Origin of the sequence: Paenibacillus sp. FSL M8-0212 (assembly GCF_038004645.1) — a bacterium.
Classification (GTDB): domain Bacteria; phylum Bacillota; class Bacilli; order Paenibacillales; family Paenibacillaceae; genus Paenibacillus.
This window is the reverse complement of record NZ_JBBORP010000001.1, coordinates 1,614,419-1,845,104: the sequence shown is the minus strand read 5'-3', so window position 1 is coordinate 1,845,104 and position 230,686 is coordinate 1,614,419. Positions and strand designations below refer to the sequence as shown.

The window sequence follows — 230,686 nt, the reverse complement described above, 5'->3', positions numbered from 1 at the left end:
TGTTATATACCTCGGCGGCAGAGCAATTATTGATGGCACTCGGGCAAGCAGCAGAATTGGCACCTGAATTGGAGACGGCGCTGCTTACCGCTCGCCCAGAGGAAATTAAGCTGGAGCAGCAGGGTTTCTTCGAATTTCTCACGCATGCAGTTCCACGTTTGCAGAAGGCTGGGATAACCGTTCTCATGCCTTCAAGGTGGAGTCGTGCCGGGAAACGTCGTGCGGGACTCCGTCTGCAGATGTTGAATCGGGGAACAGAGCGGTTGCCTGGAGCCACATCGGCACTGGGCATGGAGCAATTGGTTGCTTTCAAAGCGGAGCCTATGCTGGATGGTAAACCGGTCACGGCGGAGGAACTGGCAGCGCTCGCTGAATCCACAGTTCCGTATGTTATGTTCCGCGGTGAATGGATTGAAGTGGATACAAAAGAGATTCGCCAAGTCCTGCGTTATATGAAAAAAGAAGAAGAACAATATATGCCTCTCTCCGAATGGCTGCATCTGGCAGCGGATGAAGGGGAGGATTCCGCATGGAAGGGTCTTTCCGTCTTTGGCGCCGAATCTGATGGGATGCTCGCTTTCCTGCTCGATGGACAGGTGCTTCGCAGCATTGAGCCTCGTCAGGTTCCGGCAGAATTGCATGGTGAACTCAGACCTTATCAGGAACGAGGTTACCAATGGTTATCCGCGATGCGTGAGCTGGGCTTTGGCGTATGTCTTGCGGACGATATGGGACTTGGGAAGACCATTCAGGTAATTACCTGTCTGCTGGACCGCAAACACGAGGAACGCCAGGCGGCTGAAGAGGAAGCACGTGAGAATGAGCTGCTGAATGGATCAGATGATTCTTTCTCGGCGGATCAGCACACGAATGAGCAGCCTGTTCATCTGCCTGCACTTATTGTGTGTCCTACCTCGCTGCTCGGAAACTGGCAGCGTGAGCTGAAGCGATTTGCCCCGGATCTGTCGCTGTACATTCATCATGGCGGACAACGGTTGCACGGGAATGATTTTCAGGCAGAAGCGCAGACACATGACATTGTACTGACGACCTATCATCTGGCAGGCAGAGATGGCCCGGATCTGGCTTCGCTGCACTGGTCCACGATTGTGCTGGATGAGGCTCAATATATTAAGAACTACCGTACCAAACAAGCGCAAAGTGTGATGCGTCTGTCTACACTTCATCGTATTGCGATGACAGGAACACCTGTGGAGAACCGACTGAGCGAACTCTGGTCCATTTTCCAGTTCCTCAATCCGGGATATCTGGGCACAGCTTCATCGTTCCGTCAGCGGTATACGGGACTCGGCCCATCCGAAGAAAATGCAGCATCTTTGCGTGAGCTTCATCGATTGGTATCTCCGTTCATGCTGCGCAGGCTGAAAAGTGATCCGGATATTCGCAAGGATCTGCCAGAGAAGCTTGAACTGAAATCCTATTGTTCCCTGACGCCGGAGCAGACGGTGTTGTACCAACGTGTAGTGGATGATCTGATGGGGGGGCTGGACGGCAGAAATGGCATTGCCCGTAAGGGGATTGTGCTGTCCTCCCTGACCAAGCTCAAGCAGATCTGTGATCATCCGGTGCTGGCGGACAGCAATCGGAAAGACCACGGCAAGGCTGAGGCATCTGGTAAGATGGAACGTTTGCTTGAACTGCTGGACGCCATCCGTGATAACGGGGAATCTGCCTTGATTTTCACGCAGTATGTTGCTATGGGAGATCTGCTGGTATCGAGGTTGAAACAGCGATATGAGGAAGAACCTTATTTCCTGCATGGTGGTGTGTCGAAGGCGCAAAGAGATGATATGGTGGAGACTTTCCAAAAAGGAGAGGGGCCGTCCATGTTTGTTCTATCTCTTCGTGCCGGAGGTGTGGGTCTGAATCTGACACGGGCGAGTCATGTCGTTCACTATGATCGGTGGTGGAATCCCGCGGTTGAGAATCAGGCGACGGACCGTGTATTCCGAATCGGACAGAATCGCAACGTGCAGGTGCATAAGTTGATCTGTCAGGGAACACTGGAAGAACGGATTGATGAGCTGATTGAGAGCAAGAAGGCACTGTCCGAGCAGGTCGTTGGTTCGGGTGAGAATTGGCTGACCGAGATGTCGGATGATGAGCTGCGTGGTCTAATCTCACTTCAGGGTGAGACGTGGCTGTGACCTTGAACTTTCAGAGGAATATAGATGTTGAGAAAGGGGGATTATTGTGAGCGAAAAATGGAAGATCGAGCTGCATATGTCCCCCGGTGGATGGACAGCAGAAGTAAATACAGCAGCGGAAGCGGACCAGGAAGTTTCCGTTTCCGCTTCCGCTGCTGAGGGCAAGACCGGATCAGCCGCAGGCATGTTCACGGTCACGGGAACGCCCGCGCGACTGAGCGAAGCCCAGCGCGAGGCTGTACTGGCTCAGCTGCGCAAGCGCCCGCTGACGCTGTACGCCCTGCTGCGCGGTGGCCCGGCGTCCGAGGAGCTCGCCGGGCTGCTGCCGGCTGCGCAAGCGCCCGATGGCTCGCCAGGCGCAGCAACGGCCAGCGCGGCCGTGGCGTGCACCTGCGGCCGCACTGGCTGCGCGCATGCCGCGGCCGCTGAGCGCGCCGTAGCCGCGCGCCTCGCGGCCGAGCCGCTGCTGCAGCTGGCGCACGCCGGCCTGCCGCGCGAAGCGCTGCTCGCCGGCGTGCTGGGGGCATGGGCGGAGGAACTCGCCCATGATCCCAGCGGCCCCGGCCGCGCAGCGGAAACGGCTGGCCGCCCGCAAGTGCGGGGCGGCGAAGGCGGCGCGGCCGTCGGCGAGTGGATCGCCGAGGCCGCCGCGGACGGCGCCATGCACCAGCCGGGGCCGGGCTTTGGCGCCGTTGAGGTGCGCCTCACGCAGCCGGGCAAGCCGCCGGCCTTGCCGGAGCTGACAGCGCTGCTGCCGGGCGTGCCGGCCACCGCAGGGCTGGATTTGATCCGCGAGCGTGTAGCCGCGCGGATGTGGCAGGCTGTCCAGAAGAAGACGGACAGCCCGGCAACCAAATGATGCACCCATCAGAGCGGGGGAGATCTCAGATCACCCCTGCTTGTTTTTATTGCAGCATGTTGCATTATTCGATTTAATTCATTTCCCGGTACAAGATGAATATTGTCTTTATCTAACAATGCCAATGCTCATTAGTAAGTGCATCTCGGTATAATCACTTTTTTTGCATATTGGATATATGAAGGCATATTCCCATTTCACTTTTATTGTGTACGGCACGGGGATGTTGCTCTAAAAGTCCAAAAAACGATCATACAGGCTGTACAGCCCGTATATGTTCATTCGGATCTCTTCTAAAGGAGGTCTTTACCGGTGGAGCTTCGCTCCCAATTAAGGTATACTGTCGCAGGGAACACTGCACGCAAGAGAACTATATAACATTTATTTTATTGCGATAGGAGTTTTTACATGAAATCAACTACAGGAAGACAGCGCCGTATGGTGGTTATGCTGTCCTCATTGATGATATGCGGTGCATTGCTTGCCGCGTGCCAGAACGGTTCAGGCACAGGGGAGAGCCAGAATCCGAATGGAACGGGTAACACACAACAGGAGACGGACGGCACAACGGTTCATTTTACGGAGGATAAAGGAACGGATGGCGACAATGCTGGCGGAGATGACACATCATCTTCTGGCAACAGTGGTGAAGGCACGGATAGCGAGTCTGGGAATGCTTCAGCGGGCGAAGGGCAGGGCTCTTCGGACAATGGTAACGGGGCGACAACGGAAGATCCATTGCTGGAGAAACGCAGTATCAGCGCACTGCAAACGACAATTGATTCAAAATCCGTGGTGACCAATGCCGAGTCTATGACCGTCATTGTGAACAAGCAACGGAGTCTGCCTGACGGTTACGAGCCGGACGATCTGGTAGAGCCGAATGTACCGTTCTCCTTCGACGAACCACACGAGAAGCGGCATATGCGCAAGGAAGCGGCGGAGGCACTGGAGAAGTTGTTTGCAGGTGCAAAAGCGGATGGCATTGAGCTTCGTGCGGTGTCCGGTTATCGTTCATATCAGCGTCAGGTATCCATCTATAACAATAATGTCAAAACCAAAGGTCAAGAATACACGGATCGTGTGAGCTCTGTGCCAGGCCGAAGCGAACATCAGACGGGTCTTGCCATTGATGTATCCAGCCCGAGTGTGGGCAATGTGCTGGAAGAGGTATTTGGCACATCGAAGGAAGGCCAGTGGTTGGCTGAACATGCTGCAGAATACGGATATGTCATCCGTTATCTGAAAGGTGAAGAAGATACCACAGGTTACGTCTATGAGCCTTGGCATATCCGGTACATCGGTACCGATTTGGCACCGGATGTGGCGAAGAGTGGGTTAACTCTGGAAGAATACTTCGATGAGGCTAATATCAAGTTGTAATTTGGATGTTTCATCCTTAAAGAAAAAGAAAAGATACTAATTTCATAAATCCCCGAATGAGCCGTCCTTGATCTAACCAATGGGCAGTCATTCAGGGGATTTTTTTCTGTGCAAAAATGTTAATGGAGTTAAGATAGAATTAAACTTGATTCCATTGTCCGAGATGATGGGAGACTGATATAATTCATGTTTAATCCGAAGAGACAAATTCAACCAAAGCGAGGGACAAGAGAATGAGCAGACAGCAGGTATTTACCGGCTCCCCATGGGAACCGTTGGTGGGATATTGTCGTGCCATCCGTGTAGGTAACCGAATAGAAGTGGCGGGTACAACCGCGATGCAAGATGGTGTAGTTGTTGGAGCAGGTGATCCGTATGCACAGACAAGGTTCGTTTTGCAGACGATCGAGAATGCACTGAAAGAACTGGGGGCGGACATGTCGCATGTGGTGAGAACCCGGATGTTTGTGACCGATATCTCCAGATGGGAGGAAGTTGGCAAGGCGCACGGTGAATTTTTTGGACAGATCCAGCCTGTAGCCACCATGGTTGAAGTTAGCGCACTCATTGATCCCTTGTTGATGGTTGAGATTGAAGTGGAAGCGATTGTTGAAGATGAAGTCACAGCCGATTGATTCTGACGGTTATCCGGATGATTTCTAAGGAACACGGGACGTCTTATTTGGCGATAAGGTCCTCTTGCTAAAATGTAAGGAACATCAGACACGTTATTTCCCAAATTCCTTTGATAAAAATGATATAAACAGCTATTTATTCAAACATAGCGTGACTGAGATTCCTTAGATTCCTGCGGGTGCTTCAAATCCATGAATAAGATGCCTCAGATTCGTTAGTATTAACACCGCTTGCTCTTACATTCGGTATGTAATGTATTTCGTATGCAGCGCATCGCACGTGTCTGCTCCGGACAAGTTTCAGATATCCTTCGGTTTTAAGCAGTTTGTAGACACACTCTAAAAAAACCAGAACCAGAACCAGAACCAGAACCAGAACCAGAACCAGAACCAGAACCAGAACCAGAACCAGAACCAGAACCAGAACCAGAACCAGAACCAGAACCAGAACCAGAACCAGAACCAGAACCAGAACCAAAACCAAAACCAAAACCAAAACCAAAACCAAAACCAAAAAAAAAACCTTACCCGTGCTTGTCAGAAGACAAGCGGATAAGGTTATTTGAATTGACTTCGCCGCCTGGCCGCACGGCTGAGCTCTTGATGCACCAAACTCATTACACCGCGCGCCAGGAGCTACATGCGGATGGCTGGTCTTATGATGCTCCACACTCATGACCCCGCGTTAAGCGATGCACGCGGTCGTCTGCAACAACATATAACATGTGTTTCAGCCAGACGTTTTTCTAACCGTATTATTTAGCTTCCAGCTCTGCTGCAGGTGTTTCAACAACCACTTTCCAAGCTGTTCCGATTGGAGGCAGGCTGCGTGTCAACACAGGGCTGTAGAATCCAATGACTTTAGTTCCTTTGGTCAGTTCTTCAGCTTTCACTGTTTCACCTTCGTGGTTCACGATCATTGTGTCTTTAGCAATGTTCAGCACGACATGGTCAGGAGCCGTCTCAGTTAATCGTGTACCTGTGATCTCAATTTGTGAGATACTGCCTTCAGCTGTTGTTACATTTTCAATCGTACCAGCCGTCCCCAGAACCTCTTTCAATTGTGATTTCGCACCGTCATCCAGCACAGTGACTGTATAGGTCGGCGTTTGTGGTGGCAGACTGCGGGTGGTGATCAGGGAATGTTCAGCTTCCACGTTCATGCCAATGGCCAGATCAGTCAGTGCAATCTCTTTCCCCTCAACTGAGATGAATTTCGTCTCATCGCTCAGATTGAGCACAATACCATCCGTACCTGCACCGCCAATCTGGATGGACTTATATTTATCTTGGTTCGAGATTCTGGTAATTACACCACGTTCAGTAACCGTCTTCACGTCCTCTTCACTGGAGATAGTCACTTGATTCCCCGTTGTGTTCACTTGTCCATGCAGTACCTTTTCAGCAAAAGAAGCAGGTACATACAAAGTGCCGCCTGTGATTTCAGGCGCTGTGCCCAGCGTGAGCAGCATTTTATTTACGGAATATTGGTCCTTGCCTGTAATTACCTGTGTCCACAGAGCACCCCGAGTCAGCTCTGCAGTTTTAGTTTCTTTATTCCATTTAAGTTCAATACCCAGTGCGTCGGTAAGATCACGCAGCGGGATCATGGCTACTTTACCATCCTTTTTCCAATAACCATCGGAGATGGATGCACCATTCACGGATACGTTTACTACACTCACTGCGTTACTATCTGCTGAAACGGATGTTTGATGGACTGGTTTTGTGTTGTCCAGTGTTGCTGCATAAGCGGCTCCACCACCCAATGCCATGGATAGGGCCATCAGTGCACTTACTTTTTTCATGTTGTTGTTCATCAATATTCATCCCTTCTAATCTGTGTACTGACGCGGTAAAATCTTCCTTAGGGCCGCGCTTCAAGTTAATAGACGGGACAAATCGTCTAAGTGTTGCAGTTGAAATGCAATGAATGTAAGCGGTAGATTAGTTTAAATTAGAAATATCGCTTGTATTGCAGGTTATCCGCAGCAGGATCAGGTTAATTTCAGGTAAGTGGCCAAACCTTTGTCCTATTTCACATTCAAGTACGAGGAGGAACGGATTAGATGAGTGATATGTTGGTAGCGCTCTATCGTTTACCGGAGCAAGAGAGTGGACTGAGAGCGTTGGAGGAATCCTCTATTGTGATTCGAAGAGCCATTGCCCCAGAGAAACAACTTGTACTGGATTGGGTGAGGTCACATTTTAGCCAGGCTTGGGTGGATGAATGTGAAGTCGCTTTTGCACGTCAGCCGGTGTCCTGTTATATTGCGGTTGAACATGGGAAAATGATTGGATTTGCCTGTTACGAAGCGACGTGTCGCAACTTCTTCGGACCGACGGGTGTGAGCCAGGATGCACGGGGCAAAGGTGTAGGCACAGCCCTGTTACTGGCCTGTATGCATGCGATGAAGGCGGACGGTTACGGGTATGCGATTATCGGATCAGCGGGACCTGTGGATTTCTATGCCCGGACGCTGGGTGCCGTGAAGATTGAAAATTCAACGCCGGGTATTTACGAAGGCATGCTGCGGGCAGACTAAGACGATAATGATGTTGTGGAAGCTGTGGAAAAGGAAGGGAGGACGATGATGAGCACGAAACAAATGTTGCACATCGGAATGATCGGTACAGGATCAATCTCGGATCTTCATATGAGGTGTTACGCCAAAAACGAGGATGCCGTCATCTATGCCATTTGCGATCTGAACGAAGAACGGGCTAAGGCTGCGGCACAGAAGTATGATGCTCAATCCGTTTACACCGATTATCGGGAGATGCTGGAGGACCCGCATGTGGATGCTGTCAGTATCTGTACCTGGAACAATACACACGCCGAATTTGCCATTGCTGCACTGGAGGCAGGCAAGCATGTATTGTTGGAGAAACCAGTAGCAACCAATGTGGAAGATGCGCTGCGGATTGAAGAAGCGGTGAAGAAGAGCGGACGTACCTTTATTGTTGGATTTGTGCGTCGGTATGATAACAATATGCAGATGATGCGCAGATTCATTGATGCCGGGGAGTTTGGTGAACTGTATTATGCCAAAGCCTCCATTCTGCGGCGTCACGGCAATCCAGGCGGTTGGTTTGCTGACAAAAGCCGTTCCGGCGGCGGCCCCCTGATTGATCTCGGCGTACATATTATCGACCAATGCTGGTACCTCATGGGCAGGCCGAAACCTGTTTCGGTCAGTGGTAATACGTATCGGAAGTTGGGCAATCGTGCCCATATCGAACATCTTTCTTTTTACAAAGCAGCCGACTACAGCGCAGCTGTGAATGACGTGGAAGATATGGCGAATGCGCTCATTCGGTTTGAAAACGGGGCTTCGCTGGCGGTGGATGTGAGCTTTACCCTGCATGCACGCGGAGATGAATCTTCGGTGAAATTATACGGCGAGCGTGGTGGGTTCGAACTGGAGCCAGAGACACTGATCGTCACGGAGAAAAATAATACCATCCTGAATATTGAACCCCAGACGGACAATACGGGTCTCCATATTCATAGTGCATTCCAGAACCAGATTGACCACTTTGTGGATTGCTGCCTGAACGGTACAGAGCCGATCAGCCCAATTGCGGATGGTGTGGCTTCCACGCGCATGTTGTGCGGAATCTACGAATCCGCTGAGAAAGGGCAGGAAATTCGTCTGGATTGAGTTCATTTTACACATGGCAGTTGTAAAAAGCATGCGTCTTCCGCGTGATCTGCGGTTACGCATGCTTTTTGGCATCAGGTTATTTATTCAGTGGTGAATTCTCGTATCCAGGGTCATCATAATCCGTATCCTGCAGCCTTGGAAGCACGTTCATGCTCTCAATTGCCTGCCGGGTATCCGGCGTGCCATGGTCATACAGAAAGGTATACAGCAAGGTCATGCCATCCGAAAATTGCTCTGTTGCCTCATCGTGGTCTGCCGACTTGTAGGGTACCGGGGCCCGTTGCAAGGTATAGGCATCGTCATCCTCCAGCACCTTCATCAGATCTTTCAATCGGCCCAACTGCCCGTCATCCACCAACACTTCAAAGGGTGTAGATTCGTTCTTTGTTCGTTCAATCAGGTTATGAGTTACCGATACATACAGATGTTGTTTGTCGTCCTGCATAATCCAACCCCCATTCTGAAATGGAAAAAAGACGCTTCTACTGTTAATAAACAGCAAAAAGCGCCCTGAAACGAGCTAGTATGCTCGTATTATTTGAGTTATTTCCCAAATCTCCCCGTTACGGGAACCTGGCGGGTGCTGGCCTCCATTGATCCTGAACACAGGGGACAGGCGGGAGGGCCTGATGATGCCTTCTTGGTTACTTTAGAAGGCACAGCCGGCTTCTGTCTTAGCCACGCTTTACAGGTGGAGGAACTGCACTTCCAGACCGCAACGGTCTCCGTACGCTCAGCATTACCTGAACCTGAAGTGTACGAATGTGAACTAGAGGAACTCGCAGCTGTCGGACTTATGCCTGTGGTGCTGAATGCCTTATGGTTGCGAATTTCACCACTGCCACGCCGTTCACCGAAGCGATCCTCATCACGTTCGTTGTGAACCTCGTAGTCTCGACGGTCACTGTGGCTGATGGCACGACGCTGTGCCACATCCCGACCTTCGGAACGGGCACCTGAGCCCGAGCGGGCATACTGTCCATTACCTTTACCATATGAAGCCTGACTGCTCGTCCGGCTCTCCTCACGAGGTTTACGTTTGTCCGGAACTTCCATGCCGAAGGCTTCAAGCAGGAAGCGGGACACATCCGCTGGCTTTCCGTGATGGCTCGCCGGTGAGGTAACGTACAAGTACTGCTTGGCCCGTGTGATGGCAACGTAAGCGAGCCTGCGTTCTTCCTCCAGTGCCATGTCCAGCTCCGCGTCTGTCTGCTGCGCAGCAAGCGCAGCTTTCTGATCCTCAGGGATATCCTGGCGCAGTGCTGTACTGTGAGGCACAATGCCTTCACTGGCTCCGATCCAGTAGACACAAGGGAACTCCAGTCCTTTGGCCCGATGAATGGTCATCAGCTGCACTGCGTCACTGTCCTGTGCGCGGCGCAGAGATTCCATCTCCCGGTGTCTGCGGGAGAGCTCATCCGCGAATTGGATGAACTCTTCCACGGTTTCGAATTTTTTGACGGCAGCTTCAAATTCATCCAGGGTTTCCAGCATCGTTTCCTTATAATGGGTGAAGATGCTGGGATCACCACTTTCCATATACTTGTCGTAGAACTGCCTGCGCATCTCTTGAATGGCGATGATGGGCTTTAGTTTGTGCAGTGATTTGATCAGCTTGATGCGTTCCTTGACCTGTTCCTGCTGGAACGGTTTCAGCTTGTCCCATTTTACCAAATGAATAAGCGGATATTTCTTCGCCTGTTGTTGTTCACAGCGCTGAATCCACTCCAGACCCGCATCACGTGATACATAGAGCGGTCCCAATGCACTGGGGAGAGCATCCATGGCACGTGGATCAAGGGACAGACGCAGATGATCCATCAGGGGTCTGATGAGAGACTGGTCATAGAACACCGGGGAAGCACCATGCTGTACAAAAGGCACGTCTTTCAACACAAGCTGCTCAAATACAGCCCGGCTGCTGCTTGCTGTCCGGTGAAGAATCGCAATATCACGATAGGTGTGTTGTCCTTCTTCAACCTGCTGGCACAGCTGGTTTACGACCCATGCCGCTTCTTCCTCCGCATTGGAAGGTGTAGCGAAGCGAGGCGCATCGCCGCGGTTTCCGGCGGCACGCAGCCGTTTGTCACGTCTGCGTTTATTGCGGGCGACCAGTTCACTTCCGAGTCCCAGAATGCGTGCATCACTGCGATAATTGATATCCAGCGTCACAATGCGTGCACCGGGGTATACTTTATCGAATTCCAAAATCGATTCCTGGCGTGCGCCATTAAAGGTATAGATCGTCTGGTCATCGTCTCCCACAACCATCAGGTTGCGGTGAGCGGAAGCCAGTTTTTGCACAATTTCATACTGTAGGTGGTTGGTATCCTGGAACTCATCGACCATAATGTACTGAAAACGCTTCTGAAGCGGCCCCAGAACAGCAGGGTCACGTAGCAGGGCGGCTGCCCGCAGTAAAATATCATCAAAGTCCATTTTGCCCCGATCCTGTTTCCAGGCTTCGTAACCAAGCAGAACACGCTTGGCATCGCGTTCTTCCTGCGATTTTTCAGGCAGGTCGGTTGTTTCCGATCCTTGCATCTTCCATGCAGACAGCATGGCCAGCAGACTTTCAGGTTGGAAGGCTTCACTCATGCCATTTTGGCGAAGAAGCATCTTCAGCACCGTGTGCTGAGCCCGCGACTCGCCAAAGATCTCTTCCTGCACACCGTAATGACGCAGCAATGTCAGCGCAAAAGAGTGAAAGGTACGAGCCTGCACGGCTCTCGCGGCTGCCGGGCGTATACCTGGCAAAGCCGCGATCCGGTCTTTCATCTCGGTGGCGGCCTTGTTCGTGAACGTCACCAGCAGGATACTGCCAGCATGTACACCGCTGACCTCTATGAGGTAGCCAGCTCTTGCAGCCAGTACAGTTGTTTTGCCACAACCGGCTCCGGCGAGCGTCAGAATCGGTCCTCTGCCGTGACGGACTGCCGAGATTTGTGGTGCGTTTAACTTGATGCCTGCCTCTTCCAGAGAACGAAAATAAAAGGCATCCTGTTGCTCATTACCCACGAGTTGCCGACTGGTCTCCAGCGGAGCAGACGGGGACTGGGGCAGGGACGCCGCCGGGGTAACCCCGAGCGGACGGGGGTAGAACGTTGAGTTCGGACTTAACATGTTTCATCCACCTCTGTATGCATTCAGGGATAGGACTATCCCGGCTAAAAGTAAACCATTTGCCCTTTTCACAATCACATTGTAAATTGGTATGATAGAGTTAGTCGCCTAATCAGGCGGTTAAGTATGGTCAAAGCTTCATTATACCCGAACATATGGTCTTGACGAAAGCCCCCGATTTCATCCAGTATCGGTATAAAACGGGCACCTGCACGAGATTACGCAACTTTTTGGCATGATATCGTATAAGTTATATGCCTGAGCATTTTGCATGAAGGATGTAATATGCTAATTTACTACTAAATAGAAATGATAATATTGGTTTTGACGGGACAGAGGAGGAATGGTCATGAAACTGCTTCAGCGCATCAAAGACGGAGCGAACAAAGCAACAGAGCGTGCCCAACACGCCGTTGAGATTGGGAAACTGAACAACCAGATTGTGGGCTTGCAACAGGAACAGGAAGTCCATTTTACAGATATGGGTCGCATCTTTTATGAGGGTTATCGGGCACAGGATATGACGCGTGCGGAAAAAGAAATGGTGGATCTGTCGCAGCTCTGCGACGAATTGCAGGACGAGATTGATGGTCTGCGCAACAAGATTGCACAACTCAAGAATGAACGGTTGTGCGAGTGTGGACACGTCGCTTCCCTGGATGCCAACTTCTGCCCTAAATGCGGACGCAAGTTGGGTGAACTCAAGACAGCAGCGCCCAAAGTAGGAGCAGCAGGAGTCGCAGGAGCCACCACAGCCGCAAGACAGGAGGCAGCTGTAGCTCAGACCCCAACTGAAGAGCCGGACTTTTACGATGCGCCACCTGAGTTGGAACTGGAGGAAGACGAGCCGTATCATACGGTCATTCCGTCCATAGCGGATCTGGAAACGGAATCGGAATATAACAGTACGGAATTTACCCAGGAAGAAAAGGAAGCGTTTGATGCGGAGTGGGAACGTCGCAGAGATGAAGAGATGCAACGGGAACGTGAGCGTCAGCAGGAACTGGACGAACGCATCCGCTACTGGAAAGAAAACAACCCGATCGTGAACACGGTGGACGTACAGACCGAAGTATCACGTGAAATGGTGAATTGTCAGATTTGTGCAGCCGAGCTGCCCAAAGGGTCGAAGTGGTGCCCGCGCTGTGGTGCCGAACAGATCTGATCTGATGCAGTAGAAGCACTGCCGCATCAGTGTGAGGCAGTGCGGGTTGCTGACAGCATGGGGGGACGGGAATATGGACCAACTGCTGCATCATTTGCGTCATCTCGGGTTTACCGAGATGGAATCTAAAATTATGGTGGAACTCGCTCGTCAGGGATCAGCCTCAGGATATGAGGTTGCGAAGCGGCTGGGCGTGTCCCGTTCCAATGTATATGCGACCCTGCAACGGCTGGAACAGCGTGGGTTCTTGCGGTGTAGTCCGGGGGAACCGGCGAAGTATAGTGTGCTGAAGCCGGAGGAGATGACACGTATGATCTCCGATCAAATGCGTACCTCTCTGGATTATGTTCAGAGCAGCATGCCCAAGAGTGAACCGGAGAAGCCTGTCTTCTATAACGTCGAAGGGGACAAAAATGTGTTTGAGAATCTGAGCCGTGAATTGGCCGAGGCTCAGCATGAGATTGTTGTGGACGTTTGGCGTGAAGAGGCAGAACTGCTGCGTAATGACTTACAGCAGGCTGAAGCTCGGGGTGTGCGGCTGTTATGGTCGTGTGATGGTGGCGAAGGCATGCTCGATCAGCCTGTCCCTTGGTCGGGTCTGCCTATGTATGGTACAGGTAATGGTCGGAAATTTTCCCTGGTGGTAGATCGCCGCTGGTGCATGCTGGGCATGCGCGGGGAATCATGCGCCACACAGGCAGTGGTGACGGAGCATCCGGTGATGACCGGACTGCTGCTGAATCATTTTGCTCAAGAGCTGGTGTTGTACGAACTGGAACAGGATATGGGGGAGGAACTGGAGTCCCGATATGGGCACCGGTACGAAGAACTCTCTGCGCGTTACTGGTCTTCTCCTTCAGGAGAGGGTGACCAGAGCTAGACAGATCGGCGACTAATTCACTTCTGATGGAGTGAACATGCCAGCACAAAGGTATCTATCTTGATGAAACGAATGCGTGTGTACATAAAGCAGGCGCCGCCCGAAGGCAGACGCCTGTTTGTGCTGGTTTGAGATATGACAGTGATGTTCGTCACAGCATCTGTTTCCAGTCAAGTCGATAGTAAAGGTATGAAGTTATGCTATTTTTGAGAAAATGAAGCTATGAACATTCGAGTGAACTGGATCGGGTTGGACAGGATTGTACACGATCATTCTTTGGGCACGTGATACAGAGCTTCCAGCACGTCCGTATAATAAGCTGTACCATGGGGTACAAATTCCGTTGCCCGAATATCGCGAACGATACGTTCCGGTTCATCAGCTGCATGATCACTGCTTGACGGGTCCTTATGACCGATGGAATGTGGCGGTGATATCAACGGCTGAGTCTGAACTCCGGTAGCTTGAATGACGTCGATCTCATTACGAAATAAAGCGAGTAGATCATCCAGAGGCACTTCATACAGGCTATCCACCTCGCTAGGCTGCAGAACGTAGGCTTCGAGCGGCTGGTTCAGACATAATCCATAGACGGCGCTGAATTCCCGATCTATGAATGGGACACCACGCACCTCTCCTTGGAGCTGTTGTGTAGCCGTGAGTAGATAGGTTAGTGCCTCGAATGGAGTATAAACACCCAGTTCTTCCTCCAGCTCACGACTGGCGTCTTGCAGTTGTTCACCTGCGGTGAGATGACCTGCTGCTGTAATGTCGTAACATCCAGGAAAGGTATCCTTAATATCACGCCGCCGCTGAAAAAGGACCTGTCGCTGCTCGTCTTTGTCACGCACGATCCAGCAGTGGAATGAACGGTGCCAATATCCTTTGGCATGGACCTCGCTGCGTAGTGAAGTGCCGATCCAATTTTGCTGATCGTCATAAATGTCGAAACGTTCTGGGGTCATGAAACGTATCTCCTTATATAGCAGATTTTAAAGTTCAAAATTTCACAAAGTATGTTTTAAACGAAAGGGGAACGATCGTATGGAATGCATTGTACACTTTCAGGTGATTTATCCGCAACCTCAGGAACGTAAAAGTCTTAGAGGACTTATATTTGTAGGGCAAGGTCAGGAACCGGCTAACAGTCAGTTAAGCAGCATGTTTAAGGATATGGGATTTAATGTACGTTTGGAAGATGAGGCCCAATTGTTGTTCAAGCCAGTGGATGCTTCGGCAAACTTTGAATATATTCGTGTGACAGAACTGGATACCGGGGAAGAAGTTTACAAAGAAGATAAGGATCTGAAGTCGATTCTGGAGCATTTGCTGCCACGCCGTTTCTAGTTCATGAGCATGGCTGCAAATGACATTCATGGGGGAGCACGTGTAACACATGTATGTTAGGCACAAAAAAAGGCCCCACCTTTACGGTGGAACCTTCAAACCTTTAAGCTACGCAACCATTTTTAATGAAGCCCATATGGCTAGCTTTTCATACATAAACCCTAGCAAGTAAGAGGTTGTCCCCCGCATCAGGATTTATATCCGTAATTCAACTCGGTGCGTCTTTAAACGTTCATTGTAATTATGCTAGAGCGCCGGTTCCTTCTGCTTCGAGCTCTGAAGTGCAGTGCGAGCAGCGGGTAGCTGCGGCTGGAATTTCCGATAGGCAATACTTGCAAGCCTTGGTCGTTTTTTGCGGCTCGGGCTTTTTGTGTTCTTTGCTTTTCAGATAGTTGATGCCCTTCACAAGCATGAAGATACAGAACGCAACGATAAGAAAATCAATCATGACGTTGATGAACTGACCATAAGCAATCACGGTAGCCCCAGCTTCGTTGGCTTGAGCGAGGGTGGTGATTTCCTGTCCGTTTGCTGTTTTCATGTCTCTATCCAGGTTGATGATTTTCTGACTGAAGTCAATTCCACCCAGCAGTTTTCCAACTGGAGGCATGATGATATCATTCACAAGGGACGTGACGATTTTACCAAAAGCAGCCCCAATAATGACACCGACCGCCAGATCGATGACGTTGCCGCGGACGGCAAATTCCTTGAATTCTTTAAGTACGCCTTTCATGTGTGCATATCTCCTTTGATCATTCGATTCAAAATATAGGTCGCGTTTCCATCCATTCTCCGTTCAGATCCGCGCTTCCGTTCTCATATTGTACATAAAAAACAGATTCCAATCACCCCCTGTTTGCAAATTAAGACAAGTTTCCGCAACTTCCATGAAAATACTTCTTTATTTCACGCCGCCGATTCGGTATACTTCTAACATTGTCAGTTATGTTTAACCATTTACATTCAGGTTCGCGATCATACATTGTAACGAATCATGGAGCCAAAAAATTAAATATGCCGTTACTCGTATATGTGCAGGAATAGGCCTGCATGTCTCTACCCGATCACCGGAATGATCGGACTACGGGAAAGATGTTGCAATGTTTTGTATGGTTGGCATGAGATCATTCTCAGACAGTTTGACTGAAGAGCAGGTTCAAGTGGCTTTTATCTGTTTCTGATTACACTGTTTGAGGTTTCTCACAACAGGATTGAACTTCTGTCATTCTGTCCATCCAGCACACTTGCAGCATCCATACGGCTTGTCCATATACGTACAAGTCCGTCTTTCCCGTCTCCGGTTATTCCGTAGCGTGTGAAAAGGCGGGCTTTTTGCTTTTTTACCATGTGATTGGAAGAGCATGTGGGATTCTGTGCGGAGGGCATTCAGGGGGAAGAATTACAATGCAATTGTTAAAAGACAAGGTAAGACAGGAAGGTATCGTCCTGTCCGAGCAAGTACTCAAAGTGGATTCATTCCTGAACCACCAGATGGACCCGGTTCTGATGAAGGAAGTAGGTAAAGAATTCATTCGCCGCTTTGAAGGTGAGAATATCACACGAGTGCTGACAATTGAGTCGTCAGGGATCGCACCGGGCATCATGACCGCGTTGGAGCTGAACGTGCCGCTGATCTTTGCACGGAAGCAGAAGTCGCTCACACTGACGGAAGACATTCTGGTAGAGAAGGTCTACTCCTTCACGAAGCAGGAGACCAATGAAATTACTGTTGCCAAGAAGTTCATGAAGCCTGGTGATCGCGTGCTGATCATTGATGATTTTCTGGCGAATGGTGAAGCAGCATTTGGTCTGGCTCGCATTGTGGAGCAAGTTGGAGCAGAAGTGGTGGGTATCGGTATTGTTATTGAAAAAGCATTCCAGCCGGGAGGTCGCTTGCTGAAAGAAGCGGGATACCGTGTGGAATCGCTGGTTCGCATCGGGGCACTGTCGGATGGACAGGTTACATTTGCGGACGAGGAGGGCACGAACTAATATGGCACGCGAACGTATTTTTCAACGGCATCGGCATCCAATCAAAACGTTCTCCCTCGGACTACAGCACGTGCTTGCTATGTATGCAGGAGCCGTCGTTGTCCCATTGATCGTTAGTAACGCATTGGGTTTTACACAGGAACAACTAACCTATCTGATTGCCATTGACCTGCTCGCATGTGGTGTGGCTACACTGCTTCAGGTATGGGGAAATAAATATTTCGGCGTAGGGCTGCCTGTCATGCTCGGCTGTGCATTCCAGGCTGTGTCTCCGATGATCCTAATCGGGATGAACAGTGGGGTATCTGCCATTTACGGAGCAATTATTGCTTCAGGGCTTTTCGTATTGATATTCTCCGGAATCTTCGGGAAGCTTATTCGGCTCTTTCCGCCAGTGGTTACGGGTTCGGTGGTTACGATCATCGGTTTAACCTTGATTCCGGTTGCTTTCCACGATCTGGGCGGCGGTCAGGGGTCAGAAGATTTTGGCAGCGGAGTGAACTTGTTACTCGGTTTCGGCGTGCTGCTCTTTATCATTTTAATGACTCGATTCACTACAGGTTTTATCCGTTCCATCTCGGTACTGATTGGTCTGCTGGTAGGTACAGTGGCAGCAGGGTTTATGGGTGAAGTGAACTTTGCCCCTATTCGCGATGCAAGTTGGTTCCACGTTGTTCAGCCGTTTTACTTCGGCAGACCTACGTTTGAGATTGTACCGATCCTGACGATGATCCTGGTGGCGATTGTCAGCGTGGCCGAGTCCACAGGTGTATTTATGGCTCTGGGCAAAATCCTGGACAAGGACCTGTCCTCCAAGGATCTGGCCCGCGGTTATCGCGCAGAGGGTCTGGCCATTGTGTTGGGTGGTATTTTTAACTCGTTCCCGTATACAACGTATTCGCAAAATGTAGGACTGGTACAGATGACACGTGTGAAGACACGTGATGTCATTGTTGTGGCTGGTGGAATCCTGGTGGTCATTGGATTTGTACCAAAAATTGCAGCCCTCGCACAGCTCGTTCCAGGGGCAGTACTTGGCGGCGCCATGGTGGCCTTGTTTGGCATGGTGGTATCATCAGGCATTCGGATTATCGGCAGTCAGGTTGATCTGAACCGACATGAGAATCTGTTTGTCATCGCTTGTTCTGTAGGTATGGGCCTGGGTGTTACCGTTGTGCCTGAGTTGTTCGCAGGTGCACCGGCCTGGGCTCAGATTATGCTCGGTAATGGTATCATTGCAGGCAGTTTCACGGCGATCTTCATGAACCTGCTGTTCAATGGTCTGGGTACCAAGGAAACAGCCGCCAAGATGGCTGAACAACAGGCAGATGCCATCCTTGGAGAGACGGGCAAGTCAGCTTAATTAGCCGAATTAGGCCAGGATTATTATCCAGCAGTATGGTTATGTTAACTGTTATGAATAGACGATTCACAAGATGAATAATGAATCAGGTTAATCATGATGATATACAGCATGAATGGTTTATGACATACATCATTTATGCTGTGAATGTTCAACCACATGAACAAGTCATCTTTACATGTGAAATACCGAAGATCCGTTGAAGTGGGACATATAATCAAAAGACGATCCACCCCCGTTTGAAAGGGGATGGATCGTCTTTTTTTTTTTTTGGATCATGTCTTCCTAAAGTTACAGATGTCGCATCTGTTTCTCCGCAAAATCGCCAACCCACGGCAGTTTTAGCCATTTCCCCTGCAGGCTGGTAACGACCATGATAAGCCAGACCACTACACCAAGCAGGGACAACAGCGATGCCACCAGTGGTCCGAACAACGGAAGGAAAGCCGATAATACATGCCCGACCATAATGATGCCAAAGACCGTTACAGATTGCAGCGCATGAAATAACACGAACCGACTCCGCTTCTCCACAGCGAGAAAGACAATCCCGCCTATAAAGGTAAACAGATAACAAAGCATACCGGTAATATTTTCATCCAGACCGCTAGACGATTTCATGGGGGACATCCGGTCCAGCCTCCTTTGTCCTTTTTAAATAGGTTATGAGAGAGATGGACAGAACTGAACCGATGAATTGATTTGCCTTTGAACGGATGGGGATTCAACACATAGGAAAAAGCAAACAGGGGCAGAGCAAGCCATTGCACAGCCTGCTCTGCCCCTGTTTTCGTTTACGATTAATACGTTGCACGAACGAAATCGTTATCCGCCCTCGATCTGTCTGCGAGGGTTTGTAATCTTGCCCATTTTATCGGTGTCGTTTTCTTTGGGAACCAACCGCTCATCGGTTCGTCCTTCGTGATGATTATCATATGCATATTCGGTCAGTTTCCATTCTGACTTGCCGAGAACGGGATCAGCCGGGAAGTGTTGCCCGCGGTGCAAATGTTCCTCACGTCCGGCTTCGTTGATATATACTCCGTCGACTTCCACCTTTTCATGTGAGAGGGGCAGCATATCCTGTTCTTTGCGTTCCATGAAACGGCGCCTCCTTTGGATACCAGTAATTTAACTGTATGGGTTGTCCGTGATAATATCCCCCGAATAGTTCAGTGTTATGCTGGATATATTAATTCCGTATAGAATGGTGGCAATCTTAACATATGATTCGGAATTAAACTTTTTGGGCATGAAAACCGTTATATTTATTAGAGGAAATCGTCAAGTCGTAAGATACTTCCGAATATGCTACAATAAGATTATGATTCATTCCGAATCATATCGGGTATTTATAGTGTCAGGTACTTGCTTTCTAGCGAGGTTCCCGACCTAAAGCTTGCTTTAAGCCGCGCACACAACTTCATGGATGGCATTTAAGACTTATTCGGCATTCTCTAAACGGAGCATTCACTTTCAACGTTTTGGGAGGGAATTACAATGGCAACGAAAGGTCACAATGAGGTCAAAGAAAGTTTGAGGGAAATGACTCGGATTTTCCGTCCTAAAGATCCAAAAAAATTCGTGAAGGAGTACGTGAGAAAATACCGGATTACGGGTGGATACGAGGAAGAATTGACTTCTGTGGTTGAGCATGAGCTTGTCAAGATGGATTCTTCCGTGTCCTGAAACAACACACAACTCTGATTATACTGTTCCGATAATGAATAGAACCGTCTCCCGGGCGATAAGCTCCGGCAGGCGGTTTTTTTTGCGTTCCTGCTGCATATATATGGGAGTACACCTACAGCGGGAAGGATGAATGCATGTGGACCCTATTTTGAAAACCAAAGAAGAGATTGGCTACATGCGGGAAGCTGGACGAATTTTGCGAAGTTGTCACCAGCATATTGAGCAGTCGATGATCCCCGGTATCACGACAGCAGCGATTAATGAGCGGGTGGAAGAGTTTCTGGCAGCACGAGGAGCCACACCGGAGCAAAAAGGGTATAAAGGATATCCGTACGCGACGTGTGCCTCTGTTAATGAAGTGGTCTGCCACGGATTTCCAGGGGAAGAGGAGCTGGCGAGCGGGGATGTAGTGACCATCGATATGGTGGTGAACAAAGACGGCTGGCTTGCTGACTCGGCCTGGACATATGGAATTGGTGAAACAAGCAGATCCATTCGCAAGCTGATGAGACGCACGGAGAAGGCACTTGAGCGGGCGATTGCCCAGGCAGTCCCAGGGAATACACTCGGAGATATTGGAAGTGCCATTGAACGAACAGCCAGATTGTATCGGTACGGAATTGTGAAGCCTCTCATTGGTCATGGGATTGGTCAATATATTCATGAACCTCCAAATGTTCTGCCTTATGGCAAACGCAGAACGGGCACGATGCTTACCGAGGGTATGGTTATTACGATTGAACCGATTTTTACAAAAGGCAGTTCCGGGGCCGTTGTGTGGGATGAAGATGGATGGACGGTAAGGACCGTAGATGGCAGCTGGGGGGTCCAATATGAGCATACGGTTGCGATTACTGGGAATGGCCCCTTGATTCTGACCGATGGCACGTGAGATGAATTCAGTGAAGAAGAGGACCTGAGTTGAACTTTCTCCGAAATGCTCCATGCTGTTTTGAGCTTGAAAATAGCGGTATGGAGCGATAGGCATGTCTTTGGAATGGATATGGAAGAGGTATTCCATAAATTCTGATCTTTCTTTTGCATAATAGCACATGTTTTCAATGTGAGAAAAATCGCCAATAAATCGAGATTTATCACCGAAATTTGGCAAAAATTTTCAAATGTAGAGTGTAATACTTTTAACTGAAATCGTTTGCAAATCAAGTTGTAGAGCGGTTTTTTACATAAAGTGAACAATTTGTGAACATGTGTCCAAAGATTGACAAAATCATACCCTCAACTTATATTTAATAAGTGATTGAAGCATATAGAATGAATTGGAAGAATGCGCAGACATGCCCTGAGCAGGAAATCACGGGAGTACTGGAAGCGTTATTTTTGTAAGCGTTCTGTATGATGAAGAGGATTATGCGTATCGTGCTGAAACGTACCTTTTGTTGCCTTTCTACCGAACGACAACGGTAATCTACGAAAACGTAAAAAAGTGGGGTAGATCAATGATGAAACAGTGGCAGGTTGCAAAGCGAATTCTCCCCTTGCTGGCGGTGTTCTCTTTGCTGCTATCCGCATGCGGGCGGGAAGACTTGTCGGTAATGAAACCTCAGGGTCCTGTAGCGCAAGGCCAATATGATCTGATGAAGTTATCCATCGCGATTATGATCGTGGTGCTCATCATTGTATTCGCCATAGCGGCCTATGTTCTGATCCGGTTTCGTAGACGAGCCGGGCAGACTGAGATGCCCGAACAGGTTGAAGGTAATTTCAAGCTGGAAGTAATATGGACAGCCATTCCGTTATTGCTGGTTATTGTTCTGGCAGTACCGACGGTCCAAACGATTTTTGCCCAAGGCGAAGATCTGTCCAATGACAAAAACGCACTTAAGGTCCAAGTCACCTCGCATCAGTACTGGTGGGAATTCACTTATCCTCAATATGACGTAACCACCGCTCAAGATCTCATCATCCCGACCGGAACAAAAATCGCATTCGAATTAAAAACCGCTGACGTGCTTCACTCCTTCTGGGTGCCGTCACTTGCGGGCAAAATGGACACAAACCCGGATGGAACACTTAACAAGTTCAGTTTCTCTGCACCGAATGAAGGCGTTTACCGCGGTAAATGTGCCGAATTATGTGGCAGATCGCATGCTTTCATGGAGTTTAAGGTAAAAGCAGTGAGTCAGGAATCCTTTGACAGATGGGTGAACCAGATGAAAGCACCCGCAGTCCTTCCTGAAGACACTCAATTGGCCGAAAAGTTCAAAACAAACTGCCTTTCTTGCCACGCTGTTGGTGATCAAGGTGGACCGGTTGCACCTAACCTGACGGGAATCGGCGGCAAGGAATCTGTCGCAGGCATTTTGCTGAATTCTCGTGAGGGACAGGAAGAAGGTAGCCCGGTACTGGATAACATGAAAGAATGGCTCCATGATCCACAATCCGTGAAGCCGGGCAATACCATGCCGAATCCCAAAGATCTTGGGTTGACGGATGAAGAAATCGACGGAATTGCCGAATATCTGGCCAACTACAAATTGGACTATGAATAGAACAGCAAGGACGAAGAAGGGGGTACACAACCTTGGCTCATGCGCATAGCGTCAAGAGGTACAGGGGCTTGATGGATTGGATCACCACCGTCGATCACAAAAAAATCGCCATTCTCTATTTGGTTGCGGGTGGATTTTTCTTTGGAATCGGCGGCATTGAAGCCATTTTGATTCGGATTCAACTGATGAAGCCTATGAATGATTTTGTATCGGCACAGGTCTTCAACGAATTGATTACAATGCATGGAACAACAATGATTTTCCTTGGTGTCATGCCACTTATTTTTGCCATTATGAATGCTGTCGTGCCTTTGCAGATCGGGGCACGGGACGTTGCTTTCCCGTTTCTTAACGCGCTGGGTTTCTGGACTTTCCTGTTTGGTGGATTGTTGCTTAACCTGAGCTGGGTTATGGGCGGAGCACCGGATGCGGGCTGGACCTCATATACGCCGCTTTCGGGCAGTGAGTACAGTGGAACGCATGGTGTGGATTTCTACACCATCGGCCTTCAGATCGCGGGTCTGGGAACGCTCATCGGGGGCATTAACTTTCTCGCAACGATTATTACAATGCGTGCTCCAGGCATGTCCTACATGCGGATGCCGATGTTTACATGGACGACATTTATTACATCTGCCATTATCCTTTTTGCTTTTCCTGCCATCACGGTAGGGCTTGTACTTTTGACGTTTGACCGTATACTGGGAGCGAATTTCTTCGATGTCGCAGGTGGCGGTAACCCCGTACTCTGGCAGCACATCTTCTGGATCTTCGGGCACCCGGAAGTATACATTCTGATTTTGCCCGCATTTGGGATTATTTCGGAGGTTATTCCGACCTTCTCGCGTAAACGGTTGTTTGGATACAGCTCCATGGTATTTGCCACCATCCTGATTGCCTTCCTGGGCTTCATGGTATGGGCGCATCATATGTTTACAACAGGTCTGGGTAATGTAGCCAACGTGCTTTTCTCCATCTCCACGATGTTGATTGCTGTACCTACCGGGATCAAAATCTTTAACTGGCTCTTTACGATGTGGGGTGGACAGATCCGCTTTACAGCGGCAAACCTGTTTGCTGTTGGATTTGTTCCAACCTTCGTTATGGGTGGTGTTACAGGCGTCATGCTGGCATCTGCTCCGGCAGACTTCCAGTTCCATGATACGTACTTTGTTGTAGCCCACTTCCACTACGTTATTGTAGGGGGACTGGTGCTCGGCTTGTTCTCGGGACTGCATTACTGGTGGCCGAAGATGTTCGGACGTATTCTCAGCGAAACACTGGGCAAATGGACGTTCTGGACATTTATGATCGGTTTCCAATTAACGTTCTTTGTACAGCATTTCCTCGGTCTGATGGGGATGCAGCGCCGGATCGTTACATACCTGCCGAATCAGGACTTTGACCTGCTCAATCTGGTCAGCTCCGTCGGTGCGTTTCTAATGGGTGTTGGGGTTATCATGTTCCTCGTGAATATCGTGATCACAACGAGAAAACCGGCTGGCGCGCCAAACGATCCGTGGGAAGACGGCCGTACACTGGAATGGTCTATTCCATCTCCGCCGCCGGAATATAACTTCAAGCAGACGCCGCTGGTACGCGGAATTGATGCATATTGGAAGGAAAAAATGGCAGGACATACGGAGATGACACCGGCAGAACCTGTAGGTTCGATTCATATGCCTTCAGCAACACCGTTGCCGTTTGTAATGTCAGTAGGTATCTTTATCGCCGGACTTGGCTTGATGTTCAGCAAGGACGAATTTGGTAATGCATTTATGAATGTCATTTTTAACAATTATATTGTAGTTATTATCGGTCTCGTAATCACATTTGGCGCAATGGCACTTCGTTCACTTTATGATGATCATGGCTGGCATATTGAACCGGAGGATCAGGATGAGAAGGGGGCTAGAACATGACAACCTCACATGCCGAACCGGTGAACGACAAATTGCCGCATGAACCGGAGAAAGCAACGCTGGAAGGCCGTAACAAACTTATCGCCTTCTGGTTGTTCCTTGGCGGCGAGACGGTACTGTTCGGTACACTCTTTGCTACCTTCCTGGCTCTTCGTGGCCAAACCAATGATGGACCTACGGCGAATGAACTGTTCCACCTGCCACTTGTGGCCGCTGCAACGTTCATTCTCCTGGTCAGTAGTCTGACGAGTGTATTTGCGATTCAGGCCATGCATAAGGGCAAGCGAGATGCACTGGCGTTGTGGCTTGGCATCACGGTAGTGCTGGGTATGGGATTTCTCGCACTGGAAATTTACGAGTTCTACGAGTATGTGAAACATAAAGAGTTTGGCATGACCACGAGTGCATTCAGTTCAGCATTCTATACACTGGTCGGGTTCCACGGAGCCCACGTTGCTTTTGGTATTGTGTGGATCGGAATCATTATCGGTCAGCTGTTCAAAAAAGGATTGACGGTCGTAACCGCACCTAAAGTATACGTCTCCGCAATGTACTGGCACTTTATTGACGTGGTCTGGGTGTTCATCTTTACGGTCGTGTACCTGCTCGGAAAGGTGGGGTAGCACATGTCGGCACAGGATAAGACAGATCAACAGCCTGTGAAACACCGTCACCGGACGGAAGGGCCACAGAAACACGTCGTGGTGTTTATCTTCTCCATTATTCTCACGCTGATTGCGTTTGCGGCTGCTTCTGCCGGAGGGGTCAACACAACCTTTATCATTATTATTTTGCTCGTCATGGCTATTCTTCAAGTATTCGTTCAATTGGGTTATTGGATGCACTTGAAGGACAAAGGGCACTTGATGCCGATTCTGTTCATGGCCTTTGGCTTTTTCGTAGCCTTTACGTGCATCATTATGGCACTCTATTGGGTCTGGTGGTAAAAGAGATGGCGGCGGCGCATTGCCGCCGTCTTTTCCCCTTTTTGGCGAATGAATCTTCACAAAGTAATGAAGGCAACAACCAAATCAGGTCACGGGGAGGTTTCCCGTATGCTCGGGTTGCAATATTTTAGCTTCAACGACTTATGGAGTCCGCTTATATTGGCTTTATTTCTGATCATTGCTGCGGCTTATCTGGTGCTTGTGGGACCGTTAAGCGAGCAAATAAAGGATGCAGAATCTGCGACTGTTGCACAGAAAATCATGTTTATTACAGGGTTGTTTGTCCTGTATCTGGCTCAAGCTGGCCCATTTAATCTGCTTGGTCATGTAATGTTTAGCTTCCACATGGTGAGCATGGCGTTATCCTATCTGGTAGCGCCGCCGCTTATGATGAAAGGTTTGCCGATCTGGGTATGGCGCAGAATCGTACGCTGGTTGCCAACACGCCAGCTATCGTTCCTGGCTCATCCGATCGTTGCGGCTGTGATCTTTAACGGGCTTTTCTCGCTGTATCACCTACCGATTGTACATGATTATGTCATGCTGAATTTTACCGTTCACCGGTTGTATTATATTGCACTGTTCATCACCTCGATGCTCATGTGGTGGACATTGCTGAATCCGTTGCCAGAGGGTAGACAAGCGTCGGGGTTATCCAAGATTGGTTTTATTTTTCTGAATATGGTATTGCTCACGCCTGCCTGTGGCTTGATTATCTTTGCATCAGAGCCGTTGTATCAGACGTACAGCAACCCGGCAGTATGGGCTGAAGCCATGCGGTATTGTGTGTCTGGAGATTCTACGGCTTTACTTCGCTCCTTCGGTGGGCCAGCCTTCTTCAACTTTCTGTCTTCCGCGAAGGAAGATCAGCAGGTTGGTGGCATTGTAATGAAGTTTATTCAGGAAGGGATCTTCGCCTCCATGCTGGCTTATGTCTTTTTCCAATGGTATCGGAAAGAGAAGCAGGAAGACGACGATGATTCGTATCCTGCAGGGGGCGCAGGGGGGCCGCTCAATCCGGCTGCCAAATAATTAAGTCAATGTTCTGACAAGAGGGGGAACACACGATGGATATGTATTTTTGGCTACCCACGATCAGTACTTCTTTCATTGTGATTAGTGCAGTACTGGTGGGGATTGGATGGGTACTGATTATTCGGGGTAAACGTGAGGCTCATCAGTCCGCCATGGTAGCAGGTGCGATTGCAGCTCTAATCTTCTTTGTGATCTATATGTCGCGAACGGTGTTCGTGGGTAATACGGCTTGGGGCGGGGACCCGGATCTGGAGATCTTTTATCGGATATTTCTGATCTTTCATATTATCCTCGCTACCGTGGCAGCGATATTCGGCATCTCCACACTGGTCCTGGGGTTCAAAAAGAAGTTCGGAACACATCGCCGCTGGGGCAAGTTCACGTCCATGATCTGGTTCGGATCAGCGCTAACAGGTGTTGTTGTGTATGTTCTTCTATATCTCTTATATCCTGGTGGTCATACACGTCCGGTATGGGAAGTTATCCTCGGCGTATAAAAGTATAGGTATAACCTCTGGCTACTTAGGCGTGTGTCACTATGACCTTCTGAAACTATGAAAATAGACGAATCTAGTAGACGATTCGTCCACGCTCCCTTTCTCATTCATTCATAGAATGAGTTTGAGAGGGGGAAAGTAAATGAAAAAAACAGTCAATGTCAGTCAAACGTATCCACGTCTCACGGTGTATTCTGAAGAGAACTACAGAGGGAGAAGCCGCATTTATCGTGGCAATACGGGGCTCCGCAACCTGGACAATATTTTGGATGGGGTGGAGAGCCTACGCTTTTTCTCAACAAGTTCGAATGCAACGCTGGTTGTGTTTACGCGTCCTAACTTTCAAGGTGGATTCCGTGTCTTCCGTGGCAACACCAACTTGAGAGATTTGGATGATCTGATCCGTGGCAATGACGTGGAATCCCTGATCTCTACGAATCAGCGGTTGACTCTGGCCGAGATTCGTGCGATCCGCGCCAACCGCAGTCTGCCTAGTGGCTATAACCTCGTTTAATCGTAAGGCCTCTTCTTCTAACAGGTGCTAGAGAGCGGCAAAGGGCTGTACCCGAATTGTGTTTACACAATAACGGGTACAGCCCTTCTTTTGTGATTGGGAAAAGATGTTTAATCCCCGCCACCCCCAATGTCGCCGCCGCCACTATCCCCACCACTGTCGCTGCTGCTACCACTATCGCTGTTGTGATGAGAATGTGTGTCTGATGAATAATCCGACTCATGATGTTTGTGATCCGGTGTGTGTCTGGAATGTCGATCGTAGGAGTCATCTCCTGTAATGACCGGATATCCCGAAGCAGAGTCGGTATAACCGTTGTTACGACGGATGCGGTGTCTCCCTTTTTTGGCAGAATGACGATGAGGCTCGTCCCGAAGGACCAACCATATTACGACGATAAGGAAAAGTAGGACAAATCCGATCTCTACCAGCCAATCCATAGCTGTAACCTTCCTTTCTTTGATTTGTTACTATAATTTATTTTAACGTAAATTCGTACTGCGTCCCATCCCTTCTTCCTGATTAAGGAAAATTAGGGGTTGACGGGATGAGAAATAGGTCTGTATACTGTGTATATTGATATATACAGTAAACACAGTAAGCAATATGAGTGAATGACAGGTGAAAGGCGGGCAGGCATATGAACGAATGGAAGCAGGCGTGGTGGTTGACCCGCAGCCAGATGAGTAAGGATAAGCTCCAATGGCTATGGTCTGCATTATTCATGATATACACTGGCGGCATGAGCGGTGTGATGTTTTTAGGACAACAACAGACAGATATCATTAATCCAGTGGTGGATGCCTTCTTTTTGATCATGTTGCCATTTCAAGGGTTTATGTTCTGCAGGCGCTCCTTCCGTTACATACAGGAGGATTCTTATACGCAGATGCTGGCCTACTATCGTAGAATTCCCATCCCTGAACAAGTGGTGATGTGGTCCAGGCTACAGCAGTCTCTGATGGCGTTTACGTACAATGGAATCTTTTTCTACGGATCGTTATACGTGGTTAACTTTCATGCCGAAGGATTCCGATGGGATCAGTATCTGGCCTTTAGCCTTACCTGTACAGGTTATGGCCTTTTGGTAACAGGATTGTATATTTACGGAGAGTTTCTGAACAGTGGTAAGAAATACTTGCTTCTCAGTACGCTTTTTATACCCATCGCCATTGGCATATCCATACTGATTCGAATGTCAGGCAGTTACGGATTACGGATTGTAATGGATGGAAGTAAATCATGGGGGCTACTTTCCCCGATCATGTGGATTTCTCTGGTGGCTGGCGTAGCGGGACTGTGGCTGTTTAGTCGCTTGACGCTGAAGAAGCTGGTTCAACGGGATTTGAATTAAAATGAGAATTGAGCTTATGTACGAATACAGGATGAAACCGGCACGGTCAGGTAACAGACTGGAGTGTACCGGAGGGCGAGGTGCAAGATGTGAAAATACCCATTCAAATTAATGAAAATAGCGCTGAACCTTTATACCACCAAATTGAAAATCAGTTAAGATCGTTAATTATTACGGGTCAGTTGGGGGAGGGAACACATTTGCCGTCCATTCGTGAGTTCGCCGGAGCACTGAATTGCAGTGTTATTACGGTTAGACGGGTCTATCAGGATCTGGAGAATGAAGGCTTGCTTCGTACGAAGCAGGGGACAGGTACATTTGTGGCCCAGGTAGAAGCCGGCGACAGAGAAAATTATAGATTAAAGGCCGCACAGGAAGCGATGCAAGCAGCGGTGCAGTCCGGGAAATCGGTAGGCTGTACGGAAGAAGAGATGGAGAGCCTGTTCCGGGAAGTCCTGAAGGCTATTTACGCGAAGTAAGGGAGTGATTCATACGTGGAACCGATAGCAATCCAGTTGAACGGCGTATCCAAAATGCGAAAACGTAGAGTTATTGGCCCAATTGATCTGACCATCCCGGAAGGGTATATAGTGGCTATTCTCGGTCACAACGGTTCAGGCAAAAGCACCCTTCTTAACATGCTGCAGCAAGTGGTGCTGCCAGATGCTGGGCAGATTATATGGTTTGGTCAGGAACATGATGGGCCACTTCCCATTGAACTGAGACAACAGATTGGTTTTGTGGCAGATAACGCTGGTTCAGAAGAGAACCGGATAACAGCACAGGAAGCAGCCCATTTCCGGGCGTACTGGTACCCACGTTGGGATATGAAGTTGTTCGACCAACTGATTCAGGATATGGAAGTACCTGTTGATGTGAAGCTGAACAAGATGTCCAAGGGAGAGCGGCGAAAATTTGAGATTGCAGCTGCAATTGCAGCTCGCCCAAGATTATTGCTTTTGGATGAGCCTTCATCAGGATTGGACCCCTTTGCCTGGAAAGTGATGGTTGAGCAGTTCCGTACCTTCATGGCGGGGGGAGACACCACGATTCTGATTGCAACACATATCGCGGATGAAGTCAAAAGGCTGGCGGATTACATCGTATTGATGCACCGTGGTCAGTCACTGGGGATGGCCGAGAAAGATATGGTGCTCGATCAGTGGAAGGAAGTCTGGTATGAAGGAGACTTAAGGCCAGAGAGTATCCCCGGTGTTGTGGAATCTTCTATAGAAGAGGGAAGTCTGGTTCGCGTAATTACAACCCGGGTCAGCGAAGCGCAGGAAAGGCTGGAACTGTCGAATAACCGGGTATTGAGAATCCGTAACTTGGAATTGGATGAAGTGCTGGCATTCTGGATTGCCGGGTATGCACCCGTACAGTGGAAATAACCGAAGGGAGACGATAAATGATGAACCGATTGGAATTGAAGCAAGTCGTCAAGCAATATGCAGACAAAACAGCCGTTAATGGAGTCACTCTCAATGTAAAAGAGGGGGAGATTTACGGATTGCTCGGAGCCAATGGTGCAGGTAAAACAACAACAATGCGCATGGTGCTCGGACTGATTCACCCTGATGGAGGGAATATCCTGTACAACGGCAAACCCTATAATACGGAGCTGCAACAGATTATGGGTTATCTTCCGGAAGAGCGCGGATTGTACCCCAAGGTGAAAGTCAGCGAACAGATTAATTACCTGGCACGACTTCGTGGCATGAATGGTAAGGACGCAGATCAGAGCCTCAAGTACTGGCTGAATCGGTTTGAGGTACCTGAGTATTACGATAAAAAGATCGAGGAGTTATCCAAAGGTAATCAGCAGAAAATGGGCTTTATCGCGGCTGTAGTGCATAGACCGCAGATTCTTATTCTGGATGAAGCGTTCAGTGGTCTGGATCCTGTGAACGTGGAATTACTCAAGTCCACTGTCAAAGAATTGCGTGACGAAGGCACGGCCATTCTGTTCTCAACACACCGTATGGAGCACGTTGAAGAGTTGTGTCGTCAGATCACCATTCTGCATCGTTCCAACACGGTGGTACAAGGAGAGATCAAGGAGATCAAGAGCCGGTATCCGCGTGAACAGGTATTCCTGGGTACGATTGGTAGTGTGGAAGGACTCGAACAGTTGTCTGGTGTGACGAAAGTCGAGCGGAATGAGCGTGGTTACCTGATACATATTAGTCAGGTGGAAGCGGCTCAAGAGATTCTGAGAACAGCCATGACTCAGACGACAGTGGAACACTTTGAACTGAAGGAACCAACGCTTAACCAAATCTTTATTCGTGAGGTAGGTGAGTCGAATGAATAAAATGGGAACGATTACGGGTTTTACATTTAAAAACAAAGTTAAAACGAAATCATTCATGGTAACGACCATTGTACTTGCACTTTTAATTTCAATCGGACTTAATGTTCCATATTTCATTACCTTATTTAATGGAGGTTCCATTGGTGGAGCTTCAAGCAGTAATCCTGTAAATATTGTTCTTCTGAGTACAGGGCAGCCTGAAGTTTCCGAGAAACTGGAGAGCTTCTCTGCGGCTCAAGGGGATCAGGCCTATCGATTCATTGCCAGTGGTGACAAAGATGAGGCTGCTCTTGCGGCGGATGTGGAAGCAGGGCTTACCGATGGTTATCTGAAGTTTGAGGCTGTTTCCGGGCAAGAGTTCCCGCAGCCCATTCTATATTCAGCAGAAGACGTATCACCTCAGATCATTGCATCCATTGAAGCGGCATTACAGAGTGTGAAGCTGGATGTGGTTGTGAAGGATGTACTCACAGCGGAGCAGAAGGAACTGATTACAACACCTGTGAAGCTCACCGAGCAAAGTTTGAGTACAGATGAGAGCGGAGCAGGTACTGAGTCTGAAGGTGCCATGAGCCCGATTAACTATATTGTGGTGTACTTGCTGATCATCCTGCTGTTTACCTCAACGATGATGACAGGTAACATGATTGCCTCCGAGATTACAGCTGAGAAGAGTTCACGTATTATGGAGATTTTGATTACGAGTGTATCACCGCTCAGTCAGATGTTTGGTAAAATCATCGGTATATTCATGGTGGGGATGCTGCAAATCGGGATCTTCGGAGCGGTGGTTGCCGGAAATATCTTGCTGCCGCATAACCGTGCAGTATTAGGTGACTTCAATATGAGTCTGAGTGATGTGAATAGTGCAGTTATTGTGTACGGACTTATATTCTACATTCTGGGTTACTTCCTGTATGCCGTGTTGTTCGCTGCCATTGGTTCAATGGTAAGCCGTACTGAGGAACTCGGTCAGGCTGTTCTGCCGATCACGATGTTGTCGCTTGTATCCTTCTATATTGCGATCTTCAGTATTTCTACGCCGAACATTCTGTTGTTAAAAATCGCAAGCTTCATTCCATTCACGTCGCCGACCGCGATTCTGGTACGAATTGGCGCAGGAGTTGCGCCAACTTGGGAGATTCTAACGTCCTTAGCAATTCTCATTGTATCCATTATCATCTTCGGATGGCTTGCAGCCAAAATCTATCGCACGGGTGTGCTGATGTACGGTAAACGCCCAACCTTCAAGGAATTGTTTAAAGCGATGAAGGCTTATAAGATCTAGGTTGAGTGTTTGAAGGGAAGGGATTGGATAAGTGCTGCTCCGTTTGTGGAGTGGCACCAATTCCCACTTTTATCCGTAGTATCTAAGTATGTTTATTCTATTAAAAATTGGATTGGCAACTATATTCAATAAAGGAGATTACATAATATGAAAAATTGGAAACGCATGCTCTTATCTCTTACCATCTCGGCAGGTTTGCTCTCATCTGCAGTGCCGGCTATGGCTGCTCCACAAGGAACTTCCGTCAAGGTCAATGACCAGGCTGTGAAATATGCTACAGGAGCACCAATCTTGGATAAAGGTACAACATTGGTTCCACTGCGGACTACGCTGGATGCTATGGATGTGAAGCTAACAACTGCGACAGATAATACGATCACGGCTGTGGTAGATGGCAAAACGATTACACTCAAAAGCAAGCTTACACGTATCAACGGTGTAACGTATGCGCCAATCCGCATCGTCGGTGATGCAGCGGGTTATGAAGTTCGCTGGGATGCTGCAACGCGCACAGTACTGTTGGTATCCAAGGGCGGAGCAACCGAAACTGCTCAAACCGGTGGACGCGGCTTCATGTGGGAAGTTGAAAGCAATGGCAACACGGTCTATCTGGTAGGGTCAATGCATATTGCTGATGAGAGCTTCTATCCATTGCGTCCGGAGTTCGAAGAAGCCTTTGCGGAAGCCGACTATCTCGGGGTAGAGATTGATATTAGCAAAGCCGCTGATGAAGAGCAGCAAAAGCTGGTTCTAAGTCTGGGTTCGTATCAGGATGGCACAACACTGAAAGATCACATTTCCAGTGAAACGTATACTAAGCTGGGCGATGTATTGAAGAAAAATGGTCTAGAGCCTAATGCTTTGGATGCATTTAAGCCTTGGGTAGTGGAGAGCACACTCGCAAGTTTGAAGTCCTCAACGGCTGGATACGAAGCATCTGCAGGAGTGGATCTGTATTTCATCCAGAAAGCGATCGAGCGCAAAGTTCCAGTTATTGAGTTGGAAAGTTATCAATCTCAACTTGGCATGTTTAACGACTTTTCCAAAGAAACACAAGAGGAAACACTGAAAGCGACAATCGAAAACTTCGACGTGTTGGATAACAGTGTAAATGAAATGGCTGAGATGTGGAAAACGGGTAATGACGAGCAACTGCTTGAACTGACAAACAGCTTCTCCACTAACGAGGAATATAACAAAGCAATGTTAGTTGATCGTAACATTGGTATGGCGGACAAAATCGATGGTTACTTGAAAAACGGCAAAGGTGAGGAATATTTCATTGTTGTTGGTGCGGCACACTACTTGGGCGATCACGGCATCGTGAAACTGCTTGAGGATAAAGGATATAAAGTAGAACGTAAATAAATATAGATTACTATAGAAGGTAACCCTTTCGTCTCGAATATAAGAGTTGAGAGGGCTACCTTCTTATATATAGAAGAAAGACAGATTAAATAAAGAAGATCAAGCTGTAGGATAATAGAATTGAACCTAGGAGTTCAATGTAGATTCATGGCCCTTAATATGGTTAGATTGTGGATTTGATATGTTTTGAAATTAACTCTTTACAAGTGTGTGTGTCGCATGGTATATTCTATTTCCGGCCCAAAAAAACACGAGATACACGGTGCGGCAAGCAAATGAATTAAGCTTCGAAAGAAGCTTGAAAAAAAGAAACTTGCAAAGTTGGTTCGGACATGATATTATATAAGAGTTGCTGAAGAGAACGACATTCGGTAACAAAACAAGTTTGATCTTTGAAAACTGAACAACGAGTGAGTAAACATTCTGCTTGCAGAATGAACGCGAAAGTTGAGACAAGCCTTGGCTTGAATCGACTGGAGCACAAATGAGATTTTTAATCTCGTCAGATTCAAAATGAGCTTATCGCTCTTTTCAATACTTTATTGGAGAGTTTGATCCTGGCTCAGGACGAACGCTGGCGGCATGCCTAATACATGCAAGTCGAGCGGACTTGAAGAGAAGCTTGCTTCTCTGATAGTTAGCGGCGGACGGGTGAGTAACACGTAGGCAACCTGCCCTCAAGTTTGGGACAACTACCGGAAACGGTAGCTAATACCGAATAGTTGTTTTCTTCGCCTGAAGAGAACTGGAAAGACGGAGCAATCTGTCACTTGGGGATGGGCCTGCGGCGCATTAGCTAGTTGGTGGGGTAACGGCTCACCAAGGCGACGATGCGTAGCCGACCTGAGAGGGTGATCGGCCACACTGGGACTGAGACACGGCCCAGACTCCTACGGGAGGCAGCAGTAGGGAATCTTCCGCAATGGGCGAAAGCCTGACGGAGCAATGCCGCGTGAGTGATGAAGGTTTTCGGATCGTAAAGCTCTGTTGCCAGGGAAGAACGCTTGGGAGAGTAACTGCTCTCAAGGTGACGGTACCTGAGAAGAAAGCCCCGGCTAACTACGTGCCAGCAGCCGCGGTAATACGTAGGGGGCAAGCGTTGTCCGGAATTATTGGGCGTAAAGCGCGCGCAGGCGGTCATTTAAGTCTGGTGTTTAATCCCGGGGCTCAACCCCGGATCGCACTGGAAACTGGGTGACTTGAGTGCAGAAGAGGAGAGTGGAATTCCACGTGTAGCGGTGAAATGCGTAGATATGTGGAGGAACACCAGTGGCGAAGGCGACTCTCTGGGCTGTAACTGACGCTGAGGCGCGAAAGCGTGGGGAGCAAACAGGATTAGATACCCTGGTAGTCCACGCCGTAAACGATGAGTGCTAGGTGTTAGGGGTTTCGATACCCTTGGTGCCGAAGTTAACACATTAAGCACTCCGCCTGGGGAGTACGGTCGCAAGACTGAAACTCAAAGGAATTGACGGGGACCCGCACAAGCAGTGGAGTATGTGGTTTAATTCGAAGCAACGCGAAGAACCTTACCAGGTCTTGACATCTGAATGACCGGTGCAGAGATGTACCTTTTCTTCGGAACATTCAAGACAGGTGGTGCATGGTTGTCGTCAGCTCGTGTCGTGAGATGTTGGGTTAAGTCCCGCAACGAGCGCAACCCTTATATTTAGTTGCCAGCACTTCGGGTGGGCACTCTAGATAGACTGCCGGTGACAAACCGGAGGAAGGTGGGGATGACGTCAAATCATCATGCCCCTTATGACCTGGGCTACACACGTACTACAATGGCCGGTACAACGGGCTGCGAAATCGCGAGATGGAGCCAATCCCAACAAAGCCGGTCTCAGTTCGGATTGCAGGCTGCAACTCGCCTGCATGAAGTCGGAATTGCTAGTAATCGCGGATCAGCATGCCGCGGTGAATACGTTCCCGGGTCTTGTACACACCGCCCGTCACACCACGAGAGTTTATAACACCCGAAGTCGGTGGGGTAACCGCAAGGAGCCAGCCGCCGAAGGTGGGATAGATGATTGGGGTGAAGTCGTAACAAGGTAGCCGTATCGGAAGGTGCGGCTGGATCACCTCCTTTCTATGGAGAATCGTTTCCCGAGTGGAAACATTCAAATATGTAGCTAAGCTACAAAACACTCACTCGTTGCTCAGTTTTGAGAGCTCAAACTCTCAAACAGCTTGCTTTTGCATGGAGCTTGTTCTTTGAAAACTAGATATCGAAACGAAACAAACGCGAATTAGAACATTCCTTTAAGCTGATCTTGTGTAAACAAGTGAAGTGTTTTTATAAGGTAGATTGCATGAGCGAGTGATCGAAATGGAACGACTTTTGGATTTGCGCAAGCAAACCAAGCGGAGTGACAGCTCGAACACGAGCGATATGGTTAAGCTACTAAGAGCACACGGAGGATGCCTAGGCGCTAGGAGCCGATGAAGGACGTGGCGAACAACGAAACTGCCTCGGGGAGCTGTAAGCAAGCTTTGATCCGGGGGTGTCCGAATGGGGAAACCCAGCTGGGGTAATTTCCAGTTACTCACAACTGAATACATAGGTTGTGTAGAGGCATACCAGGGGAACTGAAACATCTAAGTACCCTGAGGAAGAGAAAACAATAGTGATTCCGTCAGTAGCGGCGAGCGAACGCGGAGAAGCCCAAACCAGAGAGCTTGCTCTTTGGGGTTGTGGGACGTCTCACATGGAGTTACAAAGGAACCGGTTAAGCGAAGAGGTCTGGAAAGGCCCGCCAAAGAAGGTAAAAGCCCTGTAGTTGAAAGTCTGTTCCCTCCGAGACGGATCCCGAGTAGTGCGGGGCACGTGAAACCCCGTATGAATCCGGCAGGACCATCTGCCAAGGCTAAATACTTCCTAGCGACCGATAGTGAAGCAGTACCGTGAGGGAAAGGTGAAAAGCACCCCGGAAGGGGAGTGAAATAGAACCTGAAACCGTGTGCTTACAAAAAGTCAGAGCCCGTTTTAGGGGTGATGGCGTGCCTTTTGTAGAATGAACCGGCGAGTTACGTTCCCGTGCAAGGTTAAGGTGAAGAGCCGGAGCCGCAGCGAAAGCGAGTCTGAATAGGGCGACTTAGTACGTGGACGTAGACCCGAAACCGGGTGATCTACCCCTGTCCAGGGTGAAGGTGCGGTAACACGCACTGGAGGCCCGAACCCACGCATGTTGAAAAATGCGGGGATGAGGTGGGGGTAGCGGAGAAATTCCAATCGAACTCGGAGATAGCTGGTTCTCCCCGAAATAGCTTTAGGGCTAGCCTCGGAAAACAGAGTCGTGGAGGTAGAGCACTGATTGGGTGCGGGGCCCGCAAGGGTTACCAAGCTCAGTCAAACTCCGAATGCCATAGACTTACTTCCGGGAGTCAGACAGTGAGTGCTAAGATCCATTGTCAAAAGGGAAACAGCCCAGACCATCAGCTAAGGTCCCCAAGTGTGTGTTAAGTGGGAAAGGATGTGGAGTTGCACAGACAACCAGGATGTTGGCTTAGAAGCAGCCACCATTGAAAGAGTGCGTAATAGCTCACTGGTCGAGTGACTCTGCGCCGAAAATGTAACGGGGCTAAACACACCACCGAAGCTATGGCTTGATGCTTTGCATCAGGGGTAGGGGAGCGTTGTATAAGGGTTGAAGGTGTACCGTAAGGAGCGCTGGACATTATACAAGTGAGAATGCCGGTATGAGTAACGAAAAGATCAGTGAGAATCTGATCCGCCGAAAGCCTAAGGGTTCCTGAGGAAGGCTCGTCCGCTCAGGGTAAGTCGGGACCTAAGGCGAGGCCGAAAGGCGTAGTCGAAGGACAACAGGTCGAAATTCCTGTACCACCGTAAGCCGTTATGAGCAATGGGGGGACGCAGTAGGGTAGTGACGCGGACTGATGGATGTCCGTCTAAGCAGTAAGGCTGATGTGTAGGCAAATCCGCACATTGTAAGGCTGAGCTGTGATGGGGAGCGAAAATTGTAGTAGCGAAGGTCATGATCTCACACTGCCAAGAAAAGCCTCTAGCCAGGTGAAGGTGCCCGTACCGCAAACCGACACAGGTAGGCGAGAAGAGTATTCTAAGGCGCGCGGAAGAACTCTCGTTAAGGAACTCGGCAAAATGACCCCGTAACTTCGGGAGAAGGGGTGCCCCGGTAGTGTGAATAGCACGAGGGGGCCGCAGTGAAAAGGCCCAAGCGACTGTTTAGCAAAAACACAGGTCTGTGCGAAGCCGTAAGGCGAAGTATACGGGCTGACGCCTGCCCGGTGCTGGAAGGTTAAGGGGAGTGGTTAGGAGCAATCCGAAGCTGTGAACCGAAGCCCCAGTAAACGGCGGCCGTAACTATAACGGTCCTAAGGTAGCGAAATTCCTTGTCAGGTAAATTCTGACCCGCACGAATGGCGTAACGACTTGGGCGCTGTCTCAACGAGAGATCCGGTGAAATTTTAATACCTGTGAAGATGCAGGTTACCCGCGACAAGACGGAAAGACCCCATGGAGCTTTACTGCAGCTTGATATTGAATTTGGGTACGATCTGTACAGGATAGGTGGGAGCCTTTGAAACGTGAGCGCCAGCTTGCGTGGAGGCAACGTTGGGATACCACCCTGATCGTATCTAGGTTCTAACCTGGTACCGTAATCCGGTGCGGGGACAGTGTCAGGTGGGCAGTTTGACTGGGGCGGTCGCCTCCTAAAGAGTAACGGAGGCGCCCAAAGGTTCCCTCAGAATGGTTGGAAATCATTCGAAGAGTGCAAAGGCATAAGGGAGCTTGACTGCGAGACCTACAAGTCGAGCAGGGACGAAAGTCGGGCTTAGTGATCCGGTGGTACCGCATGGAAGGGCCATCGCTCAACGGATAAAAGCTACCCTGGGGATAACAGGCTTATCTCCCCCAAGAGTCCACATCGACGGGGAGGTTTGGCACCTCGATGTCGGCTCATCGCATCCTGGGGCTGAAGTAGGTCCCAAGGGTTGGGCTGTTCGCCCATTAAAGCGGTACGCGAGCTGGGTTCAGAACGTCGTGAGACAGTTCGGTCCCTATCTGTCGTGGGCGTAGGAAATTTGAGAGGAGCTGTCCTTAGTACGAGAGGACCGGGATGGACGTACCGCTGGTGTACCAGTTGTTCCGCCAGGAGCACCGCTGGGTAGCTATGTACGGACGGGATAAACGCTGAAAGCATCTAAGCGTGAAGCCCCCCTCAAGATGAGATTTCCCAGTATGTAAGACCCCTTGAAGACGACGAGGTAGATAGGCTGGGGGTGGAAGTGCAGCAATGCATGGAGCTGACCAGTACTAATCGGTCGAGGGCTTATCCAATAGCAAGTTGTAATTCGCGTGTTTCGTTTCGAATCTAGTTTTCAGAGAACGATCTCTGAAATGTAAGCTACGCGTTTGGTGGCGATGGCGGAGGGGTTCCACACGTACCCATCCCGAACACGACCGTTAAGCCCTCTAGCGCCGATGGTACTTGGACCGCAGGGTCCTGGGAGAGTAGGACGCCGCCAAGCAACAGAAGACACACTTGATGATATCGAGTGTGTCTTTTTGTGTTACTATTTTCTACCGAGAAGCACTAACTATATAGATAAGACAGCATTAATATTTCATTTATATGAAGTCTCTCTGTATTAATAATTGGACTACGGATTAATGCTGATATACATACTTCCATCTGATCAACTTCTGACTCTTAGCTCGTTCAGCAACCTTTCAGTTGAATTTAACGTACGTTTCAGTGGGATAGGGTATAGTGAAGCCAAGTAAAGAGGAGGAGAATCATAATGAATATATCTTCTACAGCCAGCTCCACTACATCTTACATATCGACATCTTCGAGCTCGGACAATTCAAGTAGCTTGGAGAAACAAAAGACGAAGCTCGAAGCACAACTGGAGAAAGTGCAATCCAGCAAGGACGATGAACAGATTAAGGAGACAAAGACCAAACAGCTTGAGCAGCAGATCAAGCAGATTGAGGCACAGATTGCACAGCAAAGCTCTCAAGGAGCCGGTACAACTGGTACGAAGGAGGCACCACCTGCCCAACCTCCATCCAATGGAAAGGGCGTAGCTACCCCTAAGGAGATTGCAAACGCAACAACAGATAGTAATGGCCGATTTGATATACGCATATAATGACATCTAATTTAGGATAAAACCAAGCCCTGACCGATCTATATTGATCGTGCAGGGCTTGGTTAATTTGTTTATTAGATTATTTTATGAGGTCTACCTGCATTTTATCTACGTTCTATTGATCTTCTATCTGTTACTGTTATTATCTGTTAACGTTATTCAGCCTGCAACGCTTTGATTCGATCCGTAAGGGATCGTTTTCTATAGTACAGGGCTATGGTTGCGAGAACCAGCATTTCGGACAACGGTACGGCAAGCCATACACCCGTGACACCAAAGAATGAAGGCAGGATCGCAATCAACGCAATCATGATGATCATTTCACGCGCAGCTGTAATCCAGATGGCCATTTTGGCATTACCTACAGATTGGAAATAAGTGCTCATGACAAAGTTAACACCCATAAAGACATAGGCAAATGTAAATATACGTAATCCGTAAATGGCATTATCCGTTACGCCACTACTGAAGTTTCCAAAGATTTGCACGAAATAAGGTGCACCGATTTGAACAACAATCAGTAATAATAGACCGCATGCCAGAGCTGTTTTAGTCGCTAAACGTATCGTTTGTTGTACCCGTTTAATCTGATTGGCACCGTGATAATAACTTATCAGAGGTTGGGCAGCGGATGCCAGACCCAGGAACGCTAACAGTACCACACCATGAATATAGTTCAACACGGTAAAGGATGCTACGCCATCCGTGCCCGCAATGCGGTCCATGGAGATATTATGGGAGACAGAGAAGACCGACATGCCGAGTTCAGCCAGAAAGCTGGGGAATCCAATGAGCAGCAGAGAGGCCAGCAGTTTGTTATTCCATTTGAACCGGGTGAACGTGAGATTATTTGTTTTTTTGAAAAAGTGAGTGAACAGGACAAGCAGCGCAAGAGACGCCGATACGATTGTACCGATGGCTACACCACGTACACCCCATTCGAGTACATACAATGTTACATAGTTAATAATGATATTGGCCACAGCAAAGGTAATCTGAGCGTACATGGATGTGTTGGGATTCCCATCGTTTCGTACAAAGACAGAGAGTGCATTCTCAATGGTGAAAACAAACCCGAACAGTAACATGATATTCATATAGTCCGAAGCAAACGGGAAGGTCTCGGCGTTAGCACCGAGGGAGTATACCAGCTTGTCTTTGAACGTAAATGCAGTATATCCAATGGCTATCGTAACTAACATAATGAGCATAATAGATTTGGTGAAAATTTGTTTGGCTGATGTGATATCTTTTCTACCCATCGCGTTGGAGTACAAGGTTGCCCCACCCATACCAATCCACAATGACATGGCAACAAAAAGCGTGTAGACAGGAGAGGCAATGCCGATCCCGGCCATCGCGGTAGAGCCCAGTTTGTGTCCAACCATAATGCCGTCGATAATAAAATTAAAAGCAACTACCAGCATCCCCAATACGGAAGGCACAAGGTAACTTATAAAAGCTTTACCTACAGATTGCCCTTCCAGTGGATGCGTCCATTTCGTATTCATAATGACCTCCGTTAGTAAACTGAATGTTCATTCTGTATTAAATAATACTGAACGTTCGTTCTGTATAATAACACGTCATGAATTCGCTTGGCAACTTTTACGTTTCAATATCGTTTATGTGATAGAGTAGGTGGATATTTATAAGGCGGGAGGAATCGCTTAATGAAACAAAATAAATACGATGAAGTTGAGTTTTTTGATAACTACAGTAAGATGGCTCGTTCTGTTCAAGGGCTGGATGCAGCTGGGGAATGGCATGAATTGCAGACCCTTTTGCCTGAGTTGAAAGACAAACGTGTGCTGGATTTGGGATGTGGTTTTGGCTGGCATTGCCGGTATGCGCGTGAACAACAAGCGAGTTCAGTGATCGGTGTAGATTTGTCTGAAAATATGCTTCAGCGTGCTCGTGAAATGACGGACGATCCGCAGATCGAGTACAAGCAGCTGGCGATTGAAGATATTGATTTTGCACCGGGACAATTTGATGTTGTGATCAGTTCACTTGCTTTGCATTATATTGAACGGTTAGACACGGTGTATGCTAAGATCAATGATTGTCTCGTAGAAGGGGGCACATTTGTACTATCTTCCGAACATCCCATCTTCACCGCTCGCGCTGCGCAGGATTGGCATTACGGACCCACAGGTGAGATTCTTCACTGGCCCGTGGATGATTACCATGATGAAGGGAAGCGTGTGGCGAACTTTTTGAATCAGGATGTGGTTAAATATCATCGCACACTGGCAACACATATGAATGAACTCATAAAGGCAGGGTTTGCTATTCAACAGGTAGCTGAATCCAAGCCATCACCAGAGATGATTGAACAGGTCCCAGGCATGAGAGACGAGAATCGGAGACCGATGTTTCTGATGATTGCTGCGGTGAAAGTATAACGATGAAAATGATACGTTAGATCAGAGGGTAGAAAGAAACTGTGGAAGTGGAGCGTTCGCCTAAAAGCTTTCTGATAGAGATTTCTAACTAAGCAAACTTGAAGGAATCAGTGTGTTCAGAGATGTTGAACATGCTGTTTTTTATTTTGCTACAATAATAAGAAATAATGTCCAAAACAGGGAACCAAATCACATTAGATTCAGTCATATTAAGTGAGGTGAACAACAGTTGGATGATCAATTACTGGCACAGGCTCAGACCATAGACAATTACACACTTAGCAGCATAATGGATGACTACGGAAATGACGTGTGGAATTACGCTTATTTTCTGACCAAAAGTGCCGAACAGGCAGATGAATTGTCGCAGGAGGTATTTATTCGAGCGTACTCGGGGATCGCTCATTATCGTGGAGATTGCTCACTGAAAACATGGCTGTTGACGATTACTAGAAACACGACTTTTACATATCGAAAATCCAGATTCTTTCGTAGCAGTCTGTGGGGAGAGACGTTACCCATTGAGACAGAGCGTGGGGGTTCGGGCCAAAGAGTCATGATTGCAGAGCAGCCTGCACATCCTTCGGCCGAGATGGAAGTGATGCGTAAGGAGCATATCCATGAAATCTGGGATATTGTTCTGGCGTTGCCAAAGAAGTTCCGGGAGATTCTTTTACTGAATCTGAAATATGAGCTTACGACGAGTGAGATTGCTGAGATGTTGAAAATCAGCTTAGGCACAGTAAAATCCAGACTTTCCCGAGGTAAGGATAAGGTACGGAAACAATGGGAGGAGCGAAGCGAATGAGACACAAGGATGAGCAATGGGAAAAGGAAATCCGGAAGGGACCGTTTGCGTCGTCTCCTTTTACAGAGGATCACAAGCGGAAGGTGCTTCAACAGGTGGAGTGGATGAAGAAGTCGGAAAAGGGAAGCAAGGGAGATAGGTCAGAGGACAGTTCCAGGTCATCCAGGTCGTTTAGACCGAAAGTAGGCAACGTTTCACACAAACGTCGCACTAGAAGAGGGCCTCTTGTTGCAGGCATGGGTGCGTTGGTTATTGCTGCGGGATTGTTCCTATGGATCTGGGATGATGGACAGCTGGTGAAACCCGTAATCGAGCAGGTCTATCCGACAGCAGCGTTACAGTTATCCGATGGTTTGAACACAAATCTGCTAACCGACAAAATGAAAAGAAATGTTGCGACTACGATGCGAGATGATCTGGGTAAACAGCTGAAGATTACGAAAGTGGAAGACTTGCCTGTGTCCGGCAGAATATATGTAGAGGCTGGTAGCGAAAGCGAGAAGGAGTACGCGCAGATATGGCTCGATGCGACAACAGGAAATCTGCGTGAAATACAGATGAGACGTGAGATGCAGCCAAGCGAACTGGAACACCGTTATTTGCGTCAAGTTCCATCGCTTTTGCAAAGTATAGGCAGCACTCCAACGCTTAAACCTGTATCAGTCCAGCGTTATGTGAGTATGAAGCAAGGGGAGTCGGAGCCAATATCGCATACGACATTAGCGTTAGAGAATGAGACTGGTTATGGGGAGATTGTATGGCAGCAGGACAAGGCTGTTTCGATCACAGGCGACCTTAGTCCTGATCAGGTATCCCAGGTGGCACTGACGGATGCCAGAAAAGCAATTGAGGCACTGTCTGGTAAAGCCAATCTTGATCTGGTAAGAGCAAGTCGAAGCAAAGATAATGAACTCGGCAAGGATACAGTCTTTTTTTCCTTTAAAGATAAGTACTTTGTGCAGATGACCGAAGGAAAAGCGGGCTTGGGTTATACGGTTGGGGATGCTAATCACTATGAGCAAGACTTTGCAGACTGGGAAGAAATAGAGGCTTATTATCAGGAACTATATAACATACAGGAGTCTCTTCTTAGAGGAGAAGTAGAACCTATAATTAAAAAAATATTTAAAATAGATCTTCAAGCGTATAAACTTCACCGTAATCCTGACCATCCAGGCATGGTCACATTTGAACTGGAGTCGAGCAAGGATGTTTTTCAGGTTGAATATAGGGAAGATGGACGGATCAAGATGATCACCAGAGGCGAGTTATAGGGCTGACCTTATATGTTACAATTTACTTCATAGATGGAATGGGTATAAGGAGATAACGATGAAATATTTGGTGAGTTCATGTCTGGCAGGGGTAGCTTGCCGTTACAATGGAACAGCGAGCCTGGATGAGAAGATTCAGGAGCTTGTGGAGCAGGGGCAGGCTAAGATGGTATGTCCGGAGCTGCTTGGCGGATTCTCCACTCCACGGGAACCGGCTGAAATTATTGGTGGCACGGGTAAGGACGTACTGGCAGGCACTGCAAAAGTGATCGAGAAAAGTGGCAAGGACGTCACAGAACTGTATATTAAGGGAGCCTATCAGACGCTCGAATGGGCGCGAGAATTTAATGTATCGTGTGTGGTATTGAAAGAGTTCAGTCCGTCCTGTGGTACACAGATGATCTATGATGGTAATTTTGCCAATCACAAGGTAATTGGAGAAGGTGTCACCTCAGCATTGCTGAGACAAGAAGGATATACCGTCATTTCTGAAAATGAATGGATGGATCATTTATAGGTCGCACAGATATCGTTTCATATTTACAGAAAAGCCGCTGGATTATATCCTGGCGGCTTTTCTGTTGTCTCCCATTACTTTTCTCATTAAAAGAATAAAGTCGATTTTCCTGAAATGCTAACAAACAGTATGTATACATACGATAAATATATAAGATATATATGGATATCAACTACATAAGCGGGGGAATACTCATGTCAATTCAGTCTAAGTCAAAATATAAGAAAGGAAATAAACTCAAAAATATAAAATTAACAACAACGATGATCATCATGACTTTAATTAGTCTAATCGGCTTGTTTACTGTCTTTCTGATTGGGATTTTCGGAATGAACGAAGCAAAAATGGGACAAGGTATCCTCTACAATGACCGCTTTCAGCATCAAACCAATGTTCTTGAATTGAAAAGTAATTTCTATAATATGCGTGCCAATTATACAAAGGTTCTTGATAATGCAGAGTATACCGACAAACAGTACGATCAGGTTCAGAAAGGTAAGAAGAGTATCACGGATGGCTTGAATGAATTTTCAGCAAGAACATTGGATACCAAAGAAAAAGAGATATTTGCAGATTTGGTAGCAAAGATGGATACATATTATCAGGATATTGAGCAAATCATGGATACCAAAAAGATGTCGGGCACCTACGATAGTGAAGAAAGAGGAAGAATTAACAAAAGCAGTACAGCGATTGTGGAGACGATCACCCTTTTGAGTGCGTATAACGAAGAAGAGTCAGCCAAGCTCTATGCGGATACACAGGAAGTGATTCAGCAGCGAGCCTTGGTGCTCGGTTCGGTTCTTTTGCTTTCGCTCGGGGCACTCATTCTTATTTCATTTGTAATGATTCGCAGTATACGTCAACGAATGAAAGCAATCACCCGTTATTGTGAAGAAATAACACAAGGTAACTTAACGGCATCCTTAGACCCGCATCTAACGCAGGGAAATAATGAGATAAGTGTCATAGCACGAGCTATTCGTACAATGACCGATTCCACAACAAACGTCATTCGTGGTGTAATTCAGGAATCTCATCATATCAACCAGGTTAGCGATCATACCAACCAGAACATGGCTGGTCTGAATGAACGGATTCGTGAAGTATCAGCTACAGTTGAAGAACTCTCTGCTGCAATGGAAGAGGCTTCAGCCCATACGGAAAATATGAATCATTCAGCTAATGAGATGCAACAAGGAGCTGAATATATATCGGAACGGACATCTAAACAAGCAGAGTCCGCCTATGTGACCAGCACGAAGGCTGAAAAGTTGAAGCAGGAAGCCCGCGAATCTAGTCGAGCAGCCATAGACATGTATGATCATACGAGTAAGAAGATGTCAGAAGCGCTGGAACGTGCAACAGCTGTAGATCAGATTGGTATATTATCTCAGTCTATTTTGGATGTTACAGCGCAGACTAACCTACTTGCACTCAATGCATCCATTGAAGCTGCAAGGGCTGGAGAAGCAGGCAGAGGTTTTGCGGTTGTAGCAAGCGAGATTCGAAAGTTGGCTGATGATTCCAGACAGGCTGCTGATCAGATTCAGCAGGTCACGGAAGAGGTTATGCAGTCTGTAACCAATCTGTCCTCGAATGCCAAAGAGTTGCTATCCTTTATGTTCAATCAGGTTGGCAAAGACTATAAATTATTGGAGGATACAGCTGAACAGTATTATGTCGATTCTCTTGATCATGCCAATGCAGTTAAAGATCTCAATGCAACCTCACAACAAGTAACTGCGAATATCAAAATACTAGTTGGTTCCATTCACGAGATTGCATCAGCCAGTGAACAATCTGCCGCATCCAGTCAGGAAATCGCAGGACATATGGTCGCATCTGCTGCGCAATCTGTGGAAGTAGTTAAACAATCTGATCAAGTGAAAGATAGTGCATTAAATCTGAATAAGCTGGTTCAAGATTTCAAAATTTAAAAGGAAAAGAGTCGTAGATAATCCACTAGGCCATGTAAGTGCCCAGTGGATTATTGCTGTCTTTCTCCATTACTTACTTTTATAAACCAAGAAACAATAATGTGCGTACTTTTAATTTATATGCATAGGGCCTAAACTAATACTTGAGATGAAACCACTTAAACATTATTGTTCAACATAAAAAAATATTTAAAAAGGACGTGGAGCTACATGGAAGTTACAGCAAAGTCAAAGACAAAGGAAGACATCTTAAAGGCATATCATTTCCGGCATGCAACAAAAATATTTGACGATACCCGCAAAATCTCGGATGAGGATTTCCAATTTATATTGGAAACAGGCAGATTATCTCCAAGTTCCATTGGTCTTGAACCGTGGAAGTTTCTGATTGTACAAAATTCAAACCTGCGTAAGCGTCTGTCCGAAGTCTCTTCCGGCGCTCAAAAGCAATTGGCTACAGCAAGCCATTTTGTTGTTATTTTGGCCCGATCAGATGCCAGTTATAATTCTCCTTATGCGGAGTACATGTTGAAGGAAACAAAGGGAATGCCAAATAACGTATTTGAGCTAACAAGTGAGGCTTATGGAAAGTTCCAAAATAACCAGAAAATTCTGGATAATCCACGATCATTATTCGACTGGGCATCCAAACAGACGTATATTGCACTCGGCAACATGATGACGGCGGCAGCTCAAATCGAGATTGATTCTTGTCCAATCGAAGGTTTCAGCCGTGAGGACGTCCACCGTATTATGGAAGAAGAGGGCTTGCTGGAAAATGGCGCATGGGGCGTCTCTATGATGGCAGCCTTCGGTTATCGGGTAGAGGAGCCCCAGCGTGAGAAGTCCCGACAATCCGTTGAGAAAATCACGCAATGGATCAACTGAATTCAGCATGAATCCAACATGAATTCAAAAACAATTAGCTAAGATCTAACATTATAGATAAGGATTAAGCAGATTCGGAACAGCCCGATATTTTCCACATGCTAGAAGGGTGGAGAGGGCTGTTTTTCTTTTTATAAAAAAGAACTTGAAAATACATAGATGTCTATGTATAATGAGGTCATGCCAAAATACAACGCAATTGCACTGATTGCAAGAATCAGGGACCATGTCAACAAACGGATTGTACACGAATTGGAACAGCATGAGGTAACAGGGATTGTTCCTTCTCATGGGGATGTATTGATGTTCTTGTACCGGGAAGAGACGCTGTCGATCAAGATGTTGGCTGAACGTGTTCAACGCACGCAACCAACGGTAACGGTACTGGTCAACAAGCTGGAGAAGCTTGGCTATGTTGAACGCAGCAAGAGTGCCGAAGATAGCCGAGTGACTATGATTCGCCTAACCGACCAGGGGAAGCGACTCGAACCGATCTTTTATCAGGTATCAGAGCAGATTAATGACATCATCTATAGTGGCTTGTCCGATGAACAGTCAGAGCAATTGGAGAGTTTGCTGTCCATGATTGTCCGAAAGTTATAATGAATGAACTCTTCTGTCTGCAACCCATCCAGATTTGAATGGGTGGAGGCAGAGGAGCCCAAATATTTTTTTAACCACATACATAGATATCTATGTATGTGGAACGTATCAATGTAACCCCATTTTCGCAAGCTAACTCAAACCAAACCTGGAGGGATTCACACTATGAAACATCTTATCGTATATGCTCACCCGCACACAGACAGCCTTAATAACGCAATCCTCAATACTGCTGTAGAAGCTCTCGAAGCTCAAGGCCATGAAGTGGTAGTTCGTGACTTGTATAAGCTTGGATTCCAACCCGTACTGACTGAAGCCGATACAGCTTCCATGCGAGCAGGACAGACACCACAGGATATCGCTACAGAGCAACAGTTTGTTACAGATGCAGAAGCCATTACATTCATCTATCCGATCTGGTGGACAGGTCTTCCTGCCATTATCAAAGGATATGTTGACCGTGTATTCGCCTATGGTTTTGCGTATGCAGCGGGTGAAGCGGGAATCGAGAAATTGCTGACAGGCAAAAAAGGACTCATCATCAACACACATGGTACACCAAGTGAAATTTATGATCAGATTGGCATGACTGCTGGATTGAAAATAACTTCAGACGTAGGTATCTTCGATTTTGTAGGCATTGAAGCCGTAGATCATCTGCTCTTTGGAAGTATTGGATACCTGGATGCACCCGCATATCAAGCCATGTTGGATCAGGTTAAACAAACGGTTACAACCAAATTCTAATGTGGATGTTGATTCCAAATACGGATTCCATATGATACCAGACCGACTCGATCATGAGTCGGTTTGTTTGTTCATGTGTTTGCAAAATGGATGAAAGGGGGTATAATCGTACCCATGGAACCTATACTTATATTTAAAGCATTATCGAACGAGACACGTAGACAAATCCTGTTGTGGCTCAAAAACCCGGAGCAACACTTTCCACCGCTGGAACTATCTCAGCATCCGGATGGTGGCAAGAACGGAATCTGTGTTGGCACGATTCAAGTGAAGGCTGGACTGGCTCAGTCGGTTATCTCCAGTTATCTGCTGACCATGCTCAAGGCAGGGTTGCTGCTCTCCGAGCGAAGAGGACAATGGACGTATTATCGGCGCAACGAGGAGACAATCCGTCAGTTTGCTGAATACGTGCAGAACGAGTTATAAGCCGGATGCCGGAACGGAAGCTAGGATGCACATGCAGGCAGGGATTCCGTCCGGATGTAAACGGCTAGTTTATCATCACATCACCATATCCAGTTGCGATTTAATTAATCTACATATCTGGATATACAAAAATATAATCATCGAGGAGATTAAACGATAATGACTACAGAAAATACAGCTTCATCCCATAAAGAACATATTAATGATGTTAAGCTTTCCATCCTGGATTTGGCTCCCGTCGTTGTGGGTGCAACACCTGCTGATGCTTTGCGCAACAGCCTGGATCTGGCACAGCATGCTGAGCGTTGGGGATATCACCGTTACTGGGTAGCTGAACATCACAACATGCCGGGTATTGCTTCTTCCGCAACTTCGGTCGTTATTGGATATCTGGCTGGTGGAACCAAAACGATTCGTCTTGGTTCAGGAGGCATCATGTTGCCTAACCATGCACCGCTTGTCATCGCTGAGCAGTTCGGCACACTGGAATCCTTGTATCCTGGCAGAATTGACCTGGGACTGGGTCGCGCACCAGGTAGTGACCGCCGTACATCGCTTGCACTACGCAAAGATCTGAACAGTGGGGAAGATTTCCCTGAGCTTTTGGCAGAACTTAGAGCATACTTTGATGCTTCGGCGACATCTTATCATGCGCCTGTTCGCGCAGTTCCTGGAGAAGGATTGAATATTCCAATTTATCTCTTGGGGTCCAGTGATTTCAGTGCACGTCTGGCAGGTCAGCTGGGATTGCCGTTTGCTTTTGCCAGCCACTTCTCGCCCGATTACACCCGGATTGCACTAGAGACGTATCGAAATAATTTCCAACCATCTGATAGCTTGAAGGAGCCACATGTGATTGTTGGTGTTAACGCTGTTGTTGCAGATACAGACGAGGAAGCCGCATGGCTGGGTACAACGATGCAACAGCAGTTCCTAAACATTATTCGCGGCACAACGGGATTGGTACAGCCTCCGGCAGAGATGGAAGGCAAATGGACGGATCGTGAGAAAGCTGGTGTGGAGCAGACGCTGAAGGCAGCTGTTAATGGTTCGCCAGAAACCGTACGTGGACAGCTGGAATCCTTCATTCGGCAGACGCAGGCAGATGAGCTGATTATTACGTCGATGATCTATGATCATAAGGCACGTCTGCATTCCTATGAGTTAATCGCACAATTGGCGGGAAAAGCCTGATCTTAAATTTTTCAGCATAAAAGCTGCTTAAAGGTAAGTTATAGATACAATTTTACGGTTCGTCTCCCAATGAGGCGGGCCGTTTTTGAATAGGGAGAATTTGCAAATGTTTCGTGTGGGGCAGAAGACTCATTTTGGGGTAAAATGACTTTACCGGTTTAATTTGAAACGGTTAATCAGCACCATACGTATAAATCCAGAGTGTTATACATATGTTGGCTTGTACAAGGTACTTTATTTTATTCGTGTGTAAGGGGCGTTTATCTAGATTTACAGTTTGAATTTTTAATTAAGGATACATGAGAGAGGACGACACGCCTATGGAGCAACCTGAGCAACCCCGCGTTTGGCCGGAGCGGTTCAAGCGATTTTTTCTTAACAACAAGTTTGTGCTATTTCTGCTAATTCTGCTGTTGGTGGGACTGAATGTCATGGTTCTGACCAAAGTATCCTTTGTTCTTCATCCGCTCGCAGTACTCATCAAAACCATTGTGTTACCTATTATTCTGTCAGGCATACTCTACTATCTGCTGAATCCGATTGTGGATGTGATGGAGAGGTGGAAAATCAAGCGCGGCTGGTCCATTCTGATCCTGTATCTTGCGATTGGAGGCATTCTGACAGTCGTAGTATTGGCGGTCATTCCGGTTGTGCGTAACCAGATTGTGGGGCTGATTGAAAATTTCCCAACGTATAGTGAGACGGTAAAACAGCAGTTTGAGGAGCTTACGGGCAGTAAATTGTTCGGTCAGTTCCAGGAAACGGTGAATCTGAATTCGCAGGACTGGTGGGGAACAATCTCCCAAAAGGCTACTGAAATTCTGAACTCGACCTGGACCAAATTGGGTGGATTCCTCGGAGCTTTCACGGAGACCGTGCTATCCATCGTAACGGTTCCGTTCATTCTGTTCTATCTGCTAAAAGACGGCAAGAAGCTGCCAGCGAAAATTCTGTCTTTCCTGCCGATCAAGAGCCGTACGGGCGCAATGCATGTGCTGGAAGATATCAATCACCAGATCAGTTCATTCATTCGTGGACAGATTATCGTCAGCTTCTGTATCGGTATTCTGCTGTACATCGGTTATATGGTCATTGGTCTGGATTATGCACTGATTCTTGCAATTATCGCATCGTTCACGAGTGTTGTTCCGTATCTGGGACCTGCAATTGCGATTACACCAGCATTGATCGTGGCACTCGTCACTTCCCCGGTGATGCTGCTGAAAATGGTTGCCGTGTGGACGATCGTACAGTTAATTGAAGGTAAATTCATCTCACCACAGATCATGGGTAAAACGCTGAAAATCCATCCGATCACGATTATCTTTGTCATTCTGACTTCGGGTAATCTGTTTGGAGTCGTGGGCATTCTGCTCGCTGTTCCAGGATACGCGGTGCTGAAAGTATGTGTATCGCATATCTTCAACTGGTTCAAGGACAGATCGGGCCTTTACGATCCAAACAAGAACAATCTTTTATAACCAAAGTGGCAAGTTCCAATGGATAGTTAATCAGAAGATTTAGTCACTTTTTATTTTGTACAAAACGGTACCCTTACCAAGAAGAACCCCCGTCCATCGGCAAATAGCCGAGAGGCGGGGGTTCTTCTTCATGAACAAGCTTGGCTGCTGCCTAGCTGTGTTTAATATGCTGGAGCGTTTGCAGGAAAATCTGCTCAATATGAGTATCATCCAGAGAGTAGTACACCGTCTTGCCTTCCTTGCGGCGCTTGACGATCCGCATGTTGCGGAGAGAACGCAGCTGGTGTGAAATGGCCGATTGTCCCATGTCTAGCAGAACCGTCAGGTCATGAACACATAATTCCTTCTGTAACAGCGCATCAATAATACGTAGACGTGTTGGGTCGCTGAATGCTTTGAACCAATCTGCCATCTCGGAAGAGGTCTCCCGATCTATGAGTGAAGTGCGAATCGTCTGCACATCCGCTTCAGTACCTGAGCAGGCTGCATCACATTCGCTTGGTGCTTTAACCGGTTGTTCCATTTCCTATCACCGCCTATGTTAACTCAACATTTTGCATAATTCGATTTAACCATTTGTAAGTACAACAACTAGACGAATAAAACCATTTCGATCTTGTTGTTGATTGGAATTCTCTGGTTCGGATTTATGCAAAAGTTTAACTATAGCTCTATTATATCCAAAACCCGCCTAAAGCGAAATGATTACTATTAGCATAATCTGTATGAAAAATCAACAACGATTGTTGACACTCATGTTTAGGCGTGCATATAATAGGGGTAACTAAACATATGAATGAGTGCTCATATATTGAAGGCAATTGAAATATAACATCGTTTTTGTACTGCAAAGGGGAGAATTCACATGGGAACCGGACAGGAACAGGTGAAAAGGGAACTGCTGCTTGATGGACTGGATTGTGCGAACTGCGCATTAAAGATCGAGAATGGCGTCAAAAAAATTAAGGGCATTAACGAATGCTCTGTCAATTTTGTGACCAAAACATTATCGCTACACACCACTTCCGACATGGATGAACAGGTAGTGGAAGAAGCAAAACGCAAAGTGCTTCGGCTGGAGCCGCATATTCGCATTTCGGAAAAAGGAAAACACGTGAACGGACATGTGCACACCCATACAGGGAGTGCAGGTAGTGCAAATAACCACAGTCATGACCATACTGGACATGATCATGGACATTCACATTCACATGGCAAACACTCGCATACTCATGATCAACATCAACATGGTCACGCACATGATCATACACATGAGCACGGGAGTCATGCTGGACATGATCACAGCCATACCCATGATGATGCTCATGCAGGCCACTCGCATGAACATGGTGCAGGCCAGACAAAAGTATTGCTTGCTCGTCTTGCTGCCGGTTCTGTATTGCTTGCCGCTGCGATCTGGTCGCCGCTGGAGGGCTGGGCACAGTTTACGCTATATGCGCTCGCTTATCTGATTGCCGGAGGAGATATTGTGCTCCAGGCGTCCAAAAACATCATTCGCGGTCAGGTGTTCGATGAATACTTCCTGATGTCCGTCGCTACCTTGGGTGCCTTTGCCATTGGAGAGTATCCGGAAGGGGTAGCGGTCATGCTCTTCTATCAGCTCGGAGAGCTGTTTCAGGGCATGGCGGTTAATCGGTCACGCAAGTCGATTCAGTCACTGATGGACATTCGCCCGGACTACGCGAATATCCTGACGGGTTCGGGTGACGAGACCCGGCGTGTATCTCCGGACGACGTACGGATCGGTGATCGTATTGTCGTGAAAGCAGGAGAGCGAGTACCGCTGGATGGTATCGTTAGAGCTGGGCGTTCCATGGTGGACACTTCTGCACTGACAGGGGAATCGGTACCTCGTAAGCTGGAGCCCGGAAGTGATGTACTAAGTGGATTTGTTAACAAAAACGGTATGTTAACAATTGAAGTAACCAAAACGTTTGGCGAATCAACGGTATCCAAAATTTTGGATCTGGTGCAGAACGCAAGCAGCCGGAAGGCAAAAACAGAGCATTTTATTAGTAAATTCGCCCGTTATTACACACCGGTTGTTGTTATCCTTGCAGCCCTGATTGCATTTGTTCCGCCGTTGATAGTTAGTGGTGCAACATTTGCTGACTGGATCTATCGTGCATTGGTCTTCCTGGTTATCTCATGCCCCTGTGCGCTGGTGGTCTCTATTCCACTTGGATTCTTTGGTGGTATCGGAGCGGCTTCACGTAACGGGATTCTCGTCAAAGGCAGTAACTACCTTGAAGCGTTGAACGATGTGAAAGTTGTTGTTTTTGATAAAACGGGTACACTAACCAAAGGTGTATTCAAAGTAACAGCCATTCGTCCCGTAGGCGGACGCACGGAAGAGGAATTGATGAAGCTGGCAGCCATTGCCGAAGCGAATTCCAATCATCCGATTGCCGAATCCATTCGCGCAGCTTGGGCCAAAGCGATTCCCACGCAAGGTGTGGAAGGTTATGATGAAGTTGCCGGACACGGGATCAAGGTGAGCGTGGATGGTCGGGAAGTGCTGGCAGGCAACGCCAAATTAATGAAGCAGGCAGGTATATCCTATACCACACCGGAGACGGCCGGAACGATAGTCCACGTGGCTGAAGCTGGCACGTATGTTGGTCATCTGATCATCGCCGATGAAGTGAAGGACGATGCAGCTGCTGCGATTCAGGCGCTGAAGAAACTCGGCATCCGCAAAACGGTCATGCTGACAGGAGATGCCAAAGCCGTAGGTGAAGCGGTAGGACGTGAGCTGGGTGTGGATGAGGTCTATGCTGAATTGCTGCCACAGGACAAAGTCGAACGACTGGAGCAACTGGAAGCTGCCAAATCTCCGAAGGAAAAAATGGTGTTTGTCGGTGACGGTATCAACGATACCCCTGTGTTGGCACGCGCCGATGTGGGCGTGGCGATGGGTGGACTCGGTTCAGATGCCGCGATTGAAGCGGCAGATGTGGTCATCATGACCGATGAACCGTCGAAACTGGCGAGCGCAATCCGCATTGCAAAGCGTACACGAATGATTGTATGGCAAAATATCGCGTTTGCTCTGGGGGTTAAGGCGATTTTCCTGCTACTCGGTGTGTTCGGCATAGCCACCATGTGGGAAGCGGTATTCTCGGATGTTGGTGTCACGGTGCTGGCTGTCCTGAACGCCATGCGTGTACTTCGTGTGAAGAATATCTAAGTTTACGAAACGATCCAGGCGGCTCTTCGTATATACGTAGAGCCGTTTTTATATTTTTTTCAAGGCATTATGTAGATAAGTCTAACTAGACATTTACACGAGAACGGAGAGGACAGAAATAACTTGAAGAAGCGAAGCGTTCACCTTTATCCCCGGATTTTCCCCTTTCAATAGGGAATCAAAAAAATCTGGGGGTAACAGTGATCGGAAGGTTATTCTGTCATCGGAGTGTCAGTGTAAGCAGGTCTATGGAAGACAACAGTGAAGGGGAGAATATTTTGACTGGAGCAGTAGTTGGGATCATCATTGGAGTGTGTTATTTCATTCTGGGGTTAATGGTGTTCAAAAAACCACCGAAAATGATTAACGGAATATATGGTTATCGGACTCCGCGTGCAATGAGTAATCCCGAGTTGTGGGACGAAGCGCAAAGTTATAGCGCCAATCTGATGATGCAATTTGGTGTGATTATTACGGTATTCGGCATTATCGGTTTCTGGCTTACAGATGTACGAGCTTTGGTGCTCAGTCTGGTTGCTACAGGGTTCTATACGATCAGACTATTTACCAGAGTTGAAGGGCGGTTGAAGCAAATGCAGCGTGCTCAACAGCAACAGCAACAGAATGAGCAGAACGTTTAAGGTAAAATGAATGAATAGTGTAGAGAGGAAGACCTGCGTGTGAAGCGGGTCTTTTTTTGTTGAAGTAGAGAAGCGAAGAGGCTGTTAAACTCGCTAAGACTTCATACATAAAATCTAACGTTGACGTTAACGTTAATATTATATATAATTATGTACATAACATTATAGACAAATTGAAGAGGTGAGGGAAATGAGTTTATATAAAATCGACGACGTAGCCAAGGAATGCGGTTTGACCAAGCGAACCATTCGGTATTATGAAGAGATTGGTGTCATGCCTTCACCTCAGCGGACAGATGGCGGGACGCGATTGTACACTCGAGAGGATATCGATTATCTGAAGAAGGTGGTTCGCGCCAAAGAGGTACTTGGATTCTCCCTTCAGGAGTTACATACCTATGTGGCAACGGCAGATGCCTTGAACGAACAACGTTTTGACTACCAGCAGACGACCGAAGTAAGAGAACGGATCGAGAAGCTTGCCACGATGGAAACAACGCTGGATGGTCAGCTGCAACTGATTGAGCAGAAACTTCAGAGCATACATGCCGTACAGACTGAACTGGAAGAGCTGCGTGAACGCGTTCGGAGCGGTATTCAGAAGTTACAGGCACATGATCCGCAGAGTGATGAGGACGGCTAACCGAATTAATCTAATGTTTAATAACAAAACTGTATACACATAATCGCTACATGGAGTGAGCACCATAGTACCTGTGGCGATCCTGTACAAACACCGGATGTTCCGGTGTCATTTGTGCCGTTTTGTTACCTCTATTCATGAAAATGAACGCATTTTTTCATCGTTTTCACGGTCGTTTTCAAATAAAAAGTTTCACCACATAAATTATTCACAGGAGGAATTACGTATGAAAAGAGAGCCATCATTACCGGACGAATTGCCGTCATCACGTGGGGGCCTGTTATCCCAGCCGCGAGCGGTATGGGCGGTTGCCTTTGCATGTATCATATCCTTTATGGGTCTGGGTCTGGTTGACCCGATTCTGCCCGCCATTGCAGATCAGCTGCATGCTTCCAAAAGCCAGGTGTCACTGCTATTTACCAGTTATAACGCTGTAACCGGGGTAGCGATGCTGATTACAGGTGTTGTATCCAGCCGAATTGGTGTGAAGTGGACGCTGCTCAGCGGTATATTGTTGATTATTATCTTCTCGTTCCTCGGCGGTACCTCAGACACGGTAGGTGCACTGGTTGGTTACCGTGGCGGTTGGGGACTGGGGAATGCCTTGTTCATCGCAACGGCGTTATCCGCCATTGTGGGACTGTCCACGTCGGGGACAGCCAAAGCGATTATTTTGTACGAAGCAGCACTTGGTCTCGGGATTGCGGTTGGTCCGCTGCTTGGTGGTGAGCTAGGTTCCATCTCTTGGCGTGGCCCGTTCTATGGGGTGGCTGTTCTGATGGCGATTGCCTTTATAAGCATTACATTTATGCTGCCCAAAATGGCTAAACCGAAAACACGAAGTTCTTTGTCCGATCCGTTCAAAGCATTAAGTTATCCTTCATTGAAAACATTGGCGATTACCGCCTTCCTGTATAACTTTGGTTTCTTTACCTTGATGGCTTATTCACCATATGTTATGAATCTGGATGAGCACGGCCTGGGTTACGTATTCTTTGGCTGGGGACTGATGCTGGCGATTACGTCTGTATTCGTCGCACCAAGATTACAACGCCGATTCGGATCGGTTCCGTCCATGAGTGTCATGCTTACATTGTTCGCGATTGATCTTGTTGTTATGGCTATTGGTACGGTGATGGGTTCACCAACTACCGTTATTGTGGCGGTCATTGTAGCGGGGATTTTCCTTGGGATTAACAACACGTTAATTACAACGGCTGTTATGGAAGCTGCACCTGTGGAGCGTTCTGTTGCTTCTGCTGCATACAGCTTCGTTCGTTTCCTGGGTGGTGCACTTGCTCCATGGCTTGCAGGTAAATTGTCCGAGTGGTTCCTGCCGGAAACACCGTTTTATTTTGGCGCATTAATGGTTCTGATTGGTGTCGTGGTACTGCTGGTACGCCGTCATCATCTGCGGGATATTGATTCCGCCATTACATCTCATTAATTCACTGGAGGAGGAATTGCAATGCTGAAACATATATTGGTTGCTGTTGATGGTTCGGATCATGCGCATAAAGCTTTGGAGCAAGCACTGATTCTGGCTGAGAATATGAAACAACCCGCAAGTCTGTTGATCGTGCATGTTAATTCTGCCATCTCCATTAATGAACCTGCATTGGGTGTTGATCTGGAAGCTCGGATTGCCGAAGAAGGGCAACATATCATAGAACCGGTGACCAGACAGATGTCTGGACGAGACGTTGCATATGAAACACTGCTGATTGCGGGTGATCCCGTTAATGAGATCTGCCGTGTGGCGCGTGAACGAGATTGTGGAATGATCGTGATGGGCACGGGTGGGAAAGGCATGCTCGCAGAGATGATCGAGGGCAGTGTCAGCCATGGCGTGTTAAAACATGCAGAATGCCCCGTCCTGACGGTTAAATAGGTTGTGAAATCCTTTATAATGCAACAGCTCAAGATCGCCACAATGGCTCATCAGGTACGTTACAAGCTATGATTGCCGAACACCGTAGTGGGTTGATGGAACGGAAATAGTGTATAAATAGATAAGGTAATATACCGCCATATTCTTGAAGTAATTATTGGATGGAGGATGCAGCATATGAAAAAACAACATCTGTTTATCGGTGGCAAACCGACCGAATCCGTAGATTATAAAACACTTCAAGCACCATACTCCGGGGAAATGCTGGCAGAAGTCTCTTCGGCTTCAGCCGAGGAAGCGGAGGCTGCTGTTGCAGCTGCGGTTCAAGCTGGGAAGGCAATGCGCCAGATGCCTGCACATCAGCGTGCAGATATTCTGTACAAGTTGTCCTCCATGCTCGAAGAACGCAAGGAAGAAGCAGCGCGAATCATAGCGCTTGAAGCGGCGAAGCCGATTACCGCTGCACTGGCCGAGGTTGACCGGACGGTGGAAACGTATCGTTTTGCCGCTGAAGAAGCCAAGCGACTGACCGGAGAGACGGTTCCGATGGATGCAGCAAAAGGTGGGGAAGGGCGTATCGGTTATACGATGCGGCAACCTCTAGGCGTCATTGGAGCCATAACGCCGTTTAATTTTCCAATGAATCTGGTAGCCCACAAGGTAGGTCCAGCGCTGGCAGCGGGCAATACGATTGTTCTCAAACCTGCGGAGCAGACGCCTCTGTCTTCCTATTACATTGCTAATCTGCTTCAGGAAGCCGGATTGCCGGATGGTGCACTGAACGTGGTTAGCGGTGATGGTCAAACGATTGGTGATGTGCTTGTCGAGCACCCCCATGTTGCTCACATTACGTTTACAGGCAGTCCAGCGGTAGGGACGAGTATTCGTAGCAAAGCAGGGCTGAAACGCGTGACACTGGAGCTTGGGTCGAATGCAGCGGTAATCGTGGATAAGGACGCAGATCTGGACAAAGTGGTTCCTCGATGTGTGACGGGAGCTTTCACGTATCAGGGACAGGTATGTATCTCGCTACAGCGAATCTACGTACATCGTGACATCTCGGAAGAATTCATCCAGCGTTTCGCTGAAGCGGCTAAACAAGTAGTGGTCGGAGACCCGCTGAACCCGGATACGGTGGTCTCTGCGCTAATTACCTCCAAGGATGTACAGCGTACACTCGACTGGATTGAAGAAGCCAAACAGGCCGGGGCTGAAGTAGCAGCAGGTGGTCAAGCTGAAGGAGGCGTTCTGCGTCCAACGGTACTGATTAACGTTCCGCGTGATGCGAAGGTATCTTGTCAGGAAGTGTTTGCTCCCATCGTGGTGATTAATACCGTGGATTCGGTTGAAGAGGGCATTGAACATGTCAACGATTCGATATACGGGCTTCAGGCAGGCGTATTTACAAACGATATCCATACCGCCTTCCATGCTGTCGATCAGATCGAAGCAGGCGGAGTTATGATTAATGATATTCCGACATTCCGAGTGGATCATATGCCCTATGGTGGGGTGAAACAGAGTGGTATCGGACGTGAAGGTGTAAAATATGCTGTAGAGGAAATGACGGAATTGAAGTTTGTCATGTTTAACAAAGGGTGATTCTTTTCGTTTTCCGTGCTCTATATTCTGTATGCCAATGAGAACATAATCATACGATCCTGTGCCACGATAATGGCGCAGGATTTTTTTATAGGAGATCATAGAAATTATATAAGTTCAACAAAATATTTACACTGATAAAGGAGTTAGGACAGAAATAATCTGAAGAAACGAAGTGGTCGCCTTTATCACCGGATTTTTCCCTTTAAAAAGGGAATCAAAAAAATCTGGGGATAACAGTGATCGGAAGGTTATTCTGTCATCGAGTGGCCAGTGTAAATATTATTTGGTTGAACTTATATATCAAAAAAATACATGCGAATTCTTAGCCGACTGCGGGTTCACATCTGATGAGACGGGTATAACATAGTTAACATACCGCAACATAGCTGACCAAACGCCGCTCATATCACCGAAGCATGATGTACCCATCCAGAGCACGAGCGGAATGAAGCGGTACAGCATTGCCGAAAGTCTTATATTCTCTCATTATTCAAATAAAATGCAGTATGAATTAAGCCTGAACTCTGGAGTTGCAGGACAGGCAGGAGGTGTATTCAAATGGCGTATTCCATGGTTGACGTATCGGGAATGTCAGGCGTAAGTTTGAACGAACTGAGTCAGTATGCAGAGACAGGTCTTCTTAATCCGGCTTTTGGGGATGTAGATGAGGACATCTATTATGAAAAGCAAGAATTGTTGAGACTCCAGCAAATCCTTTTCTGTAAGGAAGTAGGTATGAAGGAGAATGAGATTGGACCGATGCTCCGGGATAATCCTCAGGATGTCATACGCATCATGAAGCAGCACCGCATTGATATTCTGGAGAAGGCACTCCGTCTGCATGGATTGATTCAGACACTGGACAAAACGATCTCTCATTTGCAAGGTGAAAAGGAAATTGATGAACATGAGCTTTATTTCGGTTTTGTAAATAAGGGGCGTCACCAGTTGCTGAATGAATCGGGTTCTGACCCTGTAGTCACTAATGATATGAGCCATGTGCAGACAGACGGTGCTCAGAGGTCCGACATCCAATCTTCCAATTCATCCACATTGCCTGAAAAGCAGGAGTTGAAGTCAAAAGAAGATTATCTGGATTCCCAGGCGAAAATTGATCAAGTTCATCTGGACTTGCAACAGGCCATTGAGGATGGCTTGGAACCCGGTAGTGCAAAAGTACAACGGATTATTGGCAGGCATCTTGAATGGATCAAAGGTTATTATACACCCACCGCTGAGATCTATCGGGATTTGGCCAATCTGTATGTAGAGCATAAAAATTTCCGTCAGATGTATGATGGTTACCACCCGAGACTGGCTGAATTCCTGCGGGATGGGATGATGATTAAAGCGGAACATGATTTATCCTAGATGCATAAAGTAACATGGGCGAGCAAGAACATGGGTGTGAATCATAATGGATAACAAAGAGCGCAGACCTCTGAGAGGACTGCGCTCTTTGTTATTACGGGCTCTTCATCATCGTGTGTGATGAGACTCCGATCACCTTGTTCATCATTTCCTAAAGGGGTATGGTTGCCTCCAACTGCTCTGTGAGCAGGCTTACGGCTTTCTCCAGGAAGACGCGGTCTTCGTCGTCAAAACGGTTTTTGATCGGGCTGTCAATATCCAGCACCCCGTACAGTTCGCCGTTTTTGATAATCGGTACGACAATCTCACTGTTCGATGCTGCATCACAGGCAATGTGGCCTGGGAAGGCATGAACATCATCAACGACCAGGGTACGTTTTTCCGCAGCAGAAGTGCCGCATACACCACGTCCCAGTGGAATTCGGATACAGGCAGGAAGTCCTTGGAATGGCCCGAGGACCAGTTCTTTTCCATCATACAGATAGAAGCCGACCCAATTGGTGTCGGTCAGAAATACATTGAGCAGCGCAGCAGCGTTCGCCAGATTGGCAATCGCACTAGGTTCATCGCGGATCAGAGCACTTAACTGTCCCAGGACGGCGGTGTGCTGCTCACTTCGTGTTCCTTCATAGGAAACAGCTTGAAACATGGTAAATCACCCTCCCGAGCAAAATGGTACTTATTTTCAAGATAGTGCAGAGGATGCGGTTAGTCAAGCGGAGGATTTCGGAAAGGGAAGGGAATACCTGAAGAATCCTCCTGTTTCTCAGCTTCTTGCGTGGGGTAATTACTTAGCAACCACGGAGGGCTACAACCCGGGAAGGAGCTTGGCTTATGCATGCAGAGGTACAGAATCTTTTTGTACGGATTCATCTACTATATTTCGCGCAAAATCAGGATTTGAACGTTAGCGAGGCACTGCCCCTATTGGAAGAACGGGGATATCGCGTTGGAGAGCGGGAGATCAAGCAGGAGCTTGAACACCTGACACAGGAGAACTTCCTGACTGCCCACGGGGACCAATGGAGCCTAACCGGGACTGGCATCGAAGAATTCAAGGAAATCACGGCTGTGTTTGGCCGGGTTAGCGATGAATTACTGGGGAAGGGCAAGAAAACGTCCAAAGCTTAAAATTCATTTGGACAAGCCATGATTCCGTAATTCACTCAAACTTGAATGGATCCATACGTACAACAAGACCGGGAGTGAAATTGGCCCGGTTTTTTGACGTGTGTGCATGACTGAATAGTTGCCATTCGGCGCAGGTTATGATTAGATGACTATTGAATATTATGGTCTGCGGAGATAGATCGGATCGGAGTGTCTTTATATGTATAAATGCAAAGGAAGAATTCCCGAAATGGAGACTGCGCGGCTTCGTCTGCGTAAAATGCGTCGCCGGGATGCGGCCCAGATGTTCGCATGCTGGTCAGATCGCGAGGTGACCCGTTACATGAATCTTGCACCCATGATTGGGACAAGCGAAGCGGCGGACATGATCGCACTGCTCAACCAAATGGCAGGGGAAGAGGATGCGATCCGGTGGGGGATTGAACTCAAAGAAACAGGCAAGCTCATCGGAAGCTGTGGATTTAACACATGGCAGCTTGAAGGCGCATTCCGGGGTGAGATTGGTTATGAGCTGGGACGTGATTATTGGCGCCACGGTTATATGACGGAGGCTTTCTCGGCATTGCTGCCCTTTGGGTATGAGACCATGGGTCTTAATCGAATTGAAGCGCTGGTTGACCCACGCAATCTGGCTTCCGGCGAGTTCCTGACAAACCGCGGCTTCACACGAGAAGGGTTGCTGCGACAAGTACAACATACGTCCACCGGATACAAGGATATGGTGATGTATTCGATGCTGTATGATGAGTTTCTTCGTAAGAAAAGTAAATAAAAGAAAAAAATATAATTGTTTTTTAATTTACAGGTAAACGGAGAAACAGAACAAAGCTGGAGAAGCGAAGCGGTCGCCTTTATCACCGGATTTCTCCTTTAGAGAGGAGAAGAAAAAATCTGGGGATAACAGCGATCGGAAGCTTGTTCTGGTTCGTAGTAGATGTGTAATTTAACGTACCAATTATATAGAGAACAAAGAGAGAAGGGTTTGTGTGAATGCAACTGGAGGTTTGAAGCGCAGTTTCATCTTGACGGGGCTGTTGCTCGCGACATTTCTGTCAGCGATTGAAGGTACCGTAATTGGTCCGGCAGGGCCGACCATTGTCAGTGAGCTGGGGAGTGTACAGCTGCTGAGCTGGATTTTCACCGCATACCTGCTGACAATGTCTGTGAGTACGCCCATTTTCGGTAAAATCAGTGACTTGTATGGACGAAAGCCTGTATTTCTGATTGGCTGTGCCTTATTTTTACTGGGTTCACTCTTGTGCTGTCTGTCGCAGAATATGGAGCAGTTGATTATTTTCCGTGCTATTCAGGGGATTGGTGCGGGTGCGGTAGTTCCTGTTACATTTACGATTATCGGGGACATCTACGCCATTGAAGAACGTGGCAAAATCCAGGGCTGGATCAGCTCCGTGTGGGGCATTTCCTCTCTGGCGGGACCGCTGCTTGGCGGTTATTTTGTAGATAATCTGGGCTGGCAGTGGATCTTTGGTTTTAATGTGCCGTTTGGTCTGCTCGCGATGTGGTTTGTATTTCGTTATCTGAAGGAAGATATCTCTCCGCGTACAGCCAAAATTGACTATGTTGGTGCGCTGACCTTCACGGTGGGTATTACCGCATTGTTGTTTGTCCTGTCAGCGGGTGGGCAGTATTATGCCTGGAGTTCTCCGTTGATTGTAGGACTGAGTGTGGTCGCCGCTCTGTTTATTATTTTATTTTTCGTGGTGGAAAAAAGAGCTCAGGCCCCTATGGTTCCACTACATTTGTTCCGAATTCGGGACATCCGTGTGGCGAATATCGCCGGACTGTTGACCAGTACTTTGATGATCGGCCTGACCAGTTATTTGCCGCTCTGGGTGCAGGGGGTTCGGGGAGGTAATGCGACGGAATCCGGGTTGCTGCTCGCGCCGATGTCGGTAGGTTGGCTCATTGGTAGTGTGTTGGCAGGCCGCCTGTTGATGAAAATTGGATCACGATTGACCGCATTGATTGGATTAACCGGAATTGCGATCGGATCGGGTGGACTCTTTCTGGTGGGCGGGACATCCCCGCAGGCTGTGCTATTTATATTGACCTTTATTTATGGTCTCGGCTTCGGGTTTGCATTCACGATCTTCACCATTATTGCGCAGTCCTCCGTAGGGTATAAGGAGCGTGGCTCCTCCACGGCACTGCATACGTTCATGCGTACGTTGGGACAGACGATTGGTGCAGCGGCTTTTGGCACTTGGTTGAACTATCGAATCTCCACGTTATCGAGTGAGCAGAATCTGGCGGAGGCTGGAATTTCGGAGAATGATCTGAATGAACTGCTCGCACCACATACGGATGCAGCACTATCAGATGATAAATGGGCGCTGCTGCGTAACGTGCTGGAAGGAAGCTTGCATTCCCTGTTTGTCATTATGTTTGTCATTGCACTGGTCTCGTGGGTAACGACGCTTGCTCTACGCAAACGTTTAATTGTACCCGAAGATGCAGATGCTCCCCCGCAGCCACAAGGCTCAAAGTAAAAAGAAGATATATACGAAAAACATATGAAAAACCGGATTCGCCAATGTGAGGCAAATCCGGTTATTTTTGTTGGCACATGTGCAGTGGACTAGAGTGTATCTTCAAACTCAGGCAAGTGATACGTTGGGGGATGCCCGGGTCTAAAGCATTTTGAAGTACAGGCTGGCTGATCCTGTTGAATCGTCCAGACGAATTTCTAAGGAACGGAGGACGTCTTATAAGACCTTCTACTCCTCTTTTTAAATTGTAAGGAACATGAGCCACCTTATTTCCCGAAATCACCTGAAAAACACGTTGTAGACGGCTGTGTATTCAAAGATAGCGTGTGTCAGATTCCTTAAAATGCTGCGAGCGCTTCAAACCCCTGAATAAGACGTCACAGGTTCGTTAGCGTTAACGCTAACGCTTTCGGCAGGTTTGAAGATACACTCTAGCTGCTTGCTGATAAACGGTCTGCAGAATGTGCAAGCCTTCCCAAAAGTTCGGACAGCAATTCCTTGTCTTCCTCACTTAGTCCACTTACCGCCCGATCAATCTTCAACGCATAGCCTGGATAGATGTCATCCATGGTACGCTGTCCTTCTTCGGTCAGTTCCACAAAGATGATACGTCTGTCTTGCGGACAATGTTTGCGATGTAACAATCCTTTTTGCTCGAGCTTATCGATCACATAGGTCACATTACCACTTTGCAGCAGAAGTTGTGCGCCAACCTGTTGAATCGGCTGTGCTCCTTTCATATATAACACTTCGAGCACCCCGTATGCGGTGGGGTTGAAGCCATGCACTTTGCTTCCGGATACAGCGTGTTCATTCACGCTCTTGAATGTCTGGGCCAAGGTGCGGTACAGATGAAGTGAACGTTCGGTTCCGATTTCTTGTAATTCCAGCATGCTGATCCCGCCTTTTCAGATTAGTTTTATAAGTTGAAATGAGGAAGAGGGGTCCTCTCCGTTATGCTGTTCATGTAAAAGAGTATTTCAACTTATATGAGTTGGTTAGTTATGTTTGACGATTCAGGTTGTCGCCATGGTTTAATTGTAAACTTCTATTTCTACGAAAAACATGCGATATGTCACAAGATTTGCATTTTTAGCATTTAAAATTTGATCATTCATCATGCTAAAAAAATCATCCTTCAGATGTCGCTTCTTCTCCGCCTCTGGCAGGAGGTTGAGTCAAGCCCTAATCTCTTATAATGAGTTCATATTATGAATTCGGAAGGTAATGGAGGAGAAGAAGGATGACAAGTGATTTAACGTTTGCAGGACAACGACCGCTGAAAAATAACCGATCTTTTGTAACATTGATGGTGGCACAGGCCATTTCCAATCTGGGTGATTGGCTGCATCTGCTCGCAATCCTGACCCTCGTGGGTATCCGCTGGAATGCAACGCCATGGGAGATTACATTTGTCACACTTTCCGCAGCACTGCCCATTCTGTTGACAGGGCCATTCGCAGGCACGCTTGCAGATCGCCTGAACCGAAAATGGCTGATGATTGTAGCTGATGGTGCAAGGATCATCATTGTGGGTGCATTAATTTTTGCTGACCAGATCTGGCACGTTTACATACTGCTTGTCCTCAAATCCCTGTTCGATGTAATCTTCTCTCCGGCCAAAAATGGAAAGCTGAAGGAAATTGTACCTCGGGAACAGCTTGCGCAAGCTGTATCCATCAGCTCGGTGATCGAACAGATGTCCAAAATTATCGGTCCAGCGCTTGGTGGACTGCTGGTAGCCGCTTTTGGCATCACCTGGTGTTTTGTTCTCGATTCAGCCTCTTTTCTGATCTCCGGCATCATTTTATTGTGGATTCCTGGAACTCGGGTGATCCAATCTGCAATTCATAACGTAACAGAAGTAGAGGAAGAGACAGCTGGGGATGTTCGCAACCGCCCAAAAGACTCTTTTTGGAAAGAAACACAGGAGGGCATCCGTATGCTCGCATCTCTCCCTCATGTAGGAACGTCTCTGATTTTGCTTGCTTCAGCCATACTTTTTCTGCAATTTGCCGATTCACAGACTGTGGTGTTATTCAGACAACTTCCCGGAATTTCAAGTGATCTGCTGGGATGGTGCGTGGCAGCCAGTGGCGTAGGCACATTAATAGCGGCGATGAGTGTACGGAAGTGGAGGCATGCAGGGCATGTTTTGAAAATGGGTCTGGGTACCATACTCATGGGTCTGGTTATCGGCGGAGCCGGAGTTATTGTTGGGATTTGGCCGCATGCCGGGCTAGGTGCCAATCTGTTGTTAGTATCCCTTTTTGCCCTGGCAGGTGTCGGAATTGGGTTTGCGATTGTACCCTTTCAGATCCTGTTGCAGGAACAGACACCTGAGGCAATGACAGGCAGGGTATTTGGAACGGTAGGCAGCGTAATGACAGCCAGTAATATTATGGGCCCGGTGGTAGGCGGATTCATGGTCACCTCATTTGGTGTAGTGCCGGCTTTTGTCTGTTCAGGCATTTTGCTCACCCTGCTTGGGTTGATTTATTTGATGAAACGTAGCGGGGAAAAAGCCGATCTGAATGGCTCCATTGCAGCCAAGACCATGGTTGCAGGCGACTGAAAACAGGCCGAATCTGCTCAGGTTAGAACAGTTGAAATGAAGGTTTGAATTTACTTCAAATTTTAAGTTTATGATTAAAAAGCGTTTGAGTAAACGCCTTCACGTTTAATGAGGAACAGGCATAAATCCCTGTATTCAAATTAATCCTAGGGGAAAACTCATATGCCTTGTCCCACCAACGCATTAGCGGAAAGGGGGTGAAGCAACTTGAATGTAAAGTTACCAAAATCGATTGTGCGTCTTGGAAGCATACCACTGGCTATACTTGCCGGGACTTTGCTTCTGGGAGTTGGATCGTCACATGTATACGCCGATGATGCTCAGGCATCTTCTGAAGAACCGTCCAGCGGATTGTCGCTAAATTTGTTTTCACGTGATTCGGATGGCGGGTTGAATCTGACTCCGTCGGTATCGGTATCCACACCACTACTGGATGTTGAAGTTCCGTCGATCAAAGCGAATGAATCGACAGGTAAGCTGAGTGTATCTGAGTTGAAAGTAGATACACCGCTTGGATCGGCCGGAACATCAGAGATTGGGATTGATGCGAAGAAGGGAAACGTCGAACTGCCGTCTGTACAGGCGGATACACCGGTGATCAAAGCCGATGTATCAAGCAGTCAGGTGAACCTCAACGAAGGTACAGCTTCCTTGCCTGGCGTTACCGCAGAGGTACCCAAAGTGATCAAGGCAGAGACGTCTGCTGTGAAAACAGACCTTCGACAGGGTAAGGTTGAATTACCTTCCGTGAAGGTGGATGTACCCGAGGTTACTTCGGTCAATATCTCTTCATCCCGAGTGGATCTGAGTAAGGGAAATGTCCAGCTCCCTTCTGTGAGAGCAGAAGTTCCAGTTGCAGACGTATCCGCTGAACTCAATCCTGATCAGGAAAAGGTGGAGATTCCAAGTGTGAAACCGGAACGGCCTGTAGTCACTCCGGAACAACAGGGGGTCGTCAAAACACCAAATGTTGAAACTTCCAATACGAGTGCACTCGCAGATTCTGTTTCATCACAGAACAACGAGGAAGAACGGGACCCAGTACAGGTTACGGGCAAAGTGATTAAGGTCACCCCGGAACCAGAAGTACGTCCAGAACAACCTGTTGTCACGCAGGCATTGCCTGTGGAAGGGACCGATCTGACGCCGGATTCCGATGTTAATGCAGGTTTGCCCGATAACGAGTTATTCCTCGTAGATCAGTCATCTGCTAAACCAACTGTCACTGAACAAGTGCAGAGTAACCAGGAAGCCAATCTGAAGCAAGATGATGCTGATGCAGCATCTCCATTACAGCCTCGCACAGAACGACCAACAAGTTGGTCTGTTGCGGCAACTTCTCCCGGAGCAGCTAATGCTTCCGCAGGGACAAGCTCCGGTTCGTCGGGTTTAAATGGGGGGGGAGCAACCGCTCCAGCCGCTGCACTTCCGGGAGCAACAACGGGTCTGGTTACGCCAGATTACGATTTTGCTTTCCGAATGGAACGGCTCGATGGATTCAGTCAATGGTCACAGGCACCGCCTGGGCGGCCGCCGCAATATACCTCTTTCTCTCAATAACAATGGCGTTAATTCAACCAAAATTGAGAAGGAGTGTATATAATCATGAAAAAAGTGAATCGTTGGGTAAAATTGTCGGTATTGTCGGGTACGTTGGTGGCTGGATTGCTGGGAACTTCGCAGGCAACTTACGCAGATAGCTATAGCAATAACAGCAGTGGAAATCTGGATCTAAATGCAGGTTTGCGCCTGGAACTGGGATCTCTTCTGTCTGGACACCGTGACACGGGTTACGGAAACCATGGTAGCTATGGAGGTTCATCCAGTGCAAGCGGAGCATTGAATTTGGATCTTGGACTCAATGCCGGCTTATCCTCAGAGAGCACGAACCGATACAATGATCGTTCTTCCGACCACACTGCTGAGCGTAGCAGTGCTGGCAAGCTGGGCCTTGGCCTGAATGCCAAGGTGTCGGGAGAAGGTACAACGATGAGCGACTATTCACGAGGCGGCGATGATCGGAAAGTAAACAGCAGCTATGCGAGTGAAAGTCGTGGAGCGCTGGATCTGGGTCTGAACGCAAAAGCAGAAGGAGAGAGTGCGACATGGACTCAATCCGAACGCAACAATAGCGTGAATGACCGTGAGCGTAACGTAAACAGTAGCACTGCGAGCGAAAGCCGTGGAGCACTGGATCTGGGTCTGAACGCAAAAGCTGAAGGAGAGAGTGCAACGATGGGTCAATCTGAACGCACGAACAGCGTGAAAGATAGCGAGCGTAACGTAAACAGCAGCTATGCGAGCGAAAGCCGTGGCGCCCTGGATCTGGGTCTGAACGCGAAAGCTGAAGGAGAGGGTGCAACGATGGCTCAATCTGAACGCAACAACAACGTGAAAGACAGCGAGCGTAACGTAAACAACAGCTACGCGAGTGAAAGCCGTGGAGCACTGGATCTGGGTCTGAACGCAAAAGTAGAAGGCGAGAGTGCAACGATGGCTCAATCTGAACGCAGCAACAGCGTGAAAGACACCGAGCGTAACGTAAACAGCAACTACGCGAGCGAAAGCCGCGGCGCACTGGATCTGGGTCTGAATGCTAAGGCAGAAGGAGAGAGTGCAACGATGGCTCAATCCGAACTCAACAACAGCGTGAAAGACCGTGAGCGTAACGTGAACAGCAGTTATGCAAGCGAAAGCCGCGGAGCACTGGATCTGGGTCTGAACGTGGATGCGGATGCAGAGAGTGGAACTACATCTGTGGTGGAGACAAATCGGTAATATGAGATTTTCACTGTAATATGAAGAAGCAGGGGATCCGGAACCCCTGCTTCTTTTTTTGCATTGTTACGACATATGAGTTAGCGTTCTTCTGAATGTTCTTCTAATATGCGCACTATCTTTTCAAATGTATACTCGCCTTCGGCAATGTTGACCATAAATTCTACGGCATATTTACGTTCCATCTGCAAATGGTAGCCATTCACTCGCAGAAAGGACTTGGTTACAAGATAAGCTGTACGTTTATTTCCGTTATAGAAACAGTGGTTTTTAACCAATGACTCTAATAAGGCAGTAGCTTTATCAAATATGGAAGGGTAGGCAACCTCTCCAAACAAACTTTGGAGAGGTCTATTTATCGCAGAATCCAACAAAGCAGAATCCTTAACCCCAGCTTGTGCTGTATCATTCATCTTCTTCATCATAAAATGGTGAGCGGCTACTACTTCTTCAATGGAAAGGAATATGGTCATCTTAACGATCCCTTAAATCATTTAGGATATCCTCATCTTCTTCGAAAACGTCGAAGAAAGCTTCCAGTACTTCGGGTCTTACATGTTCGGGTATTTTCATTTGTTTAACCTTTTTTAGTACAATTTCTCCCTGACTATTTTCAATAAATTCAATCTCATCGCCCTGAGAAACATGGAGCTTATCAATCAAAACCTTAGGCAAGCTAATGCCCAAGCTGTTTCCCATCTTGCCTATTTTGCGAGAAAGAATTTTTCTTTTGGAATGCTCCTCTTTCATCTGAGCCCCACCATTCATGATATATTCCTCCTATAGTATGATCTAACTTATGAAAGTAATACATTTGTATGTAATAATGTTAGTATGTAATAACATTATAACATGGTATGTACTTCAAAATGCTCAAAATGATCAAACAAACAGCCCGTAACTCGATTACAATAAAACATAAAGAATGAAATAAACGCCTGATCAGAACAGGGAGTGAATGATATGGGAACGGAATATAAAAGCACGGAAGTACAGGAGTCCATATTGGACGTACATATTACCGAGGCAGGATACGAGCCGGGACAATCGACCATACGCAATATTCGAATGAATGTGGCGCGAGGAGAGCTGGTAGGCATTATCGGACCAAATGGTGCGGGCAAAAGTACCACAATCAAAACGCTGCTTGGTCTGCTGGAACATGCGAACTATGAAGTGACGATTGGAGGAGATGGTCGTTATGCCTATATCCCGGAGCAACCGGTTTTTTATGAATATATGACGCTATGGGAACATCTTGATCTGGCCGCAGCCGCGTATGAAATGGAGGAAGAAGCTTTTGTTGTCAGAGCGGAGGAACTGTTGGTTCGTTTCGGTATGGACCACGTTCGAAATGATCTTCCAGCCAGTTTCTCAAAGGGCATGCGGCAGAAAATGATGCTGATGATTGGATTTCTGTCTTCGCCGGATATCTATATTGTGGACGAGCCGTTCATCGGACTGGACCCTCGTGCAACCAAGGATTTTTTAAAATTACTTGATGATGAACGTCGCCGCGGTGCAGGTGTGCTCATGTCTACACATGTGCTGGATACCGCTGAACGAATCTGCGACCGGTTTATTCTGATTGCTTCGGGCAGGTCTGCTGCCGAGGGAACATTGGATGAGATTCGTGAAGCGGCAGGATTGCCGGAAGCCTCTTTGTTTGACTGTTTTGATATACTGACGTCTTAGATAGAGAGAGGGTGAGAGAGGATGGGAACTTCCCAGCGTTATACCCCACTTCGTTTATACAGACGAAGACGCAAAGAGCATTTCAGGGAACAGATGAAAAATCTCAGACTCGTCGTGGATTGGACGGTGTGGGTATACCTGCTTGTGCCGGGTCTGCTCTATCTGATTGGATGGTACACCAGTCTGTGGACCAAACCTCTGCCTGCATGGGCGACTGGATTACCGCTTCCCGTACTGACTGGGCTGATTGACGTCGTTATGCTTACCGGTGGTGTGTTGATATTTGTGGAGGAAGCGGATGTATTGTTTCTGAAATCAAGGCCGTTGTGGATGCGCACGTTAATGAGGCAAGGGCTCTACCGGTCCTGTCTGCAACATCTGGGCAAAATGATCATGATTACAGCGCTGACTGCTCCGCTATGGTCCCGTGTCTATGAGATGTCGAATCTCCAGATTGCACTTATGGCTGTCTGGTTTGGTGCAGTAGCTTCATTCCAAGCCATAACACTACATATGACAAAGGTTCGACATACAGGATGGCGACGCTGGATTCAGATGATCCCTCTCGTCATAGGCATAGGTTATATGACCATTCATACGACATCATGGATGCATGGACAGACGTGGAAAATCAGTTTTGGAATCGTAATTATCATGCTTCTTCTAATTACAGTTGGACAGATGAGGCTACTGATGAAGGGAACATTTGAAGGGGATGTGCGGGAGGATCTGCGGAGCAGGCTGCAGCTTACAGCTCTAATGTTAAGCCGGGCGGTGAGCAAGCCGAAAGCCCCACGAACACGGTCCATCATCTTCCGCAAACCGCGTAAACTGTTACGCAAGCGTTCCATCGCGAATCGGACAGCGGAGATTGCGTTCAAGGCATTTTTCAGGAACTCGGCCACGATGAAATTATATTTACAGCTTGGCGGACTATCCATCGCAGCGGTGGCATTGCCACCTTTTCCGGTCAATGTCATTGTGTGTGCGTTATTAATCATCATGTTGACGGTGATGTTTTATCGTTCCTGGGATGTTTTTGCCACGTCCGACTATGTTCAGCTTATAACATATGACTCGGAGGCGCTGCATCTTGCAGGTTCAGTGATGGTTCGGATGTTGTTTGTCCCGATTGGTATTCTTATGGGATTCACGCTGGGAGTGGCTTGGCTCGGCTGGATCGTCGGTATTCTGACAGCTGCAGGTGCGGTGGCTTTTGGACTCTGTGTCTTATCTATTGCTGGATGGGTTCGGCTGACCCGGGCCTAAAGGAATTCCTTTCTAATTCGGAGCATATCGTGCGCTATATCTGCCCATGCTATAGAAGAAGAATCTCATCTATGGATGATGAGAGATTAGCTGTAGCAAGGAGGAAGAGACGATGATGGATAATAGCGAACTACAGGTGCACTTTTCAGACGATTCAGCGTTGAATGCCGCTAGAGCAACCTTGGAGGAATTGGGATATAAGCCATATCAGTCCGGCCCGCTGGAATTGTACATCCCCACAGATCGCCAAGATCCTCAGTCTGCCGTAGAGATTGTACAATCTCATGGAGGAAGTGCCGTATTTGCCTCACAAACGGAAGAGCTGGATCAGTTTCAGAATATATCGATTCCGGCTCATCTCGTGAATGAAGACTGGAAAGAGGGTTATGCGAGCGGAAACCAGGGAAGCCAGACGGAGCAAGGCAGACATAACTATAGCGAGGACCCGACATACGATGATTCGGCTGATGGATTCTCAGGCAGTGTCAAAGCATAGAAGGGAAAAGATCACAAGTTAAGAGTGGTTCGTTCCGTCTTTCTAAAATGGCATAATGCCCAAAAACCCCGATCGTCCACAAATAGTGGATATCGGGGTTTTTGGTATTAGAGCTAATTCATAATAGGGTTAGAGTGTGTAATACCTATTATAGTTTAGCGTGTTTATATTCTGCCGCATGCATGCCAGCCGTATATCCGGTGGAGAATGCAGCGGTGATATTATACCCTCCGGTGTAACCGTGAATATCCAAAACTTCACCGCAAAAGAATAGTCCAGGCAGCAGCTTGGATTCCATTGTTTTTGGGTATATCTCCTTTAAGTGGATTCCTCCCCCAGTAACAAAGGCTTCTTTGAGCGATCTCGTTCCGTCTGCACGGAAGGTAAAAGCTTTCATTAGCCCACACAAGTTGCTTAACATACCTTTAGGGAAATGGTGGAACGTGAGGTCATCGCTGATCTCTGCCCGTTTCATCATTAAGGGAATCATACGTTCAGGAACCCATGTTTTTAAGATGTTTTTGACAGCCTTGCGGGATTCTTGTTCCAATACCTGTTGCACCTGAGCTTCCAATGCACCTGGGGACAGCTCCGGGAACAGATCAATACTCATAATGACCTGTGGGTTTCCAGACTTCATCTGAACCTTGCGGATAAATTGGCTGCAACGCAGTGCGACGGGTCCGGACACCCCAAAATGCGTGAAGATCATATCCCCGCGATGGGAGATGACTGTTTTTCCCTTGGCATCCACTACGGATAGAGCGATATCCCTCAAAGACAAACCTTGCAGTTCTTTGGACTGAATCCAACTCTCTCCAGACACAATGGGCACTTCGGTCGGATATAACTCCGTTATCGTGTGGCCCGCAGCCTCAGCCCAAGGATAACCGTCTCCGGTTGATCCGGTTTGGGGTACGGATTTGCCGCCGGTAGCGATGATGACAGATCGCCCAAGAATGGTTTTACCGGATATCAATTTAACACCCTGTACCTGTTGACCGTTCTGAATAATTTCCTTGACCGGTTCTTTGGTGCGAATCTCAACGCCGAGGGAGACAATCTTTCCTACCAGCGCATCCACAACTGTTTTTGCTTTATCGGTTACAGGGAACATTCTGCCGTTGTCTTCTTCTTTCAGGGCAATTCCGAGATTCTCGAAGAAACGCATGATTCCCTGGTTGTCCAGATTTTGAAACGAACTATATAAAAAGCGTCCATTACCCGGAATATGTCGGATGAGTTCATCCGTTTCCTTGGCATTGGTTACATTGCATCGACCTCCGCCAGAGATGCCGAGTTTACGACCCAGTTGATCTCCTTTATCCAGCAGAAGCACGGAGGCTCCATGCTCGGCAGCAGCAACGCAAGCCATCAGGCCCGCAGATCCACCACCAATTACAATGACATCATACATATGTTATTACCCTCTTTTTTCATTGATTTTGTCTGTTTTACGTAAAATGTGTCTACTCCTGGCTTTTTCTGAAATATAATGGAGTTATGAGCAGTTCTATTGTGCAGTCTTAAGGGATATATTGTAATATACTGTCGCCTATGTTTTAATCAGAAATACATGAGGGAATGTGCAGGCAGAGGAGGAGATGGCATTGTGGTTGCGTTAAAGGACATGCTTTTACAAGTACTGCTGGCAGGGTCGGCGGTATTTCTGATTCCCTTATTCCGTCTGGTACTCTCCAAGCGGGCTATTGCCAGAATGGAACATGCCGGAACCGTTGATACCAGTTTTGCTGTTACAAGTGTCGCGAGCATTTTATTGTGTATGGTGTTTGCGCTCGATACAAGCCCTGTGACCGTACCCATATCATTAAGCATCGTACCTGTGATACTTGTTATTTTGTATTGTAAGTCCGTTATAGGCATAACGCTGTCCATTCTACATATTCTCTTCTATTTTCTTTTTGCGCATCCCTATGATCTGTACGGATTTCTCCTTCATACGGGCATTCTACTCTATCCTATTGTATGGTTGTCTGCCAAACGATTCAAGCATAATACACCTTCGCGCAAAATGGCGATCCTCATCATCCTGATTACAATGGAACTGGTTGTAACGAGTCTGTTATGGATCGCATCCCTCCAGAATGAATCCACACACTCTGCGACCTACATGATACTTACAGCACTTGGATATACCGCTGGAGCCATTGTTGCGGGCAGTCTGAGTCTGCTATGGCTGGAACGGATGAAGCACTATCGCGGGCTGGAGCAGCATCTCTCGGAAGTCCACCACCGATACATAGCCGAAACGGAGAAACTTCATCAGATTTTGAACGCAGTGCCTCTCTCCATTGCTACCGTAGATAAACAAGGCACAGTGATGTTTGTCAATGAGATGATGGAGCAAACCGCAAGGGAGCAGCTACCTTGTACCTCCACGCCTGATCTCATTGGACAGCCTGCCAGTCAATTTGTTGAACAAGGTCAGGCGGACAAGATGGATAAAAGCATTCGCAGAGCTATCGTTCATGGTGAGATTAGTGGGTTGACCGTTCGTTACGGTGCGCACGTATTTCAGTCCCGAACTGTACCGATCTACGCCTTTTCAACAGAGCCTGCGAGAGAAGTTACAGGAGCCATGCTGATCATTCAGGATATCACGGAGCTTGAGATGTTGCGAAGTGAACTGGATAATGTGGATCGTCTCAGTCTGGTGGGGCAGATGGCTGCAAGCATTACGCATGAGGTGCGTAATCCAATGGCGGTTGTGCGGGGTTTTCTTCAGCTTATGCAGGAAAAGAGTCCTGACTCCCTCGATCACTATTACCGGATCGTTCTGGAAGAGCTGGACCGGGCCAACAGTATCATTAATGATTTCTTGTCTTTGGCTCAGAATCGTGTTGCCGAGAAAGAAGAATCCCAGTTACACGATATCATACATGAACTCAGTCCATTGTTATGGGCGGATGCGAACCTGCGTGGTCAGAGTATAGAACTCATGTTGGCCCATAATGTGCCGAAGCTGAATCTCAATTCTAAGGAAATCAAACAGGTGGTGTTGAACCTGGCCCGTAACGGGATGGAAGCCATGAATGAGAAGGGTGTGCTTACGCTGGAGACACGGATAGTGGATGATAAGGTGGAACTGTGTGTACGTGACACAGGACCTGGTCTACCCAGAGTGAAGAAGGAAAAGCTGTTTGAACCGTTCTATACGACAAAAGCCAAGGGAACCGGACTTGGATTGTCCATGTGCCTGAGTATTGTGGAACGACATAACGGAACCATTACTGTGGAATCGGAGGAAGGCCAGGGCACGACCTTCAAAGTGGCATTTGAACGTTAGTCATTCAGCATATTTTGCCAGACATTGAGACATAATATTATGGAAGAGGCCTTTCCGCAGGCGGTTTCTGAATCTTGCTTTCATTGCTTATGGATGTATAATAGGAATAGCACATCATTACATCCATAATGTTCGATATGAATGTAACGTTGTTTTGGAGAGTTATTCGCCTTTAATTCTATCGAGATCATAGAACAACCATTTATAAGGAGTGAAACCGAATGTCGATGTCATTTGATCAATACATGAAAGATATGGTTCAACCCATGCGGGATGAGTTAACTCGTCTAGGAATCCAGGAGTTGCGTACTCCTGAAGAAGTGGAAGCAAGTCTTCCGGATGCAAAAGGAACAGCGCTGGTTGTCATTAACTCTGTCTGCGGATGTGCCGCAGGTCAATGTCGCCCAGGTGTGTCCCAAGCACTTCAGCACGATATTACACCGGATCACCTGTACACTGTATTTGCTGGTCAGGACAAAGAAGCAACTGCAAAAGCACGTGAATTCTTTGCACCGTATCCTCCATCTTCACCGTCCATCGCTCTGATGAAAGACGGAGAACTCGTTCACTTTATCGAGCGTCATCAAGTGGAAGACCGTTCTGCAGAGGATATTGCGGCTGATCTCAAAAGTGCATTTGACCGTTACTGCCGTTAATTCGCTCCAATAGAACGCCCCGCCCTTCGGATCACCGATGCCGGGGCGTTTCATTTTGGATAGATAAGGTTATTGAACCATTCGGACCTTTCAAGCTGGACATCAAATTTCATTCATTGAGAAACGGGGTGTGTGAACGATGAGTTTGCAAGAACAGATCATCGCTGAATTGAAGGTTAAACCAAGCATTAATGAAGAAGAGGAAGTACGCAAGCGTGTTGATTTTCTGAAGACGTATGTGAAAAATGCGGGTGCCAAGGGGTTGCTGATTGCGATCAGCGGCGGTATTGACAGTGCAGTGGCTACGGCGCTTTGCAAAAAAGCGACGGACGAGCTTACGCAAGAGAACAACCAAGAGTACAAAACGCTTGGTGTGTTCCAACCTTATGGTGAACAATCCGATATCGACCACAGCTACGCTGTAGCCAAAGCATACGATCTGAAGCATGTCGTGGAAACCAATATCGAAGATGCAGTTAACGAGATTGCGCTCGAAGTGGAGCAAGGTTTCAAATCCTTGGGCAGCCCACGCCATATGACTCACCAAGGCAAAGGTAATGTTAAGGCGAGAACTCGTATGGTTATGCAATATGCGCTTTCGTTTGAAGAGAACCTGCTTGTTGTAGGGACGGATCATGCGTCCGAAGCTATTACAGGTTTCTATACCAAATGGGGCGACGGTGCTGTGGATATCACACCACTGAGCACCCTGAACAAACGTCAGGTACGCCAGCTGGCAGCATATCTGAACGTGCCACAGGCTATTTTGGACAAGGCACCATCTGCAGGATTGTGGGAAGGTCAGACGGACGAAGATGAGCTGGGAATTTCATATGAAGCAAACAGCGACTATCTCGAAGGCAAACAGATCGATCCGGCTGCACAAGAGCGCCTCGAAGCGTTCTATACGCGCACACATCACAAACGCAATGCCATTCCTGGTATCTAATACGGGTGGATGAGCATGATCGATATAAGCTGTTAACACCAACATTGAATACCGTCCCTCTTAGGGAATGCAAAAAGAGTCACTGTTCACACAGTGACTCTTTTTGTTATGTGGAACGAGAAACCGCAATAATCCAGGTGACTACTATATTAAAGATGAGTTAGTTATTCCAGTCTTTGATCTGTTGCAGGGTTTGGGTGATGGCTTGCTCCAGTTGTGGAGTGGTTTCTTTAAATGGATGTACAGTATTGAAAGTGTGGTTGCCCTCATTAATCTGGTGCCATTGGATATCAGGGCGGGCTTGCACAAGTGCGGCAGAACCGTCACGCAGACGCTGGGGATCTTCTGTTCCCTGAATGAGTGCGACTCGCAACGTTGAAGCACCCAAGCGGTCAATAATAGCATATCGTTCGTGATGCTTGTCCAGGTCTTCCAGTATAGACACGTCCAGTGGCATCTGCTGGCCTGTTCGTCCGTTAACGACATGGCTGCGGCCATGCGTACGCATTTCTTCTTTTTGCTCCGCTGTGAAGAGATCCAGATTGGTTACGCCATTCCAGGAGATGACACCTGCCACCTGCTCGGGATGATCCAGTGCATAGACGAGACTTACGCCCGCACCGCGGCTATGACCAACCAGGTATACAGGAAGTCCTGTGAGTTCAGGTTGTGTAGCCACATGTTCCAGTACCAGGGCCAGATCGGCAAGCTCCCGGCTGTAGGTATTCACTGCGAACTTTTCAAGTTCAGAGAATTGCTCCAGATATTCGCCGATACCGTTGTGAGAGAAATTAAAGGTCAGCACATGATGTGTCTGGCTTAGCTGTGCAGCTGCATAGGGGAACATGCCCCAGTCTTTGAAGCCTTTGTATCCGTGAGACAGAATGATAACACCTTGAGCGGGTTGTTGTGCAGGAAAAAAGTCTCCGCGAATGATCGCATCTACGTCAGTGGGCAATTCAAAAGTTATGGGCATTATTCAGACCTCCTAAGAATTTCAGACGATTCCTGATTCATATTTTAGCATATATGGTAATGCGGATAGGTACTCGCTTCTGATCGCCCCTCCTGCTACAATAGAATACGTGTTCGGAGAGTTACGGATCATGTGATTGAATGGAGATCTTTTACAATGAAGGTTCAAAAAGAGCGGTTTTCAGTACCGAGAAGATGGAACTTTTGAACAACCTCTTACAGTATAAAAGATTAAGCGGGTGAAGCGTTGATGATATATGGCATTGGTAATGATGTGCTGGAGATTGGACGTATGCGGAAGCTGCTGTCCGGTCGCCATGCGGAAGCATTTCTGAAACGAATTTTAACGCCAGCAGAGTGGGAGATCGCGGTTCGTCGAGGGAAGCGGATGACGGAGTTTGTATCCGGTCGATTTGCAGCGAAAGAAGCGGTGTCTAAGGCATTTGGCTGCGGTATTGGTGGTGTCATGGGTTTTACTGACATTGAGGTGTTGCCTGATGGGACAGGACGTCCAGTGGCCTCGCTGTCCAGTCAAGCCTGGGAACGTCTGCAGCTGCCATACGATAAGCAATATGATATTCATTTGAGCATTACGCATCAGACGGAATTGGCAGCGGCCTTTGCGATCGTAGAACAGATGGAAAAGTAGCTAGCTTGGCAATAGGAGAGGACGGAAATATGGGTTTACAGGAACAGAAACAACATTTCAGCGTGAATTTGCTGGACTGGTATATGGTCAACCGACGGGATTTGCCGTGGCGTCGCCACAACAATCCGTATTTCACATGGGTATCGGAGATTATGCTTCAGCAGACTCGGGTCGATACGGTAATTCCGTATTTCAATCGTTTTATCGGGAATTTCCCGACCGTGCAGGCGTTGGCGGAAGCACCCGAAGAGGATGTGTTGAAAAATTGGGAGGGACTCGGTTATTACTCCCGTGCACGTAATCTTCAGGCAGCCGCGAGACAAGTCATGGAGCTGCACGGAGGCGAGATGCCGCAGGACAAGCAGGCTGTCTTTGCATTAAAAGGGGTGGGCCCGTATACTGCCGGGGCCATTCTCAGCATTGCCTTCAACCAGCCGCAGCCTGCGGTAGATGGCAATGTCATGCGGGTACTGTCCCGATACTTCCTCATCGATGAGGACATTATGAAGGGCAGCACCCGGGTGTTGATGGAAGAGCTCGCAGGAGAGCTCATTCCGGAAGGGCGGGCGCGTGATTTCAATCAGGCGCTGATGGAACTTGGCGCGCTGGTGTGTACACCCAAAGCGCCGCACTGCCTGACTTGCCCGGTCATGGAGCAATGTTCCGGCCGTATCGCCGGAAGAGAGCTTACGCTGCCGGTTAAGACCAAGGCGAAGCCGCCGCGCCCTGAGCAGCGGCTGGTCGCGATTGTGGAGGGCCGCGGTGCTCATCGCGGCCAAGTGCTTGTGCGCCAGCGCCCAGACACGGGCCTATTGGCCCGCATGTGGGAGCTGCCGCATGTGCTCGCGGCGCCCGCCGCAGCGAGCAAGAAGGCGGCGCCGCTGGCGGATGAGCCGGCCATGGCATTGCTGGCCGGCAGTCTATGGGCGGAAGGCTTCGCTGCCCGCCCGGAAGGGCTGGCTACCCATGCGGAGCATGTGTTCAGCCACATTGTCTGGAGCCTGCAGGTGTACAAGTGTACCGAGCAGGACCAGAGCAGTGAGCTTCCGCTGATCGCAGCTGAAGCCAGAGCCGCCTACGATGCACAGGCGGCAACAAGGGAGGGCACAGCCTCATCATCAGCTGTGTCACCTGAGCCAGCCACAACGCATTCATCGGAGCCAGGCACGCCTAATGCGCAGAACATCTCAACATCGCTTAACGATGGAGAGATGTTGATGTCATCATCTGACGTTAGTGACCTAGCGCTGAGCACTCCGACACTGACTGGTAAAGGCGATGGCTTGACCTACCGCTGGATCGGTCCGGAAGATATGGACAAGATGGCATTCCCCAACATATTTCTGAAGCTGATCAGCAGTTATTTTGCTGGTGCGTATGATCAAGTGAATGATTAAATGGGAGAGCTAACGAACTCCAGAGGTCTTATCATATGGATAAACCACAATTGTAAATTCTAACGAACCTGAGTGACGTTATCATAGCCAAATCAACCCAAAAGCGCGCATCAAAGCCCGTATTTGGGGAAATAGCTACTCTGAGATTCGTTAGGTTCGCGATACGATGAAATATGGTGCAATAGCGACTCCTGGGTTCGTTAGAAACAAAACACCCATTAACTATAACTATAGTGATAGCAAAAAGAGAGCCTGATCACGGTCATGATGACCGAATCAGGCTCTCTTTTATGTTAACTGTTGCATGCTAACAGTCTTATTTTGCAGAAGCGTAACGTTTGTTCACTTCATCCCAGTTGATTACATTCCAGAAAGCGGCGATGTAGTCAGGACGTTTGTTTTGGTAGTTCAGGTAGTAAGCGTGCTCCCATACATCCAGACCCAGAACCGGAGTCAGACCTTCGAAGAGAGGGCTGTCTTGGTTAGGTGTGCTAGTGATGGACAACTTGCCATCTTTACCAACTACGAGCCAAGCCCAGCCGGAACCGAAACGAGTTGTAGCTGCTTTAGCAAAATCTTCTTTGAATTTGTCAAAGCCACCCAGTTCGCTATCGATAGCTGCTGCGATATCGCCTGTAGGAGCGCCGCCGCCGTTAGGTCCGATGATTTCCCAGAACAGGCTGTGGTTAGCATGTCCACCACCATTGTTGCGAACCGCTGTGCGGATGCCTTCAGGTACGCTGTCAAGGTTAGCAATCAGATCTTCCAAGCTTTTTTCTTGCAGTTCAGGAGCGCTTTCCAGAGCTGCGTTCAAGTTGGTTACATAAGTATTGTGATGGCGATCGTGGTGGATTTCCATCGTTTTTGCATCGATATGTGGTTCCAGTGCGTCGTTAGCGTAAGGAAGTGCTGGTAATTGAAAAGTCATAATGAAATACCTCCTGAGATTTTAGGTTTTTTTGAAAACAGGTACATATGTAATAATACCCTTGCCACTAATATTAAACCGCATTCGAGCTAATTAAGCAACATTTTTGTTTATTAAGTCCCCCGAGGCGTTGATCTAATGAAGGGCCAGAGATAACAAACATATTTTACCCTTTATTCAACTATTTATGTGTTTTCAGGCGTTTAAATGGAGGGAAAGTTTAATATTCGTATGTAAACGGTTACAATTAAGCGCTTTCAAAAGAAAATGCGTGTTTTATGGAGAAAAGTATGGTTTAATTGACGAAGAAGCGGTATTTTCTCGTTTTTTGTCATTATATGAACATTGGGTTTTTGGTAAAAAGGGATTCCCTTTTTGTAAAAAACCTCATCTAAGCTAACGAAAAGGGAGATTTAAGACATGCACGTTCGTTCCTTTCAGTTGAGTGATGCAAGCCAGATGACGGAGCTTCTCCAGGTTGCACTATCGGAAGAGTGTTATGAGAACACGATGGGCCCGTTTGCCCGTCAATTGTCATGGGATTCTGACCTGATCATGGTTGCGGAAGAAGAGGGAGACCTCGTAGGCGCTTTGATCGGTACGATTGATCACAACCAAGGTTGCATCTACCGTATTGCGGTACATCCAGACTATCGTCGCCGTGGAGTCGGTAAAACACTTGTCGAGGCTATGGAACAGCGGTTCCAGCAGCGTAAAGTCAGCCAGGTATGGGTGGCGGGTGATGAGCACAACAAAGTAGCCATGCCTCTATATGAAGCAATGGGTTACGGTGCCAATCAGATTATGAGCGCTTTCCAGACTCTTAGTATTTTGTCTAAAGCTTAGTTTGCATGTTTAAAAAGAAATAAAAAAAGATTCTCATTTCATATTAGGCATATCTCTTTAACGTGTAATAACGTGAGGGATGTGCCTTTCTATTTATATGAGTGTTCTTCACGTCATATTCCTCTGGTTTCCTCATTTACTGAACATGCTTCGGTGTCTCCGAATTTTATTTAAACCACCGCGACTATCCCGGCTTTATTGACGATAACCAAGGTATTGGTGCTCATAACCAATTGTTTCACTCTCCCAAATGGAGTAGACTGAAAGGGAGTATGGTCACTATGTTACAAGTTTAATTCAACTATTTAATAAATGAGGTGTCCCTTTGAATTCCAATAATCATTCAATGGAACATGTGACTTCCGAGCAACGAAATGAACCGTCAAAGCCTGAACAACCGGGCAAATCCTGGGTTGTCGAGCTGTGGGACTGGGTCAAAACGATTGTTGTTGCTTTTGTAATCATGATGCTGCTGAACCTGTTTGTGTTCAATCTGTCGATGGTCAAGGGACAGTCCATGCAGCCGACACTGGTTGAGCGAGATCGCCTTTTCGTCAACAAAATTGTATACCATCTGGGTACTCCTTCCCGATCAGATGTGATCGTACTTCGTGATCCAAGCGAAGGCGTGGAGAAGAAGGATTTTCTGGTGAAACGGATCGTTGGACTTCCGGGAGATACAATTGAAGTCAGGGATCACCATCTATATGTGAACGGCGAGCAACAAGCGGAAACGTACACCGATATTGAGGTGCAGGACCCGGATTTTGGCCCAATCACACTGGAGCCGGATCATTTCTTCGTGATGGGGGATAATCGTCATGAAGGCAAAAGTAAGGATAGCCGAGTGTTTGGCAGTATTACATCTGACCAGATTGTAGGCAAGGCTGAATTTATTTTCTGGCCGTTTTCTGAATTGAAGAAATTGTAAAATGCTGACAGGACAACAACTTCAGACTGCATTTTGCGTTAAACCATATAGACTTGTTCCGTTTGAATTCAAGTATGCAAGGCATATATAGAAATTAACGCCTGTCCTCTTACCGTGAGGCGGGCGTTCACTATTTACGGAATAAGTATCGGAAGAAGAGAGGGAAGAGAAATGACGAGCGTACAGACCGGGGCAGCACAGGATGCCTCCGTATGGGAGAAGTTAAAACAGGAGATCAAGGCAGCTGGCCCCGGACTGGGCATTGATGATATCGGATTTGCTTCGGCTGATCCCTTTGTTTCCCTGAAGTCGCTGCTGGAGCAGTCGCGGGATAAGGGGTATGCTTCAGGTTTTGAAGAGCCGGATATTGAAAAAAGAGTGCACCCCGCCTTAAAAGATGGCGAGCCCGCTTCACTTATTGCAATAGCCGTGGCATACCCATCCAAAATGGTGAATCCGCCGAAATCGGAGCCTGGTGCGTATCGAGGCATTTTTGCCCGTTCGGCTTGGGGTCAGGATTATCATCAGGTCCTGCGTGCAGCGATGGACAAGCTGGTAAACTTTATACGTGAACGTGTACCTGAGGCCATGATCGAAAGCATGGTAGACACCGGAGCATTGGTGGATCGTGCGGTGTCCCAGCGTGCGGGGATTGGTTTTAGTGCCAAAAACTGTGCCATTATATCACCCAAATTTGGTTCATGGATTTTTCTCGGAGAACTGGTGACAAATATTCCTTTTCAACCAGACACACCTGTGACCGAAGACTGCGGTGAATGTACAAAATGTATCGATGCCTGTCCTACAGGAGCATTGGTGGGGCCGGGGCAGTTGAATTCACAGCGTTGTATTTCTTTTGTAACCCAGACGAAAGGGTTCGTGGACGAAGAATTTATGCTGAAAATAGGCAACCGTCTGTACGGTTGTGACACGTGTCAGATTGTCTGTCCGAAGAATCGGGGCAAGAACTGGGATCACCATCCCGAGTTTCACCCCGATCCGGAGATTGTGAAGCCACTCCTGCTGCCGCTGCTGGACATCGGTAACCGGGAATTCAAGGAACGTTTCGGTCAGAGTTCCGCCGCTTGGCGGGGCAAGAAGCCGATTCAACGCAACGCCGTTATTGCCCTGGGCAATTTCAAAGATAAAAGTGCTGTACCCAAACTTACAGAAGTATTAAAACGTGATCCGCGCCCCGAGTTGCGGGGAACCGCAGCCTGGGCGTTAAGCAGAATTGGAGGAGAAGACGCCATGAGAGCAATTGGGGAAGCTGCCGCTAACGAACAAGATGGGAACGTACTAAGCATGCTGCAGAAGGCCGAGGAGCGACTGAGTTCGTCCGAGACCTTACCCAAACAGCCACAGGCTGGGCAAGTGAGTAAGAAGCAGCCAGAGGAACAGAACAACGAGAACAATGCCTTGCGTGCGTTACAACAGGATTTGAAAATGGAAGCTGGGATTGAACCGGGTAGTGAGCAGTCTGCACAGCCTGCCAAACCGGAAGCCGCAGCGTGGAAACCTTCAGCCGTTACGGGTCTTCATGGCAAGCCCGTATACTACGATGAGATACTGACACCGATTGGTACTCTTACGTTATGCGCGACGGATGAAGGGCTGTGTCACATAGATTTTGGCGCCTTTCACGTACGCGAAGCTCATCTGCAACAATGGGCTCGCATCTGGATTGGCGAGTATCGATATGAGAAGAATGAAGAGAAGCTCAGCGAAGCTGCAAAGCAGTTAAAGGAGTATTTTGCAGGGGAGAGAAAAACGTTCGACTTGCAGCTTGATCGGCTTGGAACACCATTCCAGCTACAAGTATGGCAAGTTCTGTCCGATATATCTTATGGAGAGGCCTCATCACACCAACAGGTTGCGGAAATCATCGGCAGACCCAAGGCTGTTCGTGCAGTTCTGGACGCCATTAGCAAGAATCCGATTCCGATTATTATTCCCTGTCACCGTATCAGTGGTAAAGACGGTACCCTGGTGGGTTATGTAGGCGGTCTGCAAACCAAGGAGCAATTGCTCGCATTGGAGCAGCTATCGTAAGAGCGGGGGACGTTCATGAAGTATGTAAACGTGGAGAGCGTGGAAGCGGGGGAGCTTCTGGGCAAGACGGTATATTCCAGTAACGGCACGGTACTGCTGTCTGCCGGAGTCCAGCTCACCGTATACATGGTCAATACGCTGAAGCGTATTGGCGTGACCATGTTATACATCCAGGATGAAGCGTATAAAGATGTGGATGCAGAAGACATTCTGGATGAAACCACGAAACGGGCAATAATTAACGAAATGAGTGTCACACTCGAATCCATTCGCTCCGGGAAAGACTGGAGCCCGAGAAAGGTTGCCCTCAGTATAGAGAAGTTGCTGAATGATGTACTGAACGGGCGTGAGATGCTTGTGCAGCTCACCGATATTCGTACCAAAGACAATGCACAGTATGTTCATGCGATGAATGTATGTTTGTTGTCTTCGGTCATCGGACTGAATATGGGACTCAATTATAATCAACTGAAGGACCTTGCTGTGGGGGCATTATTGCATGATATTGGCAAAGTGGGGGAACCTCCGGGCAGTGGCTCTGCTGCGAATTCTTCGCTACACCATACATGGCGTGGATTCGAAGTGATTAAGAACAAACGGGAGTTCAGTCTGTTGGTCGCCCATACAGCCCTCCAACATCATGAGCATGTAGATGGTACAGGCATGCCGAGAGGAATCAAGGGGAGTGACATTCATCTGTTTGCAAGAATCGTTAGTGTGGCTAATATCTATGATAATCTCATTAATGGTTTATCCAAGGACAGTTTGATGCCACATGAGGCCTGTGAAGAGATGATGGCGTTGTCTGGTACGAAGCTGGATCGGGACATTCTGATTGAGTTCAATAAGAGTGTATCCGTGTATCCCAATGGTACAGCGGTACGACTGTCCACCAAGGAGACTGGAGTCATTGTGCGTCAACATCGGGGATTGCCCGGCAGACCTGTAATCAGGGTGGCGCGCGGAAGTACGCGTTATTCTCTGGATGTGGTTGAAATTGATCTGGCTCAGCATACAACCGTTTTCATTGAAGCTGTCATGACGTAGCTTGTGTGCGGTTCAACTGGAAAATCCGTTTGCTCAAGGCGTGCGGAAATGCTATGATACTTTCAGGAAATCCGGTCTGTGTCAGGTTTGCAACTTATGTGTTGAACATCATGAAGTGACACGGATTATCAGGCTTTTTAGAATGCATACAGAGGTGTCTAAGAGATGGATATTGTTATACCGATTATCACATTGATTGTTGGTCTGGTCGGGGGATTTTTCATCGGGGTGTTCTACTTGCGTAAACAACTTGAGAAAATGCAAAGCAATCCGGACATGCTTCAGAAAATGGCGAAGCAAATGGGCTACAACCTGAATGGCAAGCAAATGCAGCGTGCCCAGCAGATGATGAAGAATCAGCAGCCAGGAGCGAAAATGCCTCAGCCGCAACAGCATCCTGCGCGTAAAAGTTCGGGCCGCCGAAAATAATAGCAGGGAATAACTGCTTAAAGTGCGTGTTCAAAAAGTTGGGTTTTCAGTACCTAAAAGCGGACTTTTTGAACAACCTCTTAAAGTATGTGGTTCGAAAGGAGGCGTTTGGCAGTGGCTGGCGTTAAAGATTATTTGAATTCAAAAGTATCCGACAATCGGGAAAAGATCGAATATCATGTAGAGCAGATCCTGAAATTGATCGGAGAAGATAGTACACGTGAAGGGCTGCTTGAAACGCCTGCACGTGTGACCCGAATGTATGAAGAAATTTTTGGCGGATATGAAGTAGACCCGCGCGATGTGCTCGGTGTCACGTTTGACGAGAATCATGAAGAACTGGTTATCGTCAAGGATATTGTCTACTACAGTCAATGTGAGCACCACATGGCGCCGTTCTTCGGCAAGGTACACATTGGGTATGTACCAAGTGGCAAGATCGTTGGTCTGAGCAAAATGGCTCGTCTGGTCGAAGCAGTAACACGTCGCCTGCAAGTTCAGGAACGTATTACTTCACAGATCGCTGACATTCTGACAGAGGCCGTTGAACCTCATGGAGTTATGGTCGTTGTGGAAGGCGAGCACTTGTGCATGTGTTCCCGCGGCGTGAAGAAACCGGGAAGCAAGACGGTAACGTCTGCTGTACGTGGTTCTTTCCGTGAGAATCCGGCACAACGTGCGGAGTTCTTGTCTTTGGTAAAAGATTAAGATCAGGTATGTCCACTTACTGGACAAGCTGGATGTGTAAGTTCCTTTGGTTTGGAAGCAGCAGTTCTAAGCCATAGGATGTGATATAAATAAGCCGTGTTCCCAGGGGAACCGGCTTATTTATATATGGCGTTGTCATACCTATAAATACTGAATACATATGAATTCGTTAAGCCGGAGGTAATGGAACGATGAGTGCACCTTCCCATTCAGAACACCCGGTTCAGCCGGAACAGGGAATACAAGCGGATAAACATGCTACATTGCGTCTGCAAATCTGGGAGACACCACTCAAGCGACATGGTAGCAGTGTACTCGAAGCTTTTGCTTGGGAAGAAGTTATGTGCAGGCGGGTTGGGGCAGGACATCTGCCTGTTGCACATATATGGAGGCACCCAGATGCCTTTGTAGCGGGTCTGCGTGACCGCAGGTTGCCACAGGCTGTAGAAGCGATGGAACGGATAAGAAGCCAAGGGACAGCGGTCTGTGTTCGGCCTTCCGGTGGAGCGGCAGTACCCTTGAATCCAGGGGTAGTTAATGTGTCACTGATTCTGCCTAATCCCGGACATGCCATTAATATTCATGATGATTTCCGGGAGATGGCTTCGATTATTGCCGAGTCGCTAACGCCGTGGTCGAATCAGGCGCAAACTGGTGAGGTTCAGGGTGCTTTTTGCCCGGGAGATTATGATGTCAGTGTAGGTGGGCTGAAATTCTGTGGTATTGCCCAGCGCAGGCAGGCAAAGGCGTACATTATTACTGCTTTTATCATCGTGGAAGGTCAGGGAGATCAACTGGCAGCGGACGTGCGTCAATTTTATCAGCATGCAGCAGGTGGGGCGAGTGAAGGATATCCCGATGTTCAGCCCGGCACGATGGCAAGTCTGAAAGAATTGGCAGGTGTACCTTCAGCTGCGGCATATACTGCGGCTTTGGTTCGAACACTGCGCGATCGCTATCCACAGGCGGAGACCAGCAGGGTGCTTAGCATCGGCTCTGAAGAAGTACGCCTGACAGCTGAGCAGATGAAGCTGCGCTACGATTAACACTTTTTACTAGGGCTTGGAATTGGTTAATAGAGATGATATGATGTGATTTCGGAAGGAGAGTGTTAGGATGGACACATTGAGATATACGTATTTATATGAGGTTGTATCAACAGGCGAAAAATCCGAGTTCAGCCAAATGGCAACAAGCAAGGAAGAGGCTGCTGCACTGATCGTTGCACGTATAGCCGATCTGGAGTTTACAGATGAGTCTGATATCAAGCTGGGCGATCTGATCTCCATTAGCAAACAGGTTGGCGACAACTATGTGGCGTGCGAGGGCTGTGCTTCTTAAGTGAACATTTAGAAATAGGAAGTCTCTCAAAATACAAGCAAGTCTCTTTTTACAGGAGGCTTGCTTTTTTGTATACACCCAAAAGAGATATCTTTCAGTCATTCGGCTGGAGATATCTCTTTTTTCTCTAATCCATCTAACCCCAAGCTTAATAAGGCGGCCACAACAACTTGCGTGCCGTTTCGTAACGCTCGGCAACAGCGGGCCAGTAGACAACATTCCACCAATCCTCGATATACTTTTTGCGTTCGTTTTGATGTTTCAGATAGTAGGCATGTTCCCACACATCCAGTGGCAGGAGCGGTACGATATCGGACTGGGACAGGTTCTGGTGTTTTTCCGCCTGCAAAATCTCCAAACGATGTGCTCTCGGGCTCCAGACAAGCATCGCCCAGCCACTGCCTTCCACCTTGTTCGCGGCTTCTGTGAATTGATTCTTAAACGCTTCATAACTCCCGAAATCTCGCTTGATCTGCTCTGCAAGCATGCCGGAGGGTTTGCCACCGCCAGCAGGATTCATAATCGTCCAGAAAATCGTATGCAGGTAGTGGCCTGCCCCGTTGAAGGCGAGTTCACGTTCCCAATGTTTGATGAGTTCAAAGTTATTCTTTTTTCGCGATTCCGCCAGCTTTTTCTCTGCTACATTTAGTCCGTCCACATAAGATTGATGGTGTTTGTCATGATGGATACGCATCGTCAGCTCATCAATATGTGGCTCCAGCGCATTGTACGCATAGGGAAGGGGAGGCAGTGTGTGTCCTCCAATGGGAACCGGCTTCTCTTTTACGGGAGGTGCTGTAGAGCTTGGGGTGGCTTGTGTTGTTCCGGTAGAAGGCGGTTGAATGGTTGCGGATTGGATCTGAGCTGAAGCGGCAGGTGCATTTACATTTCCCTCTGGAGAAGTTGGAGCTTCTGAAGCTTGGCGATGGATGCTACCTGACTCTGACGTATGCAACGCATTTTCCAGAAAAAGTGACGGCTCCGAATCCGTTTCCCGCAAGATGCCAGGTTGGCCAAGCGTATCCAATACGCCCAGAAAATATTCCGATTCGCGGATAAAATGCAGAATGAGTACTTTGGCAAGCGGAACAGCTTGCACAGCAGCACTTTGTTCCAGAAGAACATACAGCTGTCTGATGAACTCTCTCGATTGCTGCCGAGCTGCCAACACAAGTTGATCGATACAACGAACCATGTAGGGAGCAGGTGGATGGGTTGCGGGCAATAGTTGTTTTAAAAGCTGATTGGCTACTCGCTCACTGTTTGCAAAGGTAGCCTCCCATTCCTCCAGTAGCTTGACGTATGGGGGCTCCAGATCAGGAACCAGGGCACGAATGACGAGTGTATGTTCTTTCTCCTGCTCTTTCCAGAAACGGATTTCCTCCAATGTCCGCAGAGGCAGTAGGTGACCATATCCATACCAGTTCATCTATGTTGAACCTCCTTCAGATGAAATTCATTACATACAGACCATCTGTTCATGCGTCCCAAGAGTATATTCCACGAGCTTGTTGTCCTATGAGTGCAAAAAAAAGAGCCCCTGAGGGCTCTGGAAAAAATTCAATGATTGAAATTTGGTTATTCTCCACTATTCGTGTTTTGCACATCGTCACTGCTTGTCTTCGTTACATGACTCAGGAAAGTTGAGACACGGCGCAGGTATTCTTTCGGATGCTCCCGGAAGATCAACTCATGATGCGCATCCTGGACAATCCATACATCGGAGTACGGATTGGTCTGGTTGGCGGCGAGCTGCTCCGCAATTGGATAAGGCGCCTTCTCGTCCTCTGTACCATGGATGAAGAAAATCGGGAACGGATAATCTTCCTTTTTCACTTCCTGATACGGGATCTGTTGCAATCCGGTACCATTCAGAACAGGGAACAACAGATTCATGATCTCGAGTGTAGGCTGACGCGGGAGATCGATCTGGTTATGAATGTTGTGGTACAGCGTATCCGGCTCAAGCAGGAACGTACTGTCCAGAATCATTGCATCCACTTCCTGTGTAATCAGCCCAGTCTGAAGCGCTGTACCGGCACCCATCGAGAAGCCCCAGACAACCAGTTCCTGCGCACCACGTTGCTTGGCGAACTGGATCGCACCGAGCAGTTGCTGTGACTCAGCTTTGCCACCTGTGGCTACGGCTTTGTTCACCTGTGAGGCGAAGCCATAATCGAACATGACCACGTTGAACCCAAGTTGATGGGCATAGTGTGCCAGGTCATACATGGGTACCCATGTTTCTTCACGATTGGCACCATAGCCGTGACTGAAAATAATCGTTTTGCTTGCAGCATTGTCAGCAGGTATATACCATCCCTGCATCGTCCGGCTGCCATCTGCTGCCGGGAACGTGATGTCTTCATACTTCATGTTCTTGGCTTGCATCGGATTGGAGAAGACCGGCGCTACCGTTGGATTGGATAATACCCATGCGATATAACCATGCAGTGCGATAAAACAAAACAGTAGAAAAAATACAACGGAGAGCAGCAACGCTACGATAATATGTTTGAACCGAATCAGCCTCGGTGATAGGGAAGAGGGCAGATCGGACACTTTTGTTTGCAGCGGGGCTTCGCTCTGGGATGTTGGATACATGAATGCCCCTCCTTTGAAGTTCAGTTGAAGATAACAACGACATGAAAAGAGAATTGCGTCGATTTCAGAGCCTGCTTCAGAGCGATATCTTAATGTAATATATCTTTATCGTATGTTCCAATATAGTCAAAGTCAATTGATTGAGGGCATTTGTTACGCAATTGTTATATAGTTCTTAAGATATATGGGTAACATTACCTTAGTGTGTAAATTACAGGGGATTAAGTCTTATAAAAAGGAAAAATTTACAGGTTGGCCTATTTTGATTTTGGCTCTTTTTGGTTTACAGATGAGACCGTTTCTCATATAATTTATGTAACCAAGTTTCATGTGATGAAACATGAGGAGGGCATTATGCCATGGAAGATCGCAAGTTAACCGTCCGGGCTGTGGAACGGGCGCTGGATATATTATTATGTTTTACCACACGCAGTGATCTGGGACTCACCGAAATTGCCAGCCAGATCGGCCTGCACAAAAGTACAGTGCACCGTTTGATGGCTACGCTGGAGGATCGAGGGTTCGTGATCCGTGATGCAGCAACAGAGAAGTACCGACTTGGCATCCGAATCTGGGAGCTGTCAGCTCATATGTCCCGAAGCGATGATCCCGCTATTCTGCTGCTGCCTGCAATGGAGCGACTGAGAGATCGATTGGGGGAGACCGTGAGTCTGTACCTGCGTGATGGGAGTGAACGGATACGGATTCAGGCTGTGCAAAGTGATCAGGCGATTCGCCGAGTCGCTCCCGTTGGTGTTAGACTCCCGCTGTCTGTGGGCGCTTCCAGCAAAGTCCTGATGGCGTTTGCCACGGACGAGGATCGTGAAGAACTGATGAACGGGCCGGAATGGCCGGTGTTTATTGATCCGGCGGTGTACTTGGCGCAAATGGGAGATATCCGGGATAACGGATATGCGACGAGTTATGAGGAACGTGAGCCGGGAGCTGCCGCGGTATCTGTACCTATTATGGATCGCAGAGGTAATATTGCAGCTGCCCTCTCGGTCTCAGGGCCTGTCAGTCGACTCTCGCAGGAGACATTGCATGAATACGCACCTGTGTTGAAGGATGCTGCTACGCAGATGGGGCTCATGTTATCCTGATGTTTATGTAAGTTTTTTTCTCCAATTGAGTTAATGGTCTGGAATATAAAGGTTGTTTTTATGTTCCGGTTGCGCTACTCTGTAATGGACGGCCCAACGGGGCCAGCTTCATTGAATATGAACGGCGGCTTATGTAAGTCGCAACTTACTAACGTTACTGGGGGAGTCCGAATTGTCCGGACTGAGACGGAATCGCATGAGATTCCGGACCCTTTGCACCTGATCTGGATCATACCAGCGTAGGGAAGTAATCGGCGATATGACCACAACCACCACATGATGTGACCCTGGTAGGGCTCCGTTAAGGAGCTGATTGAAGGTGCATTATTGGTGATGGACATAAAAGTCGGTTCCTTCGGGGACCGGCTTTTTTATATACAGTGAACGGGCGATATAGCGCGGATTTTATGGGCTCCTTTTTCAATAACCTGCAAAAGTGGGCTTGGATGATGAGAGAGAAGTCGCCATAGATTCATGATCTGTGGCAGCCTCCGTCTGTTGTGAACTGTACATGAAAAGTGTCTCCCCTGGTCTGGCGTAGGATCGCTCTTTCTTCTCTGCATTGTGCATGATTTGGGACAGGTACGTAAGCGAGCTAACGATGATACCAACCAAACAAGCGACGAACACTGAGGAGGAGACAAGCGAACATGAGTACAGGAAATCGAACGGGACAACAAGCGATGGAACAGGAACATAACGATCAGCAGGTGGAAAAGGAAACAGGGGCGGCCGGACGGGTTCAGCCCTTTCCGGGCAGCCGCAAAGTCTACATTCAGGGCTCACGGCCGGACATTGCTGTACCGGAACGTGAGATAGCCCTTCATGACACAAATACTCCCCAAGGGGTGGAGCATAACGAACCGCTGCGTGTCTACGATACGAGTGGCCCGATGACCGATCCCGCATTTCATGCGGATATCCGTGCAGGTCTGCCAGCCCTGCGCACCCGTTGGATCACAGAGCGTGGCGATGTCGAAGCTTACCAAGGCCGTACAGTTAAACCGGAGGATAACGGACTGAAGCCCGGGGGAAAGAGAGCCGGCGCCGAAGAGTACCCTGGATTGCGTGGAAAACCGCTACGGGCACAGACAGGACGCTGTGTGACCCAGATGCACTACGCGAGGCAGGGAGTCATTACGGCAGAGATGGAGTTTGCCGCCATTCGTGAAGGCGTGGAACCGGAATTTGTGAGGCAGGAGCTGGCGAGTGGACGGGCCATTCTGCCATCCAACATCAATCACCCGGAGAGTGAGCCGATGTTGATCGGTCGTCATTTTCACGTGAAGATCAATGCCAACATAGGTAACTCTGCCGTATCTTCTTCCATCGAGGAAGAGGTCGAGAAGATGACCTGGGCGGTACGCTGGGGATCGGATACCGTGATGGATCTGTCCACAGGCAAAAACATTCATACCACCCGGGAATGGATCATCCGCAATTCACCTGTGCCGATTGGCACGGTGCCGCTGTATCAGGCGCTGGAGAAGGTGAATGGCGAAGCGGAAGCACTGACCTGGGAGTTGTACCGTGACACACTCATTGAGCAGGCAGAGCAGGGCGTGGATTACTTTACGATTCATGCAGGTGTACTGCTGCGTTATATCCCCATGACCGCCAAGCGGATGACAGGCATTGTGTCTCGCGGTGGGTCCATTATGGCAGCATGGTGCCTTGCGCATCATCAGGAGAATTTTTTGTACACCCATTTTGAAGAAATCTGCGAGATTATGAAAAGGTATGATGTGGCGTTTTCGTTGGGAGATGGACTTCGTCCAGGCAGTATCTACGATGCCAATGACGAAGCTCAGATGGCGGAACTGGCTACGCTCGGGGAACTGACGCAGATCGCATGGAAGCATGATGTGCAGGTGATGATCGAAGGGCCGGGTCACGTGCCGATGCACAAGATCAAAGAGAATGTGGACTTGCAGATGGAGATATGTAAAGAGGCACCGTTCTATACGCTGGGGCCGCTGACGACCGACATTGCTCCGGGATACGACCACATCACATCCGCCATTGGTGCGGCCATGATTGGCTGGTTCGGCACGTCCATGCTCTGTTATGTTACACCAAAAGAACATTTGGGCCTGCCCAACAAGGATGATGTGCGGGAAGGGGTCATCGCCTACAAGATTGCAGCCCACGCCGCCGATCTGGCAAAAGGCCATCCACGTGCTCAACGCCGGGATGATGCATTGTCCAAGGCACGCTTCGAGTTCCGCTGGCGTGACCAGTTTAACCTGTCACTGGACCCTGAACGTGCGCTGTCCTACCATGATGAGACGCTGCCGGCAGAAGGAGCCAAAGAAGCTCATTTCTGCTCCATGTGCGGACCGAAGTTCTGTAGCATGCGCATCACGCAGGACATTCGTGCCTTTGCCGCGGATAAAGGATTGTCCGAGAGTGAGGCTGTAGCAGCGGGCATGCAGGAAAAGGCCGAGGAATATCGGACACGTTCCTAGGAGCGGGTACAGCGCAAGCTGGGCAGTCTGAAATAGAGATAAAGCCGTTTCTCTCTGTCATTACAGAGAAGAACGGCTTTTTTTTAGTGCTATGTCATGTATGTATTCTTAACCATACTCAGCCTTTATCAGAATCAGCTTTGTGATTAAGTGTGGTCCATATCTTATACAGAATTCCTGCGATAACGAATAAAAGAGCATCACTGAGTTTTGGTGCTCCTCCGTATAGAAATGCGGAACAGGAAAACCCTACTATAAACAGTAAAACAATATAGAGGAATCGCATATTAGTTCACCTCGTTAATTTTTGGTGTTACTAAGTAATTTTCAGATAGTACTTGTTACTTCACTCCAAACCCACTACTACTGTCGAGCCACGCCCAAATTCTTCTCCAAATACGCCGCAAGCAATGCCAGCGGGCTATGGATCGGAATACCACGATTCGTTGTAACCTGTGCAGCAGCGGGAGCCATAGACAGCTGGGCTGCAACTACCGTTTTACCCGAATACTGCTCAGCAATCTGCTGTAATCCTTCACGTACCGCTTCGAGATACCCTTGCTGATCTCCACGCATAATCAACTCAAATGTCCCAGGGATGCACACCACTTCCGTCTGAGATGTCTTGGCAACGTGTAGTTGCCCATTCTCATCCTCTTGCTGTAAAGCCTGGTTCACCCGTGCCATCGTGCCTTCAATGGTTGCAGGGTTGGTGAATGCTATGATGTAATCTCCTGGTACTCGCCGCATCTCCTGCAATAGCGGATCATCTATGCCAATCACAGGCACAGGGACCTGTGTGGCCTCCTGCTCCAGTACTGTCGCAAACAGGGTACACGTGATCAGAATGGCATCGGCATGACACTCAGCGATCCATTGGAGCGTCTGGGCTACTTTCTCGTGAATGACGACCGCGGAAAAGTCAGCGTCATGTTTAAGGCGGTCCAGACCTGGATCGACGTAATGGACCAATTCAACTTCATAAGGAGCAAGTGTCTCTTCAATTAAGGCGATGTTGGAATAGTGAGCGTGAAAACAACCGATGGTGATCATGTGCTAAATCCCCTTTTCCAGTTCGTATATGTCATGTCATGGAAATGATTGTAGATATTTAAACCATTATAGAAACATGCCTGAGAACTGTACAGTCGTTTGTTGCTCAACGCCAATAACCGCCCTTCCGCCAAGCTGCGGAAAGACGGTCGATAACCGGACTCGAATAGGGTCCGGTGTCCATTTTTATCTAAGGGAAGGAGAAGCATTTTTCTTCGCCATTTTTTGCTGTAGAATTTCATGAAAGGATAGACCTTGAGTGTTCTCATTCTCCTTTTTAGGAGCAGTGGTCGCCGTGTTGCGCGGATATTGGTGATGGTACGGGATCATTTGCTGAATAGGCATGCGGATCATCTTGGTTCCTCCTTTGATGCATTTTTTATAATTATGTATTTCGACTGGTTACCATGCCAGGTGCGCATATAGGTACATGTGACTTGTTAGACGAAATAAAAGAGTTTAAAGCGTAATTCCAATTGGATTGTAGTGATTTTACCCGGTTTTAAGGAGATGTAAACGTTTTTAGGGAAATTCAGGAGTAAAGGACCTGATATGAAAGGTTTGATATGGGAGGATCGAATCGGTTGTTATGTGAATAGTCCCAATTTTAAGGAAGTCAATGGTACCCGCTTATGAGGCATATTGTCTGATTAAATGATGCAAAGCATGCTAACTAACTTGGTACCATGGTCGGGTTGTTTAGGGGGTAATGTAGTTCCGGATATAACAAAAAAACTGCCGAGCGAACTCGGCAGCTTGCATGATATACAGAAGGATGCCAGGGAAACTTTGATCCTGTGTGAGGTGGTATCGTGTTGGTTTTATCTACTTTGGCGAACAGCGATGTATATATCCACTTGTACACTCTCGGGATTCAGGCTGCGTTCATCATATAATTCAAAATCCCCGGTGAACGTACGATCGCTTTGTTTGTCCCATGCCCATATGGCTCCCCAGGCTTCGCCAACAACCTCTGCCATCGGTCCTTTTCTGGAAGTGAATACGGCGTAAGTTGCAGGAGGGAGTAAAATGTCATCCAATCCTTCAGGCAATGATTCGTTCGGACTGACCTCATGCCCTACCAGTATGGTGTATTCTCCGGTTATCCCATCGGTGTAATCCGTGTAACAACCATAGCGAACAACTTCAGGTGCAGGGAGGTGCTCTGAGACAAAATAATTGTTCCAGAGTCCCTGAATACAGCCTTTGCCACTGATCTCAATGGCGTTGGTTGTGCGGGCGGATACGCCGGCAATGCGTTTGCCAGGAAGAGTGACATAACGAACGGGCTGGGCAGAGAACGAATGATCTGTTGTTACCTGACCAAGATTAGCAGAAGCAGTAGGGTTTTCAGCCAGAGATTCTGTATGTTGATCCGTTGTATTTATGCGCCAACGCTTCAAAAAAGGAAGCTGGTTGCGCAGCATCGAACGAGCGGATTCCTCATCCATGCCCTCGTCCTTCAGAATGGCAGTGCACATCTCCGTCATGCCTTCGAGTGAAATACCGGGCTGCTCGAACTTGCCCTCTTTGTAACAATAGATACAGTACTCACGGGTTGTGCTCCCATCTGCTTCTGTTCCGAATTGGGCAGGTGCTGTGAGCGGCATGCCGCAGCTTTGACATACAGTGACGTTCATGATTGGTTCCTCCTCATATATGTACAGATTGTATATATCTGAAGTATACGGGGAGGAACTGGACAGCTGTCTGTCAGGTTTGAGTCGGAGGTATATAATTTTGTACAATTTGCTCCGCGATACGGCAGATCTCGTCCCGAATATGCTGAGGTTCCAATACTTCAACGTCCGCGCCGAAGCCCAGAATGAACCCATATAACCAGCCATCCTCGGGAAAAGCAACCTGGCTAATATAATACCCAGTCCCATCAGGCATGACGTTCTCGATCCCAAACCATTCTTCCGCAATATGACGGACGCGAGGATGGAATTTCAAGGTTAACCTAGCCTGATTGTCCGGACGGCTCCATTCCTGCTGCCAGGGTCTGTCCTGTGGGTTGATGACTTTACGATCGAAGTGCTCATTAGCAAGTGTGACATCTTGCATGCGCACAAGCTTGAACATGCGAAATTGATTCCGCTCGTGGCAAAAAGCATACAGATACCAGGAATGCTTCTTGAGTACGATGGTATGAGGGTCGGCAGTTCGGTGAGTATGGATACCTTCCGCACTGCAGTAGGTAAAGGTTACGGGTCGTAATTGATCCATACCCTGTTCGATAAGTTCAAGCTTGATTTTCAGCGCTTCGGGATGCGTCCAGGTTGAATAATCCACGATGAATCGATTGGTATTGGCCTGAAAATCGTCATTTTTGGATTCAGGTACGATACTGCTGAGTTTTTCGACCAGAAGCTCACGCGCCGCATTGGCATGGGAAGTGGATACACTGCGCAGTGCAGTGACGATGGAAGCGAGGTCCTTGTCTGTTAATACGTTTCGATCCAGACGGTAGCCCTCTGCCAGACCAATCCCGCCACTTGCCCCCTGATACGTCACCACAGGGATACCTGCTTGACCCAATGTATCGATATCTCGATAGATGGTCCGGATTGATACTTCGAACATATCTGCCAAGTCTTTGGCTTGTACCCGTCCACGATTGATTAGCAGCACTACGATGGCTAATAAACGCTCCAGTTTCATATGTATGTATTCCTTTCATTGGTTTATCTGTTGGATTCAAATATGTTATAATGCCCAGCATCACACATAGGAGTGGAATAAGCAATGAAGCGAATTACGATTCTGATCGCAGACGATGAAGTTGAGATCGCTGATCTGGTTGCTTTACATTTACAAAAAGAAGGATATCACACCATCAAGGCCTTTGACGGGAAGGCAGCGGTTCAAGCTGTTCAGAACCAAGCGATAGATTTGGCGATTCTGGACATTATGATGCCTGGCATGGATGGGTATGAGGTGACCCGTAAAATTCGGGAACAGCATCATTTACCGATCATTTTCCTGAGTGCCAAAACGTCAGATATGGACAAAATTACGGGACTTGTGATGGGTGCGGACGATTATATGACCAAACCGTTTAATCCGATGGAGCTTGTTGCCCGGGTTAACTCCCAGTTACGTCGTTCTCTCCAATTCAGCCAGTCTGTGCCTGTGCAGAGGTCCATTCTGGAGAAGGGCGGGCTCATCATCACGCCAGATCAACATCGTGTTACACTCTACGGCAAACCAGTGGAACTAACACCGAAGGAATTCGACATCTTGTATCTGCTCGCGAGCCACCCCAAGCAGGTGTTCAGTGCAGAAAACATTTTTGAACAGGTATGGGGAGAAGCCTATTACGAGAGTGGCAATACCGTGATGGTCCACATTCGGACCCTGCGCAAAAAGCTGGGGGAAGATGTGAACAAGAACAAGTTTATCAAAACCATCTGGGGTGTGGGGTACACGTTTAATGACTAAACGAAGAAGTTTTCGTACAACCATGATTATGTTGCTAGGGTTAAGCATGCTTGCCTCTGGTGCAATTACCTATGGGATTTACAAGCTTATGCAAGCCTATTATTCGGGTGTCCGTGCAGAAGATCAGCTCGCTGAATATCGTCATTTTATGAGAAGTATCGGGGATATCTATTTCTTCCTGATTTTATTTATCCCACTGGCCATTCTATTTTTCTTCTGGTTTACCAAGCCCTACGCGACGTATTTCAAGGACATTTCCACAGGGATCAGGCATTTGGCCAATGGAGACTTTCAGCATCGTGTGCAGATATCCTCGAAGGACGAGTTAGGTACGATTGCGGAGGATGTGAACCTGGCAAGTGAGAAGTTAAAGGAAGCGGTAGAACGAGGGGATTTTGCTGAAAATAGTAAAGACCAGCTTGTCGTCAATCTGGCGCATGACCTGCGAACACCACTGACCTCTGTGCTTGGATATTTGGATCTGCTTATGAAGGATGATCAGCTGACAGAGGAGCAGGTGCGTCACTTTACGTCGATTGCATTCACCAAATCACAGCGTCTGGAGAAACTGATTGATGATTTGTTTGAAATTACCCGTATGAATTATGGCATGTTGCCTATAAACAAGACACAGCTGGATCTTAGCGAACTGCTGAAGCAGATGAACGAAGAACTCTATCCTGTATTTGAAAAGAACCAACTAGTCGCCCGACTGAAAATAGACACTGACCTTACGGTCTCCGGTGATGGCGAGTTGCTGGCTCGTGTGTTCGAGAACCTGCTGATTAACGCTGCACGGCACGGCAAGGATGGCATGTACGTAGATATTAATGGATATCGGGATGCAGAACAGGTCATCATTCAGGTAATTAACTATGGTGGACATATTCGTCCTGAGGAATTGCCACATATCTTCGATATGTATTACACCGGAGATCGTGCCAGAACCCCTCAAGAGGGTGGGACAGGCCTTGGACTGTTTATCGCTCGCAATATTGTAGAGCAGCATGACGGTACGATCTCGGCCCAGAGCGACGTGGTACGGACGTTATTCGAAGTTCGTTTGCCCGTATTCCAATAAGATTGACGTCAAATTTAAGAAAAACTTTAAAATTGCCCTGCTTTTTCTTTAACTTGTGTTGTCTATCCTTGATGTATGAGGTAAAAGGAGGAACAAGCATGAAAAAGTGGGGCTTTTTGATATGTATTATTTTGATCGGATATATCGTTACGCAATCACCGGGTTGGATTCAGCAGAAGGATGAGTTGCCCATCGAGATTCAGAATACGCGTGAAAATCCAGCAGGTTATACCGTATCCGTCACCGGAAACATTCAGGATCAGGTACATAAGGGCAACTTGTTACTGGTTGATAAGCAATACCCCGTTCACCCGGAAGGGGTTAAATCCGATATTGTATATGTGGCACATGAGGATGATCTGCTTCGTGGATATGGAATACTGGATCAGAAAATCATGTTATCACGACAGGTGGCCCAGGAGTTTCAGAGGATGGTTGAAGCAGCAGGCGAAGAGGGAGTCCGATATTTTCTCGTCAGCAGTGGGTACAGGGACTTTGAAAAGCAGGACGAGTTATACCAGGAAAAGGGTTCAGACTATGCACTTCCTGCGGGTCACAGTGAGCACAATCTCGGGTTATCCCTGGATATTGGCTCCAGCCTGGCTGCGATGAATGAAGCACCAGAGGGTGCGTGGCTGGAGAAGAATGCATGGAAATACGGATTTATTTTACGTTATCCAAAGGATAAAGTGCGCATCACCGGTATTCAGTATGAACCATGGCACTTTCGATATGTAGGGCTACCGCACAGTGCTGTCATGTATAAGAATAATCTGGTGCTGGAAGAGTATCTCGATATGCTTAAAGAGAAAGAGAACATCACTGTGGAAGTAGAGGGTGAGGAGTATCATATCCGCTATTATCGAGCCACCCGAGACACAACCGTTTACATACCTGAGCAAGGACAAACTGAAATATCGGGTGATAACAAGGGTGGCGTCATTGTCACCGTGAAGAAATAACAGGGCAGCACAAGGGAGGCGAAACAACATGAAGCACAACAACCAGAAGAAAAGCAAACATTACATCCTTTGGATTGCCGTTTTCATTATCTATTTATATCTGCTGACTAAGCTGATCCTGTTCAAAGGAAGCCCGGTCGATTTTGGCATCGTGAAGGATCGACTGATGGCGTTCTTGCAACAACCGGATCTGGTCCATACGCGAACCGTCAACCTGACACCATTTCAGGAAATCTCACGAGACTGGAACAGTCTGTCGTTACATCGTCCGGGTACCGCAATCCATCTGGCAGGTAATATACTGGCCTTTATCCCGCTGGGCATCTTCATTCCTGTGTTGACGGGCAACAAGTTATTCTCTGGAATAAAGGTGCTCCTGCTGTCACTGCTGCTCAGTCTGGGTTATGAAGTGACACAGTTAGTGACTGGCATGGGCATATTTGATGTGGATGATCTGATGCTTAATACACTCGGCGGCTTGATTGGATATATCATTTATACCATGGCTATGGGTCTGAAAAAGTTGTTGGTGGGAGGAGAATCCCGCGTGACGACGAAAAAGTTGAATTCTAAGGAAAGTCACGTGTAAGGAGGAGAAGAACTTGATTATAATGGCTGTACTGTTCATTAGCGCAGGGCTAATGTTTCTCGTGTATCCACACAAGGTAACGGATGCTTCGGAAAAACAGATTACGGAGCGAGTGATCATGTCTAGATGGGTCGGAGGCTCGTTAATTGCTCTGTCGTGTCTGTTTCTGATCATGGGCACGATTCAACTGTTAGATCAAGCCTCACATCACATTGGGCATTAGAAGGCAGTTGGCTTGAAGATTGATTTTTAAACATATCCCGATTATAAAAAGCAAAGCAAAAGAAGCTCCCCACCACGTGCTGATTGCACGTAATGGGGAGCTTTTTTGTATAAATTCATCACATTAATGATTTATATCATTAAGCTTTTTTCATCATTTGACGCAATACAGTTTGCAGGATACCGCCGTTATGGTAGTAATCCACGTCAACCATGCTGTCCAGACGAGCGATAACAGGGAAGTCAAACTGTGTACCGTCTTCACGAGTTACGGTAACTTTCAACTCTTGTCCTGGCTTCACATCATTGCTGAGGCCAGTAATGTCATACGTTTCACGTCCGTTCAGACCAAGGCTGGACCAGCCATGACCTTCCTGGAATTGCAATGGCATTACGCCCATGCCGACCAGGTTACTGCGGTGGATACGCTCGAAGCTTTCCGCGATAACGGCTTTGACGCCGAGCAGGAATGTTCCTTTTGCCGCCCAATCCCGGGAGCTTCCTGTACCATACTCTTTACCAGCGATAACGATCAGGTTCTGTCCTTCATCCTGATACTTCATGGAAGCATCGTAGATGGACATTTCTTCGTCCGTTGGCAGGTACTTCGTGATACCACCCTCGGTGCCTGGAGCCACCTGGTTACGAATACGAATGTTGGCAAACGTACCACGCATCATGACTTCATGGTTACCACGGCGTGAACCGTAGGAGTTGAAGTCTTTGCGCTCTACGCCATGCTCTTTCAGGTACAGTCCAGCCGGGCTGGATGGTGCAATATTACCTGCTGGCGAGATGTGGTCCGTTGTTACGGAATCCGCAAGCAATGCCATCACGCGTGCAGAACGGATATCTGCGATATCGTTCAACTTGTCGCCAAGCTCTTGGAAGAACGGAGGATTCTGAATGTACGTGGAGTTCGGATCCCACTCGTACAATTCGCCTTCCGGTACAGAAATTGCATTCCAACGCTCATTGGCTGTAAATACATTCTCGTACTTGTTGCGGAACATCTGAGCGTTCAGGGAACTAGCGATAGTATCCTTAATTTCCTCGGAGGTAGGCCAGAGGTCTTTCAGGAATACAGGCTCATTGTTCGTATCATAACCGATTGGATCGGTTTCAAAGTCAATATTCACTGTACCCGCAAGTGCATATGCCACAACGAGTGGTGGTGACGCCAGGTAGTTGGCCTTAACTTGTGCATGCACACGGCCTTCGAAGTTACGGTTACCGGACAATACAGCCGCTACGGTCATATCGTTCTCAGCAATAGCTTCGCTCACTTCGTCCGGCAGTGGGCCGGAGTTACCGATGCAAGTTGCACAACCGTAGCCGGCAACGTTGAATCCAAGTTGGTCGAGGTACGTGATTAGGCCTGCTTTTTCCAGGTACTCGGTAACAACAAGGGAACCTGGTGTCAGACTGCTTTTCACATATCCTGGTTTGGTCAGGCCGCGTTCAACTGCTTTTTTCGCCAGTAGACCCGCTCCAACCATAACACTTGGGTTCGAAGTGTTCGTACAGCTTGTAATCGCCGCGATCACAACAGCGCCTGCTTTCAGTTCACTGGTGGAACCGTTCGGGTGTTTCACAGGCACGGTTTGTTCGATTTTCTCATCACTCAGCCCGTATCCGCCTTTATCTACAGGTGTACGGATGATGCTGTTGAAGCTTTCTTTCATTTGTGTCAGCTCAATGCGATCTTGTGGACGTTTTGGTCCGGCAAGACTTGGTACAACAGAGCCGAGATCCAGTTCAATCACATCTGTGAATTCAGGGTCAACGGTGCTGGAAGTACGGAACATGCCTTGAGCTTTGTAATAAGCTTCAACCAATTCTACTTGCTCGTCAGGACGGCCAGTGCTGCGCAGATAGTTCAACGTTTCACTATCAACAGGGAAGAAACCGATCGTTGCGCCGTACTCTGGTGCCATGTTGGCTACTGTTGCACGGTCAGCCAGACCGATGTTGGCAAGACCTGGGCCGTAGAACTCAACGAATTTACCAACAACGCCTTTTTTACGAAGCAATTGGGTAACGGTCAGTGCCAGATCCGTTGCTGTTGCGCCTTCACTCAGGCTGCCTGTCAGTTTGAAACCGATAACGTCCGGTGTTACAAAATAAAGCGGTTGGCCCAGCATGCCTGCTTCGGCCTCGATTCCACCAACACCCCAACCAACAACGCCAAGTCCGTTGATCATGGTGGTGTGGGAGTCTGTACCTACGAGGGAATCCGGGAATACAACGGTCTCGCCGTCCACGGTTTTTGTTGCTGCCACGGAAGCCAGATACTCCAGGTTAACCTGGTGAACGATCCCTGTGGATGGTGGAACTGCACGGAAGTTGTTGAATGCCGTTTGCGCCCAACGCAAGAAGCGGTAACGCTCTTCATTACGCTCGAACTCAACTTTGATATTGTAATCAAGTGCATCGTTGGTACCAAAAGCATCAACCATGACGGAGTGGTCAATAACGAGATCGACCGGTACGAGTGGGTTGATCTGTTTTGGATCACCGCCTGCTTTTTTCACAGTATCACGCATTGCAGCAAGGTCAACGACAACCGGTACACCGGTGAAATCCTGCAGAACGATACGTGCAGGGATGAATGGGATTTCCTTGTTATTATCACGGCCATCTGCCCAGCCGGTCAGTTGTTTTACATGTTCTTCGGTAATGGCACGTCCGTCGAATTGACGAATTGCTGCTTCAAGCAACACTTTAATGGAGAAAGGAAGCCTGGAAAGATCGCCGTGGCCGTTTTCCTGAAGAGCATCGAGACTGTAGTAGCGGTAAGACTTGCCTCCAACCTCAAGACTGCGAGCGGCGGAGAAATGATTCTTTGCTGACATACATGTACCTCCTTGGGATGTGTCGGTGAGATGAAGAAAACGTTCATTTAGGTGAAGAACAGGCCTTCATCGTTCCGTGTTCTTGTTCGTTAGTTTCATCAGATGAAACGTAATTTCATAATCATGACTTTAGTTTTAAGTATACCGTTTTCACCTCCGTACGTAAAGGTCTTTTTGCCTGATCAAGCAAGCTTTTGAACCAATGAAGGCGTTTTCGTGAAGCGGGCAGGAATAAGATATCTCGTGTACCTGTATTTGCTGAATTTTGGATCTCCCTCCCGAGCCGTGTACATACAACCGAGGACCCTTTCATATGAATAGTAGGAGTTTATATACGCAATGAAATATTCCAGACAGAACTCATGCCAAAGGGGGACATAGGCTTGGAACGGGAATGGAAGAGTGCCTTATATACTTACGTGAACCAGTACAATCGCTGTGAGATCGACTACCGTCCACAGACTAGCGAACGGATCGTTACCGATCCTGACTTCGTGGTGGAACGAGGAGAGCGTATGGCAAGGCTGGACGAATGGTATCGTAAGCGGCGCGCCGTGCCTCTTCGCAGCGAGACCAGCGCCAAGCTTGTGCGCACGCTTATGGATGGCCAGGAAGAAGCGGTGGTGGATGTACAATTGTACAGCAGACTGTTCTACGAGAAGAGCGGGATCACCCACCGGGAGGACCGGATTGAGCGGGAGCGGTTAACCTTTCTGCGGCAGAGTGGTGGATGGATTATTGGACGGGTCGAGCGAGAAGTGCCGGAGCGTCGCCCTGCTGGGGAAGGACGCCCGTTTCAACAAGCTGATTTTGTACAGGCGATGAATCGGCCGCTGCTGAATCGGGAAGTGCTGGGTCAAGGAAGAAGCTCACGGCAACAGTCATATCGCAGAGATTTGGCGGTTGCCTATGCAGATCGGTGGTGGAATGCGGGGAATCCGGCATTTGAGGAATTTGATGTGGATTGCACCAATTACGTGTCCCAATGTCTCTTTGCAGGGGGCGCACCCATCCACTATACTGGTAGAAGAGAAGCTGGCTGGTGGTATAAAGGGTATGTGAACGGCTCCGAAATGTGGAGTTACAGCTGGGCAGTCTCCAATAGTCTGGAGCGTTATTTATCAGGCAGCAGCTGGGGTCTGACTGCGACAGAAGTGGAGCGTCCTGAGCAGCTGATGCTCGGCGATGTTATTCTCTATGATTGGGATGGAGATGGGCGATTTCAGCACAGCACCGTTGTGACCGCATTTGATGCGGGTGGTATGCCGCTTGTTAACGCACATACGGTTAGTAGCCGTCACCGATTTTGGGATTACCGGGATTCTTACGCTTGGACGGAGCGGACGGTATACCGGCTTTTTCATATTGCAGATGAGTTTTGATGACGAAAGTTTTTCGGGATGCGGTGACGCAGACATCCAGTTCCGTGTAAAATAAGACCAGATAATGCAAGCAGAATAACAAGGGTGCTGAGCATGCAAGCATGACAGCATCAGGCACAGATAATCGGAGGGTATACATGAGTATGGATAAATTAAAAGTAGGCGTCGTTTATGGCGGAAAATCAGGCGAGCATGAGGTGTCGCTGCAAACGGCGTTTGCTGTAACAAACGCATTTGATTATGAAAAGTATGAACTGGTTCCTTTTTATATCTCCAAGCAGGGGACGTGGAAAAAAGGACCTGTCATGCATGCGCCGTTCGCGCAGATTGAAGATCTGAAGCTGGAGCAATCGGCGGGTGGAACGCAGGATGCGCTGAACGCCCTGTTTGGCCGTTTGTATGGCGGAGCAGAAGCGCTGGACGTGATGTTCCCTCTGCTGCATGGTACGTTTGGAGAGGATGGCACCATTCAGGGCATGTTTGAGATGGCGGATATGCCATATGTAGGTGCAGGTGTACTGGCTTCGGCTGGCGGCATGGACAAAGTGGTCATGAAAAAGCTGTTTGCACAGGCTGGCATCGACCAATGTGCCTTTACGTATTTTAATGCTACACAATGGAAGCAGACAGAGCACGAAATGATCGTACAGGTCGAAGATCAGCTGGGGTATCCTTGTTTTATCAAACCGGCGAATCTGGGCTCCAGTGTGGGCATCTCCAAAGCGCGTAACCGCGATGAGCTGAAGACAGCTGTTGAGTTCGCACTTCGGTATGACACGAAGGTTGTCATTGAGGAGTTTGTTGAAGCCCGCGAAGTTGAGGTCAGCGTCCTCGGCAATGACGAGCCCATGGCTTCCGTTCCAGGTGAGATCGTATCCTCCGGTGAGTATTATGACTATGCAGCCAAGTATATTGATGGTCAATCACAGATGCTGATTCCAGCTCCACTGGACCCAGAGGCCGCAGATCGCATTCGCGAGGCAGCTTTGCAGGCGTTCCGTGCGATTGAAGGTAACGGTATTTCACGTGCGGACTTCTTCATTCGGAAAAATGACGGCGCTTTGCTTATTAATGAAGTCAACACCATGCCTGGTTTCACACCATACAGCATGTATCCACTTCTTTGGCGTGAGACAGGAGTATCGTATGCCGAACTGCTGGATCGTATGATTGAGCTGGCACTGGAGCGTTACAACCGCAAGCAGGCACTGAATTACGAGAACGGCGTACAGGCGTAGCCTGCGACCACAAGATCAGGAGGGATATGCATGGGATTTCAGACTGAATTCAATTCCGTATGCAAGTTCAAGAATGAGCAGGAGCTGTTCGAACTGCTTGAATACGGACGCGGCAAAATGGTCAAACAGGGTTTCCGGGTATTTCCTACCGGCCAGAAAGTGATTGCATACACACCGGATAACGTGGCTGTAGCCATCGTCAAGATCGTGGTTTCCATTGCAGAGATCAACTTCCAGGGGCAAGAGGTAACCGAGGTGGAGATGCTACTCGTCCGCAAATTGACTGAGGAAGAATCACGCATCCAGACTGCACTTGCGGATGAGATGTTCTTTGGAGAGCAAGCACAGGAGTAGTTGTTGACTGTAAGTGCGAGTCGGAAGGACTGATTTGCCAGAATACGATTATGGTCACTCTTTTAGGGTAAAACTTGGTTATATACAGTGACGGTACATCCTGACGGCTGAATATGCCGTGCGGGTTTTCCGCCCTAATAGAGAGGAAGAGATTCATGCTCGTACGCTTTGGTTACGTGGCAATGTCCGTGCTTATAGAGAACGCCTCGCCTTCCCGGACCATGACCATGTCGAGTTTTAACAAAATCGATGACAGGGAAGCAGCGATCCGCAAGCTCGAACGGATTGCAGCCGAGAACCTGCACAATACATTACGTTTGCTCAGGCACAACAAGGGTAGCCATATTCATGTATATCGCTTCTCTTCCAAATTGATTCCACTGGCAACACACGAGGACCTGAATGACTGGGACCCGTTCCCGGCACTGAAGCAGGACTTTGCGGCCATTGGTGATTTTGTGAAGGAAAATCGTATGCGTGTGTCCTTTCATCCGGATCATTTTACCGTACTTAGTACCCCACGCGAGCAAGTTCTGCACAACTCGATTCGCGACCTTCGTCATCATGTTCGGATGCTGGATGCCATGGGGCTGAATGCCACTGCCAAGAACAATATACATATTGGTGGTGCATACGGGGACAAGCCTTCGGCGGCGCTTCGTTTTGAAGAAAACTTTTTGAAGCTGGATCGGGACATCCAGGAGCGGCTCACACTCGAAAATGATGACAAAACGTTCAATGCGCCTGAGACACTAGCCGTGTGCCAGCGCTTGGGATTGCCCATGGTACTGGATATCCATCACCAGTGGGTGAACAACGAAGGAGAACAGGCATGGGATCTGTGGCCTGATATTTTAAAGACTTGGCAGTCGCCGCTTGCTCAGGCAGATTCACCGGCTGATCAGCCATTGCCACCCAAAATCCACGTCTCTAGTCCGAAGAGTGAGAAGGATCTGCGAGGTCATGCCGATGGTGTGGAGGTAGAGCCTGTGCTCGACTTCTTGCGTCATATCGCAGCAGACACCCCAAGGCTTGACGTGATGATTGAGGCGAAACGCAAGGATGAGGCCCTTGTGCAACTGATGCAGAAGCTGGCATTCTATCACGAAGAGGGTGTGGAGTGGGTGGACGAGTCTACCGTCATCATTCATCCGTAGTGCCAAAAGGGGCCTGGGCAACGAGAAACTTTACGACCTGTGGGGCGTATACTTTTAACAAGTATTTCAACTTTTCGTAGATTGATATAGAAAGTAGAGTGAACGCTTTGAATGAGAAGGAAAAGACACCTTATGTCGTGACAAGCAAAAGCTATACTGCCGTTGCCATTAATGCAGCTTCCAAAGCTGGCGAATGGATCAAAAGCCGTCTTGGGACGGTAGCTGAACTTGGCACCAAATATTCACCCCAAGATCTGGTGACCGAAGTGGATAAAGGAGCGGAGCAGATGATCCGCCGCCTGATTCTTACGCATTTTCCCCACCATGCCATTCTGGGTGAAGAAGGCGTCGAACCGGGACCGGAAGCTTCGGCAAAAGCACTGAAAGAAGCAGAGGAAGAAGAGTTCCTGTGGATTGTTGATCCTGTGGATGGAACGACGAACTTTGTACACGGATTCCCGTTTTATTCGGTGTCCATCGCATTGGCTCACAATGGTGAAGTCATTGTCGGCGTGATCTACGACCCTTCCCGTGATGAAATGTTTGTTGCGGAAAAAGGGAAAGGAGCTTACGTTCATGGAAACCGGATGCTGGTATCTGGTGAAAAGGAATTGGCTCAAAGCCTGATTGCGGTTGGATTCCCGGCAGACACAACCTTTGCGTTGCCACTGAATATGGCCGCTGTGCAGGCTCTTGCTCCGCAAGTTCGTAACTTGCGTGCAGGCGGATCTGCCGCCCTCCATCTGGCATATGTTGCAGCAGGACGTCTCAGCGCCTATACCGAAGTTGGATTGAAACCGTGGGATATTGCCGCAGGTGCGCTGCTGGTTGAAGAATCAGGCGGCAAGGTGACGGATACCATCGGAACACCTTATCAACTGTCTGTGAATCATGTCGTGGCCAGCAATGGCAAAATCCATGATGCACTGACAGATGTGCTGAAGGAAGCGAAAGCTACTGGTCTGGAGTGAGTCTATTCAACTCATCGATGCTTTAATTACTTTTAATTGTACATTAACGGAGGGGACAGAAGGCATCTGAAGAAGCGGAGCGCTCGCCTTTATCACCGGATTTCTACCTTGGAAAAGGGAATCAAAGAAATCTGGGGATAACAGCGATCGGAAGACGGTTCTGTACACGAAGTGAAAGTACAATAGTAATAATTAACGCATGTATGACTTTAATTAAAGGAGCGAAAACAATGGATGAATCCAAAGAACTGGAACGACGGCTCAGTGATATGCTGACGGAAGGGGACATGGAAGAGTCCGGCGACACCGATCAGCGTGAACGCCAGCTGATTCCTCCCAAGTATGAAGTGCGAATCCAGACGGAACGTGATCCAATTGTCGAGGAAACGTTAAAGTACCGGAAGATGGCACGTGAATTGGATGATCGTTATGATCGATATCTGGAGCGAGCTACCGGGAACAAACCGGAGAGCGACAAGGGTCATTCGATTGCTGAAGACTCAAATAAGCCGCAATCTTAACTAATCACTGAACGTCATAGCTGAGCTTAACCAGTAACAGGCTCCCCTTTAGGGAGTCTGTTATTTCATGTGTGCTCTCAGTAGAGAGGACAACACCTACTTTAAAATGATAGAATAGAGTAACACCAACCTATGTCATTGGAATGACCGATGTACTATATATTAGTGAGGTTGTTCAAAAAGTCCGCTTTTGATTACGAAGGATGCCTAACGGCATCATCAGCATCGAATATGGAATTCAGCCGAAATAAGCGGGAGGCTTACGAAGTATGTTTCCGAAGGAAACATTTTGGTTGCTCACGTAGTTTTCCCTACGCTCCGCTACTCCATTTCTAGCTTCATCCCATCTTCTCGGTACTGAAAACCGCCCTTTTTGAACACGTACATTTAGTGTGAAATTATTATAGATTCGCGAAAAGGAGTGTTACTTGAATGAAGCGTAAACGTATATGGGAAAATACAGCTGCCGGTATAACGGTAAGCATGTTGGCAGGAATGCTGCTCTTTACATCATCTGCATTGCCTGCACACGCGGCTGACACCAAAACCGGTGTATTGCCAGCAGGTACAAACGAGACTTCGCTGACGGCGAAGAAAGATGCAGTAGCCGTAACCAAGGAGTTCCGCATCGTCACATTGGGAGATTCCATAACGGTAGGTTATGAGCCCAACACAAAAGAATTGCCTTATGGTTATGTAGAACGTTTGCATGAGCAGGGTTTGCTGCATGGACGTACACAGGTGGACAACTACGGGATTGCCGGATTGAAAACCACTGGCCTGAAAAACTTCACTACTGCAATTAAGGATGGCAAAACACTGACTTCTGAAGCCATTCAACCAAGTCTTCCTGATCCAAGAGCGGGACAGATCGGAGCCAATACTGCTGCAATCCGTGAGAGTGTAGCACAGGCCAATCTGGTTGCAATTACCATTGGGGGAAATGATGTATCTGAGCTTCTCGGTACAGCAGACAAACTGAGTGATCAGGAACTGCAAGCGAAGGTAAAAGAATTACTCGCAACATATACAGCTAATGTTAGTGCAGCGATTAATGATATCCATGAAATTAACCCGACAGCTACAATTGTCATCGCCGACCAGTATCAACCGATGCCAGAAGTAGCAGGCAAGGCACTCTATGCCAAACTGATGGAGGCATCCCAAGGCTTCACACAGACTATTGATGGCATTGCAGCACAATTTACTGCTCAGGGTACCGATGTCAAAGTCGCACACGTCGCCAAGGAGTTTGTTGGTGGTGAAGGCACGATGACACATATGATCAAAGATCGTGATTTCCACCCGAATCAATTTGGATATGCGGCCATTGCCGAAGTATTTGCCAAAACGATCTGGGGAGATTACACCAAGCTGACTGCACCTGCCACAGGTGAACCAATGAATATTATCGTGAGTGGCAAAACATTAAATACACCGTACAAACCGATTATCCGTAACGGCAAAAACTTTGTGGCGATTCAAGACATCGTGAATGCGGTCGGTGCTACTACAGTGTGGGATAACAAAACTTCAACCGCAACCATTGCATATGGAGACCGAAAGGTTGCTGTGAAGATTGGTGCCAATGCTGTGAAGGTAAATGGAGCATCGGTTACCGTGGATACACCTGCATTCCTAAATAAGGTAGGCAAAGAGTCCAAAACATATGTACCACTTGCCATGGTGGCTGAAGGTCTTGGCTTTGATGTGCAGTATGTAGCGAAGCTGAAAACTGTTTTTGTTAACCCGTAAATTGTATTTCATACTTTAACATGATGTTATTCAACAGCCAGAATACCTTGATCTGTTCAAGGTATTCTGGCTGTTTTGTGTTCTTTTTGAGTTGCTGACACAGATGTATACCTTCTCTAATGACCTAAAATGTTGCATAAATATATCTTGTCAGATGACCAATGGATGTGTAAATATGAAAATAACTTACAATAAAACCACTAACCTATAGCATGGCAGGCACCCCTCGCAAGCCAAAGGAGCGCTTAGGATGAACAAAATTAAGAACGCTTTCACAACACTGCCGATTCATCACAAAACGATTCTTCTCATCGGACTTTTGATGTTAATCAGCTTTACGTTTTATGCGTCCGTACTCCGATATGTGTTCAGTATCTATGACCGTCAGATCTATGAGAAATCTTCGCAGGTCCTCAATATGTCCTCGGTAGGTATTGAGAATCAACTACGTGAAGTTTCCAATCTCTCCTTCAAGGTTATGTCAGACGAGCCGCTTCAACAATATTTGCTTCAACTTGAAAAGGCCGAGACGGGATATGAGAGAAATGGTCTGCGCAAGAAAATTACCAACCGATTGGTTGCTTATGCGGGTTCTGAGAAATACGTCTATTCCATGCTATTTATCGATAATGATAATAACGTCATGGCTGCAGGGAACCGGGAAGGGATTTCGGAGTCGAAGCAAAGGGAACTGGTATCGCTGGGAGATCAATATACAGGCTCCAATGTCTGGCACACTAGCGGGGATAAACAAGCCAGGCTTTTATCTGTACGACAGGTGAAATCTTTTACTGGGGGCGCATTTACACTGGATAAGCTCGGGACTCTAATTATCCGAGTGCGTCTGGACCGAATCGTACAGGATCAGATGCAGGAACCCGCAGAGGATTCACAGTTATTGATTTCGGATGGAAAAGAAGTAATCTATCCAACCGAATCTTCGGTAAGTGAAGCTGAGATTGAATCGGAACTGAAGCGTACCCAACCCTATGGAATTGCCATGTTTGAGCAGGGGAGACACTTTGTGGCCCGTGCCAATTCTTCCTACACAGACTGGACGTACCTGTACACCACTCCTTTTGACCAGATGTTTAAAAAAATTCAGTTTGTTAAACAGTTGGTCACGGTTATTTTTATCATGATTTTTCTGGGGGCACTCATAATTGGAGCAAAGTTCTCCCGCAGTATTACCCATCCGATTGCGCAGTTGATCAAAAAGATGCGTAATATCGAAAAAGGTGATCTGGATAAATTGGAGGAAGCTGCCTTAGGTAACGTTCCGATGTCTCCACAGAATGAGGTTGGGCTGCTGCATCGCACATTCAAGATGATGCTTCAGCGGATTCGTGAATTAATTGATGAGAATTATGCGAAGCAACTGGTGATTCGTGAGACTGAGTTGAAAGCGCTTCAAGCACAGATTAATCCTCATTTCCTATACAACACGCTTGAATCCATTAACTGGATGGCCAAAGTACAGAGACAACGTCAGATCTCGGAAATGGTTGAGGCGCTTGGATTCCTGCTGCGCAGCTCTGTGAATATGACGGAGAAGTGGATCACGCTGGAAAGAGAGCTGGACATTGTCCGCAGCTACGTTACAATTCAGCGCACCCGTTTTGAAGAAAGACTGGATTTTGATATGGAAATTGCACCTGAGGTGGGATCAGCACGAATTCCCAAGTTAACATTGCAACCGCTGGTGGAGAACGCCATACATTATGCACTCGAACCAAGCATTGATCCTTGCCGAATTCGAATAAGGGCGAGAGCAGAGGGAGAACAAGTCATTATTGAAGTCGAGGACGATGGTCCAGGGATGACACCGGAATTCCTCGAACAATTACAAGAAGGACGTATACAGACAAGAGGACAGGGCATTGGGTTATCTAACATCCAGGAACGAATCAGGCTGACCTTTGGCGAAGAAGGCAGAATGGTGATGAGCAGCAAGCCCGGATCAGGAACTGTAGTATCGATCAGCATACCTTGGATTAGAGAGGACGATGACGATGTACAAAGTGATGCTCGTAGATGATGAACGTGTCATTCTGGAGGGAATATCCCAAGTGGTCGATTGGGCCGCAGCAGGTACGGAATTAGTGGGTACGGCGCGGAATGGGATTGAAGCGCTGGACAAAATCGGGCAGTCGAAACCCGATATTATCATTACGGATATTTCCATGCCGGGTCTGGATGGTCTGGGACTCATAGAGAAAGCATCCGAAGCATACCCGGGAGTACGGTTCATTATGTTATCTGGTTATAAAGAGTTCGAATACGCCCGTAGAGCGATGCAGTATGGTGTGAAGCATTATTTGCTCAAGCCTTGCAACGAGAATCAGATCCATGATGCGTTAACTGAACTGTTGCAGGAACATCAGGATGCGCAGGTGAAGGAGCATGTCGCTGGTGAGATGAAACAGCGTTTGCAACGGGTCCTTCCCCATGTAAAGGAACAATTTTTGCTGGAGTTCATGACGAACCGAACCTATGGGCCGGTTGATCTGGAATATTACCAGGAGCTGTTTGATCTGGAACTTGAAGATACAGAAGTTCGGTTACTACTGTTCCGAATTGCAGATGAACATGATTACAGTCATTTATTTGCCATCAAAAATATCGCCAGTGATCTGCTCCCACATGTACTGTTAAGCACAACCATTGAAGGTAGACTCTTGATCCTGCTTGCAGATTCAGCTGATCCGGCTGGACTGAACGAGAATATTGAAGAAGTTCGGGCTGCATTTACCAGACTATATAAATTGGAAGTGACCGCTGCACTGAGCGAAGCAGATCGAATGATCCAGTCACGGCGATTATTCCGTGAGGCATTACAATATTTGAATCATCGCTTCTTTATTGGTGAAGGCAAGTTGATTACGAAGAATGATCTGGTTCTGGCCGGAGAATGCGACGGGTTGCATGTAGAACAGGATGCCGAGCAGTTGTGTCAGTTGATCAAATCGGGCAATAGCGAGGAAACAGCCGCAGAGGTGGATCGTCTTTTCGATCTATTATCGGGTCAGCAGTTGGAGATTGAGGTGACACGTTCGTATGTAGTGCAGCTGTACTCGGCGATGATTCATGTCTGTCCGCCTGAAGAGGCAACAGAATTTACTCAGCGTATGGCAGAGTTGCCCCATATGGACACGTTATCTGCTTTGAAGTCTTTTGTAGCGAGCAGTGCAGCCCGGTTAACCTCTGGTTATTATAAAAATCATATAAGTCGCCAGTCTTCAGCCGTGGAGAAGATGATGGACATCGTGGATCGTCATTATGGAGAGGCAGATCTTTCACTCAATGGAGTCGCCCATCAGATGTTATATATGAATCCGGATTACCTCGGTAAAATTTTCAAAAAAGTCACGGGAGAGAATTTCTCCAACTACGTGAATCGTCTGCGCATTGAACGAGCATGTGATCATATTCGCAGAGGCGGGGATGTGAAGGTATTCGAGCTTGCGGAATTATTCGGATTCGGCGGTAATTCACAGTATTTCAGTCAGGTGTTCAAAAAATGGACGGGGATGACACCTACGGAATTCCGCAGGATCGGCATATAACAATGGGCTACCAATCATGTGATTCTTGTCTGGGGAGGACGAACAGCGCCGAGAGGGGGACTGTTGTCCTCCTCTGTTTTTTGAACCAACAAGACGGTTTTGTGTATTCAACTCTGGTCGTACATTTGCGAAAATGACATTAACAAGTTTGTGAAAGCGTTATCAGAAACGAGAAGATAACTCTTTCATACAACCATATCAACATAAAAGGGGAGATTGGCATGGTGAAAAAGGCAATATTCCTAATGATGGCTGCTTTGCTCGTGTTTACAGCGGCATGTAGCTCAGGTGGAGGAACTGAAGGAGCATCTGGAGATGACTCAGTTACCCTGCGGATCGCTTGGTGGGGCTCGGATGCAAGGCATGAATATACACAGAAGGTCATCGACCTGTACAAATCGAAAAACCCGAATGTCAAAATCGACGTGGAATATGCTTCATTTGATGACTACTGGAAAAAGCTCGCACCACAAGCAGCGGCAAATCAGTTGCCTGACATCGTTCAGATGGATATTTCCTACATCAGCCAATATGCACAGAATGGTCAGCTTGAGGATCTAGCGCCTTATCTGGGCAACCAGATCAAAGTGGACGATGTGTCCGAGAATGTTATCAGCACAGGTGTAATTAACGGTAAACAATACGGTGTACCTGCCGGTGTTAACGTTCTGGGCTTCCAATATGATCCGGCATTGCTTAAAAAAGCAGGCGTGGATGCAATCCCTGACAATATGACTTGGGAATCATACGAAGCACTGGGTAAACAAACCGCAGAGAAAGGTCTGTATTTGGATGGAGGGATAGCTCCGGATATTTTCTTCCACTACTTCCTGCGTACCAAAGGACATTCCCTCTACAATGCAGAAGGAACTGGTCTTGGTTATGATGATGACCAATTGTTTGTGGAATTCTTCGGACTTATGCGCCGCATGATTGAGCAGGGCGCAGCACCTACACCGGATGTAGCCAACCAAACCAAAGGCATTATTGAGGAATCGGATCTGGTGAAGGAAAAAGGAATCGGCGTATGGCAATGGTCCAACCAGTTCGTAGCCTTGCAACAGGTAGCGAACCGTCCGCTCGAAATTGCTCCAATGCCAGGACCAGATATGGAAAAAGGACTTTATATGCAGCCAAGTATGTACTGGGGTGTGACGTCCAACTCCAAAGTGAAGGAAGAAGCGGCTAAATTCATTGATTTCTGGGTGAATGACGTGGAAGCCAACAAACTGATCAAAGGTGAGCGCGGTGTACCAATCTCAGGAGCAATCAAAGAAGCTATCGCACCTGAGCTGAGTGACGCAACGAAACAGGTCTTTGAATTCGTAGCAGCCATGGAGCCAAAGGCTTCACCAATGAGTTCTCCGCCACCGGTTGGTTCACCGGAAGTAATCTCTGCTCTGGCAGATGTAGTTGAAGAGTTGAACTTTGGCAAAATTACACCTGAACAGGCAGCAGAAACATTCCGCAAGAACGCCGAATCTGTACTTGCGAACAATAAATAACAGTTGAATGATGGCTTGCTCGTCCCACTTCAGGGATGGTCGGGAATGGGGCTACTCGCGAATGCGAGGGCCTTTCCCCGTCCAGATGACCGAAGCAAGGATGAGGGAGCAAGCTGATCCATGAAGGAGGTTCGTTCCATTGAGGCAGTATTCGTCGTTACGTAGAAACTTAACCGGATATGCGTTCATAAGCCCGTTTATTATTGGATTCCTGGGCTTCACACTGATCCCCATGTTTGTGTCCTTATATATGTCGTTTACGAGTTATAACTTGTTCACTTCTCCGCGGTGGATTGGGCTCGATAACTACACCAAAATGTTTTTTGATGACCCGAAATATTGGAACTCGGTCAAAGTGACGTTTCTGTATGTATTCATTGGGGTACCGTTAAGGTTGATCTTTGCCCTCTTCGTAGCGATGGTCCTGAACACTGGCTCTCGTATGATTGGAACGTACCGGACGCTGTATTACCTGCCATCCATTATCGGTGGTAGTGTGGCTGTATCCATCATGTGGCGTAACCTCTTCAGTAATGAAGGTGTTATCAACAGTGCTCTAACGGCAATTGGGATCGGGCCTATCAGCTGGTTTGGTGACCCGAATGCGTCCCTCGTTATGCTTATCTCACTGTCTGTGTGGCAGTTCGGTTCGTCCATGCTGATCTTCCTGGCTGGCCTCAAAAATATCCCCACTGAGATGTACGAGGCAGCAGGTGTAGATGGTGCAAATCCTATTCGGAAATTTTTCAGCATTACCTTGCCGCTCCTTAGCCCAATCGTTCTATTCAATATGATTATGCAAACGATTGGTGCATTCATGACGTTTGTACCTGCCTACATTATCTCCAAAGGAGAGGGCGGTCCAATGGATGGTACGATGTTGTACTCTCTGTATCTGTTCCGTCAGGCATTTATGTTTAACAACATGGGTTATGCTTCGGCCATGGCCTGGATCATGCTCATCATGATCGGTATACTCACGGTAGCTGTATTCCTGACATCCAAGTACTGGGTGTTCTACGAATCTGAAGGAGGGAAGTAACGATGGTTTGGAGAAATGTGAAATGGCCCATTTATCACCTGTTCGTTGCAGCTCTTGCCCTCCTGATGCTCTATCCCGTCCTATGGATGCTATTCAGTTCATTCAAGGAAAGCCGTACGATTTTCGTCACAGCGGATACCCTGTTTCCTGCGGAGTGGATCTGGAGCAACTATGTGGATGGCTGGAAAGGCACAGCTGGAAGACCGTTTATGGATTACATCACCAACTCACTGGTAATTGTGGTTATTTCCACCATCGGTGCTGTAATATCGTCATCGCTGATCGCTTTCGGTTTTGCCAGACTGAATTTCAAGGGACGCACGTTTTGGTTCTCCTTGATGATGTTAACACTGATGTTGCCACATGACGTGGTATTGGTTCCTCAGTACATCATCTTCACGAAGCTGGGTTGGCTGAATACAATTCTTCCAATCGTTGTCCCTACATTTTTCGGAATGCCCTTCTTCATCTTCCTGATGGTGCAGTTCATACGAACGATTCCGAAGGAGCTGGATGAGGCTGCAACCATCGATGGATGTAACAAATTCAGGCTGTATATTCAGATCATTATGCCTCTGATCAAGTCTTCTCTGGCAACTGCAGCGATTTTCTCCTTCTACTGGAGATGGGAGGATCTGCTCGGTCCGGTATTGTACCTGAACTCGCCTGAAAAATATACCGTATCCATGGCGTTGAAAATGTTCCTGGATAGCGAGTCTGCTTCCAACTGGGGCGCAATGTTCGCCATGTCCATCGTCAGTCTGGTTCCGGTTGTAGCTGTGTTCTTCATCTTCCAGAAACAAATTGTTCAAGGGATGAGCACCAGCGGATTGAAAGGATAAGCCAGATTACTGTATCTTCGTATCTTCGCCCGAATGAACGTTTACGAAAGTTAACCAAGGAGGTTATCGCTTTTGAATAAAGCTCAGGGTAGTCAGGCCGTTGCCATGGAGGCAGCGGCAGAGGGCCAGGTAGTGTCCGTGACCAGCTGGAAGTTTAACTTTGGACCGGACTCGGGAAGAGTAGATGAGACAGGGGATTATCTGAAAGTAACTGCAACAACCGCATATGAGGAACGCGGAGGATACGGATTCGAGGCGGGATCTCTGGTGTATGAGAAACAACGCATTCGTGATGACGATGTGTCGGATCCCACGAAACAACATCATATCAATCCGGGGCAGACAACCATGTCTGCTCGATTGCGTTCAGGCTTCTGTATTCCGCTCAAAGCATCGTTCATCGTGGATGTTCCCGACGGAACCTACCAAGTATTACTCGTTGCAGGTGATGAATTGGCTGAGACAGTGACCCGCGTGAAAGCTGGTGAGGGTAGACTTGTACTGCCAACCATTCGCACACTTCCCGGACAATGTGCAGAGGTGCGATTCTCGGTCGTTGTTCGCGGCGGCAGATTTCGTCTGTCATTCTCTGGTCCTGCACCGAGAATCAATGCGTTAGAGATTACTCTTGCGAATCAGACCATGACTGTATTTCTTGCCGGGGATTCTACCGTAACGGATCAGCAGGAAAGTGGATATCCGTATTGCGGTTGGGGCCAGTTATTGCCAGCGCAGTTCAAACATGATGTGGCAGTAGATAATCACGCCCAGTCAGGGCGCAGTTCCCGCAGTTTTATTAATGAAGGCAGACTCAGCGCCATTCTGGAGCGAATCAAGCCTGAAGATTTTTTGTTTATTCAATTTGGACATAACGATGAGAAGCCGGACCCCGAACGTGGGACGGACCCATTCACAACATATAAGGAATATTTGAAAAAGTATATCGACGCTGCCCGGGAAGCCAAGGCTCGTCCGGTGCTCATCACCCCGGTGCATCGTCGCTATTTTGCGGATGATGGCACTTTGACCGATACGCATGGCGATTATATCGTCGCCATGCGTGAGCTGGCGGAAGAGGAAGATGTTCCACTGATCCATCTGGCTGAGCGCAGCCGTCTTCTGTTCGAGCAGGCGGGCGTTGAAGGCACCAAGGACGACTTTATGTGGGTACTGCCAGGCGAGTATGTGAACTTCCCCTCAGGCGTGGAGGATAACACGCATTTTCAGGAACGAGGTGCCCGCCGCCTTGCCCAGCAGGTGGCAGAAGCCATCCGCGAGTTGCAATTGCAACCGTTGCAGATGTATCTGCGGTAGGTTCATGCCCTAAATAATTAAGCAAGTTAAACGAAGTAACGAGCCAGCAAAAGTTGCCCAGCGAAAGAGCGAAGGCAATAATCTTAAAAAAAACAGGGCGGAATCGGGTAGAGGGAGCGAAGCGTCCGCCTTTGGAGCGGGATTTCCCCTGCTGAGGGGGGATGAATAGAAATCCCGAGCCAACAGCGGCCCGCAGCCCGATCTGCCCACCGAAGCGACTGCCCCGCAGCTATTCAGGGTTTAAAAGCTGTAGCGAGTTAAACGAAGTAACGAGCCAGTAAAGTTGCCCAGCCAATAGCGAAGGCAATAAACTTTTAAAAAACAAGCGAGCGTAGCAGCGGAGGAGGGCGGAATCGGGTAGAGGGAGCGAAGCGTCCGCCTTTGGAGCGGGATTTCCCCTGCTGAGGGGGAATGAATAGAAATCCCGAGCCAACAGCGGCCTGTAGCCCGATCCGCCCGCCGAAGCGACTGCCCCGCAGCTATTCAGGGTTTAAAAGCTGTAGCAAGTTAAACAAAGTAACGAGCCAGCAAAAGTTGCCCAGCGAATAGCGAAGGCAATAATCTTTTAAAAAACAGGTGAGCGTAGCAGCGAAGAAGGGCGGAATCGGGTAGAGGGAGCGAAGCGTCCGCCTTTGGAGCGGGATTTCCCCTGCTGAGGGGGAATTGAATAGAAATCCCGAGCCAACAGCGGCCTGTAGCCCGATCCGTCCGCCGAAGCGGCTGCCCCGCAGCTATTCAGGGTTTAAAAGCTGTAGCAAGTTAAACGAAGTAACGAGCCAGCAAAGGTTGCCCAGCGAAAGAGCGAAGGCAATAATCTTAAAAAAAACAGGCGAGCGTAGCAGCGGAGGAGGGCAGAATCGGGTAGAGGGAGCGAAGCGTCCGCCTTTGGAGCGGGATTTCCCCTGCTGAGGGGAAATGAATAGAAATCCCGAGCCAACAGCGGCCTGTAGCCCGATCCGTCCGCCGAAGCGACTGCCCTGCGAGCTATTCAGGGTTTAAAAGCTGTAGCGAGTTAAACAAAGTAACGAGCCAGCAAAAGTTGCCCAGCGAATAGCGAAGGCAATAATCTTTTAAAAAACAGGCGAGCGTAGCAGCGAAGAAGGGCGGAATCGGGTAGAGGGAGCGAAGCGTCCGCCTTTGGAGCGGGATTTCCCCTGCTGAGGGGGAATTGAATAGAAATCCCGAGCCAACAGCGGCCTGTAGCCCGATCCGTCCGCCGAAGCGGCTGCCCCGCGAGCCCATTTATTTTTTACCTATATTGCACTCGCAAAAAAAGGAGGATGTATTTCAATGACACCTGACCAGACAGAATCAGGCACATCTGCCCGTAAGAATGTTTCAGCAGCGACAGGTCACACCTACTGGGTCATTCCGGATGGCTACATCCCGCCTGAGAGCAGCGGCACACTGGAGAGTCACGAAAGCATCTGTGTACTGAACACCAGTGCAACGGATGCGGAGCTGCACATCACGATTTACTTTGAAGATAGAGAACCACTCGAAGGTATTGACGCTGAAGTGCCAGCAAGAAGGACGAAGCATATTCGCACTGCATCGCTACGATCCGGGGAGCAGACTATTCCTACGGGCGTACCTTATGCAATTACGGTTTCGAGCAACATCCCCGTTATCATCCAGTACAGTCGTTTGGACACGACCCAGCCTGAATTGGCTTTGATGAGTGTCATGGCGTATCCATTAGGATAACTTCCCTAATCGACAACATAGTTGGAGATGGTAAGAAGCCCCGTAACCTTGCATCCAATGCAGGCACGGGGCTTCTTTTTCTTCATTTAATCGCTGTATTTATACGTGCTCGCATTAAGGATATCCACATGGACCTCTACTTTGCCGAGCTTGAAACGCTCCAGGGGGTCAGCACGTTGGGAGACCTCTTGTTGCCATAAGGGCAGATTGTGGCGATAGAGGTGTTCCACGAGACCGTATGAATCGATCTTGCGTGACTTGGTTTTTTCGAACGTATCTCGGATTTGGGATTCGATTTGTTTCTCCGCTTCCTGTTCCATGGCATGTGGAGACCGAGGAGCCCCATGATCTTCGGTGATGGAGCTTTTGACCGAGGTAACCAGATCGAATGTGACGCCGTCTCCTTGTTTCCTTGCCTTGATTCTAGTCTTGGGATGACGAAGCATCAGGGTTAGATCAGGAGTCTTCCCACCATTTCCATACACGTACAATGGATATTGATGAACACGCTCATATTTTACGTATCTTGTACCATCTGTGTCTGCTCCTGCAACTCTACCCTGACTTTTGCCATTGGAAATGACATAAAACCCATCCATTCTAACAAGGGGGGGCGTTTTATCGCCGTTGAACCAGGTCTCGTTTCTCGTTGATACCGAGGGTAAAAGAACGACGGAAGCCGGCTCCCGTAGTCCATCGAGAAGCTGATGGAGCCGGATAGGTTCGAAACCGGAATGCTGTTTGTATAGCCTCATGGGCTCGAATAACTCAATCGTCTGGGCAGATTGGTTCAGCAGCGCAGATGGGGAGAGCACATCCGGAATGTTCTGCTCTGTCGCGTAAATCCAGGGTGTATATCTCAGTTGACCTGAATGCAGCAACGTATTAAATATATCCTCCAGCTTCCCTTCCAGAGCATTTTTCGATAAAACAATGGCTTTAACATGAGTCCAGAGCGTTTGCTGCTGTGATGTTTCATACAAGTCGTTAATAGCCATGCTCAGTGTTGAACCTTCGCCCCGTCCAATCCAGATATCCCTTGTTTCCCGGGAAGTTGGCGTTTCCTGTTTTGCAATACTGGAGAAGTCAATCAACTGGGCATACGCAATATATTGGTTGTCCACATAGTCTATTCCAATGGCCGTGATGAAGTTAATACTTTGCACCTCTTTGGAATCCCAGCATCCCGTTAGCAGGATCAAGCACCCCGCAAGTAGGCCACTCATGGACATCCATCTGGTCATGACCGTTTTCTCCAGCGAGTGGAATCTTGGGTGTGAAGTGCTTCTGGACGCTTGTTTTTTTTCATGGAAGGGGGCATGGATACGGCCTGAGTGAAGTCTCCTGGAATGTAGGGAGATACGGGTGACAGATAGGATACGCCATAACACTCCAACGATACGAGGTGTACCAACAGAGCGAACAGTCCGATCATAAATCCAAATAATCCAAGGATCGAAGAAATAATGAGCATTCCGATACGAATTTGTGCAGTAGCCCCGCTGAGCACGGTATTCACGAGAATATAGCTGGAGATGACTGAGATCGCTACCGTAACTATGATGGTGGGCGATGTAATCCCGGCACGAATGGCTGCATCCCCGATGATAAGTCCGCCGACCACGCTGACCGTCTGCCCTAACGCACGTGGTAACCGCCGACCGGCTTCGTTAAATAGCTCGAACATAAAAATCATTAAAAAGGCTTCCAGCGTCACCGGCATGGGCAGGCCCATTCTAGTACCAGCAATTGTAGCCAAGAGAGGTAGCGGAATCTGTTCCACATTGAAACTGGTCAGGCCGATGTAGAAGGCTGGGAAGAAACAGGCAATCAGCAGACCGGAAATACGCAAAATCCGTTCGAAGGTAACGATGAAAAAAGGTGTGCTTTTGTCTTCCGGGGACTTCAACTGATTGAAAAGTGTAGTTGGTGCGATGACCGCCACAGGAGAACCTTCAATGAGAACGGCAAAACGTCCATTTAACAGGGAATCGACGACAAAATCAGGACGTTCAGTATTATCTGTGAGTGGAAAAATACTCCGAATCCCTCCCATGACAGCTCGCTCCATGATTGAGGTACCCAGAATGCCGTCAATCTCAATCTGATCCAGATTGTGTTGTGCTTCTTTCAGAATGTCTGGATTAATAATATCTTTCACATATAGAAGTCCAATGGCAGTTTGGGTGCGACCACCTTTGACATATTTCTCATAACACATCGAAGATGTTTTCATTCGTTTGCGAATAAGGGCCACGTTGGTAGTGAGTTCTTCGGTGAATCCATCGCGCGGGCCTTTAACTGATGTTTCAATGGCTGATTCTTCTGGACTGCGTCCCGGGATATCAGCGATATCCAGACTGCAGGCCTGCACACCATTACCAAAAATGATCAGTAGTTGTCCACTAAAAATCAAAAGATTAAGTTTCTTGGAATCAGTGAGATCCTCAATCGGATTTAAGGTTAATCCCAGTTCGTGGGGATGTGATTCCTCAATGATCAGGGAGTGTTGTTCCAGACGGGGAATAATAAATTGATTGATTTGTTTGCCGTCGACCAGTCCTTCGCAATAGAGCAAAATGACTGGCTGATCGGATTCATCTTTGACAGGAAAGGTCTGAATAACAACATCTGCGCATGGATTGAACTGCTCTTTCAAAGAGGCAAGCAGTGTTTCATGGGACGTGGTGTCAATCGCTTGATGCTCCATGATGTTTCCTCCTCTGATGGCGTGAATGGATAAAGGCAACCGTCGTCGCGATAATCGCAAGTCCGCTCAGATACAAGAGATTGAACGGAAATATGTATTCGACCAGAAGCTTTTCGAAGGTCATATCATCCAGAGGATACAACATAGTTAGAATAAAGAAGACACCTAACGAGATACAACTGATAAGCCTTCTGGTAGAGCTCTTAATATTCCATATTTCTACTACAATATACATGGCGAGACTAATCCGGGTGAACGAGCCTGCGAGCCATTGGTAGATGGAAAAGAAGTCGGTTTGGGCGATGTATTTGCCCAAGGAGGCAATTCGCCATTCTTCAAAGGCGGGATATCTCATTTTGGCAGCCTCAAAAGGATCGAATTCCACAATCGCCCCGATGAGTGGGCCGACAGTCAGTCCCACAAGAATGAGTGCGAGCATCAGATACTGCCATACACGTATACGTTTGGAGAGATGAGGCTGGATATACCAGATGAACAGCAGTTCAAACATGCCTGCAAGACTGTAAATCATGCCATTCAGCACCGGATGCCAGCCATGTTCTAACACAGGCAGGAGACGGCTATAATCCTTGTATTGAGTGTTCACAATTGCAACATAGAAGCCCAGCAGTACCACTAGTGGAAGGATCAATCCTGCCGTAAATGCCAGTGAGCGGATACCTTTATATGCCCCATAGGCACAGAGAGACATGATGGCAATACTGGTTACCAGAATTGGCGTTTCTGTCAGATAATTTGTTTTGGCCCAAGTGGTGGTATCGTGCAGGGTGAAATAGATTGCGCTCAGAAAAAAGAGGCTGTTCCCAACTCGAAATAACATGCCAATGGGCTTGCCGAGACGGGATGTTAACCATTCATGCAAGGTTTGATGCTGGAGGAAACGAGAGACATAAGCGAGCATTAGCGCAAATATCAGAAATGGTCCGGCTGATAACAGGACGGAAATCCAAGAATCCCTTTTGGCCGCAGCCAAAAGGGCAGGAATAATTAGAACATGGCTGATCAAGCCAACGGACAACATGATCAACATCATAGCTTGTAAAAAAGAAGGTTGTGTTCGTTTCATGCTGAGGGGTCTCCTTTTCCCGATAGACTGTCCTCAGCAGTGTTAACGGGATTGGAGCGCTTCATACTGTCAGTCAAAATAACGAATACCCATGGCTTCTCTTACCTCTAACATCGTTTCCCGGGCCGCTTTCCTGGCCTCACGGGTACCCTCGATAAGAATCTCTTTCACTTGATCATCACGCTGTTCATAATAATTCCGTCGTTCGCGAAAAGGAGCAAGCAGATCATTGATGGCTTCACCTGCGATCTGTTTACAATCTTTGCATCCAATCCGCCCCTGACTGCAACCGGCATGTATTTCGTCTGCGTTCTCCTTGCGGAAAAGCTGATGATAGGCAAAAACAGGGCAGATATCCGGGTGTCCTGGATCAGAACGATGGATGCGGGCAGGATCAGTCTTGGCCTTGATCAATTTGGCTTTTACATCTTCAGGACTTGCATTTAATGAGATCGCATTCCCCATGCTTTTGCTCATCTTACCAACGCCATCCAGTCCTCCAAGCCGCTCTCCGGTCAAAATGCGGGGTTCGGGGAGAATGGGAGCGTATAACTCGTTGAACCGGCGAACCAATTTTCGTGCTGTCTCAATGTGAGGAATCTGATCTTCCCCTGCCGGAACAAGGGTGGCTTTACAGAATGCAATATCAGCAGCCTGACTGACCGGATATCCAAGAAATCCGTAGTACAGGTCGGTATATCCGCGATCACGTGCTTCGCTCTTGATGGTCGGATTATGCCGGAGTGTATTGACGGTAACAAACATGGAGAAGATCACAGTCAATTCCGCAATTTCCGGAATCATGGATTGAATGAACAGGGTAGCTTTGTTCGGATCAATGCCTACGGCGAGGTAATCAAGCGTGACTTGATGAACACTATCTGAAATCAGGCCAGGTTGATCATAGTGGGTGGTGAGTGCCTGAACATCTGCCAGTAAAATATAGGTTTTGTACTCTTCCTGCAATTGTACCCGACTGCGCAGGCTGCCTACGTAATGGCCGAGATGAAGTTGTCCGGTAGTCCGATCTCCTGTCAAAATAATATCCTTGTTTTTGTTCATGGTTTATTCTCCTTTGGTTTTGTGATTTTTCAACATTGAGCTGTCGCCACCAGCCGTCTTCCACGACCATCACCTCCTTTCAGCCTGCAAAAAAATCAAAAAAGCTTCGTCTTTTATCCCATTCCCCGGTTGGGAACAGAATAAAGGACGAAGCTTGTGCCTCGCGGTGCCACCTTCATTGGCCGCTCTGTTGCGGCCCACTTGAGGGATACGGATGAGGTATCTACCAGGAGCTCTTTTATGAGCTTCCATGCCTATCGATATCCTGTCCATGGATAACGGCTGGACATGCCGCCTCGCCTACTGAAAGTGTGTATTCCTAGGAACGGATACAGACTTGGTTCAACTTGGAACTCCGAAGCCCATTTCCACATATCCGATGCACCGACTCCCACCAGCCGCCGGCTCTCTGTAGCATCCTGACATATGTACTTCTCTTCATCATCGTGGATAACAAATGTTTACAATTTCCAGAATTATATCACGCTTTGATTCCACTGACCAGCCTATGTTTGCGACCACTCATATTGGTGCCAAGCACACCAGCGATAATCAACAATGCACCAATATAGTGGTAGCTACCCACTGGTTCATGCAATATCCATGCACCTCCTACGATGGAGATGAGCGTGGACAGATTGCTGAATACACTCATTTGCGAAGCCTCCAGATGGGTCAGAGCATAGCTCGCGAGCAGGGTGGAGATCATGGTGGAGAGAATTGCCAGATAAGCGAGCGCACCCAGATAGGATGTATCTCCAAGTGGTTTGATGTAGTCCATCATGGAACCGCTGGAAGCATGACGGATCAGGGAAGCGGCGTTAAATACAATACAGCCAACCATTAATGTGACCCATGTTAGTTCCATTGGTTTGTACTTCTGGGTTAATGGTCTTGCAAGCACACCATACCCTGCAAAACAGACTGTGGATAACAGCAATAATGCAATGCCTTTCAGGTTACCTATAGACATGCCGCTTCCTTGCATTATGAAGATAAAAACTACTCCAGCGACAGACAGAAGCAGGTACATCTTCTGCATCGTGGATGTGCGTTCCTTCAGGAAAACTGAAGCGAGAACGAGTGTGAATACAGGAGCCATAGCCTGAATAATACCAGCTTCCGATGAGTTGGAAGATACAAGTCCAAAGGCTTGAAAGGCAAAAAATAAAACGGGAGATAACAGCCCCAGTGGAATAATTCTCCACAGATCACGAAGGCTAAGTCGAATTTTGATCCAGCCAAAAATGATAGGAATGCTGACAACGATCAACGACAGCGCGAATCGGTGGGCAAGCACATCAATCGGATGTGCAACAGTGACGGTCATTTTAACAAATAGAAAAGATAGACCTATAATAGCTGCGTACAGTATAGCTGCGATATAAGCATATCCCCGAGTGTGTGTTGTGTTCATGAATGCTCCTCCAATACAGTAGTCATAGCGTTTTATCTTTCATTATCCTGAATTATGTCAGGTTCGAGGCATGTGCTGGCCTTATTCAATATACTGCCGGGTGCATCGTGCTACAATAGATAAAAGGTTAAACTGTATCGGTACAGTTGTTGGAGAGGGATGGGTGCATTGAGAAAATACGAAGTGATTGCCGAAGCGTTAAAGCAATGGATTCAGGAACAGATGCAGCAGCAGGATCGTCGCCAGTGGGCGGATAAGGGCATTCGACTGCCAGCAGTTCGAGTTGTAGCAGAACAATATCAATGCAGTGTAAGTACAGCGATTCGAGCATATGAGTGGCTGGAACAGCGGCATTTGGTGTACGCCATACCTCAATCCGGATATTATGCTGTACAGAACGGGACAGGTGCTCAGGACATGGACTGGCAGGGAGCGTTGGACTTTGCTTCAGCTGCTCCCGATCCAAGGGTGTTCCCTTATGCAGACTTTCGTCACTGTGTGGATCAGGCGATGGAGAAGAAGCAGGCAGAGTTATTTATGTATGGCACGGATCAGGGATTACCTTCGCTAATTCTGCTGTTGCAGAAGCAGTTTTCGGATTATCAGGTGTTTGCGAGAACAGAGCAGTTCTTTATCACGTCAGGTGTGCAACAGGCACTGGCTGTACTTGCATTGATGTCTTTTCCCAATGGAAAGAGAAAAGTACTGCTTGAACTACCGACCTATCATAATATGCCCTCGCTACTGAGTGGATTGAATGTGCCGATTGCCGGTGTGAGACGTACCCTGGCTGGGCTGGACTGGGCATCGCTTGAACGTCAGTTCGCTGAGGGAGATATCAAGTTTTTCTATGTCATGCCGCGCTTTCACAATCCAATTGGCACATCGTTAACTGTTGCGGAGAAGAAGAGATTGATCCGGCTTGCTCAGCGGTACGATGTCTATCTGGTGGAGGACGATTATCTGGCTGATCTGGAGGACAATACGAAACAGGACCCGCTATGGTCATATGATACGGAAGGCCGGGTCATCTATCTGAAGAGTTACTCCAAAATTTTGTTTCCAGGCTTGCGCATTGGTGTAGCTGTTCTGCCTTCGCCTCTAATTGAATCGTTTGGTGCATACAAAAAAATGCTCGATATCGACACTTCAGTCCTGTCTCAAGCTGTTCTGGAGATCTATGTCCACAGCGGAATGTTTGCTCATCACAGGAAAGTGATTCGTAACCGCTATGCTGCCCGGATGAACACGGTGCATGAGCAACTGGACACATATACAGACTTTGCTCCATTTATGGAGGCTCCTCGAACAGGAGGGGAGCATACCGTATTGCCTTTGGCGGGCGACATGCCGCTTCGTGTTCTGCTATCCCGGCTTCAAAAGCGTGGTGTCATCGTTGATACGACAGAACGGTATTATCCGGAGGGAACATATCAGGTGCATGAGGATCAAATGCTGCGATTGAACATCTCCAATGTGCCGAAGCAGAGAATCGAAGAAGGGATGCAGGTGATCCGGGAGGAAATTTTGAAACTTCAGATCAGGCAGAAATAACGTGAAGAATCGGAGTGTCCGTATATAACAAAAGGCGTCCACACAAGTTGATCACTTGTTGGACGCCTTTTCCATGAATTGTTTTCCACCGACCATACAGCTTGTACGCTATATTGTAAATGGAAATAATCCGATTTATTCCTGAGCCATCGCCTTGAAGGAAGCTTCTGCAGCTTCCAATGTAGCCTGAACATCCTCGTCTGTATGGGCCGTGGTCAGGAACCAAGCCTCATATTTGGATGGAGCCAGGTTAATGCCACGGTTCAGCATGTGACGGAAGAAGGAAGCAAACAGCTCTCCATCCGTGTCTTGAGCATGATCATAATTCGTAACCGGATGGTCACAGAAATGGGTGGAGAACGCACCGCGGATCCGGTTGATTGTCAGTGCAATCCCATGACGGTCAGCAGAAGCTTGCAAACCTGCTGTCAGGTCGATAGCAAGGCGTTCCATCTCTTCGTATACACCTGCGCCTTGCAGGACCTCCAGACATGCGATACCAGCTGAGATGGATGCAGGGTTACCAGCCATCGTTCCCGCCTGATAAGCCGGCCCGAGTGGAGCAACCTGCTCCATAACATGTTTGCGTCCACCGTAAGCACCGATTGGCAGGCCCCCACCAATAATTTTACCAAGAGCCGTCAGATCCGGTTCAATCTCCGCATGATTATCGAGTCCGGCATACGTCTGTGTAGAACCGTAATGGAAACGGAAAGCCGTAATAACCTCGTCATAGATAACCAGTGAGCCGTTGGCCCGTGTCATGGCACAGAGACCTTCCAGGAAGCCAGGCTCCGGCATAACCATACCGAAGTTCCCAACGATTGGTTCAACCATGACTGCGGCAACATCGTCACCCCAGCGCTCCAAAGCATCCTTCAGGGCTTCCAGATCATTGTAGGGCACAGTAATGACTTCTTGTGCAATACTGGCTGGAACTCCCGCACTGTCAGGAATTCCGAGCGTGGACGGCCCAGAACCCGCAGCCACAAGCACCAGATCCGAGTGACCGTGGTAACATCCGGCGAATTTTACGATCTTGTTGCGTTTGGTGTAGGCACGGGCTACGCGAATCGTGGTCATAACCGCCTCTGTACCGGAGTTTACAAAACGCACTTTATCCATGGAAGGAATGGTTTCTTTCAGCATTTTGGCGAGCTTGATCTCAAGCTCTGTTGGGGTACCGTACAGCACACCATTTGCTGCAGCTTCCGTAATTGCCTGCGTAATATGAGGGTGAGCATGTCCTGTAACAATCGGACCGTAAGCGGCCAGATAATCAATATAACGGTTGTCATCGACATCCCAGAAGTGGGCGCCTTGGGCTTTTTTCATAAATACAGGTGCACCACCACCAACGGCTTTGAACGAGCGTGAAGGGCTGTTAACCCCCCCAACAATATGTTCAAGTGCTTCTGCGTATAGAAGTTCGGAACGGGAACGTGATGTATTCATAAGATAACTTCCTTTCGTAATGCAAAATATGATAAAGGTACAAGCTACAGAAAGATATGATGATTTTCTCATAATAGTATAACCGGGCACAACGAGAGGGCAGCGTAATGGCTGCCCTCTGCATGTTTAGATTACTGAGCCGGTTGCTCTGACTTTTGATCGTCACCACTGGCTGTTTTATCTTCGGTGCTGGTTGTACTATCATCCGTTGTAGCAGGCGGGTGAATAATATCCTGAATATGCTGCTTCAATTTCTCTTCATTGGTAACCGTCAATACTTGCGCACCGCCTGCTGTACGTTCTTCTTTCAGCAGGTTCATTGGCGGGATCTGCTCACTGCCATTCATGCTGCTCTGGTAACCGAGGCCACCCAGTTTCCACATATCGGAGAGTGTCAGATTCGTATCCACATAAGGATTAACCTGTTCCAGAATGGAAGGCAGCTTGGCAATGGTTGTTGTTGACTGCATTTTCGCCGTCACAGCTTTCAGCAACTCACGCTGACGCTCGGAACGAGCGAAATCCGACATCGCATCATGGCGGAAACGAACGTACATGAGGGCTGTTTCGCCATCCAGATGCTGATACCCTTTTTTGAGATCAATATCGTATTCGTTATTGTCTGCTTTACTTGTATAGTGCATGTCTTTCTCCACATCAAAATCAACACCGCCAACGGCATCCACCAATTTGATGAATCCCTGGAAATCCGTATACACATAATACTGTACAGGAATGCCGAGCAGGTCGCCGGCAGCTTGCATCGCTGCATTAGGACCATGGGTGATGGCAGTGTTGATCCGTTCCTTGCCATATCCGTCAATATTGACGTAAGTGTCGCGCAGAATGGAGAACAGATTGATTTTTTTGGTAAGTGGGTCGAGCGATACAACCATCATGCTGTCGGAGCGGGGAACTTCACCTTTTTTCAATCCGCGCGCATCGACACCCATAACGAGAATATTTACCGTTTCTGTGCCTTCCCATTTTGGAGGGTCAGGAGTATTTACTTTCTCCACATTCTCGATACCTGCGAATGGTGATTCGTCGCCGTCTTTTGCCAAACCGTCCAACTGATTGAGAATAGAACCGAAATAATATGCCGCTGCTCCTCCGATAATTAACACGAAGGCGGCAAGAGAAATCCATATGGTTCTCTTCGTCTTTCTGGTCATGCTAGCTCTCCTTTGTATTTGAGATGAAATAAAAAAACGAGTTCGAGTATTCAAGTAAGATCTAGTCGAAGCTTTCCGTACACGTCTTTTCCCAACATAAGGGCAGGACGCGGCTCCAGACTATTTTAAAGCTTGCTGAATTTTGACTGATACCATTATAATTTCTTTTTGGGCTACAAGCAATTTCAACAAAATCCAAGTGAGGTATAATCATGCTGGCGATTGATGTCAAAGATTTGCGCAAGTCGTTTAGCGTCCAGAAAAGCCGAGGTGGGCTGAAGGGCGCATTCCAAGACCTGTTTGCACGTCAATACCAGGAGGTATTGGCTGTAAATGATATTTCATTTCAGATTCCGCAGGGCGAAATTTGCGGATATATTGGGGAGAACGGTGCCGGTAAATCAACAACGATCAAGATGTTGACCGGCATTTTGGTGCCTACTTCAGGGCAAATATCGGTTGGTGGATATGTTCCGTATCAGGAACGGGAGAAGTTTGTACAGAATATTGGTGTTGTTTTTGGTCAGCGCAGTCAATTGTGGTGGGATATTGGCGTTATCGAATCCTTCCATTTATTGCGCAAAGTATATCGTGTAGGAGAGGTCGATTTCCGGAAACGTCTGGATGAACTGGTTGAGCGATTGCAGCTTCAGGACCTGTTAAGCCGTCCGGTGCGGAAGCTCAGTCTTGGTCAGCGTATGCGCTGCGAGTTAGTGGCAGCCTTGTTGCATAATCCGAGTATTGTTTTCCTGGATGAGCCAACTATTGGTTTGGATATTGTGGTGAAGTCGGAAATTCGGGATTTCTTGAAAGATATGAACAAGGAGCATGGAACGACCATCCTGCTCACCACCCACGATTTGCAGGACATTGAGGCCCTGTGTTCCCGGGTGATCATGCTTGATGCGGGCAACATCATCTATGATGGTGGTCTGGATCATCTGAAGTCCCAGTGGGGCAAGGAGCGGGAGATCCGCTTCAAGTTTGGCTCAGCTCACAACATCAGTCAGATGCAGGAATGGACTGCTGCGTTGCCTGTGCGTTGGACAGTAGAGAATGAATTGTCCGCATCTGTATGGATTCCGCTGGAACTGAATGTTTCGGATGTACTCGGACGTGTCGTTGGACAGGCTGATATTACCGATATTCAGATTATCGAGATCAACACGGATGAGATTGTGCGCAGTATTTACCAATCCGGTTCCGCCGAGCGTCCCGAGATTGTGGGAGCAGGGAAAGAAGCGGTGGGTGTATCCTGAGATGAATAGTGCATTTATTGATTTTATGCGCATCCGTTTTCTAACGATGCTGGCATACCGGGTGAATTATTACTCCGGCATTTTGATATATACGCTGAATATCGGCGTGTATTACTTTACCTGGCAAGCCATTTACGGCAGCAGTGGTGAACTCGGCGGTTTCACGGCAGCGCAGATGACCACTTACATCGCTGTATCCTGGATGGCACGTGCTTTCTACTTTAACAATCTGGACCGGGAGATTGCCGCAGACATACGGGATGGCTCCATTGCGATTCAATTCATCAGGCCGATCAATTACGTTATGGTCAAAATGATGCAGGGTCTTGGTGAAGGCATTTTCCGCTTCCTGCTCCTCATGATTCCGGGGATGCTCATCGCCATTCTGCTGTTCCCGGTTGAATTGCCTACGGCGCCATCGGCGTGGATTGGCTTTCTCGTCATGCTGTTCTTCAGTTTCCTCATTAATTCCCAGATTAATGTGATAACGGGACTGGCAGCATTCTTTGTGGAAAACAATGAAGGCATGATGCGTATGAAACGCGTCGTAGTTGATCTGTTCTCTGGTCTAATCATCCCGATCAGCCTGTATCCAGGCTGGATGTCCGCGGTGATGAAGGTATTGCCTTTTCAGGCCATTACGTATCTGCCCGGTTCCGTGTTCACTGGAAGAGTGGAAGGTACCGCCATCTGGAATGTACTCGGTATTCAGGTGTTCTGGTTTGCCGTGTTACTGCTCCCGATGGTATTGATCTGGCGTAAGGCGCGCAAGCGTCTGTTCGTGCAAGGGGGATAACGGAATGTACTATATGGGTCTGATCTGGGAATATTTGAAGAACTACATGAAAACACGACTCACGTACCGTGCTGATTTCTGGGTGGAGATCCTATCGGATCTGCTGTTCCAGGCAACCAACCTGATCTTTATTTTTGTGGTCTTCCGTCATACGGATAACCTGGGCGGCTGGAGTGAGAGTGAAGTACTCTTTGTTTATGGATATTTTATGGTGCCCTATGGCATCTTCAGTTGTTTTATCAATCTGTGGGGGTTCAGCGAGCGGTATATCGTCAAAGGTGAGATGGATCGTATCCTGACACGCCCTGCACATAATCTGTTCCAGATCTTGCTTGAAAATGTAGACCCGCCTGCACTCGTGGGCTCGTTTATCGGCTTGATTATCATGATCTTCAGCGGAGCAGAGATGGGCTTGATGCTGGAGTGGTGGCATATTCCTGCCTTGATTATTTTGGCACTCAGTTCAGTAATGATCTATGCCGGCATTTATACCACACTGACTTCGTTGTCCTTTTATTCAGACGCACCAACAGGTATTCTGCCATTGATGTATAACATCCAAGGGTATGGGCGTTACCCTGTGACGATCTATAACCGTGCCATTCAGGTACTGCTAACCTGGATCATTCCGTTTGCCTTTGTGGGCATCTATCCGGCAGCCTTGTTCCTGGAGAGATCCGAGATGCATCGGATGGCGCTCCTCACACCTGTGATGGGACTGGTGTTTGGTTCCATGGGCTTGCTTCTGTGGAATTATGGCGTGAAACGGTATCGCGGAGCAGGATCATAATAACGCCCTGATAGCATTTCATGGGCAAGACTAGGGAGGAACTGACATGACGTTAACTGTAGGCGAACTGGCACCGGATTTTGAGCTTCCGTCCAGTACGGGAGAATCAGTAAAGCTTTCGGATTACCGCGGACAGCGGGTACTGCTTTATTTTTACCCCAAGGATATGACTTCGTCCTGTACACAACAGGCTTGTGATTTCCGGGATCGACATGCTGAATTTGAAGGGCTGAACACGGTCATTCTCGGAATCAGCACCGATCCAATGAAACAACATGACAAGTTTATCGCCAAATATGGACTGCCGTTCACCTTGTTATCGGATGAAGAGCATGTTGTAGCCGAGCAATACGGTGTATGGCAGCTGAAGAAAATGTATGGCAAGGAGTACATGGGTATGGTTCGCTCCACTTTTCTGATTGATGAAGAGGGGAAATTGATCAAGGACTGGTCCAAAGTTCGGGTCAAAGGACATATCGAGTCTGCGCTTGAGGCTTTGAAAACATTGTAATTAATGATTTAGACATGTGTGAATAAATCATCTTAACCGTTTCATCATTAAAGGCTGTGTTTCGCGGAATTAACCGTGAACACAGCCTTTTTAGGTGGGCAATCGTTTTTGATTGGATGAATTGTTCTTACTCTTGCCAGAACGAAGCCGATGCACGAGCAGAAGGAATAGCGGAATAATAAAGCTTACCGTGATATCCCAATCCACCCAAGCGGGCATGATCGTATTGGTGTAGAAAATGACATTGGGAGAAATCAGTACAGCTAACGCGAATAATAACATCGCTGATGGCAGGATGAGAGGTTTGTATTTCTTTAACCGAAATAGCTGAGCTGTTCCAACGACAAACGAGAACATATACAGCAAACTTTTGAAATAGGTAGCAATTAACCAAGCAGTCGCCATGAACGCCTCAATTCGTTCGAAAAAGTTGCCAATATTAATTTTCTGGGACAGGGTATAGGAGATATAGATGTCATGTTGGGTAAGAAAGGGTCCAAAAACCATGAGCGAAATGAGCAAAAGTGTAGTTAGCAACAGCCCTCCACATAAAGTAGCGAGTAACATGTCCCGTTTGATGTGAGGCCCGGACATCACATAAGGAAGAACCATGGTGATCACGATTAGTTCACCAAAGGAAGTAAATGCTCCCCGAATGATGGAATGAACCAGATGGAGCCAAGGGGTGTTCAAGTAAGGTTGCAGATGTGAACTGTTTACTTTGGGCATCAGCCCCAGAAACAACAAAATCATAAAGGCAACAACGATGGGGGTCAGCAGTTCACTGCTACTTCCTATTGTATGCAAGCCATGCATAAGCCCCCAGACCAGAGCGCACATAAGGATAATTAGAATGACCCGGATGGGGGTCTGAAGGTAGATCTGTGTGGTCATAAAGTCACCGACTTCACGGATACATATGACAGCGCCTATGGCGAAATAAAATAGATATGCAGCTGCCAAAACAGACCCTGCCCACCGGCCAAGTATTTTTTGGCAGATTTCAATAAGGGAAAGATCAGGATGCGTCTGATGAAGTTTATATAGCACCCACATGATGAGTATGCCGATCGGTTGACCGATAAGAGAACAGATCCACGCATCCTGTTGACCCGAAGCAGTAACCACGGAGGGATAGAGTAGAATCATGTCCCCAATCATGACGAGAAAGGTAAGGACTGCAAATTGCCTAATGGTGATTTTCTTCTTAATTAACATAGACACCATTCTCCTTCTCTATATTCAGCATGGATGATATTCATGGATGAAATCCATCTTTCCATCCATACCAGGCTCCTTCCCCCCACAAAAATAGTACTCATTCCTGTGAGGAATTGTTTGGAGTAACCGATGATTTTCTGTAAGACTTGAGCAATTGTATCAGCAGAAGACAGCCCGGCAGAATGATTCCCAGTGTGGTATCCCAATCTACCCAATATGGAACAATGGTGATCACGATAAAAGTGATGCTTGGTGAGATCAGATTGGCTAATCCAAAAATGAGTATAGACGCAGGGAGTACCAGTATCTGATATTGCTTAAGCTTGAACAGTTCTGCACAACCAACAATAAAGGCGTATAAGTATATCATCGCTTTGAAGTACGTCGAGATCAGCCAGGAAGAGGCCATAATGGCTTCAATACGTTCAAAAAAGCCTCCAATACTAATTTTCTGGGACAAAACAAAAGAAGCATATATATTATGTTGCGTAAGAAAGGCACCCAGAACCAGCAGCGATATGGTAACGAGCGTTGCCAATACCAAGCTGCCTAAACCAGCTGCAATAATTACGTCCCGTGTTCGATGAGCCTGCTTGGCAACATAGGGCAGTATCATCATGATGGGAACGACTTCACCGATCGGATATATAATGCTTACCAGAATGCCTTGCGAGATAGAGACAACACCCGTATCACTTACTGGCTTCAAATTTCTAATATCAATCTGGGGAAGCAGGCAGACTGCAAGGACGACAATAAACACAATAACGACGGGCATCAGTAGTTCACTACTTCGCCCCATCGCCTCTAATCCGTGAGACACTCCCCAGGCGATCACGATGACGAACATCAGAATGATGATGCGAATGGGAGTGTACGGGAAGATTTGAGTGGTCATGAAATCGCCGACTTCTCTCGTATGCGTGGAAGCACCAATAATGAAAAAGAACAGGTAGAAGCAGGAAAAGAAAGTACCTGGCCAGAACCCTAGGATGCTTCGTGCCATCTGCACCAGATTTTTTTCTGGATGCATACTACACAGCTTCAGGATCATGGCCATCAGTGCCATCCCCAGAGGAACGCCTATAAAAGCACAAATCCAGGAGTCTTGTTTCGCATAGGACGTGATGACCGAGGGGTAGATCAGCATCATATCCCCGACCACCATCATAAAGATGAGAGTGGTCAATTGTCTTGTTCCAAGGCGCCCCTGTTCCAGCATAATGGTCCTCTCCTTTTTCTAGGTTCCTGTCAGATGTGCCAAGAATTGATTAACAGGTTCATAGATCCACATGATGATATAGAGCGGACTGGGGAAATCCCACAGGTTGGCTGCAATCACACTGAACCCTGTGGCTATGACGAGCATTCCACTGTACACAACTGTTTCCCTCCATTCCTTGCGACGGATGAGACCTGGAAGATCAACCATGCCTACAAGGCCCCCTATGACAATGACAGTAATTGTAATCAACATCCGGTCTCACTCCTTCAAATCCTCCTTGAATGAATCATCCAGTGTACCTACACGTTTGATCTGTACATTGGCTTCATACTTAACATCCAGATTTTCAAAATATTGATCCCAATCCTTCTCAATCTTTTTAAAAAATTTAGGATCGGCATGATACACTTCCTGACCAAATCCAAAAATGTCAATATGGAACTTTCGCCGCACTGAATTCACGGAGTTTTCCATCAGGTCTATCAGTCGCTCCTCACTGTCCTTTTCCAACTCTTTGAGCGTCTTCATTGAACCAATTCTGATTCCGCACTCTACTGCACCAATGGAAGACACATTTTTGAGTTTGATGTGGATCACAGGCTGGTCGTTAATGACCTTTGCTTTTCGTTGGGTCTTGGTACGGAGAGCTTTGAACGTCACATTTCCTCCCTTTCGGCAAGGCATGTGACTGATGGTAGACACCACATTGTCGCGGATGTAGTTGTATCCTTTCGATTCATCTTCCGTTAACCAGCCGATCAGTTTGTCCTTTTTGAAGATGCTTAATCCCGTAGAATACAGTCGGGCGGGAGACTTGATTGTCGCAATATTATCTTTGCTTCCGCTTCTCGCTAAATTGCCAACAACCTCTACACCAGTGATTACAGGCTGTATTCCAGGCGTCAGCATATATTCAATTAATTGGTCTCCGGTTACGGTTGTTGTGGGAGACCAGGTCTTGGAAGACACGTCCAAAGAATTAAATAACTTCTCCGCAGGAATGTTTTCCAATGGAGTAAGTACGTCCAGTACTTTGGAAGCTGTAGTATTTCGTGCAACCATGACGTAATAATCGGGTCTAGCAGTAGGTTCTCGCATTAACGCTTCCATGACATCATAGATGCCCTCTTTACGTGCATATTCTTCTCCGAACACCAGTACACGGATATGTGCCATGAATATACGGCGTGGGCTTGTCTCGGTCAGCTTTTGAATTGCTTCAAACAGCGTGGGCGCGGACGCTTCGTACAGCGTGACAGGAGTGCCATTGCCTCCCCCTGACTTGGAGGAAACTTCATTTGGCACAACGACCTGAGCACTCACTTTAATCAAATCGCCATCCTTGTCTACACCAAGACCCAGCATAATGCCAAGTTCATTCAGTTCCTGGCGATCCCAGCATCCGGTAAGGAGAGGGAGCAGGAATACAATGCATACAATTAATCGGAAGCACTTGTTCATACGTTCTTCTCCTTACCGAATTAACGCTTCATTTTTTTGCTGGCTTGTCGGATTTTGTTCGGGGTACCCGTAGAGAATGGACGTGTTTTCATATGGGACCAGGGTACACGAAACAGCGTATCTTTCAGATCTTTCTGAATTAGAGGTGCAAAGGGGGACATATACGGTACGCCAAAAGAACGCAAGCTGCACAGGTGTGTAACTGTAATGAGCAGAACAATTAGAATACCGTAGAAACCAAAAGCTGCCGCGAGTATCATCAATACAAATCGCAAAATTCGGACAGAGATAGAAAGTCCATTCTCTGGAATGACATAACTGGATATGGCCGTTATGGAAACGATAATAACCATTGCGGCGGAGACAACTCCTGCATCTACGGCTGCTTGGCCAATTACCAGTGTTCCGACAATGGAAACGGCCTGACCGACTGTTTTTGGAATACGTATACCTGCTTCTCGCAAAATTTCATAGGTCAGTTCCATCAGTATGGCTTCAATGAATGCGGGAAAAGGAACGCCTTCACGTTGAGCTGCCAGACTAATGAGCATATTGGTGGGTAACATTTCCTGGTGAAAGGTGGTAATGGCAATATAGAAGGATGGAGCTAGTAAAGCGATAAAAAAGGACAGATAACGAATCAAGCGAATCAATGTGCTGATATCGGCCCGTTGATAGTAATCCTCCGGCGATTGGAAGAAATGCACGAACAAGGCGGGAACCAGCAGCACAAAAGGCGTACCGTCCACGATGATGGCTACTCTGCCCTCAAGTAAGGCAGCACAAACCGTATCTGGACGTTCACTATTGTAAACCGTGGGGAATAACGTTCTGGTTTCGTCTTGTACAAGTTCCTCGATGTACCCGCTCTCCAGAATCCCGTCAATGTCGATCTCATCGAGCCTGCGCCTTAGTTCCTCTACCACTTCTGGATCAACGGTATGCTTCAGATATAAGACCGCAACCCTTGTTTTGGTGATACGACCAATCTCCTTTTCTTCGATCCAGAGATGAGGGTCACGAATCCGTTTGCGAATCAAGGAAGTATTTGTACGCAAATTTTCATTAAATCCCTCCATAGGACCCCGAACAACGGTCTGTGAGATGGGTTCACCAACAGCACGGTCTTCCCACCCAGCTGCGGCAATTTTCAATCCTCGTACACTGCCTTCGATTAGCAGGATGGCCGAACCGGACAGGAGAGCATTAAGCACATCTTCCATGTCATCCACAAATGTTACATTGCTCGCAGCCAGAATGTCATTCTGGAGGTAGCTTAGATGCTCATCATCTGCGGAGAATTCTGGAAGTTCATGTGTCTTTAACAGGGATTCCAGGATGGAATGATTCAGAATCTGAACATCCACTAATCCATCAATGTACAACATGACTGCAGGCCATTTATGTAAACACTGGAGAGGGCGCATCATCAAGTCGTTGCTGTTTCCCATCACTTGCTTGCAGTATTCCATATTTTCGCTTAGATCCGGAGAGATTTGCCTCTGATCTTGGCGTTCCAGCGACGATTCACTCATGCCTTCACCTCCCTATACACCCTATATTTTCAAGTTAGTATGACCTGGATGAATTCGGATTATCACAAAAAAAGGAGCTGCGATTATTCGCAACTCCTTGCCTGCTTATTATAGATGGACTTTTGTCCGAATTTACTTTTGTCTTTGTCGAACAGGGGCTGGCTTGGATACGGTGGATCTTGCTGCCCATGCTTTGCGGTAACGATAGAACACGGCTGCGATGAGCAATAGGCCGATTCCTCCCACGATATATGCTGCATTTTGATGAGCCAGATGGAATACGGCGTTCCACTGAGGGCCAAATATTTTGCCAATGCCCAGAAACAGTACAACCCAGAACAGTGCGCCTGAATAGGCGTAGAGAGCGAATTTGCGAAAGGGAACAGCGGCTATGCCCGCGAAATACCCGGTGAAATGCCTTACACCCGGAATGAAATAACCGATGAAGATTAAGGCATTACCATACTTGGCGAACCACTTTTGCGTTTTATCGAGCTTGTCCTGCTTCAGCAGAAACCATTTTCCGTATCGTGTTATAAAGGGCAGACCTGCTTTGGCTCCAATAAAATAAGTGACGGTCATGCCAATCGTTGTCCCCAGAAAAGCCAGTATGGTGAGGATTCCAAAGTCCAGATGCCCCTTGTAGGAGAGAAACCCTGCGTAAGCCATCGTTGTTTCACCAGGAAAGGGAAGTGCGATGAATTCAAGCAACAAGCCAAAAAACAAAACGCTGTATCCGTAGGACCCAAACAGATGTTGGATCTTCTCAAGCAATTCCAATAGATTTCACTCTCCTGAATACGGGCTGGGAGCATGAATACTCTCCAAGGTGTTTTAATGTGTTCTGCCTTTTCATTATGCTACCTAATCTGAAGCGAAGAATCAATCAGGCTACATAGCAAATTGTGAAAAAATATTAAACAAAATCACGTCTTTTTTCAATGAAGCCTCCATATAATTCTAACAAATCTGCTGAAGTCTATCAGCAAATTACTAGAGACGGTGGAGGTCGATTCGTAAATGGTACAGAGACCAGAATTGAGAAGCAAGGAAAATGGGGGAAACTCTGCAACAACCATACATATGTTTTTATCTGGACAATGGTCTGTCATTCTCGTGCGAATTGCGATATTGCTATGTGCATTCGCTGTATATGCAGGCACGGTTTATGCATCTTCTGCTTCCGGCTCAGGTGATCCAATTTCGGAAGATAAGAATACTCAAGACAAGGTAGTCTATCTGAGTTTTGACGATGGACCGGGTAACCATACCCGTGAAGTATTGGATATTTTGCGCAAGGAGAAGGTTTTGGCTACATTTTTTGTGCTGGGTGAGCAGGCAGAGCGTTATCCCGAGTTAATCCGGGGGCTTGTGGAGGATGGACATGCTTTGGGCAATCATACGTTTAATCATCAATACGAACAGCTATACAGTGATTTTAAAGTGTTCTGGAAACAGATCAAGCAGACAGAGGAAGTGCTGGAGCGTATAACCGGTTTCCGTCCGAATCTGGTGCGAGCACCAGGCGGTACATACGGGCATTTTGATCAAAGTTATTTTGATTTGCTGCAATTGGGTGGCTACACGGTTATGGACTGGAACGTCGATAGTGGCGATTCCAAGCGTAAAGGTGTTCCGGCCAAAGAGATCCTCAGCAATTCGACCAAAGTACCTGCGGGAGCACGTTCGGTCATTGTCCTGATGCATGACGGTGGTGCACATGCTGAAACGGTAAAAGCACTTCCGGGTATTATCAAATATTATCGTGATCATGGATATCGTTTTGACACCATAAAGAGTACGGATCAACCAGTTCAATTCCGTGTTCATCCAGATGGTAAGTATAAGGCCCGCAAGGCGCCAGGAAAGGCCTGGATCGCAGAGCATGTAGAAGCGAACGCGACGTTATGGCTTGCAAGCAAGAAGCTGAAGGTAGAGGTGGGATTGGCTGCGGCTACCTTGCAACCGGGTGAGTTCCGCATGGAGGGGCAGCGAATCATGGTGCCTTTGCGTACTTTCATGAAAAAATTCGGGGGTAGCACTCGTTGGGACTCTGAAACAAGGACAGCCATAGCAGTATGGAAGGAAAGAACGATTCATGCAGACAGTGTGAGCGGAATACTGACAACAACCGGGGCAATTGAAACGGGAGCAGTACAGAGTCAGGGGGGAACCATCTGGGTTCCGTTACGTGAGTTACTGGAGCAGATGGGGTTGAGGGTGAATTCCTTAACCAGTAATGAAGCAGAGTGGACGGTAAAGGCGGGCACTTCCAGATCCATTTCGGCAATGAACAGCATATTTAAGTATAAAATGATCTGAAGAAAGTCATTCTTGCAGGACTATTCTCTCTACTTCCGGGCAACACTGAATCATAGATTACTATGGTTCAGGAATGCTGATGAACGGAAGGAGATCAGAGAAATGTCTTATATCCGAATGGAACATGAACATGCGGTCGAATTGTTAAACAGGGTCATGAAGCGTGTTGAGAGTGTGATTATTGGCAAAAAAACAGAGATTCGTTATGTCCTCACTGCAATGCTCAGTGGAGGTCATGTACTTCTGGAAGATGTGCCGGGTACCGGGAAAACGATGCTGGTTCGTGCCGTTGCTTCTGCACTGGACTGCTCCATGGGCCGGATTCAATTCACGTCCGATGTCATGCCGGCAGATGTTACGGGCACTTCAATCTATCATCCACATACAGCTGAATTCAAGTTTCGGCCCGGGCCTGTCATGTCCAACATTGTCCTGGCTGATGAAATAAATCGCGCTTCACCACGCACTCAGTCTGCCCTGCTGGAGGCAATGGAGGAACGACGTATTACGGTTGATGGCACAACCTATGCCTTGCCACGTCCGTTCTTTCTGCTGGCGACACAGAATCCGTTACAGTTCGAGGGTACGTACCGTCTGCCTGAAGCGCAGCTGGATCGATTTATGATGAGAATTGGACTGGGGTATCCCGATCCGGAACAGGAATTGGAATTGTTAACCCGCATGCAAGGTAGAGAAGCGCTTGATGAACTTCGCCCTGTCCTGCTTGCTGAAGAAGTCGTAGCCATGCAGCGTGAAGTCAAACAGGTACATGTTGATCCGGTGGTCAAACAGTATCTGGTGGCCGTTGCTGTAGCCTCTCGCAGCCTTCCGGCGGTCAGATTGGGCATCAGTCCGCGTGGAACACTGGCCTGGATGGCTGCGGCGCAGTCATTTGCCTATCTTCAAGGACGCAGTTATGTCATTCCGGATGATGTGAAAGAGGTAGCTGTGCCTGTCCTTTCCCACCGTATTCAATTGAAGGCCCAGAACAGAGCGGAGGTTTGGGGGCAAGTACAAGTCATTGAAGAAGCATTGTCATCGGTCCCGGTACCTGTACAGATGGCATCACAGGGAAGGGGACGGAGGCAATGACTGCGCTGGGACAACGGATTGTGAGTGCTGTCTTGGTGGTGGCTTTTGTTTCCTTGTATCAGTGGCATGGGGGCAAAGTGGCGTTGTTTCTATCCGTTATAGCTTTCTTGATGTTCACAGGAGGTCTGCTTCTCCATTGGTTCGGACCACGGCGTATTCACATCCGTCGTAAAATACACACGAACCGGATTGAGGCAGGCGAGCAGGTACGGGTTCTGGTCGAACTGGAATTCAATTGCCATATTCCATTGTTATGGATCGTTCTGTGTGAGAACACACCTGCAGGTGTTCATCGCAAATTAATTTTCCCGGGAACACGGCGACAATTTTCCTATCAATATGAATGTTCCGGGTTACGCAGAGGAGTCTACAGATGGGATACGGGCAGATTGTACTGGGGTGATATGTTTGGCTGGAATACCCTCTCCGCAGAGACCGAAGGAGGTACACCCCTGATTGTTGTTCCTCAAGCAACGGCTTGGGGGAAGGGTGATTCGGTAGAATTCGCAGCGATGATTGAAGGGACTCTGTCGGAGCGAAGAAATAGCCAGGGAAACCGTAGCCCTGAATTCCGTGAATATCAGCAGGGTGACCCACTGGGACGAGTTCATTGGAAAAGTACAGCCAAAACGGGTAAACTTCAGACCTTTCTGCCTGATACCACGGATCTGGCTTCACTGGGCATCCTTGTGTATGAAGGCGCGTCGGGTTATGACGTAAAACAACGGGAGAACATGGATGCACCTGCTTTTGAACGAGTGGTTCGTGCAGCTGCCCGCTGGATTCATACCGCTGAGCGGGATGACATTCCTTATCACCTGTGGATGGAAGGCGGCGATAAGAGCTATGATGCACAAGATCAATGGCAGCATGGGCCGTTCCATGCAGATGATGAGAATCATGGACTGGACAAGTTAGCGGGGGCACAAATATCCAAAGCACAATCAGGCTCTGTTTCACTCCGAACGGAGATGCTGGATGGACTGACGAGTGGGTCGCGAATTGTGGTTCTCACCGGTAAGATGGATCAGGTTCTGGCCGAATGGATCTTAACTGCAGTCGGGTCGGGTTATCGTGTAGAGGTGCAATTGACTGAAGCAAACCAGAACCAAAACCAATTAGGATCAACGGATAGATTGATGAATGGATTGGGATATGACAGCTTAAGTTTGGAGCGGCTTCGTCACAGCGGGGTGCCGATCCATGCGGTTACAGACGTTGCGTTATCTTCATTGGGAAAGGTGGAGGTAACGGATGTGGGAGCTTAATGGTAACCAGCAACCCAATTCCACTGTGGCCGACTTAGAGTCTACGGACCGTACGAGAATGGAATCGGCCCATTCCGTATATAAAGTTGTGAACCAGAATTCTGTGAAGGATATAAAGGATGAGGGATATGTGAGCGTACCTGTCCTGTACAAAATTGTTATTTCGGCCATTTTACTTATACTGTCTCTGGAGTGGATATATCCAGTTACATCATCAGATCAGCAGGGCAGTGAACGGTTCTTGTCCGTAATGGCGGGATTAACGGGAGCATTGTTGCTCGCGGGGTTAATTCGTACAGGATGGATCACCGGAGTACTGATCCGATTATTCATTGCACTCGCTGCGCTATGTCTGATGTACGGAGGAAGTGAACCTGTCCGTTGGGCGGTCGCTTATCCGGGAATATTTTCAGCGGATATGGACACTTTTATAAATAACTGGCGATTTCACTCGATTAGTACAGAAACGAGAGGTTTGTTCATGATGTGCGGCTGGAGCATGCTCATGGCTTCTGTGCAATCCCTCGTATTGTTACGTCGAAGCGTTATGCTGTTTGGCAGTGCAACACTGCTCTATTTGCTTTTGCTTGAATCCTTTGCGGGGCTGGATGTGTATGCTTCTGTAATACGGTCTGTCCTATGGACTTTTCTTATTCAGGCTCTGCTCCAGCTATTACGTCTCAATGCAGGAGTCACTACTCCGAGTTATCGCGGCAGCCCCTATGGCCGTTGGAGTGCAGTAACTATCGTTGCTTCCGCAGGTATGGTGCTTCTCTCCGCGTTACCTGGCCAGTTTACTTCCATTCCTCAGCCGGAACGCATATCTCTGGAACAGATGGGTGAACGAATAGCTCGCTGGGCAGGTTATACACAGCACAGTAGTATCCCTGCTGCAACGGCAGTCACGGGATATAGCACAGCGGACGCGCCTATGGGAGCACCGTTGGTGCAAGGGAACTCCATCTTTTTTATAGCAAAGAGTCCAAAAGTCACGTATTGGCGAGGGGAGACCCGTTCATATTATAACGGTAGTACTTGGAGTGATCCGGGTCAAAGCTTCGAAACGGCAAGTCCATCCGGAATGCTGCGTGCTGATGGTTGGGAGAATCCAACCTATTGGAGTCGCATTCGCCAAACCGTCACGATGCAGCGAGAGTGGAAAGGACCAAATCCTCTCTTTACCGGGGGGATACCGGTTAACGTATCGTTCCAGGATAAGAACAAGGATAATCAGGAAAACATGTTTTCTTTGCTGTCTAATCGCGATTCGGCAACATTGTGGCTCGCGAGCTCAGGGGACGATAAGATAGTTAAAAATTATTCAGCAGACGTCATGGTTCCTATCGCAACACCTGAACAGTTACGTCTGCTTGAGGAAACGAATAAAGGGAAAGATCCGGCAGCCATTCGGAGGGACTATCTGCAATTGCCTACATTACTCCCTGGTCGAGTGCAGACGCTTGCCAAGGAAATCATTCAAGGCAGTGAGACCCGGTATGACGCTGTGCAGGCCGTCAAGACTTATCTGGCTGCTCATGCCGAGTATACGTTGGATACCCGTATGCCACCGCGTGGAACCGATTTTGTGGACGATTTTCTATTCGTTACCCGGCAGGGGTACTGCAATCATTTCTCCACAGCCATGATTGTGTTGCTGCGTGCAGAGGGTATCCCCGCACGTTGGGTTAAAGGTTTTGGCCCCGGAGTAGCTGACCCGGATGCACCCGGTCAGTATGTGGTTTCACAGGGAGATGCACATTCCTGGGTAGAGGTGTATTTTCCGGGTGCAGGCTGGATGCCGTTTGAGGCCACGCCAGGCTTCACCATGGCGCAAGGCGCGGGCGAATATGCTGCAGCGCTTGCCGGGGCGCAGCCTGTTGCGGAGACTCCGTCGTATATGAGCGGCGGATTGGCTAAAGCGGGCGCATGGCTGCTCGCCCGCGCACGGGCCATTGCCGCGGAGCCATGGCTCGCGGCAGCCCTTGTGGCAGCGGCCCTGCTGGGCGCCGCTGCTCTGGTCCGCATGCGGCGGCTACGCCCCGCGCTGCGGATTAAGCTGCTGCTGGCGTGGCCACGCAGCAGCTTCCCGGACCGCGAGCGGCTGCTGGGTGCCGCCGCTCCGGTCTGGGCCGCGCTCGCGCGCCGGTACGGCCCGCGGCCGCCGGGGATGACGCTGCGTGAATATGCAGCGTCACCGGCTTTGGCCGCAGGCGCGGACGGCACGGACATCGCGCGGTTTGCAGCCGACTGGGAACGGCTGCTGTACGGGCCAGACCGTCCGCTGCGCGCGGACAGTCTGGACTTCCTGCGCCGGGCACTTCGTCTGGCCCGGCGATTGCAGACGTTGTAACACAAGCATGTTACAACGTTACACCAAAGATGCGAAGCTGCTGCCATACAATCGCTATCGCTTTCCAATAGAGCTTGGCCACTTGTGGGCAGATGAAGATCGCCATTGGCTGGCGCATTGTTATTTAAACGCAGCGTTTGGTTCATCGCTGCATGCCACACATAAGACGCCTTTCGCGCTACGCTGCGAACGAGGCGTCTTTCCACGATCATACACTTGAACCAGCATCTTGCTGCCAAGCTTTTCTATTCGGAATTTCATATTTAAAGGCATTTGGTAATCCTGTTTTGATATGTCGAAAAAAGGAGTTTCGCCTTTCCTTGACGGTATGTTTTGTCGTTGCGTATAATTAGTTTCATTGAATTGAGGGAGGCACGGTTATGAATAAGCAGAATGAGATTGTGGTTGTCCTTGACTTTGGGGGCCAATACAACCAGTTAATCGCCAGAAGAATCCGGGATCTTGGCGTATACAGCGAGCTTTTGCCGTATAACACACCGGCGGAAAAGATCGCAGAAATGGCACCAAAAGGAATCGTATTTTCAGGTGGGCCGTCCAGCGTATACGCTGAGAATGCTCCACACGTGGACCCAGGTGTTTATGACCTGGGCTTGCCAATCTTCGGTATCTGCTACGGAATGCAGCTTATGGCCCAACAGCTCGAAGGTAAAGTAGAACGTTCCGAGAAGCGTGAGTACGGTAAAGCCGACCTGGAGTTTGCTGCTGGATCTACACTGGCAAAAGGGATTGAAGGCGAACATACGGTATGGATGAGTCACGGTGACCACGTGGTTACACTTCCTCCAGGATTCAAACTGGATGCAGGTACGGAAAGTGCGCCAATCGCTGCCATGAGCGACGATGAGCGTAAATTGTATGCTGTTCAGTTCCATCCGGAGGTACGTCACTCTGTTCGCGGTAACGACATGATTCGTAACTTCCTGTTCGAAATCTGTGGTTGCGAAGGCAACTGGACGATGGAAACATTCATCGATGACACCATCAAAGACATTCGTGAAAAAGTTGGCGACAGTAAAGTACTATGTGCGCTTAGCGGCGGTGTAGATTCTTCCGTTGTAGCTGCATTGCTTCACAAAGCCATTGGTGATCAACTGACATGTATGTTTATCGACCACGGTCTGCTGCGCAAAGGCGAAGCGGAAAGTGTAATGGAGACGTTTGTCGGCAAATTCGACATGAAAGTGGTCAAAATTGATGCACAAGAGCGCTTCATGTCCAAACTGGCTGGCGTGGATGATCCAGAACAAAAACGTAAAATCATCGGTAACGAGTTTATTTACGTATTTGACGAAGAGTCCAAGCAGTTCGATGACTTTGCATTCCTCGCGCAAGGTACACTGTACACAGACATCGTGGAAAGTGGTACAGCGACTGCACAGACCATCAAATCTCACCACAACGTGGGCGGTCTGCCTGAAGACATGAACTTCAAACTGATCGAACCGCTGAGCACGCTGTTCAAGGATGAAGTACGTAAAGTGGGTACCGAGTGTGGCCTGCCGGACGAAATTGTTCATCGTCAGCCGTTCCCTGGTCCGGGCCTTGCGATCCGTGTTCTTGGTGAGGTTACTGAAGAGAAACTTACCATCGTTCGTGATTCAGACTACATCCTGCGTGAAGAGATTGCCAAAGCCGGTCTCGACCGCGAAATCTGGCAGTACTTCACAGCTCTGCCGAACATGAAGAGTGTCGGCGTTATGGGTGATGCGCGTACGTATTCCTACACAGTAGGTATCCGTGCTGTAACATCCATAGACGGTATGACTGCGGACTGGGCACGTATCCCTTGGGATGTGTTGGAGAAAATCTCCGTACGGATCGTTAACGAAGTCGATAACGTAAACCGTATCGTCTATGACGTAACTTCCAAACCACCTGCAACGATTGAGTGGGAGTAACCGGTGTACTGTCGTTAAACTGCTTAAAAAAACCCTTTTATCTTCATTAATTGTAGATAAAAGGGTTTTTTTTTGATCTTAAACTATTAAGATAACATCAATTAATCAAAAAGATTATTGAAACAATATTGGTGTTTTGTCTCTAACATTTCAGGGCCATAAATACCGATATAAACTTATAAGTTTTTTTGTATTTGGACCAGATTTGATTATTTTGTATTAGAAATATTTATTTTTATAAAAACTGTTGGGTAAAAAATAAGGAGTGTAATTTTGAATGAATCGGAATGAGATTAACAAATTGATTACAAATATAATGAATTGTAGCGATGAAATTGTTATTTATGGTACGGGAAACAGTTCTGCAAAATTAGTAGCTGAATTGGGCTATTTTTATTCTAAAATCTCATATTTTATTGATAGTAATAATAAAGGGGATTTTTGTGGAAAAGAAGTGAAGAATGTAAAGGAAGTAGATTTTAAGAATGTAAAAGCAATTATAATTGCGAGTATCTATCAGGATGAGATAGTGATGGAATTAATGAAGTATATATCTGTAGATAAAATAAACATCTATTTTCCATATAAACATGAGGCAGAGATATTTGATGTTAATAAACGCCTTAAAAATAAGTGTGGAAAATATACTTTGGGTATAAATAATGATACGGTTGCTGTTGAGAGATATCTAAAGAGTGTTGGGAGCTTTTGTTCCATCAATCATACTGCAGCTATAGGCAGTTTGGGAAATCATCCTATCGATTTAGTAACAACTTCGAATTTTATTTATAATCCTATTTGGGGATTTGTGGATGAATTTGACGCTGAATTAAAAGATAAATATAATCCCCCTATTGTGATTGAGAACGATGTATGGATTGGAACAAATGCAATTATTTTACCAGGTGTAACCATTCAAAATGGAGCAATTGTTGGAGCAGGTGCTGTTGTTACTAAGGACGTTCCTCCCTATGCTATTGTTGGAGGAGTACCTGCTAAAATAATTCGATATAGATTCGAGCCATATATAATTGAGTCCTTGCTCGATATACAATGGTGGAATTGGGATGATGAAAAAATAAAAGCAAATTTCGATTTGTTTTTTAATATTGAAGAATTTGTTAAGGCACATCGTAAGTCAAAAGTTTAAATGTGATTAATAAAATATATTTTTATTGATAACGTAAACCGTATCGTGTATAACGTAACTTCGAAACCACCTGCAACGATTGATTGGGAATAGATTTTGATTACTGTACAACACTAAAGAGTTTATATATGCTCTCTTGTATCTGTAGGTTACCGGATACGGGAGAGCATTCTTCATTTGGAGTTATAAGGATAAACTTTAATTATTCACATATTCTACGGATAATAATAGAAGACTGGGGGTGATTTCATGAAAATTATGCATTATCTTTCTGCAATGAATAGTCAGAATCAATTAAACAAAAATAATAAGACAGCTTCAAAATCACTAGAAAAGCTATCAACTGGTTTGAGAATTAATCAAAGCAGCAGATGATGCAGCAGAGCTTGCCATATCTGAGAAGATGCGTGCGCTAATACGAGGGTTTGCTCAAGCGGAACTGAATATTATGAATGGTATATCACTAATTTAAACAGCCGAAGGCGCATTACGGAGCATAAAAGATCCTGATCTTTTAAGAATTCGAGAACTAGCCATACAAGCTGCAAATGGTGCATTATCTGACTCAAATAAGATTCATGACGAAGTAGATCATATCAAGCAGAGTATTAATGAGATCGCCAATAATACATACTTCAATGGAATAAGGGTATTAAACAATGAAGCTGGAACCGGTAGTTGGTGAAGTGAAAATAAACTGGACACATAACATAGGAGCTAAAGAGCTATTGAAAACAGAAGATGGAGGCAATGTTGGTGCGTCGCATTATGGAAATTATTTTAAATTAGATAGTACGGTAAGTGTACTATGGTCAACTTCATTCACTTCTTTAGAAGTGGCGAGCATTAAGGAAACTAGTGATGGTGGTTACATCGTATTGGCTAACAATTCATTAGTATCGCACGATCAAAAAATACAGATTATTAAATTGGATCGAAATTTAAAACAGCAATGGAAATCGAGTGTAATAGGACTATATACAACGGAAGGAAAAGAGGTTATTGAGAATAGAGATGGTTCATTTGTTGTAGCAGGTATTGGCTCAGGTATTCAAAAAAAGTGATGGTATTGTTGCGAAATTTAGTAGTGAGGGTACACAACTCAGTACTTCAGTTAACGGTTCATTTCAATCTTTTCCTGTAGGATATGGAGGAGATGAATTTAGCAATATTATAGAAACTTCAGACGGTGGTTTTTTAGTTGTGGATAAGTCCAATCTTAAAATCGGAACGGTTTAAAAATATGATAACAACCTAACTCTACAATGGATCTTAGAGTGGAGCCACGGGAAATGATGAAGGATTAGATGGCATCACAACAAGTAATGGAGGGAGCTATCGTAGTAGGTTCTTACAACGACTCAACGAAAAGAAGTGGATTGATTTACAAAGCAGATATCAGTGGCAACGTTGTATGGCAAAAAAACCGATCAAACTTTTCAGGATAGTGTGCTTCACAGCAGTTAGAGGAAGATTAGATGGTAAGTACAATCTATCCATGTTTAATTCGCAAGTAGATGAAATAGCTGTGTCTCTTTTGATGGTGGCACTAATTATTCGCATAGCTAAAATTTTATACGTAATGATGACGGAAGTTACACGATGTCCAGCATTGATTCTAATAATATCATTAATTTTAATTTAGAAAATATCTCCGACCTTCGCACATCAGTGAAAACTTCAAGTGGGTTCAAATTAAGGGGAGACTTTTCATGTTATTCTAACAGATGCGAGAACTAAAGCTCTAGGTATTAATGACATCGATCTTACAACAATACATGGTGCAAATTTGGCAATATCAAAAATTGATAAAGCTATGCAAATCGTCTCTTCGGAACGATCAAGTATGGAGCTTATAAAAATGCATTAGAGCACAGTTATAACAATGTATCTAATTACAATCTCAATCTCACTTTGGATGAATCCAGGACTAGAGATTTAGACATGGCAAGTGAAGTAATGAGGCTTACTCAAAGAAATATTCTATCCCGAGCAACGCAAGCTGCTTGTACAAGCTAACTTACAACCACAGGGAGTGTTAGAAATGCTGAAGTGAAGTTGAAATCGAAGATTACAATTGTATTGATACGTTTACTATGAGAAAACTGTATATATATGAATTTCATCCCATTTTAAAGTTCACTTCATGATCCTTTCAGGTCCGGCCTGTACAATAAGTACATACTAAAGGCAATATGTCTACTGAAGGGAGAATTGAATGTATGCGTAAAACCGACTATATGAGCAAATGGAAGATGGGCATTGGAAGTGCGTTTCTGATGGTGATGCTGGCAGGATGCGGTTCAGGTATGCAAGATCTGGCTTCTGGTTTGGGGGACTTTCCATTTGTGAACTTAGAGGCAACGGATGCTTCTTCCGATCAGACCAGAAACCAGGAATTATCCTCTGACTCAACAACGAACGCAAATCAGGAACAACAAGAGGTACAAGATGCTCCGCAGACAGAGATATAATTAACATAGGACTGATCCGGTAAAAAATAGCCCCGGAACATGTCGCAAATTGCTCCAAATACCTAATGAGTATAAGCCTTCGGAATACGAGATATCGTTATTCCTAGATATCATTCACCTGATTGCTAAAACGCATCAGAAACATAAGTTAACCTGATTAGAGCGCTTCTCGCCCTTGGATCAGGTTAGCTTTTTTATGTTATCCTGCGGAACTTTCGCCATGAAAGAATGGACATAATCCATTGCAATTTCTCCGAAAAAAGCGCATTCAATTGGGTTGTAAACCGCTGAACTGGTTCAATCTGTTAAATAATACGAACGATATTATAAAAGGGTGATATTAATATTCGTTTTTCTCATTGACAAAAACATACTGCCCTCCTAAAATAGTGATGGGAAACAAACAAATAGCGCATACTTATTCGTATAATCCTGGGGATTGGCCCGGGAGTCTCTACGAGATCACCCTAATGATCTGGCTACGAAGAGGAGAAGGCTAAGCACATGAATTCTACATGATTGCGGGGACATCACGCACATTAGAATTTTTTTTGTTCTTAGTAAAGGCATCATGCCACTCCTTGTCAGTTGAACCCTGGGTGAAGAATTTTCATCAGGGTCATTTGTCGTTTTTCAATATGGCTTCAACATCTCTAAGGGGGAGTTAGTAATTATGGATCGTTTCTTTAAATTAAAAGAAAACGGAACAAACGTTAGAACGGAGATTGTTGCGGGTCTCACTACGTTTATGACAATGGCTTACATTCTTTTTGTAAATACGTTGTTCTTGGGACAAGCCGGTGCGGGGATGTCGGATAATGCAGTATTCTTTGCAACAGCCGTCGGCGCCGGATTAATGACTATTATTATGGGATTGTTCGTGAATATTCCGATCGCACTTGCACCAGGTATGGGGCTGAATGCGTACTTCATGACTGTCGTTCTAAGTTCGAATGGAGCGATTACTTGGCAAGCGGCTCTCGGAGCGGTATTCCTTTCCGGTATCGTGTTCATTATTTTGACCGTGACGAAGATTCGTCAAATGCTGCTTGTTGCAGTTCCACAATCGATCAAAATGGCCATTACGGTTGGTATCGGTCTCTTTATTACCATTATTGGTTTCAAACTTGCTAATCTCGTGGCTGTAACAGTTAATGTTGCACCAGATGCAGATCTGAGTCAGCCGATTCCAGGTAGCAGTTTTAACCTGTCATTGGGTAACTTTATAACACATCACGATGCATTGCTTGCTCTGATTGGTTTGCTCCTTATTGCTATACTGATGGTTATGCGCGTCAAAGGCGCTCTGCTGATCGGGATCGTAGCAACAACGCTGATTGGTATTCCGATGGGCGTTACGAATCTGAGTGGTCTTTCAGGCGCAAGCTGGTTGCCTAACTTCAGTGATCTGGCGGTTGGACAGCTGGATTTGAAAGGTGCCATCAGTCTCGGATTGTTCGAGATCATCTTCATCTTTACCTTCGTTGAATTGTTCGACACGTTTGGTACGATGGTAGGTACTGCAACACGTATGGGGATTATGAAAGATAAGAAAAAAGGCGAGAAAACGATCGGTAAAGCGATGCTCGTCGATGCAGTTGGTGTCAGCGCAGGTGCTGCACTGGGTACAAGTACCATTACAGCATACGTTGAAAGTGCTTCAGGTGTTGAGGCGGGTGGACGTACAGGACTGACTTCGGTAACAACAGGTTTGTTGTTCATTTTGGCCCTGTTTATCGCACCGCTTGCGCTTGTTGTTCCATCCGCTGCGACGGCTCCGGCATTGATCATCGTGGGTGTGCTTATGATGAGTCAAGTGCGCAGCATTGATTGGGATGATTTCCTGCAAGCTTTCCCCGCGTTCCTTACAATTGTATTGATGCCTTTCACAGGCGGAATCGCAAACGGGATCTCCGCAGGTATCGTATCTTATGTGATTCTGGCGGTGTTCAGTAACTTGGTTACAGAGCGTAAAGTGAAAATTCACTGGCTCATGTGGATCTTGGCGATCATTGTAGTCTGCCGATACGTATTTATTGGCGGGGAATAAGCGTACATTAGTTTTAATGAAGAATACGGAGATAAGTTTGTTACCTTATATATGAGAAAGAAGCGAAAGCCACGGGATTTAAACCCGGAGCTTTCGCTTTTTTGTATTCTTTTCTTGGGAAAAATGAATTTTAAAAATGTTTTCCTTCTATATAGAAGGAATGAGTATAATGTTCTATGATCTGTTGGTTGTTTATCCAATGAAATCATCGGTTAATAAGTTTCTATAACGTGATGAGTCTATACTGTATACAAGATGAGTTTCTCTATAATTGGATTAGGGATCATGTGAAAAACTTTTTGCGTATATAAGTTAATTACTCCGATCATTAAAGTTAGTGCGCAGATGTATCATTTAGCCGGTTATAAGGAGATACTTGTTAAAAGGTCTACAGAGTACTCATTTTATAAGAATTTGATGTTTATAGAAAAAAGACTTGCGTTCCATAACTGTACATGGTATATTCTATTTCCGGCCAAAAAAACACGAGATACACGGTGCGGCAAGCAAATGAATTAAGCTTCGAAAGAAACTTAAAAAAAAGAGCTTGCAAAGTTGGTTCGGACATGATATTATATAAGAGTTGCTGAAGAGAACGACATTCGGTAACGAAACAAGTTTGATCTTTGAAAACTGAACAACGAGTGAGTAAACATTCTGCTTGCAGAATGAACGCGAAAGTTGAGACAAGCCTTGGCTTGAATCGGCTGGAGCACAAATGAGATTTTTAATCTCGTCAGATTCAAAATGAGCTTATCGCTCTTTTCAATACTTTATTGGAGAGTTTGATCCTGGCTCAGGACGAACGCTGGCGGCATGCCTAATACATGCAAGTCGAGCGGACTTGATGAGAAGCTTGCTTCTCTGATGGTTAGCGGCGGACGGGTGAGTAACACGTAGGCAACCTGCCCTCAAGTTTGGGACAACTACCGGAAACGGTAGCTAATACCGAATAATTGTTTTCTTCGCCTGAAGGAAACTGGAAAGACGGAGCAATCTGTCACTTGGGGATGGGCCTGCGGCGCATTAGCTAGTTGGTGGGGTAACGGCTCACCAAGGCGACGATGCGTAGCCGACCTGAGAGGGTGATCGGCCACACTGGGACTGAGACACGGCCCAGACTCCTACGGGAGGCAGCAGTAGGGAATCTTCCGCAATGGGCGAAAGCCTGACGGAGCAATGCCGCGTGAGTGATGAAGGTTTTCGGATCGTAAAGCTCTGTTGCCAGGGAAGAACGCTTGGGAGAGTAACTGCTCTCAAGGTGACGGTACCTGAGAAGAAAGCCCCGGCTAACTACGTGCCAGCAGCCGCGGTAATACGTAGGGGGCAAGCGTTGTCCGGAATTATTGGGCGTAAAGCGCGCGCAGGCGGTCATTTAAGTCTGGTGTTTAATCCCGGGGCTCAACCCCGGATCGCACTGGAAACTGGGTGACTTGAGTGCAGAAGAGGAGAGTGGAATTCCACGTGTAGCGGTGAAATGCGTAGATATGTGGAGGAACACCAGTGGCGAAGGCGACTCTCTGGGCTGTAACTGACGCTGAGGCGCGAAAGCGTGGGGAGCAAACAGGATTAGATACCCTGGTAGTCCACGCCGTAAACGATGAGTGCTAGGTGTTAGGGGTTTCGATACCCTTGGTGCCGAAGTTAACACATTAAGCACTCCGCCTGGGGAGTACGGTCGCAAGACTGAAACTCAAAGGAATTGACGGGGACCCGCACAAGCAGTGGAGTATGTGGTTTAATTCGAAGCAACGCGAAGAACCTTACCAGGTCTTGACATCTGAATGACCGGTGCAGAGATGTACCTTTTCTTCGGAACATTCAAGACAGGTGGTGCATGGTTGTCGTCAGCTCGTGTCGTGAGATGTTGGGTTAAGTCCCGCAACGAGCGCAACCCTTATATTTAGTTGCCAGCATTTCGGATGGGCACTCTAGATAGACTGCCGGTGACAAACCGGAGGAAGGTGGGGATGACGTCAAATCATCATGCCCCTTATGACCTGGGCTACACACGTACTACAATGGCCGGTACAACGGGCTGCGAAATCGCGAGATGGAGCCAATCCCAACAAAGCCGGTCTCAGTTCGGATTGCAGGCTGCAACTCGCCTGCATGAAGTCGGAATTGCTAGTAATCGCGGATCAGCATGCCGCGGTGAATACGTTCCCGGGTCTTGTACACACCGCCCGTCACACCACGAGAGTTTATAACACCCGAAGTCGGTGGGGTAACCGCAAGGAGCCAGCCGCCGAAGGTGGGATAGATGATTGGGGTGAAGTCGTAACAAGGTAGCCGTATCGGAAGGTGCGGCTGGATCACCTCCTTTCTATGGAGAATCGTTTCCTGCAACGGAAACATTCAAATATGCAGCTTAGCTGCAAAACACTCACTCGTTGCTCAGTTTTGAGAGCTCAAACTCTCAAACAGCTTGCTTTTGCATGGAGCTTGTTCTTTGAAAACTAGATATCGAAACGAAACAAACGCGAATTAGAACATTCCTTTTTAGCTGAACTTGTGTTAAACAAGTTTAATAAATTGGTACTTAATTGCTTTTGCGATGGTATTGGGTGGGAGCGACTTTTGGCTTTGGACGTAGTCCAAAACAAGGGAAGCGAGCAGTCAAAACCGGAGCAAACTGGTTAAGCTACTAAGAGCACACGGAGGATGCCTAGGCGCTAGGAGCCGATGAAGGACGTGGCGAACAACGAAACTGCCTCGGGGAGCTGTAAGCAAGCTTTGATCCGGGGGTGTCCGAATGGGGAAACCCAGCTGGGGTAATTTCCAGTTACACCTAACTGAATACATAGGTTAGTGTGAGGCATACCAGGGGAACTGAAACATCTAAGTACCCTGAGGAAGAGAAAACAATAGTGATTCCGTCAGTAGCGGCGAGCGAACGCGGAGAAGCCCAAACCAGAGAGCTTGCTCTTTGGGGTTGTGGGACGTCTCACATGGAGTTACAAAGGAACCGGTTAAGCGAAGAGGTCTGGAAAGGCCCGCCAAAGAAGGTAAAAGCCCTGTAATTGAAAGTTGGTTCCCTCCGAGACGGATCCCGAGTAGTGCGGGGCACGTGAAACCCCGTATGAATCCGGCAGGACCATCTGCCAAGGCTAAATACTTCCTAGCGACCGATAGTGAAGCAGTACCGTGAGGGAAAGGTGAAAAGCACCCCGGAAGGGGAGTGAAATAGAACCTGAAACCGTGTGCTTACAAAAAGTCAGAGCCCGTTTTAGGGGTGATGGCGTGCCTTTTGTAGAATGAACCGGCGAGTTACGTTCCCGTGCAAGGTTAAGGTGAAGAGCCGGAGCCGCAGCGAAAGCGAGTCTGAATAGGGCGACATAGTACGTGGACGTAGACCCGAAACCGGGTGATCTACCCCTGTCCAGGGTGAAGGTGCGGTAACACGCACTGGAGGCCCGAACCCACGCATGTTGAAAAATGCGGGGATGAGGTGGGGGTAGCGGAGAAATTCCAATCGAACTCGGAGATAGCTGGTTCTCCCCGAAATAGCTTTAGGGCTAGCCTCGGAAAACAGAGTCGTGGAGGTAGAGCACTGATTGGGTGCGGGGCCCGCAAGGGTTACCAAGCTCAGTCAAACTCCGAATGCCATAGACTTACTTCCGGGAGTCAGACAGTGAGTGCTAAGATCCATTGTCAAAAGGGAAACAGCCCAGACCATCAGCTAAGGTCCCCAAGTGTGTGTTAAGTGGGAAAGGATGTGGAGTTGCACAGACAACCAGGATGTTGGCTTAGAAGCAGCCACCATTGAAAGAGTGCGTAATAGCTCACTGGTCGAGTGACTCTGCGCCGAAAATGTAACGGGGCTAAACACACCACCGAAGCTATGGCTTGATGCTTTGCATCAGGGGTAGGGGAGCGTTGTATAAGGGTTGAAGGTGTACCGTAAGGAGCGCTGGACATTATACAAGTGAGAATGCCGGTATGAGTAACGAAAAGATCAGTGAGAATCTGATCCGCCGAAAGCCTAAGGGTTCCTGAGGAAGGCTCGTCCGCTCAGGGTAAGTCGGGACCTAAGGCGAGGCCGAAAGGCGTAGTCGAAGGACAACAGGTCGAAATTCCTGTACCACCGTAAGCCGTTATGAGCAATGGGGGGACGCAGTAGGGTAGTGACGCGGACTGATGGATGTCCGTCTAAGCAGTAAGGCTGATGTGTAGGCAAATCCGCACATTGTAAGGCTGAGCTGTGATGGGGAGCGAAAATTGTAGTAGCGAAGGTCATGATCTCACACTGCCAAGAAAAGCCTCTAGCCAGGTGAAGGTGCCCGTACCGCAAACCGACACAGGTAGGCGAGAAGAGTATTCTAAGGCGCGCGGAAGAACTCTCGTTAAGGAACTCGGCAAAATGACCCCGTAACTTCGGGAGAAGGGGTGCCCCGGTAGTGTGAATAGCACGAGGGGGCCGCAGTGAAAAGGCCCAAGCGACTGTTTAGCAAAAACACAGGTCTGTGCGAAGCCGTAAGGCGAAGTATACGGGCTGACGCCTGCCCGGTGCTGGAAGGTTAAGGGGAGTGGTTAGGAGCAATCCGAAGCTGTGAACCGAAGCCCCAGTAAACGGCGGCCGTAACTATAACGGTCCTAAGGTAGCGAAATTCCTTGTCAGGTAAATTCTGACCCGCACGAATGGCGTAACGACTTGGGCGCTGTCTCAACGAGAGATCCGGTGAAATTTTAATACCTGTGAAGATGCAGGTTACCCGCGACAAGACGGAAAGACCCCATGGAGCTTTACTGCAGCTTGATATTGAATTTGGGTACGATCTGTACAGGATAGGTGGGAGCCTTTGAAACGTGAGCGCCAGCTTGCGTGGAGGCAACGTTGGGATACCACCCTGATCGTATCTAGGTTCTAACCTGGTACCGTAATCCGGTGCGGGGACAGTGTCAGGTGGGCAGTTTGACTGGGGCGGTCGCCTCCTAAAGAGTAACGGAGGCGCCCAAAGGTTCCCTCAGAATGGTTGGAAATCATTCGAAGAGTGCAAAGGCATAAGGGAGCTTGACTGCGAGACCTACAAGTCGAGCAGGGACGAAAGTCGGGCTTAGTGATCCGGTGGTACCGCATGGAAGGGCCATCGCTCAACGGATAAAAGCTACCCTGGGGATAACAGGCTTATCTCCCCCAAGAGTCCACATCGACGGGGAGGTTTGGCACCTCGATGTCGGCTCATCGCATCCTGGGGCTGAAGTAGGTCCCAAGGGTTGGGCTGTTCGCCCATTAAAGCGGTACGCGAGCTGGGTTCAGAACGTCGTGAGACAGTTCGGTCCCTATCTGTCGTGGGCGTAGGAAATTTGAGAGGAGCTGTCCTTAGTACGAGAGGACCGGGATGGACGTACCGCTGGTGTACCAGTTGTTCCGCCAGGAGCACCGCTGGGTAGCTATGTACGGACGGGATAAACGCTGAAAGCATCTAAGCGTGAAGCCCCCCTCAAGATGAGATTTCCCAGTATGTAAGACCCCTTGAAGACGACGAGGTAGATAGGCTGGGGGTGGAAGTGCAGCAATGCATGGAGCTGACCAGTACTAATCGGTCGAGGGCTTATCCAATAGCAAGTTGTAATTCGCGTGTTTCGTTTCGAATCTAGTTTTCAGAGAACAACACTCTGAAATGTAAGCTACGCGTTTGGTGGCGATGGCGGAGGGGTTCCACACGTACCCATCCCGAACACGACCGTTAAGCCCTCTAGCGCCGATGGTACTTGGACCGCAGGGTCCTGGGAGAGTAGGACGCCGCCAAGCAACAGAAGACACACTTGATGATATCGAGTGTGTCTTTTTTGTTTTTCCTAAATGCTTAAATAAACCTTAACAGCCTTGGTTATTTACTAGGGCTGTTAAGGTTTATTTCAATATTTATGACAATGTTAAATAACTTTAAAAGGATCATTTCTCTTTCGTTCATTTAATTAAGCAACATGTGTCTATACTTTGATGTGGTTGCAAGCCTCCGAAAGGATTGTAAGGGAGTTCTGCAATGCACGCTGGGTTTCCGAATCAATGATGACGCCTTGTTTGTTCATTTTCAATGTAATATGAGGAATAGTTAAGCAGCCCTCTTGTAAGACTTGTGCATTAATCATGTTTAGTGTAAGCAATAAGGAAGCATGGGCTTTGTCACCTCCCATGGGGCTTGGGGAAGCAGCAATGACAATGGTGGGTTTATTGAGCCATTCTCCAGAAGATACAATCCAATCTAGTGCGTTTTTTAAGACCCCAGGAACGCCATTACCATACTCTGGCGTGCAGATAAGGACACCGTCCGAATGCTTAAGTTGGGCTCTCAAGTTCTGTACGGACACTGGGCCCTCCACGACATCGATGTCAGGGTTAAAATGCGGTAGATCATTTAATCCATCATATATTTGAAACTTAAGGTTAGGCGTAGCCAGCTTAATCATGGCGTGCATTAGTAACGTATTGGAGGACTGATTGCGCAGACTTCCGGAAATGGCAAGGATATTTAATTCTTTTTTCATGGGGATAGATCATCTCTATTCTTTAGTAATGTAGGGCAATCTGTTTATTTTCCTCTTGATGGAATGAGCTGTCTATAGAAACGCATTTAATTAAGGCATTCTTCATGTTAGTCAGGCGATATCCACAATTCTTCATCAAAAATGCATGCCATAGTTTGTATTACTCTGGGTAATAGAATGAAGAGATCACTTTAAAATAAACAACTAACGAAAGAATCATAATAAATATTTTATAAAATTAGTACCAAGTACTAAGACTTAGTGCTATAATAATAAAAAACAAGTGAGGTGACTACCGGTATGAATCATCAATCAAAGGCAACCATCACGGCAATGGGAACGTATGTACCGGATCGAATATTAACGAATGCTGATCTGGAGAAATTGGTCGAGACAAGTGACGAATGGATTGTACAGCGTACTGGTATGAGAGAACGGCGAATTGCAGCTGAAGATCAATTTGTATCTGACCTGGCTACGAAGGCTGTAGAAGATATGATACGTCGTTATGATGTAAGTGTAGAAGATGTGGATATGATCCTTGTGGCTACAAGTACACCTGAATATGCTTTCCCAAGTACGGCATCCAGAGTACAGGCTAACCTTAAGATCCCACACACGGGCGTACTGGATTTAAATGCTGCATGCGCAGGTTTTACCTACGGGCTACAGCTTGCTGACAGTCTGGTGACCAGTGGAATGTACCGCAAAGTACTGGTTATTGGAGCAGAGACGTTATCCAAAATTACGGATTACACAGACCGCACGACTTGTGTACTGTTTGGTGATGGAGCGGGGGCCTTCTTGGTCGAGAGATCATCGGGTGCTGAAGGTGACTTTATGGCAGCCATATCAGGTACACATGGAGAAGGTGGTGTACATCTCTATAAGAGTGGTCTGTCTTCGGAGATGAATGGTGTGCCTTTGCAGGGTGAGGGATGCCTTGTTCAGAATGGGCGAGAGATTTATAAGTGGGCTGTACGGACGATCCCAGAGCAATTAGGTAATCTTATAACGAAAGCTGGATTAAGACCTGAGCAGATTGACTGGTTTGTCCCGCATAGTGCCAATATGAGAATGATTGAGGCTGTTTGCGAGCGTGGTCCGATTCCTTTGGAACGTACTTTAACCAGTGTGGAGTATCGTGGGAACACCTCTGCTGCTTCCATTCCGCTTGCTTTACAGCTTGCAGTGGATGAAGGGAAATTGAAAGAAGGACAGAGCGTAGCTCTCTTTGGCTTTGGTGGTGGTCTGACGTACGCAGGTCTGGTACTGAAATGGGGCGTGCCGGACAAGATTCAGGAATGAGTAACATACGACGGTATGCAACACAAAGATAAATAGAGAAAAAAAGAGACCACCCAAACTTCATGCAGTCATGAAGAGGGTGGTCTCTTTAGTGGGTTAACTCGTTTCAAAAAAAGTGGTATGATTGCATCTATTTTTTGTGTTAACCGGAATTGCTTAATCCCATAAACATTTTACGGCGTAAGCTTAGGCGCTTGGCGGTGATGAGTTCCTTGTTCGTAGCTGTAAGCCAGCTTGATCAAGGTACCTTCATCAAAGGCACGACCCAGGAACTCCATGCCTACAGGCAAACCATCAGTTGTGAAACCAGCAGGGACCGTGATCGCCGGGAAGCCGGAGAATGGACTCAGACGGTTGTTACCACCGGAGTTTTGTCCTTCGCCAATAACACCAGCAGCTTGTGTGGACGTAGGATAGATGATGGCATCCAGGTTATTGTCTGCCATAACTTTCAGCAGGGACTCACGTGTAACTTGGGTACGTTTCAGGACGATGTCCTTGTATTCGGTAGTCTCCAATGTTTGGCGTGCATCCCGAGTCTTCATGGATTGTTCTTGTGACTTATCAAACTCTCCGGAAGCGATGATCTCGGACAGACTGTGATATGGAGCATCTGCACCCAATGACTCCAGATAGTCATTCAGCTGGAACTTGAATTCATATCCACTAAGGCTTGGGTATTTGTTGATCTCAGCCAAGTTCGGGATAGAAATTGGAACTGCGGTAGCGCCAAGTGACTTCAGTTCTTCCACAGCTGTGTTGATTACGTCAGCAACGGCTTTTTCTTCAGCTTTGGTACTTGGGATGAGCTCCGTTGCCACACCGATGCGTGCACCTTTCAACCCGTTTACATCCAAGAAATCAGTGTAGCTGGAAGGGATTTTTCCAACCGCGTAAGCTGTAGTGACATCTTTTTTATCATAGCCGGCTGTAGCATCGAGCATGATTGCAGCGTCACTAACTGTACGGGCCATAGGTCCACCGACATCCTGTGTCAAAGCCAATGGGATAATGCCTTCACGGCTGGACAGTCCAATGGTTGGGCGGATACCCACAAGGCTGTTGAAGCTGGATGGGATTCGGATTGAGCCACCAGTGTCTGTACCCATGCCGGCTGCGGCAAAGTTAGACGCAATGGCAGCACCTGTTCCACCGCTTGAGCCACCTGGATAGTGGTCCAGGGCGTAAGGGTTCAGTGTTTGTCCACCCAATGAGCTGGATGTCGTGATGCCAAATGCGAATTCATGCAGGTTTGTTTTGCCCAAAATAATGGCCCCAGCTGCTTTGAGTTTCTTCACTTGTTCAGCATCGTGAGCAGGAATGGAATCTTTCAGACAGATACAGCCTGCGGTTGTCGGCATGTCATTGGTATCAAAATTGTCTTTCACCAGAATTGGAACGCCATGTAGAGGTCCACGGGCACCTTGAGCTGCACGTTCTTCATCCAATTGCTCTGCAATTTGGAGCGCATCCGGGTTCAGGGTTAATACTGCGTTGATGCTTACACCTTGATCATCGTATTTTTCAATGCGGTCCAGATATTTCTGAACCAACTCTTTTGATGTCAGTTTTCCTTGCGTCATAGCGGTCTGGAGATCCATAATGGTTGCTTCCTCCAGGACAAACGGTTTTATGTAGTTATAAATGCGGTCTTTCAGTATGGAGAGGTCATTCTCGGTAAGTACAGCGTTTGGAAGGAAGAGTGATTCCGTATAACCTTTCATCAACCCCGCAGTGTTCAATGCACCAACAGCACCTGCGAAAGTGGCTTCATCCGGGACATCCTTGAATGATTCGGTAGTCGAATCCAGCTTGAGCCATTGTTGCAAGGCGACCGCAGCATCTTTACGTTGTACGGTTGTGCCGGAGAGCTTGTCCATGGTAAAAGGAACACCTGCAAGTGTAGCTGCTTCTTCCATGGCCTGAACAAATGCTGCTGGAGTAGCAGGCGCTTTTCCTTTGGATACAGCAGCTACTGTTGTTTTACTCGTAGGCGTTGCCGTTGCAGCTGATGCCGAAGGTAACGTTCCTCCCCATGTTGTGGCAACAACAGCTCCCGCCAGTAACAAAGCCCCACTTTTTTTCAATACAGATCCATGATAAGTCATGCATCCACGCTCCCTTCCTGTGTCTCATTGATGTGTGTAGCAGCGATTCTGTTTCTATGCTTTTGACACATTGTATAGTTATGTTAGGTAATCTTACAAGGTTTATATTTATCCAAAAAAACGTATACATCAATACTGTACAGTGTTAATACTTATTCATGCTTCTGTTTACATGTACTCAGAAAAACTATTACATATTTTAATGTTAGGTAATATAACACGTAATCGATATGTTGATTAAACATGAGGTTATAGGATACGAGTAGATTAGGAAGTAGAGATGACAGAGCATACCTTTAGTGTGAAATGATATAATGAATAGATAGGTATAAAAGAGACATAACGTTCTACCAGAGAGGAAGAGATATGAAGTGAAGACATTGGTACTCGCAGAAAAACCATCTGTAGCACGCGAAATAGCCAGAGTTATGGGTGCGCGTGATAAACATAAAAGTTACATGGAAGGCCCGAAATATATCGTTACCTGGGCGCTTGGACATCTGGTTGGATTAGCTGAACCCGAGGATTACGATAAAAAGTATGCAACATGGAATCTGGAGGACCTGCCCATTCTGCCAGAGCGTACGAAACTGAAGGTACTTAAAGAGACCAACCATCAATATAAAGCCGTGCAGCAGTTGATGAAGCGTCAGGATGTGGGCGAGCTGGTTATTGCGACGGATGCAGCACGTGAGGGAGAATTGCTGGCCCGTTGGATCATGCAGATGGCGGGGTGGAAAAAACCTTTTAAACGTCTGTGGATTTCATCCCAGACAGATAAGGCGATCAAAGACGGATTTGCTTCGCTGAAGCCAGGCAGTCAGTTCGACCGTCTTTATGAATCTGCACGCTGCCGTGCGGAAGCCGACTGGATGATTGGACTTAACGTGACCCGTGCACTAACCGTTCGTTTCAATGCGCAGTTGTCTGCTGGACGGGTCCAAACGCCGACCTTGGGCATGATTATGGACAGGGAAAATGAAATTAATGGTTTCCGCTCTCAGGAGTATGAGACGTTAACGGCAGATTTGGGTGGTTTTCAGGCTGTGTGGCGGGCAGCTGGAGGAGATTCACGAATTTTCGACCCTCAAGAAACGCAAGAATTGAAGAAACGGGTAGACGGGCGCAAGGGCACGGTTGCCCAGGTGAAGAAAAGCGAGAAAGTTGAGCCACATCCACTGGCATATGATCTGACGGAACTGCAACGGGACGCCAACCGGAAATATGGTTTCTCTGCAAAGCAAACATCAAATGTCCTGCAACGTCTGTATGAACAGCACAAACTCGTGACGTATCCACGTACGGACAGCCGGTATCTGACTTCCGATATGACAGTTACATTGAAAGAACGGCTGGACAGTGTAGCCATTGGGCCTTATGCGTCTCTGGCACGTCCTTTGCTGCGCAAAAATCTGAATATCACCAAACGTATTGTGGATGACAGTAAAGTTACGGATCACCATGCGATTATCCCCACGGAGCAGACGGTGCTTCTGAATCAACTGAATCCGGAGGAACGCAAATTGTACGATCTGATTGTGCGTCGATTTATCAGCCTGTTTTATCCGGCAGCGAAGTACGATTCGGTTGCGATCACGGTTCAAGTGGGGAATGACTCCTTCCATGTCAAAGGAACAACAGTGAAAGAAAGTGGATGGCGTGAAGTATACGGCGGTGATTACAGCGATGATGACGATGACCGTGCTGATGATGCAACAGACCATGAGCGTGCGCTTTTGCCAGATGTGCAGCAAGGACAGTCCGTGACGGTTCAGCGTTGTCACATTAAAAGTGGACGGACGATGCCGCCCAAACGGTATACCGAAGCTGCTTTGCTTTCTCAGATGGAAAAGCATGGACTCGGGACTCCGGCTACGCGGGCGGATATTATCGAGAAGCTGGTCAGTTCCGATACAATAGATCGTCAAGGCAACAGCATGCACCCGACTGGCAAAGGAAAACAGTTGATTGAACTGGCTGCTCCGCAGCTTCGTACACCGGATCTGACTGCTCGCTGGGAAGCTGAACTGGAACGCATCGCTCGTGGGCAAGGGAAACCGGGGCCGTTTCTGGATAGTATCCGATCCATGGCGAAAGAGCTGGTGTCTACGGTAAAAGGCAGCAAAGCAGAGTACAAGCCGCATAATGTGTCCAATAGCCATTGCCCGGATTGTAACGCACGGTTGTTGGAGAAGAAAGGCAAGCGCGGCAAGTTTCTTGTATGTCCTACCGAGGACTGCGGGTATCGTCGTTCGGCAGAAAAAAGATTGTCCAATCGTCGTTGTGCGCAGTGCCACAAAAAGATGGAAATCAAAGAAGGCAAGGCGGGGTTATACGTACAATGTCTACCTTGTGGTATTACTGAAACGTTGGATAAGGATAAACAGCATGTGAACAAACGCGATCAGCAAAAGCTGGTGAAACAATATGCTAAGCAGGAGTCCATCGGTTCCAATCTGGGTGAACTGCTGAAGGCGGCTATGGAGAAAAAGGGAGAGTAACACGCTTGAGGGTAGTTGAGGTAGTATAAGATCCTCCGTTTTCAGGCAACGTAAGCCAAGGAGGTGATACCTATATGCCGCATAACAAACCAGAGAAAATCCATAACCAGCAAAACAAAGACAGTATTCGGGAAGAGAGTATCGCTGTGCGCCCGGACAAAGCAGCCAAAAGAGCACCAAGCCTGAACGGAATTCCAAAACAGGAGTCCTAAGTCAGAGTGAGGTAGCGTTTATGCACCAATTTCCGGTTCCCTACCCGGTGCGTTGAACATGTCTCTGATGAGGACTATAATGGAGACAGGGAGATGTCCCGGGACAGGGGGATCGCTAGAATTATATGCAAACCGGACTTATATTGTGGTTTTTATTTATTAATGTAGTTGGTTATCTGGTGATGTCGGATGATAAGAGGCGTGCACAACAGCGTCGTGACCGTACACCTGAACGGACGTTATTCTTGCTTGCGTTTATTGGCGGTGCTTTGGGAGTCTGGATCGCGATGTATCGGAAAAGGCATAAAACCAAACATCCCAGCTTCACCATTGGTATTCCATTGTTGTTGTTCCTGAATGCGGTAATCTATGGTTACTTTATTCAATGAATACATGGAACACATGCGTAACCGTTCAAACTTTGGTTTCATATGTAAATTCATTCGTATAAATGGTTCATTGTGGCTGCGGAACGTTTAAGGAGTTATATGGTTCTGTTAGTTTATTACATGTCAGACCGAAGCTTGCTTCGCGTGCTCTACATATAAAGGAAGGGACGGGATTCACATGTTATTTTCCAAAATATTAGTGGCTTATGATGGTTCGAAAGCTTCAAATAAAGCACTTGATCGTGCGATTGAGCTAGCTAAAGTGTCCCCAAATGCAGTACTGGATGTCATTCATGCTTTTGATTTCCCGCGTGTATTCATCGGTGAGGGGTTGGCTCCACTGCCACCTTCACTTAATAATGACTACTACAATCTGGCGGTACAGACGACAGATGAAGCGAAAGAACGAATTCAGGCTGCTGGTGTAACGGCCAATGTGGATCTGATTCAAGGATCGGCTGCGGAAGTACTGCTTGATTTTGCCAAAGAAAATGATTCTGATATCATTATTATTGGTAGCCGCGGACTCGGTGGAATTCGGGAATTTGTCCTGGGTAGTGTCAGTCACAATGTGGTGCAGCATGCGCAGGTTCCAGTACTGATCGTAAAATAATGGATGAAGTGTGTACGCACTGAAAAGCAGGAAGCCGGTTGTCTTCGAGAGATTGAAGAGGAGCCGGCTTTCTTTTATGGGATGAAATGGATGGCTAACCGAATTTAATGAAGCAATTCCCGAACATTATATTTGTCAATATGTTAAATGTTCGTCTTTAAGTTGACATTAGCTGTAGGGGATTGTTAGAATGTTAGATGTGTCGATCAGGTAAGAATAAGGTCGAGTAGGAACGAAATATGTAATAAGAGATTACCAAAATGAACGAAGATAGTTTGATAGATATTTGCTCGTATAACGCCGGGGATAGGGCCCGGAAGTATCTACCCGGGAACCGTAAATTTCCGGACTACGAGGAGATACGGCTGAGAGTCGCATGCAACCAGATGCGGACAGCAAGCCCCCTTTTGGCATGCCCAAATGAGGGATACGTATTTCTTGGAGTCCGGTGTCCGGAGAAAATGTGATGTTTTCGCGGGTAGCGGATTTTTTCATTTCACACTGTAATAAGAGTTCCTTAATAGTCAGATGTAATCAAAAAAGCGCAGACGGGAGTTGGATGTATTCATGTCACTGCAAGTCGCTGTAATTATGGGCAGCAAGTCGGATTGGGAAACGATGAAACATGCGTGCGAGGTGCTGGACGAGCTGGAGATTGGGTATGAGAAAAAGGTGGTCTCCGCCCATCGTACACCGGATCTGATGTTTGAATACGCAGAGCAAGCAATTGATCGAGGATTCAAGGTGATCATTGCAGGGGCAGGCGGGGCAGCACATCTACCCGGTATGGTTGCCGCCAAAACGATGCTTCCAGTCATTGGCGTACCGGTTCAATCCAAAGCATTGAATGGTCTCGATTCCTTATTGTCCATTGTTCAGATGCCTGGTGGTATTCCCGTCGCAACTGTGGCGATTGGCAAGGCAGGGGCAACGAATGCAGGATTGCTGGCAGCTCAAATGATCGGTGCTTTTGACCCGGATGTCCAACGTCGCTCTGAAGCTCGCAGAGAGCGCATCAAACAAGAAGTACTCGAAAGCAGTGAAGAACTATGAGTAGAGAAGGTTTACAGTCGGGTGCGGCAGGAGAACTGAAAAATGTCCTGCTGCCCGGGAAAACAACCATCGGCATTCTTGGAGGCGGACAGCTCGGACGTATGATGACGCTCGCAGGAACGGCAATGGGGTATCGATTCGTTACTCTTGATCCCGCTGCGGATGCACCTTGTGGACAAGTTGCTCGTCAGATTCAAGCTGGATATGATGATGCCAAAGCTGCACTTGAACTGGCTCGGCAATGTGATGTCATTACGTATGAATTCGAAAATGTGGATGCAGAAGTCGCTGGGCTGCTTGAGCGTGAGTCATACGTTCCGCAAGGAAGTGCGTTACTGTACACCACACAACATCGGTTACGTGAAAAACGAGCAATTGAAGCTGCTGGAGTAAGAGTTGCGCCTTATCGTGAGATCACAAGTGCGGATACGATGCTTGCTGCTGTTAGCGAACTTGGAGTGCCATGTGTACTGAAGACGGTTACTGGAGGCTACGATGGCAAAGGCCAGCGTGTAATTCGGGAAGCGAATGAGGCTGTGGCTGCGTACGAAGAACTTGCAGCTACAGGTGCGGAACTGGTGCTGGAACAATTCATCAAGTTTGCATGCGAGATATCGGTCGTTGTAGCGCGTAGTACAAATGGGGAGATCAAAACGTTCCCGCCAGCGGAGAACATTCATGTGAATAACATTTTGCATGCTTCAATTGTACCGGCTAGAGTTGCCGCGGACATCCAGATTGAAGCGCAAAAGCTGGCAGCAGCGGTGGCAGAATCAATGAAGGCTGTTGGGTTGCTTGCTGTGGAACTTTTTGTAGCGGCGGATGGAAGGCTGTACGTCAACGAACTGGCGCCAAGACCACATAATTCCGGTCACTATACGATGGAAGCTTGTGCGACTTCTCAGTTCGAACAACATATCCGTGCGATCTGCGGATTACCACTTGGGGACACATCTTTATTGAGCCCGGTTGTTATGGTCAATGTGCTTGGAGAACATCTGGAAGGCATTATCGCCAGAACAGGGCAACCTGATGCGGAAGCGATAGAACTCGGTGTGATTCCCAAGCTTCACATATATGGTAAAACCGAAGCAAAAACAGGACGGAAGATGGGGCATGTGAATCTGCTCTGTCAGGATGTTGAAGAAGGATTGCAATGGATTGAACAAACTAACCTCTGGAGGAATACAAATTCATGATTGAACGTTATAGCAGACCCGAAATGAGAGCCATCTGGACCGAAGAGAACAAATTCCAATCGTGGCTGGAAGTTGAAATTTGTGCATGTGAGGCGTGGGCTGAACTGGGTGTTATCCCTAAGGAAGAAGCAGCATTGCTTCGTCAGAACGCATCTTTTGACATCGACCGCATCTATGAGATTGAAAAGGAAACACGTCATGACGTTATCGCATTTACACGTACGGTATCTGAAAGCCTGGGTGCAGAGCGGAAATGGGTGCACTACGGTCTGACTTCCACGGATGTCGTGGATACGGCTCTGGGTTATGTACTGCGTCAAGCGAATGAGATTCTGGAAAAGGATATCGTGAATTTCATTGAAATTCTTCGTGAAAAAGCACTGACGTATCAGCACACACCGATGATGGGACGTACGCACGGGGTACATGCAGAGCCAACAACATTTGGACTGAAAATGGCGTTGTGGCATGAAGAGATGAAACGGAACCTGGAGCGTTTCCGTCATGCAGCAGACAATGTACAATACGGCAAAATCTCAGGTGCAGTAGGAACGTACGCGAACATCGATCCGTTTGTTGAAGAGTTTGTCTGCGAGAAGCTGGGCACGAAACCTGCGCCAATCTCGACTCAAACATTGCAACGTGACCGTCACGCGGAGTATATGGCTACATTGGCGTTGATCGCAACGTCCCTGGACAAGTTTGCTACAGAGGTACGTGCACTGCAGAAGAGTGAGTTCCGTGAAGTGGAAGAGGCTTTTGCTAAAGGTCAAAAAGGATCTTCCGCGATGCCGCACAAGCGTAACCCGATCGGTAGCGAAAACATCTCCGGCCTGTCCCGCGTCATTCGCGGACATATGGTATCGGCATACGAGAACGTAACACTCTGGCATGAGCGCGACATCTCGCATTCTTCCGTAGAACGTATCATTCTGCCGGATGCAACGATGCTGCTGAACTACATGTTGAACCGCTTTGGCAACATCGTGAAGAACCTGACGGTATTCCCTGAGAACATGAAACGCAACATGGAGCGCACCTACGGGGTACCATTCTCCGGTCGCATTATGACAAAGCTGATCGACAAAGGTTTCAGCCGCGAGCAAGCATACGATACGGTTCAACCACGTGCGATGCAAGCATGGGAAGAACAACGTCAGTTCCAGGATATCGTGAAATCCACACCGGAAATCACGGAAGTACTGAACGAAGAAGAAATCGCAGATGCATTCAACCCATCATGGCACCTGAAGCACGTAGACACCATCTTCAAAAAGCTTGGTTTGAACGACTAATATATTAAGGCTTTGAATTATTCTACTCCCTAAAAGTATAGGTTGATTATGTGTTCACGCTGGAACGGAGAAGGCAGAAAAAACCTGAAGAAGCAAAGCGCTCGCCTTTATCACAGGATTTTCCCCTTTAGAAAGGGGATCAGAAAAATCCGGGGATAACAGCGATCGGAAGGTTCTTCTGCATTCGGAGTGGCCCTGCGTGATGAGGGGAATTGGACGTATACTTTACATCTCCTGAAAGAAGGTGAGCCCATGGCACTGTCCACTGCGGCAGATCTCGTTAAAGCACCTCTGTTATATAAAGGAAAAGTACGTGAATTGTACGATCTGGGTGAACATTTTCTAATCGTGGTTACCGACCGAATCTCGGCATTTGATTATGTGCTGGACCCGGCAGTTCCCGAGAAAGGAAACGTACTGAACAAACTCAGCAGCTTCTGGTTTGAACTGACAGGTAGCATGATGGACAATCACGTGGTTCATACCGATGTGAATCAACTGGGTGACCTGATCACAGACCCTGAATTGCTCAAAGACCGCATCATGGTAACCCGCAAAGCAGAACGCATTGATATTGAATGTGTCGTGCGTGGATACATCACTGGTGGTGGATGGAGACAATATGAGACAAACGGTGAAGTGAATGGGATTAAATTGCCTGATGGACTTCGCAAAAACGCCAAGCTCGAAGTTCCCATTTTCACCCCGGCAGCCAAAAACGATGTTGGTCATGATGAAGACATTCCAATGGATCGCATGAAAGAACTGGTAGGAGACGCACTTGCAGTGGAGCTTCAAGAAAAAAGCTTACGCCTGTACGAATTCGCCCGTGATTACTGTGATCAACGTGGCATCATTCTGGCAGACTGCAAATTCGAGTTCGGCATCGTGGATGGCAAGGTCATCCTGATTGACGAAATCTTCACTCCAGATGCTTCACGCTTCTGGGCCAAAGAGAATTACGAACTCGACATCGAGATCGACAGCATGGATAAAGAGCCAGTGCGAACCTATCTCGCTGGAACCGACTGGGACAAGAACAGTAAACCTGATCCACTCCCACAAGAGGTAGTTGAAGCAACTACCGCAAGATACGTCGATATTTATAACCGTTTAACGAAATAATAAAGTTTAACGTTTGAGGTGGGCTGCGGGAAAGTTTGAGGAAGCTAACGTTTGAGCGAGCTATGGGGAAGTTTGGCTTTCGATCGCTATTGCCCCCGGAATGTTCTGATTTGAATCCTTTTTTTCAAAAGGAAACATTCCGGTTGCAAAGGCGAACGCTTACGCTTCTCCAGCTCAAATCTTTCCCACCGCCAGTGACAAACTGGGGGATGAGGCAATTAAGACCAAAGACTTCTATTAAACAGGAAGTCTACAAATATAAAAATAATAAGGTTACTAAAGTAACTTAAAGACCATTCATTGTTTTCACGTAATGGTCAGTCTCGACCATTACACACCGTGCAACGTAAAAGGTTTAGGCCTTTAAAAAACGTCGCATGGACTAGCGGAGGGGCGGAATTGTTCTTAAAGGAGCGAAGCGTTCGCCTTTGTCCCCGGGTTTTGACCGCAGAGCGGGCCAAAACAATCCAAAAAACCTGGGGACAACAAGCGACCGGAAAGAACAATCCGCCCCGGAGCAAGCTCCACACCCCATTTTTAACAGCATAAAGCATCTATCCCGTTCATTACTGAGGAGGAACATAAGGATCATGATCAAAGCAACCGTATATGTCACTATTAAGCAAAGCGTACTCGACCCGCAAGGCGTAGCTGTTCAAGGAGCCCTGCATTCCATGGGATTCAACGAAGTGGAAAGTGTACGGATCGGTAAAGTCATGGAATTGAACCTGGATACAACAGATCGTGCGGAAGCGGAGAAACGATTGAAAGTCATGTGTGAAAAGCTGCTGGCCAACACCGTTGTTGAAGATTACCGCTACGAATTGGAGGGTTAATCTCATGAAATTTGCAGTTCTTGTGTTCCCTGGCTCCAACTGCGACATCGACTGTTATAAGGCAGTGGAAGATGCCATTGGGCAAGAGGTTGATTATGTATGGCACACGGCTACAGATCTATCGGCTTATGATTGTATTTTAGTTCCGGGTGGTTTCTCTTATGGTGACTACTTGCGTTGCGGAGCGATTTCCCGCTTTGCACCGGTAATGAACGAGGTAGCGAAAGCTGCTGAACAAGGTAAATATATTTTGGGTATTTGCAACGGATTCCAGATCCTGACGGAAGCGGGATTGCTTCCAGGTGCATTGATCCGTAACACTTCCCTGAAATTCCGTTGTCACGATACGGTATTGAAAGTAGCGAACGCAGATACACCATTTACACGTGACTATGCACCGGGCGAAGAGATTATCATCCCGATTGCTCATGGTGAAGGCAACTATTATTGCGACGAGGAGACGCTGGCGAGTCTGCAAGCGAACAACCAGATCGTATTTACGTATGGCAACAACCCGAACGGTTCCCTGGGTGATATCGCGGGAGTCTGTAACGAGGGTGGAAACGTGGTCGGCATGATGCCACATCCAGAGCGTGCAGTGGACTCACTGCTAGGTTCGGAAGACGGCAAACGTATGTTTACATCTATTTTGAAAGCATGGAGGGATCGGCATGACGCAGCAGCTATCCGCTAAGGAACCAACAGCAGAACAGGTCGCAGAACATAAACTTTACGCACAAATGGGCGTATCTGACAGCGAGTACGAGCTGATCTGTGAGTTCATGGGACGCAAGCCAAACTACACGGAGATTGGTGTGTTCAGTGTAATGTGGTCTGAGCACTGTGCTTATAAAAACTCCAAGCCATTGCTGCGCCGTTTCCCAACCACTGGACCACGTGTCCTGATGGGACCTGGTGAAGGTGCCGGTATCGTGGATATCGGTGATAACCAGGCTGTTGTATTCAAAATTGAAAGCCATAACCATCCTTCCGCGGTTGAGCCTTATCAAGGTGCGGCAACAGGTGTGGGCGGCATTATCCGTGATATTTTCTCCATGGGAGCAAGACCAGTAGCAATACTGAACTCCCTTCGTTTTGGTAAGTTGGAGAGTGATCGCGTTAAATATCTGTTCGAGCATGTCGTATCGGGTATTGCCGGATATGGTAACTGTATCGGGATTCCTACCGTTGGTGGCGAAGTGATGTTTGATGAGAGCTATGAAGGCAATCCGCTGGTTAACGCCATGTGTGTGGGTCTGATTGATCATGACAAGATTCAGCGCGGCGTAGCTAAAGGTGTAGGTAACCCTGTGTATTATGTTGGGCCGCCAACAGGCCGTGATGGTATTCATGGAGCAACCTTTGCATCGGTTGAATTGACGGAAGAATCCGAGTCCCAACGGACAGCCGTTCAGGTTGGTGATCCATTTATGGAGAAACTGGTAATGGAATCCTGTCTGGAATTGATCGACACGGGCATCGTGCTCGGAATTCAGGATATGGGTGCTGCTGGTCTGACATGTTCGAGTGCAGAGATGGCAAGTAAAGCGGGTAACGGTCTGGAATTGTATCTGGATCAGGTACCACAGCGTGAAGAAGGCATGACGCCTTACGAGATGATGTTGTCCGAGTCCCAGGAACGGATGTTGTTCGTTGTTGAGCCGAAGGATGAGGCGCAGGCGATGGAAATCTTTGAACGTTGGGGCGTAATCTGTGCGAAAGTCGGTAAGGTAACGGATGACGGACGTCTGAAATTGATCCATCACGGCGAAGTGGTCGGAGATATGCCAGTAACGGCACTGGTTGACGAATGTCCAGTCTATGACAAACCTTCTTCTGTACCTGCATACTACGAGCAAAGTGCTTCTATCGACACGCTTCGTTACGACGAAGTGTCGGATCTCGGCGGAGCATTGAAACAAGTGCTGGCTTCACCAACAGTAGCAAGTAAAAAATGGATTTATGATCAATATGACTACATGGTGCGTACAAGCACTGCCGTTCGTCCAGGTTCGGATGCAGCCGTAGTTACGATTCGTGGCACACGCAAAGGTCTAGCGATGACAACGGACTGTAATGGACGTTATGTGTACCTTGATCCTGAAGTTGGTGGACGGATTGCCGTAAGTGAAGCAGCGCGTAACATTGTATGTTCTGGTGCTGAGCCGCTGGCGATCACGGACAACCTGAACTTCGGTAACCCGGAGAAGCCGGATATTTTCTGGCAAATGGAGAAAGCGGTAGACGGTATGGCAGAAGCTTGCCGTGTGCTGGATACGCCGGTCATCGGTGGTAACGTAAGTTTGTATAACGAAAACGCCAAAGGCTCCATCTATCCAACGCCAGTTGTCGGTATGGTAGGTCTCGTTCATGATACGGATCATATCACGACGCAAGCATTCAAATCCGAAGGTGATGTTATCATCCTCCTCGGCGAAACAAAAGCTGAACTGGGTGGCAGCGAGCTGCAATACGCGGTTCATGGTCAGACGGAAGGTCGTCCACCAGAACTGAACTTGCAAACAGAAAAAGCGTTGCTCAGCACGGTGCTGGAAGCTATTCAATCCGGTCTCGTTAGCTCTGCACATGACTTGTCTGAAGGCGGCTTGGCTGTTGCACTCGCAGAGTCTTGCATCAGCGGTAACGTAGGAGCCCAGGTGAATGTGGAGACTGCACTGCGTGCAGATCACGCCCTATTCAGTGAGAGCCAATCCCGTATCTTGTTGTCGGCTACGCCAGAGCAAGCGGGTAAACTTGAAGCATTTGTACGTGAGCGTGGTGTACCTGTAGCTGTGATTGGACGTGTAGAAGGAAGTAACCTGACGATTGAATTGAACGGAACATCAGCCGTGAGCGAACCTGTAGGAGGTTTGGCTCAGGTCTGGGAGGATGCGATTCCATGTCTCATGAACTGACGACAGGACCGTTGTGGACAGGCGATTATTATAATGAAGGGTCCGGCAAGGAAGGACTCGACAAATTGAAAGAAGAATGCGGTGTGTTCGGGGTGTTCAGACACCCTGACGCGGCTTCTCTCTCCTATTATGGACTGCATGCGCTGCAACATCGGGGCGAGGAAAGTGCAGGCATGTGTGTGAGTGATGGTAGCCAGTTTAACTATCATCGCGGCATGGGTCTGGTGAAAGAAGTGTTCACCAAAGACCTGATGCAGACGTTGACCGGGGATATTTCCATTGGACATGTCCGTTATTCCACAAGTGGTGACAGTAAACTGACAAACGCACAGCCATTGGTATTCAAATACCGTGATGGCGATTTGGCGGTAGCGACCAACGGGAACATTGTGAATGCACCAACGATCCGGCGCGAGCTGGAGCAGAGCGGGTCCATTTTCCAAACAACAAGTGATACCGAGGTCATTGCGCATCTAATTGCACGATCCTCCAAAGGGCTTGTGGAAGCGGCAAAAGAGGCGTTCCAGCGCATTGTGGGTGGTTATGCATTTCTGATCATGACCAACGACAAGTTGCTGGTTGCTTCCGATCCGCACGGACTTCGTCCGCTGACGATGGGTAAGCTGGGAGATGCGTATTTGTTTGCATCTGAGACGTGTGCACTGGAAACAATCGGCGCAGAGTTAATTCGGGATATTGAACCGGGGGAACTGCTTGTGCTGGATGCAGAAGGTCTACACGAGGATCGCTTTGATCATCACAAACACCGCAAGGCATTATGCGCGATGGAATATATTTATTTTGCCCGTCCGGATAGTGATATGAATGGTACGAACCAGCATGCTGCCCGTAAACGGATGGGAAGCCGGATGGCGATTGAGTCGTTTGTGGATGCGGACTTGGTTACGGGGGTACCAGATTCCAGCATCTCGGCGGCGATTGGATACGCTGAACAGACAGGCATTCCGTATGAGATGGGTATGATCAAGAACAAATACACCGGACGTACGTTTATCCAGCCAAGCCAGGAATTGCGGGAGCAGGGCGTGAAGATGAAGCTGAGCGCTGTGCGTCGCGTTGTGGAAGGCAAACGTGTGGTCATGATTGATGACTCCATTGTACGGGGAACAACCTCTCGTCGGATCGTGAACATGCTGCGTGATGCAGGAGCAACGGAAGTACATGTACGGATTACATCACCACCTTTCAAAAACCCGTGTTTCTACGGTATTGATACGCCTGACAGCCGTGAATTAATTGCTTCACAGTTGTCGGTGGAAGAAATTTGCCGTGAAATTAATGCGGACTCCCTGGAGTTCCTCAGTCCCGATGGACTGATCGCATCGATTCAGGGAGATAATCAGGATGACCCTAAAGGCGGACTATGTCTCGCATGTTTTGATCATGATTACCCAACCCGCCTCGATTTTGGCGGCGAAGAAAAATTCGGCTGCAGCTGTTAGCCCTTAAGCCCCGCCTTGCGGAGCAACAGGGGCTAGGCAGCCAGGCGAAGCAGCTGCCACCGGGCCTAGCTCGAGCCCTTAAGCCCCGCCTTGCGGAGCAACAGGGGCCAGGCAGCCAGGCGAAGCAGCTGCCCAGCGGGCTTGCCCGCAGCGTAGCTGAGCGGGGTTCGCCGACCGATGGCTTGCAGCCAACGGAATCGGCGAACAATCCCGCGAGATCACGTACGAATCAACCATAGCAAGATCACACCAGCCACCTCTGCACCGCTTTTTTGGCGGGTGTCCAGAGGGCCTGCCAAGGTCCTATGGGGTCCTCCCGGGCGGGAGGATTTAGGTGGGGCGAAAAAAAAGGAGATGATTCCACTTGTCTGAAGCATATAAAAAGGCCGGCGTCGATATCGCGGCAGGTAATGAAGCGGTTGAACGGATGAAAAAACACGTGAAACGTACCTTCCGTCCGGAAGTGATGACGGATCTGGGTGGATTCGGTGCCCTGTTCGGTTTGAACAAAGATAAATACGATGAGCCTGTGCTTGTATCCGGTACGGATGGCGTAGGCACCAAGCTGAAAATTGCATTTGCCATGGACCGTCACGATACCATCGGAATCGACGCGGTAGCGATGTGTGTGAACGACATTGTGGTACAGGGTGCAGAACCACTCTTCTTCCTTGACTATCTGGCATGTGACAAAGTTATTCCTGAGAAGATCGAAGCTATTGTTGCGGGTATCGCTGAAGGCTGTCATCAATCTGGTTGTGCTCTGATCGGTGGCGAGACGGCGGAGATGCCGGGCATGTACAGTGAAGGCGAATACGATATTGCCGGATTCACGGTGGGTATCGTGGACAAAGCAAAGATCATCAACGGTACAACCATCGCCCCTGGTGACACAGTAATTGGATTGGCCTCCAGCGGTGTACACAGTAACGGATTCTCGCTGGTACGCAGACTTTTGTTGGAAGATGCGGGACTTGATCTGCATGATGAAGTCGCGGAACTGGGCGGTAAACTGGGTGATTCCCTGCTGGAACCTACGAAGATCTACGTTAAACCTCTGTTGTCATTGCTGGAAAAGGTAAAAGTAAAAGGCATGGCACACATTACAGGTGGAGGCTTCATCGAGAATATCCCACGTATGTTGCCAAACAACGTGAATGTGGATATTGACTACGGCTCTTGGCCGATCCTGCCGATCTTCAACCTGTTACAGGAAAAGGGTACTGTCTCGAACCGTGACATGTTCACCACATTTAACATGGGTGTTGGGCTTGTACTGGTGGTTAATGAAGCAGATGCAACGGAAGCGCTGGAACAACTGAAAGCATCTGGTGAAGAAGCGTACATCATTGGACGTGTTACTGAGGGAGATGCGCGAGTAACCTTCACGGGAGCGGATGTTTAATGGCGAACTACCGCATAGCTGTATTTGCCTCGGGTGAAGGGACTAACTTTCAGTCATTGGTCGATGCAGTACGGAACGGTGGGCTGAATGCATCCGTAGATCTGCTCGTGTGTGATAAACCGGCTGCACGCGTTGTGCAGCGGGCACAGGACGCAGGCGTGGATTGTCATCTGTTTACTCCAAAAAATTATGCTTCCCGTGAAGCCTATGAGGCAGAGATCGTGGAAGTGCTTGAATCCAAAAAAATCGACTTGGTCGTTCTTGCGGGATATATGAGATTGTTGACTTCGGTTGTGGTGGATCGTTACGCAGGGCGGTTGATTAATATTCATCCGTCCTTGCTACCAGCATTTGCGGGCAAGGATGCGATTGGACAGGCTCTCGAATATGGCGTGAAAGTTACAGGCGTGACGGTGCACTTTGTGGACGGTGGCATGGATACAGGGCCGATTATTGCCCAGCATCCCGTTCCCATTTTGCCAGAGGATACGCCTGAGTCAATCAGCCGTTCCATCCATGCAGCCGAACAGCAACTTTACCCTGAAGTGGTATCCTGGTTCGCTCAAGGTCTGGTTCAATTAGACGGACGTCATGTTACTGTTAACAAACCGGTTTGATATAGTTTTAAACTTTTTACACATTAACGGAGAGGACAGAAAAAACCTGAAAAAGCAAAGCGTTCGCCTTTATCACCGGATTTTCCCTTTAAGAAAAGGGAATCGAAAAATCTGGGGATAACAGCGATTGGAAGGTTGTTCTGTCATCGGAGTGTCTCGTGTAAACATCTTGGTTCCACTTATATAACAGAAGTCGAATATTGGTACGCATTTTGTGATATTTCTCGGGAAATAAATCGGCTGTGTTTCGTCAGGAAACGCGAAGCCATGGGACATTAAAGGAGGAGCATATTGTGAGTATCAAAAGAGCGCTGGTCAGCGTATGGGATAAAACAGACATCGTGGACTTTTGCCGCGAGCTGTCGCAAATGGGTGTGGAGATTATTTCGACAGGAGGTACAAGCAGCCTGTTGTCGAAGGAAGGCGTACCTGTCATCGGAATTTCGGATGTGACCGGGTTCCCGGAAATCATGGACGGACGTGTTAAAACATTGCATCCAGCAGTTCATGGTGGGTTGCTGGCTGTTCGTGACAGCGAAGAGCATAAGCGCCAGATGGAAGAGAACGGATTGGGTTATATTGACCTCGTTGTCGTAAACCTGTATCCCTTCCAAGATACTATCGCCAAACCGGATGTGACGTACGAAGACGCAATCGAGAACATCGATATCGGTGGTCCAACGATGCTTCGTTCTGCTGCCAAAAACCATGCCTTTGTCAGTGTTGTTGTTGACACAGCGGATTACGGCAAGGTGCTTGAAGAAGTTCGCAGTAATGGAGATACCACACTCGAAACACGCAAACGGCTTGCGGCAAAAGTGTTCCGCCATACAGCGGCTTACGATGCAGTTATTTCTGACTATCTCTCCAACCTGAACGGTGATCCACTACCAGAGCGTCTGACGGTTACTTACGAAAAACTCCAGGATTTGCGTTACGGCGAAAATCCACACCAGCAGGCGGCATTCTACCGCAAACCGCTGGCTGCTCAAGATACGTTGACAACAGCTGAGCAATTGCATGGCAAAGAGTTGTCTTACAATAACATCAACGATGCGAACGCAGCATTGCAGATTGTCAAAGAATTTGAAGAACCGGCGGTTGTTGCGGTTAAACATATGAACCCATGCGGCGTAGGTATTGGCGCAAGTATCTATGAAGCTTACAGCAAGGCATATGCTGCAGATCCAACGTCTATCTTTGGTGGCATTGTGGCAGCAAACCGCATTATCGATAGTGATACAGCAGGCAAATTGAGCGAGATTTTCCTGGAAATTATACTTGCTCCTGACTTTACACAAGAAGCTCTCGATATCTTGACGAAGAAGAAAAACATTCGTTTGCTGAAAACGGGTGAATTGAATGCTGCTCGTAAACGGGAGAGCCAATTCGTGGTAACGTCCATCGACGGCGGTATGATCGTACAACAGTCCGATGTACACTCCATCGAAGCGAGCGAACTGAACGTGGTAACGGATCGTGCGCCATCGGAAGAAGAACTGAAACAGCTGTTGTTTGGCTGGAAAGTAGTTAAACATGTGAAATCCAACGCGATTGTACTTGCAGCGAATGATATGACGGTGGGTGTGGGCGCTGGACAAATGAATCGTGTGGGTGCAGCCAAAATTGCGATTGAGCAAGCTGGCGAGCAAGCAAAAGGTGCTATTCTGGCATCCGATGCGTTCTTCCCAATGGGTGATACGCTGGAACTGGCAGCAAAAGCCGGAATTACAGCGGTAATTCAACCTGGTGGTTCGATCAAAGACGAAGAATCCATCAAAGTAGCCAATGAATACGGAATTGCCATGGTCTTCACAGGCGTTCGTCACTTCAAACACTAGAACGAAAAAGGTTTAATAAGGGGTGTCGCCAGTCATACTTATGACTTATGGTACACCCCCTCTTTTTTAGGTTTTTCAACACGCGATAGCGTAACAAATCCAGTTATGCACGGAGGGGGAACAGAACGAATGGATATTCTGGTAGTAGGCGGCGGTGGCCGGGAGCATGCAATCATTTGGGCTCTGGCGAAGAGTCCAAAGGTAGACAAGATTCACTGTGCACCGGGAAATGCAGGTATTGCTCAGCTCGCTGAGTGTCATGCCATTGCGGTAAATGAATTCGATAAACTAACGGCTCTTGCTGTAGAGCTTAAAGTGGGTTTAGTGGTTATTGGTCCGGATGATCCGCTGGCGGATGGGATCGTGGATGCATTTGACGTGACAGGTATTCCGGTATTCGGACCCCGTCGTAATGCAGCAGAGATCGAAGGAAGTAAAACGTTCATGAAGGATCTGCTGCACAAATACAACATTCCAACCGCAGCCTATGAAAAATTCGACAACTACGAACAGGCTCAAGCATACCTGAATGAGCAAGCAATCCCGGTTGTCATCAAGGCAGATGGACTGGCAGCGGGCAAAGGAGTGACGGTAGCTTATTCCCGTGATGAGGCTGATCAGGCTCTGCGCAGCATCATGGTGGACAAAGTATTTGGTGAAGCGGGAGCCAAAGTGATCATCGAGGAATTCCTCGCAGGGCAGGAAATGTCCATTCTGGCTTTTGTCGATGGGGAGACGGTTCGTCCGATGGCCGCAGCGCAAGATCACAAACCTGTATTCGACAATGATCAGGGGCCAAACACAGGCGGTATGGGTACATATTCACCATTGCCACATATCCATGCTTCTATTATTGAGGAAGCCGTGGAGACGATCATTAAACCAACGGCTAAAGCGATGGTGTCCGAGGGACGTCCATTCCAGGGTGTATTGTTTGCCGGACTGATGATTTCACCAGATGGTAAACCCAAAACGATTGAGTTCAACGCACGGTTTGGTGATCCCGAAACACAAGTCGTACTGCCACGCCTGAAGAGTGACTTGTTTGATATCTTCTGGGCAACCGTTCATGGCAAGCTGGCAGATATTGAGATTGAATGGAGCGATGAAGCCGCAGTATGTGTGGTACTTGCTTCAGGAGGTTATCCGGGTCCTTATGCCAAAGGCGTAGTCATTGAAGGTCTGGATCAAGTAGATAATGCCGTGGTATTCCACGCAGGTACTGCGCGTAGTGAAGCAGGAGACTGGGTCACGAATGGTGGACGAATCCTGGGCGTAGTTGGCCTTGGTGCGGATATTGCCGAAGCTAGAAACAAAGCCTATGAACAGGCGGAGCTTATCCATTTTGATGGCAAACATCAGCGGACGGATATAGCTGCCAAAGCACTGGTATAGAATGAATACAAGAGCCCGTATAGATGTGTACCGGAAAGGTATTTGCATCCTGCGGGCTCTTTGCTGCGTATATAGATGTATCTTGTGCAAACGGCCAAACTTGTCCATAAGGGAAAGACATGGGAAAGATACGAAACAGGATATAATCTGGGTGTTTAGGCATGTTGTTTAATACCCTAAAGTACAGGGTAGTATTTTTATAAATTGGACTATACTAATCATGTGAACAATATCACATTATGAGGTAATATCAATCATATTATATAAAGTACGTAACATACATAGAGACTAATTTGTGAACATTATACTGTAAGCTTGTGCCAAACCATAACGTGCAACTGGATGGTTGAGCGGGAAACATGGTATACTTTTCGGAAACAGGAATGAGTACGAGGGGAGGTGGATATCTATTGGGTAGGCGATATTGTAAATTGTCCAAATGGCGAATCTAGGTGGAGTTAAGCGAGGAACAATTGACAGCATGAGGGGTAACCCGATTTGAATGAAGAAGTTTCTGCATGTCATTGACTTCATCTTGAATTCCTGTTTTGGTTTTACAAGGTCAAACACGTACGACATATACAAATATGATCATTATCGATTTCATATAAGGCATACGCCATCATGAACGACAAACAGCAGATGAATGGTTAACGTAGTTAACGGATCACACTGTAACTATCTCTGGAGGTGAATCCCTGAGAACCGGGGAAATCATTGGACATAATTACCATATTGAATATCGTTTTACTTATTATCTTGATTGCATTGACTGCATTTTTCGTAGCATCGGAGTTCGCTGTAGTCAAAATTCGTACATCAAGAGTGGATCAACTGGTTGCGGAAGGCAATAAAAAGGCTGTACTCGCCAAAAAAGTTGTCTCGGACCTGGATTATTATCTATCAGCCTGTCAGCTCGGTATTACGGTCACTGCTCTAGGACTGGGAGCGCTCGGAAAACCGACGGTTGAGAGATTGTTATACCCGGTATTCAATTATTTAGACGTACCTGCTTCGATCTCATCAATTGCTTCCTATGCGATTGCCTTTATCCTCGTCACGTTTTTGCATGTGGTTGTTGGTGAGATGGCACCGAAAACATTGGCGATTCAATTTTCAGAAAAACTGACATTAATGCTTGCCCCATCACTATACTGGTTCGGTAAAATCATGTATCCGTTCATCTGGGCGCTTAATGGAACCTCTCGTGTTCTTCTGCGAGGATTCGGTGTGAAGCCTGCCAAACATGATCAAGCCTACTCGGAGGACGAGATCAAGATCATCATGAACCAGAGTTATGAAGGTGACGAGAACAACAAGACCAAGCTTTCATATCTGGAAAATGTATTTGTGTTCGACGAACGTGATGCCAAAGACATCATGGTACCACGTACGGAACTGGTGACGTTAGATCAGGATATGACCTATGACGATATTATTCCTATATTGGATGAACATAACTATTCACGTTACCCTGTCATCGAGGATGGGGACAAGGACCGCATTATCGGCGTTGTGAATGTGAAAAAGATTTTGCCTGACATGGTTGCCGCAAGATCGTATCAACTGAGCGAATTCGTTCGTGAGATCCCATTCGTTTCCGAAGTTACACGTATCCAGGATGCGATGATTAAAATGCAACAGGAACGTGTACACATGGCCGTTGTCGTGGATGAATACGGTGGTACTTCGGGAATCATTACGATGGAGGATATTCTGGAGGAGCTGGTCGGTGAGATTCGTGATGAATTCGATGCCGATGAGGTGGCTGATATTCAGGAGACCGGAGAGAATCAATATCTCATTAATGGTCGGGTACTTTTGGATGAAGTGGAGCGACAGTTCGGGCTTAGCTTTGAAGGAAACGAAGAGATGGATACCGTAGCCGGATGGATTCAGTACCAGAAGGGTGTAGGTGTGGAAAAAGGCGACACGGTAGAACACGGCGATTATGTCTGGACCGTTGTTGATACCGAAAATTATCACATCAAGCAAGTTCTTCTGGAGCGGGTAAACGGCGCGCAGGTTGAGGAAGCTGCTAGCGATCTTGCGTAATGTTGGTTCGATCATAACTGTAATCTAGGGTAGACGGCCCTCAGAATTTAAATGTTTTGGCAACGTAACAGTGTAGGGGACGGAATCGATTCTGAAGAAGCGTAGCGTTCGCGTTTGCAAACCAATTGTATACCTTTGAAAACAACAATCAGGGAAATTTGGAGGCAATGGCGATCGGAAGAACGAGCCGTCACCGGAACGTCACTCGTGCAACCTTATTTTAAATTTTAATGGAGGTGAATCCCTCAACCTGAGGGAAATCATTGGACGGAATAATAGCCTTGAATTTATTTTTAGTAGCCGTATTTATAGGTCTGACAGCCTTTTTCGTTGGAGCCGAATTTGCAATTCTTAAAGTACGGATGTCCCGAATCGATCAATTGATCTCGGAAGGTAACAAAAAGGCAGTACTGGCCAAAAAAGTGGCGCACAACCTGGATTATTATCTGTCGGCATGTCAATTGGGGATTACCATCACGGCGCTGGTATTGGGAGCCTTGGGTGAACCTACCGTTGAGAAAATGCTTCATCCGCTCTTTGAGCGCATGGAAGTGCCGGCGGCATTGTCTACCGTGCTTTCCTATGGTATTGCTCTGGCGATCATTACGTTCCTGCACGTGGTTATTGGTGAATTGGCACCGAAAACACTGGCGATTCAGTTTGCAGAGAGAATGACGCTGTTGCTGGCACCCCCACTGTACTGGTTCGGTAAAATCATGAATCCGTTCATTTATGCATTAAATGGAGCTGCTCGTCTGTTGCTTGGTATCTTTGGTGTAAAACCTGCCGGGCATGATACCGTTCACTCGGAGGAAGAGCTGAAACTGATTATGGCACAGAGCTATGAGAGTGGCGAGATCAACCAGACAGAGCTGGACTATCTCAAAAACATTTTTGCTTTTGATGAGCGTTTGCTTCAGGAGATCATGATTCCACGAGATAAAATTGTTACGTTGAATAAGGAAATGCCGCTTGATCAGATCATTGAAACGCTGAATCGTCACGAATACACCAGATACCCTGTTATTGCGAATGGGGATCAGGCTCATTTTGTGGGCTTTATTAACACAAAAGAAATGTTGACGAGTGTCGCTGCGGGCAGAGATTTTAATATGGAGACATTTGTCCATAATACGCCGAGTTTCTCCGAGCGTTCTCCAATCAAGGATGTGCTGATCCAGATGCAGCAAAGCCGTGTACACATTGCTACCGTGAAAAACGAGGCAGGTGCTACGGTAGGTATGGTTACGATGGAGGATATCCTTGAAGAGATTGTCGGAGATATCAAGGATGAATACGAGCATAAAGATTTGGTGAATCCACCAAAAAGAATGAAACTGGTTTAAGAAGCAGTAATACAAAATTGATACAGGAATACGAAACAACTAAGCAATCGTTATAACGCTAAGCAGGTTCCCGGAGTGATCGGGGCCTGCTTTTTGTATTAAATCTTAATTTTAAAATAAAAGCTTGCATATTGAAGTACAATGGATTAATATAAATTTAAAGAATCTTAATTTAAAGATAAATAACGACGAAAAGCAATAAATAAAAGAAACAAAAACAACCTATGATACAACTAAAACCAAGGGAGTGGAGATTATGTTCAGAACTTCAGGAATTCATCATATTACAGCTTTTGTTGACGATGCGCAGAAAAACGTTGATTTTTATGCAGGTGTGTTGGCGCTCAGACTGGTGAAAAAAACAATTAACTTTGATGCACCGGACGTGTATCACTTGTATTACGGGAATGAGCAGGGTGCACCGGGCACAATCATTACCTTTTTCCCGCAGCAGAATTCAAGAAGAGGTGTCATTGGGTCAGGTCAGACTGGAGTTACCGTATATGCGGTTCCTGCAGGAAGCCTGCCTTTCTGGAAAGAACGTCTTGCTTCCTTCGATATTCCATATGAAAATAAAACCAGATTTGGTGAGCAGTACATTCGTTTCTTCGACAAAGGCGGTCTGTTGCTTGAACTGGTTGAGCGTGAAGGCGGTCAGCCAAGCAACTGGAGTTTCAACGGTGTGACACCGGAGCATGCCATCAAAGGATTTGGCGGAGCCGTATTGTTCAGCCACGTTCCTGAGAAAACCATGGACGTCTTGGTGAGCAAACTGGGTCTGGAGCAAGTCGGTGAAGAGAACGGACTCCTTCGTCTTCAGGCAAGCGGCGATATTGGTCAGATCATTGATATTCAGTCCACAGGTATCCAACGCGGGATTGGCGGAGCCGGAACGGTTCACCATATTGCATGGCGTGCCAAAGATTACGCGGAACATGAACAAATTCAGCAGGATCTTGAACAATCCGGATATCATCCAACGCCAGTCATTGACCGTCAATACTTCAACGCTGTGTATTTCCGGGAGCCGGGTGGTATACTGTTCGAACTGGCTACGGATCCTCCGGGATTTGCACGGGATGAACCAGCAGAGAGCATGGGTGAGAAACTGATGTTGCCTGAATGGTATGAACCACAGCGTGAGCAGATTGAGCAATTGTTGCCACGAATTGAAGTACGTGAATGGAAAGGAGAGTCCAAATCATGACCACAACCAATACAATGAAACATATCTATAAAGCAGGTGCTCAGCCGGATGCGCCAACAATCCTGTTGCTTCATGGCACAGGCGGAACCGAGAACGATCTGGTGGGTCTGGCGGAGATGATCGCACCAGGAGCTGGCATACTTGGGGTACGGGGTAACGTATCGGAGAACGGGATGCCCCGTTTCTTCCGCCGATTGGCCGAAGGTGTTTTTGACGAAGAAGATCTGATTGCACGTACGGCGGAGTTGGGATCTTTTGTAGATGCAGCTGCGGTGGAATACGGTTTCGATCGGTCCAACGTGTATGCACTGGGCTACTCGAATGGTGCCAACATTGCGGCAAGCCTGATCTTCCATCAAGCGGATGTATTCAAAGGTGCAATTCTGCATCACCCGATGGTACCGCTGCGCGGACTGGAACTGCCCGATCTGAAAGGTATGCCTGTGTTCATTGGTGCAGGTGAGAATGATCCGATTGTACCAAAACGTGAAACGGAGGAACTTGCTTCGCTACTGAGCGGTGCAGGTGCCGATGTAAACACGCATTGGGAGCGTCAGGGTCATCAGTTGACTCGTACCGAGGCAGAAGCCGCGGCAGCTTGGTTTAAGACTCAGGCGTAAATTGGGTGGATAGACGGTTATGAAACGTATAGAGACAGCCTGATCGTGAAGATCGGGCTGTTTTTCCTTTTTATTTTGATCATCGTCAGGAAGAGGAAATGATTGACTGGTGTTATGTAACCGTTTCTAACCGGGTAAACATTTGAATGTGTGGTAGATAACCTTGTATGCTTAGTGATATAGCTATGTATCAACATCATGAACTGGAGGGGTTAATGTGGAACGTAACATCAAGGAACTGGTACAGCGGATGACACTGGAAGAAAAAGCGGGTATGTGCTCGGGACTGGACTTTTGGCATCTGAAAGGGGTGGAGCGTCTTGGCATTCCATCCATCATGGTGACGGACGGACCTCATGGGTTACGCAAACAGGATGGGAGTGCAGATCATCTGGGTCTAACGTCGAGCGTGCCTGCAACCTGTTTCCCATCTGCGGCAGGATTGGCTAGTTCATGGGACAAGGAGCTGGCGCGTCAGGTCGGAGTGGCCTTGGGTGAGGAATGTCAGGCCGAGGATGTAGCGGTACTGCTTGGGCCGGGTGTGAACATTAAACGTTCCCCGCTGGGCGGGCGTAATTTTGAATACTTTTCCGAAGATCCGTTGTTATCTACGCAGATGGCTACTGGTCATATTCAAGGTGTGCAGAGTCAGGGTGTGGGTACGTCTCTCAAACACTTTGCAGTTAATAATCAGGAAGAACGGCGCATGTCGATTGATGCGGTGGTGGATGAACGGACACTACGTGAGATTTATCTGGCAAGTTTCGAAGGTGCGGTGAAGGATGGACAGCCGTGGACGGTGATGTGTTCTTACAATAAGGTGAACGGTACGTACGCAGGTGAGAATGAATGGTTACTTACGGATATCCTGAAAGACGAATGGGGACACGAAGGTCTTGTGGTGTCAGACTGGGGCGCGGTCAATGAACGTGCAGACGCCCTTGCAGCAGGACTGGAACTGGAGATGCCTACAAGTGGTGGAATCGGTGAGCGTAAAGTGATCAATGCTGTAGAGAGCGGACAACTGCCGCTGGACAAGCTGGATCGGGCGGTGGAGCGTCTGCTTACGCTGATCTTCAATGCTGTTGATCAAAAGCAAGAAGGGGCAACCTATAACAAGGATGAGCACCACCAACTTGCACGCAAGGTGGCAGCCGAGAGTATGGTTTTGCTGAAAAATGAAGAGAGTATCCTGCCGCTGGGACGTGAAGGCGAAGTGGCGTTAATCGGGGCATTTGCGCGCAAACCTCGCTTCCAGGGCGGCGGCAGTTCCCATATTAATCCGACCAAAGTGGATGATATTGTAGAAGAGATGACCCAGGTGGCTGGCGAAGGTGTAACCTTCTCGTATGCCCCGGGTTATCGGATTGAAGCGGATGATGTGGATGAGACATTAATGCATGAGGCTGTTCACGCAGCGCAGTCGGCGGATACCGCTGTTGTGTTTGTTGGATTGCCGGATCGTTATGAATCCGAAGGGTATGATCGTGCCCATCTGCGTCTGCCTGACAATCATATTCGGCTGATCGAAGAGATTGCGAAGGTTCAATCACGTGTCGTCGTTGTGCTGAGCAACGGATCTCCAGTAGAGATGCCTTGGCTACCTCAGGTGCAAGCCGTGCTCGAAGCTTATCTTGGTGGACAGGCTGTTGGTGGAGCGATAGCTGATTTGTTGTATGGAGAGGTAAATCCGTCCGGTAAACTGGCAGAGACATTTCCTGCCAAGCTCAGCCATAATCCATCTTATCTGAATTTCCCGGGCGAAGGAGATCGTGTCGATTACCGGGAAGGCATCTTTGTTGGGTACCGCTATTATGATAAAAAAGAACTGGAGCCACTGTTCCCGTTTGGCTATGGACTGAGTTATACGACATTTGAATATGCTGATCTGAAGGTAGATCGCACAGAACTGACAGATCAGGATGAGGTGAACGTGCAAGTTAGGGTCACCAATACCGGAGACAGAGCGGGCAAGGAGATTGTACAGCTGTATGTCAGCGACGTAGAGAGCACAGTTATTCGTCCAGTCAAAGAACTGAAGGCTTTTGCCAAGGTGGCCCTTGAACCTGGAGAGTCAAAAGTAGTGAGCTTTACACTAAACAAGCGTTCATTCGCCTATTACAACGTGGATATGAAAGACTGGCATGTGGAGACCGGAGAGTTCGATATTCAGGTAGGTAGTTCCTCACGGGACATTCATGTGCACGCACGTGTGAATGTAGAGTCTACAGCGACATTCCTTCCAACCTATACGCGTAATAGTACATTGGGGGATATCCAGCGTGATCCGGCCCATAAAAAGCTGCTGGACCAGGCTTTGCAACAATTTCAGGAGGCCAGCGGGTTTGGCGGTGATGATGCTGGTGATCACGCAGATATGATGGATGCGATGATGAAATATATGCCGCTGCGTGCACTGGTTGCGTTTAGCGGCGGGGCCATGACGGAAGAAGCGATGAATGAGCTGCTGGAGCAGTTGAACAGCAAGGATCATGGTATTCGGGGATAAGGGACTGCGCCCTTAAACCGAGTAGGAGTCCATCCTTGGATTAAGCGATTACGATTATGCGATCGTGCAGGAAATGCGCACGAAGCCATAAGAATGTGAATGAGGGCCAGCCGCATAGTGGCTGCTACAGTTACCCGATCCAATCATGGATCGGGTTTTCTTTTTCATAAGGAAAAAGGAGGGTTAACGGAACGGCGGGGTGTGGGGTGATCCTACAACGTGACAGAGGTGACAGGACTGCTATAACTTGCTAAAGCAACATGGTTGTGGTAAAGGATGGATTATTCTATAATGAAGTAATTGATAATCATTTTCAATTAGATTCGGTGAAAGATGACTATGCACGTAATCAGGAGGGGGAATATGAATCCTAACCCTAGCTCACATACATTTGGTTCAAGTGCGTTTGTTCAGACCCGCGATGGTCGAAAATTACATTATATGTCCAGGGGAACAGGAGATCTGACGGTGGTGTTTGAGTCCGGTATGGGCGCTTCCAGATCGAACTGGGGACTGGTTGCACCAGCCATTGCTGAGCATGCACGTGCAGTCGTGTATGACAGGGCAGGGGCGGGACGAAGTGATGTCGACTCGGCTCCACGCAGCCTTGAACGCATTGCAGGGGACCTTGGTGAACTGCTGACAGCTCTGAGCCCGGGCCCATTCATTCTGGTTGGACATAGCTGGGGAGGTCCGATTGTACGGGCTGCGGCAGCTGCACATCTATCTCGATTACGTGGCATTATCCTGGTAGATCCATCAGACGAGCATTGCGAAATGTATTTTTCCAAGCTTACTAAAAAGAGCTTTGCCATCAATGGTTTCATTATTCCAATCATGGCACGTACGGGGTTATATAAATTGCTCGGCAGCAAAGCTGGAAGCATACAGCCTGCTGATGTAGCAGCGGATCACCTCAAGGAGGATTTCACTGTACGGGCAGCCAGCACGATGCTTGCAGAAGGTAAAACATTTTTGGATGACATGGCAGCACTGCTGGAACATCCCCCGGCTCTGGGTGATCTGGAAGTTAGCGTGATCTCGGGTACGAAACCGGGCAAGGGAGAGGGGAAAATCAGATCTGCTCTCATCTCGGCGCATCGCCAGACAGTGAGCAAGCTATCCAATGCGAAATGGATTGGGGCGGATCAATCGGGACATATGGTTATGTATACAGACCCTCAGGTCATTATCGACGAAATTGTCCGAATGATAAACGATGTGAGCTCAGGCGCAAGAACAGAACAAAAGTGATACAATACAAAGAAAAGCAGTGCGCGACATTGCTAAATAAGTTGAATTAATGATTTACACGATAACGGAGAGGACAGAAAGAACCTGAAAAAGCGAAGCGTTCGCCTAAAAGCTTTCTGAAAGAAAGCTGCATCGGAAGCATACGCTATCAACGGATTTTTCCCTTGGAAAAAGGGAATCAAAAAAATCTGGGGATAACAGCGATTGGAGGGTTATTCTGTCATCGTAGTGTCAGTGTAAATGAACTGTAGTTCAACTTATATAGACCATATAAGCGGAGTGTGGAGACAACATGAAACCAGTTGAACAAGAACCAACGGGAACCACAAGTCCCGGTCGTGCCAGTGTTGGCATGGAAGATATCGTGCGCGCACATCATGTGCTGCGTGAGGTCATTGTAAGAACGCCGTTACAGCGGGATGCTGTATTGTCGGCCAAATATAACTGTAATGTGTATCTGAAAAGGGAAGACCTTCAAGTGGTGCGTTCGTTCAAAATCCGAGGCGCCTACAATATGATTCGCAGTCTGACGCCAGCCGAGATGGAGAAGGGTATTGTCTGTGCAAGTGCAGGCAACCATGCTCAAGGTGTCGCTTTTAGCTGTAATGCCCTCGGGATTAACGGCAAAATCTTCATGCCGAGTACAACGCCGAACCAGAAGGTGAAGCAGGTGAGACGTTTTGGCGGCAGCAACGTTGAAGTGGTGCTGATCGGAGATACGTATGACGATGCATACGCAGAAGCAATGCGTGCATGTGACGAACAGGGCATGACGTTCATCCATCCGTTTGATCAACCGAAGATTATTGCAGGTAATGGTACGGTAGCGATGGAAATTATGGAAAGTCTCGATGAGAATGCCGACTATGTATTCGTGACGATTGGTGGCGGAGGGCTGGCAGCCGGCGTGGGAACCTACATGAAGACCGTGAGTCCGGAGACACGCATCATCGGTGTCGAGCCACTTGGGGCAGCCTCCATGAGTGAGGCGATGTTCCGCAAACAGGTTGTGACGTTGGATGATATTGATAAATTCGTGGATGGCGCAGCGGTGAAACGGGTTGGTGATCTGACCTATGATATCTGCAGCAGTATACTTGATGACATTGTGAAAGTGCCAGAAGGCAAAGCCTGCACAACTATTCTGGAGCTCTATAATGAAAATGCGATTGTGGTTGAGCCTGCCGGTTCCTTGGCTGTTGCGGCGCTGGAGCAGTATCGTGAGCAAATTGTGGGCAAGACAGTGGTTTGCGTCATTAGTGGCGGGAACAACGATATTGACCGGATGCAGGAGATCAAAGAACGTTCCCTCATCTATGAAGGTCTGAAGTATTATTTCATGGTTAATTTCCCACAGCGTGCAGGAGCTTTACGTGAATTCCTGGAGGAAGTTCTAGGGAAGAATGATGATATCACCCGATTTGAATATACGAAAAAGCATGATAAGGAAAATGGTCCTGCCTTGGTGGGCATCGAGCTGATGTACAAGGAAGATTACCAACCACTCATTGAACGTATGAACCGCAAAGGTATCGCCTATACCGAGCTGAACAAAAATCTGAATCTGTTCAACATGTTAATCTGATGAAACATTCCAGTATGCAATCAGACCACCAAGAAACATCTCCTCTGATCAGACCTGCGCGTATGGAAGATGCAGATCAGGTCATTCCGTTACTGTATCAGGCGATAGGAGACATTGCATACGCACTTGCAGGTGAGGCGGATCATGAGAAGGCGATGCAGATTTTGCAGGAGTTCTATGTACAGGAAAACAACCGGATTAGCTATCGTCATGTGACGGTGATGGAGCAGGATGGGCTGATCGCGGGGATTCTGGTGGCCTATGATGGCGGCGAAGCAGATCGTCTGGACCAGCCGATTCTGGATCGCCCTGGACGAAGCCAGGAAGAGAAGTATGCATTGGTCAAAGAAACCCGTCCGGGCGAGTATTATCTGGATACTCTCTCGGTAAGTGAAGCATATCAGGGGCAGGGCATCGGCCGCGCACTGATGGCTGCTTTTGAGGAGCAAGGCAGAGATCTGGGTCACTCGCAGGTATCCCTGATTGTAGAACGGGACAATGGCCGTGCGCTAATGCTGTACGAACGGCAGGGATATGTCAAAGATGACGTGATTGTCATCGCAGGACATGAGTATAATCATATGGTCAAACCGATTCAATAGTACAGAGCGCTGACGGTTAGTCAGTTTTGACTATAGAAGCATGAAGAAAACCGCCACAGGAGCGAATTCTGTGGCGGTTTTTGTTGTGGTTAACTGTTGGAATTTAGCATGAATTTGAAACGGATGTTAACCTGGGGAACAGATTACTTAATAATTCGCATAGTCGCTGACCGGCACATTCTGCTCCAGCCATTTCTCGACAGCAGCCGTTTTTGCATACTTCGATTCATTAACCACGTCCATAAAGGAATCCAGCTTGGTGAGGAATTCACTATCGACGGATGCAAGACGCTGCAAGACGCCGTTGTAGCCTCTTTGGGCGTTCGCAATCATTTTGTTCGTGTCATAATCAAACAGCGGTGTATTGTTCAGCCCATAAAAGGTATACAGGGTATAACTGTTTAACAGGTTATGCACCTGCTTGGCCCGATTTGATGTTGGATGCAGCTCCAGGAATCTTTCCTGGCTGAGTGCTCGAAGGAGAATTTCCTGATAGCCAATGACCAGAGCACCGTCATCCGCAGGCAAGTTTTTCGTTTCCTTTGTCATGATATGGATGTAGCTTGAGATATCCTCTTTAATTACAGAGGTATATTTCACGAATGCCGCATAATTCATTATGGGATATAGGGAGCCTTCGAGCATGACGAGGCGATAGCCGCTGTCACGAGCTTCTTTTAACAGTGCACGCAGATCGGAGTCCTGGGTACGCTCCATAAGTTTGGTGAAGCTATCGTTCAACTTGTAAGCCTTGATCATCTTGTCCTGAACGTTAGGAACGAGCAGGCGGTCCGTCATGGCACTTAGCGCCTTCAGGCGAGCATTCTCCAATTGAAGCACCATCAGGGTGGCGTGATGCTTTGTTACTTTTTTGATATGAGATTCGAGATAAGTATCGGCGGCAGGCAAGCCGTTCTTTTTGTAGAGCATGGACTGAAATGTTTTATATATGGTTGTTGAACTGGCAGTCGTGACTTTGTTGGTATCTGTACTGGAAGATGCGGCAGCAGCGACTCCAGATAATGGAGCGATAGCCGTTTGTAGCAGCATGAGGATAGCGGTGACTGTAATGAAGGTGCGCATGCTTTTAGGTGTGGCAGATTGGAACGATGATGTCATAGATATGAACCTCCCGTAGTTAAGAAAATGATAGGCGTTGTTCACTAGTCACTATACATTAACGCAATTGGGGCAGGATGTGGTTGCGGAATGGTGACAAATTCTTCTGTTATTTTTAACTTTTGGAGGGTGGAAGATAGAGGAAGATTTCTGCGAAAATATTTTTTGTACAACTGGAAACTTTTGAGCTGATCTGAACGTCTTAGTTGTGCATAGGTAAATACAGGAATTATTGAAAATAACAACGAATCTATTTCGATGTTAACTACATGCGAGAATGGGGATATGGGATATGAGGAAAGCGGGAGGAAAACAAGTGAAGAAGGTAATGTCAGCGCTGGCTGTATCGGCCATGCTGATGTCCGCACTTCCAACGTCGGTTATGGATGCAGCTGCGAGGATCAGCATATATATTAATGATGCGGAGTTATCATCTGCTCAGGCACCTGTGATGAAAGGTGGACGCGTACTGGTTCCGCTTCGGTCGATTTTTGAAGGATTGGATGCGAAGGTACAGTACACCAACAGAACCAAAACGATTGTTGCAACTCGCGATGATCAGGAAGTTACTTTGACACTCGGTTCCAAAACGGCATACATCAACGGGGAAGCGATATCGCTGGATGTACCTGCTAACACGATTAAGGGTAACACGATGGTTCCCATTCGTTTTGTCAGTGAAGCTTTTGGGGAAAAAGTATTCTGGAACTCACGCAATCAACGTGTAGATATCAAGACAACGGTAACACCTCCAGTGGATGAGACACAATATGCTGCATGGAACATCTATGGTTCGGTATCCGGAAGCAACGGAGATGGTCGTGACCTGACCGTGAGCTTCACACGTCCAACTTCAGAGAAGGCGGTATCTGCCTACCGGATTATGTTGGTGAAAACTCGTGATGTGAATAGCTTCACAGAGTCCTCAGCAACTGCCGTTCCTGCTGCGAACTATACATCCATTACACCAAATGGCAGCAACCCGAAACTGACGCTTAATGCACAGACGCGTGACGTAAACGGGGATCTGCTCAATAGCAACGAAACGTATCGCCTGTATGTACTGACTGTTGGTAACAGCAGCAACAATTATAAAAATGCATTGAACTGGTCTTCCCAAGCTTTGAAGCTTAATAATGTGAAATCCACAGTACAGGCGGTTACAAGCCTGCGTGCTACAGATATTAGCGACTATGGCGATGGTCGCGATCTGGAGATTAACTTCACGCAGCCGAGCACAACATCGAACATTACGTATTATCGTGCTTTTGTTGTTAAAGCGAAGGACTCTTCTGCGTTCAATCTGGCTGCGGCGAACAAAGTATCCAGTGCTAACTCCACGATCATATACAAAGGAAATAGTACCGCAGTGAAAAGCCAGCTGACTTCTTCAACACGGGATACGTCCGGCGAATTGATTAAAAGCGGCACAGCGTATGTGGTATACATCTTGTCCGTAAGCACTAATACAACAACAGATAGCAAGTTGTCCGCGGCATCCTCTTCACTTACGTTGTCCGTAAACACAGCAACATCTCCGGTAATTACGCAAGTGAGAGATAACTCGGATTATGGAGATGGTCGTGATATCCAGGTGAGCTTCAACCGTTCATCGGATGAGTCCAAGGTGGCGAATTATCGCGTCTTCGTGGTGCGTAACTCGGTAGCCAGCAACTTCAATCTGACGACAGCAAGTAACCTGTCCTCCAGTCTGTACTATACGGTGAATAAAACAGGCAACAACATTACAACGACATTACCTTCATCCATGAAGGACACAAGCGGATATAACGTAACGAATCTGCAAGATTATCGCATCTTTGTGATGGCGGTGGGCAATCAGCAAAATGGATACACCAATGCGCTGTCAGCTTCCTCCACTGTGCTGAGACTGACAACGAACGGTAACGCGGGAGTTATTAGCAACCTGGCTGTTGCAGATATTGGTGACTACGGTGATGGTCGTGATCTGCGGGTTTCTTTCAACAAAGCTGCGGATGAGTCCAGAATCTCTGCCTACCGAGTATATGTAGTTCGTTCCGCTAATGTGGGCAGCTTCACGTTGAGCGCAGCTAATGCGTCGAGCAACTATACGCAGGTGAACAAAACGGGTGGTAACCTGTCAGTAACGCTTCCGAACTATGCGGTAGATACCAATGGTTACACCATTACGAATAACGTTGCTTATCGAGTATTTGTGCTGTCGGTGAATAACAACGGAAACTCCAGTCAAAATGCTTTGTCTGGTTACTCTTCCCAAATTACGCTGACACAGAATGCAGCTATAACGGCTCCGAGTAATGTGGCTGCAACGGACATTGGGGATAATGGAGATGGTCGCGATATTCAGGTAACCTTCAATAAATCCGCAGATGAGACGAATGTAAGAGAATATCGAGTGTTCGTAGTGAAGGCGAATAGTACGTTGAGCCTGTCTACGGCGAGTGCTTTAAACAGCGCATACTATACGTCAGTGGGGAAAACGGGAAATAACCGATCGTTCACATTGCCGAGTGGGACAATAGCGACGGATGGTAGCAAGATTATCAACGGTGTAGAATATCGTGTATACGTTTTAGCTGTAAATAACAACGGGTCCCTGTCAAATGCGCTTTCTTCAGCATCAGGCATAATCAAATTAAACACTACGTCTACAGTGGAAGCAGTGAGCAGTGTTAAGGCAACTGTGAAAGAGGCATCGCAAGCAACAGGGGATGCAACAGATATTTTGATTACTTTCACGAAGCCCCGGAATGACACTGGAATTTCCAATTATGCAATAATGATAGTGCCTTCAAGTCAGGTTGATGTGTTTAACTTAAGTACAGCTAAAGCAGTTTTGAAATTAAATAACTACTTGAGTGTATCTAAGAATGGGTCAAGTACCGACGTCCAGCCTTTTGCGGTTACAACTGATGTTAATGGAGCTCCAATCGACTCAAGTAAATCCTATCAGGTCTTTGTCTTATCCGTGTCTGACAGCAACACACGTGAATCAAGTCTTTCTGGAGCGTCTAATATTATTAAGGTGAATCCGAAACAGCAACAACCGGTCGAAGTGAAGGCCGCAAGCCTTACTGCAACCGATGCAACTGGAGCTCAAGGACCTGCAATAAAAATTAATCTTACTCCGAATGCAACTGAACAAGGAATATCTCAATATAAAGTTTTTGTTGTGAAAAACGGTTCTAACTTTACTTTACCTGTAGCAAACGGTGTAAACAATACTGATCGCTTCCAGATTTTAGTAACAGGATCTAAAGAAGACCTGACACTGACCCTTTCGAAAGATACAGATGGCGATGCAATTGCTGCTGGAACGTCTTATCAAGTGTATGTCTTGTCTGTTGCGGATCAACAGCAAGCGACGGTTAACGCTTTATCCGCTCCTGCCTCAGTGCAATTGGCAGCTGCTCAGCAGCCAGCAACAGGTAGTCCAGCTTCTGATACCCCAGTGGTAGATCCAAATAATACAACATCACCATAAATTTGTGGCTCACGTGTTTCAACTATGAATTACTGTTTAACTACTCAAAACTCTCTTTTCATTTGAAAAGGGAGTTTTTTTATTATCCTAGCGCAACTGTCTCAATTAATAATTGAAAATCTTGTCGCTAAAAAGGTTCCTTAGACCATTGCTGGAACAGGACAACCCGATGGATAATAGAAGGAATAAGCCAGAAGCCTATGAGCCGAAAGGAATGATGGAATGCTTGCATTTCGTTTGACGGGCCTGCCGGATTCCCGGTTGCCGCTGTACCTGTATTGTGTGGGCACGCAGGAAGAGAAAGTTCTGCATAGACCGGATGGATTTCCGGTGTATCAGTTGTTTTTGTCAGGCGGCGGTGAAGGGCAGTTCAGGCTTCCGGGAAAAGGGACATGGACGATGGGAGCAGGGCAGGTATTCATCGTGGAACCTGGGATTGCGCATGAGTATGTGCCTCATTCCAAATCCAAAGGAGAACTTGGTTATATCGGTATTGGCGGTGCATCGGCTGGATCGGTACTTCAAAGCGCAGGTTTGCTTCAGAACGAGCCGTACCCTATCTCCGGTTTTGACATCATCTGGTCACGGATGACCAATCTCTGGCATGCGCTGGATCAAGGTGCAACGGAGATGTGGAACACATCAACCCTGATCTATCAGCTCATTTTGGATATAGCACAATCCAAAATTCCATCTACTGTCGATATCGGAAGTGTTAGACCATCTAAGGAACAGGAGAGCACTCTAACACGTTCTAATCGGGAGTCAGATCCGAGCAAGGATGCACTGGATGCACTTACCCGAGCCGTAGCTTTGATGCATACACATTACCAGGACGATCTGTTATTGAAGCACATCGCTGACGCAGTGGGTTATTCGGTGCAGCATCTCAATCGATTATTTCATCATCATTATGGCGTGACAGGACATCAATATATGCAGCGATTGCGTTTGCAGAAGGCTTCGGACTGGATGGACAAGCACCCACGAGCAAGTGTACGAGAGGCGGCAGAGACGGTAGGCATGGAAGTGAACTATTTTATCCGGATGTTCAAGCGGGAGTTTGGAGAGACACCGGGAAAAGGAATCAAACATCGCAATCAGCTCCAAATGGAAAAAGGGACCCACAAGGCCCCTTAATCGGTTATATATCGTGTTATGCTGATTTCTTTTGTCCAAATAAAGGCCTTAACGTTGCTAGCCCCACAACACCGATTACCGCACTCACCCACGGAGCCAGTGCAAATACCGGAAGCTTATCACGCAGTGGATACCCCACAAACAGCACAAGTACCACGATTACGATGTAGATGATGATTCCCTTGAGGTTAACCTTAGGTACGGTGTTCTTGTCCGCTCCTTCATCGTCCGGTCGCTCAGCAAGACGGCGAAGCATCTCCACCAATGCAATACCGCCAACTGCCGCAACGATCAGAGAGAACAGACTGATGTGTTGGAACGGCTCCGTATCTCCGCCAGTCCAACCCACGAACAATCCCACACATCCTTGAATCAACATGACAAAAGACAAAGCCGCCCAAGCAATCATGGCATACCACTTTGGTGTCCGTTTCACAGGCTCTGGATTCTCCGTTGACTGTGGTTCTACAGCGTTGGCTTTCTTTTTTGATGAAGCTGATGGACTATTACCACGGGTTGGGCTGGATTTACCCACCTCAACGGCAGCTGTCTTCTCCGGTGCTGTATTTGTTATCCCGAGCTGTGCATGGATGTCTTGTTCCAGATCAGGTCCGTATAACTCGCGAGCGGGTTTGTTATCCCGCTGAGCCTGTACGATTGCTTTTCCTGCGGAGAGTATCCACTCTTCCTGTGTTCTCTCGTCCGCTGGCGCATGACGTGCAATTGTGCTGATCTCGTCATACAATTTCACATGTTCAGGTGTCATTCGACTCATCTCAGTTATTTGCCGATTCTGTATTTCTTTAAGCTTCTTATAGGAAATCCCCAATGATTGCTCCCCCTGTCTACACACGTTCTGATCTTCCAATTGACTGAAGACCCTGACGGTATTTTAGTATACGGGAAGGGCTCTCGTTTCGCAAAGTCATTCCTTATAAAAAAGCTGCTCATGGTGGACCCATATCCATACACAGGCCAGTATAACGCAGGTGCATAACAGCACCAGTTTACCGTGATGTTGAATCCATTCCAGTAGATGTTCCATGAATTCATTCCTTTCGGCATAAGGACTCCGAGGCATATGCTGCCAATGATTGTTCGTTTATTTTCCCCCGTTCATGTGAAAAAAATCCCTCAGGCCTCCCAGATCTAACGATTGTGTGAAGTATGCATAAAGAGCAGCCGATTCCATCACAATAGTAGCATTTCCAACAGAAATCCAAGATTGGAGTGTGCTTGTTATGGACAAACAAACAGATTTGACGCGGAAGCTGCTACTGAACAGCAACTCCCGTGGAGTCGTGGACGAGGTTGTATCCTTTGAAGAGAACCTGGAGGACACGGAGTATGCAGAAGAACTGACAGATGGCAATTTGAGGGGAAGAAGTTTCTGGGACAATAGTGATTCGGGTCATGAGCATGAGTGGAATGGACGGGTGGAGACCCACGAGATGTTCCGTAGAAGCTACGAATAACGATCCTGCAACACTTGTTTGAATTCCAAATGATATCCGGGCCAGCTGTCATCAGCATGGCTCATTTTTTTGCGCTCATCAACCGATAAAATGTAGATTAGCAGTCAACGTAGAAAGGGTTCTTACTTACGTTGACTTGCAGGGTACGGGATGATAATATATGAATAACATCTTAATACACACTAAACTTATCGGATTATATATGTTTAATAATGGAACTCAACAGGCTAAGCGTGGAAAGGGGAAATCGGTATGGAACGTCAGATCAGTATCCGTCATGGACAGGAAGAATTAACAGCCACCATTCATTATCCGGTTGTGAAAGATATCAAGGAGGGGAAGAGTCAGCAGCGCGTACCTCTGGCAGTCATCTGCCACGGCTTCGTTGGTAGCCGGATCGGCGTGGACCGTTTGTTTGTAAAGACTGCACGGGAGCTGGCTGAAGACGGTTATCTGGTCCTGCGTTTCGATTATATCGGTTGCGGAGAGAGCAGTGGGGAGTATGGAGCGGAGGGACTGGAGTCCATGGTGCTGCAGACCCGTTCGGTGCTGGATTACGCGGTGAATTGCAGTGATGTAGATCCTACGCGTGTTACGCTGATTGGTCATAGTCTGGGTGGTGCCGTTGCATTGCTAACTGCTGTGCGCGACAAACGTGTTAAGAACCTGGTGATGTGGTCCTCCGTGGGTTATCCATTCAATGATATCGTGAAGATTACGGGACGGGAAGTATACGATGAAGGCGTGAAACTGGGTGCGGCTGATTATCTTGGATACAAATTCACACCAACCTTCTTCGAGTCTCTTGCTGAACAACAGCCATTCCAGGAAGCAGTTAAGTTTAGTGGTGATGTTCTCGTCGTGCATGGTACATCAGATGAGATTATTCCTGTAGACTACGCATTCCTGTATCAAAAGGTATTCTGGATGCGTCAGGAAGGTCGTTGCGACAAGGAGATCATCTTCCAGGGCGATCACACCTTCTCTTCAGGTAAAGAGCGGGAACAGCTCATTACGCGTACGAGAGAGTGGCTGGGCGAACGTCAGAAGATCGAGCAGGATTGGCAGCACTGGATGATATAAGTGGCAGGATTACAACTGTTTGGGGATGTCAGCTTGGAAAAGCGCCTTCTTAGGGGTAAAATAGAAGAGTAAGCATTCTATCCGTGTCTGGAGGTTGGCAGCAATGACATTACCCGCACTTTTCATTGCGCATGGTTCTCCCGCTCTTGCGGTGGAGAGCAATGACTACACTCACTTCTTGAACCAGCTTGGAGACAGGCTGCCGGCTCCGAAAGCCATTGTCGTATTTACGGCGCATTGGGATTGTCCTGAACCGTCCGTGACGATGGATGATACACATCAGACCTTGCATGATTTTTATGGATTTCCTTCTACGATGTATACGATGGAATACCCTGCATCTGGGCAGCCAGATCTAGCGAATGAGATATGTGCTTTGTTCACACGTAGCAATCTGGCACACCAGCCGATTCGTGGCCGAGGGCTGGATCATGGCGTATGGGTACCGTTGCTCCATATGTATCCCGAGGCTAATATCCCTGTGATCGCTGTATCAGTAGACTCGCTGCGTACGCCGCAGGAACAGTATGATATTGGCCGAATGCTGGAACAGCTGCGTCATGATGATGTGCTGATCATTGGCAGTGGTGGAACGGTTCACAATTTACGATTGCTGGGCAATACGGATGAACCGCAAGAGTGGGCGGTGGAATTTGATAACTGGATCGGTGACCGCTTGCAGCAGTGGAACACAAGAGAACTGTTTCAATATGAGAAAAAAGCCCCTCATGCACGCACGGCAGTTCCGTCGTATGGTACAGAACACCTTGCACCTTTGTTCTACGCCATGGGTACAGCGGATATGTCCCGATCAGCGAAGCGTTTATTCCAGTCTTACCCTTATGGAACGCTCAGCTTGAACTGCTGGCAGTTTGGAGACGGCGTGTAACTTGGAACAGACAACAGCCTAATTATGGTGTTTGAAGCCAGTTGGGTACGGATAACTTGTGTTAATGTATACAATTACAATATATAAACAAAAGAAGGTCCCTGTACACCCTTGATGGGTTAAAGGAACCTTCTTTTCAATACGAGGACTTATTTATGCAATAGATCTTTATTTGCGGATTTCGAACAATTCACAGTCTGTACGGGAATGATAAGCGAGCTCACTGACACTGGATTGTACAACTACGGTGTTGCTGTCAAAACGGATAATGATGCCACCCGAGTCAATCTGGTGATTATCTTTAAAAACTCGAACCTTATACTTCATATTCATGGCTTCCTGGAAGTCCGCATCGGTCTCAAGACGTCGCTGGGTCGGCATTATCGTGTACTCCTTTGAAGTTCAACTTTATTTCATCATAATATGATTTTCTGTGGATGAGCAAGTCAGTGAGGGCATTCAGGCTGATCTTGAAGAGTAAAAAGCCCTGCTCTCCAGGGGGATTGGGAGCAGGGCTGAGAATTCTATGAATGATTGCTTAAGCTGTTTTGTGAGTTGGGCTAATCGTTGGTGTGTCTTTAGGATGATTGCCTTTATTGCGAGTGATCAATCCGCGAAGGTAAGGCAGTACCCAGTTGTCCAGACCGATTTTACCTGCATTTGCACCAGCAACAACAAGGAAGATTTCCATTACAACCAGTTGAGCATTCGTGCTTACTGTTCCCGAGAAGAGGAACGCGAAGTTCATGACCATAGCCATCAGTGCTGCCAGTGTAGTGAAGCAGCCAAGGATGAGACCCAAACCTACAAGGAATTCACCCAAAGGGATAACGAAGTCGAACAGTCCTGCATTTGGTACTGCGAATTTCTCAAGGAACGTTCCCCACCATGCTTGAACTGCTGGATGATCACCCGTTGTTTTTTCCAGTGCTCCTGCAAGGAACCCCCCAGCTTCGAATCCGCCAGTCAATTTGCTCCATCCGTGAGTCATCCAATCGTAACCGATATACACCCGAAGTACTGTCAAAATCCACATTGCTACTTTGTTTTCTCTAAGCCATTGGTTGAAGCTGAACATATGAACCACTCCTTCATGGAATCTAGTGTGTGTTGTTTTTGTTTTTTCTAAGTGATCACCTTTGATGTCTTTATTGTATAGTTCAAAAGTCGTTTTGTTTGTGATTAAAATCACAATCTAGTTCAAATTTTAAGTAAGGTTTGAGAAGTTCACATTTAGGACATATTTTTCTCGCGATTCGCTGTTTCAAATGTGAATTTCACGCTGTATCAAGGCCTTCTGGGCGCAGACAAATCGGATGGGGTGTGATTAAATGGAAAGAAATACGTGAAATGGTTGCCCACATGAGACATATATCACAACTTAGAACCAGGCCATATCGTTCAGGAGGTCCTATATTGAAGCTTTTTAAATGGAACAAAGCAGCATCGGCTGCATCTCTGTTTATTCTCTCATTAAGTCTTGTTGCCTGCCAAAACCAGGAGGTGGCGCAGATGCCAGTTCAGCCAGAACCGACACCTGCACCTGTACAAGAAGAACAGACTGTGGAAGAGTCCAATACATCTCTCTATACAGCACCTTTGACGGGTCTGCCTGTAGATGAAGCGATTACGCGTCGACCACTCGCCGTAATGATTAATAATGCACCAGCGGCTCGGCCCCAATCGGGTCTAAGTTCAGCCGATATCATTCTTGAAGTCCTCGCAGAGGGTGGCATTACCCGTTTCATAGCCATCTTCCAGAGTGAAGGCGGTGCGGAGACGGTTGGACCTGTTCGCAGTATACGTCCATATCTGATTGAGCTTGGTGAGAGTTATGATGGGGTACTTGTTCATGCCGGAGGCAGTCCGGAGGCGTATTCCATTTTGCAAAGGCAGCAGAAACAGCATATGGATGAAATCTCGAATGGTGGACCTTACTTCTGGCGTTCCTCGGATCGTAAAGCCCCACATAATCTGTATACTTCAGCGGACAAGCTGAGAGAAGGAGCAGATATCAAGGGGTATAGCCATGATTTCAAGTCTCCCGTATACATCTATAACAAAGAAGGCGCGACATCCACAGGAGAGGCAGTGAAGCAATTCGATATCCATTATTTATTGGATAGTTACCGGGTGACGTATGATTATGATGAAGTTAGTGGACGATATATGAGAATGGTGAATGGTAAGGCAGATCAGGATCTGGATAATGGGACACAACTTGGCGCAGCGAACATCATTGTGGCAGGTGCAGATCACAAGGTGCTTGATAGTGTAGGTCGGTTGTCCGTTAATTTGGAACAGGGCGGGGAAGCCATGTTGTTCCAGAAAGGCAAGATGATTCGTGGGCAGTGGGTGAAGAAGCAAGGGGATATTATACGGTTTGTTCAGGATGGCAGTGAAGTGGCTCTTGTGCCTGGCAAAACCTTTATCAGCATTGTTCCCAATCAACCGGAATTTTCTAGTCATGTGAAGCTGGCTGTGCAGCAATAAAAGGATGTAATGAAAGAAAACGATGAAACATGTATCCATTTTGTCGTCGAAAAGGCATGATATTGTACCTTGGCGTGAAAAGTAGAATCTTGTCGATTTTGAAATTTGATGTCGAATTGTAAACGCAGTGTAAAATCTTGACTTGAATTTACCATTATTCCAAATAATTAAGATTCATTTCAGATTAATGTGATAAGAATATAAAAAAGGATCACACCTTTTGTACAAACCATGAAACAAATATGATAAGATATCAAAGGTTGTCATTTCATGTTTCATCGGTTATCGGCAATTTTTCTCGTAAAGGGGATAGAGCTATGAAGCTTAAGAAGAAGAAGGATATATTTTTTGAGACACTGGAGAATATGGCAGATACGGTTGTTCAAGCGGCAGATTATTTCTCCCAGCATGTTTCCAACCTTCAGGATGTGACTCTTTTTGCCAATGAAATGAAGAAGTACGAGTCGAAATGTGATGATTACGTGCATACGATCATTACAGAACTCAACAAAACATTTATCACGCCGATCGAACGCGATGATATTATGGAGCTGACAACAACACTTGATGACGTATTGGACGGACTCGAAGCAACGGCTTCCCGTTTCTATATGTACCAACTGACGGATCCGGACGAATTTATCGTTCAGTTCTCTGAAATTCTGCGCCAATCGGCTTACGAAATTCAGAAGGCGATTCATCTGCTGTCACAGAAAAAATTGCTGGCCATCCGTGAATACACCATTCGTTTGAATGATCTGGAAAACCAGGGCGACGAAGTGCTGCGCATGTGTATCAAACATCTCTTCGCTACCGTGTCTGATCCGATTGAACTGATCAAGCGTAAGGAAATTTACGAACGTCTTGAGACAACAACGGATGCTTGTGAAGACGTGGCGAATGTGCTCGAATCCATCATTATGCGTAATTCTTAAGGAGCCAGAGAATAATGGAAACAACGATTTGGGTATTAGGTATAGTCGTCTTCCTTGCACTGGCGTTTGACTTCATCAACGGTTTTCACGACACTGCGAATGCCATTGCTACTTCGGTATCAACACGGGCACTAACGCCACGTCGCGCGATCCTTTTGGCAGCGGTGATGAACTTTGTCGGTGCGATGATGTTTACAGGCGTTGCGAAGACGATTGGGGGGAGTGTGACCGACCCCACCACGCTGGATAACGGGATCGAGGTCGTCATAGTCACCTTGATCGCAGCGATTATCTGGAACCTGGTTACATGGTGGTTTGGTATTCCGTCTTCCTCATCACATGCACTTATCGGAGCCCTTGCAGGTGCCGTGCTTGTTGGCGCAGGATCTGACAAAGTGAAGTGGAGCGGATTCATTGATATCGTCGGAGGTTTGCTATTATCACCTCTGATCGCGTTTGCCATCGGTTATGTGGTCATGACGATTCTCAAATATATTTTCGCCAAACGCAGTCCGCATAACGTGAATAAAGGTTTCCGTACGGTACAGATTTTCACGGCTGCACTGCAAGCATTCACACATGGTACGAATGATGCACAGAAAGCGATGGGTATTATTACGTTTGCTTTGGTTGCAGCAGGTGTGCAAGATCATCTGGAAGTGCCGCTGTGGGTTAAAATCTCAGCAGCAACCGCGATGGCTCTGGGTACATCCATTGGTGGTTGGAAAATCATCAAAACGATGGGTACCAAAATCTTTAAAATTGAACCGATCAACGGATTCGCCGCCGATCTGTCAGCTGCTTCCGTTATTTTCACAGCAACGTTGCTTCACCTTCCAGTTAGTACGACGCACGCGATCACATCAGCTATTCTTGGTGTAGGTTCCGCGAAACGTTTCTCTGCTGTGAAATGGGGACTAGCTGGACGTATCATTATTACGTGGTTCATTACGATTCCGATTACTGCGGGACTGGCAGGATTGCTCTACTGGATTATTTTCTAAAAAGAGAAGTTATCCCGAACGAATTCGGGGTTACCAGACAAACTGTTCATAACTGTGTGAATATCGGGATATGTGGATAAATATACAACCAAAATCAAGAGACGCCTGTGCATGAACGTGTGGACAGGCTGGATATGTGGATAGCCATCCGTGGAATGATAAACCAAAAGAAGATATTCCTGTGGATACAGGGAACTGTGGATAGGGAAATGAGAGAAGCCAACAGGGTTGGCTTTTTTTGTTGTCGAGTTTGAAGGCACCTGTGTACAATAACGTATAGATACAGGACAAGGATGTGATCTGATTTATGATTCGTACACTCGCCATTACAAGAGAACACCAAGTCTCCGTTAACGTACCACTTACACAGTTGGATCTGAACGATTACGCCTGGGTATGGGCGGATTTTAACCAGCCAACGGAAGAGGAAAGCCGTTTGCTGGATACATATTTTCATTTTCATCCATTAGCCATAGAGGATTGTCTGCATGTGTTGCAGCGGCCCAAGCTCGATTATTATGATAATCTGCAGTTTCTTGTGCTGCATGCACTGAACCCGTCCACACTGGAAGCCGAGGAGGTTGACTTGTTTCTCGGATCAAACTTCCTAGTGTCTTTTCATCATGGCGTATTGGAGGAAGTGGATGAAGCGTGGGAACGGTTGTTGCACCATGCACATGAACGAACCATCTGGGCGCGAGGTCCGGTGGCAGCAGCCTATACGGTGATGGACAAGCTGGTCGATCATTATTTTCCGTCTTTATTTGCGATTGAGGATGAACTGGCTGAACTGGAGAACCGGGGTGGACAAGAGTCAGTTGAAGACTTGATGAACCAGGTGTTTGATCTGCGGACTCGATTGCTGAAGCTTAGAAGAACCGTAGTACCGATGCGGGATCTGCTCTATCGGGTGGTGAACTCCCAGCATGTGCAGCGAACAGGTGAACATACGGCTTATTTTACCGATATCTATGACCATTTATTGAAGCTGACAGACATGATCGAAGCCGATCGGGAGATGACGGCCGACCTACGTGACAGTTATATTTCCCTGAACTCCAACCGGATGAACCAGATCATGAAGACACTTACGGTGATTACGACCGTATTTATGCCGCTCACGCTGATCGCGGGAATCTATGGCATGAACTTTGCCTATATGCCTGAACTTCAGTGGAAGTTTGGGTATGGGGCGGTGTTATTGTTAATGTTTGTACTTGGAGGTAGCATGGTGGCCTGGTTTGTAAAGCGGGGATGGTTTAAGTAGAGAACATGACACTTTACTGCTCTAAATGCAGTTCCATCTTTCGGTGATAAGCGCACGCTATTACGAGCAGATCATCAGAAGAAGATTGCATAGTTGAAGCAACGTTTGTTACATATGAAAAGGGCCACTGGACAAGGATCTCAGGCAGGAATGGATTAACCTGTCGGAAGATGATTGCCAGGTGGCCTTTCTGATTCTTCTATTGGAAGTTTTGAAAATAAATGTATCCACATGTGAATAACTATTCCGCAGCAATAAGCTGTGTATAACTTACGATGTCTTCCTGTTACTCCACTTCAAGGATAAAAGAAGTCGTTGCCGCCTCTTTACCATTCACAACAATTGTTAGCGTATGCAGTCCAGCATAGTATTTTCTCGTTGTGATGACTTTGAAAGATTGTTTGGTGGCTACCTTGGTTCTGCCTGTCGGGTACATTTTATCAGAGCATTTGAATCGTTTGGGAGCCTGTTTGCCGTTTGCCTTCATATAACCCATCTCATATTCAATTCGCAGCATCTGTGACTCGCCGCTCTCATTAACGACATCAAACGAGAAATGAAGATCCTCGCCAATGCTAATCGTATCCTGGACAAGCTGAAGCTGCTCAATGTGAATCGAATCCTGCTCGTTATAACCAAAAAGACTTAGTGCTTTGCTATGTCCTTTCTTCAGTAATGACCTGCTGGCATGCCGGACAATCCAGTCGGTGTGTACATGTTGTCCGTACCAGGTCGTGGCCAGATCCATAACCAGTTCAGGGTGGTCCTTGGAGATGTCATTCAGATGATTGGCGACACTTTTGCGAACATAGAGGGACTCGTCCTGTTTCAATGCATGCAGAATCGGAAGTACAGGTGTTGGATCAGTGATAAAGTTCTGGAGTTTGGCACCCCATGGCAAACGTGGCCGGCTGCCTTCACTGGCAAGTCTGCGGATATGCTCGTTGTTGCTCTCTGCCCACGCCATCATATGTTTCATCGTTTGGATTGGAAAATGTTTAATAAACGGGCGTACCGCGAACTCGGAGCTGGAATAAGGTGTGAAGAGGGTCAGATACTTCATGGATAACTCGTAATCCTCTGGGTCAAGTCCGTTCACTTCGATAAAATCCGGTACAAACAGATATTCAACGCCTCTCATATTCGGAGCGGCTTGTTCAATAATATGTAATGCTTCCTCATAATTGTCGGGCAGTACTGCAGTCAAGGCCAGTGTGATTCGGCGAATGCGCGCTTTGAATTCCAACTGTTCCCAGCCTTCAGCAAAAACCAATTCATGAAATTGCTGTGTATCCAGCTTCGGGTAGAATTGACGCAACTGTTCGCCGGTCCGATCGATTAATGCGGGAGTATATTTGTCTTTGATAAGTTCCATGGTCCGCCTCCTTTAGTTATTATCAAGTATACCTCAAATTGCAGAAATAAGAACATAAGTTCCTGAAATTTTTGATATATTAATGAACGGTGTTAAGGCACCCACCTTCTGTAAGGGGGTGCCTGGATGAATTTAACCTTTGCGACTTTTGGGACGGCGCTTGGTGGTATTGGATTTGCGGCGGACTGGAGTTGTATTGCGGCGACGTGTAGCATTCGTTGTTTTGTTCCGACGTTTGCTTTTACGTTTCCGGGGGGGCGTATATTCTTCATAGTCTGCATCAGCTGCGCTGTTATTCGATTTTCCTTTTCCAAAAGGCAGAATGCCCATAACGAGTTTCATCATCGGAGCCATCTGCTGGATACCACCAACGACCTTCTGCATTTTGCCTATTCCACTCATAATCCCGTCAATTCCGCCGAAGCGGTCAATCATTCCTTTTAACTCACCAATGTTGGCTAACGAAAACCCGGAACTGCCTGTAGCAGCAGGCGCCTGTACCGGAGCAGGGGGAACCACCTGAGCTGCACCTCCATAAAAGTTCCCGCCTGGAGCACCTTGCCCATACGGTACGATGGCAGATGCTTCGACTTCACCGAAGCCCGGGTAATGGGGCTCTACTCCAGGGTACATCGGTTGAATCTGAGTTTCATTCAAAGACCGCGGAACCACACCGGGCGGCATATAGGCAGAAGTACGTGCCTGCCGATGAGCATGAGAAGACGGACGTTGCCCTTGTGCTGGCTGGCGGTGATAATAATGCTGTGGCATGAACGATCACGTTCCTTCTATATTGGATTTCGGAATTGCGTTCCACAAGTTTCCTGACAGATGTATATCATATACGGTAGTGGAACTCCCTTTTGTTATACTGTATGTCATTCGCGGAGAGACGGCGTAGGCGGGTATCCCGGAAAACGGGATATTTGCGGATTTGGGCGCATGTATGATGGCAGGTTCACGAAGAGTAAAATGCAGTTTAGACACAAAATTGTAACATTTAGGAGGATTGAAATCCTACATAAGTAATCGGATATATACAGGTGAAAACTGGGAAATAGCGCGGTAAATTCGCCCGATGTACGCGAGGGGAGGACAATAGTACCTTTTGTAAGCGGTAACATGTATTTTTATTCTGTAGTGCGTGAAATCGGTAACGCTTGAAATACCAACTCAGGGTGAGTACAATGTAGGTACACAGTAACCGCTAGGGGATGATGATGAAATGCAGCTGAAAAAGCTAAATGATAAAAGCATTGAACAACTATTTGAGGCTATTTTGACGCTAAAAGATATTGAAGAGTGTTATGTTTTCTTTGATGACCTCTGCACAGTAAACGAGATCCAATCCATGTCCCAGCGGCTGGAAGTGGCTCGTATGTTGGGTAAAGGCAATACGTATAACCAGATTGAAGCAGAGACAGGTGCGAGTACAGCTACAATTTCACGTGTGAAACGCTGCCTGAATTACGGCAATGATGGTTATAAAATGACGCTGGAACGCCTGGGACGCTAACATGAAGAAGCCGGGTGTACTCATCATCAGTCACGGTTCACAGGAGCAGACCTGGGTGGAATCCGTCGATGACGCGATCTCCCGGTTGAATCTGCCTGTTCCATTACCGGTTGAAGCCGGTTTTCTGGAACTTGTGGAAGGACGCCTGATCCAGGACGGTATCGACCGACTGGAAGCACAAGGCGTAACCGATATTCTGGTCGTACCTCTATTTGTTTCGTCCGGGAGTACACATGTGGATGAAATTGAATATGCCATCGGTGCAAAGGAAACACCTGATCGCGAAACGGATCTGGAACCGTTCGATGTGAAGGCTCGGGTTCACTTTGGTTATCCAGTGGATAACGATCCGGATATTGCCGTGATGGTGTGGGACAAAGTCCGATTACTGTCGCAGCAACCGGAGGAGGAAACGATTCTGCTTGTAGGACATGGGAGTATTCATGATGGTTTTCGCGAGCGTTGGGAAGCCGGAATTTCTTCCCTTGCAGAGCGTGTGCAGGAAGTTAGTGGTGTAGCCCATACGGATTATGCATTGCTGAATCCGGAGAGTGTGTACGACAAAGTAAAGTACTGGAGTGAAGAGCGGGGGAACCGAGTCATTGTGGCGCCGCTATTTTTGAGTGCCGGTTATTTCACGAGGAACGTTATCCCGGATCGGCTGCAGGAACTGAACTATGTGTACAGCGGTGAGACACTGTTGCCACATCCATTGCTTGTGCAGTGGCTGGAGCGCCAAATCCAGATTTTGCTGGAGAGATGTAATGAAGTTAAAGTTTCTTCTTGAAATGATTGCTTTGGCATAGGTGTGTAATCACATCGCTCGTAATGATGCAGTATCAATTGAGTTCAACTCCATAGCTTCATAAACAATCAAACCACGTCGAAGGACGTGGTTTTTGTTTGTTGTAGATCACTTGAGCGAGGATTAATTTATCCATTAATGGGAGCGTGCAATTGCAGATGTAGCTCCAGTAAACTTATTAATTGGTCAACGATCTCCTCGGCCGGATAAGGCATGGAATTCATAATCCACCACTCCAGGAGGCCCACAGCAGCGGAAGCAAGAAACTGTATGGTGATCTCTTTTTTCATACCTTCCTGGATGCCACAGGCATCCATCTGTTCCTCCACTCCCTGGACCAACAATCCCATCAACTTACTACGGAATGCCGGAATACCTTTTTTGGTTAGAAGTGTAGTATAGGTAGAGGCGTGCTGTTCCAGATAACGGAAAGTTCTGAGCAGCGCATCCTTGGCTGTAACGGGTGTTGTAGTAGAGCTTTCGATCATACAGGCATCTAACAACTGCTGCAAATAGGTCTCAATGCATTGATCCAACAGGTCGAACTTGTCAGCGTAATGCAAATAGATGGTTCCTCGATTTACATTAGCCCGATCAGCAATATCGTTTATCGTAATTTGCTCAAAATCCTGTTCCTCCAGTAACCCCACAAAAGCTTCAATTATCGCCTTTCGTGTCTTGAGTACTCGTCTGTCCATGGCCCCTCCTATGATGGTTTTCAACAATAAGGAATCATTCGTTGATTATTCAACAAAAACGGATATTTTAACGATTGAAGCACAGTAAGTGCTTTGATACTCTTATTTTATCAACAAATGTTCATAAAGCAACGAATATTGATAAAATATGAAATAGAGGGATAGCCAATGAAGATATTAGTGTATGGTGCAGGTGTTTTGGGCAGTCAACTGGCGCAAGTTCTGGTGCGTGGTGGCAATGATGTCACTATTCTGGCTAGAGGGAAGCGGGCAGAGGAGCTGGAGAAGGATGGAATCGTTATCCGGCATGTTTTCCAATTCAAAACGACAGTTGATCCGGTTCGGGTAGTCAGAACGTTGGAGGCAAATGACCAATATGATCTGATTTTTGTTGTCATGAAATACAACGATTTTCCTTCCGTGTTACCTATTCTGGCAGAGAATCAGAGCAACAATATTGTGATCGTGGGAAACAACGCAGATGCACGAAGCATGCAGACCTATCTGGAAGAGCATAGTCCGAGGGGAAAACAGGTCGCGTTCGGATTCCATGTGAGTGGAGGTAGGCGTGACAAGGACCGCATGTTATCCATCGGTGGAGGGAGCGCACAAATGGTGATCGGCAGTCTGGACGGTGAGATAGGCTTCAAACCTTTGCTGGATCAAGCTTTCCAACGTGTGAAATACAAGTTAAATTATTTAAGCGATATTGATGCCTGGCTGAAAAGCCATATCATCCCCATTCTGATGCTTAATGCGGTGAGTTTTAATGAGGAGCGTGAGTTAAAAAAACTGGATGGCAACAAGCGGCAACTTGTGCATATGATTGAGGCGATGGATGAGGGTATCAGCGTACTGGAAGCTATGGGTATATCGGTTATACCAGAGATTCAAGGCAGATTGATTCGTAAACATAAACGCATGTTGTATCTATTATTGAAAATCTATAGCCTTCTTCCGATGCATAAACTTTTAGCTGGTGTTTTTGGTGAAATCGAAGCGTTAAGTGACGCATTCACGGATTGGAAAAAGACAACAGGCACCCCGACTCCCCATTGGGATGTATTGAAAAGAGATTTTACTCGCCTTAAATGAATGTTGCTCATTGCCCCAATACCGACTACAATAAAACCAACTAATAAAATGGGGATAAGGAGATATGCAAATGCGAGAAGTGCCCATGCGTTATGTGAAAGCAAATCAGGTCGGTATTGTTTTGTTTGTTTTACTCTCGTTTGTGTTCAATCCGCTTGTAGTTCTCGGCGCGCTCTGGAGCATTCAGGTGGTTGGTCTGGCTTCCAGTGGCAAGCTTAATCTGTTTGTGCAGATTGGGAAAGCTGTGTTAACTGGTAAAGGGACAGAGACGCAGGCAGTAGAGCTGCAGCGATTCAACAATATTCTGGCTGTGCTCTTCCTGTCTCTGGCACTCATCTCGTTCTCGCTTGGCTGGGTAGCCGCAGGTTATGCATTTTCCGTCATGCTTCTCGCAGCTGCAAGCGCGGCTCTGCTGGGGTATTGTGTGGGCTGCACGGTGTATTTCTGGTACAAACAGCTGCGTGCAGGCAGAAAAATCGGATTTTGAGGTTGGCTGAAGAAGTGATACAGGTATCCGGGATACTACGATAACTTCATAACGAAATCCCCCTCAAGTGAGTTGTTCACTTGAAGGGGATTTTCTTTTTTTTCTTATCTGAACCAGGCATTATTTAAATTGTTGGTGAAATTGTTATCGTTGAAAGGCACGTTGGCACTGCCAAAGTTCGTCGTGTTGAGTGCATTTCGTGCCGCAGAAGTCAGATCGTCCCATCCGATTAAAGGCTGAGTTCCACCCACAGCATTAGTAACGCCAAGCTCATGGTTCAGCGGCCAGGTACTATTATAGGAAATCAACGGATGGTTACCTTGTGTATTGTTATTGCTCGGTGTAACTTTGGTGAACTGGCCGTGACCGGAATAGGCGATGGAGAGGATTTGGGGATTGGCCGCTGCCGGATTGTCTACCCACACGACGATACCTTCCCAATCATGACGATGGCCGAGTCCAGAGGAAGGGGAGTCTTTGGGGAAATACCACGAATACATGATGGCCCACACCCCATTGTGCCAGGTGGAACGGGAGTAGATCTGTCCTGTACTTGAGCTACAGTTTCCATTCGATGACCCGGATGTATTCAAGCCAGCGCTGGTATTGCCCTGTTGATCCACTGCGGGGAAAGGCACACAACCATGATAGACTTTTAGAAATGGCTGAAAACGCTTGGCTGCTTGCTGTGTCACGGTAACAGGGGAGACTTCCTGAAATCCGACAACCTGATCATGGTTAATTTCTGCTGCTTCAACAACGGTGACCCAAGGAATACATGCCATAAGCGAAACCATGAGCATTAACACGATTTTTTTCATTCACAATTCTCCTTCACGGGTATGATGTGGTGTTAAGTTGAGGGTGCACTAAAACTATAGTGGAAAAAGGTTTATATTATTTATCTTTTCATCTTAAGAATTGTAAATTTGTAGCATATCTATGTCATAATCATATGAAGGTATCGAAATTGAAGACTAATTCCTGTCCAAGCGGGCAGAATGGTTGATTAATGAGACTATTTTACCTAAAAGGTAGTGGGAAAGATTCAGGATCGGTGCAGGAGGTTTATTGGGTAATGGATGGATTAGTGGATACATATATGAAAAAATATACTTATAGATTACAGGCTAGGACATCTTTACATTTGATGATATGATAGGAGTTAAAGGCTTTGGAATGAGACGGAATTCCTGATGCATAGATATAGGTAAGACGAAAGATTAGAGCAACATTAACCGAAGTTCATTATTGTGTAAAAAATATGCCCTTTTGTGGACTGATGCAACGTAAGAATATGAGGTCGTTTAGACTCATGGATAATGTGGAATAGGTGGCGTATGAGATGAAAAAAGCTCGCTTAATATATAATCCGACCTCAGGCCGGGAAGAAATGAAAAAACGTCTGGCTGATATTTTGCAGCGTTTGGATCAAGGTGGTATTGAAGCTTCATGTCACGCAACAACGGGTGAAGGTGACGCAACCCGGGAAGCTGAACTTGCGATTGAACGCGGATATGACATGATTATTGCTGCTGGTGGCGATGGCACGTTGTACGAAGTGATTAACGGTATGGCCGAGCGGGAGAACCGTCCTCCGCTGGGTGTGTTCCCTTTGGGAACGACGAATGATTTTGCACGTGCACTCGGCATTCCGAGACAGTGGGAAGATTACGTGGATCTGGTCATTAACCAGCAACTTCGTCCGCTCGATCTGGGCAAAGCAAATGATAAGTATTTTATCAACATCGCCGGTGGCGGCTCATTGACTGAACTGACCTATGAAGTACCGAGTCGTCTGAAAACGATGATTGGGCAACTGGCCTATTATATGAAGGGTATTGAGAAAATGGCGAGTCTGTCTCCTCAGGAGCTGATTATTCGCGCCGACGGTCAGGAAGAGATTCATGATGAATTCATGTTATTCCTCATCGCCAATACCAATTCGGTCGGGGGCTTCGAGAAGCTGGCTCCGGGTGCAACCATTGATGATGGTCTGTTCGATGTCATTTGCGTGAGGAAATGTAATTTGGCTGATATGATCCGCCTCGTAACGCTTGCGCTGCGTGGGGAACATCTGAACGACAAGAAAGTGGTTCATTTCCAGACGAGTCATATGGAAGTTACGTCACCGGGATATGTCCAACTGAACCTTGATGGAGAGTTGGGTGGAACATTGCCAGCTACGTTTACAAATTTGCGTCATCATCTGATGTTGTATCGTTAAACTTGGCACTTGGCGCAGAATGTGGTCGCTTGGGGAAAACAGTGATGCCATAGTAGTCGTTGCACAGCACCGCACAAGTGATCAGGAGTGTTGGATTCAGCTCTGCCGTAAGGCGAGATGGAAGTAGTTTTTCCAGTTGCTGTGTACGGTGGGATCGCGTATAATCTCATGTGGTCACCATGCGTTGAACTGTTACAGCAAGGCACATTGTGGTAATTGAGTGAACGTGAACAGCGAACAGGTGAACAGTGAACAGTGAACATTGAAGGTTAAAAGCGCTATTCTTGTTCGATGGTACTGCGATGTGGTACACCGTGCTGAAAGTAACAGTTTGGTTGGGTGCCGGCTGGCGGCTAACGAACTCAGAAAGCCTTAATGTGGCGAAATCGTCGAAGCTGCGAATCTAACGAATCTCAGCGTCGTTATTTTGGAGAAAATGACCGGAAAAGATCGGAAAACACTATCCGAAGATGATATAACGTTTCTGAAGTTCATTAGAAATTCGGAACGTTATTTTTGATGTGAATAAGGTGTGCCAGGTTCGTTAGAATCGGGAACAAAATGAAAAAGAGATTTCTCCCTCGTCTGCATAGGCAAGGGTACTATATAAGAAGAAAGAAGTGAATGTACGTTGTCTAATACGAACCGCAGCGGTCGTGGAAAAAACCGCCGGAATTCGGCTGCCTCTCAGGGGCAAGGGAACGCTTCAGCGTCCCGTCAGCCAAGTCAATCATCTCGTCCATCTACACGTCAGCAGGTAAAAGAGGTGCGGCCACAAGGCGCATCTCTTTCTGCCGTTCGTCCAAAGGGGAGAGCGCGTGAATCTGCATCAATCGAAGGACTGCCCGTTAGCAAAAATGAAGAGACCGTCATCGACATCATTGGGATGAACCATGACGGCGAGGGTGTAGGTCGTGCGAATGGGTACACGCTCTTTGTGCAGGGTGCGCTTCCAGGTGAAACCGTGCGTGTTCGCGTGATGAAAACCAAGAAGCAGTATGGCTATGCCAAACTGCTGGAGATCGTGAAAGCAAGCCCGGATCGTGTGTCCGCGCCATGCCCGATCTACGATCAGTGCGGCGGCTGTCAGATCCAGCATATGAGCTATACCGGACAGCTTGCGTGGAAACGCCAGTTGGTGATCGATAATTTGCAACGGATTGGCAAGCTGAACGTGATGGTGGAGGATGCGGAGACGTTGGCATCCAATACGCAGGATGATAAAGAGGGCGCTGAACAGCGTGTGCAGGATGACGCTTCAGTTGGTGATGCGAATCAGACAACTGAACTGGCTACTTCTGAAGTACAAATGATCGGCAGCAATCGTATTCGCCTTCGCCTTGAAGGTGTCATGAACGAAGAGGATACGGAGCAAGGCATCCGCGTACTGCCTACGATGGGCATGGACGAGCCATGGCGCTATCGGAATAAGGCACAGGTGCCGATTGGAGCTGCCGAGGGTGGTCTGGTAGGTGGTTTTTACGCTAAAGGAAGCCATCGGATCATTGATATGGAGAGCTGCCTCATTCAGCATGAGCACAATGATGAAGTGGTTGCAAAGGTTAAGGAGATTGGCAGTCATTTTGGAATTAGCGCCTATAACGAAGAGACAGGTCGTGGCTTGCTGCGTCACGTGGTCGTGAAGAAGGCGTTCCGTACAGGCGAGATGATGCTTGTTCTGGTTACGAATGGTCGAGACATTCCGTACAAAGACGAATGGATTGGCAGTATCCGTGAAGCGATTCCGCATGTAGCGAGTATCTGCCAGAACGTGAACAAAAAACAGACCAACGTCATTTTCGGCGATGAGACCCGTGTCCTGTGGGGCCGTGATGTAATCTATGATTATATCGGTGATGTGCAATTTGCGATCTCAGCGCGTTCGTTCTATCAGGTGAATCCGGTGCAAACGGAAGTACTGTATGGCAAAACGGTAGAGTACGCTGGACTGAGCGGCAAAGAAACTGTAATTGATGCTTATTGCGGCATCGGTACGATCTCTCTTTTCCTCGCGCAACATGCGGATCAGGTGTACGGGGTAGAGATCGTGCCTGAAGCAATCGAGGATGCGCGTAGCAATGCGTTGTTGAACGAGATGAAGAACGTGAAGTTCGAAGTGGGTGCATCCGAGGATGTTATTCCACGCTGGAAAGAACAAGGCATCGAGGCCGACGTGATCGTTGTCGACCCGCCGCGGAAGGGCTGTGATCCACGCTTGCTGGAAACGATCCTGGAGATGAAGCCGGAGCGAGTGGTGTATGTGAGCTGTAATCCGAGCACATTGGCACGTGACTTGCGTGTGCTGGAGGATGGCGGGTATCGCACGGTTGAGGTAACGCCGGTGGACATGTTCCCACACACGGTCCACGTGGAGTCGGTGGCGATGTTGGTGAGGGATAATTACAGATACTAAGAACAATTGATATCTAAGAGATTATCGTCTGATGCAAATATCCTTGGTTTATATAACAGAGTACTCGAAGCAGAATTACCGCAAATATGCTTAAGGCTCTAAACCGAAGAAAACTAACAGATGATAAAGAAATGAAAGACGCTGGGAAGAAATTTACCCAGCGTCTTTTTTGTCAGTTTGCCTTTTAATCTATACTAAATCGATTCTTGAATTTATCTGCCGCGACCTGATCAGCGGGATGAAGAGCATGTCCATACTAGCATCAGACTTGGTATAGTGCTGTAAAAAACTAAGATTCCCCTTTAATTTGGAGTAAGAATTCTCTTCCATAAAAAATTTGGTGTGGGGGGAATGCTTCGAATGAGGAAATCATTTAAGCAGGTCGTTTCCGGGTTACTTGCAGCGGCTATGCTTCTTCCGGGCGGCTTGATAGCCTATCGGCATCTAATTCACAAATTGTGTATCAGGAAACATTCCAGAATAGCCAAGGCAAGGTAACTCAATCAGGTGGTGCTGGATTCGAAGCGGAGTCGTCAACGGAAAAGGTGGCAAAATTGCACCAACTGAATTATTGACCCGCGCTGAAGCAGGGATGATTCTGTCCCGGATCTGGGTAACTCATTGAAGCTGCTGTCTGTACTTTACAGGCGGCAGCTTTTTCATATTCCATTTGCAGCTCAGCACAAATCATTCGTTCAGGCAATTTTATTACAGGAGGAACCGCTACTCAATGCTGAATATTGTCGATCCAATACATAGACATCATAAATTTTACTTTTTTCCACTTTGCAATAAAGATGGAATCTGATAGGATAAGTTTATAAATACGATGGTTTTAGTGAGGATTAAAAAGGAGGCCGCCTTGCCATGCAAGAATTAACACATCTGGATCAACTTGAGGCTGAAGCGATATACATTATCAGAGAAGTAGCAGCGGAGTGCGAGAAACCGGTCATGTTGTATTCCATCGGCAAGGACAGCTCGGTCATGCTGCACTTGGCCCTAAAGGCTTTCTACCCCGAGAAGCCGCCGTTCCCATTCATGCATATCGATACAACCTGGAAATTCAAGGAAATGATTGAGTTCCGCGACCGAAAGGCAAAGGAATTTGGTATCGAAATGATCGTGCACTCTAATGAAGAGGCTATTCAACAAGGAATTAACCCCTTCGACCATGGTTCCGCATATACCGACATTATGAAAACCACAGCCCTGAAGCAGGGATTGGATAAATACGGATTCACGGTTGCGTTCGGTGGCGGAAGACGTGATGAGGAGAAGTCGCGTGCGAAGGAGCGTATTTTCTCGTTCCGGAACAAGAATCACTCGTGGGACCCGAAGAACCAACGTCCGGAGATGTGGAAGCTGTTCAACACGCGAATCAACAAGGGAGAGAGCATTCGAGTCTTTCCGCTGTCCAACTGGACTGAGAAGGATATCTGGCAATACATTCGTCGGGAGAACATTGATATCGTTCCGCTTTACTCCGCGGACGTAAGACCGATCGTTAATCGTGACGGGCATATCATCATGGTGGATGACGAGCGGATAAAGCTTGAGCCTGGCGAGAAGGTAGAGATGAAGAAGATTCGCTTCCGCACGTTGGGTTGTTACCCGCTCACGGGCGGAGTCGAGTCCGATGCCGTTACGCTGGATGAGATCATTGAGGAGACATTGGGTGCGTTATCTTCCGAACGGACCAGTCGGGTTATCGATCAAGAAGCGGCGGGAAGCATGGAACGACGCAAACGGGAGGGCTATTTCTAACATGAAGAGTCTACTTAAATTCATTACCTGCGGAAGTGTGGATGATGGCAAGTCCACGCTGATCGGACATATGCTCTATGAGGCCAAGCTGCTGTTTGCCGATCAAGAACGCGCGCTTGAGCTCGATAGTCGATTGGGAAGCCGAGGCGGCAAAATCGACTACTCGCTGCTCCTCGATGGTTTGCTGGCCGAACGCGAACAAGGGATTACCATTGATGTGGCATATCGTTATTTTACGACGTCTCATCGTTCCTTCATCGTGGCGGACACACCGGGACACGAAGAGTATACGCGTAACATGGCTGTAGGCGCTTCCTTTGCCGATCTAGCCATCATTCTGGTGGACGCTACCAAAGGCATCATTACCCAGACCAAACGCCATGCCCGGATCTGCGCCCTGATGGGGATCAAGCATCTCGTATTGGCTGTGAACAAGATGGATCTGGTCGGCTTCGATCAGAGGACGTTCGAGGCAATCAAGGAAGAGTTCATCCAAACGACGGCCGAATTCCAAATCAAGAGCATTCAGGTCATTCCCGTGTCGGCTACGGAAGGGGACAACATTACAACCCAGTCGCCGAATGCACCCTGGTACGAGGGGTTAGCATTATTGCCGTATTTGGAAAGTATAGATGTTCATACTACCGATGATACGAAGCCTTTCATGATGCCAGTTCAGCGTGTAAGCAGACCGGACCATACGTTCCGCGGGTTCCAGGGCCAGATCGAGGCTGGAAAGATTTCGGTTGGAGACGAACTCATGACTCTGCCAAGTCGGGAGAAAGCCAAGGTTAAGCGGATTTTGGTGACGGACCAAGCTCAGGATTCGGCTTATGCTGGCCAACCGGTTACGATACAACTGGACCGCGAAGTTGATGTCTCGCGGGGCTGCGTGCTCACGATAGACAATCAAGTCCAAGAAGCTGACAGCTTCGCTTCTACGATCCTGTGGATGGACGATTCCGTCCTGACTCCGGGCAAGCATTATTGGGTAAAGGTCGGAACGAAGACTCTTCCAGGTACTGTAACGGCGATTACCCATAAAATTGACATTAACACGGGCCATACCGTTCCGGCCGATCAAATTGTTAAGAACGAATTGGCCAAGTGTGAATTCACGCTGTCGGATCAGATCGTCTTCGATTCCTTTGAACACAATAAGAGCATCGGAGGTTTTATCCTCATTGATCGTGTCACCAACATGACGTCTGCTTGCGGAGTCATCGATCAAGCTCTGAAGGGAGAAAGCCGATTTGCCACGCTCGATACGGGGATCACGAGAGATGTTCGCGCCCAGCAGAAAGGACAATCTCCGCTCACGGTCTGGTTTGCTGGTTTGGATACGGTAGCTCTCGCCAAGGAAGTGGAGAAGCGACTAATGTCATCCGGTTACCATACGATGCTGCTTGAGAGCGTCAGTGGAGAAACGCTCCGCGGTACGGCGGAGATGGCAAAGGTGTTGAACGACGCCGGCCTGATCTCACTGGTATCCCATGATTCTATCAGTGCGGGCGAACTTGAGACAGCTCGAGAGATTATCGGGGGCAAAGGATTTATCGAAGTTAACGCGGACGAGATCGGCGGAATGTCCACCCAGGATGCCGCGAAATCCGTGGTTAAACGAGTCGTGCAATCCGTTATCGATCACAGTCCTTCGAATAACTACGACATTTAATAAGCATGTCCGATAAAGCGGTTGCCGATCAGGCAGCCGCTTGTTTGTTTCGTCAAGATCCCTTTATATGGGGAGAGGGACCTCTGGATTTGCTTTATCCTGAGGAAGGAGATCTGTATATAACCTATGTTATACTTTACTTGATTTCCGCTAGTAGGGATGGTTCCCAGTAGATAGAACGGATAGAGTATGAACGGAGAAGATCGTTAGATGAGAAAGATGCTTGTGGCACTTATTGCAGTTAGCCTTGGCTGCTATATTTTATTATTTGGGCTATTGGAAGCAACGGAGAATAAGGGCATAAAACCAGAATCAGCAAGGAACGGGACGTTGGATCTGACGACATGGGATTTTGCTTCCGATGAAGTGGTATCGCTGGACGGACAATGGGAATTTTACTGGAATGAGCTACTGGAGCCGGGAGTTCAGCCGGTTTCATCAGCGCAGCTCATGAACGTACCGGGATTTTGGAGAAATACAGCGCTAGATGGGACTCTTCAGGCAAAAGGGGGAGGCACCTACCGTTTAAAGGTGAAGCTAGATCCATCTTCCAGGGTATACGGGTTACGAATATCCAACATTCGGATGGCAAGCACAGTTTATGTTAATGGTGAGAAGGTAGGTGAGAGCGGTGTCCCTACGTTATCCCATAGTACATATGAATACGCGAACAGGCCATATAATGCTTTTTTCACTGTACAGGGTGATACGGCAGACATTTTGATTCATGTAGCCAATTATGAAAATATGCAAGGCGGCATCCCATATAGCCTTTACTTTGGGAGTGCCCAGGGCACTCAAGTCCATAACACCAACAAGAACATTCTTAATTTGACTCTGATTGTATCGCTGCTGATGCTAGGATCTTATCAGTTGGGTGTATATATCATTCGAAAAAAGGAAGAAGGGCTTCTCTATCTCGGCTTAAGTTGTATTGTGATTGCCTGGTCATTTGCGAGTAACGGCGAGCGAATTATTGTAGAGTATTTTGACATGCCAACAGAGGCCTATTACAAGATTCAGGCCATCTCTTTATATCTTTCCCTGATTACGATGGTGTTGTTTATCAAATCCATGTGTAAAGGACTGATCTCTCGCTGGTTTATTAACACTCTTATCTATGGGATGGGAGTATATATTGCTTTTGTCTTGGTCACGCCATTCCAATGGTATTCCGACTTCAATATATATGCCAGCACTTTTCAAATCGTGGCTTACATCATTATTGTTGGTGTGCTGCTCTATTCTTACCGCAGGAAACGATATGGTGAATTCACCAAGAAGAGTCTGGCACTCTTTATTATGGCCTTATGCAGTTACTTCGTTGGTTTGATCGATTATGCTCTATATCTAAGCAGTGTTACTACAGATTACAGGATTGGATATTATGCAATATTGGGATTTTGTTTTCTGGCGTCATTCATCATGTCCTACCGCTTCTCAGAAGCCTATCAGACAATTGAAGGCATGGCTACCAAGCTTCAGAAGGCAGACAGGCAGAAGGATGAGTTTCTACTTCAGACCTCACACGAGTTTCAGACACCGCTCCATGGCATCATTAATCTCTCTCAAAACATGCTGGAAACTGGTGCGGATGGACTTAACGCCACCCACATGCAGAATCTTTCCTTAATCCGTGATACTTCGAGAAGGTTGTCCGCACTGGTTCATGACATTCTGGATATGGAGAAAATGAAGCGCAATGAGCTGACCATTCATGCTGCCAGCGTGGATGTCCGTGTAACCGTGTCTCTCGTATTTGATTTATTCAAGCATCTAATCACAGGGAAAAAAATTAAGCTGGTCAATGCCGTGCCTAGTGAATTGCCTCTAGTCTACGCAGATGAGAACAGGCTGAAGCAGATCATCCATAACCTTGTGGGTAATGCGGCTAAATTCACTCAGGAAGGCACCATTACGATAACCGCACAGGCAGCGGATGGACAAGTTACCATCATCATTGAGGATAGCGGGGTTGGGATTGCTGAATCTGAATGGGATACGATCTTTCACCCCTTTGAGCAAGCGCACTCTCCATATGAGTATGGCGGAACAGGCTTGGGGCTATTTATTTGCAGGAAGCTACTAGATCTAATGAATGGAGAAATCTATATCGATTGGTCTGAGCAGGGTCGTGGAACGGGCATTGCCTTTACACTTCCGGTTGCGGATGAGGGCTGGAATAGTACCTTAGAGACAGCCGTAGCTCTAGAGAATTACTCCACAGATCAAGAGCAGATGTTAGTGGAAGTACCCCAGCTTGGGGTGAGAATATATACGATATTGGCAGTGGATGACGAAGTGTCCAATCTTCAAGTTCTCTCCCGTGTATTCGCGAGTGAACCCTACAACATCGTATGGGCGACCAACGGGGCAGAGGCTCTGAAGATGTTGAATAGCCGTTCTGATATTGACTTGGTTCTGTTGGATGTGATGATGCCCAGAATGTCGGGCTTCGAAGTGTGTAGAGAAATACGTAAGCAGTTTTCTCTGTTTGAGCTACCTATTGTACTGCTGACAGTGCTTCATTCACCTAGCGATATTGCCGCTGGTTTTAAGGCAGGTGCCAATGATTTTGTGGTTAAACCCTTCGATGCCTTGGAGGTACGAGCGAGAACCGAAACGCTGCTAAAGTTAAAGAAGTCTGTTGAGGATGCATTGAAGGCAGAGCTGGATTTCCTCCAATCGCAGATCAAACCACACTTCCTGTTCAATTCGTTGAACTCCATTATCGCTTTATGTCGGACAGACGCGCTGCGTGCGGAGAAGCTCATTACGCATCTGAGCTATTATTTAAGAAGAAGCTTCGATTCCAGACCAGACAGCTATGTACTGCTGCAAGATGAGCTTCAGTTGGTTGAAGCCTATGTAGCAATTGAACAAGCTAGGTTTGAGGATCGACTTACCGTTATATATGATGTGCAACCGGAGACGTTGAAGAAGAAAATTCTACCTTTAACCATACAGCCTTTGGTGGAGAATGCCATCCGGCATGGTGTGATGAAAAAGGAAGATGGGGGAACGGTTCGTCTATCCATCTCGTTGCATGAGGATACACTTCATATCGAAGTATGGGATGATGGGGTCGGGATGAGCCCACAACAATTAGAGCAGCTATGGAAATGGGAAAGCTCCTCATCCCATAGAAGGGGAGTAGGTCTAGCCAATATCCACCGGAGATTGGCACATTTCTGCAAAGAAGAATTGAGTGTAGCGAGCGTAGAAGGAGAATGGACAAGAGTCCAGTTCCAGCTTAATATATGACCTTGAACGAGAGCAGTGAAAGAGAGATGGGGATTCATGAAAGTTGTCATCATGGATGATGAGAAACTGGCGGTTATGCGGCTACGGCAAGTTCTGGAGGACAGGCCGGAGGTTGAGGTCGTTGGGGCGTACACCAAATATTCCGAGTTGCTAGAGGATTTTCCCCGTTTACGGCCGGATGTAGCTTTTCTGGATATTGATATGCCTGGGATGAATGGTCTGGAACTCGCCTCTGCCTTGCTGGAGATGGAACTAGACACGGAAATTGTATTTGTAACAGCCTATGATCAATATGCACTGGAAGCATTCCGGGTGAATGCGCTGGACTATTTGTTGAAACCCGTAGATGAAAGTGTTCTGGAGGGTACCCTTAAACGGATTCTTAAACGTAAAGAACGAGCTCCTGTAAGTAAAAGAGATCCGG

Annotated in this window: 202 protein-coding genes, 6 rRNA genes, 4 riboswitches and 1 other annotated feature (2 of these 213 cut by a window edge); of the genes, 158 read left to right on the top strand and 50 right to left on the bottom strand. The window is 47.6% G+C overall.

Going from position 1 to position 230,686, the window contains the following annotated elements; all coding sequences use genetic code 11:
• From MKX68_RS08145 to MKX68_RS08130, 4 genes are all read left to right on the top strand, one after another.
• Positions 1-2,168: the 3' portion of a DEAD/DEAH box helicase gene (locus MKX68_RS08145; protein WP_076215546.1), read on the top strand. Its footprint begins 1,036 nt before the window's first position; the window shows 2,168 of its 3,204 coding nt (coding positions 1,037-3,204); its start codon lies beyond the left edge, outside the window; its stop codon occupies positions 2,166-2,168.
• A 46-nt stretch (positions 2,169-2,214) separates the two neighbouring features.
• Positions 2,215-3,027, top strand: coding sequence for a hypothetical protein (locus MKX68_RS08140; protein ID WP_340910692.1), 813 nt, complete (start codon positions 2,215-2,217; stop codon positions 3,025-3,027).
• A 408-nt stretch (positions 3,028-3,435) separates the two neighbouring features.
• The gene (locus tag MKX68_RS08135; RefSeq protein WP_340910690.1) at positions 3,436-4,410 is read left to right on the top strand and encodes a M15 family metallopeptidase; all 975 of its coding nucleotides are present in this window, start codon (positions 3,436-3,438) and stop codon (positions 4,408-4,410) included.
• A gap of 233 nt (positions 4,411-4,643) precedes the next feature.
• A complete protein-coding gene (locus tag MKX68_RS08130; RefSeq protein ID WP_074093334.1) occupies positions 4,644-5,045 on the top strand; it encodes a RidA family protein in 402 nt (133 codons plus the stop codon).
• 184 nt (positions 5,046-5,229) lie between these two features.
• On the opposite strand, the gene MKX68_RS08125 is transcribed toward MKX68_RS08130, so the two are convergent.
• A complete protein-coding gene (locus tag MKX68_RS08125; RefSeq protein WP_340910686.1) occupies positions 5,230-5,541 on the bottom strand; it encodes a hypothetical protein in 312 nt (103 codons plus the stop codon).
• A 259-nt stretch (positions 5,542-5,800) separates the two neighbouring features.
• The gene (locus MKX68_RS08120) at positions 5,801-6,865 is read right to left on the bottom strand and encodes a copper amine oxidase N-terminal domain-containing protein (RefSeq protein ID WP_340910684.1); all 1,065 of its coding nucleotides are present in this window, start codon (positions 6,863-6,865) and stop codon (positions 5,801-5,803) included.
• 249 nt (positions 6,866-7,114) lie between these two features.
• Between MKX68_RS08120 and MKX68_RS08115 the strand changes: the two genes are divergently transcribed.
• Complete coding sequence (locus MKX68_RS08115; protein ID WP_017690853.1) at positions 7,115-7,591, top strand: GNAT family N-acetyltransferase; 477 nt, start codon at positions 7,115-7,117, stop codon at positions 7,589-7,591.
• Between the two features lie 48 nt (positions 7,592-7,639).
• The gene (locus MKX68_RS08110; protein WP_047840275.1) at positions 7,640-8,710 is read left to right on the top strand and encodes a Gfo/Idh/MocA family protein; all 1,071 of its coding nucleotides are present in this window, start codon (positions 7,640-7,642) and stop codon (positions 8,708-8,710) included.
• A gap of 79 nt (positions 8,711-8,789) precedes the next feature.
• Here MKX68_RS08110 and MKX68_RS08105 read toward each other — a convergent pair whose 3' ends face one another.
• Together MKX68_RS08105 and MKX68_RS08100 are read right to left on the bottom strand one after the other, a co-directional pair.
• The gene (locus tag MKX68_RS08105; RefSeq protein ID WP_076332722.1) at positions 8,790-9,158 is read right to left on the bottom strand and encodes a hypothetical protein; all 369 of its coding nucleotides are present in this window, start codon (positions 9,156-9,158) and stop codon (positions 8,790-8,792) included.
• A 98-nt stretch (positions 9,159-9,256) separates the two neighbouring features.
• Positions 9,257-11,836 carry a UvrD-helicase domain-containing protein gene (locus MKX68_RS08100; RefSeq protein WP_340910680.1) on the bottom strand — a complete coding sequence of 860 codons (2,580 nt, stop codon included), beginning with the start codon at positions 11,834-11,836 and terminating at the stop codon, positions 9,257-9,259.
• A gap of 349 nt (positions 11,837-12,185) precedes the next feature.
• Between MKX68_RS08100 and MKX68_RS08095 the strand changes: the two genes are divergently transcribed.
• Both MKX68_RS08095 and MKX68_RS08090 read left to right on the top strand, forming a co-directional pair.
• Entirely contained in the window at positions 12,186-13,001 is an 816-nt protein-coding gene (locus MKX68_RS08095) for a zinc ribbon domain-containing protein (protein ID WP_315939146.1), read from the top strand.
• Positions 13,002-13,074: 73 nt separating this feature from the next.
• Positions 13,075-13,881: a TrmB family transcriptional regulator gene (locus tag MKX68_RS08090; RefSeq protein WP_338590564.1), complete on the top strand. Its 807-nt coding sequence runs from the start codon at positions 13,075-13,077 to the stop codon at positions 13,879-13,881.
• A 269-nt stretch (positions 13,882-14,150) separates the two neighbouring features.
• Here MKX68_RS08090 and MKX68_RS08085 read toward each other — a convergent pair whose 3' ends face one another.
• Positions 14,151-14,846: an NUDIX hydrolase gene (locus tag MKX68_RS08085; RefSeq protein ID WP_340910676.1), complete on the bottom strand. Its 696-nt coding sequence runs from the start codon at positions 14,844-14,846 to the stop codon at positions 14,151-14,153.
• Positions 14,847-14,925: 79 nt separating this feature from the next.
• Here MKX68_RS08085 and MKX68_RS08080 point away from each other — a divergent pair, with 79 nt between their 5' ends.
• A complete protein-coding gene (locus tag MKX68_RS08080) occupies positions 14,926-15,228 on the top strand; it encodes a hypothetical protein (protein ID WP_017690846.1) in 303 nt (100 codons plus the stop codon).
• A 241-nt stretch (positions 15,229-15,469) separates the two neighbouring features.
• On the opposite strand, the gene mscL is transcribed toward MKX68_RS08080, so the two are convergent.
• Both mscL and MKX68_RS08070 read right to left on the bottom strand, forming a co-directional pair.
• Positions 15,470-15,964 carry a large conductance mechanosensitive channel protein MscL gene (gene mscL, locus MKX68_RS08075; RefSeq protein ID WP_249913043.1) on the bottom strand — a complete coding sequence of 165 codons (495 nt, stop codon included), beginning with the start codon at positions 15,962-15,964 and terminating at the stop codon, positions 15,470-15,472.
• 271 nt (positions 15,965-16,235) lie between these two features.
• A riboswitch (purine riboswitch) is annotated at positions 16,236-16,335 on the top strand.
• Positions 16,336-16,431: 96 nt separating this feature from the next.
• Entirely contained in the window at positions 16,432-16,578 is a 147-nt protein-coding gene (locus MKX68_RS08070; protein WP_340910674.1) for a hypothetical protein, read from the bottom strand.
• Positions 16,579-16,635: 57 nt separating this feature from the next.
• Here MKX68_RS08070 and MKX68_RS08065 point away from each other — a divergent pair, with 57 nt between their 5' ends.
• Together MKX68_RS08065 and MKX68_RS08060 are read left to right on the top strand one after the other, a co-directional pair.
• Positions 16,636-17,223, top strand: a complete 588-nt coding sequence (locus MKX68_RS08065) for a xanthine phosphoribosyltransferase (RefSeq protein ID WP_036613196.1) — start codon at positions 16,636-16,638, stop codon at positions 17,221-17,223.
• A gap of 1 nt (position 17,224) precedes the next feature.
• On the top strand, positions 17,225-18,586 hold the full coding sequence (locus tag MKX68_RS08060) for a nucleobase:cation symporter-2 family protein (RefSeq protein ID WP_289391047.1): 1,362 nt from the start codon (positions 17,225-17,227) through the stop codon (positions 18,584-18,586).
• Between the two features lie 291 nt (positions 18,587-18,877).
• On the opposite strand, the gene MKX68_RS08055 is transcribed toward MKX68_RS08060, so the two are convergent.
• Together MKX68_RS08055 and MKX68_RS08050 are read right to left on the bottom strand one after the other, a co-directional pair.
• Positions 18,878-19,216 (bottom strand): DUF4870 domain-containing protein, encoded by a 339-nt coding sequence (locus MKX68_RS08055; protein WP_340910672.1) that lies wholly within the window; start codon positions 19,214-19,216, stop codon positions 18,878-18,880.
• Between the two features lie 195 nt (positions 19,217-19,411).
• Entirely contained in the window at positions 19,412-19,687 is a 276-nt protein-coding gene (locus MKX68_RS08050) for a transposase (protein ID WP_338590579.1), read from the bottom strand.
• 399 nt (positions 19,688-20,086) lie between these two features.
• Here MKX68_RS08050 and MKX68_RS08045 point away from each other — a divergent pair, with 399 nt between their 5' ends.
• From MKX68_RS08045 to MKX68_RS08005, 9 genes are all read left to right on the top strand, one after another.
• On the top strand, positions 20,087-20,275 hold the full coding sequence (locus MKX68_RS08045; protein ID WP_017690840.1) for a hypothetical protein: 189 nt from the start codon (positions 20,087-20,089) through the stop codon (positions 20,273-20,275).
• Positions 20,276-20,408: 133 nt separating this feature from the next.
• Positions 20,409-21,170 carry a type I methionyl aminopeptidase gene (gene map, locus MKX68_RS08040; RefSeq protein ID WP_340910670.1) on the top strand — a complete coding sequence of 254 codons (762 nt, stop codon included), beginning with the start codon at positions 20,409-20,411 and terminating at the stop codon, positions 21,168-21,170.
• 565 nt (positions 21,171-21,735) lie between these two features.
• Entirely contained in the window at positions 21,736-22,788 is a 1,053-nt protein-coding gene (gene coxB / locus MKX68_RS08035; protein WP_047840266.1) for a cytochrome c oxidase subunit II, read from the top strand.
• 71 nt (positions 22,789-22,859) lie between these two features.
• Positions 22,860-24,710 carry a cytochrome c oxidase subunit I gene (gene ctaD / locus MKX68_RS08030; RefSeq protein ID WP_445671112.1) on the top strand — a complete coding sequence of 617 codons (1,851 nt, stop codon included), beginning with the start codon at positions 22,860-22,862 and terminating at the stop codon, positions 24,708-24,710.
• Entirely contained in the window at positions 24,707-25,333 is a 627-nt protein-coding gene (locus tag MKX68_RS08025; protein WP_047840264.1) for a cytochrome c oxidase subunit 3, read from the top strand. Before ctaD ends, MKX68_RS08025 begins: the two co-directional genes overlap by 4 nt.
• 3 nt (positions 25,334-25,336) lie before the next feature.
• On the top strand, positions 25,337-25,657 hold the full coding sequence (locus MKX68_RS08020) for a cytochrome C oxidase subunit IV family protein (protein WP_036613178.1): 321 nt from the start codon (positions 25,337-25,339) through the stop codon (positions 25,655-25,657).
• A gap of 108 nt (positions 25,658-25,765) precedes the next feature.
• A complete protein-coding gene (gene ctaG / locus MKX68_RS08015) occupies positions 25,766-26,689 on the top strand; it encodes a cytochrome c oxidase assembly factor CtaG (protein WP_338590585.1) in 924 nt (307 codons plus the stop codon).
• A gap of 35 nt (positions 26,690-26,724) precedes the next feature.
• Entirely contained in the window at positions 26,725-27,189 is a 465-nt protein-coding gene (locus MKX68_RS08010) for a DUF420 domain-containing protein (RefSeq protein WP_036613174.1), read from the top strand.
• Between the two features lie 142 nt (positions 27,190-27,331).
• Complete coding sequence (locus MKX68_RS08005) at positions 27,332-27,703, top strand: hypothetical protein (protein ID WP_074093350.1); 372 nt, start codon at positions 27,332-27,334, stop codon at positions 27,701-27,703.
• A 110-nt stretch (positions 27,704-27,813) separates the two neighbouring features.
• Here MKX68_RS08005 and MKX68_RS08000 read toward each other — a convergent pair whose 3' ends face one another.
• Positions 27,814-28,143: a hypothetical protein gene (locus MKX68_RS08000; protein WP_340910663.1), complete on the bottom strand. Its 330-nt coding sequence runs from the start codon at positions 28,141-28,143 to the stop codon at positions 27,814-27,816.
• Between the two features lie 200 nt (positions 28,144-28,343).
• Between MKX68_RS08000 and MKX68_RS07995 the strand changes: the two genes are divergently transcribed.
• From MKX68_RS07995 to MKX68_RS07950, 10 genes are all read left to right on the top strand, one after another.
• Positions 28,344-29,057, top strand: a complete 714-nt coding sequence (locus tag MKX68_RS07995; protein WP_338590593.1) for a hypothetical protein — start codon at positions 28,344-28,346, stop codon at positions 29,055-29,057.
• Positions 29,058-29,146: 89 nt separating this feature from the next.
• A complete protein-coding gene (locus tag MKX68_RS07990) occupies positions 29,147-29,536 on the top strand; it encodes a GntR family transcriptional regulator (RefSeq protein WP_091038380.1) in 390 nt (129 codons plus the stop codon).
• Between the two features lie 15 nt (positions 29,537-29,551).
• Positions 29,552-30,448, top strand: a complete 897-nt coding sequence (locus tag MKX68_RS07985) for an ABC transporter ATP-binding protein (protein ID WP_338707686.1) — start codon at positions 29,552-29,554, stop codon at positions 30,446-30,448.
• 20 nt (positions 30,449-30,468) lie between these two features.
• Positions 30,469-31,371 carry an ABC transporter ATP-binding protein gene (locus MKX68_RS07980; protein WP_338594826.1) on the top strand — a complete coding sequence of 301 codons (903 nt, stop codon included), beginning with the start codon at positions 30,469-30,471 and terminating at the stop codon, positions 31,369-31,371.
• A complete protein-coding gene (locus tag MKX68_RS07975; protein WP_340910658.1) occupies positions 31,364-32,659 on the top strand; it encodes an ABC transporter permease in 1,296 nt (431 codons plus the stop codon). The genes MKX68_RS07980 and MKX68_RS07975 overlap by 8 nt, the downstream gene beginning before the upstream one ends.
• Before the next feature lie 147 nt (positions 32,660-32,806).
• On the top strand, positions 32,807-34,027 hold the full coding sequence (locus MKX68_RS07970; protein WP_340910656.1) for a TraB/GumN family protein: 1,221 nt from the start codon (positions 32,807-32,809) through the stop codon (positions 34,025-34,027).
• A gap of 539 nt (positions 34,028-34,566) precedes the next feature.
• A 16S ribosomal RNA gene (locus MKX68_RS07965) occupies positions 34,567-36,119 on the top strand.
• Positions 36,120-36,424: 305 nt separating this feature from the next.
• Positions 36,425-39,350: ribosomal RNA gene (locus MKX68_RS07960) — 23S ribosomal RNA — on the top strand.
• A gap of 74 nt (positions 39,351-39,424) precedes the next feature.
• Positions 39,425-39,541, top strand: a 5S ribosomal RNA gene (rrf, locus tag MKX68_RS07955).
• The 16S, 23S and 5S rRNA genes sit together here, the layout of an rRNA operon.
• Before the next feature lie 273 nt (positions 39,542-39,814).
• On the top strand, positions 39,815-40,168 hold the full coding sequence (locus tag MKX68_RS07950) for a FlxA-like family protein (protein WP_340910655.1): 354 nt from the start codon (positions 39,815-39,817) through the stop codon (positions 40,166-40,168).
• Between the two features lie 155 nt (positions 40,169-40,323).
• On the opposite strand, the gene MKX68_RS07945 is transcribed toward MKX68_RS07950, so the two are convergent.
• Positions 40,324-41,679, bottom strand: a complete 1,356-nt coding sequence (locus MKX68_RS07945) for an MATE family efflux transporter (protein ID WP_340910653.1) — start codon at positions 41,677-41,679, stop codon at positions 40,324-40,326.
• Between the two features lie 162 nt (positions 41,680-41,841).
• On the opposite strand from MKX68_RS07945, the gene MKX68_RS07940 reads away from it, so the two are divergent.
• The 11 genes from MKX68_RS07940 (at position 41,842) to MKX68_RS07890 (ending at position 52,454) form a co-directional block, all read left to right on the top strand.
• Positions 41,842-42,576, top strand: a complete 735-nt coding sequence (locus MKX68_RS07940) for a class I SAM-dependent methyltransferase (protein WP_340910650.1) — start codon at positions 41,842-41,844, stop codon at positions 42,574-42,576.
• Between the two features lie 229 nt (positions 42,577-42,805).
• Positions 42,806-43,384: an RNA polymerase sigma factor gene (locus MKX68_RS07935; RefSeq protein WP_289391060.1), complete on the top strand. Its 579-nt coding sequence runs from the start codon at positions 42,806-42,808 to the stop codon at positions 43,382-43,384.
• Positions 43,381-44,658: a hypothetical protein gene (locus tag MKX68_RS07930; RefSeq protein ID WP_340910648.1), complete on the top strand. Its 1,278-nt coding sequence runs from the start codon at positions 43,381-43,383 to the stop codon at positions 44,656-44,658. Before MKX68_RS07935 ends, MKX68_RS07930 begins: the two co-directional genes overlap by 4 nt.
• Before the next feature lie 58 nt (positions 44,659-44,716).
• Positions 44,717-45,175 (top strand): DUF523 domain-containing protein, encoded by a 459-nt coding sequence (locus MKX68_RS07925; RefSeq protein ID WP_340910646.1) that lies wholly within the window; start codon positions 44,717-44,719, stop codon positions 45,173-45,175.
• A 161-nt stretch (positions 45,176-45,336) separates the two neighbouring features.
• Positions 45,337-47,115, top strand: coding sequence for a methyl-accepting chemotaxis protein (locus MKX68_RS07920; protein ID WP_340910644.1), 1,779 nt, complete (start codon positions 45,337-45,339; stop codon positions 47,113-47,115).
• A 210-nt stretch (positions 47,116-47,325) separates the two neighbouring features.
• Positions 47,326-48,003 (top strand): NAD(P)H-dependent oxidoreductase, encoded by a 678-nt coding sequence (locus MKX68_RS07915; protein WP_340910642.1) that lies wholly within the window; start codon positions 47,326-47,328, stop codon positions 48,001-48,003.
• Positions 48,004-48,168: 165 nt separating this feature from the next.
• Positions 48,169-48,606: a MarR family winged helix-turn-helix transcriptional regulator gene (locus MKX68_RS07910; RefSeq protein WP_340910639.1), complete on the top strand. Its 438-nt coding sequence runs from the start codon at positions 48,169-48,171 to the stop codon at positions 48,604-48,606.
• 165 nt (positions 48,607-48,771) lie between these two features.
• Positions 48,772-49,353, top strand: coding sequence for an NAD(P)H-dependent oxidoreductase (locus MKX68_RS07905; RefSeq protein ID WP_307540089.1), 582 nt, complete (start codon positions 48,772-48,774; stop codon positions 49,351-49,353).
• Between the two features lie 114 nt (positions 49,354-49,467).
• Positions 49,468-49,779 carry an ArsR/SmtB family transcription factor gene (locus MKX68_RS07900; RefSeq protein ID WP_036668255.1) on the top strand — a complete coding sequence of 104 codons (312 nt, stop codon included), beginning with the start codon at positions 49,468-49,470 and terminating at the stop codon, positions 49,777-49,779.
• Positions 49,780-49,938: 159 nt separating this feature from the next.
• Complete coding sequence (locus MKX68_RS07895; protein ID WP_051449565.1) at positions 49,939-50,973, top strand: LLM class flavin-dependent oxidoreductase; 1,035 nt, start codon at positions 49,939-49,941, stop codon at positions 50,971-50,973.
• 320 nt (positions 50,974-51,293) lie between these two features.
• A complete protein-coding gene (locus tag MKX68_RS07890; protein WP_036614215.1) occupies positions 51,294-52,454 on the top strand; it encodes an AI-2E family transporter in 1,161 nt (386 codons plus the stop codon).
• Between the two features lie 151 nt (positions 52,455-52,605).
• Here MKX68_RS07890 and MKX68_RS07885 read toward each other — a convergent pair whose 3' ends face one another.
• The gene (locus tag MKX68_RS07885; protein WP_100526808.1) at positions 52,606-52,977 is read right to left on the bottom strand and encodes an ArsR/SmtB family transcription factor; all 372 of its coding nucleotides are present in this window, start codon (positions 52,975-52,977) and stop codon (positions 52,606-52,608) included.
• A 342-nt stretch (positions 52,978-53,319) separates the two neighbouring features.
• On the opposite strand from MKX68_RS07885, the gene MKX68_RS07880 reads away from it, so the two are divergent.
• The 7 genes from MKX68_RS07880 to MKX68_RS07850 all read left to right on the top strand — a co-directional run bounded on the left by MKX68_RS07880 (position 53,320) and on the right by MKX68_RS07850 (position 61,816).
• Positions 53,320-55,665, top strand: a complete 2,346-nt coding sequence (locus MKX68_RS07880) for a heavy metal translocating P-type ATPase (RefSeq protein ID WP_340910633.1) — start codon at positions 53,320-53,322, stop codon at positions 55,663-55,665.
• A gap of 248 nt (positions 55,666-55,913) precedes the next feature.
• A complete protein-coding gene (locus MKX68_RS07875) occupies positions 55,914-56,306 on the top strand; it encodes an SdpI family protein (protein WP_340910631.1) in 393 nt (130 codons plus the stop codon).
• Positions 56,307-56,496: 190 nt separating this feature from the next.
• Positions 56,497-56,949 (top strand): MerR family transcriptional regulator, encoded by a 453-nt coding sequence (locus tag MKX68_RS07870; protein WP_338590632.1) that lies wholly within the window; start codon positions 56,497-56,499, stop codon positions 56,947-56,949.
• Positions 56,950-57,175: 226 nt separating this feature from the next.
• Positions 57,176-58,396, top strand: coding sequence for an MFS transporter (locus tag MKX68_RS07865; RefSeq protein ID WP_105602403.1), 1,221 nt, complete (start codon positions 57,176-57,178; stop codon positions 58,394-58,396).
• A 21-nt stretch (positions 58,397-58,417) separates the two neighbouring features.
• The gene (locus MKX68_RS07860; protein WP_340910626.1) at positions 58,418-58,840 is read left to right on the top strand and encodes a universal stress protein; all 423 of its coding nucleotides are present in this window, start codon (positions 58,418-58,420) and stop codon (positions 58,838-58,840) included.
• A gap of 177 nt (positions 58,841-59,017) precedes the next feature.
• Positions 59,018-60,442, top strand: coding sequence for an aldehyde dehydrogenase family protein (locus tag MKX68_RS07855; protein WP_340910624.1), 1,425 nt, complete (start codon positions 59,018-59,020; stop codon positions 60,440-60,442).
• A gap of 561 nt (positions 60,443-61,003) precedes the next feature.
• Positions 61,004-61,816: a MerR family transcriptional regulator gene (locus MKX68_RS07850; protein WP_340910622.1), complete on the top strand. Its 813-nt coding sequence runs from the start codon at positions 61,004-61,006 to the stop codon at positions 61,814-61,816.
• 151 nt (positions 61,817-61,967) lie between these two features.
• On the opposite strand, the gene MKX68_RS07845 is transcribed toward MKX68_RS07850, so the two are convergent.
• A complete protein-coding gene (locus MKX68_RS07845; RefSeq protein WP_340910619.1) occupies positions 61,968-62,465 on the bottom strand; it encodes a GAF domain-containing protein in 498 nt (165 codons plus the stop codon).
• 185 nt (positions 62,466-62,650) lie between these two features.
• Here MKX68_RS07845 and MKX68_RS07840 point away from each other — a divergent pair, with 185 nt between their 5' ends.
• The 3 genes from MKX68_RS07840 to MKX68_RS07830 all read left to right on the top strand — a co-directional run bounded on the left by MKX68_RS07840 (position 62,651) and on the right by MKX68_RS07830 (position 65,457).
• Entirely contained in the window at positions 62,651-62,947 is a 297-nt protein-coding gene (locus MKX68_RS07840) for a hypothetical protein (RefSeq protein ID WP_036614170.1), read from the top strand.
• A gap of 199 nt (positions 62,948-63,146) precedes the next feature.
• Complete coding sequence (locus MKX68_RS07835; protein WP_289391065.1) at positions 63,147-63,719, top strand: GNAT family N-acetyltransferase; 573 nt, start codon at positions 63,147-63,149, stop codon at positions 63,717-63,719.
• Between the two features lie 232 nt (positions 63,720-63,951).
• Entirely contained in the window at positions 63,952-65,457 is a 1,506-nt protein-coding gene (locus MKX68_RS07830) for an MDR family MFS transporter (RefSeq protein ID WP_340915332.1), read from the top strand.
• A gap of 431 nt (positions 65,458-65,888) precedes the next feature.
• On the opposite strand, the gene MKX68_RS07825 is transcribed toward MKX68_RS07830, so the two are convergent.
• On the bottom strand, positions 65,889-66,350 hold the full coding sequence (locus MKX68_RS07825) for a MarR family winged helix-turn-helix transcriptional regulator (RefSeq protein ID WP_017690799.1): 462 nt from the start codon (positions 66,348-66,350) through the stop codon (positions 65,889-65,891).
• Between the two features lie 350 nt (positions 66,351-66,700).
• Between MKX68_RS07825 and MKX68_RS07820 the strand changes: the two genes are divergently transcribed.
• From MKX68_RS07820 to MKX68_RS07810, 3 genes are all read left to right on the top strand, one after another.
• On the top strand, positions 66,701-68,032 hold the full coding sequence (locus tag MKX68_RS07820; RefSeq protein WP_340910617.1) for an MFS transporter: 1,332 nt from the start codon (positions 66,701-66,703) through the stop codon (positions 68,030-68,032).
• Positions 68,033-68,239: 207 nt separating this feature from the next.
• Entirely contained in the window at positions 68,240-69,592 is a 1,353-nt protein-coding gene (locus MKX68_RS07815; RefSeq protein ID WP_340910614.1) for a hypothetical protein, read from the top strand.
• A 45-nt stretch (positions 69,593-69,637) separates the two neighbouring features.
• The gene (locus MKX68_RS07810) at positions 69,638-70,810 is read left to right on the top strand and encodes a hypothetical protein (RefSeq protein ID WP_340910611.1); all 1,173 of its coding nucleotides are present in this window, start codon (positions 69,638-69,640) and stop codon (positions 70,808-70,810) included.
• Positions 70,811-70,890: 80 nt separating this feature from the next.
• On the opposite strand, the gene MKX68_RS07805 is transcribed toward MKX68_RS07810, so the two are convergent.
• Together MKX68_RS07805 and MKX68_RS07800 are read right to left on the bottom strand one after the other, a co-directional pair.
• Entirely contained in the window at positions 70,891-71,283 is a 393-nt protein-coding gene (locus MKX68_RS07805) for a type II toxin-antitoxin system death-on-curing family toxin (protein WP_338590654.1), read from the bottom strand.
• 1 nt (position 71,284) lies between these two features.
• Positions 71,285-71,578: an AbrB/MazE/SpoVT family DNA-binding domain-containing protein gene (locus MKX68_RS07800; protein ID WP_176873173.1), complete on the bottom strand. Its 294-nt coding sequence runs from the start codon at positions 71,576-71,578 to the stop codon at positions 71,285-71,287.
• A 195-nt stretch (positions 71,579-71,773) separates the two neighbouring features.
• On the opposite strand from MKX68_RS07800, the gene MKX68_RS07795 reads away from it, so the two are divergent.
• The 3 genes from MKX68_RS07795 to MKX68_RS07785 all read left to right on the top strand — a co-directional run bounded on the left by MKX68_RS07795 (position 71,774) and on the right by MKX68_RS07785 (position 74,270).
• The gene (locus tag MKX68_RS07795) at positions 71,774-72,505 is read left to right on the top strand and encodes an ABC transporter ATP-binding protein (protein WP_339786535.1); all 732 of its coding nucleotides are present in this window, start codon (positions 71,774-71,776) and stop codon (positions 72,503-72,505) included.
• A gap of 21 nt (positions 72,506-72,526) precedes the next feature.
• Positions 72,527-73,774, top strand: coding sequence for an ABC transporter permease (locus tag MKX68_RS07790; RefSeq protein WP_340910607.1), 1,248 nt, complete (start codon positions 72,527-72,529; stop codon positions 73,772-73,774).
• Positions 73,775-73,886: 112 nt separating this feature from the next.
• Positions 73,887-74,270, top strand: a complete 384-nt coding sequence (locus tag MKX68_RS07785; protein ID WP_338590661.1) for a hypothetical protein — start codon at positions 73,887-73,889, stop codon at positions 74,268-74,270.
• Between the two features lie 148 nt (positions 74,271-74,418).
• On the opposite strand, the gene MKX68_RS07780 is transcribed toward MKX68_RS07785, so the two are convergent.
• Positions 74,419-75,687 (bottom strand): BaiN/RdsA family NAD(P)/FAD-dependent oxidoreductase, encoded by a 1,269-nt coding sequence (locus MKX68_RS07780; RefSeq protein WP_338590663.1) that lies wholly within the window; start codon positions 75,685-75,687, stop codon positions 74,419-74,421.
• A 213-nt stretch (positions 75,688-75,900) separates the two neighbouring features.
• On the opposite strand from MKX68_RS07780, the gene MKX68_RS07775 reads away from it, so the two are divergent.
• The 3 genes from MKX68_RS07775 to nadE all read left to right on the top strand — a co-directional run bounded on the left by MKX68_RS07775 (position 75,901) and on the right by nadE (position 79,182).
• Entirely contained in the window at positions 75,901-77,577 is a 1,677-nt protein-coding gene (locus MKX68_RS07775) for a two-component system sensor histidine kinase NtrB (RefSeq protein WP_340910606.1), read from the top strand.
• A gap of 221 nt (positions 77,578-77,798) precedes the next feature.
• Positions 77,799-78,233: a BrxA/BrxB family bacilliredoxin gene (locus MKX68_RS07770; RefSeq protein WP_091038991.1), complete on the top strand. Its 435-nt coding sequence runs from the start codon at positions 77,799-77,801 to the stop codon at positions 78,231-78,233.
• Positions 78,234-78,372: 139 nt separating this feature from the next.
• Positions 78,373-79,182, top strand: a complete 810-nt coding sequence (gene nadE, locus MKX68_RS07765; protein WP_338590668.1) for an ammonia-dependent NAD(+) synthetase — start codon at positions 78,373-78,375, stop codon at positions 79,180-79,182.
• 160 nt (positions 79,183-79,342) lie between these two features.
• On the opposite strand, the gene MKX68_RS07760 is transcribed toward nadE, so the two are convergent.
• Complete coding sequence (locus MKX68_RS07760) at positions 79,343-80,158, bottom strand: alpha/beta hydrolase family protein (RefSeq protein WP_340910602.1); 816 nt, start codon at positions 80,156-80,158, stop codon at positions 79,343-79,345.
• Between the two features lie 249 nt (positions 80,159-80,407).
• Here MKX68_RS07760 and acpS point away from each other — a divergent pair, with 249 nt between their 5' ends.
• Positions 80,408-80,806, top strand: coding sequence for a holo-ACP synthase (gene acpS / locus MKX68_RS07755; RefSeq protein ID WP_091038994.1), 399 nt, complete (start codon positions 80,408-80,410; stop codon positions 80,804-80,806).
• Between the two features lie 29 nt (positions 80,807-80,835).
• Positions 80,836-82,203 (top strand): A/G-specific adenine glycosylase, encoded by a 1,368-nt coding sequence (gene mutY, locus MKX68_RS07750; RefSeq protein ID WP_340910600.1) that lies wholly within the window; start codon positions 80,836-80,838, stop codon positions 82,201-82,203.
• A gap of 316 nt (positions 82,204-82,519) precedes the next feature.
• Here mutY and MKX68_RS07745 read toward each other — a convergent pair whose 3' ends face one another.
• Positions 82,520-83,131, bottom strand: coding sequence for a superoxide dismutase (locus MKX68_RS07745; protein WP_036614138.1), 612 nt, complete (start codon positions 83,129-83,131; stop codon positions 82,520-82,522).
• Between the two features lie 420 nt (positions 83,132-83,551).
• On the opposite strand from MKX68_RS07745, the gene MKX68_RS07740 reads away from it, so the two are divergent.
• The 8 genes from MKX68_RS07740 (at position 83,552) to MKX68_RS07705 (ending at position 90,485) form a co-directional block, all read left to right on the top strand.
• A complete protein-coding gene (locus MKX68_RS07740; protein ID WP_017690782.1) occupies positions 83,552-83,977 on the top strand; it encodes a GNAT family N-acetyltransferase in 426 nt (141 codons plus the stop codon).
• A 346-nt stretch (positions 83,978-84,323) separates the two neighbouring features.
• On the top strand, positions 84,324-84,908 hold the full coding sequence (lepB, locus tag MKX68_RS07735) for a signal peptidase I (RefSeq protein ID WP_074096722.1): 585 nt from the start codon (positions 84,324-84,326) through the stop codon (positions 84,906-84,908).
• A gap of 171 nt (positions 84,909-85,079) precedes the next feature.
• Positions 85,080-86,960, top strand: a complete 1,881-nt coding sequence (gene queG, locus MKX68_RS07730; protein WP_340910596.1) for a tRNA epoxyqueuosine(34) reductase QueG — start codon at positions 85,080-85,082, stop codon at positions 86,958-86,960.
• Positions 86,961-86,975: 15 nt separating this feature from the next.
• Positions 86,976-88,007 carry an HD-GYP domain-containing protein gene (locus MKX68_RS07725; protein ID WP_017690779.1) on the top strand — a complete coding sequence of 344 codons (1,032 nt, stop codon included), beginning with the start codon at positions 86,976-86,978 and terminating at the stop codon, positions 88,005-88,007.
• 165 nt (positions 88,008-88,172) lie between these two features.
• The gene (locus MKX68_RS07720) at positions 88,173-88,436 is read left to right on the top strand and encodes a YneF family protein (protein ID WP_017690778.1); all 264 of its coding nucleotides are present in this window, start codon (positions 88,173-88,175) and stop codon (positions 88,434-88,436) included.
• 114 nt (positions 88,437-88,550) lie between these two features.
• On the top strand, positions 88,551-89,144 hold the full coding sequence (gene folE, locus MKX68_RS07715) for a GTP cyclohydrolase I FolE (protein ID WP_036668229.1): 594 nt from the start codon (positions 88,551-88,553) through the stop codon (positions 89,142-89,144).
• 191 nt (positions 89,145-89,335) lie between these two features.
• Positions 89,336-90,190 (top strand): lipoate--protein ligase family protein, encoded by an 855-nt coding sequence (locus tag MKX68_RS07710; RefSeq protein ID WP_340910594.1) that lies wholly within the window; start codon positions 89,336-89,338, stop codon positions 90,188-90,190.
• 70 nt (positions 90,191-90,260) lie between these two features.
• On the top strand, positions 90,261-90,485 hold the full coding sequence (locus MKX68_RS07705; protein WP_036614132.1) for a hypothetical protein: 225 nt from the start codon (positions 90,261-90,263) through the stop codon (positions 90,483-90,485).
• Between the two features lie 148 nt (positions 90,486-90,633).
• Here the strand turns inward: MKX68_RS07705 and MKX68_RS07700 are convergent, their stop codons facing one another.
• The gene (locus MKX68_RS07700) at positions 90,634-91,914 is read right to left on the bottom strand and encodes a Fe-Mn family superoxide dismutase (protein WP_339786498.1); all 1,281 of its coding nucleotides are present in this window, start codon (positions 91,912-91,914) and stop codon (positions 90,634-90,636) included.
• Positions 91,915-92,063: 149 nt separating this feature from the next.
• Positions 92,064-93,089, bottom strand: coding sequence for an alpha/beta hydrolase (locus MKX68_RS07695; RefSeq protein ID WP_289391078.1), 1,026 nt, complete (start codon positions 93,087-93,089; stop codon positions 92,064-92,066).
• 359 nt (positions 93,090-93,448) lie between these two features.
• On the opposite strand from MKX68_RS07695, the gene MKX68_RS07690 reads away from it, so the two are divergent.
• Both MKX68_RS07690 and thiC read left to right on the top strand, forming a co-directional pair.
• Complete coding sequence (locus MKX68_RS07690) at positions 93,449-94,192, top strand: IclR family transcriptional regulator (protein WP_017690772.1); 744 nt, start codon at positions 93,449-93,451, stop codon at positions 94,190-94,192.
• 149 nt (positions 94,193-94,341) lie between these two features.
• Positions 94,342-94,455: riboswitch (TPP riboswitch) on the top strand.
• A gap of 420 nt (positions 94,456-94,875) precedes the next feature.
• Positions 94,876-96,660: a phosphomethylpyrimidine synthase ThiC gene (thiC, locus tag MKX68_RS07685; protein ID WP_340915330.1), complete on the top strand. Its 1,785-nt coding sequence runs from the start codon at positions 94,876-94,878 to the stop codon at positions 96,658-96,660.
• Between the two features lie 363 nt (positions 96,661-97,023).
• Here thiC and MKX68_RS07680 read toward each other — a convergent pair whose 3' ends face one another.
• From MKX68_RS07680 to MKX68_RS07665, 4 genes are all read right to left on the bottom strand, one after another.
• A complete protein-coding gene (locus tag MKX68_RS07680; protein WP_340910591.1) occupies positions 97,024-97,713 on the bottom strand; it encodes an aspartate/glutamate racemase family protein in 690 nt (229 codons plus the stop codon).
• A 186-nt stretch (positions 97,714-97,899) separates the two neighbouring features.
• The gene (locus tag MKX68_RS07675; RefSeq protein ID WP_017690769.1) at positions 97,900-98,067 is read right to left on the bottom strand and encodes a hypothetical protein; all 168 of its coding nucleotides are present in this window, start codon (positions 98,065-98,067) and stop codon (positions 97,900-97,902) included.
• Positions 98,068-98,534: 467 nt separating this feature from the next.
• Positions 98,535-99,353, bottom strand: a complete 819-nt coding sequence (locus tag MKX68_RS07670; protein WP_340910589.1) for a zinc ribbon domain-containing protein — start codon at positions 99,351-99,353, stop codon at positions 98,535-98,537.
• A 73-nt stretch (positions 99,354-99,426) separates the two neighbouring features.
• The gene (locus tag MKX68_RS07665) at positions 99,427-100,377 is read right to left on the bottom strand and encodes a helix-turn-helix transcriptional regulator (RefSeq protein WP_340910586.1); all 951 of its coding nucleotides are present in this window, start codon (positions 100,375-100,377) and stop codon (positions 99,427-99,429) included.
• An 84-nt stretch (positions 100,378-100,461) separates the two neighbouring features.
• Here MKX68_RS07665 and MKX68_RS07660 point away from each other — a divergent pair, with 84 nt between their 5' ends.
• From MKX68_RS07660 to MKX68_RS07640, 5 genes are all read left to right on the top strand, one after another.
• Positions 100,462-101,157: a response regulator transcription factor gene (locus MKX68_RS07660; protein WP_340910584.1), complete on the top strand. Its 696-nt coding sequence runs from the start codon at positions 100,462-100,464 to the stop codon at positions 101,155-101,157.
• Positions 101,150-102,238: a HAMP domain-containing sensor histidine kinase gene (locus MKX68_RS07655; protein WP_127550881.1), complete on the top strand. Its 1,089-nt coding sequence runs from the start codon at positions 101,150-101,152 to the stop codon at positions 102,236-102,238. Before MKX68_RS07660 ends, MKX68_RS07655 begins: the two co-directional genes overlap by 8 nt.
• Positions 102,239-102,336: 98 nt before the next feature.
• Entirely contained in the window at positions 102,337-103,200 is an 864-nt protein-coding gene (locus MKX68_RS07650) for a M15 family metallopeptidase (RefSeq protein ID WP_340910581.1), read from the top strand.
• Between the two features lie 28 nt (positions 103,201-103,228).
• Positions 103,229-103,789: a VanZ family protein gene (locus MKX68_RS07645; RefSeq protein ID WP_340910578.1), complete on the top strand. Its 561-nt coding sequence runs from the start codon at positions 103,229-103,231 to the stop codon at positions 103,787-103,789.
• 13 nt (positions 103,790-103,802) lie between these two features.
• Positions 103,803-104,012 carry a hypothetical protein gene (locus MKX68_RS07640; protein WP_074093413.1) on the top strand — a complete coding sequence of 70 codons (210 nt, stop codon included), beginning with the start codon at positions 103,803-103,805 and terminating at the stop codon, positions 104,010-104,012.
• Positions 104,013-104,151: 139 nt separating this feature from the next.
• Here the strand turns inward: MKX68_RS07640 and acnA are convergent, their stop codons facing one another.
• Complete coding sequence (gene acnA, locus MKX68_RS07635) at positions 104,152-106,866, bottom strand: aconitate hydratase AcnA (RefSeq protein ID WP_340910573.1); 2,715 nt, start codon at positions 106,864-106,866, stop codon at positions 104,152-104,154.
• A gap of 383 nt (positions 106,867-107,249) precedes the next feature.
• Here acnA and MKX68_RS07630 point away from each other — a divergent pair, with 383 nt between their 5' ends.
• The 14 genes from MKX68_RS07630 to MKX68_RS07565 all read left to right on the top strand — a co-directional run bounded on the left by MKX68_RS07630 (position 107,250) and on the right by MKX68_RS07565 (position 124,220).
• A complete protein-coding gene (locus MKX68_RS07630; protein WP_370511462.1) occupies positions 107,250-108,248 on the top strand; it encodes an amidase domain-containing protein in 999 nt (332 codons plus the stop codon).
• Positions 108,249-108,385: 137 nt separating this feature from the next.
• A complete protein-coding gene (locus MKX68_RS07625; RefSeq protein WP_036614110.1) occupies positions 108,386-109,486 on the top strand; it encodes a D-alanine--D-alanine ligase in 1,101 nt (366 codons plus the stop codon).
• A 30-nt stretch (positions 109,487-109,516) separates the two neighbouring features.
• On the top strand, positions 109,517-109,840 hold the full coding sequence (locus MKX68_RS07620) for a hypothetical protein (RefSeq protein ID WP_338590712.1): 324 nt from the start codon (positions 109,517-109,519) through the stop codon (positions 109,838-109,840).
• A 155-nt stretch (positions 109,841-109,995) separates the two neighbouring features.
• A complete protein-coding gene (uvsE, locus tag MKX68_RS07615; RefSeq protein ID WP_338590714.1) occupies positions 109,996-110,997 on the top strand; it encodes a UV DNA damage repair endonuclease UvsE in 1,002 nt (333 codons plus the stop codon).
• A gap of 107 nt (positions 110,998-111,104) precedes the next feature.
• Positions 111,105-111,968 carry an inositol monophosphatase family protein gene (locus MKX68_RS07610; RefSeq protein WP_445259506.1) on the top strand — a complete coding sequence of 288 codons (864 nt, stop codon included), beginning with the start codon at positions 111,105-111,107 and terminating at the stop codon, positions 111,966-111,968.
• A gap of 230 nt (positions 111,969-112,198) precedes the next feature.
• A complete protein-coding gene (locus MKX68_RS07605; protein ID WP_340910568.1) occupies positions 112,199-112,489 on the top strand; it encodes a hypothetical protein in 291 nt (96 codons plus the stop codon).
• 432 nt (positions 112,490-112,921) lie between these two features.
• Complete coding sequence (locus MKX68_RS07600) at positions 112,922-114,244, top strand: stalk domain-containing protein (RefSeq protein ID WP_340910566.1); 1,323 nt, start codon at positions 112,922-112,924, stop codon at positions 114,242-114,244.
• 250 nt (positions 114,245-114,494) lie between these two features.
• The gene (locus tag MKX68_RS07595) at positions 114,495-116,282 is read left to right on the top strand and encodes a sensor histidine kinase (RefSeq protein ID WP_340910564.1); all 1,788 of its coding nucleotides are present in this window, start codon (positions 114,495-114,497) and stop codon (positions 116,280-116,282) included.
• Positions 116,257-117,810 carry a response regulator gene (locus MKX68_RS07590; protein ID WP_338590724.1) on the top strand — a complete coding sequence of 518 codons (1,554 nt, stop codon included), beginning with the start codon at positions 116,257-116,259 and terminating at the stop codon, positions 117,808-117,810. Before MKX68_RS07595 ends, MKX68_RS07590 begins: the two co-directional genes overlap by 26 nt.
• Positions 117,811-118,031: 221 nt before the next feature.
• Positions 118,032-119,315 carry an ABC transporter substrate-binding protein gene (locus MKX68_RS07585; RefSeq protein WP_338590726.1) on the top strand — a complete coding sequence of 428 codons (1,284 nt, stop codon included), beginning with the start codon at positions 118,032-118,034 and terminating at the stop codon, positions 119,313-119,315.
• Between the two features lie 139 nt (positions 119,316-119,454).
• Positions 119,455-120,357, top strand: coding sequence for a carbohydrate ABC transporter permease (locus MKX68_RS07580; RefSeq protein WP_047841423.1), 903 nt, complete (start codon positions 119,455-119,457; stop codon positions 120,355-120,357).
• Between the two features lie 2 nt (positions 120,358-120,359).
• Positions 120,360-121,199 carry a carbohydrate ABC transporter permease gene (locus MKX68_RS07575; protein ID WP_338590729.1) on the top strand — a complete coding sequence of 280 codons (840 nt, stop codon included), beginning with the start codon at positions 120,360-120,362 and terminating at the stop codon, positions 121,197-121,199.
• Between the two features lie 105 nt (positions 121,200-121,304).
• Positions 121,305-122,513, top strand: a complete 1,209-nt coding sequence (locus tag MKX68_RS07570; protein WP_445671111.1) for a rhamnogalacturonan acetylesterase — start codon at positions 121,305-121,307, stop codon at positions 122,511-122,513.
• Positions 122,514-123,803: 1,290 nt separating this feature from the next.
• Positions 123,804-124,220, top strand: coding sequence for a sensory rhodopsin transducer (locus MKX68_RS07565; protein WP_340910556.1), 417 nt, complete (start codon positions 123,804-123,806; stop codon positions 124,218-124,220).
• A gap of 86 nt (positions 124,221-124,306) precedes the next feature.
• Here the strand turns inward: MKX68_RS07565 and MKX68_RS07560 are convergent, their stop codons facing one another.
• From MKX68_RS07560 to MKX68_RS07540, 5 genes are all read right to left on the bottom strand, one after another.
• The gene (locus tag MKX68_RS07560; RefSeq protein ID WP_340910554.1) at positions 124,307-125,464 is read right to left on the bottom strand and encodes a Ger(x)C family spore germination protein; all 1,158 of its coding nucleotides are present in this window, start codon (positions 125,462-125,464) and stop codon (positions 124,307-124,309) included.
• On the bottom strand, positions 125,461-126,930 hold the full coding sequence (locus MKX68_RS07555; RefSeq protein ID WP_289391102.1) for a spore germination protein: 1,470 nt from the start codon (positions 126,928-126,930) through the stop codon (positions 125,461-125,463). Before MKX68_RS07555 ends, MKX68_RS07560 begins: the two co-directional genes overlap by 4 nt.
• Positions 126,911-128,017, bottom strand: a complete 1,107-nt coding sequence (locus MKX68_RS07550; protein WP_338590738.1) for a GerAB/ArcD/ProY family transporter — start codon at positions 128,015-128,017, stop codon at positions 126,911-126,913. The genes MKX68_RS07555 and MKX68_RS07550 overlap by 20 nt, the downstream gene beginning before the upstream one ends.
• 69 nt (positions 128,018-128,086) lie before the next feature.
• Positions 128,087-129,079: a tryptophan--tRNA ligase gene (trpS, locus tag MKX68_RS07545; protein ID WP_338590740.1), complete on the bottom strand. Its 993-nt coding sequence runs from the start codon at positions 129,077-129,079 to the stop codon at positions 128,087-128,089.
• Between the two features lie 140 nt (positions 129,080-129,219).
• Positions 129,220-129,533: a binding site (T-box leader), on the bottom strand.
• 27 nt (positions 129,534-129,560) lie between these two features.
• On the bottom strand, positions 129,561-130,496 hold the full coding sequence (locus MKX68_RS07540; RefSeq protein ID WP_338590742.1) for a DMT family transporter: 936 nt from the start codon (positions 130,494-130,496) through the stop codon (positions 129,561-129,563).
• 159 nt (positions 130,497-130,655) lie between these two features.
• Here MKX68_RS07540 and MKX68_RS07535 point away from each other — a divergent pair, with 159 nt between their 5' ends.
• Positions 130,656-132,050, top strand: coding sequence for an aminotransferase-like domain-containing protein (locus MKX68_RS07535; protein ID WP_340910549.1), 1,395 nt, complete (start codon positions 130,656-130,658; stop codon positions 132,048-132,050).
• Between the two features lie 135 nt (positions 132,051-132,185).
• On the opposite strand, the gene MKX68_RS07530 is transcribed toward MKX68_RS07535, so the two are convergent.
• Both MKX68_RS07530 and MKX68_RS07525 read right to left on the bottom strand, forming a co-directional pair.
• Positions 132,186-133,505, bottom strand: coding sequence for a glutamate-1-semialdehyde 2,1-aminomutase (locus tag MKX68_RS07530; protein ID WP_340910547.1), 1,320 nt, complete (start codon positions 133,503-133,505; stop codon positions 132,186-132,188).
• 131 nt (positions 133,506-133,636) lie between these two features.
• Entirely contained in the window at positions 133,637-134,680 is a 1,044-nt protein-coding gene (locus MKX68_RS07525) for an LCP family protein (RefSeq protein ID WP_091018703.1), read from the bottom strand.
• A gap of 212 nt (positions 134,681-134,892) precedes the next feature.
• Here MKX68_RS07525 and MKX68_RS07520 point away from each other — a divergent pair, with 212 nt between their 5' ends.
• Genes MKX68_RS07520 through bcp form a run of 4 tightly spaced genes read left to right on the top strand, consistent with a single transcriptional unit; the run spans position 134,893 to position 138,036 of the window.
• Positions 134,893-135,939 (top strand): ABC transporter ATP-binding protein, encoded by a 1,047-nt coding sequence (locus MKX68_RS07520; RefSeq protein WP_036614079.1) that lies wholly within the window; start codon positions 134,893-134,895, stop codon positions 135,937-135,939.
• A 1-nt stretch (position 135,940) separates the two neighbouring features.
• Positions 135,941-136,735, top strand: a complete 795-nt coding sequence (locus MKX68_RS07515; protein WP_062837592.1) for an ABC transporter permease — start codon at positions 135,941-135,943, stop codon at positions 136,733-136,735.
• A gap of 4 nt (positions 136,736-136,739) precedes the next feature.
• Complete coding sequence (locus MKX68_RS07510) at positions 136,740-137,525, top strand: ABC transporter permease (RefSeq protein ID WP_076333833.1); 786 nt, start codon at positions 136,740-136,742, stop codon at positions 137,523-137,525.
• A gap of 46 nt (positions 137,526-137,571) precedes the next feature.
• Entirely contained in the window at positions 137,572-138,036 is a 465-nt protein-coding gene (gene bcp, locus MKX68_RS07505) for a thioredoxin-dependent thiol peroxidase (RefSeq protein ID WP_340910543.1), read from the top strand.
• A gap of 90 nt (positions 138,037-138,126) precedes the next feature.
• Here bcp and MKX68_RS07500 read toward each other — a convergent pair whose 3' ends face one another.
• The 6 genes from MKX68_RS07500 to MKX68_RS07475 all read right to left on the bottom strand — a co-directional run bounded on the left by MKX68_RS07500 (position 138,127) and on the right by MKX68_RS07475 (position 144,258).
• Positions 138,127-139,254 (bottom strand): GerAB/ArcD/ProY family transporter, encoded by a 1,128-nt coding sequence (locus MKX68_RS07500; RefSeq protein WP_340910540.1) that lies wholly within the window; start codon positions 139,252-139,254, stop codon positions 138,127-138,129.
• A gap of 100 nt (positions 139,255-139,354) precedes the next feature.
• Positions 139,355-140,479: a GerAB/ArcD/ProY family transporter gene (locus tag MKX68_RS07495; protein ID WP_340910538.1), complete on the bottom strand. Its 1,125-nt coding sequence runs from the start codon at positions 140,477-140,479 to the stop codon at positions 139,355-139,357.
• Positions 140,480-140,497: 18 nt separating this feature from the next.
• Positions 140,498-140,734 (bottom strand): hypothetical protein, encoded by a 237-nt coding sequence (locus MKX68_RS07490; protein WP_047841432.1) that lies wholly within the window; start codon positions 140,732-140,734, stop codon positions 140,498-140,500.
• Between the two features lie 6 nt (positions 140,735-140,740).
• Complete coding sequence (locus MKX68_RS07485; RefSeq protein WP_340910534.1) at positions 140,741-141,943, bottom strand: Ger(x)C family spore germination protein; 1,203 nt, start codon at positions 141,941-141,943, stop codon at positions 140,741-140,743.
• 20 nt (positions 141,944-141,963) lie between these two features.
• Entirely contained in the window at positions 141,964-143,478 is a 1,515-nt protein-coding gene (locus tag MKX68_RS07480; RefSeq protein WP_340910532.1) for a spore germination protein, read from the bottom strand.
• 132 nt (positions 143,479-143,610) lie between these two features.
• A complete protein-coding gene (locus MKX68_RS07475) occupies positions 143,611-144,258 on the bottom strand; it encodes a DedA family protein (protein WP_340910530.1) in 648 nt (215 codons plus the stop codon).
• Between the two features lie 240 nt (positions 144,259-144,498).
• Here MKX68_RS07475 and MKX68_RS07470 point away from each other — a divergent pair, with 240 nt between their 5' ends.
• The 17 genes from MKX68_RS07470 to rrf (MKX68_RS07400) all read left to right on the top strand — a co-directional run bounded on the left by MKX68_RS07470 (position 144,499) and on the right by rrf (MKX68_RS07400) (position 163,858).
• On the top strand, positions 144,499-145,800 hold the full coding sequence (locus MKX68_RS07470; protein ID WP_340910529.1) for a polysaccharide deacetylase: 1,302 nt from the start codon (positions 144,499-144,501) through the stop codon (positions 145,798-145,800).
• Positions 145,801-145,902: 102 nt separating this feature from the next.
• Positions 145,903-146,892 carry an AAA family ATPase gene (locus tag MKX68_RS07465; RefSeq protein WP_340910528.1) on the top strand — a complete coding sequence of 330 codons (990 nt, stop codon included), beginning with the start codon at positions 145,903-145,905 and terminating at the stop codon, positions 146,890-146,892.
• Complete coding sequence (locus MKX68_RS07460) at positions 146,889-148,160, top strand: DUF58 domain-containing protein (RefSeq protein ID WP_340910526.1); 1,272 nt, start codon at positions 146,889-146,891, stop codon at positions 148,158-148,160. The genes MKX68_RS07465 and MKX68_RS07460 overlap by 4 nt, the downstream gene beginning before the upstream one ends.
• Positions 148,147-150,510, top strand: coding sequence for a DUF4129 domain-containing transglutaminase family protein (locus MKX68_RS07455; RefSeq protein ID WP_340910523.1), 2,364 nt, complete (start codon positions 148,147-148,149; stop codon positions 150,508-150,510). The genes MKX68_RS07460 and MKX68_RS07455 overlap by 14 nt, the downstream gene beginning before the upstream one ends.
• Positions 150,511-150,890: 380 nt before the next feature.
• Entirely contained in the window at positions 150,891-152,429 is a 1,539-nt protein-coding gene (guaA, locus tag MKX68_RS07450; RefSeq protein ID WP_062837579.1) for a glutamine-hydrolyzing GMP synthase, read from the top strand.
• Positions 152,430-152,706: 277 nt separating this feature from the next.
• Positions 152,707-153,579 (top strand): CatB-related O-acetyltransferase, encoded by an 873-nt coding sequence (locus tag MKX68_RS07445; RefSeq protein WP_340910521.1) that lies wholly within the window; start codon positions 152,707-152,709, stop codon positions 153,577-153,579.
• A gap of 9 nt (positions 153,580-153,588) precedes the next feature.
• Positions 153,589-153,672, top strand: a complete 84-nt coding sequence (locus MKX68_RS28685) for a GMP synthase (glutamine-hydrolyzing) (protein WP_445671110.1) — start codon at positions 153,589-153,591, stop codon at positions 153,670-153,672.
• 156 nt (positions 153,673-153,828) lie between these two features.
• Entirely contained in the window at positions 153,829-153,954 is a 126-nt protein-coding gene (locus MKX68_RS07440; RefSeq protein ID WP_340910519.1) for a flagellin N-terminal helical domain-containing protein, read from the top strand.
• A 121-nt stretch (positions 153,955-154,075) separates the two neighbouring features.
• Positions 154,076-154,264, top strand: a complete 189-nt coding sequence (locus tag MKX68_RS07435; protein ID WP_340915327.1) for a flagellin N-terminal helical domain-containing protein — start codon at positions 154,076-154,078, stop codon at positions 154,262-154,264.
• Entirely contained in the window at positions 154,239-154,643 is a 405-nt protein-coding gene (locus MKX68_RS07430; protein ID WP_340910517.1) for a hypothetical protein, read from the top strand. Before MKX68_RS07435 ends, MKX68_RS07430 begins: the two co-directional genes overlap by 26 nt.
• On the top strand, positions 154,618-154,818 hold the full coding sequence (locus MKX68_RS07425; RefSeq protein WP_340910514.1) for a hypothetical protein: 201 nt from the start codon (positions 154,618-154,620) through the stop codon (positions 154,816-154,818). Before MKX68_RS07430 ends, MKX68_RS07425 begins: the two co-directional genes overlap by 26 nt.
• Before the next feature lie 600 nt (positions 154,819-155,418).
• Positions 155,419-155,598 (top strand): flagellin, encoded by a 180-nt coding sequence (locus MKX68_RS28680; protein ID WP_445671109.1) that lies wholly within the window; start codon positions 155,419-155,421, stop codon positions 155,596-155,598.
• A 203-nt stretch (positions 155,599-155,801) separates the two neighbouring features.
• On the top strand, positions 155,802-156,053 hold the full coding sequence (locus tag MKX68_RS07420) for a hypothetical protein (protein ID WP_340910512.1): 252 nt from the start codon (positions 155,802-155,804) through the stop codon (positions 156,051-156,053).
• 402 nt (positions 156,054-156,455) lie between these two features.
• Positions 156,456-156,555, top strand: a riboswitch (purine riboswitch).
• Between the two features lie 171 nt (positions 156,556-156,726).
• Complete coding sequence (locus tag MKX68_RS07415) at positions 156,727-158,103, top strand: NCS2 family permease (RefSeq protein WP_340910510.1); 1,377 nt, start codon at positions 156,727-156,729, stop codon at positions 158,101-158,103.
• 773 nt (positions 158,104-158,876) lie between these two features.
• Positions 158,877-160,429, top strand: a 16S ribosomal RNA gene (locus MKX68_RS07410).
• 311 nt (positions 160,430-160,740) lie between these two features.
• Positions 160,741-163,666 (top strand): 23S ribosomal RNA (locus tag MKX68_RS07405).
• Between the two features lie 75 nt (positions 163,667-163,741).
• Positions 163,742-163,858, top strand: a 5S ribosomal RNA gene (gene rrf / locus MKX68_RS07400).
• 182 nt (positions 163,859-164,040) lie between these two features.
• Here rrf (MKX68_RS07400) and MKX68_RS07395 read toward each other — a convergent pair.
• Positions 164,041-164,595 (bottom strand): NADPH-dependent FMN reductase, encoded by a 555-nt coding sequence (locus MKX68_RS07395; RefSeq protein ID WP_340910507.1) that lies wholly within the window; start codon positions 164,593-164,595, stop codon positions 164,041-164,043.
• Between the two features lie 300 nt (positions 164,596-164,895).
• Here MKX68_RS07395 and MKX68_RS07390 point away from each other — a divergent pair, with 300 nt between their 5' ends.
• Positions 164,896-165,903: a ketoacyl-ACP synthase III gene (locus tag MKX68_RS07390; RefSeq protein ID WP_340910505.1), complete on the top strand. Its 1,008-nt coding sequence runs from the start codon at positions 164,896-164,898 to the stop codon at positions 165,901-165,903.
• Positions 165,904-166,076: 173 nt separating this feature from the next.
• Here the strand turns inward: MKX68_RS07390 and MKX68_RS07385 are convergent, their stop codons facing one another.
• Entirely contained in the window at positions 166,077-168,011 is a 1,935-nt protein-coding gene (locus tag MKX68_RS07385) for an amidase family protein (RefSeq protein WP_340910503.1), read from the bottom strand.
• A 371-nt stretch (positions 168,012-168,382) separates the two neighbouring features.
• Here MKX68_RS07385 and MKX68_RS07380 point away from each other — a divergent pair, with 371 nt between their 5' ends.
• From MKX68_RS07380 to purF, 12 genes are all read left to right on the top strand, one after another.
• Positions 168,383-170,512, top strand: coding sequence for a DNA topoisomerase III (locus MKX68_RS07380; RefSeq protein WP_340910501.1), 2,130 nt, complete (start codon positions 168,383-168,385; stop codon positions 170,510-170,512).
• 74 nt (positions 170,513-170,586) lie between these two features.
• Positions 170,587-170,724, top strand: coding sequence for a hypothetical protein (locus MKX68_RS07375; protein ID WP_017690703.1), 138 nt, complete (start codon positions 170,587-170,589; stop codon positions 170,722-170,724).
• 125 nt (positions 170,725-170,849) lie between these two features.
• Positions 170,850-171,113, top strand: coding sequence for a DUF1294 domain-containing protein (locus tag MKX68_RS07370; protein ID WP_017690702.1), 264 nt, complete (start codon positions 170,850-170,852; stop codon positions 171,111-171,113).
• 178 nt (positions 171,114-171,291) lie between these two features.
• Complete coding sequence (locus MKX68_RS07365; protein WP_340910499.1) at positions 171,292-171,726, top strand: universal stress protein; 435 nt, start codon at positions 171,292-171,294, stop codon at positions 171,724-171,726.
• Positions 171,727-171,996: 270 nt separating this feature from the next.
• Positions 171,997-172,098, top strand: a riboswitch (purine riboswitch).
• A gap of 195 nt (positions 172,099-172,293) precedes the next feature.
• Positions 172,294-172,779, top strand: a complete 486-nt coding sequence (gene purE, locus MKX68_RS07360) for a 5-(carboxyamino)imidazole ribonucleotide mutase (protein WP_017690699.1) — start codon at positions 172,294-172,296, stop codon at positions 172,777-172,779.
• The gene (purK, locus tag MKX68_RS07355) at positions 172,776-173,978 is read left to right on the top strand and encodes a 5-(carboxyamino)imidazole ribonucleotide synthase (RefSeq protein ID WP_340910497.1); all 1,203 of its coding nucleotides are present in this window, start codon (positions 172,776-172,778) and stop codon (positions 173,976-173,978) included. The genes purE and purK overlap by 4 nt, the downstream gene beginning before the upstream one ends.
• Positions 173,975-175,273 carry an adenylosuccinate lyase gene (purB, locus tag MKX68_RS07350; protein WP_340910496.1) on the top strand — a complete coding sequence of 433 codons (1,299 nt, stop codon included), beginning with the start codon at positions 173,975-173,977 and terminating at the stop codon, positions 175,271-175,273. The genes purK and purB overlap by 4 nt, the downstream gene beginning before the upstream one ends.
• Positions 175,274-175,525: 252 nt before the next feature.
• Positions 175,526-176,398 carry a phosphoribosylaminoimidazolesuccinocarboxamide synthase gene (locus MKX68_RS07345; protein WP_338590805.1) on the top strand — a complete coding sequence of 291 codons (873 nt, stop codon included), beginning with the start codon at positions 175,526-175,528 and terminating at the stop codon, positions 176,396-176,398.
• Between the two features lie 590 nt (positions 176,399-176,988).
• Positions 176,989-177,234, top strand: coding sequence for a phosphoribosylformylglycinamidine synthase subunit PurS (gene purS, locus MKX68_RS07340; protein WP_017690695.1), 246 nt, complete (start codon positions 176,989-176,991; stop codon positions 177,232-177,234).
• 4 nt (positions 177,235-177,238) lie between these two features.
• Complete coding sequence (gene purQ / locus MKX68_RS07335) at positions 177,239-177,928, top strand: phosphoribosylformylglycinamidine synthase subunit PurQ (RefSeq protein WP_062836209.1); 690 nt, start codon at positions 177,239-177,241, stop codon at positions 177,926-177,928.
• Positions 177,906-180,149 (top strand): phosphoribosylformylglycinamidine synthase subunit PurL, encoded by a 2,244-nt coding sequence (gene purL / locus MKX68_RS07330; protein WP_340910492.1) that lies wholly within the window; start codon positions 177,906-177,908, stop codon positions 180,147-180,149. The genes purQ and purL overlap by 23 nt, the downstream gene beginning before the upstream one ends.
• Positions 180,134-181,612: an amidophosphoribosyltransferase gene (gene purF / locus MKX68_RS07325; protein ID WP_036668394.1), complete on the top strand. Its 1,479-nt coding sequence runs from the start codon at positions 180,134-180,136 to the stop codon at positions 181,610-181,612. The genes purL and purF overlap by 16 nt, the downstream gene beginning before the upstream one ends.
• A 78-nt stretch (positions 181,613-181,690) precedes the next feature.
• Here the strand turns inward: purF and MKX68_RS07320 are convergent, their stop codons facing one another.
• Positions 181,691-181,849: a hypothetical protein gene (locus MKX68_RS07320; protein ID WP_340910487.1), complete on the bottom strand. Its 159-nt coding sequence runs from the start codon at positions 181,847-181,849 to the stop codon at positions 181,691-181,693.
• Positions 181,850-181,976: 127 nt separating this feature from the next.
• Between MKX68_RS07320 and purM the strand changes: the two genes are divergently transcribed.
• The 12 genes from purM to MKX68_RS07260 all read left to right on the top strand — a co-directional run bounded on the left by purM (position 181,977) and on the right by MKX68_RS07260 (position 198,048).
• Positions 181,977-183,017, top strand: a complete 1,041-nt coding sequence (purM, locus tag MKX68_RS07315; RefSeq protein ID WP_340910485.1) for a phosphoribosylformylglycinamidine cyclo-ligase — start codon at positions 181,977-181,979, stop codon at positions 183,015-183,017.
• Complete coding sequence (gene purN / locus MKX68_RS07310) at positions 183,017-183,634, top strand: phosphoribosylglycinamide formyltransferase (RefSeq protein WP_338590815.1); 618 nt, start codon at positions 183,017-183,019, stop codon at positions 183,632-183,634. Before purM ends, purN begins: the two co-directional genes overlap by 1 nt.
• Before the next feature lie 293 nt (positions 183,635-183,927).
• A complete protein-coding gene (gene purH / locus MKX68_RS07305; RefSeq protein WP_340910481.1) occupies positions 183,928-185,475 on the top strand; it encodes a bifunctional phosphoribosylaminoimidazolecarboxamide formyltransferase/IMP cyclohydrolase in 1,548 nt (515 codons plus the stop codon).
• A gap of 129 nt (positions 185,476-185,604) precedes the next feature.
• The gene (gene purD / locus MKX68_RS07300; RefSeq protein ID WP_340910479.1) at positions 185,605-186,870 is read left to right on the top strand and encodes a phosphoribosylamine--glycine ligase; all 1,266 of its coding nucleotides are present in this window, start codon (positions 185,605-185,607) and stop codon (positions 186,868-186,870) included.
• Positions 186,871-187,587: 717 nt separating this feature from the next.
• Positions 187,588-188,925: a hemolysin family protein gene (locus tag MKX68_RS07295; protein WP_340910476.1), complete on the top strand. Its 1,338-nt coding sequence runs from the start codon at positions 187,588-187,590 to the stop codon at positions 188,923-188,925.
• Between the two features lie 263 nt (positions 188,926-189,188).
• The gene (locus MKX68_RS07290) at positions 189,189-190,271 is read left to right on the top strand and encodes a hemolysin family protein (protein WP_124118555.1); all 1,083 of its coding nucleotides are present in this window, start codon (positions 189,189-189,191) and stop codon (positions 190,269-190,271) included.
• Positions 190,272-190,527: 256 nt separating this feature from the next.
• The gene (locus MKX68_RS07285) at positions 190,528-191,478 is read left to right on the top strand and encodes a ring-cleaving dioxygenase (protein ID WP_445671064.1); all 951 of its coding nucleotides are present in this window, start codon (positions 190,528-190,530) and stop codon (positions 191,476-191,478) included.
• A 14-nt stretch (positions 191,479-191,492) separates the two neighbouring features.
• Positions 191,493-192,098, top strand: coding sequence for an alpha/beta hydrolase (locus MKX68_RS07280; protein WP_340915323.1), 606 nt, complete (start codon positions 191,493-191,495; stop codon positions 192,096-192,098).
• A 217-nt stretch (positions 192,099-192,315) separates the two neighbouring features.
• Complete coding sequence (locus MKX68_RS07275) at positions 192,316-194,607, top strand: beta-glucosidase family protein (protein ID WP_340910472.1); 2,292 nt, start codon at positions 192,316-192,318, stop codon at positions 194,605-194,607.
• Between the two features lie 363 nt (positions 194,608-194,970).
• Positions 194,971-195,861, top strand: coding sequence for an alpha/beta hydrolase (locus MKX68_RS07270; RefSeq protein ID WP_340910470.1), 891 nt, complete (start codon positions 194,971-194,973; stop codon positions 195,859-195,861).
• Positions 195,862-196,153: 292 nt separating this feature from the next.
• Positions 196,154-197,446, top strand: a complete 1,293-nt coding sequence (gene ilvA / locus MKX68_RS07265) for a threonine ammonia-lyase IlvA (protein ID WP_339312124.1) — start codon at positions 196,154-196,156, stop codon at positions 197,444-197,446.
• Positions 197,446-198,048, top strand: coding sequence for a GNAT family N-acetyltransferase (locus MKX68_RS07260; RefSeq protein WP_340910467.1), 603 nt, complete (start codon positions 197,446-197,448; stop codon positions 198,046-198,048). The genes ilvA and MKX68_RS07260 overlap by 1 nt, the downstream gene beginning before the upstream one ends.
• A gap of 147 nt (positions 198,049-198,195) precedes the next feature.
• Here the strand turns inward: MKX68_RS07260 and MKX68_RS07255 are convergent, their stop codons facing one another.
• Positions 198,196-199,167: a hypothetical protein gene (locus tag MKX68_RS07255; protein ID WP_340910465.1), complete on the bottom strand. Its 972-nt coding sequence runs from the start codon at positions 199,165-199,167 to the stop codon at positions 198,196-198,198.
• A 316-nt stretch (positions 199,168-199,483) separates the two neighbouring features.
• On the opposite strand from MKX68_RS07255, the gene MKX68_RS07250 reads away from it, so the two are divergent.
• Both MKX68_RS07250 and MKX68_RS07245 read left to right on the top strand, forming a co-directional pair.
• Entirely contained in the window at positions 199,484-202,654 is a 3,171-nt protein-coding gene (locus MKX68_RS07250; RefSeq protein ID WP_340910462.1) for a copper amine oxidase N-terminal domain-containing protein, read from the top strand.
• A 222-nt stretch (positions 202,655-202,876) separates the two neighbouring features.
• Positions 202,877-203,794 carry an AraC family transcriptional regulator gene (locus MKX68_RS07245; RefSeq protein ID WP_340910459.1) on the top strand — a complete coding sequence of 306 codons (918 nt, stop codon included), beginning with the start codon at positions 202,877-202,879 and terminating at the stop codon, positions 203,792-203,794.
• A gap of 16 nt (positions 203,795-203,810) precedes the next feature.
• Here the strand turns inward: MKX68_RS07245 and MKX68_RS07240 are convergent, their stop codons facing one another.
• The gene (locus MKX68_RS07240) at positions 203,811-204,569 is read right to left on the bottom strand and encodes a DUF1129 family protein (protein WP_340910455.1); all 759 of its coding nucleotides are present in this window, start codon (positions 204,567-204,569) and stop codon (positions 203,811-203,813) included.
• A 466-nt stretch (positions 204,570-205,035) separates the two neighbouring features.
• Between MKX68_RS07240 and MKX68_RS07235 the strand changes: the two genes are divergently transcribed.
• The 3 genes from MKX68_RS07235 (at position 205,036) to MKX68_RS07225 (ending at position 207,241) form a co-directional block, all read left to right on the top strand.
• Entirely contained in the window at positions 205,036-205,269 is a 234-nt protein-coding gene (locus MKX68_RS07235; protein WP_133387380.1) for a hypothetical protein, read from the top strand.
• A gap of 252 nt (positions 205,270-205,521) precedes the next feature.
• Positions 205,522-206,352, top strand: a complete 831-nt coding sequence (locus tag MKX68_RS07230; protein WP_091038809.1) for an alpha/beta hydrolase — start codon at positions 205,522-205,524, stop codon at positions 206,350-206,352.
• Positions 206,353-206,455: 103 nt separating this feature from the next.
• Positions 206,456-207,241 (top strand): DODA-type extradiol aromatic ring-opening family dioxygenase, encoded by a 786-nt coding sequence (locus tag MKX68_RS07225; RefSeq protein ID WP_339786361.1) that lies wholly within the window; start codon positions 206,456-206,458, stop codon positions 207,239-207,241.
• A 168-nt stretch (positions 207,242-207,409) separates the two neighbouring features.
• On the opposite strand, the gene MKX68_RS07220 is transcribed toward MKX68_RS07225, so the two are convergent.
• Together MKX68_RS07220 and MKX68_RS07215 are read right to left on the bottom strand one after the other, a co-directional pair.
• A complete protein-coding gene (locus MKX68_RS07220; protein ID WP_017690673.1) occupies positions 207,410-207,622 on the bottom strand; it encodes a hypothetical protein in 213 nt (70 codons plus the stop codon).
• A gap of 157 nt (positions 207,623-207,779) precedes the next feature.
• On the bottom strand, positions 207,780-208,319 hold the full coding sequence (locus tag MKX68_RS07215; protein WP_338590843.1) for a DoxX family protein: 540 nt from the start codon (positions 208,317-208,319) through the stop codon (positions 207,780-207,782).
• A 338-nt stretch (positions 208,320-208,657) separates the two neighbouring features.
• Between MKX68_RS07215 and MKX68_RS07210 the strand changes: the two genes are divergently transcribed.
• The 4 genes from MKX68_RS07210 to corA all read left to right on the top strand — a co-directional run bounded on the left by MKX68_RS07210 (position 208,658) and on the right by corA (position 212,940).
• Positions 208,658-209,734 carry a DUF3048 domain-containing protein gene (locus tag MKX68_RS07210; RefSeq protein ID WP_340910450.1) on the top strand — a complete coding sequence of 359 codons (1,077 nt, stop codon included), beginning with the start codon at positions 208,658-208,660 and terminating at the stop codon, positions 209,732-209,734.
• Between the two features lie 317 nt (positions 209,735-210,051).
• Positions 210,052-210,669, top strand: coding sequence for a DUF47 domain-containing protein (locus tag MKX68_RS07205; RefSeq protein ID WP_076215091.1), 618 nt, complete (start codon positions 210,052-210,054; stop codon positions 210,667-210,669).
• A 14-nt stretch (positions 210,670-210,683) separates the two neighbouring features.
• Positions 210,684-211,673 carry an inorganic phosphate transporter gene (locus tag MKX68_RS07200; RefSeq protein WP_062836232.1) on the top strand — a complete coding sequence of 330 codons (990 nt, stop codon included), beginning with the start codon at positions 210,684-210,686 and terminating at the stop codon, positions 211,671-211,673.
• Positions 211,674-211,980: 307 nt separating this feature from the next.
• On the top strand, positions 211,981-212,940 hold the full coding sequence (gene corA / locus MKX68_RS07195; RefSeq protein ID WP_036668386.1) for a magnesium/cobalt transporter CorA: 960 nt from the start codon (positions 211,981-211,983) through the stop codon (positions 212,938-212,940).
• A 286-nt stretch (positions 212,941-213,226) separates the two neighbouring features.
• On the opposite strand, the gene MKX68_RS07190 is transcribed toward corA, so the two are convergent.
• Positions 213,227-214,315, bottom strand: coding sequence for a DNA alkylation repair protein (locus MKX68_RS07190; protein WP_340910443.1), 1,089 nt, complete (start codon positions 214,313-214,315; stop codon positions 213,227-213,229).
• 132 nt (positions 214,316-214,447) lie between these two features.
• On the bottom strand, positions 214,448-215,086 hold the full coding sequence (locus MKX68_RS07185) for a tyrosine protein kinase (RefSeq protein ID WP_339786352.1): 639 nt from the start codon (positions 215,084-215,086) through the stop codon (positions 214,448-214,450).
• 454 nt (positions 215,087-215,540) lie between these two features.
• Between MKX68_RS07185 and MKX68_RS07180 the strand changes: the two genes are divergently transcribed.
• Both MKX68_RS07180 and MKX68_RS07175 read left to right on the top strand, forming a co-directional pair.
• Positions 215,541-215,831 carry a YerC/YecD family TrpR-related protein gene (locus MKX68_RS07180; protein WP_017690665.1) on the top strand — a complete coding sequence of 97 codons (291 nt, stop codon included), beginning with the start codon at positions 215,541-215,543 and terminating at the stop codon, positions 215,829-215,831.
• Position 215,832: 1 nt separating this feature from the next.
• A complete protein-coding gene (locus MKX68_RS07175; RefSeq protein ID WP_340910441.1) occupies positions 215,833-216,618 on the top strand; it encodes a sirohydrochlorin chelatase in 786 nt (261 codons plus the stop codon).
• 146 nt (positions 216,619-216,764) lie between these two features.
• Here the strand turns inward: MKX68_RS07175 and MKX68_RS07170 are convergent, their stop codons facing one another.
• A complete protein-coding gene (locus tag MKX68_RS07170; RefSeq protein ID WP_091038820.1) occupies positions 216,765-217,334 on the bottom strand; it encodes a TetR/AcrR family transcriptional regulator in 570 nt (189 codons plus the stop codon).
• A gap of 168 nt (positions 217,335-217,502) precedes the next feature.
• Here MKX68_RS07170 and MKX68_RS07165 point away from each other — a divergent pair, with 168 nt between their 5' ends.
• Complete coding sequence (locus MKX68_RS07165; protein WP_340910438.1) at positions 217,503-218,429, top strand: ketopantoate reductase family protein; 927 nt, start codon at positions 217,503-217,505, stop codon at positions 218,427-218,429.
• A gap of 70 nt (positions 218,430-218,499) precedes the next feature.
• Entirely contained in the window at positions 218,500-218,916 is a 417-nt protein-coding gene (locus MKX68_RS07160; protein WP_340910436.1) for a DUF4395 domain-containing protein, read from the top strand.
• Between the two features lie 104 nt (positions 218,917-219,020).
• On the opposite strand, the gene MKX68_RS07155 is transcribed toward MKX68_RS07160, so the two are convergent.
• Positions 219,021-219,737 (bottom strand): NPP1 family protein, encoded by a 717-nt coding sequence (locus tag MKX68_RS07155; protein WP_340910433.1) that lies wholly within the window; start codon positions 219,735-219,737, stop codon positions 219,021-219,023.
• A gap of 524 nt (positions 219,738-220,261) precedes the next feature.
• On the opposite strand from MKX68_RS07155, the gene MKX68_RS07150 reads away from it, so the two are divergent.
• From MKX68_RS07150 to MKX68_RS07125, 7 genes are all read left to right on the top strand, one after another.
• The gene (locus tag MKX68_RS07150; protein ID WP_047840512.1) at positions 220,262-221,143 is read left to right on the top strand and encodes a diacylglycerol kinase; all 882 of its coding nucleotides are present in this window, start codon (positions 220,262-220,264) and stop codon (positions 221,141-221,143) included.
• 631 nt (positions 221,144-221,774) lie between these two features.
• Complete coding sequence (rlmD, locus tag MKX68_RS07145; protein WP_340910431.1) at positions 221,775-223,556, top strand: 23S rRNA (uracil(1939)-C(5))-methyltransferase RlmD; 1,782 nt, start codon at positions 221,775-221,777, stop codon at positions 223,554-223,556.
• Positions 223,557-224,058: 502 nt separating this feature from the next.
• Positions 224,059-224,181: an S-layer homology domain-containing protein gene (locus MKX68_RS28675; protein ID WP_445671108.1), complete on the top strand. Its 123-nt coding sequence runs from the start codon at positions 224,059-224,061 to the stop codon at positions 224,179-224,181.
• 242 nt (positions 224,182-224,423) lie between these two features.
• The gene (cysD, locus tag MKX68_RS07140) at positions 224,424-225,323 is read left to right on the top strand and encodes a sulfate adenylyltransferase subunit CysD (RefSeq protein ID WP_076333411.1); all 900 of its coding nucleotides are present in this window, start codon (positions 224,424-224,426) and stop codon (positions 225,321-225,323) included.
• 1 nt (position 225,324) lies between these two features.
• Entirely contained in the window at positions 225,325-226,998 is a 1,674-nt protein-coding gene (locus MKX68_RS07135; protein WP_340910427.1) for a GTP-binding protein, read from the top strand.
• Positions 226,999-227,208: 210 nt separating this feature from the next.
• The gene (locus MKX68_RS07130; RefSeq protein WP_340910425.1) at positions 227,209-230,262 is read left to right on the top strand and encodes a hybrid sensor histidine kinase/response regulator; all 3,054 of its coding nucleotides are present in this window, start codon (positions 227,209-227,211) and stop codon (positions 230,260-230,262) included.
• Between the two features lie 36 nt (positions 230,263-230,298).
• Positions 230,299-230,686, top strand: partial view of a response regulator gene (locus tag MKX68_RS07125; protein ID WP_340910423.1) — the 5' end (the start) only. The gene runs 728 nt beyond the window's last position; the window shows 388 of its 1,116 coding nt (coding positions 1-388); the start codon lies at positions 230,299-230,301; its stop codon lies off the right edge, out of view.

Coding starts and splice junctions, on each gene's coding strand:
- MKX68_RS07945 (WP_340910653.1), bottom strand. CDS start 41,679: ATGAATACGAAATGGACGCATCCACTGGAAGGGCAATCTGTAGGTAAA.
- MKX68_RS07720 (WP_017690778.1), top strand. CDS start 88,173: ATGGATATTGTTATACCGATTATCACATTGATTGTTGGTCTGGTCGGG.
- MKX68_RS07595 (WP_340910564.1), top strand. CDS start 114,495: ATGAACAAAATTAAGAACGCTTTCACAACACTGCCGATTCATCACAAA.
- MKX68_RS07135 (WP_340910427.1), top strand. CDS start 225,325: ATGAAGAGTCTACTTAAATTCATTACCTGCGGAAGTGTGGATGATGGC.
- cysD (WP_076333411.1), top strand. CDS start 224,424: ATGCAAGAATTAACACATCTGGATCAACTTGAGGCTGAAGCGATATAC.
- MKX68_RS07550 (WP_338590738.1), bottom strand. CDS start 128,017: ATGAAACGAACACAACCTTCTTTTTTACAAGCTATGATGTTGATCATG.
- MKX68_RS08025 (WP_047840264.1), top strand. CDS start 24,707: ATGACAACCTCACATGCCGAACCGGTGAACGACAAATTGCCGCATGAA.
- ilvA (WP_339312124.1), top strand. CDS start 196,154: ATGAAACCAGTTGAACAAGAACCAACGGGAACCACAAGTCCCGGTCGT.
- MKX68_RS07555 (WP_289391102.1), bottom strand. CDS start 126,930: ATGGAGCATCAAGCGATTGACACCACGTCCCATGAAACACTGCTTGCC.
- MKX68_RS07320 (WP_340910487.1), bottom strand. CDS start 181,849: ATGGTTGATTCGTACGTGATCTCGCGGGATTGTTCGCCGATTCCGTTG.
- MKX68_RS07930 (WP_340910648.1), top strand. CDS start 43,381: ATGAGACACAAGGATGAGCAATGGGAAAAGGAAATCCGGAAGGGACCG.
- MKX68_RS07820 (WP_340910617.1), top strand. CDS start 66,701: ATGACAAGTGATTTAACGTTTGCAGGACAACGACCGCTGAAAAATAAC.
- MKX68_RS07185 (WP_339786352.1), bottom strand. CDS start 215,086: ATGCCACAGCATTATTATCACCGCCAGCCAGCACAAGGGCAACGTCCG.
- MKX68_RS07565 (WP_340910556.1), top strand. CDS start 123,804: ATGACACCTGACCAGACAGAATCAGGCACATCTGCCCGTAAGAATGTT.
- MKX68_RS07890 (WP_036614215.1), top strand. CDS start 51,294: ATGGAGCAACCTGAGCAACCCCGCGTTTGGCCGGAGCGGTTCAAGCGA.
- MKX68_RS08020 (WP_036613178.1), top strand. CDS start 25,337: ATGTCGGCACAGGATAAGACAGATCAACAGCCTGTGAAACACCGTCAC.
- MKX68_RS07770 (WP_091038991.1), top strand. CDS start 77,799: ATGTCGATGTCATTTGATCAATACATGAAAGATATGGTTCAACCCATG.
- MKX68_RS07455 (WP_340910523.1), top strand. CDS start 148,147: ATGTGGGAGCTTAATGGTAACCAGCAACCCAATTCCACTGTGGCCGAC.
- MKX68_RS07175 (WP_340910441.1), top strand. CDS start 215,833: ATGAAGAAGCCGGGTGTACTCATCATCAGTCACGGTTCACAGGAGCAG.
- purN (WP_338590815.1), top strand. CDS start 183,017: ATGGCGAACTACCGCATAGCTGTATTTGCCTCGGGTGAAGGGACTAAC.
- purK (WP_340910497.1), top strand. CDS start 172,776: ATGAGTAGAGAAGGTTTACAGTCGGGTGCGGCAGGAGAACTGAAAAAT.
- purQ (WP_062836209.1), top strand. CDS start 177,239: ATGAAATTTGCAGTTCTTGTGTTCCCTGGCTCCAACTGCGACATCGAC.
- MKX68_RS07800 (WP_176873173.1), bottom strand. CDS start 71,578: ATGAATGGTGGGGCTCAGATGAAAGAGGAGCATTCCAAAAGAAAAATT.
- MKX68_RS07980 (WP_338594826.1), top strand. CDS start 30,469: ATGAACCGATTGGAATTGAAGCAAGTCGTCAAGCAATATGCAGACAAA.
- purL (WP_340910492.1), top strand. CDS start 177,906: ATGACGCAGCAGCTATCCGCTAAGGAACCAACAGCAGAACAGGTCGCA.
- MKX68_RS07150 (WP_047840512.1), top strand. CDS start 220,262: ATGAAAAAAGCTCGCTTAATATATAATCCGACCTCAGGCCGGGAAGAA.
- MKX68_RS07540 (WP_338590742.1), bottom strand. CDS start 130,496: ATGAACACAACACACACTCGGGGATATGCTTATATCGCAGCTATACTG.
- MKX68_RS07385 (WP_340910503.1), bottom strand. CDS start 168,011: ATGACTTATCATGGATCTGTATTGAAAAAAAGTGGGGCTTTGTTACTG.
- MKX68_RS07530 (WP_340910547.1), bottom strand. CDS start 133,505: ATGAATACATCACGTTCCCGTTCCGAACTTCTATACGCAGAAGCACTT.
- MKX68_RS07950 (WP_340910655.1), top strand. CDS start 39,815: ATGAATATATCTTCTACAGCCAGCTCCACTACATCTTACATATCGACA.
- MKX68_RS07170 (WP_091038820.1), bottom strand. CDS start 217,334: ATGGACAGACGAGTACTCAAGACACGAAAGGCGATAATTGAAGCTTTT.
- MKX68_RS07600 (WP_340910566.1), top strand. CDS start 112,922: ATGAAGCGTAAACGTATATGGGAAAATACAGCTGCCGGTATAACGGTA.
- MKX68_RS07845 (WP_340910619.1), bottom strand. CDS start 62,465: ATGTTTCAAGCTGTTTCCTATGAAGGAACACGAAGTGAGCAGCACACC.
- MKX68_RS07925 (WP_340910646.1), top strand. CDS start 44,717: ATGAAATATTTGGTGAGTTCATGTCTGGCAGGGGTAGCTTGCCGTTAC.
- MKX68_RS07465 (WP_340910528.1), top strand. CDS start 145,903: ATGTCTTATATCCGAATGGAACATGAACATGCGGTCGAATTGTTAAAC.
- MKX68_RS07650 (WP_340910581.1), top strand. CDS start 102,337: ATGAAAAAGTGGGGCTTTTTGATATGTATTATTTTGATCGGATATATC.
- MKX68_RS07995 (WP_338590593.1), top strand. CDS start 28,344: ATGAACGAATGGAAGCAGGCGTGGTGGTTGACCCGCAGCCAGATGAGT.
- MKX68_RS07390 (WP_340910505.1), top strand. CDS start 164,896: ATGAATCATCAATCAAAGGCAACCATCACGGCAATGGGAACGTATGTA.
- MKX68_RS07660 (WP_340910584.1), top strand. CDS start 100,462: ATGAAGCGAATTACGATTCTGATCGCAGACGATGAAGTTGAGATCGCT.
- MKX68_RS07575 (WP_338590729.1), top strand. CDS start 120,360: ATGGTTTGGAGAAATGTGAAATGGCCCATTTATCACCTGTTCGTTGCA.
- MKX68_RS07940 (WP_340910650.1), top strand. CDS start 41,842: ATGAAACAAAATAAATACGATGAAGTTGAGTTTTTTGATAACTACAGT.
- MKX68_RS07700 (WP_339786498.1), bottom strand. CDS start 91,914: ATGAACTGGTATGGATATGGTCACCTACTGCCTCTGCGGACATTGGAG.
- MKX68_RS08115 (WP_017690853.1), top strand. CDS start 7,115: ATGAGTGATATGTTGGTAGCGCTCTATCGTTTACCGGAGCAAGAGAGT.
- bcp (WP_340910543.1), top strand. CDS start 137,572: ATGACGTTAACTGTAGGCGAACTGGCACCGGATTTTGAGCTTCCGTCC.
- MKX68_RS08090 (WP_338590564.1), top strand. CDS start 13,075: ATGGACCAACTGCTGCATCATTTGCGTCATCTCGGGTTTACCGAGATG.
- MKX68_RS07345 (WP_338590805.1), top strand. CDS start 175,526: ATGGCACTGTCCACTGCGGCAGATCTCGTTAAAGCACCTCTGTTATAT.
- map (WP_340910670.1), top strand. CDS start 20,409: ATGCATGTGGACCCTATTTTGAAAACCAAAGAAGAGATTGGCTACATG.
- MKX68_RS07645 (WP_340910578.1), top strand. CDS start 103,229: ATGAAGCACAACAACCAGAAGAAAAGCAAACATTACATCCTTTGGATT.
- MKX68_RS08000 (WP_340910663.1), bottom strand. CDS start 28,143: ATGGATTGGCTGGTAGAGATCGGATTTGTCCTACTTTTCCTTATCGTC.
- purS (WP_017690695.1), top strand. CDS start 176,989: ATGATCAAAGCAACCGTATATGTCACTATTAAGCAAAGCGTACTCGAC.
- mscL (WP_249913043.1), bottom strand. CDS start 15,964: ATGAAAGGCGTACTTAAAGAATTCAAGGAATTTGCCGTCCGCGGCAAC.
- MKX68_RS08045 (WP_017690840.1), top strand. CDS start 20,087: ATGGCAACGAAAGGTCACAATGAGGTCAAAGAAAGTTTGAGGGAAATG.
- MKX68_RS07155 (WP_340910433.1), bottom strand. CDS start 219,737: ATGAAAAAAATCGTGTTAATGCTCATGGTTTCGCTTATGGCATGTATT.
- MKX68_RS07885 (WP_100526808.1), bottom strand. CDS start 52,977: ATGGAACAACCGGTTAAAGCACCAAGCGAATGTGATGCAGCCTGCTCA.
- MKX68_RS08120 (WP_340910684.1), bottom strand. CDS start 6,865: ATGAACAACAACATGAAAAAAGTAAGTGCACTGATGGCCCTATCCATG.
- MKX68_RS07225 (WP_339786361.1), top strand. CDS start 206,456: ATGACATTACCCGCACTTTTCATTGCGCATGGTTCTCCCGCTCTTGCG.
- queG (WP_340910596.1), top strand. CDS start 85,080: ATGACGAGCGTACAGACCGGGGCAGCACAGGATGCCTCCGTATGGGAG.
- MKX68_RS07370 (WP_017690702.1), top strand. CDS start 170,850: ATGCAAACCGGACTTATATTGTGGTTTTTATTTATTAATGTAGTTGGT.
- MKX68_RS07240 (WP_340910455.1), bottom strand. CDS start 204,569: ATGAGTCGAATGACACCTGAACATGTGAAATTGTATGACGAGATCAGC.
- MKX68_RS07270 (WP_340910470.1), top strand. CDS start 194,971: ATGAATCCTAACCCTAGCTCACATACATTTGGTTCAAGTGCGTTTGTT.
- MKX68_RS07670 (WP_340910589.1), bottom strand. CDS start 99,353: ATGAACGTCACTGTATGTCAAAGCTGCGGCATGCCGCTCACAGCACCT.
- MKX68_RS07560 (WP_340910554.1), bottom strand. CDS start 125,464: ATGACCAGATGGATGTCCATGAGTGGCCTACTTGCGGGGTGCTTGATC.
- MKX68_RS07775 (WP_340910606.1), top strand. CDS start 75,901: ATGCTTTTACAAGTACTGCTGGCAGGGTCGGCGGTATTTCTGATTCCC.
- MKX68_RS07365 (WP_340910499.1), top strand. CDS start 171,292: ATGTTATTTTCCAAAATATTAGTGGCTTATGATGGTTCGAAAGCTTCA.
- MKX68_RS07515 (WP_062837592.1), top strand. CDS start 135,941: ATGAATAGTGCATTTATTGATTTTATGCGCATCCGTTTTCTAACGATG.
- MKX68_RS07840 (WP_036614170.1), top strand. CDS start 62,651: ATGCATGCAGAGGTACAGAATCTTTTTGTACGGATTCATCTACTATAT.
- MKX68_RS07130 (WP_340910425.1), top strand. CDS start 227,209: ATGAGAAAGATGCTTGTGGCACTTATTGCAGTTAGCCTTGGCTGCTAT.
- MKX68_RS07625 (WP_036614110.1), top strand. CDS start 108,386: ATGAGTATGGATAAATTAAAAGTAGGCGTCGTTTATGGCGGAAAATCA.
- MKX68_RS07790 (WP_340910607.1), top strand. CDS start 72,527: ATGGGAACTTCCCAGCGTTATACCCCACTTCGTTTATACAGACGAAGA.
- MKX68_RS07825 (WP_017690799.1), bottom strand. CDS start 66,350: ATGCTGGAATTACAAGAAATCGGAACCGAACGTTCACTTCATCTGTAC.
- MKX68_RS07190 (WP_340910443.1), bottom strand. CDS start 214,315: ATGGAACTTATCAAAGACAAATATACTCCCGCATTAATCGATCGGACC.
- MKX68_RS07525 (WP_091018703.1), bottom strand. CDS start 134,680: ATGACCAGAAAGACGAAGAGAACCATATGGATTTCTCTTGCCGCCTTC.
- MKX68_RS07970 (WP_340910656.1), top strand. CDS start 32,807: ATGAAAAATTGGAAACGCATGCTCTTATCTCTTACCATCTCGGCAGGT.
- MKX68_RS07430 (WP_340910517.1), top strand. CDS start 154,239: ATGAAGCTGGAACCGGTAGTTGGTGAAGTGAAAATAAACTGGACACAT.
- MKX68_RS07620 (WP_338590712.1), top strand. CDS start 109,517: ATGGGATTTCAGACTGAATTCAATTCCGTATGCAAGTTCAAGAATGAG.
- ctaD (WP_445671112.1), top strand. CDS start 22,860: ATGGATTGGATCACCACCGTCGATCACAAAAAAATCGCCATTCTCTAT.
- MKX68_RS08095 (WP_315939146.1), top strand. CDS start 12,186: ATGAAACTGCTTCAGCGCATCAAAGACGGAGCGAACAAAGCAACAGAG.
- MKX68_RS07900 (WP_036668255.1), top strand. CDS start 49,468: ATGGAACCTATACTTATATTTAAAGCATTATCGAACGAGACACGTAGA.
- MKX68_RS08055 (WP_340910672.1), bottom strand. CDS start 19,216: ATGTCCCCCATGAAATCGTCTAGCGGTCTGGATGAAAATATTACCGGT.
- guaA (WP_062837579.1), top strand. CDS start 150,891: ATGAATAAGCAGAATGAGATTGTGGTTGTCCTTGACTTTGGGGGCCAA.
- MKX68_RS07740 (WP_017690782.1), top strand. CDS start 83,552: ATGCACGTTCGTTCCTTTCAGTTGAGTGATGCAAGCCAGATGACGGAG.
- MKX68_RS08070 (WP_340910674.1), bottom strand. CDS start 16,578: ATGGTAAAAAAGCAAAAAGCCCGCCTTTTCACACGCTACGGAATAACC.
- MKX68_RS08105 (WP_076332722.1), bottom strand. CDS start 9,158: ATGCAGGACGACAAACAACATCTGTATGTATCGGTAACTCATAACCTG.
- MKX68_RS07915 (WP_340910642.1), top strand. CDS start 47,326: ATGGAAGTTACAGCAAAGTCAAAGACAAAGGAAGACATCTTAAAGGCA.
- MKX68_RS07710 (WP_340910594.1), top strand. CDS start 89,336: ATGAGTGCACCTTCCCATTCAGAACACCCGGTTCAGCCGGAACAGGGA.
- MKX68_RS08010 (WP_036613174.1), top strand. CDS start 26,725: ATGGATATGTATTTTTGGCTACCCACGATCAGTACTTCTTTCATTGTG.
- MKX68_RS07485 (WP_340910534.1), bottom strand. CDS start 141,943: ATGAACAAGTGCTTCCGATTAATTGTATGCATTGTATTCCTGCTCCCT.
- mutY (WP_340910600.1), top strand. CDS start 80,836: ATGGGTTTACAGGAACAGAAACAACATTTCAGCGTGAATTTGCTGGAC.
- MKX68_RS07880 (WP_340910633.1), top strand. CDS start 53,320: ATGGGAACCGGACAGGAACAGGTGAAAAGGGAACTGCTGCTTGATGGA.
- MKX68_RS07200 (WP_062836232.1), top strand. CDS start 210,684: ATGGAAACAACGATTTGGGTATTAGGTATAGTCGTCTTCCTTGCACTG.
- MKX68_RS08060 (WP_289391047.1), top strand. CDS start 17,225: ATGGCACGCGAACGTATTTTTCAACGGCATCGGCATCCAATCAAAACG.
- MKX68_RS08100 (WP_340910680.1), bottom strand. CDS start 11,836: ATGTTAAGTCCGAACTCAACGTTCTACCCCCGTCCGCTCGGGGTTACC.
- purE (WP_017690699.1), top strand. CDS start 172,294: ATGTCACTGCAAGTCGCTGTAATTATGGGCAGCAAGTCGGATTGGGAA.
- MKX68_RS07495 (WP_340910538.1), bottom strand. CDS start 140,479: ATGCTGGAACAGGGGCGCCTTGGAACAAGACAATTGACCACTCTCATC.
- acnA (WP_340910573.1), bottom strand. CDS start 106,866: ATGTCAGCAAAGAATCATTTCTCCGCCGCTCGCAGTCTTGAGGTTGGA.
- MKX68_RS07810 (WP_340910611.1), top strand. CDS start 69,638: ATGAAAAAAGTGAATCGTTGGGTAAAATTGTCGGTATTGTCGGGTACG.
- MKX68_RS07690 (WP_017690772.1), top strand. CDS start 93,449: ATGGAAGATCGCAAGTTAACCGTCCGGGCTGTGGAACGGGCGCTGGAT.
- lepB (WP_074096722.1), top strand. CDS start 84,324: ATGGAACATGTGACTTCCGAGCAACGAAATGAACCGTCAAAGCCTGAA.
- MKX68_RS07535 (WP_340910549.1), top strand. CDS start 130,656: ATGGGTGCATTGAGAAAATACGAAGTGATTGCCGAAGCGTTAAAGCAA.
- MKX68_RS07440 (WP_340910519.1), top strand. CDS start 153,829: ATGAAAATTATGCATTATCTTTCTGCAATGAATAGTCAGAATCAATTA.
- MKX68_RS07230 (WP_091038809.1), top strand. CDS start 205,522: ATGGAACGTCAGATCAGTATCCGTCATGGACAGGAAGAATTAACAGCC.
- MKX68_RS07445 (WP_340910521.1), top strand. CDS start 152,707: ATGAATCGGAATGAGATTAACAAATTGATTACAAATATAATGAATTGT.
- MKX68_RS07470 (WP_340910529.1), top strand. CDS start 144,499: ATGGTACAGAGACCAGAATTGAGAAGCAAGGAAAATGGGGGAAACTCT.
- MKX68_RS07395 (WP_340910507.1), bottom strand. CDS start 164,595: ATGAAAAAAGAATTAAATATCCTTGCCATTTCCGGAAGTCTGCGCAAT.
- MKX68_RS07260 (WP_340910467.1), top strand. CDS start 197,446: ATGAAACATTCCAGTATGCAATCAGACCACCAAGAAACATCTCCTCTG.
- purF (WP_036668394.1), top strand. CDS start 180,134: ATGTCTCATGAACTGACGACAGGACCGTTGTGGACAGGCGATTATTAT.
- MKX68_RS07675 (WP_017690769.1), bottom strand. CDS start 98,067: ATGATCCGCATGCCTATTCAGCAAATGATCCCGTACCATCACCAATAT.
- MKX68_RS08130 (WP_074093334.1), top strand. CDS start 4,644: ATGAGCAGACAGCAGGTATTTACCGGCTCCCCATGGGAACCGTTGGTG.
- MKX68_RS08110 (WP_047840275.1), top strand. CDS start 7,640: ATGAGCACGAAACAAATGTTGCACATCGGAATGATCGGTACAGGATCA.
- nadE (WP_338590668.1), top strand. CDS start 78,373: ATGAGTTTGCAAGAACAGATCATCGCTGAATTGAAGGTTAAACCAAGC.
- MKX68_RS07460 (WP_340910526.1), top strand. CDS start 146,889: ATGACTGCGCTGGGACAACGGATTGTGAGTGCTGTCTTGGTGGTGGCT.
- MKX68_RS08080 (WP_017690846.1), top strand. CDS start 14,926: ATGGAATGCATTGTACACTTTCAGGTGATTTATCCGCAACCTCAGGAA.
- MKX68_RS07245 (WP_340910459.1), top strand. CDS start 202,877: ATGCTTGCATTTCGTTTGACGGGCCTGCCGGATTCCCGGTTGCCGCTG.
- purD (WP_340910479.1), top strand. CDS start 185,605: ATGGATATTCTGGTAGTAGGCGGCGGTGGCCGGGAGCATGCAATCATT.
- MKX68_RS07280 (WP_340915323.1), top strand. CDS start 191,493: ATGAAACATATCTATAAAGCAGGTGCTCAGCCGGATGCGCCAACAATC.
- MKX68_RS08050 (WP_338590579.1), bottom strand. CDS start 19,687: ATGGAACGCAAAGAACAGGATATGCTGCCCCTCTCACATGAAAAGGTG.
- MKX68_RS07285 (WP_445671064.1), top strand. CDS start 190,528: ATGTTCAGAACTTCAGGAATTCATCATATTACAGCTTTTGTTGACGAT.
- MKX68_RS07875 (WP_340910631.1), top strand. CDS start 55,914: ATGGAAGACAACAGTGAAGGGGAGAATATTTTGACTGGAGCAGTAGTT.
- MKX68_RS07680 (WP_340910591.1), bottom strand. CDS start 97,713: ATGATCACCATCGGTTGTTTTCACGCTCACTATTCCAACATCGCCTTA.
- MKX68_RS07870 (WP_338590632.1), top strand. CDS start 56,497: ATGAGTTTATATAAAATCGACGACGTAGCCAAGGAATGCGGTTTGACC.
- MKX68_RS07975 (WP_340910658.1), top strand. CDS start 31,364: ATGAATAAAATGGGAACGATTACGGGTTTTACATTTAAAAACAAAGTT.
- MKX68_RS07760 (WP_340910602.1), bottom strand. CDS start 80,158: ATGCCCATAACTTTTGAATTGCCCACTGACGTAGATGCGATCATTCGC.
- MKX68_RS07905 (WP_307540089.1), top strand. CDS start 48,772: ATGAAACATCTTATCGTATATGCTCACCCGCACACAGACAGCCTTAAT.
- MKX68_RS07205 (WP_076215091.1), top strand. CDS start 210,052: ATGAAGCTTAAGAAGAAGAAGGATATATTTTTTGAGACACTGGAGAAT.
- MKX68_RS07420 (WP_340910512.1), top strand. CDS start 155,802: ATGCGTAAAACCGACTATATGAGCAAATGGAAGATGGGCATTGGAAGT.
- MKX68_RS07215 (WP_338590843.1), bottom strand. CDS start 208,319: ATGTTCAGCTTCAACCAATGGCTTAGAGAAAACAAAGTAGCAATGTGG.
- MKX68_RS07850 (WP_340910622.1), top strand. CDS start 61,004: ATGGCGTATTCCATGGTTGACGTATCGGGAATGTCAGGCGTAAGTTTG.
- MKX68_RS07375 (WP_017690703.1), top strand. CDS start 170,587: ATGCCGCATAACAAACCAGAGAAAATCCATAACCAGCAAAACAAAGAC.
- MKX68_RS07180 (WP_017690665.1), top strand. CDS start 215,541: ATGCAGCTGAAAAAGCTAAATGATAAAAGCATTGAACAACTATTTGAG.
- MKX68_RS07520 (WP_036614079.1), top strand. CDS start 134,893: ATGCTGGCGATTGATGTCAAAGATTTGCGCAAGTCGTTTAGCGTCCAG.
- MKX68_RS08135 (WP_340910690.1), top strand. CDS start 3,436: ATGAAATCAACTACAGGAAGACAGCGCCGTATGGTGGTTATGCTGTCC.
- thiC (WP_340915330.1), top strand. CDS start 94,876: ATGGAACAGGAACATAACGATCAGCAGGTGGAAAAGGAAACAGGGGCG.
- MKX68_RS08065 (WP_036613196.1), top strand. CDS start 16,636: ATGCAATTGTTAAAAGACAAGGTAAGACAGGAAGGTATCGTCCTGTCC.
- MKX68_RS07655 (WP_127550881.1), top strand. CDS start 101,150: ATGACTAAACGAAGAAGTTTTCGTACAACCATGATTATGTTGCTAGGG.
- coxB (WP_047840266.1), top strand. CDS start 21,736: ATGATGAAACAGTGGCAGGTTGCAAAGCGAATTCTCCCCTTGCTGGCG.
- MKX68_RS07585 (WP_338590726.1), top strand. CDS start 118,032: ATGGTGAAAAAGGCAATATTCCTAATGATGGCTGCTTTGCTCGTGTTT.
- MKX68_RS07590 (WP_338590724.1), top strand. CDS start 116,257: ATGTACAAAGTGATGCTCGTAGATGATGAACGTGTCATTCTGGAGGGA.
- MKX68_RS07795 (WP_339786535.1), top strand. CDS start 71,774: ATGGGAACGGAATATAAAAGCACGGAAGTACAGGAGTCCATATTGGAC.
- MKX68_RS08085 (WP_340910676.1), bottom strand. CDS start 14,846: ATGACCCCAGAACGTTTCGACATTTATGACGATCAGCAAAATTGGATC.
- MKX68_RS07725 (WP_017690779.1), top strand. CDS start 86,976: ATGAAGTATGTAAACGTGGAGAGCGTGGAAGCGGGGGAGCTTCTGGGC.
- MKX68_RS07570 (WP_445671111.1), top strand. CDS start 121,305: ATGGAGGCAGCGGCAGAGGGCCAGGTAGTGTCCGTGACCAGCTGGAAG.
- ctaG (WP_338590585.1), top strand. CDS start 25,766: ATGCTCGGGTTGCAATATTTTAGCTTCAACGACTTATGGAGTCCGCTT.
- acpS (WP_091038994.1), top strand. CDS start 80,408: ATGATATATGGCATTGGTAATGATGTGCTGGAGATTGGACGTATGCGG.
- MKX68_RS07490 (WP_047841432.1), bottom strand. CDS start 140,734: ATGTTGATTACAATTACTGTCATTGTCATAGGGGGCCTTGTAGGCATG.
- MKX68_RS07415 (WP_340910510.1), top strand. CDS start 156,727: ATGGATCGTTTCTTTAAATTAAAAGAAAACGGAACAAACGTTAGAACG.
- MKX68_RS07160 (WP_340910436.1), top strand. CDS start 218,500: ATGCGAGAAGTGCCCATGCGTTATGTGAAAGCAAATCAGGTCGGTATT.
- MKX68_RS07510 (WP_076333833.1), top strand. CDS start 136,740: ATGTACTATATGGGTCTGATCTGGGAATATTTGAAGAACTACATGAAA.
- uvsE (WP_338590714.1), top strand. CDS start 109,996: ATGCTCGTACGCTTTGGTTACGTGGCAATGTCCGTGCTTATAGAGAAC.
- MKX68_RS07665 (WP_340910586.1), bottom strand. CDS start 100,377: ATGAAACTGGAGCGTTTATTAGCCATCGTAGTGCTGCTAATCAATCGT.
- purB (WP_340910496.1), top strand. CDS start 173,975: ATGATTGAACGTTATAGCAGACCCGAAATGAGAGCCATCTGGACCGAA.
- trpS (WP_338590740.1), bottom strand. CDS start 129,079: ATGAACAAAAACAAGGATATTATTTTGACAGGAGATCGGACTACCGGA.
- MKX68_RS07785 (WP_338590661.1), top strand. CDS start 73,887: ATGATGGATAATAGCGAACTACAGGTGCACTTTTCAGACGATTCAGCG.
- corA (WP_036668386.1), top strand. CDS start 211,981: ATGATTCGTACACTCGCCATTACAAGAGAACACCAAGTCTCCGTTAAC.
- MKX68_RS07895 (WP_051449565.1), top strand. CDS start 49,939: ATGACTACAGAAAATACAGCTTCATCCCATAAAGAACATATTAATGAT.
- MKX68_RS07780 (WP_338590663.1), bottom strand. CDS start 75,687: ATGTATGATGTCATTGTAATTGGTGGTGGATCTGCGGGCCTGATGGCT.
- MKX68_RS07745 (WP_036614138.1), bottom strand. CDS start 83,131: ATGACTTTTCAATTACCAGCACTTCCTTACGCTAACGACGCACTGGAA.
- MKX68_RS07920 (WP_340910644.1), top strand. CDS start 45,337: ATGGATATCAACTACATAAGCGGGGGAATACTCATGTCAATTCAGTCT.
- MKX68_RS07255 (WP_340910465.1), bottom strand. CDS start 199,167: ATGACATCATCGTTCCAATCTGCCACACCTAAAAGCATGCGCACCTTC.
- MKX68_RS07165 (WP_340910438.1), top strand. CDS start 217,503: ATGAAGATATTAGTGTATGGTGCAGGTGTTTTGGGCAGTCAACTGGCG.
- MKX68_RS07695 (WP_289391078.1), bottom strand. CDS start 93,089: ATGTATCCAACATCCCAGAGCGAAGCCCCGCTGCAAACAAAAGTGTCC.
- MKX68_RS07910 (WP_340910639.1), top strand. CDS start 48,169: ATGTATAATGAGGTCATGCCAAAATACAACGCAATTGCACTGATTGCA.
- MKX68_RS07835 (WP_289391065.1), top strand. CDS start 63,147: ATGTATAAATGCAAAGGAAGAATTCCCGAAATGGAGACTGCGCGGCTT.
- MKX68_RS07500 (WP_340910540.1), bottom strand. CDS start 139,254: ATGTTAATTAAGAAGAAAATCACCATTAGGCAATTTGCAGTCCTTACC.
- MKX68_RS08005 (WP_074093350.1), top strand. CDS start 27,332: ATGAAAAAAACAGTCAATGTCAGTCAAACGTATCCACGTCTCACGGTG.
- MKX68_RS07480 (WP_340910532.1), bottom strand. CDS start 143,478: ATGAGTGAATCGTCGCTGGAACGCCAAGATCAGAGGCAAATCTCTCCG.
- MKX68_RS07705 (WP_036614132.1), top strand. CDS start 90,261: ATGGACACATTGAGATATACGTATTTATATGAGGTTGTATCAACAGGC.
- MKX68_RS07235 (WP_133387380.1), top strand. CDS start 205,036: ATGGACAAACAAACAGATTTGACGCGGAAGCTGCTACTGAACAGCAAC.
- MKX68_RS07220 (WP_017690673.1), bottom strand. CDS start 207,622: ATGCCGACCCAGCGACGTCTTGAGACCGATGCGGACTTCCAGGAAGCC.
- MKX68_RS07860 (WP_340910626.1), top strand. CDS start 58,418: ATGCTGAAACATATATTGGTTGCTGTTGATGGTTCGGATCATGCGCAT.
- MKX68_RS07605 (WP_340910568.1), top strand. CDS start 112,199: ATGGATGAATCCAAAGAACTGGAACGACGGCTCAGTGATATGCTGACG.
- MKX68_RS07865 (WP_105602403.1), top strand. CDS start 57,176: ATGAAAAGAGAGCCATCATTACCGGACGAATTGCCGTCATCACGTGGG.
- MKX68_RS07805 (WP_338590654.1), bottom strand. CDS start 71,283: ATGACCATATTCCTTTCCATTGAAGAAGTAGTAGCCGCTCACCATTTT.
- MKX68_RS07855 (WP_340910624.1), top strand. CDS start 59,018: ATGAAAAAACAACATCTGTTTATCGGTGGCAAACCGACCGAATCCGTA.